We start from the raw sequence: 230,686 nt of genomic DNA on the forward strand, positions 1-230,686 counted from the left end.
TTCCATTTCCGGATCGCTTTTCACTTCCGCCTCAACTTCCTCTTCCAGCTCGATTTCCTCTTCCGATTCGGCTTCCTCTTCCGGTGCGACTTCCATTTCCGGATCGCTTTTCACTTCCGCCTCAACTTCCTCTTCCGGCTCGGCTTCCATTTCCGGATTGGCTTCCATTTCCGGATTGGCTTCCTCTTCCGCCTCGCTTTCCTCTTTCGGCTCGACTTCCATTTCCAGCTCAGTTTCCACTTCCGAATCGGCTTCCATTTCCGGCTCGGCCTCCACCTTTACTTGAACTTTTACTTTGGGCTCTACACTCACTTTTGGTTCTGTTTCAACTTTCAAATCGATATCAAATTTTAGATATATATCAAATCTCGGTTGTTGTACTTTGACTTCTGTTGCTATATCATCGATGACTTGTACATCAATCTTTGGTTCTTGATCATCAATTACTTGTACATCAATCTTTGGTTCTTGATCATCAATTACTTGTACATCAATCTTTGGTTCTTGATGATCAATTACTTGTACATCCTCTATTGGCTCTATTACAGTTTTTACTTCTATGTTTTTATTTTGTGGATAATAATATTCGTAATTTTTTGAGCAAACATCTTTGTTATTTTTAATAAAATAAAGGTTTGTACAAAATTCACACATTATTTTCCCCCTCCATTTTCTCATTAAATTTTTATTAGTTAGCATATTCTGACTTGTTTAAAAAGGAAGTAAACTGGCCTAGTATATGAGCGGATATTTGCTCTTGAACTACTCACTGGGCGGTAATCCATTACATTACATGTGGCGGGAGTCTACTTTCGAAAAAGGACAAAAAAAAGCGAACTGTCACCACAGTTCGCTACTGAAAAATAATTGCTATAATTTCATCTATCGTTTTTCCGCTCTCTATTTCATATAATCCTGGACGTAATTCATTTGATAATCCTCGATTTTCTATTTCCTTAGCAAACTCCCATCCATCAGGAATGATTTTTGCCTGTGCTAAAGCATCCCCAACATCAATGCTGGTCATTCCTGATGAAACAGACAACATGGTCCGGTACACTACCTTTTCAGCTGCTGCTTCCTGTGACTGAGTATCCACCTGTTCTTTCGCAGCATTCTGTTGCTTCCATTCTTCCTCTGTATGAATGACATAGCCTTCAGTACTAAGCATGCTCTTCATCTCATCCACTGATAATGCAGATGTTTTTTCTGTAGAATCAAGTTTCTCACTATCCTTAACTTCACTCGGACCAAGATAATATACAGCAGCACAAACACTTGCTGCAACAATAAGGCCGCTGGCAAAGCTTCGTAATGAATTAGATGTCATTAGATACTTTCCCTCCTTCATCTTTCGTTCTAATATAAGGAGTAAGTAACTGGGTAACCTCTTCTACACTCATCTGCTTTTTCGTTGCAATGCTATCGAATGAATATCCGCGTCTATTTAATTCAAGAATTTCTCTTAACAATTGTCGATGTGCAAAGGTTCCCACATCGATGCCCGCTTCCTGTACAGTTATTTCTGCATCAAGCTCAACATGTCGAATTTGTTGCTGCAATTTATTGACTTCATCCATAAACGTAAAGGACATTTCTTCTATCTGTTGTTCAAGTGCTTTTGATGTATCCTTCGATTTTCGAAAAGATATAATTAATAAAACAATTGCTGCGGCAAACAAAATGGCAATCGCCCAATCCATTTTCAAATCCTCCCCAATGCATTTCTTTATCAGCATTACATATTATACATGGATTTGAGTTGATTTTCGATTATAAGCGACAAAATACCTCAATAGTCTCGATTTAGTAATAAATAAGATTCATAGAATATCTTAACACAAGGTCTAAAGACCTATTTATTTTCACTAATAAAAAAGATTGATTCTATTATTAAATACTCTGTTGGAACTACAAATACAATGGACATTCCGTGCCATTCATTTGCACACTGCTCAAATGATATTTCTTCCGCTCCTGATAATTTTCCCCAGCATGACCTTACACAAAAAAAATCAGCCAAAAAGAAAAAACGGTTCCAATCTCCTTTTTGGCTGTAAAAATATAATTATGCTTTTCATTTATACTAATAATAACTCATACACTTCATTTAAATGACGAGCTCTTACATAGTCCTTTTCCTGTTTAGAATAGTCAATAGCTTCGGTTAATATTTGATTGAGATAATCATTTTCCTCTTGAGTCAGTTCCCTGACAAACTTACCCTCTGAGGCATATTGATGAGAGCAAATCTTAGCATATAAGTTTTTTCCAACCTGATCATTTTCCGTATGACCGGATAAAATTTCCCGTAAATATTCAAGTGATTGATCCATTCGCTACTCTCCTTATCCTGTTAAATGGTTCGTCCATTTGGATTATTCTTCTTTAGACCGATTATCTTCAACATATGGATCATGTTCAAAGGCTGGGAGGTCGCCAAAGGTTGTCATGATTCCTTCTTCATCTAAAGCTTCTTCATATTTTTGATGCTTTTCCGTTGGATAAATGGTAATATTTTTTCCTTCAATATCAGTCCCAACAAAATTTTCATAATCCTCGACATAGCCCACATTATCGTCATAATCCATAAACGTATCATGATAGCTCTCTGAAGGAATCTCAAAATCTGAAGGGGTCTCAGAAGTTCCCCACTGGGCAACCTCCTGCCAAGAATCTTCTGCATCAAACGCTACTGTTTCATCTTGTCCATCCATCGCAAACTTTCCAAATGGAGGCATGAACACGCCTTCTTCAATTGGCCGGTTCGTCGAAATAGTTTGATCTAGACTATGCTCCTTGCAATAGAGGGTACTAGGTAATGCCTCAAGTCTTTCTATTGGGATATCCTGTTGGCATGTTAAGCATTTTCCGTATGTTCCATTTTCAATCGCTTGAAGTGCAGCCTCTATGTTTTCAAGTTCATAATCCTGGTGCTGATGCAGCGCTACATCTTTTTCCCGCTCATACAAATCAGTCCCTTCATCAGCAGGATGGTTATCATAGCTTGATAATTCCCCCATTGATTCATGATAATGGCCTCTATTCAAACCAAACATATCATTACTTTCTTGTCTTTCATCAATATCCTGTTTCATTTCTAATAAAGTCGAACGAAATTCAGCTATCTGCTGTTGATTTAGTGGCATATTATCAACCCTTTTATGTTTTTTTACAGTAAATTCACCAAAGTGGGCGTCAGTTTCCTTTTTACACTCTAACACATGGTATAGTTTCTTTTTTTCATATATTTATTATTCGATTGTCCTTCACTTATTATTCGGAACCTAAAACATCTGGTGTTCAAAGCTTTCAATGAAAAAAGCTAGCCGTCTAAATCACAACTAGCCTTGACTGATATTAGTGAGTAATATGAAAACCGCATTCCTCAATCGTTTTTTTGATTTTACCCTCTGACACTTCAGCATCATTGAACTCTATTTTCACTTCACCATCATGTACGTCTACTAAGGCTCGTTCAATCCCGTTCATTACCATTAGAACTGTTTCAAGTGTCTGAATAGGACCTTCCTTAATGGCTTCTTTTACAAAAAGCGTCATTTCTGCCACTCATCTTCTTCCTTTCTTTATTAAATTTATAAAAAAACACCGTCTTTAAAACGGTGCAGGTTAGCTTGGATCGTTCTCATCCAATGATAACGTAAAAACCTTTGTAGATTCTCCATGGCTGATATCCTGCTTATTTGCGTCTTTTTGTAACATATCTTCAGTATTTATTCCTTCAGCAAGTGTCGGTTCATTGGTTTCCTGTTGTTTTTTCATAACTTCCACACTCCTTTCTCCCTATACTCTCCAGGAGTGCTGCTTTCATTCTTGTTTTTTATTATCCCCATGGAGGCAAGTTACTTAAAAGTTTTATCATACAGACAAGTACTTGTCCTTATTTTTCCCTTTCCTGAATAAGATAAAATATGAGAAGATTCCTGTTTATTTATGCGTACTTACTATTCGGTGCCATTATCCAAGGCTTGTCCATGTCCTTATTTTTATTTCCACATTCCATCCCTTCAGGAGGAGGAGCAGGTATTGCCATCCTATTAAATCATTGGTTTGGCATATCCCTTGGTTTTGCCTTATGGCTGGCAAATATATTCTTTTTATTTTTTGCATTAAATTATTTTGGCTTTACATGGACTGTAAGAACCATTCTTGCAGTTGCAACAACATCGACTACCGTAACCATTCTTTCGGCCAAGCTCCCCCTTCCACATATACATATACTGTTTGATATTGTTGCTGGCAGTATTTTCTTTGGGATTGGAGTTGGCATTTTAATAAGGGTAGGCGCTTCAAGCGGGGGTATGGCCATTCCCGCTGTCATGATTGCATCTTATAAAAAATGGACTCCTGGGAAAGTCATGATGGTCATAAATTTTTGCATTTTCGTCTTAACCTCTCTTGTGATTGATTATAAAATTGTTATTTACGCCATTATATGCCAATTTATTTCAACGAACATGATTGACATGATTTATAACCTTCAAATTCAAAAAGTAAAAGTACTTTCGCCTCATTGGCGCAAAAAATAGCAGATCCTATCATAAGATCTGCTTTTCTTTTAAATAATTTAATACTTGTTGTACCGATTGTTCAATGGTTAATTGGTTCGTCTCTATAATAATTTCTGGATTTTCAGGCTTTTCATAAGGAGAGGTTATTCCTGTAAAATTTGGGATTACACCGCTTCTCGCCTTTTTATATAATCCCTTTGGGTCACGTTTCTCACAAACCCGAATCGGACAATCGACAAAAATTTCTATAAATTCACTAGAGTCGAACATATTCCGCACTAGTTGCCGGTCATTTCTAAAGGGAGAAATAAAAGCGGTGGATACAATGATTCCACTGTCTACAAATAGCTTCGACACTTCCCCAATTCTGCGGATGTTTTCTTTCCGGTCACCATCACCAAAACTTAAATCATTATTTAATCCATGGCGGATGTTATCTCCATCAAGAACATAACTTCTGCATTTTTTTTGAAACAATGCATAATCAACAGCATTAGCCAAGGATGATTTTCCAGACCCTGAAAGTCCAGTAAACCATAATACACAACTTTTATGACCGTTTAATTGATGACGATTTTGCTTGGTAACAGACATATGATGCCAGGTAATATTATTCATGTTCATAACATACATCCTTTATGAATTTGTATATACTTCCTTCATACCTTCTATTAAAATCTCCACAACTTCTTTTCGACTGAATTCGTTTGGGGGATATTGTCCGTTTTTCAGCATCGCTCTAACAGCTGTCCCTGATAATATCATCCGATCCTTCTGTGTATGCGGGCATGTTTTTTCCGAAGCCATATTTCCACATTTTTTACAATAAAAACTATTCTCAAAAAATAGCGGTTTAATTCCAAGTTCATCCTCGGTAAATTGGCTAAAGATTTTTTGAGCATCATACGTACCATAGTAATTTCCTACACCTGCATGATCCCGTCCAACGATAAAGTGAGTACAGCCAAAATTTTTCCGTACAATTGCATGAAATATCGCTTCTCTAGGGCCCGCATATCGCATAGCAGCTGAAAAAACGGATAAATAGACTCGGTCTTTCGGATAATAATTATCAAGCAGGACTTGATAACTTTTCATTCGGATTTCTCCGGGAATATCATCTGATTTTGTTTCACCTACTAGTGGATTTAAAAATAACCCATCCACTATTTCTAATGCTGTTTTTTGAATATACTCATGGGCCCGGTGAATCGGGTTTCGTGTCTGAAATCCAACGATTGTTTTCCAGCCCAGTTCGTTAAATTTCTCTCTTGTTTGGCGCGGATCTAAATAATGCTCCTTAAATGTTTCTTTTTCAGGTCTGTTAATAAGGGTAATCGGACCGGCGACATATGTTACAGGGCGTTCGAATAATTTTTTGACACCAGGATGGTTTAAATCTGTTGTTTTATAGACCTTTTGTGCCTCTATTTTTTTATCAGGAAAGTATATTTCCTTCACATTCATTACACCATAGACATTTCCTTTATGAGTAAGATTAATCGTATCCCCGCACTTTAACCCCGCCGCTTTGTTTTTATCAACTGCTAAAGTAATTGGAATGGACCATGGAAGTCCATTAGTAAGTCTCATATTTTGCACAACAGACTCATATTCTTTTTGTTCCATAAAACCTTCAAGGGGACTATAGGCTCCATTTGCAATCAATTCCAAATCACTTAGCTCCATTAAGCTCAATTCAACACTTGTATGAGAAGCATCCATTCTTGCCTTTTCATTGATTCGATTCACCAATTTCCCACCATGAGGACGATTTTCATTCACTGCCTTTTCCTCCCCTGAACCGATAATTTGTAACAGCCATTACAAACATGTTCACTCTTCTCTTTATACCTAGAACTAGATTATTCAATGATTGGGTGAATGTGTAGATTATGGGCTTTATCCAATTATAAATAGGCGAATGAAGTTGAATAATCACGAGCCTCCTATCGAATAATAGAAAGGCTTATTCTTATTGTTGGGGGTGTACTTTCATTGCCGAAGCAAAAACATAAAGGAATGACTATTGCTGCTATTGGATCCATTCCACTCATTCTCGTTTTAGGAAATTCTATGTTAATTCCCATTCTTCCTAAAATGAAATCGGAACTAGATTTATCTCAATTTCAGACAAGTATGATCATTACAGCATTTTCCATTTCAGCAGCAATCATGATTCCGATTCTAGGTTATTTTTCAGACCGATTTTCTCGAAAAGCAGTAGTCATCCCAGCTCTGATTTTATACGGTAGCGGGGGCATTTTAGCAGGAGCCGCGGCAGCTTGGTTTTCCAATGCGTATACCTGGATTCTTGCAGGAAGAATTATGCAGGGAATCGGTGCTGCTGGTACCACTTCCATGGCAATGGCTTTAACAGGTGATTTATTTAAAGGTGGAGAACAAAGCAAAGTATTAGGTCTGGTTGAAGCATCCAATGGATTTGGCAAAGTTGTCAGTCCAATTATTGGTTCCTTATTAGCCCTTTTGTTTTGGTATGCGGCATTTTTCGCTTTTCCAATCTTTTGCCTTATTTCTATCTTGTTAACTATCTTCTTTATAAAAGAAAAGAAAAAGAAAAAAGAGCCACCTACGTTAGGAAATTATGTCAAAGGTCTTGTATCTGTTTTTAAAACAGAAGGGCGTTGGTTGTTTGTTGCCTATTTAGCAGGCGCTACCTGTTTATTCACTTTATTTGGGATTTTATTTTACATTTCCGATATCCTTGAAAAGGACTATAAAATTGATGGTGTTTTAAAAGGATGTATATTAGCTATTCCTTTATTATTTATGACCACTACTTCTTATTTTACTGGAAGCAAAATAGGGAAGAATATGAAGCTGATGAAGAAATTAATTGTGATAGGCTTACTCCTTATGACCATTTCTTTTGGAGTGCTTGTGTTCTTCACTAAGCTTGTTCCTTTTTTTGCCACATTAGTCATCAGCAGTATCGGAACTGGACTCGCCTTACCCTGTATCAATAGTTTTATTACTGGTTCTGTCTCAATGGACAAAAGAGGCTTTGTCACTTCTTTATATGGATCGGTTCGCTTTCTAGGTGTAGCTATCGGTCCACCTATATACGGGGCATTAATGGAATGGTCACGAACAGGTATGTTTTTATCAACAGCCGGACTAACCTTTCTTGTGGGCTTACTATGTATGGCATTTATCCATGTTGGGAAAAAAGAATCTTCTAAAGAAAAGGAAAAAGAAAAAGATACACTGTTTGAAAAATTGCAGTTTACGTAAGGAGCTGGAAAAAAGTGCAAATTTACTTTTCACCTGAGGTAATCACCCCTGAGTTTCAAGTACTAAATGTGCTGGATTCAACCGAAAAAGCAGTTGGTAACGTTGCTTTCTTGTTTGATGAAAAAAAACTGTACGTATATGGCATTTTAGAGGAAGAAACGGTTGGTGCAGATTTCAAGGATTTAGTTACCCCCTATATCAAAGGGTTGTCAAAAGCAAAGCCTGACCTGGACATCCTGTCCTGTCTATACGTAGGCTGTAAACAAATTAAATTAAATGAGGAAAAAGAAAAGGAAAAATAGTCAACTTCATGTAAATTTTTTCATACAGCTTGAAAGTCCAGTCTGCGGTAGGCTGGGCTTTTTATTCATAAATTTTATACAAGGTGTAACAAGGCAAATCTCCATTACATAAAGTGAGTATATATTTTTGTTTGGAGTGTGCGCCTCATGAGTTTAGCTATCATTTTAATGGGTCTCCTTGTAGGGTTCCTGGTTGGTCTCACCGGTGTTGGAGGAGCTGCCCTTTTAACACCTGTATTAATATTAATTGGAATCAATCCGACTGTTGCGGTAGGAACAGACCTTGCCTATAATTCAATCACTAAGTTTTTTGGCTCCGTTCAGCATTGGCGTCAAAAAACAATCAATACCACTTTAGTGAAATATCTTGCGATTGGCAGTATCCCTAGTGCTGCTTTAGCAGTTGGACTTCTTCACCTTTTTGATACATTTTTCCATAACCAAGAGGAAATCATTAAACACGCTTTAGGTTATGTATTAATTTTAGTTGCTCTTACCACACTGATAAAAACCTTTATGAAAGATAAATACCAAACAAATTCTATCCAAATGAAACCCTTACTTGAGAAACGAGCCTTAACGATTACCATTGGTGCTGTACTAGGCTTTATTGTTGGTTTAACTTCCATTGGATCAGGATCTTTATTTGCCATCATGATGCTTTTTCTTTATAAGCTTACACCTGCAGAGCTGGTCGGTACGGATATCGCTCATGCCTTTTTATTAGTAACTGCAGCAGGTATTTTACACGCAGGAATTGGCAATGTTGATTATTTATTAACATTTAACCTTTTATTAGGATCCATCCCAGGTGTTCTTATTGGCAGTACACTGTCATCCAAATTGCCAGCTAAACCATTACGAGCTATTTTAGCTATCGTGATTTTATTCAGCGGATTAAAGCTTATTTAGTTATATAAATCTTTGTGAATACAAGAACTTTCTTTTACTAAAAGAAAGGAGTATGTTTTTTCTTTCTAATGTCTATCATGAAATTAGCCGACTAGAAATAGGTAAAATTAGAAGAGGTTGTTTTTGAGGTGAATTATGGAAGATAAAGATATGAAGAAAAAACTTGCTACAACCAATATTAAAGACAACGTAGATTATTTAAGGCAAGAGCTTGGGGTTGGAAAAAGTTTTGATATTATCCATTTGGATGTCGAATATGCAGAAGTAAAAATGGCTCTTTTTCTCGTTGATGGTCTAATCAAAGATGATCTTCTTCATTTGCTAATGAAGTTTTTGGCAAAAGTCAAAAAAGAAGAAATCGAAAAAGATGTATTAAAAAAACTTCTAAAAACATATATCCCTTATGTTGAAATTGATACCACCGATGATTTAAACAAGGTGGTTGATACGGTCCTTTCAGGTCCGACTGCTTTTGTAGTAGATGGTATCGATGAGGTCATATTAATTGACGCACGGACATATCCCGTCAGGGGACCAGAAGAACCTGATACAGAGAGGGTTGTCAGAGGCTCTAGGGATGGCTTTGTTGAGACAATAGTATTTAATACAGCCTTAACAAGAAGAAGAGTTCGGGACCGGACCTTAAGAATGGAATTTATGCAGGTTGGCCGTCGTTCTAAAACAGATGTTGTCATCTGCTATATTGAAGACATTGCCGATCCAAAAATGATTAAAAATCTTAAAGGTACAATTGGTAAGATTGATACCGATGGACTGCCAATGGCTGACAAAACCATTGAAGAGCATATTTCAGGCAGTTATTGGAACCCCTTTCCAGTTGTCCGTTATACTGAACGTCCTGATACAGCTGCCGCTCATTTATTTGAAGGGCATGTGATTATTTTCACGGATGGCTCTCCATCTGCCATGATTACGCCGGTTACCTATTGGCATCATGTACAGCATGCCGAAGAATATCGAAACAATCCAATAGCCGGTGCCTATTTGCGTCTTGTCCGCTATTTGGCCATTTTCGGCTCCATTTTCTTAATGCCTCTATGGTATTTACTAAATGTAGAGCCTGGTCTTGTACCAAATCAGATTGATTTTATTGGGCCTAACGAGCCTGGTCAAATTCCTTTACTCCTGCAATTTTTATTAATTGAAGTCGGGCTGGATATGTTGCGAATGGCCGCCATTCATACCCCTACTTCCTTGGCCACTGCACTTGGACTTGTTGCTGCCTTAATGATTGGACAAGTAGCAGTAGAAGTCGGCCTGTTCACAAACGAAGTAATCTTGTATTTTTCGATTGCTGCAATTGGAACCTTCGCAACACCAAGCTATGAGCTTAGTTTAGCGAACCGGCTCGTTCGCATCGGGTTGTTACTTGTAACTGCCTTATTCCATACATATGGCTATGTAATCGGTATCGTTGTATTTATTATTATGCTTGCTCGCATGAATTCCTTCGGCGTTCCGTATCTATGGCCATTTATTCCATTTAATCTCCGTGCATTCCGAGATGTCTTACTTCGATCTCCTATGCCATTGAAAAATCGGCGTCCGCGCATTTTAAAGCCAAAGGACCCCGATCGCTAGTCAAAAAGCGCTTTTTAGCGCTTTTTTTATTTAAATCATAATAATTATGTACAATCTCCTTCTTTAACCGCTTCTAACCCCATAAAGAATACAGGCTACTCCCCCAAAAATCCAAAGCAGTTTTACATATGAAATTTTATCCGCCATTCCCACTAAGCCAATGGTTGTAGTAACAATCAAAATAATGGGACCAATTAGTGCGAGTGAACTGTTTATCATAAGCGCTTTTTCAATATTATTAAATTTAATAAACAAAAAAGCAACAAAAATTTCTATACTACCTGAAATCAATCGTAAGATGGCCATCCCAATAATTGCTTTTTCCAAAAATTGAAACATACTTTTCCCCCTAACACTTTGCTTGCTCTAATATATGCATGAAAGTGTGTAAGAAGGACAGGTTATCTTAAATTAGATAAAAAAGGTAGAAAGTAATATTCTTTCTTATTGCATATACTCCGCATCATAAGAGTTCTCACCGGCATGGACGGACAGAAGTGTATCTGCGTAACCGACAATACGATTAACAAGCTCATCTGCAATCGCGTATACAAGCTGTGAATGCTCAGGATGGAATAATGCTGGATCATCTAGTATAACAGTAGTATTGATAAAGACATCTCGATTGCCATAAAGATGGTAATGTACAATAACTTTTCCGGCAGCACCGCCTGTTCGCGGATCGTGATAACTTGGTAAAAAAACATACCACTCTTCCGCTGTTGCAGATCGAAAGTTTTTCGTAAATGTCATTCCATTAACCTCATGTTCAATTTGAGCTTTTACTTCTTTTGTCATTGCTTGTGCGATTTCGTCTGCCATAAAAAACACCTCCCCATCGCTTTTTGCATTAACTAACTAGTCCTGCTAAATGTAATTTCCCCTTCAGAAAATAAACTTATTAGCTAATTCTCTCTTCATACATTTTTTTACACTAAAAATGGGAATACTGAAAATACTTATGCTAAAGAGAGGCGATGCAACGATGAACGAAAATACTTTATCCATTTTTGCCCTAGGCGGCATAAACGAAATTGGGAAAAATATGTATGTTGTTCAATATGGAAATGATATAGTGGTTATCGACTGCGGCGGTAAATTTCCTGACGAAAGTTTATTGGGCATTGATTTAATCATCCCAGATATCACTTACTTAGAGGAAAATAAAGAAAAAATTCGCGGTTTAATTTTGACTCACGGACATGAGGACCATATTGGAGGGATTCCTTACTTTTTAAAGAAGCTAAACGTCCCTATCTATGGCACCCGTTTTACTCTCGGTTTAGTTGAATTAAAATTAGATGAGCAAAAGCTTCTCCGCGATTCAACACTTATTCCCATTGATTCTGAATCACGGCTTGAATTTGGACAAATCAGCACCAGTTTTTTTCGAATCAGCCATAGTATCCCAGATTGCTTAGGCGTTGTTTTTCATACACCGGAAGGCAATGTTGTTCATACAGGTGATTTCAAATTTGATTTAACACCTGTGAATAACCAATATTCAGATATCCATAAAATGGCCGAAATCGGAAATCAGGGTGTCCTTGCGCTTATTTCTGAGAGCACAAATGCAGAACGGCCGGGTTTAACCCCTTCTGAAATGCTCGTCGGCAGCCATATCGAAGACGCATTTTTAAAGGCAGAACAAAAAATCATTATTTCTACTTTCGCATCTAATATTAATCGGGTTCAGCAAATTGTCGAAGCTTCGATAAAAACAAATCGCAAGCTTGCCCTTTTAGGCCGCAGTATGGTGAATGTCGTTTCAGTCGCAATAGAGCGCGGCTATATTGATATTCCAGACGGTATGTTAATTGAGCCCTATCAAGTGAACGAGCTTCCTCCGGAAAAAGTAGTCATACTCTGTACAGGCAGCCAAGGAGAACCTTTAGCAGCTCTTTCACGTCTATCGAGTGGATCTTATCGTGATATTTTGATTCTGCCAAATGACACAGTCATCTTAGCTGCATCTCCCATTCCAGGGAATGAAAAAGGTGTCTCACGAATCGTGGACAATCTATTTCAGCTTGGTGCAAAGGTTATTTACGGCGGCTCCAATAAAACAGGGATGCATGTGTCCGGACATGGCTACCAGGAAGATTTAAAATTAATGCTTACACTCATGAAGCCAACTTATTTTATTCCGATTCACGGTGAATACAGAATGCTCCACCATCACCAATTATTAGCAGAATCTGTAGGAGTGGAAAAGAATAAAACCTTTATTTTGAATAACGGTGATGTCGTTGACATACAGCACGGAGCTGCCCGACAAACGAGAAAAATACCATCAGGGGATACATATGTTGATGGCTGGGGTGTTGGCGATGTAGGAGATATTATTCTTAGAGACCGCAAGCAGCTTTCTGAGGATGGAATGATTGTCATTGTGATTACAATCAGTAAAAATGAAGGACATTTAATTGCCGGACCGGATACCATTTCCCGCGGTTTTGTCTTCATAAAGGATTCAGGGGATCTTATTAAGGAAGTCAATCAATTGACAAAACATACGATTGAAGAGTTGCAAAAGGAAAATAGACATCATCAATGGAAGGTTGTCAAACAAAATATAAAAAAATCAGTCGGTCAATATCTGTACGCTGAAACAAAAAGAAAGCCAATGATTCTCCCTATCATCATTGAAATATAAATGTTATTATCAGTTTTGAACAGTAAAACGAATAAGAAAAAACACCTGAAATTCAGGTGTTTTTTCTTATTCGGATTGGTTTTCCTTATTCCTATCTGTTTTCATATCATTCCTTTGCGGGGACAGATCTTCTGAAGCCTCTGTCTGAAACCGTAAGTTAGTAGATGAATTAAGTCTTTCCTGATTATCTTCTCTCGTAACATTATTAGAAACATATTTATGAAAGAAATACTCAAATAACGTAACGCCTAATGCAGCGAGCAAGGAAACAGTAAATAAATTATCCCCTCGAGTAAAGCTCTCACTCATAAACCAGATAAAAAATAAGGCAAGTCCAAAATCTGCCAGTGTAGCGACTATATTATTTGTTCTCGGTAAAATCAGCAAATCCCCGATTAAATAAGCGACAATCCCCAAAACGAAAGAGATTAAAAAGACATTTCTAAATTCCATCCCGTAAAATAATCCGAGGATAACATACAAAAGAACTAGACTAGAAATAAATTTGATGGCCAATGCTTTTAAATGTTTCATTCTATCCCCTCCTTTTGAGTGTTATTATGGATATTCTAATAAATTCTATTCGCGTCTACTTCCTGTTATATTTATTAAAAATAAATCAAAAGAAGATCCCCCTATTGGAACCTTCTTCACTCTTCTATTCGCAGTATCCTACTTAACTTTGATGCAAACCGCATTCTGATTTTGATGTACCAGCCCATCTGCCAGCTCGCTGATCACCGTTGTCTAAAACTGGCTGTGTACAAGGCGCACAGCCAATGCTTGGATATCCTTTATCATGTAATGGATTATATGGCAGCTTGTTTAATTCAATATAGGTAAGAACATCCTCCCATGTCCAATGAATAAGCGGGCAAATTTTTATTTTCTGAAATTTATCATCTTTATTAATATATTGAGTTTTACTTCTTATTGGGGACTGTTCTCTTCTAAGACCGGATATCCAAGCTTTAGTATCCTTTAATGCCTCTGTAAGGGGAACCACTTTCCTCATGTGGCAGCATAGATTTGGGTTGTGCTTCCATAATTCGTCGCCATACCATTTTGCTTGCTCTTCTAAAGAACTTACCGGTTTCACTTTTGTGATGAGTAATGAGGGATAACGTTCTTTCACTTTTTCAATTAAATCATACGTCTCTTGGAAATGGAGACCAGTATCAAGAAAAATAATTTTAGCCGTTTTATTTACTTTTGAAATTAAATCAATTAAAACGATTCCCTCAGCTCCAAAACTGCAGGCATAGACAATTTCATCCTTATACTCTTTATAGGCCCATTTTAAAACATCAAAATAATCTTTTAGTTGATCCAATTTCACTTTGACTTGTTTTTCGTCCCAATTTTCATACGAAATAATCTCTGACAAAATCCAGCACCCCGTTTCCAATACATTCGCTATCAATCAAAATGCAACGTAATACACTCGTTATTTCCAACGATTATTTTATTCATATCATTTATATGGCCGTTTTGAGCGTACGAAATAATGGCGCGAATCCATGAACCATGTCCGAATATTAAAATATTCTTTCGCTCCCTATACTTACCGAGAAATGAAAGAACTCGTTTTTCCAGGTTTATTATACTTTCGCCCAGTACCATTTCTCGTGGATTATTCTCCCACATACTTCCGTAAGCTTCTAAAAGCTCTTTTTTGGGACGTCCTTCAAACGATCCAAAATCTAATTCATCTAACAACGTTTCTGTTTCAGGACGATAACCGTATAAAAGAGCTGTTTGATGAGTCCTTTTCAATGTACTTGCTACTACCAAGTCAAATGGTGATAACGAAGAAAGAAGGAGTTGATTTTCTTGAATCTCATCCTGAAGTGATTCTGTCAGCGGTAAAATGTCAATATCCCTTCTCCCTTGAAGCCAAGTTTTCTGATTCCACTCTGTTGGTAAATGTCTTATGAAGGTAGCCTGCATGCACAATCCCCCAAATCAAACGTATCACTTCTCAGGCCCCATCTCTGGGTCTCTAATAATAATACGTCTTTAATATTTACATTCCCTAAATTAACGTTTGCACCAAGTTCATTAATAAAAAAGCATTGGTGTTTCGTCGTTGGAGCTTCGAAAATAATCTTTGTACTGTCAATGCCTTTTACTAGCTGACGGATTAAATCTGCTTTCAGGCTCCCGCTTTGATCATAGATTCCAGAAGTTCCCGAATCTCTTCCCTCTGTAATCACATATTCACATCCAGCCTCTAATAACGTTTTTATTTCTTCCTGCCATTTTCCAATCGGCATCTCCTGATTAGAGTCCTTCGATCCAACCTCTGCAATGACAAAAAAATCATTTTTTACCCTTTGAATTATACCTAGTCTTTCTTCGAGTGTAATATCAATCGTACCATTTGATACCTCTACCCATTCGATTTCCAGATTCTTTAAGCACTTGAGATATTCTGAAATTTTTTGCTGGGCATAGCATTTTTCAAATAAGGTGCCACCAAAATATGGTTTAATTCCATATTTCTTATACAGATTGACTTTTTCTTTTAGATTAGGAGTCACATAAGCAGTTCCCATCCCAAATTTAGCAATATCAATAAAGTGATGATAATCTTTAAGTATATGTTCTAATTCTCCAAGTGGAGTACCTTTATCAATAATTGATGTTAGTCCAAACTTCCGGTTTCCTGAGGTCCTATTTGGCAATTGTAAAAATTCCATGGGAAATGCGCCTCCTCTATATATCTAAGATAATTTATTCAATCATTAGGTAAGTGTGTAGAGATTGGGCTTTTACCATAGGAAATAGGGCAATGGCATTAGTTCATTTTACAGCAGTGATCGAGTGAAATCGTAAAGATTGAATAAGGTGCTGAGCGGAGAGTTTTATAAGATATTAATGTGTAATTAGCACATAATGTCATTTTCATTAAATTAGTTAACCATAATTTTATTATGTAAAAAAATACAATTGTCACACACGAACAAAGCGAACAGTGTGGTCTTGATGCTGTTCGCTTTGAATTTATTCGAGTATCCATGTCTTGCAGGACAGATTCAGAAAATTTAATAATGTGAATTTAACACAGTATGCTATTAGTAATTATTAATAATTATGTATTCATCTTATCTGTGCTTTGAAGCTTCTTATCGAAGCTTTCACTTATAAATGTTGAAGATAAAATAAGCATTCCTCCAAATATTTGAATCATACTCATGCTTTCATGCAAAAATATAGCAGCCATAACAACGGCAGATATTGGATCAATATAGCTTAGAACGGCAATAGTCTGTCCCTTAAGCTCCTTTATTGAGACAAAGTAGATAAAATATGCAATACCAGTATGAACAATACCAATAATGAAAATAAACAATAAAGATTGAGTATTCATACCTGAAAAATCAATTTGTTCGTTCATATACACATATGGCAGAAGAATAAGTGCAGCAACCCATAATTGGACTAACGTGGTTTCATAGCCGGATAAACGTTTGATAAACTTATTCATTAAAATAACACTCGCATATAAAGCTGCTGCTAAAAGACCATATAAAATACCAACTGTATGCTGAAACATTCCTCCGCTGCCTTCACCCATATCAACAACGAGAAATAATCCAATCATAGCAGTTATAATGCTGCCAACTTTCACTGTTGTTAATTTCTCTTTCAAAATAACTGGTGCAAGAATCATGACAAATATGGGAGCGAAATAATAACTCAAGGTTGCGTTTGAAATCGTTGTATATCTGTAAGCTTCAAATAAAAAAATCCAATTAAACCCTAACGCTGCCCCTGATAAAAACAGTAAGAAAAAATTGGCTTTAATGGCCTTAAATGATATCCGCTGTTTAACAAGAAAACTCGCACCTAGCAGGAATAGTCCTCCCAGTATGCCTCTCAGAAGGGCAATTTCACTGGAAGAAAGATTAATATTCTTTACAAAAATACCAATACTGCCAAAAATCAACATCACACTGATGAATTTATAGTGTCCTTTCATAAGTACCTCCTAACCTTCCAATTCTATATTCTTATCTTACTATAACTTCATGTTCTTTGTTATCCGAACTTTCCTAAAGATTTTTATTTATGGGACTTATGAAAAGAATGTTTACTACTTTTCTATACATCTTTTTGATGTAAATGGAGAAAGTAACAACTAGCGCCTGTTATAAAGGAGGGATTTAAATGGAGAATACAAATCAATTTGTTGAGAAATTACACGAAAAACAACAAAAAGATGAACAAAATCGTAAACGCCAAGGAAGAGGAAATCCTAGCGGTAAACTGCCAAACAAACAACATTAATATTCATGTATAAAAAGAACGCTTGCAGCAAGCGTTCTTTTTGTATGAATAGATAATCTCTTCATTTATTTAAGTACTAAACTCTAACTTTCTAAATCTGAGCGTTTACCGGGCTTTTCCTTCCCGTTCGTTTCATTTCCAGTCGTTGATGTGTAGCCTACACGGTAATGAAAATCCTTTTGCTGTTTTAAGGCATTGGGCATCATGTATTGTTCTTTATTTTGGAATTCACCTGCTTTTGACATGACAAGCACCACCTTCTATTAACATTCTGCTTTGTCAAGATGAAGCGGAGGCGGTACGAGCCAGCCTTTTTCTTTCAAAAGCTTCAGCGTTTTTGCTGCATATTGCGCTTTTTTCATATGGAATTGTCCATACATCATCGCAATATCCTCACGAATGCACTGACCGATGACAGTACTGCAGCTGACAAGACCTGCAGCAAGATCCACACCAAGCTTATTGGAAATTTCTGGATCCATGAATCGTGCACCAGCTGGAATATTTTCCAAACAAGCCTTTGGACGTTCAGGAGGTGTTGGAGGAAGCCCGACTCCATTTTCTTTTAGAACGATTTCGACTTCTTCAATCTCGGCTTTTGTACCATTCTCAATTACATCCTCGACTAGTTTTTTTAACTCCTCATCACCAATATGATTTGAGAGCGTTTCATAAGCTGCCACCATGGCTTTGGCCGCATTTAAATGTGTCCATAAGGCAAAAACCTCGCCATAGTGCAATGGCTCTTCTTTTGGATTTCCGCTAAGTATACCCATCATCATCCTCCTAAATGTAAACATCACATTGCCCCTTTTTTTAGAGTGGCATTACTATCTTTCCATCCAGCACAGATGAAAATGAGTGGAATGATTCGCCAATTATTAAATCGTTATCGGTCCTATCCATTCTGAAAGAAGTAAAAAAACAGCACTCTGTCTTTATATGAACAGAATGCTGCTTTATAAACTATTGGTTTATTTTTTTACTTCCGTTGCTCCAGTTACTTTACCTTCCACTACTGCTGCTGCTTTTACATCTTCACTTGCGAAATATACATTTCCATCAATTGTAGCATCTGCAGTTAATGTAAAGCCTTTTGCTTGAACGTAAACATCACCTTTTACAATACCAGCTTGTACTTTAAAGTTTTCACTTTGTACAGTCATTTTCGGTACGGTTAAAGTAAATCTTTCAAGAACATTACGCTGCTCATCTTGTGTATATGGTGCAAACTTACGATAGATTGGTTTTGCTGGGTCATTTTTATCATGGAATTCACCAGCTACAACTAATTCATCATCAATTGTTACATCGTTAAGAATGGCAAAAATCCATGTTCCATCTTTACTAGCTGCTTTCTTTAATGCCTCTCCATCTTTTACAAGAGATGCTGTTGTTACAACATCAGAAGCAGCTCCTACTTCTTGAGCTCCGGTTACTTTACCTTCAATCACTGCAGAAGCTTTTAAGTCTTCGCTTGCATAATAAACGTTTCCATCAATTGTAGCATCCGCAGTTAACGTAAAGCCTTTAGCTTCTACATAAATATCCCCTTTTACCGTACCAGCTTGTACTTTGAAGTTTTCAGACTGTACAGTCATTTTCGGTACAGTGACAGTAAATCTTTCAAGTACATTGTGGTCTTCATCTTGCGTATATGGAGCAAGCTTACGGTAGATATCCTGTGCTGCATCACCTTTATTGTGGAATTCACCAGCCACCACAATTTCTTCATCTACAGTAATATCACCAAGAGTTGCAACAATCCATGTTCCTTCTGCACTAAGAGCTTTCACTAATGCATCCGCTTCATTTACGATAGACGCTGTTGTTACTACATCAGTCTTCTCTTCTGCTTTTTCTTTTACTGCTTCTTCAGCTGGTTTTTCTTCTTCCGCGCCACATGCAGCTAAAGTCCCTACTAATACGGTTGATGCTAACAATAGTTTAAATTTCATATGCTTTTCCTCCTAGGATGTAAAAAGTAGTTCCTGCAATCAATTTATCATATTTTGATTATTAATAGACCTATTGCATATGTATATTTTGTGAATTTATGATCATACTAAATTCACATTTTATTATAGTAAAAATCCTCAATAAATGACAAAATGACGCATGCTATTGGCATACGTCATTTTGTCATTTATTGATTGTTCGTTTCAGTGGAACCTGTTACTTTACCGTCAATGATAGCCGATGATTTCACATCTTCATTAGCAAAAATGAGATTTCCGTCAATTGTAGCCGTTTTATCTAGCGAAAAACCTTGTGCTTCAACTAATACGTCCCCTTTTACCGTACCCCCTTGGATTTTAAAATTAGGACTTTGTACAATTAATTTAGGGACGGTTAATGTAAATGAGGCAGTGATATTATGGTCTTCATCCTGTGTGTATAATGCTAGTTTACGATACACATCCTTTGTTGCATCATTCTTATCATGGAACTCACCTGCAACTAATACTTCTTCATCAATAGTCATATCTTCAAGAATCGCAACAATCCATGTACCTTCTTCACTTACAGCTTTTTTGAATGCCTCCGGTTCATTTACAATAGAAGCGGTTGTTAAAGCATCTGTTGTTTGTTCTTTGTCTTCATCTTTATTTTCGTCAGTCGCTGCATTCTCATCGGTTTCTTCCGCCGCTTTTTCCTCATTCTCTGTTGCTGCTTGATCCTTTTCTTCAGCAGCCTGGTCATCATTACCGCCGCCGCAAGCAGTTAATAAACCTACTAAAAAGACGGATGTTAATAAAGCCTTTAGTTTCATTTTATTTCCTCCTTAGTTATAATTCATTTCCCTTTTGTATTTTTACCTTGGAGCATGAAAAAATACATTTTTTATGTAAATAAGCTAAGCCATATATGGAGAAAATAAAAACATAAAAAAGTCCCAATCAGGACTTTTCCAAGGAGAATATTACAAAAATAACAATAGGCTCAAAGCCATGACGGCCATACCGCCAATTAATCCATAAATAGAGGTATGTGCTTCATCATATTTTTTTGCTGCCGGCAGTAATTCATCAAGGGATATAAAAACCATGATTCCTGCTACAGCTGCAAAAATGATTCCAAACATAATATCATTTAAAAAAGGCATTAGCACTAAATACGCGATAAAAGCACCAATTGGCTCTGACAACCCTGATAAAAAGGACAGCTTAAATGCTTTTTTCTTACTTCCAGTAGCAAAATAAACAGGTACGGATACGGCTATCCCTTCAGGAATATTATGAATCGCAATGGCAGCTGCAATGGCAACCCCTAGTGCGGGATCTTGTATGGCTGACGTAAAAGTGGCTATCCCTTCAGGAAAGTTATGAATGGCAATCGCAAGCGCTGTGAATGTTCCCATTTTTAAAAGTGCAGGGTCAGTTGCAGGGTTTTCTGGCTTTTTCATTTCCTCTACTCGTTTTAACTCATGGGGATTGCTTTGTTTTGGAATAAATTTGTCAATTATTGCAATTAAAAGTATTCCACCAAAGAAGCCTCCGACGGTTGCCCAGTTCCCAGTGACATTCCCCATTGCACTAATTAAGGCATCCTTTGCTTTAATAAATATTTCAATCATGGAAACATAAATCATCACACCAGCGGAAAAACCTAATGCAAATGACAAAAATTTCGTATTTGTCCTTGACGTAAAAAAGGCTAATATACTGCCAATGCCTGTAGCTAAGCCTGCAAACAGCGTAAGCCCTAAAGCGAATAATACATTTTCAGTCATCTATTTCCTCTCCTTTTTAAACGAGCTTTTGAGCTAAATAAAATATGTTTCATAAAGGCAACTTTTATCATAAAAAAATTACCTGCTATAACATATGCATTGATCAGAAAAGGTTTCCTGTGCTCAACATTTTAATGTATAGTCAAAATCATTTGCAATCATTAAGCTTATTAAAAATAGAAATAAAATTTTAACATAGGCTAGGCTAACGAATAGTGTTGATAAGTCAGATTTTTAAATCATCCCAGTTTATAAAGTAAGTCAAAAATCAACAATGTTAATAAACAAAGTTAAACTTAAAATTCTTCGACTAATTCATCTAATTTATCACATTTTTAGATAATATAAATAATTTTTTTCATAAATAAATTGAAAGATTAAAGATTAAAGACTATTATTATTAGATAATATACTTTTATTTTCAAGATTAATCTCCCCATGTAACTATTTTCCACCACACAGAATTTTTGATTTTTTAAAGAAATAATTTTAGGAGGGATAAACGTGGATAATGAACAACTTTTAACGTTTATTACCGTTTATGAATTTAATAATTATTCACGAGCGGCAGAATATCTAAATTTAACTCAGCCAGCCGTGACTGCTAGGATTCAAAAACTTGAAACAGAACTGGATTGTAAATTGTTTTATCGGGACGGAAAAAAAATCCTTTTGACAGAAGAAGGAAATGCTTTACTTCCGCTTGCCCGGAAAATTCTAAATTATATGAATGAAGCGAAACATACCATTGACCTATTAAAATCCCCAACATTAACAATCGGGTTATCTCCTGCCTTCTCTGTATTTATTATTTTAGAAATATTATCATTATTAAGAGCGCAAAATAAGAAATCTTTTGATTTAATTGAAGCAATAGATTCCATAGAAATTTCTAATATGATTACAAAAGGCATTATTGATATCGGGTTAGTAAGGGATGTTATTCCCTTTAATGATCTTGAGTATCAATTTCTCTTTCATGAAAAGCTTGTCTTTGTGGTCGGAAAAGGGCATCCTTTAGCACAAAAATCGGAAATTACGAAAGCGGATTTAGTAGGACAAACCATGATTTGTTATCGTCGAGAAACACCTATCTGGATCAAAATTGATGAAAAATTAGTAGGTGTGGAAGATTTGCAACGGATTGAGGTAGGCAGCTTTGAAATGCTTAATTTAATGGTGAAAAACAACTGGGGTTTCAGTATTATACCTGAATTATCTTTAGGTACCGATCCTTCTGTCATTAATAATGATTACTCTATTATTCCGTTTCCTGAATTTGAAAATCTTACTTTTAATATTGCAGGCATTTATAAGAAAAACTCTCCAAAATTAGACAGCATACATTTATTTTTACAATTTTTTGAGGCTGCATTAAAGAATAGACACACGAATTAATATATTAACCTAGTTAAACAGATAGGCATCTCTATATAAGGTTTAGAAAGATTAATGTTTCTAAATCCTCTATAGAGATGCCTATTATTGTAGAATAAGATGGTTTTTGACAAGTTTTGTCGATTGTATTGATTTTAATTGGGAATGCATTAAAATGAATACATGCATTGTAAATATATTGTAAAAATTACATGATATATCTTGACAGCAAGGAGGATTTGTCATTATGCATATTGTTGAATTTTGCGGTCATTTTGAAGTATCTATGATTCAGTTCATTTACTCCCTGACTGAGGATGTGAATGAGAAAATAAAAAAAAGGAAGTTGTTTTATAAGGAGCAAATTATTCGTTACATTCAAAAACAAATTGACTTATTTTTTATGAAGTACACTTTTAAAAAAGCTCTCCTGCAATCGTACAAAAACGATGTTTATAATACAATCATGTTTAAATTAAACAACATCCTAAAGGAGAATCATATACTTCAATGCATATGAAATCATATCATAAAAAAAAAGAGAACTTTCCTTATACATGACGCATAGAAGGTAAAGTTCTCTTTTTATTTTTATTATTTAACTGGTTCTTTTATATAATTTGCTTTGTTCAAGCCAAGAAACTTCACGGCATTTTCGCCAAGCATCTTTTTCTTATCTTCTTCAGGAAGCTCCATTACATCAACTACTTTTCCAGAAGGAATTTCACGTAATACGAACGGATAGTCAGAGCCCGCCATTAATTTATCTGTTCCAAATTTATCAATCATAAATTGAAGGTTTTTCGGATCATAAACAAGCGTATCAAAATATAACTGTTTCGCATAGTGGCTTGGTTTTTCTGCTGTTGTTCGAATATTCGGCCATGATTCCCAAGCTTGATCAATTCGAGCTAAAACATAAGGGAATGAGCCTCCGCCATGTGAGAAACAAATCTTTAAGTTTGGATACTTTTCTAAAATACCGCTGAAAATCAAGCTTCCAGCCGCAAGCGCTGTTTCTGATGGCATACCGATAGAATACATAAAATTGTGGTTTTTCATTCTTTCCACACCAACAGTTGCCCAAGGATGAACAAAAATTGGAACATCCATTTTTGCAGCTGCTTCGATGAATCTTAAAATTTCAGGGTCATCAAGAGTCTTTCCGTTTGCATTACTGCCGATTTCAATTCCTTTTAAGCCTAATTCATTAATGGCTCTTTCCATTTCAGCAATAGCTAAATCAGCATCTTGCAACGGAACCGTACCTAAGCCAACAAAACGATTAGGATATTCTGCTACTACAGAAGCGATAAAATCATTCTGTGCTTTTGACAATTCTAAGCACTTTTCCGCATCTGCCCAATACGCAAATGTAACCGGAATTGGAGAAAGAACTTGCACATCAATGCCTTCCTCATCCATTTGGGCAATACGTTTTTTCGGATCCCAAGCATTGTCATCGATTTTACGGAATGATTTTCCATCCTTATAGATTTCCGCTCCGCAGTCGCAAGTATGTTTTAAAGTTGGAAAACGATTGTCACCGTATTTTTCTTCGAAATCAGGGAAATTCCCAGGAATAATGTGCGCATGAAAATCTACACGAAAATGTTTTTCTTTAGACAAAATGTCCACACCTCATCGCTCTATTATTATGTTAATATACTAGTTTTATACTATTAGTTATTAATCTTTACAAGATCTTCTTCAATAATTTTACCGTATTTAGCGAAATCAGGTTTTGGTGATCCGCCCCACTCATCGATTGTTTCCTTACTTGGCTCTAAGCGTCTTGGTTCTCTAGCATTTTCTTCAGGGAATTCTTCCATACCTTGGCTGTATTCCAATGTTAAACCGTCTGGATCAGCAAAGTATAAGAAAATACTGCCTGATGGATGGTGTCTTCCAGGTCCAAATAGGATTGGAACATTATTATCATTTAATTTATTTACTTGGATACCAATATCGTCAACTGATTCAGCTTGATATGCAAGGTGATTTAATTTGTTTTCAGGTCCTTTTGTAATAGCAAGGTTGTGATGGTATGGTGTAGGGAACGCACGTAACCAAGCCCATGCAACTTCTCTTCCAGAGAAATCGGATACAACGAAGTTAAGAACATTTGTATAGAAATCAAGCAATTCATCAAAGCGATTTGTATCATATACAACATGTAAAAATCTAGTGATTTTTGCTTGCTTAGGAACAAACGGTAAGCCCATTTGCATCATTTCAACATAGAACTCATATGTTACACCAATAATTGGGTCTTTAAAACGAAGCGTTCTACCTTGTGCAAGAGCTTGTGTTTCTTTTTTACTTAATTCAACTGGGTTTAAACCTTGCTCTGTTAAATAATCAAACACACCTTGGAATTGAGATGCTTTCTCAAGTTCAAATGCAACTCTTTTTAATCCCGCTTCAGGACCTTGTTCTAGGATTAAATTATGATGGTCTCTTGAACTTCTAAGGTATACGGTTTCATTTTCACGTTCAACAAATTGCATACCTACTACATTTTCATAAAAATCTGTTGATTTATTTAAATCTGTTACACTTAATACGACATAGCCTAATTTTTTATAGCGAATCATTTGTCATCCTCCTGTTGCTATATTAATTATTTGAATATATTACAAATTTACACGAAATTCGACTTTTTGTCTAATTATAGTTTTTTGGGAAACGCTTAATTTATTGAAAATATTTTTTGTAATTCTGTTGAACTTAGCATACTCATATAAATGTCAAATCATGTGCCTTCTTTTTACAAAATAACCATATGGCTGATAGCTCTCATTATGGTGTAAGCTTATTTGATAATTTCTCAATCATATCCTTCGTCATTTTTGTTAAATCATATTGTACGGTAAAACCCCAGTCATTCATCGCAGCGCTTGCATCAATACAATCGGGCCAGCTGTCAGCTATTCCCTGCCTGATTGGGTCCATTTTATAATCTATCGTAAAAATCGGAATATGTTTCTTAATTTCTGATGCCAGTTCTTCTGGTGAAAAACTCATACTTGTAACATTATAAGCATTGCGATGCTTAAGCGTGGAGGGGTCTGCCTCCATAAGGTCTATGATTGCTTGCAGCGCATCAGGCATATACATCATATCAATATACGTTTCTTTTCTCAGATAGGATGTATAATGACCTTTTAAAATGGCATCATAAAATATTTCCACGGCATAATCTGTTGTTCCGCCCCCTGGTAGAGTGGCATGGGAAATTAAGCCAGGAAACCTTAATCCCCTTGTATCGACACCATATTTATGAAAATAGTATTCAGACAAAAGTTCTCCTGCTACCTTATTTACTCCATACATGGTTACAGGACGCAGGCTTGTTACTTGGGGTGTCATTATTTTGGGTGCTGATGGACCAAATACACCAATCGAACTTGGCGTAAAAAATTTGGACTGCGTTTCTCTTGCCGTCTCTAATGCATTTAGTAATCCACCCATATTAAGATGCCAAGCTAATAGCGGATTCCTCTCTGCAACAGCGGATAAAAGAGCCGCTAAATGGATAATCGTATCTGCCTGAAACGTTCTCGCAGCTTCGCTGAATCTTTTCCTATCCGTTACATCAAGAAGTTCAAATGGTCCTGACCTAACAACATCTGAATCATTTTTTCTAATATCTGATGCCAACACATGGTCTTCGCCATAGAGTTTTCGCATAAAAAGAGTCAATTCCGAACCAATCTGACCCAGTGCACCTGTAATCATGATTCGCTTCATATTTAAATCCACTCCATTCTTAACGTGGAATACCAAAATAAAAAGGTTATTATAAAGAAAAATCTTGTATGATGATGAGATGAGTAACTTTATAAAAGTAAGGTAAGAATAAATGAGCTTATCGGCTTCTAACACCTGAAAAAACGATGAAGGACGTCTTAAAGGATGCTTTTCTTTCCATTGTATGAACAAGAAAACAAACTGAACCAAGTAACAGCTAAAATGACTGTGGCAACACCGGAAGAACTGAAACGTGCCTTAACAGCATCTAAAGGTATCATTGTACTTATTTTCCACGAACTTGAATTTTATGAGAGCTGGATTACAAAAATATGGAATGTGGAGGACTGGTCACAAAATCTCGTTAACTAGCTCTGAATTTTTAATAGGTTTGGCAAACTTGCTTCATTCCACCGAAAAAAACCGGTGGAATTTTTATTAAAACGAAAAAAACGATAGATTACACACATATATATCGATTAAATGAATAGTAATTAATAGATATTTTCTATTCGAAACTAAACTATTTTAGTACAATAACAAAAGGTACATAGAATTCAATTGGAGGCTGTATAATGAAAAATTTGTTTACAGCAGGCATTACCCTGCTACTATTATTATTACTTACTGCCTGTTCGGCTAAAGAAGAAGCGGAACAAAATGATGCTGCTGCAGAGCCTGGAACAGAAAAAACAGAAGAAGTATTTAAAATTGGGGCCATTCCTGACCAAAACGCGGCTGATATGAATAGAAGTTTAAGCAAATTAGCAGATTATTTAAGTGAGAAAACAGACCTTAAAGTCGAATATGTTCCATCCGTTGATTATGCTGCACTTGTAACGGCTTTTGAACGCGGTGAAATTCAATTAGCTTGGTTTGGCGGACTTACAGGTGTGCAGGCCAGAAACGTTGTGCCTGACGCTGAAGCCATTGCCCAAAGACCAATGGATGAGGAATTCCATTCTGTTTTTATTGCAGGTACAAACACCAACATTAAAAGTCTTGAAGACTTAAAGGGCCAAAGCTTTACATTTGGCAGTGAAAGCTCTACATCCGGTCACTTAATGCCGCGTTATTTCTTAGAGGAAGCTGGCATTGACCCTGAAAAGGATTTTGACGGTCAGCCGAATTATTCCGGCTCGCATGACAAAACCTATAAATTAGTAGAATCCGGTTCTATGAAGGCCGGTGTACTAAACATCTCTGTATGGGAAGCTGCAGTGGCAGAAAAGAAAGTAGATACAAATAAAGTCGACGTTTTCTATACAACACCAAGCTACTATGATTATCATTGGACAATTAATTTAGTGGATGAAAAATTTGGAGAAGGAACAAAGCAAAAGGTAACCGATGCCCTGCTTTCTATTAACAGCACAGATCAACCGGAAATCATGGAACTGTTCCAATCAGATAAATTTATTCCAACGAAAAATGATAATTATAAAGCCATTGAACAGGTTGCCAAGGAAGTTGGTATTATTAAATAGAAGGTGAAGATGTTGTCGTCATCAACAGAAATGATTACAGTAAAAAACATATCGAAATACTATGAGCGGAAGATAGCGTTATCTTCCCTTTCTTTTTCTATCAATAAAGGAGAATTAGTCGCCTTGATTGGACCAAGCGGCGCAGGTAAAACAACCCTGCTAAATACCCTTGCTACAATCGTCAAACCTGATGAAGGATTCTTGACCATTACTGGAATCCCTTTTGAAAAACTAACCAATCGCAAGTTATTGGCTAAAAAAATTGGCATCATTAGACAGCAATTCGATCTTGTCGGACAGCTTTCTGTTATTCATAATGTGTTAGCAGGCAGACTCGCAGACTGGGGATTGTTTAAATCATTGTTGTCACTTCTTCTCCCTCAGGAAAAAGAGGCTGCCCTAAAAGCGTTAGAAAGAGTCGGCCTTTCTGATAAGAAACTCGAACAAACGGCAAAATTATCCGGCGGTGAACAGCAGCGTGTGGCATTAGCCCGCCTCCTCCTGCAAAAACCAGAAATTATCTTAGCAGATGAACCCGTCGCTTCCTTAGACCCTGCACGTGCGGAAGACATTCTTTCAATGCTGACAACACTTGTCAAAGAGGAAAATCAAACATTAGTTACCAGTCTTCATTCCGTAGAATACGCTAGGAAGTATTTTACAAGAATTATTGCCATAAAGAACGGTCAAGTTTTTTTTGATTTACCTGTCCATGAAGTAAGTGATAGCTTATTAGCCCATCTTTATCAGCTTAAGGAGCAGTCAGATCATGATGAATCTTAAGTATACGCTCCAATTGCAGCGAAAAAACATCTTATCGTTTTTTTTAGCGGCGATTTTTATTTGGAGCTTATTCGCTGTGAAGTGGAGTGAGGATTTGGTCCACTCTGGAGGCTTAGCTACGATTCAGCAAGTCGCTTTAGCTCTCTTCAACCCAAATCTATCTCCAACGATTATTCAATTAGCACTCGAATCTACATGGATTACATTGGCTTATGCTGTTTGCGGGATGACCTTAGCCATCGTTATTGCTTTTTTCTTTGGAATTTTTGCCTCAGGGATCATGTTTGATCACACCGGGCCAAAGCTTGTTTTCAAATGGGTTTTCCGTGGTATTCTAGGGTTTTTGAGAGCCATCCACGAACTTGTTTGGGCCTTGATCTTTGTCGCTATGTTCGGCCTTTCTCCCCTTTCTGCCATTTTAGCTTTAGGCATTCCGTATGGCGGGATATTAGGTCGCATACTAGCTGATATGCTGAACGATATTCCAGAAGAACCGATTCAGGCACTCCGGGCATCCGGTGCTTCTAAACTTCAATGTCTTCTCTATGGATATTTTCCTCTCGTTCGTGCAAATATTATTAGCTATACGATGTACCGTTTTGAATGTGCCATCCGCTCATCAGCCATTATGAGCTTTGTCGGTTTAGGTGGTCTTGGATTTCAAATCCAATTATCTTTAAATGACTTAAAATATGATGAAGTATGGACATTTCTCTTCTTTTTAATCGGGATTGTCGTGCTTGTCGATAGCTGGAGTGTCCATGTTCGAAAAGGAATTCACGAAGCCAAAAAAGGCTTCACCTTTGTCAGCTTTTCTTTTTTCTTTACCATCCTATTGCTTATTTCATCATGGTGGTTTATTTTTTCTTATGAGCAGGCAAGTCTAAAAGATTTATTCTCCGAAAAAAATGCCTTTTATGCACAGAAGTTTTTTGCCGGTTTATTCGGAATAGGGGCAGAGAACACGCCTGCTTTTTTACAACTCGAAGCTTGGAAAGAAGCGCTCAAGCTTACCTATGAAACGTTAAGAATGAGCGTCTTGGCAATAGGAATCTCAACAATTGCTATGTTTTTAACCGTAATCCCAGCTGCAAGAAATATTGCTGACGGTTCCCTTACATTAATTAGGAAATGGTACGCTTGGCTATTGTTTGGCTTCATACGCATTTTGTATATTTTCAGCCGTGCAATCCCAGAACTCGTTTGGGCCATGATTATTATCTTTATATTAAAACCTGGGATTTTACCTGGTGCCATTGCACTCGCGCTTCATAACTTTGGCATTTTAGGGAAGCTGTGTGCAGAGGTGATTGAAGATTTAGATGAGCGGCCAGTGCGAAATCTTGCCTCATGCGGCGCGTCGAAAAGTCAAATGCTTTTATATGGTGTGCTGCCAGCAGTGATGCCTAAATTTTTAATGTATATATTATACCGCTGGGAGGTTATCATGCGGACAACGATTGTTGTTGGCTTTGTTGGTGCCGGCGGCTTGGGTCAGCAATTTAAAATGAGTCTGAGCTTCTTTCATTATACGGATGTTTCACTGCTGCTCTTGTGCTACTGTATTCTTGTTTTGATTGCTGATTTGCTATCAGAAGCAGCCCGAAAAGCAGCAAAATAAAGAAATTCTCCATTATGTATAAAAAAGGAAAGCCACATAGGTTTACATGCGGCTTTCCTTTTTTATGTTTCTACAACTTTCTTTCCTGCAGCTTCATATTTTCATAATTTTCTAACACATCATAAGTGGTTTCCGGCTGTCTTGAAATAAACATACTCTCTGTACCAAGCGAATATAAATGTAACTCATGCATGGCTCTCGTACAAGAGGTATAAAATAATTCGCGTTCCATTTCCCTTCCATAATTTTTCTGGGACGCATTATACATAATAACAGCATCAAACTCGATCCCTTTTGCTAAATAAGCTGGAATAAACACAAGCCCTTTTTCATAATGGATGGAGCCCTTTTCCATTAGATATCCATCAATCTGGTCGGCTAATGCTAAAAAGGCCTGCTTTGCTTCATTTGCATTTTTACCAATAACAGCAATCGTTTGATAGCCTCTATGACGCAATTTGTGAATACGCTCAAGAACTTTCCACTTTAAATCCTGTTCATCAGATACGATGGTTAATGTCGGTTTTCTTCCTTCACGGTTAAACGGCTCAATTTTATCTCCGTCAAGGACGAGACCTCTCGTAAATTCCACAATTTGTTTTGTAGAACGATAACTTTTAGTCAAAACAATCGTTTCTTTCTCTGAATCAGGATCCTCTTGAAAGATATTCACCATATCCTTGGAATGAAGAAAAATGGCTTGGTTCATATCCCCTAGCAAAGTCATTTTACTATAAGGAAACAATTCCTTTAAATAAGCAAATTGAAAGGGTGAATAATCCTGTGCTTCATCAATAAAAACATGACGAATACTTAAGTTCACCTTTTTCCCTTCAATCCGTTCTTTTAAATACAAAAATGGAGTCGCATCCTCATAACTAAGAATATTTTTTTGAAGGGCTGTTATCGAAATTTGACAAATTTGCTCCCACTCAGCTGGCAGCTCTTGAGTAAAAGGAATCTGCTCAGTAAATATCTGCTGATAAATCTTTTTCATATCAATAAATCGAAGCTGTTTTACACTGCGGATGAGCGGCTTCATTTCACGATTTACCACTTGTTTAACAAGAAATTTCTTTTCCTCTTCAAAATCATTAAACGTATCTTTTTTGTATCGATGTTTTTTCTTATAAGCATTGAAAGCTGCTAAATAATCCTCCTTCTCTAAAAGTTGGATTTCCTCTTCTACCCAGCTCTTTTTTTGTTCTTTTTTCGCCTGCGTCCTTAAGCATTTTATAATCCAATCCTGAACGATTTGTATCCGATTAGCAATTGACATCTTCATATCCAGCTGATAAAACTGATCCAGAATATCCATTTTGGAAACAATCACCCTGCCGCGGAAAAAGATATTTTTAAAGTAAAGCCCCCCAAGATGAATCGAATCAAGAAACGAATCAATATAATCTTTAAATGAAAGACTGCCCTTAAAACGAATGCTTGCCATTCTCGTATGATAATACGCAGATGATTCTTCATTAAGTAAAAATTCCAGTTGTGAAAATGAATCTTCCACCCTGTAATGAGAGCCTAATTGACTGTCCAAATATTCTTGAAAAGTTGTCTGCTTCATATTTTCTTCACCCAGTTCGGGAAGCACGGTTGACACATAGCTGTTAAACAAGGGATTCGGCGAAAATAGCATGATATTTTCAGAGGCAAGCGTTTCACGGTAACGGTACAGCAAATAAGCAACCCGCTGCAGGGCTGCAGATGTTTTCCCGCTTCCTGCAACACCCTGTACAACAAGTAATTTGCTTTTTTCATTGCGGATAATCCGATTCTGTTCTTTTTGAATGGTTGCCACAATGCTTTTCATTTGTGTGGTTGCATTAGAACCGAGCACTTCCTGAAGCAGTTCATCTCCTATTGTGATGCCAGTATCAAACATAGATATCATTTTGCCGTTCCTGATAATAAACTGCCGTTTTAAGGTCATTTCACCGGATATCATCCCCTCAGGTGTTACATAAGAGGCAGGACCTGGAGGAAAATCATAATAAAGACTTGATATCGGTGCGCGCCAATCATAAATAAGAAAGTGTTCCTCATTTCGATCCATGAAAGAGGCAATCCCTAAATAAACAGATTCAACCTCTTCTCCCTCTTCTTTAAAATCAATCCGGCCAAAATAAGGAGAATCCTTTAATCGGGCTAATGTCTTTAAACGCTTATGAATCTGACCATGACTGCGTTCCCGTTCTGATAATAGCTCTGCTTGCTGCTTTATACTTGTAAAGGTTTCGATAACATCATCAGGTTCATCCAGGTTAACTGTTACATCCTGCCAAAATGTTTTTCTAAGCTCAAGAGCATCTGATTTGACATCACTGCCTCGATTGTGCAGTTTCTTTATTGCATGATCGATTTCAACAATCATCTGATCAATCCGCTCTTTTTCCTGGCGAATTTCCTTCTCTTCTTCATTATTCATAAGACCACTCCTACAAAACAAGCGTCACCGGTTATACCTATTTTAATAACAGAAGAATTTGCTTGTTTCTCTCTTGTTGTTCTTCTTCAGATGATAGATCGTATTTTTTTAGCAAATGAAACATTTCATTTAGCTCCGCTTGGGTTGGCTCTCCCGAAAAAAAGCCGGCGAATCTTGTATTTATTTCTTCCGGTAAAAACAAGCGTTGTGATTCATATTTATTCTTTACATCTTCCCTGCTGTGATCTAATTTACAATTACTCATTCCTACATTCCCCTTTATATTCAATTTTCAGTATAAATGTTATTTTCTACTAACATCACTCAAATTATAAAGGTCTTACCCTATACTATCAAATGTAAACGTAATTAGTCGGTTTCTTTGTTCATTTATCTGACTTTCCGAACTCCAGCAAGGTGATTCTTATTAACTTTTGCAATTAGAGGTATACTTATTACGAAAGTCTGTTATATAGAAAGGAGAGATTATTTTTGTCCATACAAAATCATAGTGAGACAATGAAACTATTAGAAGACCTTCTAAGGATTCCAAGTCCATCAGGAAATACTTACGAAATCATTTCTTTTATCGAGGATTATTTAAAAGAACTGAAAATTGAATCAAAACGAAACCGAAAAGGCGGACTGATTGCCACATTAAAAGGGCGTGATTCACTTCATCATCGGATGCTGACCGCTCACGTGGATACCCTTGGGGCGATGGTCAAAGAAATTAAAGGTGATGGCCGCTTAAAGCTCGATTTGATTGGGGGCTTTAAATTCAACTCCATTGAAGGAGAATATTGTACAATTGAAACGTCTTCCGGCTTCAAATACTCCGGTACGATTCTCATGCACCAAACATCTGTCCACGTCTATAAGGATGCTGATAAAAAAGAAAGAAATCAGGAAAATATGGAGATTAGAATCGATGAAAAGGTGCATTCTGCTGAAGATGTTCGTGCACTGGGCATCGAAGTAGGAGATTTTGTTTCTTTCGACCCTCGTGTTGAAATGACCCCATCTGGATTTATTAAGTCAAGACATTTAGATGATAAAGCCAGTGTTGCGATTCTTTTGCAGCTGCTGAAAAGAATTCAAACGGAAAATATCACATTGCCCTATACAACTCATATCCTTATTTCAAATAATGAAGAAATCGGCTACGGCGGGAATTCAAATATCACTCCTGAAACCGTTGAATTTTTAGCCGTTGATATGGGGGCAATGGGCGATGGACAATCAACAGATGAATATACAGTGTCTATTTGTACTAAGGATGCTAGCGGGCCGTATCATTATGAGCTAAGAAAACGACTTGTCAAACTTGCACAGGAAAATGGAATCCAATACAAACTCGACATCTATCCGTTCTATGGTTCGGATGCCTCAGCAGCCCTCCGTGCAGGACATGATATTATTCATGGTTTAATAGGACCTGGAATTGATTCTTCCCATGCGTTTGAACGAACACATCAACAAGCACTCGAACAGACAGCCCAGCTGCTATACTATTATGTACAGTCTGAAATGATACTTTAATAAAAAAAGCCGGCAGACCGGCTTTTTCCTTTTTACCACTATATCCAAACTCGTTTATTGTCCGCTCTTTTTGTTAATCGAAGCTGATCAAGCTTTTCGAGGAATGGAATCATTAGCTTTCTTGACAGTCCAAGAATTTGCTTTGCTTCTCCAATATCAAATTCGGATTTTGTTTCCGTTTTCAGCCTTTGTACCGCAACCTTAAAAATATCCCCATGCCAGTAATACTGTTCATCAAGAGAAACGATTTTTCCTTCTTCTTCAAGAAAATGCTTAATATCATTGATCAAATAATCAGGAATACCCTCATTTTTAAAATAATCGATTACATAATAAACTTGATATTTATCTTGTTGCATCTTTACTAGCACATTTTCTGTTCGCTTCTGCCAGTTTTTTGGAACATGAGGAATAAATGTAGATAAAGAAACAAATTGCCCTTTTTTCAGCAATTGGTTTCTTTTTACCCCGGAATCTAGTACATATTCTAACAATGCTTTTGGGAATTCCTTTTGTAATGGATGGAAAAGCTCTGCTTTATTCACCCCAGTCTTCATTGGATACTGTGAATGATAATAGGAAATCTTGTCGATGAATTCTTCTAAGAGCGTTTCAATAATCGATTGCAGAGTATATTCCTTCTTTGAGATCAGAACAAACTCCTCACCGGTTAACTCGGTTAAGATGGATTCTTCAGACAGAGAAGTCATTGTGATCAATTCTGATAAGGCCAGACATTTCCCTTCAACAAGGGCCGCCGTGATCCTTTCCTTTGCTGTACCAATTTTTTTCTGCTCCATTTGCTCAATCGTACGATAACCAAATTTATATTTTTCACCACGCGGTTCAATCACCCAGCCGCCGCCGATTGTTTCCTTTGGTGTCGGCCTTCTTAGAATAAAACGGTCACCACGCTTCGTGACAATTTCTTCATCAAGCCTTAGTTGGCAAAGTACCTCGTCATTTTCCGTTTCAATTGAATTACGGTCAAAAAAGACAATTCTCCCCATTACTTCCGCTGTGCCAATGTGGCATTTTATCGGCATCCGCTGTTTCACAATATAATCTAAATCACTAACAACTTGCATCGCAACATCAATTGTTTTCGTGACAATAAAATGCTCTGAAGAAACAAGAACATCTCCTCGTTCCAACTCTTCTTTTGTTACACCTGAAAGATTGAGTGCTGCTCTTTGCCCGGCAAATACATTCTGAACAAGTTGATGATGGACTTGAATTTGCCTAACCCGTACCGACAGACCTTTTGGCAATATAGTTAATACTTGGCCTTCTGAAACAGCTCCTTCGTAGACCGTTCCCCTTACGACCGTTCCTTGTCCTTTAACGGTAAAAACCTGATCGATAGGCAGCCGGAAAGCACCGCGAATATCACGCATTTCCTGTTCTTTTAAGGTGACAATGATTTGCGACTTTAATTCTTCCACTCCCTTATGTGAAACGCTATCCACGAGAACATACGGGGCATTTTCAAAAACCGTACTTTTTAATTCATCAAATATTTCTTCTTTGACTATTTCAATTAGTTCTTCATCTACTCTGTCAATCTTTGTAATAGCAATAATACCCGTTTTTACGCCAAGAAACTTTAAAATTTCAAGATGCTCCCTTGTTTGAGGCATGACACCCTCATCTGCGGCCACAACTAGAACAACCAAATCAATACCGGCAACACCGGCAATCATTTGCCTGATAAATCGTTCATGACCTGGTACATCGACAACTGAAATTTGAATTTCATCATCCTCATATAATGGTGCAAAACCAAGCTCAATCGAAATATTCCGTTCCTTTTCTTCCTTTAACCGATCTGTATCTACATTTGTCAATGCCTTCGTAAGCGTTGTTTTTCCATGATCAATATGTCCAGCCATACCAATTGTAAAATACCGTTTATTCACCTGAAGCCACCTGCTTTTATTTGCGTTTTTATTATTATAACATGTTGACCTAATTGAAAACCTATCCTAACGTTCTGAGGAACCTTAACACCAAATATTCCTTTCCTGCTTTGATATTTCAAACAAAAAAAGCATACAAGGATGAAAAACAACCCTTGTATGCATAATCATCAGCCATTTAAAAAGTGGAATTCTGTTGTGCTCCCGCTTTTTGTTGCCATCACTTCAAGTCTGGCATCTATTCGTTCCTTTAACTCAGGCACATGCGAAATAATGCCAACAAGACGGCCGCTTGATTGGATATCAATAAGGGCTTCAATCGATTGATCTAATGATTCTGGGTCAAGAGTTCCGAACCCTTCATCAATAAACATGGTTTCCAGTGACACACCGCCGGCATACTGCTGAACAATATCTGCCAGCCCTAATGCCAATGAAAGAGAAGCCTTAAAGCTTTCACCGCCAGAAAGTGTTTTGACATGACGCTCTTGGCCTGTATATTGGTCAAAAACAAGTAATTCCAAGCCGCTTTGAACATTTCCTTTGGAACGATCCGTTTTACGATTCAGCTCATAGCGCCCGCTTGTCATTTTCTTAAGACGTTCATTTGCTTCACGCAGAATATCGTCAAGAAATGCCGCCAAAACATATCGTTCAAATGTAATCCGCTGATTATTTTGTCCCTTCGCCATCTCATATAGATGACCAATTAATTCGTACTTTTCTTCGAGAGATTTTATACCATCGTTAATCATTTCAACTTTTTCTGCGATATGCTCATCTTCTGCTTTTCTTACAAACAGCTGATTATAACGATTTTGTATGGCTAGAATCTCGCTCTTAATCATTTCAAATGCGGCGTTCAACTCAGCGAGATCAGGTTCTTTTATGTCAGAGAGTACTTTGTCCAATTCTTCATATCGATCTTTTACTGAGCGGAATTCTTCATGGTAGAAACGAACCTCCTGCTGCAGCTGCATGATTTCTTGCTCGCTTTTCTTCGCTTTCTCATAAGCAGTGTACCCTATAAAACCTTGTTCCTCCAATTTCAACTTAAACTTTTCACGTTCAACTTTCAACTTTTGCTCTGCTTGAGCTGTTTGTTTTTCTGCTTCCTCAAAGCGGGCTGTTTCGGAAAGAAGCATTTCGTTTGTCCTCTGGTAGTTTAGCTGTACGTGTTCATATCGTTTCATTAACTCTTCATACTGTTGTACAACCCTTTGCAGCTCAGTTTCAAACGCAGGGATGGTTTGTAATTGTTGCGGAATTTTATCCTTCATTTGTGAAAGGACAGTATTTTTTTCTGTAAATTGGATGGTTAGGCGATTCATTTTTTCGATTATACTTGCGAGATAATCATTTGTTTGTTTTATTTCCTGCTCGTACTTTTCTAACTGGTTCCCGATTATTTCCAATCTTTTCTTTTGCTTCTGCAACTGCTCCTGTCTTACCCGAAGCTGTAGTATTTCATCCCCCACGGTGTTCTTTACCAAATCCAATTCGTTTACCGAGAATTCACCACGTTCGTTTGCAATACTCTTTAATAGTTCTTTTACGCTTTCTTCTAATGTCTTTTCAGCTGCTTGGGCTTTAATAAGGGATGATTCAGCCTGACGCTTTTCTGCTTCCGCTTCAGTCCTCTGCTGCTTAGCCACTTTTAAGTCCTCTTCAGATGGAATGTCCCCTTTAGTATTAAGAGCCAGGTTCGGATGGTTCGTTGATCCGCAAACAGGACATTCTTCACCATTTTGCAGTTTATTCGCTAAAATAGCAGCTTGACCATGTAGCCATTTTTGCTCCAGCTCCTGGACAAGGACCATAGAATCCTCATAACGGGAATGAGTACTCTCGAATAGACCTGCCTTATGCTGGCAATCACGTTGAGCTTGAAGATACCTGTTATACTGCTGTTCGCATTTCACGATTTGTTCGTATACATGCTCAAGCTTGTCCATTTTTCGTTCATTTTCAAAGTACGTCATTTGCTCTTCATCCAGCTGCTTTTTTTCTGCCTGTATTGCTTGAACAGCCTGTTCCATTGCTTTGATTCGCTCTTCGCTGCTCTTCTTAGAAAAAGATACCTCCTGCAGTTGTTTATCAAGACGATCTACTTCCTGACTGAACAAAGAAAGCGAGCGGACCTCCTCTTCCATTTGCTTTAATCGATTAACTGTCTCTAAGTGGTCTTGGCGTTCAGTCTCTTTTTCTTTCTCTTGCTTTAACCTTATTTCCCACTCAGTATATGAGCTTGTTAATTCTTCTTTTTTTGCCAGAATGGATTCTTGATTTGCTTTTGCGCCGTCAAGCTCACGCTTTAAACGATGGCATAATTCTTCCTGATTTGTCAGCACTGCCGCTTTTTGAGCTAAGGTAATAAGATTTTCTTTCCCTTCAACAGCCTGCTTTTGATCTTCAAGCTCAAGTTTTCTTTTCTTTAGTTCTTTACGAGCCTGCAGTTGTTTCATGATGGCTTCACCTTCAAACAACTGCTGCTGTATCTTATCCTTTTCAGCTTCCTTTATTTGTGTTTCGTTAGTCAGCCTAGTTAGTTCACTATTTAACAATTCTATTTCTTCCTTCAATAAGGGAAGAATTTTTACATCATTATGGCGATCCTCAAGAAGTGCAGTTCTAAGCTCTTCATGTAAAAAAGCCTGAATACGGCCCAGCGTTTGATTTCGTTCATTTTTTTGGCTTTCAACAGCGTTTTTCAGCTCTAACGCTTCTTCTTTAAGCTTATCTTCAACCTTTTTATAAATTTCAGTATGAAATAGGCGTTGAAGTATCGTTTCTTTTTCTTTACTATCAGATGTCAACAGCTTACGGAATTCGCCTTGTGGAATCATGAGAATCTGCCGGAATTGATTACTGTCTATCAGCATGATTTCTTTTATTTTCACATCAACATCACGAACATTTGAAGCAAGTATCTGGAATTTCCCCGTTTCATCCGCTACATATAGTTCTGCCTTTGCCCCAATCGTTGTATAACCTTCCCCGCGGTCTTTTTTCTTTTCCTGCTGTGGCGACCTTCTTATTAAGTATATCTTGTTACGCAGACTAAACTCGAGTTCTACTTCTGTTAAAAGATCCGAACTGGCAAATTGGCTGCGGAGATCCGTCCCATTCCGATCCTCTCCGCTTGCTTTACCATAAATAGCATAGCTGATTCCATCAAAAATAGTCGTTTTCCCAGCACCTGTTTTCCCTGAAATCACAAACATGGTCCGTGACCCGAGCTTAGTGAAATCAATTTCCTCTTTAGCAGCGTATGGGCCAAATGCCTGCATCGTTATTTTTAACGGTCTCATTTTGCCACCTCTTCCTTTAACACCTTTCCAATGACCTCACTTATAACCTTGCGCTTGTCTTCAGTAAACTCAAGTGTAGTTATATCTTTATAGAATTTTTCAAATAACTCAAGCTCAGACTTTTTGTGTTCCTTTATTATTTCAAGCTGGTGTTTTTTCTTCTGATCGGTTAAGTGAATTTTTCTCTCAAGATGGAGGACATTCGGATAGACTTGGCGCAGTTTTCCGATTGGATCAAGCAATGCCCCTTCATCAAGCAAAGTTACTTTTAAATAATCATCGACCTTTTCATGCTGATAAACCCCTGGATCTAAGAGTTGTTCAAGAGTACCTTCTAATTCACGCATATCATTTCTCGGAGATAAAGAACGATACCTTATATCAAACTGACCCTTTTCATCTATTTCAATAATTGAGACAGATTTTTTTTGTTTAGCTTCTGAAAATGAATATTTCATTAACGACCCTGAATACTTGACTGATTGATGTTTGATTGCATCCGGACTATGCAAATGCCCAAGTGCTGTATAGGAAAATGGTTCAAAAAGATCAACAGACACACAGCCTGAACCGCCAACTGACAGAGTTCTTTCAGAATCACTTGTTGCCCCTCCTAATACAAAGGCATGGCCGACAAACACATTTGGTTCATGACTATTTATGTTTTTTTCGATTTGATCAATTATTGTTTTCATCGCATCCTGATGAGTATGAATCGTATCATCATCAAATAATTGCCGCACAATCCCTGGTTCTGCGTAAGGAACTAAGTAAAAATTAACCCCCTTAATTGATACTGGAAGAAGCTCTTTCGAAAGCTTTCCGGCTAAATAAAATTGGCTGTTACGATACCATGAACTACCGAATGAAAGACGCTCTGCACTATCATGATTACCCGATATCGCGACAACCGGAATGTTTAATTCAACATTTATTTTAAATAAAACCTCATCTAATAACTCAACTGCTTCTGTCGGAGGAACTGAACGATCATACAGATCTCCTGCAATAACAACCGCATCCGGTTTTTCTTCTTCTACTAGACTAACGAATTGGTTCAATATAAAACGTTGGTCTTCTGTCATATAAATTCCGTGTACCAATTTCCCTAAATGCCAATCAGCTGTATGAATAAATTTCAATCCGCTTCACCTCTATTTCTCTCTTCTCGCATTCTTTTATTATAGCAAAATTAAGAATGCACAAGTGAGCCTAATTATGGTATCACTTCATTCTAAGTTTATGTAGTGCCTAACACTAAAAAACAGCTCAACCATTGGTTGAGCTGTTTATATGAGTATATTAAATTATAATTTTGTTACGTTAGCAGCTTGTGGTCCACGAGCACCTTCAACTACTTCAAAAGATACTTCTTGACCTTCTTCTAGAGTTTTGAAACCTTCTGATTGGATAGCAGAGTAATGAACAAATACATCATTTCCATCTTCAGCTTCGATAAATCCGAAACCTTTTTCTGAGTTAAACCATTTTACTTTACCGTTTTTCATGAAAAAAAATCCTCCTATTGGCTGTTAAGCCATATAAAATTCACCATTTACAACGTTGATAGTTTCACTTTCATTACTCATCCAAACAAAGGTCAAACCTGTGAATAAGCAGCATGCAATTATCTAACACGATGCATAACGGTTACATAAAATTTATCATTTTCAGTCTAGAATGTCAAGATTTAGCAGGGGTAAAAACCCTATTATATTAAGGATGTAAGCCCTCTCAGGAGCAATTCTCGCAGCAGAAAAAGTTCATTGATTCGGGCTCGATTCTCACGCAATAAAACAATCATTTTCATAATGTAAATTATAAAAAGTTAAGGAGTGTTAAAAATGGACAGGTATCGTTCATATCGAGAACACGATGACAAGAATCGCTTTTTTTCTCCTTATCGGTATGAAAGCAGCGACGATCATTGTATGGATACGCGCGAAAAAAAAGATGATCGCAAAAGTTGTGTAAAGGATATATTAAAAGCCATCCTCCATGCCCAAAAAGAAGTTGAAAAACAAAAAATGGAACATCGTTCAAGCTGTAAATCGTGCTTCGATGACCTTTTTGCGGAAAAGAAAAAAGAAATAAAGAAAAATACGATTCCATTTATTCTTTATAATGAGGACTGCAAGCCATTTAAAGCCATAGGCGTAATGGAATATACCTGTCAGCAAACAAAACAAACGAAACTGTCCTGCGTATCATCCTATATTCTTAAAATAAAAGAATTGGATGATAATTGTGCTGTTCTTGAACTACTAGTCTTCAAACATGACCATAGAACACAAAATGTCTGCTGTCAGATTAACCATAAGGAAGCTAAGGACCTAGTTGGTACGGGCATATGCATTACGGTTGACTTATCCTGTTTTTGTGCTGTTTCTTGCTTGCCTGCTGCTTGTTTACATTAATACAATAAAAGCTGATCATAATGAGGATGGCTGCTGCATTTATTCATTTCCAGCAATTTTCTTCCTAGACTGTTATATTGTTAAATCAATAACCGCCATTATGAATCAGCTTTTCTTATGAATAACCTTTATCCTCCAAAAGCCTCTAGAATTTCCTCTAATTCTTTTAAATCGACATCGATATCTGTCTTTAATGGTTTCTGCTGTTGATTAACTTTTTGCTTGTTAAGTTTATTCAACGGCCCCGCAGGCATTTCCTTAAGCATTTTTTTTATTTCTGACAACTCATATAATATTTCATCATTGCCTCCGCCGCTCCCTTTCTTGGGATGCAAATAACTGGTAAGAGCTGACATGACTAGATGAACAAGAGTACTGTTATCCGCATGGTATTCGATCTGCTCTTGGACTTTTTGCGATACAGCATAGGATTCGCCTGATTTTACATCAATGAATTTCTCAGGAATCATAATCGCCACTTTGTTGACGTAATCTGTGTGAATTTTCGACATTTCCGTCACCTTCTACCTTCTACACCTTAACGGTTTCATAATCAATTGCACTTACTTGATCTTTCTTTAATTGATTCATTTTCGCGAGAATCATCAGACCGAGAACATTCAGCTTCTCCATATCTTCAGGGAAAAAGAGTTGAATGGGTCGACCCCTCTCAGCCCATTTGACAGCTGCCTGTTGAATTTGTTTTTTAGCTAATTTTGCCGCACCGCCGACTGCAATATATCTAGCAGCACCTTTTATCTCAGTCGAGCTGCTTCTAACACGATCAAAATACTCCAGATACTTAATAGCCATTGCGCGTAACTGAGGAATAATATATTTACTTATATCTTTTTTGACTCCTGCAAACGGCTCTACATACCATTCTGATTGTCCTTTAGCCAATTTCTCCTCTAACTCGGAACGAGAATCAAAGCGATATAATTCATTTTTGTTTACCTTTTGAATAATAAGATCAAGAAACTGATTGATTCCAAAGGGTTCTCCTTCAACAGAAGCTACAGGTTTATTGTTTTTGATACCGACAAAATCGACTGTATCCCCGCCTAAATCACCGATAATAACACCTTTAAGAGAGTCCTTCACAATTGAATCATCTCTAATACCCAGCGTATCCTGATCCCTTGTTAGTCCAAGGTAAGCACAGGCTCCTTCAGCACCAATGACAACATCATGAACATGAAGTTTGACTGTTACCTCTTTCGGCTCTTCGACTCCTGGCACCTTATGGAAGATAACGGTATGAGTACCTATTAACCGCTTTTTGAATAAGTCTTTTTTCTCTTTATACTGCGTAGTGGGCAAGGAAGCAGCTAATTGATCGATGTGATAATTGATTTCTGTTTCTTCTTGATTGACTAACACTGCATGATAGGCTGCTAGACCAAATAATAGAATATAAGTACGATCTTCATCCACCTTCTGATTATTAATAGCCGTTAAACTAACATCTCTCTGTTTCGCTGCGCTTTTACCAATATAATAAACTTCCCGTTTGTCAACAATCGCATGACTTTTGATTTCAATGATTAAATTCTCTTCAAAATTGATATCTTCATCGTCATATGGCTTTTCATAATATTCTTCATCAAACAAAGCTAATGCATTTGGGATTTGGTATTCATTTATCATCCCTGAATCAGAAGCTATCGCTTTGTACCAGCTGTTTCCAATATCAACAGCAAGAAAATGTTGGTTATTCATCGGGTATCAACCTCCTTCTGAATCTTATGCAAGATGGGCATTTTGTGGTGCAAGTACCTATTATTGAAAATGCTCATTCGGTTTTCTGTCTAAATTCCACGTTTATACTGATTCATATATCTAAGCGGAGAATGTACACATGCATAGGATGAATGGAAGATAGAAATCAAGGAGGAATTATAAAAAATGAGCGAAGATCATAAAAAAGAGTGTATAGATTTAAATATTTCTTCAACGTTAGATGAAGTTGTAAGTGTGGAAAGTGATCCAATTGTAGTCCCAGCACCCGGTCCTGTCCTTATGCATGTACCTGTTACACTTGCACAAAGAACTGTCAGTACGACGTTAAGTGCTAATATTCATTTTGACGACCCTGTTTTAGAAATCAAGGATGTGAAGAAAAGAGTCAAAATTATTCAATGCAGTCTGATGCTGCGTCCTACTGATGACCCTGAAGAAGTTTTTGATCTTGAACCTGCACATTTATTTATCAGAGGATTTGTCAGAAAGAATTTTCAATATGCATCACCGACCTATCGTGCTTCAGACAATTGTGTATCTTCCGAAATGAGATCACATACCATTGATATACCGTTTGAAATATCAACAATCATTCCAGCAGCTGATTTTATTTCACCGCCACAGCGTCCGTTATTAAATACTCGTTCTGAATTTGATTTCTTTCGCTCACAAAAATTAGGCAAAGGGTTCCCGGAAAAAGATCGCTTCCTTTCAAGCGACCTTTCCCAATTCCATCAAATAAGTACACAGCATTACAATCAATTTCCATTCTGTGAGCTTATTTCAAGTGAAATAACTGAATGGGATGAAGCAATCGACCGCAAACCTCTTCATGGAGAGGCACCATTTGAGGAAGGTTATTTCCATGATATGGTGGAGAAAATGTTCCTAACATTCACAATTAAAGTATTACAAAATCAACAGGCATTTGTGACTGTTGCACCGACACCGCCTACAACTTTATAATTAGAGAACTTAGAAAAGGATATTAGTAATTAACCGGCATTATCATGTTTACTCGAAACAGTAGCATGATAATGCTGTTTATTGCCTATTTTATTTATTCATTTATATTCTCATTTTAATTATAGGTTCCTCCGTTCCTTCGGTTCTTTAATAAATAAATTTTTCAATATGGAAAAACATAGTGAAATCATCGTTCAGGGCGTTTTCACTTGTTTTTGTGTGGTTGTCTCTGGGCGAATGCCCATACATAGTCTTTTGTACGGCATAGAATACACTATTCTGAAGCCCTGAGGAGGAAGATAATTATGTCAGATTATAAAAAACACAACCATGATTGTGATGAACACTGCGATTGTGAAAAAAATACAAAACATCATTATCCGCATGTTTCAATTGGAAAAATCGTTACAAAGGTTCCTGTCGTTTTAGCTGAGCTTGATTTACAAGTGGATAAAACACACGTAACTATATTTCAAGAGCCTGTATTAGAAATAAAAGATGTAAAGAAACGGTTAGTCATTACTCAATGCCGTCTATTACTGCCAACCAATAAATTATTTATTAAAGGCTTTATTCGGAAAAATATCCAATATGCAACACCAATTAATCAATCTGGAACGACAGTGGTCATTTCTTCAACGAATACACCGCAGGAAAGCCCTAGTATTCAATCGAGCATTCTATCTCAAACAGAACATATACCTTTTGAATTAATTACTGAAGTAAAAGATTTCATTTCATCACCTGTCATGCCGGAGAATAACAAACGCCAAGAATTTGATTTCTTTGTATCACAGCCATTACCGATGGGACATCCTGAAAAAGACGAACTGTTATCAAGTGATCTTTCTCAATTCCATCAAGAAAGCAAGCAGCACTATAATGAACTTCCGTTCTGTGAACTGCTTTCAAGCAAAATCATTGAATGGGATGAAGCTCTCGACAGAGAAGGTGATCTTTTTTCAAATAATCTATTAGATGAAGGAACTTTTACAAGATCTGAATCTAAAATGGTGATTTATTTCAAGGTAAAAATTCTTCAAAATCAACAGATTCGTGTATCCTCTACAACTAATGATCATGACTGGGATCATGATTGTGATTGAAGGAGAACATTAAATTAGTAAAGGGATTATACAACCAAGGTCTGTATAATTCCCTTTCAAGCTGTTGTAAACATTCTTTACGAGAAGGAGGTGTGCGGAAAGGAGGCTACTATAGCAGCCCTTCCTGTTAAAAATGAAAAAAGGGAGAAGAAACGTACCCTATCCTCCATATCAGTATCAGCCACTTTCATCCCCCTACAACTATCCGATGATGGGTTTTAGGGGTTACGACTATGCAAATAATGATTATGCTATTAACAATCGGTATGCTAATAGAACAGAAAAAAAGACTGAAGAAACAAATCATACATCTGCTGCACAGGAGAGTACAAAAGAAAAGGCAGTGACAAATAGGCTTGCAGGTCCTAAGCTTTTCGAACCTCCAGTTGTTAACGATTTTGAAATAAAGGGAGTAAAATCGGAAAAAAAAGAGCAGCTTCATAAAGAAACGAAGAATCTTTATGAAAAAGTAAAACCACATCTAGACGAAAGACCTATAACACAAAAATCCGATCAAGCTACCGATAAAAAAGACTCTAAGTTGATAGATAGAGAGTTTTCTTTCATTAAAAATGGGTTCCATGAAAAGAAAATAGAACCAAGGAAGCGTAATCAATCAGATATAAATGAAGGTGAATCTTCAGTTGATGAAGAATTAGTTGATCAATTTATATCCATGCTTGAAGAGTCCTCTTCGATTGATGAAGCTTCAAACAAAGAGGAACCATTTCAAAATAGGAAGTTTTTTTTCAATTACAACGAATCCTCTTCGATTGATGAAGAATCTAGTTCCATTGAATATGAAGTTCCTTTATTTGAGGAATCCTCGTCCATACAAGATGAGTCCTCTTCACTATTCTTTGAATCTTCTAGTTTTGAGGAATCCTCCTCTAGTTTTGAAGTTTCATTAGAAGAGGAATCCTCCTTCTTTGACTGTGAATCATCTTCAATGGATGAATACAATCAATCTGATGTACAGAAAAACGCACTGCCAATCGTTAAGATGCCTGTTGTACTAAGCAATGTTGAAATTGAGATCGACATATTTGACTCATTTCTTCTTCATTTTCCTATAAGAGAAATAACAAAGGTTGACTGGAGCGTTTATTCATTAGAATGCCAAGTCCCGTTACCATCACGAAGTCTTTTTGTTAAAGGAGTCCTCCTTGCCACTATTGAGTATGTAGAGAATGATCAAAAAGGGTCACTACAAACAATTACCATGCGGGTTCCATTCAGTACTACTAAAAATGTTGAATGGCTTGTTACACCTGAATTACCAAGGAGTTATCGTTCAGAGTTGACGTACCAGGAACATGAAAACATTCAATTTCATCAAGAGTTTTCAGAGCAGTATGCTCATCCTATTCAGTCAGAATTAAAAAACTTTCATATCATTTGGCACAATGAATTTATGTCTGAAAATGAACTCCTTAACGTTCAAGGGAGAGTACGTTTATTCATTCATCTACTACAACACCAGTATATAAAACTGACAAACTAAAGTATTAAACTTTATTAACTCATCAAAAATCCATCCTGATTCAAATCTGGATGGATTTTTTTACTTGGTAAACCCCCTTATAATAAACAGCCTCTTTTCTGTCTATTAAAAGGGGATTTACGACATAATCAAGCATATAAAAATATTAAAGGTTATGATTTATAGTTGTTGTTATATTTGTTGTCATTCTTGTTGTTGTCATCTTTGTCGTCATTATTGTCATTTTTGTTGTTGTCCTTGTAGTATTTAGAGTATTTTGAGTCCTTATCATCAACAAATACTTTTTGCATTTGAGATAAGCGAAGGAACAATCTGATTTCTGCTTTTTCAATAATCCTTGAAAATCTTCCGAATCTGTCAACATCTTTAAATAGATCAATCTCTCTGACTTTTGTACCTAGAAGCGTACATTCAATCGGCTCATTGAAAGTCTCAAAGGTTTCAGAACCGGATACAAATGGATTTGCACCATGTCCTTTCTTACCCATTTCACGATACTCATAAAGAGAGGACTTTTGACTGAATTCAATATCCTCTTGCCCAAATGGGCTCATAATTGGATTATCAAGTTCTACTGTTTTGACAGTTGAAAATTCAACATCCACCCTTAAATCTCTAACATTTGATGACGCACCAGTAATAAATTGAATATTCTTATGGAGAATTCCTGTTATGAATAATTTTACAGTGTTCGGACAATAAGAGGAAGGAACTGCTTTACATTGAGTTAATGTAACATTTTTCCGAATAGATTTAATTTCTAGGACACGATCTGGCAAAGGAATTTCTGCTTCTACATCAATTTCCAAATCAATATCTGCTAAAGGTACAGATGCATTTAGAAAAGGATAATCAAGCTTTACTCCAGTTTTCCATGGCGCGATTGGCATAAGATCAGAACCAACCGTTTTTCCTTCAACAAAAAATGAACTAGTACCTCCACCAGTATGATTTCGACTTCTATAGTAGCTGCTATTTTTTCTCATAAAAAAATCACTCCTTAACATATTTATCAAAAGAATTTAGAAGGGTTTAGCATTAAACCCATCACACTCTTTTCTTTCGACTTACTATTGTATATGCGTAGAAACTAAATCTGTATGGACAATGGTTGATAGACTTTTACCTATTTTTTAAATAAAAAAGGACAGCCACACATTTTGGAAACGGTGAGCTGTCCTTTTTCATTCATTATTTGTCTAAATTTTAGCAAAAGCCTGTTCCAAATCCTCTTTTATATCCTCCCATGCTTCTAGTCCTACACTTAAGCGAACTAGGTTATCTTCTATGCCCATTTTTATTCGTTCTCCAGCTGGAACCGTTGAATGGGTCATTGTCGCTGGATGCTGAATAAGCGTCTCAGCATCTCCAAGACTGACTGCAATTTTGATTAACTGCAAATGATTCATAAACAATTGTGCTGTTGCTTTTGATCCTTTTATCGCAAATGAGATCATGCCGCCCGACCGATTCATTTGCTTTTTCATAATCGGATAATCTGGATGCTGACTATCACCTGGAAAATAAATCGCTTCTACCTTTGGATGATTTTCTAGAAATGCAAACAGTTTCTCTGCATTATCACAGTGACGGTCCATTCTTACTGGCAGGGTTTTCAATCCTCTTAATAACAACCAGGCATCAAAGGGAGAAAGGATACCGCCGACGTCCTTTTGTGTTGTGCGGGAAATCAGCTCCATACACTCTTTACTGCCCGATGCTAATCCGGCTATGACATCACCATGTCCACATATATACTTTGTTGCGCTGTGAATAACAATATCACAACCAAATGATAGCGGGGTTTGTAAATAGGGAGAACAGAATGTATTATCTACAACGACTGGAATACCTTTTGCCTTGGCAATATGAGCAACCATTTGTAAATCAACAAGCTTCATGGTTGGATTAATCGGAGTTTCAATATAAATGCAGGCTGTATTTGGTTGGATGCTTCGTTCAAGCTCTTCTGTTGAATCCATAAGAGAAAAATCATGATTAATCTGATATTTTTGCTTTAATATTTGAAGAAGTCCGTAGGTACAGCCATAGACACCTTTTGAGCAAAGGATATGATCTCCGGTTTTTGTTAAAGCCATTAAAACAGAAGATACTGCTGCCATACCGGAAGCAAAGGCTAATGCAGCCTCCCCCTTCTCTAGTGCTGCCATTCGCTCTTCAAGTATTTTTACAGTTGGGTTCCCTAACCGTGAGTATATGAAGCCTTCTTCAGCACCGGAAAATCGCCGTTCACCCTGCTCTGCATTTGCAAACGTAAATGTTGATGTTTGATAGATGGGAGGAACTAAACTGTTCTCATGTTCATCTGTTTGATATCCCAAATGAATGACTTCCGTTTCGAACCGTATTTTTTTATCTTTCACATTGTCCCCTCCTGCGGTTATCTTGCTGATTAACTATTTCCCATATCATATGATGAAAGAACCTATTTTGTATGTCATTTCATCTTTTTTCCCTACGATAAAAACAGAGTAAAATCATCCGTCATTCCTATCTAATAAAAAAAAGTAAAGGGATATTCAAATAGAAGCTGATTTCATCTCGTTTCTACAAATCACTGATTTTTGGAAACCTGTTTGTCTATTCACATCCCATTACAATGCTTTTTGAAGGATTTTTACTACATCTTCGGCGGTTATATCACGCGGGTTAGTAATCATGCAGGCATCCTGTAGAGCGATTTGGCTGATTTCATTAATCATATGTTCTTCAAAACCCATTTCTGAAAGGTGCTGGGGTGCTCCAATTTCAACGGACAGCTGTTTGACATACTCAATGCCTCTTTTTCCTGCTTCAGTTGTTGACAAACCAGTAATATTGGCTCCAAGCAGTTTTGCGATTTCTTTAAATCTAACTGGATTTGCAAGCAGATTAAATTCCATGACATGAGGAAGAAGTACAGCATTTAAATCACCGTGCATCATGGGATATCTTCCGCCAATGGCATGACTAATGGCATGTACTGCACCTAGAATGGCATTGGAGAAGGCGAGCCCCGCATGAAGACTTGCCATTGCCATGTTATTCTTAGCCGCCGAGTTTAGTTGCGATGCTACAGAGGGCCGTAAATTTTTCGAAACAAGTGTAATGGCATTTTTAGCAAATACGTCTGTCATCGGAGTTGCAGCGATACTTACATATGCTTCAATAGCATGGGTTAATACATCCATCCCTGTAGATGCTGTCAGGTGGCTGCTTTTCGTTGACAATGTAATCGGGTCAATAATAGCGATATCAGGGACAAGTGACTTAGAGATGATGGTCATTTTCTTTTTTCTTTCCGAATCAACAATGACGGAAAATTGTGAAACCTCCGCACCTGATCCTGCTGTCGTTCCAGCCATAACTAATGGAGGAAGCGGAACGACGATGCGATCAACACCTTCATAATCAGAAACTTTTCCTCCATTTGTTGCTAAAATGGCGATCGCCTTCGCAATATCAATAACACTGCCTCCACCGACCCCTATGAGCGCATCACACTCATTTTCTAGGTATACTTGTGCCCCCCGCTCTGCTTGATCTTCTTTGGGATTGGTAGAAATATCATTGAAATAAACATAACTTAACCCTGCTTCTTGACAACTCTCAATCACCTTATCCATCCATCCCGCATTCATGACACCCGTATCAGTTACAATCAAGACTTTATTTGCTCCAAGACGGAGACAGCTTTCCCCCACCTGCTTAAGTGAATGATTGCCGAAAATTACCTCTGGCATAACAAATTTAGTAATCAAACCGTCCACCGACCTTTTTTCGATATATTGATAAAACAGTTTTATTACTTAGATTTTACTGCAGGACACGAAAAATTTCCAAATTTCAGTCAAGTTTTCCATCGTTTATTCATCTAATCAGTCATATGATAGGAGAATGATCGTTATCTTGGCCATCTAAGCCGAAAATTCGGCACATTCTCACAATCTATTGGCTATTTGATACATAAATCGCCTCAATTTATACTATTCACATGATTAAAACCATTGGCATGATGCTTGCTACTATAATTTGTGAAACTACTAAAATTAAAAATAAGGGAGAGAACCAAATGAAAGCAGCAGTTGTAAACGAATTCAAAAGTGCATTAGAAATTAAGGATGTTGCTATTCCAACCATAGGGCATGGGGAAATTCTTGTAAAAATCGAAGCTTGCGGTGTCTGCCATACCGACCTGCATGCAGCACATGGCGATTGGCCGGTAAAACCAAAGCTTCCTTTAATTCCAGGCCACGAAGGAGTAGGCGTTGTAGTAGAAGTCGGCGAAGGCGTTAAATCAATTAAAATTGGTGATCGCGTAGGAATTCCATGGCTCTTCTCTGCTTGCGGTGAATGCGAATATTGCTTAAGCGGAAGAGAAACTCTTTGTCCGCATCAGCAAAACGGCGGTTATTCTGTTGACGGAGGATATGCTGAATATTGTAAAGCTCCAGCTGAGTATGTAGCAAGAATTCCAGATGGTCTTGATCCGGTCGAAGTGGCTCCGATTCTTTGTGCAGGTGTCACTACCTACAAGGCGCTTAAGGTTTCTGAAGCCAAGCCTGGCGATTGGGTGGCCATTTATGGTATCGGCGGACTCGGTCATATTGCGCTTCAATATGCAAAAGCAATGGGCTTTCATGTCATTGCCGTTGATATTGCTGATGAAAAATTAGAGCTTGCCTCGCAATTAGGTGCGGATATTACGATTAATGGTTTAAAAAATGATCCTGTTGAAACAATCAAAGAAAAAGTTGGCGGCGTTCAAGCATCTGTAAGTGTTGCGGTTACAAAGAAAGCATTTGAACAAGCTTATCAATCCGTTAAAAGAGGCGGAACTCTAGTCGTAGTAGGTCTGCCACATGATGAGCTTCCTATCCCGATCTTTGATACCGTTCTTAACGGGGTTACGGTAAAAGGGTCTATCGTTGGAACAAGAAAAGACATGCAAGAAGCACTTGACTTCGCGGCTCGCGGGAAAGTACGTTCACAAATTGAAACCGCCCCACTTGATTCAATTAATGAAGTGTTTGATAACATGGTTTCCGGTAAAATCAACGGCCGTATCGTTTTAACTATGTAAAATAGCTCTTTAAATCCTTACAATGATATGGATCTGTTCTCACAGGTCGCTCCCATAGAATTCGCCAGTTTGGCAGTGCTCATGATGATGAGCACTGCTGCTTTTGCATCTAAAGTTCTACTTATTTTTTTTCATTCAAATAATATCTAAGCTTTCTCATCGTGATGCCAAGAAGTTCTGCCGTTTCTTTCCGGTTTCCAACTGTTTTCCTCAGAGATTTTTCTATAAACGCACGTATGGCTTCTGATTCAAGCTCTTTCATTCTATCAAGGACCAACTGCAATTCAGTTATGTCCTCTGATTTCCACATTTCCCTTATTTCCCACTCCCATTGTTCAAGGAAAGAATCGAATCCCGGCTTCTTAGGTGGAGATTGACTCACTGCAGCTGCTGTCTCTAAAGCCCCTTGAATATGGCGGGTTATTTTCGGTGGTAGATACTCCGGATTAATCCTTTCTGTTTCCCCTTCAGCTAAGGCTGCCGCTCTCTTGATCACGTTTACTAGCTCACGTATATTTCCAGGCCAGCTGTAGTTTTTTAGAAGCTCAAGTGTTTCCTCTGTAAATGATAGCTTCAGTTCATGTCTTTTTAAATAATCCTCTATGAATAGCGGGATATCATGTGACCTTCTTCGTAAAGGAGGAATCGTTAATTTAACCACATCCAGTCGATATAATAAGTCTTCGCGAAAAGTATTCTTTGTCACCGCTTTACTTAAGTCCACATGAGAAGCAGCTATTAGTCTTGCTTTACTTCGCAGGACGTTTTCCCCACCAACCTTCATAAATTCGCCTGTCTCAAGGACCCGCAAAAGCTTCACCTGTGTAGCAAGAGAGGCTTCTCCTATTTCATCCAAAAATAATGTCCCCTTGTCTGCTAATTCAAAATAACCCTTTCGATCTTTTGCCGCCCCAGTGAAAGACCCTTTCGTATGCCCAAATAGCTCACTTTCAAGCAAATGCTCGGAAATCGCTCCACAATTGACACCGATAAATGGATAATCGGCCCTTAGGCTAGCCTCATGAATAAAGTGGGCAAGCACTTCTTTTCCCGTTCCTGTTTCTCCTTCAATCAGTATTGTCACATTCTTTTGAGCAAATTTATAAGCTAATGAAAACAATTGATTCATTTCCCTATTTTGACCAATAAAGCAGCCCATTCTTGCTGCCAAATCATGAACATGATCTTGGGACGGTAAGGCTCCATCGGTCAATAGCCGCTCAGTCAGATGTTCAATATCCTCAATATCATCAAACGGTTTTTCAATAAAATCATAAGCTCCTAGTTTAATTGCTTCAACGGCTGTTTTGACGGTACTATACCCAGTCATGACAACAACCTTGCACAATGGCTGGACAGCCCTTATGTCTTTCAAGATATCAAGTCCATTTCCATCGGGAAGCCTGACATCAAGAAAGGCTAAATCATATTTCTGATTTCCTTTCGCTTGGTCAAACTCCTGCCTGCTTGTACAAAGCGTGACATGATGTCCTTTATCACTTAAAAGATGGTGAAGAAACAAGCAGATGTCCTTCTCATCATCAACTACTAAAATATTTGACATGTCAGAGAACCCTTTCATTATGATTATTTACTTTCCCTTGAATAGGTAATGTCAAGATAAATCGGCTGCCCTCCCCCAATATACTTTCAGCTTTTAATGTTCCTCCATGTGCTTGGGCGATGCCAATACTAACAGATAGTCCCAGCCCATGTCCTTTTGTAGCATTTTTCGTTGTATAAAACGGATGGAAAATTTCCGATAAGACGTCTTGCTCCATTCCACATCCATTATCCGTCACAGTAAGAATAATAGTATCTGAGTTTTGATTAAGAGATGTTTGAATAATCACCTTTTTCTCCTTTTTCTCAGAATCCTCCAGAGCATCCTTTGCATTTAAAAGCAGATTTAATATAATCTGGCCAATCTGCTGGCAGCTGCCTTCTATTTGCGGAAGTTTCCTATCAAGTATGGTCTCGACCTGAATCCCTTGCTTTGACAGTTGATTTCCTATTAAACCTAATGATTGATGGACCGCCTCATTTATCGAGCAAATTTCAAATAAATATTCATCCTGCCGGGAAAAGGTCAACAAATTTTGAATGATTGTTTTACTGCGTTTTCCACATTCATAGACAGCCTTAAGCAGCTGATAAGTTGGCTCGGACGGCTCCGCTTTTCGAAGAAGAAGTTGAGCATTTCCCATGATAGCCGTCAGCGGATTATTTAGTTCATGAGCTACACCTGCCGCCATTTCACCAATAGCCGCAAGCTTCCCCGATTGAATCAACTGCGCTTCAATACGCCTTTTTGCCGTCACATCCTCCAAGTAAATAATGGATGCAAAATGGTTGTTTGAATCATTAAAAATAGGATAACAATGACATTCATAGATTTTATTTTCTATATGTAACTCATCGGAAGATGTATTTAATTCAAGTAATTTTTTCTGAAACGGGTGGTCTTCCTCTTGAGAGAACAAAAGTGCGTCCACCTGTTGTCCGATTAAGTCTCCCTTTGATGGGAAATACAAATGCGCTGTATGATTTGCTTGAAGAACAACCCGGTTTAACCCGATAATGATGATGGCATCAGGCACTGCTTGAAAGGTCTGTTCCCATTTCTTTTTCGTCAAGAGAACTTCATTATAAAGATGTGTGTTCTCTATACAAACCGCCAGCTGATCGGATAACTGTTGAAAAAAGGATAGATCAGCCCAATGGCTTTCCAAATTCCTTTTGCTGCCAAGGGAAAGAACGCCTGTTACGTGTCCTTTCCTTACTAATGGAAATAAAAAGATACTGTCAAGCTCCATTTCGATAATGACTTTTTCTTCATACCAGGGTTCTCTCTTATTCTGGTTTTGTTTTCTATATAGATAAGGTCTTCCTGAGCTCATTACACTCCAATATAACGAATGATCCTGCGGAAATTGCGTTCCTGGCTTTAAAACCGTTGAATTTGTTGGATACACATTTGTCAGTATTAGATTGTCCCCCTCGATCATCGATAAACTGATTCGTTCTATTGGAAATATCTTTTTTAACTTCTCAAGGACATTCCTCAGTAAATCATCCATTGACATCTCCACATTAAAGCCTTTCATCACCTCATTAATAATTTCCAGTTGAACATTCTTCTTCTGCAGCTCACTCACGGTCTTCTTTAACTCGGTATAATAATTCCGTTTCGATGATTGCACTCCCGTAAGAAGTTCAATCATCCTCTCCTTATTTTTCACAAAAGTTCCCCCTTAGGAAGCAATTGGACACTGCAAATCATAAAACTATATAAGACTAATTTATCAAAAAAACACCCAATTAACAAAATTTTCTGAAGCATAGAAGCAAATGAAAAAGAGCGTATTCATCCTCGTAAAATTGTAAAAAACCCGCCAAGAATGACGAGTTTTTTATCTGTTCTAATTGATCCATTCCATTCAATTTTCTATGACTCTCTTAATTCATTGAAATCCAAACACTTTTTACCTCTGTATAATTCTCGAGTGCATAGGAGCCCATTTCACGGCCAATACCGGATTGTTTATATCCGCCGAATGGAGAAGCAGCATCAAAAACATTGTAGCAGTTCACCCAAACAGTACCCGCACGAAGATTGTTAGCGATATAATGTGCATTTTTTAAATCACGTGTCCAAACACCAGCAGCCAAACCAAATTCACTATTGTTCGCTCTCGCCAGTAATTCATCTAAATCATCATAAGGCATGGCAGAAATGACCGGCCCAAAGATCTCTTCTTTGGCGATTGTCATTTCATCCCGCACATCTGCAAAAATGGTAGGAGCTACAAAGTAACCTTGCTCCTGAGTTTTTTTACCTCCTGCAACAAGTTGTGCACCTTCACTAAGCCCTTTATCTATATAACTTAGTACCCTTGTTTGCTGCTCAGCAGAAACAAGCGGTCCTATTTCTGTATCCGCATGGATACCGGCACCTTGTTTAATATTCTGTGCATGTGCTGCCATATCGGCTACCACATTATCAAACTGTTTTTTTTGAATAAACACACGAGAACCAGCACAACATACTTGTCCCTGATTAAACATGACTCCATTAAGCGCACCCGGAATAGCTTTTGTTAAATCCGCATCAGGCAAAATAATATTGGGTGATTTGCCCCCAAGTTCCAATGTTACGCGTTTCAATGTCTGCGATGCATTGGACATGATTCTCTTACCAACTGCAGTGGAACCAGTAAAAGCAATTTTATCAACTAATGGGTGGTCAACAAGTGGCTGGCCGGCTGTTTCACCGAAACCCGGAACAATATTGATTACACCTGGAGGAAAACCTGCTTCTTCAATTAATTCAGCTAAGTAAAGGACGGATAAAGGAGTCTGTTCTGCAGGCTTCAAAACAATAGTGCATCCTGTTGCAAGTGCTGCCCCAAGCTTCCACATGGCCATCAGGAGAGGGAAATTCCATGGGATAATCTGTCCAACTACTCCAACTGCTTCATGACGTGTATAGTTGAAAAATGATCCATTAACAGGTATCGTCTGTCCAACCATTTTCGTAGACCAGCCTGCATAATAGCGCATATGCTCAATGGACAATGGTATATCAGCATTCGACGTTTCTCGAATGGGCTTTCCGTTATCCAACGTTTCTAACTGTGCTAATTCCGCACTATACTCTTCCATTAAATCAGCAAGCTTATACATAAGTCGGCTTCTAGTAGAAGCACTCATTTTTGACCATGGACCTTTATCAAAGGCTTGGCGCGCAGCTTTAACAGCAAAATCAATATCAGCTGCATCTGCTTCGTACACGGTTGCTAACACTTCCCCAGTTGCTGGATTGTATGTATCGAAGGTCTTTCCTGATTGACTTTCCACAAACTGGCCATTAATATATAATTTTTTCTTTCCTTGTAAAAACTTTTCAATCTTTTCTTTAATACCTTCAGTAAGATGGTTCATATGATTTCCTCCTAGTAATGTATTCTTATCATTTGAAATGTTGAAAATGCCTGATGGAATCATTTTCAAGAATTCATTATTTTGATAAGCAAATACGATGCCACTGGTTAAAATGCAATAATGCGCTTACATTATTTAGTGGAAATAGTAATAAAGCCTAAAAAACGGCATCTTTGGCCAATATAATGGCTAATTTGACCAATCATTTGTTGATTACCTATTTGGAAATACGAACTTCATGCAAAACCCTTAAATAGGTACTAAGAAAAAAGACATTACACGGAATGTCTTTTTCTTCTTGGTAATGCATATAGTTTAGTGTAATAAGGTTCATCAAAGGAGGCTTTCATATGATGGGTGTCCGATTAATCCAGATTTCTGCAGTTTATTTTGTTATTGGGGTTGGGTTTGGGCTGTATATGTCCATGGCTCATTCCTATGATTTTGTTGGTGTCCATGCACATGTCAATTTATTAGGCTGGCTATCACTGGCAGTTATAGGGACTATTTACAGCATTTATCCAGAACTTGCGGCAACAAAACTAGCTAAAACTCATTTTTGGCTTCATAATATTGCGCTTCCTGTCATGATGATTGGACTTTTTTTCCTTATACTTGGTCAAGAATCATTAGTACCTGTAGTTGCAACAGGCGGAATGGTTATGGTGTTGGCTATCGTTCTATTTGCATTGAATGTATTAATGAATATGAAACCACGGGCATAATTCTATCATTCTTAAAGAAAAAAACCACTTTGTGTCAAATACAAAGTGGTTTTTTCTTTAAGAACATTTATTTTGACAAAACTAAAAAATAAACCGGAAAACCATCATAAAAATAACACCAGCCATTACTGTTCCCAGCAGACTTTTAGTCAAAAGTGCAATAGCAAAAGCGGGAATGGCAGCCAACAATTTTAAAATATTAGCAGATATTGAAAATTGACCTTCAGATAATAAAAGCTCCTGAGCTAATAATGCAGCCATAACAGCAACCGGAACGTTTTTTAACCAGCGAATGACCCATTTTGGCAATTCCATTTGACTGAGCAGCATTAAAGGCAGTACCCGCGGAATAAATGTCACTATAGCACAACCTATGATAAGAAGCAGTATGGTCCATCTTACCTCCATTTTTCAATCACCATCCCAATTGTGGAAGCCAAAATAGCTGCCACCATAACACCTGTACTCCCGGAAGAAAAAAAGCTGACAATGATTACAATAACAACCGCACTAAGAGCAACCATCATATCGACAAAATACTTTTTTTGACTTAATATTTGAAGCACTAAAAGGCCTATGAACATTCCTGGTAACGCAAAGTCTAGACCAAAGCTTTCAGGATTGGGAATCCACTTTCCAAAATATCCACCGGCTATATTTGCTATAACCCAGTTCAAATAAGCTGTAACATTTAAGCCAACCATCCATTTATAGCTCGCTTGTTTTTTATTTTGCAGGTGAGTTATCGAAACCCCGAAAGTTTCATCTGTTAGTAAAGAGCCAACAAACATATTTTTCCAAGGAGTTAAATGACGAAAATAAGGCGCAAGCGCTGCACTTAATAATAAATGCCTTAAGTTAATAAAAAAAACGGTAAAAATAATAGCTGAGATTGGATTGCTAGCAGCAATCATCCCAGCAGCAATAAACTGACCGGAACCAGCATATAGCAGGAGACTCATTAGGGCAATTTCAGCTATACTTAGGCCTGCTGTTTTTTCTACTACTCCTGCCGCAAATCCAATACTCAAATAACCAAGCAGGGTTGGGATGCAATCCTTTACACCCATCCAAAAACTTTCTTCATTGGTCGTTACCGCATCACTTCTCAAGTCGAGACTTCTTTGACTCACATCCATCCCCTCCTGTCTGAACTCAGATGTCATTTTGTTCATGTAATAAAATTATTATTCTAAGAATTTCCTACACTATTATATAGCGTAAGGCCCCTATAATCATAGCATAAAGCAAATAGACTTACACAAAAAGAAAGGCAGTGAGTATCTAAAGTCAATCTCACTACCTTTTTCATTTTATTCTATTTATTAGACTTACATCACTGGAGTTTTAACCTCTAAATCTCCTAAAATGATTAACGCCTGAATCGCCATTAACAACTGACTGCTAATAAGAGGACTTCGGATGTCTTGCTGTAATAAATCTTCAATTTTACCCACTCTATAACGCAGTCCGCTGATTGATAATGATAACTCATCTGCCGTTTTTTCCAAATTCCCTCCATTTAATAAAAATAAATAAAGGGTTCTAATTAAATCTATATTTTTTTGACAATCCATATCAATATGACCTAATAAGGAATAAGCCATTTCCCTAACATTGCCTTCATTATTTTCATTAATCAACGTTCCAACCATTCCAAGCATATCAAAAAAGGTTAATTGATTATTTTTAGTCACCATTCTTTGTGCACGAAGCGCTTCTTGATAGGCCTTAGGTGCCTGTATAATAGAGCTCGTTCTTCTACTAATTCCCATATAAAAATGAGAGCCAGGAAATCTTGAATGTAAATAAACGATTAAATCATGAAAAAAGGAATATTTCGCCTCTTTGTCTATAAAATGATCACTGACAATTAAATGAATATGATGATTACTTTGATTCATTAAAAAATGAAGCTTTTGTTTGGTAAAATAATGAGAAATGGATTCCATTACTTCCCGACAAAATCCATGTTCATAATGAAAATCCTGTGCATTAAATGTATACCCAATGACGCTTATATAATATGGCTTTAATATATCATATTGAAATAGACTCGCTTTTGTAACCATTTCATCTTCTGACGTATACTGCCCGCTTAATATTTCCTTTAAGAAATAGCCTTTCATCTGTTCAAATGAAGCCAATTTTGTTTTTTCATACAGAAAGCAGAGAGAGCAAATGGAAACAGCCTTTTCAATAATCAGCTTAGATAATTCTTGCAAATCCTGCTGATGATTTTTATAAATAAAAGAACAATACCCCATCCTTTTCTCCTGTAAATAAATAGGCTGTGTTAACATCTTAAAATGCTCACGCTGATTGTTCATAGGCTGAAAGGTTTGTGAAACAGCATTCTTTGACATATTTTTATTAATATATTGAAATAAGCTATTTGGTGAAAAATCTTTAGACAGCTTACTAACACCTGCAAAAGCGATGGGGTGACCATGTACATTGTGAACGATTACAGGTATTTTACATAATTGATAGACTTTTTCAATAATTGATTCCAAACCGTTCTCTTTTATTACTTCTTCTGTCAATTGTTTATGGATTGTATGAACGAGATTTAATTGATCACGTTCCTGTAATAATTTTTCATAGGTTAATTCGAGCTCCTTTACTATCGGAGTCTCTTCTAAATAATATAATTCTTCTTGAATGTCATCGCCCCAAAGGGTATGACTTTTACCTATAGCTAAACACTCGCTGCTTCCAGAGGCACGGCAGCATTTTTCTTTAAAGATTACTTTATCACCAAAAACTTCTGTTACAAATCCACTCGCATATCCGGAAAGTGTATAGCAAACCGGCGAAGGGCTGATTCCAATTTGATTCAGATGTTCATCCGCTTCAAAAGAATGTTCCCAAGCACTATCCATTTGCAGCGTCATTTTTCCATTTATATTTTTAATTTCCAGCTTTAATGTTTTTGATTCGACATATCCTTTTATCGAATGCATGATTGGACCATATTCAATTAGCTCATCCATGGTTTGATACAGTTCTTTTTCTTTACATTCCTTTGCATCACGGACACCCATATTCCATCCATAGCGAAATAAAAAACCCTTTGTCCGCTCCATTCCAATATTACGAATTAAATCTTTTCTTAAGGTTCCAAATGCATGTGCATCAACAATAATAGATCGATTTTGTATATAAAGACTTCGTGATAGGTCGGAATCTATTTGATCGATTAAGTGTATTGTTGTATGCATCTAATCCCCCTCTTTCTAAGAAATCAATTCAATTTGAAGATCACTCAACGGGCGTGTCTTACACAGTAATACATAGCCCTTTTCTGCTTCTTCATCTGATAAAGCACTTTTTGCATATGTATCCATTTCATATTGACCTGAAATAACTTTAACCTTGCAAATACCGCATCCTCCGCCAACGCAAGCACAGGGAACCTTCACCATTTGAGCACGAGCAGCTTGAACAAGATTATTTTCATTTGAACATAGAAAAGATTGACTATTAATATTTATTTTAAACATAAGGATTCACTTCCTATTATAAATTTAAAATAATTAAATTCCTTCGTCATTTGTTAACATTTTGTGACTATATACCTTATTAGACAAAAAAAGACCGTTTGCCATAATCATTCAAACAGTCCCATTATGAATGTTATCATGATGATAACGCTTTCATCATTTTGAAACAATAACATCAACTGTTTAAAAATATAATAAATATCAAACAGAGTTTGTCGGTAATTGTTATTTATTTCCTGAACTTCTTATAAAGTAAGTGCCTGTTCAGAGTACGTCCTTTTATAATAAATAAAGGAACCGTATCTGACAGGCCTTCCTTTTGGTTAGAAAATGATTAGTAATTGGTTATACTTACTTTTAAATTAGCTGCAGCTGCTTCTGGATTTGCATCGAGACTGATAGCACTGATAACGGAAATACCATCAGCTCCTGCTTTTATAACATCTCCACCATTATTTGCCGTAATCCCTCCAATTCCAACTATTGGAATGGTGAAGCCTTTTGAACGTAACTCCTGAATGATTTTTACTCCTTGAACCTGGTTTGCATCATCTTTCGATTGTGTCGGGTAAATAGGTCCAACTCCGAAATAATCTGCCCCCATTCTTAGTCCTGAATTCGCTTCGGTAGAATTATGCACGGACACTCCTAGTATTTTACTTCCTATTTTCTCCCGAACCAGATTAACTGGCTCATCTTCCTGCCCAATGTGTACACCGTCAGCATTGATTGCCAGAGCTAGATCGATATCATCATTGACAATAAAAGGAACCTCTGCTTTTTGGCAGATAAACTGCAGCTCTTCAGCTAACGTATATTTTTCCTCGCCAACTAATGAACCCCTTCCTTTTTCACGGAATTGAAAGCAGGTGACACCACCCCGTATAGCTTCTGTTAATACCTCACTTGGTCTTCTCTTTGTATTAAGAGAGCCCATGATAAAATATAACGCTAAAGCATTTCTTAACCTATCATGGTTCGTTATTTTCATATTTTAACTCCTGTTCTTCTTTTGAATGCCCAATGATTTGTCGGTCCATGTCCGCTTCCTAACTTTAAATCTTCTTCAATTGCTGCCGTAATAAAACTTTTTGCAATCTTTACTGATTCGTAGACAGATAGTCCTTTTGCAAGGCCAGCGGTAATGGCAGCTGAAAATGTACAGCCTGTCCCATGCGTATTCTTTGTCGGAATCCGCTTGCTTGTAAATGTATAAGTGTCCTTCCCGTCAAATAATAAATCCACCGATTCATTTGACTCATGACCATGGCCGCCTTTAATGATGACATTTTTTACACCAAGACGAATCAATTCTTTGGCAGCCGCTATTTTATCCTCTTCCGTATGAATAGTAACACCCGTTAAATCCTCCGCCTCCGGGATATTAGGCGTAACAATATAAGCACAAGGAAGCAAAAGTTCTTTAACCGCTGTGATAGCTTCCTGCTGCAGTAACGGTGCACCGCCTTTTGCAATCATGACAGGGTCCACAACAACTTTTTCCCAGCCATATAAACGAATTTTTTCTGCCACTGTTTTGATGATTTCAGATGAGAACAGCATACCTGTTTTCAATGCATCTACACCGAGGTCTTGCGCAACAGAGTCAATTTGAGAAGCGATTATTTCTTTCGGAATTGGCTGAACCCCTTGGACACCTAATGTATTTTGGGCTGTAACCGCTGTAATGGCGGTCATTCCAAAAACGTCCAATTCTTGAAAGGTTTTTAAATCTGCTTGAATGCCTGCACCGCCCCCGCTATCAGAACCAGCAATTGTTAGTGATGTAAACATATGAACCTCCTTATATTGTATAAAATGATCCGTATAAATCGATTTCTGATGAAGAAACAAGGGAGAGCTGGTTTATAAATTCTATCTGAAAACTTCCAGGCCCTTGTTCATCCGTTTTATTTGCTGCAATTTCGGCTGCAACCCCATAAAAAATAAGTGCAGCTGTTGCAGCATCCAGGTGATTTTTTTCAACAGCTGCAAACGCTCCGACAACAGCGGATAACAAACAGCCAGTACCGGTTACTTTTGTCAAGATAGGATGACCGTTATGAACGACATTTGTTAACATGCCATTACTGATCACATCTTCCTTCCCTGTCACAACGACTACCGTATTAAGCCTTTTCGCTGCATTTGCGGCAAGCGTCAAAACATCTCCTTTCATATTTCCTGCATCAACGCCTTTTATTTCCCATTTTTCTCCGATTAGATTAGCTATTTCAGCCGCATTGCCGCGGATAATTGAAAACTTAACTTCCTGAAGCAATCTTTGGGCAGCTTGAGTCCGATAGGAAGTCGCACCCACTCCAACAGGATCTAAAATAACAGGAGTCTCGCTCTCATTTGCTGATTTCCCGGCAGTAATCATTGCTTCAACTGACTCCCGATTCAATGTTCCCATATTTAAAACGACTGCTGCTGCAGCCTTAGCCATTTCAGCTGCCTCTTCAACAGCATCTGCCATTACTGGAGATGCCCCGAGTGCCAACAGCCCATTGGCTGAAAAATTCGCAACCACAATATTGGTAATATTATGTATAAGCGGATTTGTTTCTTTCACACGTTTTAACAAGGCATATACTTTTCCCTTTTCCATGTTTCTCTCCCCCTATTCATCTTTTGTTGAAAATAAAAAAGCCAGACCCATGATGGACCTGACTTGTTCGTACAAGAAAGAAAGTAATCGACTTCCTACTTTCCTACGCCGGTATAATCCGGATCAGGTCCAAAGGGTTGAAAAACAACATGTTTTTCTCTCAGCCCGCAAAGGTGGGCACCCCTAGTAGATGTACTAATATTCTCATTTATCATAATACTATACTAAGAGAATGTAAAGAAAGAAATTAAAAAGTATTGTCTATATTTGCACATTAAACATATTGCCAACTATTCCTATTCGATTTTTCCTTCTTCGACTTTCTCTACGAGCGTAAACATGAGCTCATAAATGGCATTATATGCTTGCAGAATGGTCCAATCCTCTTTGAAAGTGCTGAGATTATTTACAGAAAAATTTAAATCCCAAAGACCCTCATTGGCGCTAAACATTAAATCAAACGTTGCCTCTTCATACTGTAAGCTTTCTTTTAAAAAGGTCTTTAGTCCTTTCTCTGACTTTTTCGGTTGTTTCAAACCTAACATAACATCATAATTTCCAAAGACACTGTCCGCTTCAAATGAAATGGCATCCACTCCAATCATGCTAAACCAAGGTGATTCCATATACATAAATTCATCAATATGATCTTTAAAATACTTTATTGGTTGTTCTAAAAATACAGGGGATTCCTCGGCAATAAAATCCTCTGTTTCTTTATTGCCACGTTCAATATAGACGTTATGCTGAAAACGGGATAACGGATCCTGCACAATAAGTGAAATAGAAGATTCCATATCTTCTGAGAGCAACCGATGTTTTTTCATATAATCATACTCTACTTTATAAATCTCCACTGTGAATTCATTGACATTAGCCATTCGCTTTTCAGCTAACAACTTTTCAACATACTGATGCATTTGTTTCCTTAACATGAACTTGACCATCCTTTTACTATGTATTTAGTGTTTTTATTTGGAGTTTATTTCTATCGATAATAATATTGAAGGTTTTGAAATAAAATTGCAAATTCATTAAGAAAAGAGTAGCTTTTAAATAAATTAACGCAAAAAATCGAACTGAAGAAAATTCAGTTCGATTTTTTCAACTAGTCATTATCTTCCTAAATCGGAAGCAGGAACTCCAGCAATTCCCCAATGAGTCTTAGGCATTTCCGTAACTAATACGCGAACATTTTGTTTCGGAGCACCAAGAGTTTCTGATACAGTATCTGTAACATTGCTGATTAATTCAGTGATTTTTTCAGGTGGTCTACCTTCCATAATGTTAATTTGAATTAATGGCATAATAATACCCCTTCCCGTTTAAGCATGTTTATCGAAAAATTATTCACCCATAGTGAAAGTAACTTCACCAAGACCGTCGAATTTACCTGAAACAAAATCTCCAACATTTAACAAGATAGCTCCTGTTAATGCACCAGAAAGGATTAAATCACCCTTCTTAATTTTTTGTCCTTTTCTAGCAAGCATATTTGCCAAAACAGCGATAGCATTAGCAGGATGTCCTAAAACAGCTGCACCAGCACCTAGGTCTTTAATTTGACCGTTAATAGATAGAGTAGCACCAACTAAATCAAGATCTAATTCACTAGGCTTTTTCAGCGTATTACCGAAAACAACTCTTGATGTAGAAGCATTATCAGCAATAACATCAGTATGAGTAAAATTAAAGTTTTCATAGCGGCTGTCAATGATTTCAAGTGCAGGTAAAACATATTCTGTTTTCGCTAATACTTGTGCACCTGTAATTCCAGGTCCTTCAATATCTTCACCAATTAAGAAAGCAATCTCAGCTTCAACCTTTGGATGGATTTGGAAAGGAACTACTCCTCCGTTATCTACTAACATATAATCAAATACATAACCATAGATAGGCTCGGATACACCCATTTGATCCCATTTAGCCTTACTTGTAAGACCCATTTTAGGTCCAACAATTCTGTGACCTTGATCTAATTTTGTTTGAACTAGTAATTCTTGGGCTTGGTAAGCCTCTTCAACAGTTAAATCAGGTTTAATTGTTGAAGTTACTTTTACCACTTCACGCTTTTCAACTTCTGCTGATACTAAATAATCTGTAATCTGTTTAATGATTTCACTTGCCATGTTCATTTCCTCCTTGTACTTATCATCTATTTCGTACGTATTATTTAAAATTAACGCTAACTTGTCCTAAGTGAGCAAATCTTGCTGTGAATGAATCTCCAGCGTTTGCCACTACCATACCTGAAAGTGCACCTGAAAGGATTACTTCACCTGCTTTTAAAGTAATATCATAATCAGCTAAACGATTGGCTAACCAAGCTACACATGTTGCAGGATTTCCAAGAGCCGCAGCCCCTACACCTGTATTAACCATTTCACCATTTTGATATAAAACCATGCCAAGTAACTCAAGGTCAATATCCTCTAACTTTGTTGGTGTACCGCCTAATACATATAAACCTGAAGAAGCATTATCTGCTACTGTATCTTGTAACTTAATTTTCCAATCTTGTACACGGCTGTCTACGATTTCTAGCGCTGGAAGTACATAATCAGTTGCCTGAATCACATCAACAGCAGTCACGTTAGGCCCTTTTAAGTCTTTTTTCAAGACAAATGCAATTTCACCTTCAATTTTTGGCTGCAACATATCTTTTGTATCAACTGTTCCGCCATTTTCCACTACCATGCTATCTAAAAGATGACCATAATCCGGCTCATCAACACCTAACATTTTTTGTACTGCTAAAGAAGTTAAGCCAATTTTCTTTCCGACAATAATTTGTCCTTCGGCTAATTTCTTTTTAATATTCTCTAGTTGAATGTAGTATGCCTCATCAACAGTAATCTCTGGATCCACTGTAGTAATCGGGTCGATGCCTACTTTTGTTTCTTCAGCTTGCGCAAGTTGTGCCGCAAATTTTTCAATTTTACTTGTCATTTCTATCATCCCTTCTTATGTAAATTTTTAAAATAAGCGAATTAATAATATATCTACGAAGATTATGAAAATATTGCACGGTCCTTTCTAAATAACCGTGCAATATTTATCATGGACTTATAAAATTACAGTTTCACACAAATGTTCGTTAATTCAGTGTAGAATTCCCAGCTGTGAACGCCTCCAACACGGCCAAGACCACTGTCTTTTGTACCACCGAACGGAGTTCTGAAGTCACGTACGAACCAGCAATTGATATAAGATAATCCAGATTCAACTGATTGTGCTACACGGTGTGCACGACGGATATCGTTTGTCCAGATTGTATTACTTAATCCAACACGAGAATCGTTTGCCATTGCAATTACTTCTTCTTCTGTATCAAATGGAATGATAGAAACAACTGGTCCAAAGATTTCCTCACGAGTACAACGAGCACCATATTCTAGGCCAGTAATAATTGTTGGCTCTACGAAATATCCTTTATCTAATCCTTCAGGACGCTTGCCGCCTGTAACGAAAGTAGCACCTTCTTCTTCAGCAATTTTAAAATAGCTCATTACTTTATCATAATGTACTTTCGCAACTAATGCCCCTTGGTCGTAATCCAAATCAAATGGGTTACCAACTTTTAATTCTCTTGTTTTCGCTGCTAATTTTTCAACAAATTCATCATAGATGGAACGTTGTACAAAAATATTTTCACCGCAGACACAAACTTCACCTTGGTTTGTAAAGCTTGAACGGATTGTTGTTGCAACTACTTCATCAATATCAACATCGTCGAAGATGATGTTAGGGTTTTTACCGCCTAATTCAAAAGAAAGTTTCTTCAATGTTTTAGAAGCTTCTTCCATGATCTTAGCACCTGTTGAAACTTGTCCGATAAAACCAATACCTGCGATATCAGGGTGTTTGTTGATCGCACTTCCAGCACCTTGTCCAAAACCATGAACTAGGTTTACAACTCCGTCTGGAACACCAGCTTCTTTAAGAATTTCCATTAATTTTGTTGCAGTCATTGGCGTTAATTCAGAAGGCTTAATAACAACTGTACATCCTGCCGCTAATGCTGGAGCCAATTTCCAAGTTAATAGGAATAATGGAAGGTTCCATGGCTGGATTAATCCAACAACCCCGATTGGGCGGCGGAAGCCATAGTTAATCGCACCGTGAACTTCATCTTGGAATGCTTCGGTTCCTACAGAAATCATATAGTCAGCAAAGAAATGGAAGTTTGCTGCTGCACGCGGTGCATCAACGTGACGTGAGAATTTAAGATGCTTACCTGTATCTAATGATTCTAATTGAGCGATTTCTTCTTGTCTTGCTTCTAAGATATCGCCAACTTTGCGGATAATTTTTGAACGTTCTTGTGTGCTCATTTTACCCCATGGACCTTCTTCAAATGCACGTTTAGCAGCTGCTACAGCTAAATCAATATCTGCCTTACTTCCTTCAGCAACTGTACCATAAACTTCTTCCGTTACTGGGTTCACATTATTAAATGTCTTTCCGTCTACAGATGGAACAAATTTCCCGTCGATAAAATGTAAACAATCAAATGGATCAACTATTTGTTCAACAATTGTATTTTTAGTTTCAACTGACATTATTTAGTGTCCTCCTTGATAATAAATCATAATTGATTTGTTTTTCTAGAGTAATAATAACGCGCTTTTGTTTCATATACAACTACTTAGTTGCTCTATGTGAAACAAAAAAGAAAAAATTAATAATTTTTTCGATTCTCACTTCTTTAATATTACTTACTTGATGATGAGTTATGCGATAGATTTTACATTTCATCTCTTGTTATTTATACCATTTTCCTGCTATATTGTTTCATATAAAGCAACTGTGTTTATTTATATGAAATCAATAACTAGGAGGAATTAATATGACTCAAACGAATGAAGGAGAAAATTATCTTTCATCTGTAAAAAACGCTTTGCGCATTTTAAACAGCTTCACTATGGACGAGCCAGAAAAGAAAATTAGTGAAATAGCCTCATCCCTTGGGCTTAATAAAAGTACAGTAAGCAGAACAATGGCTACACTCGCAAGCGAAGGGTTTGTATTTAAGGATCCTGAAACAAAAACATATCGTTTAGGTTTTTCCATTTTAACCCTAAGTGGGGTCATCAATAGTAACATGGATATATACCGTGAATCACAGCCTGTTCTTAATAAAATAGTAGAAACGACTGGTGAAACCGCTCACATTTCTATATTTGATCAGTTAGAGGTTGTTTATCTGCAAAAAGTTGAATGCAATCACCCGGTTCGATATCTAACACATGTAGGAAAAAGAAATCCTCCTTATTGCACAAGTTCAGGTAAAGTATTCATGGCTTTCGCTGATGATAAAGTTGTCGAGGCCATTATTGAAAATGGATTACAAAAATACACAAAAAACACCATTACTGATCCAGATAAATTGAAGGCTCATCTAAAAGAAATAAGAGAAAAAGGGTTTGCCTATAGTTTCGAAGAATTTTCAGAAGGCGTTGTTACAATTGCAGCACCTATTTATGACTATACTGGAAAAGTAATTGCATCGCTTTCAATTGTTGGACCGAAGCAAAGAATCAGCCAACAAAAGATTCCATCATTTGCCAAAAAGATCATTAGTTCTAGTTTGGAAATTTCACGGAATATGGGGTATAAAAAATAAGGATGTACCGCGAGAAAAAAATATGTAATGAATAACCTTCCTCATCGTATCAAATCTATGATAAGTCGTAAAGATTCAAATGTAGTATTTTGGCGAAATTCATTAAAAATCACCATAATATTTGACGAAAATTAGCTGATATTTGCTTTTTCATTAGTTTCTATGTGAAAAACAACCACGTAATTATTTTCTTAAAATAATAATACAAAAAGGACACCTAGCTAGCTAAGTGTCCTTTTTGTATTATTCCCGTATTCCTAAGGCTATCTTTGCGTAACGTGACATCCGCTCCTTTCCCCAAGGGGGATTCCATACGATATCAATTTGGATATCTGTTAACTCTTTAATATTCATAGACAACTTCATTTTAGCATCTGCCATAATTTGACCAGCCATTGGACACCCCATGGATGTCATTGTCATTTTAATAAATGCTTGTTTCTCTTCGTTTACTTGAACCTCATAAACAAGACCTAGATTCACAATATCAACACCAAGTTCTGGATCTATAACTTCTTCAAGGACTTCATATATTTGATCCACTAGTACGTTACTCATTGTCTTCACCTCTGTATTATTCGTAAACCCATCTGTTTGGCAAAATGGGACAGCAATTGAATGATAACCTTTCTCAACAATAATGTAACATAAACACCATTCAAAGATTGTGATTCCTGTCATAGCTAAAATTTTTCTCATTTTGAATACTAACACAATCAATAATCATAATAATCTTTGTACTTTTTGGTATAACATGAATCACAAATAGAATAAGGATGATCCCATGATAATTTCTTCTTGCATTGACGGCATTTCTTTTGCATATTTTTAACTTCGTTTTTTAGTTGTTCATGTACTAATCCGCTGATTTCCTCACGTAGCCTTTCCCAATATACCGCGTCTGTTCGTTTATTTAAACGATACAAAAATAAAAGATGCAGACCGATTGCTTTATAGGTAAGCTCAAGGTCCTCTAATGTCCGCTTTTTTATTCTCGGTTCAGGTAATTTATGTCCAGCAACAATTGCTTCTACAGTCTTTTCCCATTGTCTAATTAACTCAGGTTCTCGGGCCGAAAAAGGTAAATGTAATAATCCGTAAAGGTCCATCAGCGAAAGACGTGCTTCCATTTCAGTTCCCCGGATACGTTCATATAACTCTCTTTCCTCTGTAAGTGATGCTTTTTTAGTTCCCTTTGGACTCTTAAACTTTTCCCATAGTTCAAAGAAAGTTCCAAGATCACGATAATACTTTTGAAATCGTTCGAAAACACTGTTTGTCGGGGCAATAGCAAAAGTATGAATAGGTTCATCTTCTTGACTAAGGAGATAGCTCATTTTTTTAACATCTGCAGTAAACGCTACTTTCCCGATATTATAAAGCCCTTTACGTCCGGCACGGCCAGCAATTTGCTTTACTTCTTGTGAAGTAAGGAGTCTCCTTTTCGTACCATCAAATTTGCTGTTTTCTAAAAAAACAATTCGTCGAATTGGTAAATTTATTCCCATACCAATTGCATCTGTCGAAACAACAACACTTGTCTCACCAAGGATAAACCGTTCGACCTGCTTTTTTCGGGTTTCAGGCGGCATACTGCCATAAATCATACTGACAGAATGTCCATCATTTTGAAGACGCGATGCTGTTTCAAGAACTCGTTTTCTTGAAAAACAAATTAGTGCATCACCTTTTCTTACTTTCTTAATATTAAATTCCTTTTCCTCCACTTGCAGCGGAGTATCCCGTTTGTATTCAATAATTTCTATATTCGAATCGCCCAGCAGTTGAACAAGCATGTCCCTCGCATTTTTACTGGCTATAATATGAATTTCGTTTGCCTGAACTTTTGTAATCGCTTTATACCATGAAAATCCTCGGTCTTTATCAGAAATCATTTGTGCTTCATCAATTACTACTACATTATAAAAGTCCTTTTCACGAAACATTTCAACCGTACTGGATAAATGTCTGGCTCCTGGTGTTTCTTTTTCTTCTTCACCTGTTTTTAGTGTACACGCGGTACCTCTTGTATTTAAAAAGTCGTATACTTCAAGAGCCAACAAGCGAAGCGGTGCCAAATAAAGTCCGCTCTCCGCTTCCATCATCCTCATTAGAGCATGATAAGTTTTTCCCGTATTTGTTTCACCTATATGTAAAATATAATTCACATTTCTGCCATTAGGAGGATTGTACTCAAATTCAAATATGTCCCTTAAGATTCGCGCTTCCTCAGCTTTTTTCCGCTCTCTTTCAGCCTTTTCCTCTGCTTTTCTTCTCTCTCTTTCTTGGACATCAGCAAGAAAGATTGTTTCATGTTGTTTTTCATCAAAAGGGATTTCAGCTAAACGTAATAAATTTGTAAGATACTCATCTCCTAGATACATGATGAATTCACTGCTGAAGTCATCGATGATGTCATTTAAAATATCCGATAAGACAGATTCTATCACCGTTTCTTCATAACTAGAATAAAATTCAGATAGGAGTAAAGATTTTATTTTTTTCGGAATAAGGTTAGACAAATATTCCCGAACTTTAGCTTCATATAAATCATAATAGGTCTCATACTCATAGTCATAGCGATTCCATACATAGACTTTTTGAATATTACCTGTTACCTCGCTGAAAAAATCCTTTACTAAGGAATAATCCTCATGGATAAATACACCTATTGGTACTAGCCGTTCTTCTATTTCATATGGATTAATCCTTTGATATCTAATTTTTGTATTAAAATCAACTTTTAGCTCATCTGCAATAAATTTTCTTGTATATAAATAAAATAAGTGCTGTTGTTTCGCAGAAATAGGATAGACTTCATTTTCAAGTAAGTCCCATAATTGTCGTTTTTTCTTTTGTAATGCTTCAGCTTCTTGGCGCTGATTATATTCATCTCTTGCCTTTTTGTACATTTCAGTCCATTGTTCGAGATCTTCAGCATATGTTTCATAACACCAAGCTTCGATTGGAAATGGATGATAAGCTTTTATTTCATTACGAAATAATTTGTTTATGATTTTCCGGTCAACTCCTTCAACCTCAAAACCACGCGAACGTAAATATTCTTTTTTTTCAACACGGGGAGTTCTATTAGAGGCCTGATTCATCCAGACATTGAGCCAAATTTGTTCAACATAATGCTTTCGCTCTTGAACATAGTCTGCATAGGAAGGTATTTTTTCTTTATCTTGCATGTAGAAGATAATATCATCACAAACTTTTTTCTTTGTATGTTCTACCGCCTCATCATATATAAAAGCTATTTTATTCATTTAAAATCCCTCCTTTGATTTTGCCAGACAAAGTTAATTATCTTTACTAAAAGGAACTGATGTTCGATTTTTTTTTTATTCTATCATTATTATTGAACGTATTAAACAAAAACTTACATCCATGAAAAAACAGTATAGCAAAACTGCCATACTGTTCGTCCTTTTAATCTATATCTACTTCCAACATAATCGGACAATGATCGCTTCCCAAAATATCATAATGGATATGAGCATCCTTTAAATTTTCTTTTAAATTATCCGATACAAGAAAATAATCAATTCTCCAGCCAATATTCCGCTCCCGTACCTTACTCATATAGCTCCACCATGTATAAACATCCGTACGATCGGGGTAAAAATAACGGAAACTGTCAATAAATCCAGCCTCCAATAATTCGGTCATTTTGTTCCTCTCTTCAAACGTAAATCCCGAATTCCCAAGATTCGGCTTTGGATTTTTCAAATCAATCTCATGATGAGCCACATTTAAATCACCGCAAAAAATAACTGGTTTATGTTGATTCAATTTAATTAAATGTTCTTTCATGGCATCTTCCCAAACTAATCGATAATCCAGCCTTGTTAAGTCACGCTTTGAATTTGGCGTATAAACGTTCACGACATAATAATTGGCAAACTCAAGCGTGATCACCCGGCCCTCTGTATCCGGCTCTGCTAATTCAATTCCGTACGTCACAGCCAATGGTTCTTTTTTTGAAAAAATGGCTGTACCGGAATAGCCTTTTCGTTCAGCATAATTCCAATACTGATGATACCCATTTAGCTCGAGAGTAATTTGCCCTTCCTGCAATTTCGTTTCCTGGATACAAAAGATGTCTGCATCGATATGATTAAAATAATCTAAAAATCCTTTTCGCACACATGCTCTAATTCCATTTACATTCCATGATACTAACTTCATTCTAATTCCCCTTGATGTATCTATATTTCATTAAGGCATGATTAACTCTAAAGCCTCAATATCCATTGTCCTGACGCTGATGATTAATTTCATTTTTTCGAACGTAAGCCTGTTCGATATCTTCCCAGCTGAACCCAAGCATTGTTCCAAGGTCCATATAAGAAGCGAACGCATCAATAAAGTGAAAAGCATCTTTTTTTGAATGCATTGTCATAATTTTTTCTGTCACACTTATAAAAGCAGAAACTAAGGTTATCTCTTTCACATCCTGCTTAAAATCACTAGCGTATATAGTGAGCAGGTGATCAATATTATATTCGTAGTTATTGGCAATACTTAAGAAAAAGTGAAGGGAGTCGACATATTCTTCTAATAACACATGATCCTCACTTGGCCCTTTTGTGCTCCAATGTTTAAAGCAGCGAGTTTCATTTGCTAACTCACTGATTTCAACTAATAACGCCAGTACTTTATTTTCTTCTAAATCCTTTCCTTCTAATTTATGTTCTTTAACAATTCTTTCGTCAAGAATCTTTTGCATTTGACACATTTTTTTAATATTCATATATTTTAACCTCTTAACCGATTATTTACTATTAGTTAACATCATTCTATTCTGGACAAATGAAAGATTACCAATTGTTTACTAACACAATTTTACCAATTGCCTGATTCGAGTCTAAATACTGATGAGCCTCTGCAACCTCATCAAAAGTAAATCGCTTTGGATCAATTAATGGACGCAGTTTCCCTTCTTCAATAACGGATGTAATTTTCTTTAAGAATTCTCCATTTTGCCTGCGGTGATTTTCATTTACTATATGTAAAAGCATAAACACAACATGGAAAGTCAAACCTTTTGAATGAAGCGGTGTTAAATCATGTGTAGACCTTGCTGCAATGGCTGCAACGGTTCCGTGCAAGGCAGCAGCTTCAAAGGAACAATCTAAGTTTACTCCGCCTACTGTATCAAAAATATAATCGAACCCTTTACCATTCGTATATTTATTCACATACTCCTCAACACTTGTTTCCTTATAATTTATGGCTACATCCGCACCAAGTTCTTTAGCCAGCTGTAGTTTTTTCGGATTAGATGCAGTTGTATATACTTTTGCACCAGCCCACTTCGCTAATTGGATGGCTACATGTCCTACACCACCAGTCGCTCCATGAATTAAAATTTCAGCTCCTGTTGATAATTTAGCTCGGTCAAATAAAGCTTCCCAAGCAGTTATCGCTACAAGCGGAATCGCTGCAGCTTCTTCCATCGTCAAATTTTTAGGTTTATGAGAAAGCAACCTGGCATCTGCAAGCATATACTCGGCTAGAGCACCACCTGTCCCCTTAAAACCGCCGGCACAGCTGTATACCTCATCCCCAGGTTTAAAATCAATAACCCCTTCACCTACTTCCGCTACAATGCCTGCTACATCCCCATGCAGAATAGCTGGAAAGACAGGAGACACTGCTGGTACCAATCCACTGCGAATTTTCGTATCAATCGGGTTAACACTTGAAGCTTTGACCTTGATTAATACATGTCCTGGAATTACCGTGGGAATCGGCACCTCTTCTACTTGAAACACTGAAGGATTACCAAATGTATGAATAACTTGTGCTTTCAAAAAAATCACTCCCTGATGCGTAAAAAATAAAATATATATTATCTTATTGTAACATGAAAAAGAAAAAGAGAGCACCGCTAAAAAGGTGCTCTCCCATTAACCTTATTTTGAAACAATTGTTGCTTTTTCATTTGATTGTTCATGACGAATCGTTGCCTGTGCTGCTGCAAGACGAGCTAACGGTACACGATATGGTGAACAACTTACATAATCTAATCCTGCTTGGTAACAGAATTCAATGGAGGATTTTTCACCGCCATGCTCACCACAAATACCTGTTTTTAATGAAGGCTTCACTTGGCGTCCAAGCTTAACACCTGTTTCAACTAATTTACCAACACCTTGCTGATCTAATACAGCAAATGGATTTTCTGGAAGTACTTTTTGCTCAATATAAGCTTGTAAAAACTTACCTTCTGCATCATCACGGCTGTAACCGAATGTAGTCTGTGTTAAATCATTTGTACCAAATGAGAAGAAATCAGCCTCTTCAGCGATTTGATCTGCAGTTAGAGCAGCACGTGGAATTTCAATCATTGTTCCTACTAAATAATTAAATTCCTTACCTGTTTCTTCTTTCACTTTTTCAGCTGTCTCAACAACAAGTTGACGCATCGCTTTAAGTTCATTCACATGACCTACAAGTGGAATCATAATTTCCGGCTCTACTGAAAGACCTCTATCAATTAACGTTACAACAGCATTGAAAATCGCTTTTGCCTGCATTTCATAAATCTCAGGGAAAATCATTCCTAAACGACATCCGCGATGACCAAGCATTGGGTTAAACTCAGCCAATTGATTTACTTTCTTCAATAAATATTCTTTTTCCTTTAATTCAGATGAATCCGGATCAGTCATTTGAAGTTTTGTCACTTCAACTAAAAGCTCTTCTTTATCAGGTAAGAATTCATGCATTGGCGGATCAAGTAATCGAATCGTTACAGGAAGGCCTTGCATAGCTTCAAAAATACCTTCAAAATCTCCTTGCTGCATAGGTAATAATTTGTCTAAGGCAATCATTCGTTCTTCATAGTTTTCAGCCAAAATCATTTCTTGAACAATCGGGATTCGCTTTGGATCCATAAACATATGCTCTGTACGGCATAGTCCAATTCCGCCTGCACCGAATTCAAGCGCTTTCCCGGCATCTTCCGGATTATCAGCATTCGCACGAACACCTAGTTTTCTCACTTCATCTGCCCATGAAAGCAATAAAAGGAACTCATCAGAAAGTTCTGGGTCAATCATAGGTATTTCACCAAGCATAATTTCACCAGTTGAACCATCGATGGTAATAATATCACCATAATTTACAACCGTTTCTCCAACCGAAAATTTCTTACCAACTAAATCTATTTTTAATGTTTCGCAACCGCAAATACATGCTTTCCCCATTCCTCGTGCAACAACCGCAGCATGGCTGGTCATTCCCCCACGGCTAGTAACAATTGCCTGAGAAGCAACAATACCGTGAATATCATCAGGAGTTGTTTCAGGACGGACAAGAATAACCTTTTTCCCATCATTTCCTAACTGTTCCGCTTCATCAGCATCAAATACAACAGCTCCTGTTGCAGCTCCTGGTGATGCAGGCAGACCTTTTGCCAATTGCTTACGCTCATATGAATCATCAATTCGACGGTGAAGCAGCTGATCTAATTGCTCTGGGTCAACACGTAAAAGGGCAGTCTCCTTATCAATAATTCCTTCTTTAACCATTTCAACTGCAATTCGAATAGCTGCTTGAGCCGTTCTTTTTCCAGTACGTGTTTGTAGAATAAATAATTCGCCACGTTCTACTGTAAACTCGATATCCTGCATATCTTTATAGTGTTTTTCAAGCAATTGACAAGTTGCAATAAATTTTTCATACACTTCAGGCATGTCTTTTTCAAGCACATGGATAGGCTGAGGTGTGCGAATTCCAGCCACCACATCTTCCCCTTGTGCATTAATTAAGTATTCTCCATAAAGCAGTGCTTCACCAGTTGATGGATTACGTGTAAAAGCAACACCTGTTCCAGAATCACTTCCCATATTTCCAAATACCATACTTTGAATATTAACAGCCGTGCCTAAATGATCAGGGATTTTGTTCAAACGGCGGTAAATAATAGCACGCTGATTATTCCAAGAATCAAATACAGCATTAATCGATAAGAATAATTGCTGCTTAGGATCCTGAGGGAAATCCTTTTTCGTATGTTTTTTTACAATTTCTTTATATCCAGCAATAACTTCCTGCCAATCTTCTGCAGTTAATTCAGGGTCAGCATGATATCCTTTTTTCTCACGTGTTTCTTCTAGATACTGTTCAAAATAATAACTGTCTATACCAAGCACAACATTACTAAACATTTGAATAAAACGGCGATAAGAATCATAGGCAAATCGAGCATTTCCTGTTAAGTCTGCCACACCTTTTACTGTTTCATCATTCATACCAAGGTTTAATACCGTGTCCATCATTCCAGGCATAGAAAAAACAGAGCCGGAACGAACAGAAACAAGCAATGGATTTGTAGGATCGCCTAATTTTTTACCCGTTTTATCTTCGAGGGTTTTTAGCGCAGCTAAAATTTGTTCTTCTACATATTGAGAGATTTTTTTGCCTGCTTCATAGTAATCATTACATGCCTGCGTAGAAATGGTAAAACCAAATGGCACAGGCAAACCGATATTGGTCATTTCAGCCAAATTGGCTCCTTTTCCACCTAGTATTTCTTTCATATCGCTATTTCCTTCATTAAAAAGGTAAACAAACTTACTCATTATTACCTGCTCCTCTCACTTTTCAAAATATCAATAATTAGATTAGCTGTTTCTTCAACCGCTTTGTTAGATACATTGATAACTGGACATCCGACTCTCTTCATAATTTTTTCGGAATATTCAAGTTCTACAAGGATTCGTTCAAAGCTTGCGTAATTAGCCTCAGATCTTAAACCTAGTGCCTTCAGACGCTCTTTTCGGATTTCATTCAATTTATCTGGTGTAATAACTAAACCAACACATTTATTTCGCGGAATTTTAAATAATTCTTCAGGTGGAGAAACCTCAGGAACTAACGGGACATTTGCGACCTTAAATCCTTGATGTGCCAGATACATTGATAGCGGTGTTTTCGATGTACGTGATACTCCGATTAATACAATGTCTGCTCTCATAACCCCGCGCGGATCACGACCATCATCATACTTTACGGCAAATTCAATCGCTTCAACCCTGCGGAAATATTCATCATCGAGCTTTCTCAATAATTTTGGCTGATGATTTGGCTCTTTTTTAAATCTTTTCATAAAAGATTCCATAAGTGGATTTAATAAATCAACGGCCATTATTCCCTCTTCACTTGCGCGCTGATCTAAATATTTTTTTAACTGCGGGATAACGATTGTATAAGCAATAATCGAATTCGTCTGCCTTGCCATAGCAATCACTTCTTCAATATCTTCTTTATCCTCAGCATATGAATGCCGGCGTATGTCAACATAACCCCCATTAAACTGGGTTGCAACCGCCTTTACAACAAATTCTGCTGTTTCACCGACAGAATCCGATACAACATATACAACTTCTTTTTCTGATAAGATAATACTCACACCCTTTTTCATTTGACGAGGGATATCATAAACATATTTAGGACGTCAAACATCTATATTAGTTTTCCTGTTACGAGAACTATAGCATCAAATATCTTATTGCTGCTTGTTAGTTCTTTCATTACTCTAATTAGATTAATGATTAACAACCATTTAAATATGTTATACTTTTTATGAATATAGAATAACACATTTAAAAAATCTCGTGAACATTTTTTTCGTTAAAAAGTGCACATTTTTACAAAGTGCAGATAAATTAAATTAATTATATAGTAAAAAAGGATAGATATGTAGGCTTTTTCCCTAATTATCTATCCTTTTAGTATTATTAAAATAGTTTTTCAATAAAACGTTAACATTTTCTCATCTGTCATCACCGCTTAACAATTTCCTCTATTTTTTGCCCGACAGCAAGTGTAAGCTCCTCTGTCATTTCCGGAATACTTGTTTTTAGGAGCGGATTCATAACCTTTGCCAACTTACCTTCGGCTGTAATCTCCAAAAATCCAGTCATACTTGTTTTATTTTCTGATAGTTTTGCAGCTTTAAAATAACCATAACCATTAAATTTTTCATTTAATCCCATAAGGTTAAATGTGACCTTTTCCGGTTCTTCCCAATTGGTTATATCAACTTTCATTTGTATTTTCTTCTTAATAATTTTCCCAAATGCGCTTTTGAAAGTCCAGGTAGATTCTCTTTCATTAATTATTTCATGATCAATATAACCAGGAATAAGCGGTGCCCAGGCATCCATTGATTGAACAAATTCCCACACTATTTCTATCGGGACATTCACTTCCATATTGTGTACATGAGAAGACATTAGAATTTCATCCCCCTTTGTTGTAATTGCACATGTATAGACTTATTCCAAAAAGAATGAGAATATTCTTATATTAACCAACTGATAATGAACTGAAATAAGTCCGGCCAAATGGTCCGGACTTATTTCAGTTCACCATATACCTTATCTATTTTTTTATCCAATCGTTTTAATATACGGAAGGCCCGTTCTATTTCAATTTGCCTATAATGATGACTTCCTCCCGGCTCCTCATCTTTTTCATCCGCTTTTTTGACAATTTCCTGAAGCGGTGTCCTAACTATTTCACCACCAGGAAAATAAGAATCTGTGTGAAAAAGAATGGCAAGGGCAATTTCTTTTGCCTTCACAGGGTTTTCACCTAACCGAATCAATAATTTATGTGCTCTTTCTGCTCCTTTAATAGCATGGATATCATTTTGCCGGTATAAATCATAATCCCAATTGCCATTTTTGTACCAAGTATAATGTCCAATATCATGCAGAAAAGCAGCTTTAGCAGCACTATCAACATCTACATTCTGCTCTTTGGCATATTGAAAAGCATGATAGGCACATGCAATTGCGTGAACCAAACCAGATCGGGTAACATATTTTTGGGCTATATGATGGTTAAAAATATCGGTTAGTAAAACATCTCTCATACGTTCTCCCTCCAGTCGAACAATTAATATAGGTACGTTGAAACATAAGATATTTTATCTATTTTAATCTTTTTTTGATTAGACTGACAAATATATTGTTTTATTATTATATTAATGATTAGAACAATCGGTCTCCAAACATCTCGTAATTTTTTAGCAGAAAAGGCCATTTCCTTATTATTTTACCAAATCTGACTAATTAAATAGGAAATGGAGAAAATATGAATTAAAATGGCTATTTTTTGCTAAAAATATGTTAATATTATGTTTGACGAAACTTATCATTACCATATGAATTAAAAGTTTCACAAATAATTATTTCAGGTAAGGAGTACAAAAATGGAAAAAATTCTTGTTTTCGGACATAAAAACCCGGACACAGACACCATCTGTTCGGCAATCGCATATGCACACTTAAAAAATGCGATTGGCTTAAATGCTGAGCCTGTCCGTCTTGGCGAAATTAACGGAGAAACAAAATATGCATTAGACTATTTTCAAGTCAGTGTACCACGTTTAGTAGAAAAAGTAGCTGCTGAAACAAGCCAAGTTATTTTAGTGGACCATAATGAGCGTCAACAAAGCGCTGATGACATTGATGAAGTTAGAATACTAGAGGTTATTGACCACCACCGTATTGCCAATTTCCAAACTAGCGATCCACTTTATTACCGTGCTGAGCCGGTTGGATGTACAACAACCATCTTAAACAAGCTATATAAAGAACATGGTGTTGAAATTCCAAAAGAAATTGCCGGCTTAATGCTTTCAGCAATTATTTCCGACTCTTTATTATTCAAGTCACCTACGTGCACAGAGCAGGATATTGCAGCAGCACGTGAATTCGCTGAAATTGCCGGCGTTGATGCAGACAAATATGGTCTAGAAATGCTAAAAGCAGGTGCTGACCTTAGCGACAAGACAGTGGAACAGTTAATCTCCCTTGATGCAAAAGGTTTTGACATGGGAAATTATAAAGTCATGGTTGCTCAGGTTAACGCTGTGGATACAAAGGATGTTCTTGAACGCAAAAATGAAATTGAAGCAGCACTTACAAAGACAATTGCAGACCAAAATCTTGATTTATTCTTGTTCGTAGTCACAGATATTTTAACAAATGACTCAGTTGGTCTTGCCCTTGGAAAAATGACCAATGCAGTTGAAACAGCCTTTAATGTGAAGCTTGACAACAACACAGCTGTTTTAAAAGGGGTTGTTTCTCGTAAAAAACAAATCGTACCTGTTTTAACAGATACATTAAAAGCCCTTTAATCATCATAGAACGGATAAAATAAAGAAGCATGGAATGAGCTATTCCATGCTTCTTTATTTCGGATTCACTTATATAAAAATATTATCCTTCACATACATAATCATGGCTATTTCGTCACAATGATGCAATTTGGGGCATGTAATACAATCCTTCCATACTTTTTGCGGCATATTATCCTTCACCGTTATCTCAAATCCACATTTTTCAAAAAATTCAACTTGATACGTAAGTGAAATTAGTTTTTCAATTCCTAATCGTTTCGTTTCCTCAACAATTTTTTCCACAAGCATTCTCCCAATGCCCATCTTTAAGGCAGAGGTATCAACCACCAGTGAACGAATCTCGGCTAGTTCCTTATCTAAAATGGTTAAGCTTGCTGACCCTATGACCTCTCCGTCCTTTTCTGCAACAAAGATAGAAAAAATATTTTGATACAGTGATTCTTTCGTTCTTGGCAGCAGTATCTCTTTTTCTGAATAAATATTGATTAACTCATGTAATCTATCAATATCTGAAATTTTTGCCCTTCTGATTTCAACCATTGTTGTCCTCACCTTTATCGAATTGTCTTTAATGTTTATTATCATACTTTATTTTCAGAAAAAGTCAATAAATAATCACAAAATTGTATAATTATAAAGTATTTTATTCATCACCCGAGTGTTTACGCAAAAAAAAACAGCTAAGACCAAATTCCTTAGCTGCTTTTCTCATATTCAATTATTATGCATCAAATACTTCAACTTTTTCCATAACATCTCCATTTTTCATGGAAAGCACTGCATCAATTCCAGATGTTACTTTTCCGAAAACTGTATGTACTCCATCTAAATGCGGCTGTGGCTCATGAACGATAAAAAACTGGCTGCCTCCAGTGTCTCTTCCAGCGTGTGCCATTGATAATGAACCAACCTCATGCTTATGCGGATTTCCTTCGGTTTCACATTTGATTGTGTAGCCTGGTCCACCCATTCCTGTTCCAGTAGGATCTCCACCTTGCGAAACAAACCCAGGAATTACACGGTGAAAAATAACACCATTATAAAAACCGCTGTTCGCTAGCTTTTCAAAATTTGCAACCGTATTAGGCGCTTCATTTGGGAATAAATCAAATTCAATTTTCTCACCATTTTGCATCTGTATGTATCCTTTTTTAGCCATTTGTATCCAACTCCTTTTTTTTAATGAAACAAACAAAATAATCATATCATTATTTACATCATTACACAAAGATAAGGGAACAATCTATATGGTATTTATTTAGCAACGAAAAAATTCGCCAATTCCACAATCATTGCACCCATTCGTTCATGCTCTGGTACAACGATTCTCTCCACACCAACATCACGCAAGGCTTCAGCTGTCACTTTACCCACTGCGGTTGCAACGGTTTTATCCTTAAAAGCAGTGATAAGCTCGTATCCAATTCCTATTTCTTGTGCATAGCTGAATAGGGAATGAACTTGAATGGCGGTTGTAAAGCAAACCGCATCCACTTTGCCAGTTAAGATTTCATGGCATAGAACTTCAACCGTTTCCCTAACTGGCGGAATATGCTGATAGGGCAGCAACTGAGTCGTCACAGCACCTTTAGTTGCTAAAAAGTTCATTAAAGCAGGAGCTTTTTCACCATGAAGTTGAACAACCGTCTTTTTGCCTAAAAAATCAAAATCCTTTAACTGACGAATGAGTCCCTGAGTCGTACCATCATCATCAGAAGCAACACTTTTTAATTCAAATTTCTTTAGGGCAGCAGCTGATTTATAGCCTCTTGTAGCTATTTTTGCGTTTCGAAGCTGTTTGATAAACACCTCTTTTTTTCCTAAACTCTCCGCTAGCTCCAGTAAAGTCTGAAAGCCAATACCCGTTGTGAAGATAACCCAGTCAGCCCCCGACTCCACAAAGTCTTCAAGATCACGCTTTACCTCCTCATCCGCTTTATATACTGTTCCTTGGAGAGAACGTACTGCGGCCGTTCCTCCCTGTTTCTCAATTAATATGGTCATTTCCTCTGTCTTACGTGATGCCCCAAGTACTATATGCTTTCCTGCTAATGCATTACCCAATAGAATCACCCTTTTCTTCTATTTATGCTACCTTTATTTTTACATATATGTATTGTATTTAATAGGGCAGCTTATGACCTTTTATACACAATAATCAAATAGCCTCGGTTCACGACTGAACCCGAGGCCTGGAAATCTACTCTGTTTTGCTTTCATTTAGACTTGCTAAAATAGTAAACAACTCATCTAACTGCTTAATTTCATAATCAGGAACTACTTCATTGTGTTCTTTATTCGTCCGATTGATCCAAACTGATTTAATTCCTGCACGCGAAGCACCTAATATATCCGTCATTAAATTATCCCCTACCATCAACACTTCATCTTTTTGAAGATCGAGCAATGATAGTGCATGCTCAAAAATAGTTGGATCAGGTTTCCCTCTTCCAAAGGCTCCCGAGATGACGATTTGGTCAAAATAAGGAACGAGTTCAGATGTAATCGTAAGCTTGGTTTGCTGAAGATCAGGTGAACCATTTGTGAGTAATAATAATTTATATTTCCCTTTCAATTGATCTAATACAGAAAAACTGTCATCGTACACAAATGGTCTGCGGCGTCTTTCTTCAGGAAAGCGTTCAGCCAAGAGGGCAGCAAATTCATCATCATTAATTCCATGCTGCTCTAAGCCTCTCTTCCATGATTCTTTTCGATAAGTTGGGACAATGTCCTTCATTTTACGAAATTGCTCATGATCATCTAAAAAGTTTCCCCATAAACCTTCAAAAGGATTGATACCAATCATTTGCGTGAAAGGATACGTTTCATAACTTGAATAAAGTTTTCTTGCTTCTTCTCGAACAGACTCTTCAAGTTGTTCAGGGTCAACTTGATAGTTATCTGCCGCTACTTGACAAGTTGCAGTAAATGCTTCTTTCACACTTCGTTGATCCCAAAGAAGCGTGTCGTCAAGATCAAAAAAAATAGCTTTTATCATGCAGGTTCCTCTCTCTTCTCTTCTTTAATAGAATCTTTTATTTATGTTCAACCTTCTGTTCTACTTCTACAACCCAGCCGAATGGATCAGACTCTTTTCCAAGTTGAATACCTGTTAACGTATTATATAATTTCATAGACAACTCGCCTGTCTGACCGCCATTTACGATGATTCTTTCATTATTCCAAAATAATTCTCCCACTGGTGAAATAACTGCTGCCGTACCTGTGCCAAATACCTCTTCTAGCTGGCCATCTTTATACGCTTGAAATATTTCATCAATTGAAATTCTTTTTTCAACAACTGGTACATTCCAGTGCTTTAATAAATGGATGATGGAATCTCTTGTAATACCAGCTAAAATACTTCCATTTAATTCCGGAGTGACTACTTCACCGTTGATTTTGAAGAAAATATTCATACTTCCTACTTCTTCAATATATTTTCTCTCCACTCCATCAAGCCATAGCACCTGTGAATATCCTTTTTCTTCCGCCACTTCCTGTGCTTTTAAACTTGACGCATAGTTACCTGCAGTTTTGGCTTGACCTGTTCCGCCTGCTACCGCACGAACATATTTATTTTCAACAGCTATTTTAACTGGATGGATACCTTCTTTATAGTAAGAACCAACCGGTGACATAATAATCATAAATTTGTAATTATTTGCTGGATGAACCCCTAGAGTCGGCTCAGTAGATATAATAAATGGACGAACATAGAGAGAGGTTCCCTCTGCCTGTGGTACCCATTCACGATCAATATTAATGAGTTCTTTCAATGCCTCAAGCGCTAGCTCTTCATCAATAGCAGGAATACAAAGTCTATCATTTGATTGGTTTAATCTTTGCATATTTTTTTCAGGTCTAAACAACAGCACTTTTCCATCCTCTGAAAAATATGCTTTTAAACCCTCGAACACTGTTTGTCCATAATGAAAAATCATAGCAGATGGTTCGATTGTAATCGGTTGGTAAGGGGTAATCCGTGCATCATGCCAGCCTTTATCTGATGAGTAATCCATCACAAACATATGATCAGTAAAAACCTTACCGAATACAAGATTATTAACATCAGGTTTTTGTTTTTTATTTGTGGTTAGGGTGATACTAATATTTTTGTTTGACATGATTTTCGTCTCCAATCTAAATATAAAACTAAATTATGAAAAAACTGATAGTAATACTTTATCACAAAATATCAAATTTTAAATATAAATTATTTTGAAAAATATTTATTTTATCATTTTTAATCCAACATAACTCTTTTAAGGTTCAATGTAATTCTCAATAAGATTCTTCCACTCTCTGCCCATATCTATCGCATCATCTATTCCTTGATTCAGTTTTTCTTTCCACTTTGGAGCCTCTTCATTCAGCTTTTCTTTCCATTTATCCGTTTGTCCCTTCAACAGCTGCTGATAATCTGATTCTTCCTCTACTTGTTGGGCACGAACAGAATCCGTTGAAAATTCTTCCGCTTCAATATAAGGCTTTATACTTTCCATAATGGTTTTAAATATTGGAACTACTGTTTCAGAACTGCTCGATGATAAATAATGCTCTCTGTCTGTCTGATCATATCCAAGCCAAACTGCACCGACAATATTTGGCGTGTAACCGACAAACCATTGATCTTTCGTACCGTTTATATCCTGGTAAGGAAGTTGAGTAGATCCTGTTTTACCGGCCAGCTCCATACCATGAATCTGGGCTTCTTTTCCTGTTCCTGACTCGACAACACCAAGCAGCATGGATGTTATATCCTTCGCAACCTTTTTAGAGGTTACTCTTGTTGTCTCCTTCTTATAATTAGCTATTTCATTTCCTGTTGGTCCGATAATTTTTGTGATGAAATGGGCCCCCTCTCTTTTCCCTTCATTTGGAAAAACTGTATAGGCCTCAGCTAGTTGTAATGGAGAAACCCCTTTACTCATGCCTCCTAATGCAATCCCTAGATAATGATCATTAGGTTCAAGCGATATTCCAAATTTCTCTAATGAGGCAATCCCCTTATTTAAACCAATCTCATTTAGAAGCCAGACAGTTGGAACATTTAATGATTGCTCTACCGCTTCATACATTGAGACTTCACCTTGAAACGTTCGCGAAAAATTCTCCGGTGCGTAATCACCAATTTGGAGTGGTTCATCTTTAAGAATGGAAGTCGTTTCATAGCCCTCCTCGAGTGCAGGAGTATAAACAGCGAGCGGCTTCAATGTAGACCCGGGCTGCGCTTTCATATGGGTAACCCGGTTAAAGCCGCGGAAAACATAATCGCCTCTGCCTCCTACAAGCCCAAGAACACCCCCTGTGTTAGGATTTAAAAGTACCGAGCCGCTTTGAACGATTGTTTCTCCTTTTCCAGCTGGAAAGATAGAATCTCGATTATACACTTGCTCTAACATCGATTGAATATTTTGATCCATTTCCGTATAAATGCGATAACCCCGTGTCATAATCTCTTCCTGCGTAAGCCCATAGGTAGAAATAGCTTCATCTAATACAGCATCAACATAATAAGGATATTTACGCTTGATATAGCTTCCTCCGCCGTCTTCTAAAATAATCTTTTCACTCTTAGCCTCATTGTACTCGTCGTTTGTAATAAACCCTTGCTCTTTCATACTGAACAGAACAACATCTCTTCTTTTCATCGCCCGCTCATAGTGGCGATAGGGGTCAAGCGCTGACGGCGACTGTAGCAGCCCAGCCAACATTGCAGCTTCACTGATTGATACTTTACTTATGTCTTTATTAAAATATCTCTTTGCCGCTTGGTCGATTCCCCATGACCCGCTTCCAAAAAAAACTTGATTTAAGTACATGCTCAGTATTTCATCTTTTGAATAGTTTTTTTCAATTTCAACGGCCAAAAATAGCTCTTCTATTTTCCTCCGATAGGTTTGTTCTGGTGAAAGCAAGGCATTTTTGGCAAGTTGTTGTGTAATCGTACTGCCCCCGCCGGTAATGCTTCCCGCAAAAAGATTATTAAAAAATGCTCTTGTCATGCCTTTAATATCAAAGCCGTTATGTTCTATGAACCTGCGATCCTCGATAGCAATAACTGCATTAGGGATATGTGCAGGCAGGTCCTTCACATCAATTCCTTCTGTTCGATTGGTATCAACCTTCGTTGCTACATCACCATCTTTATCATAAATAACAGTTGTTTGCGTTAAACCTTCCTGCAGGGACTGCACATTCGCCTGCGAGGCAGTAAATGCAAAAAAGAGAATGGTCAATAAAACAATCATCAGACCGCTTAATAATAGAATTTGCGTCAGGTGTTTTTTTCTCCAAAAACTCCTAATCACTTCTAATATTTGTTTTAATATCTTAATTACAGGAGGACTCACACGCTGCCAAATATTATTTATTACATTCCAAATAGGTCGAAATCTTTCCATTTCATCTCCTCTAATCTTTATAAAAGGTTTATCCCACTCTTAACGGACAGTAAGACCCCTACCTCAAGATTATGAGTATACAAAAGAAGATAGGTGGGGGATCAATTGTCCGTAAAGGTCCATTCGTGAAATCACAGACTAAGAACGCCACATTTGTGGCAACGTCTGTGTGACCCACATCCTGTGGGCCTCAACTACCATCAGTGGGGGATGGAAAAAAACACTGACGGAAGTTTCACTTTATCTTTTCTTTACTAATATTAGCTTATAATAAATATAATTGAAAAGACTAACTTAAACATGTACAGGTATTCCAAAATAAAACGAATAAGCGAAACATCTTTTTAAAAAATTCAGACTTTTTTTAAAAAAACTATATTCTTTTCTCTCATTTTCATATATACTGTATTATAACAACAAGAAAAATAAAAATTCTGTATTATAAAAGGAGAGGGTAAAATGAATGTATTAACAAGCAAAATCTGTCCTGAGTGTGGTCAAACAGTAAACGAGCAAATTGAATCACATTTAATGGAATGTGATCGCTGCCTCTCAAAAAAGACCGAATAACCACAAATTTGACTATTTAAGCATATGTAAGATTATGTAAAACATAAGAAAAAGCCCTCCGGTTAAGGAGGGCTTTTGTATTAACACCTTTGGAGACCCAACCACTGTCATCAGCTGATAGGCGAACACTTCTCAAGTATAACCTGCGTTCTTTTCACTAAATACTAGCTTTTCAGCCAATGTGTGTTTGTTTCGCTATCACTTATTTGACTGCTGCATTATCGTTTTTCCCAAACGACAATTAGTTTTCAAGGGTATTGGGATTCCAATCATATCCCTTAGAGAAATAATCATTTCACATTATTGAATATGATGATTTTGGGCTTAGAGTCTATTATGAGCGTATAATTATTAGAAACTAGTCATAACTCATAACTGCTTTGCATATGGCTATAAACAAAATCCTTTTACTGATTCAGTTCTGATATTTGTTATAACTATTGGCACTTAATGAGTTTTTTGTAATTGGTTAAACGATACTCACAACTTTTTTGTAGGCAATTTTGATTTAGGCCTGACACTTGCAACTAATTAAGCTACTGTTAATAAGGTTATTACACGTTACTCAAGAAATTTTACGTCATTTCAGTATACCATTTTTTACTACTTGCTTTATAACTTTATTAGATTTCTTACAGTTGGAGAATGCATTTAATCAATTACTATTTTTAAGAAAATGATAAGTTATGCTCATTTCAATATTATAGGCTTATTTTCCACTCTATTCCGCTTGAATTCCCCCTTGTATTTAATTTTTTCAAAGCTCCTTTTCTACACTCAACAATCGTGAAAAATATCTCTTTTTTGTTAAAAGATCTATTACGATTGAGTTAAAAAGATATAGTTTTTCATTTCTTAAACGAAACGAACACTATATGGTTGAGCCTCCAAAAGTGTTAATTTATTTGTAGAGCATTTATATCTCTTCTCTACACTTTTATTATATCTGATAATCATCAATTGCAAACGCTTTAAATGTGAATTTTCCGTGAATATTTATTTTCTGCACTAATTTTTTAAACCCTTTTCTCGTCCTATTAAAGTGTGAACTCCAAAAAAAACTACACAAAAGTGTAGTTTATATCTTGGGCAGCTCCCGAACCTCCATCGTCATTTCGTGACCACATAAAGGACATTTTAAATCATCGGATGCAAAATCCTTCCTCATCCAACCGTTACAGACAGAATCACTGCAGGAATACACTTCAACATCCTCCAAAATATTTTCTAACTTATCATCCTGACCTTTTCTGTTAAAAAAAATCGGAATCGCCCCCTAATTTTTTATGAAAGTCCTCTTCTACATACGATAAGAATTGAACCACTCCATTTTTGGATAACCAATATGAGCTGTTTGGGTTAAATAATTGTTTGTCTCTTATTAGTATGAACAAATTATTAAAATTTAACAGGGAATCAAAAAAAATACAGTTGAGTACATTAATCATTTTACATATAAAAATCAAACTGATTTCATCTATACAGGGTTAAATGTTTAAAGCTTACACTTTCTCCTTCTTAATTATTATAACACGATTTCAATAAAAATGATTTGAATCACTAAGTTTATTCTATATTAAGGAATTGTTCCTAAATAATGAAGAAAATAAATATATCAATAATTCCTAATGAGAGAGGAATGTAATAAAAAGAAATATGTATATTACCATGACTTAAGATTAGTAAACAAAGGTTTACTAGCACATAATATGAAAAACAGGCAAGAACGCCAAGCATTCGTGCCTGTTTTTCATATAAACTTAAGAACGGTCAGGTGTCTCTTTCTTGTCCCGTCATGGTGAAGCGAATGGTCTACTTCTAATACCTCCCGAGGCAGATCAGTTTTATCAGGTAAATACAATGAAATTTTGGAGCGCGGCTCCGAAAAGCTGATTTGTATCCCCGACTTCTTCAACCGATTAACTAAATCAATTAGCTGTTTGCTAGGCATACTAAAAACTCCTTTAATGATCTCTAGGATTTAATGGTACATGGTAAATGTGAAATAAAGATGAATGAATATTATTAATTGGATGACAGTCACTTTTCCTTACCTAATTAATACGAGTTCATCACACTGTTCTCCTGCAATAATTTACAATTTTATAAAATACACTACCTTTTCCTTATATCATTTCTTATTCCTTTTCTCGCTCCAAATTCTTCCATTAATCTCTTCATACTCTATTTGTTACCATGAAAGGTGTTCTTCTTCATTAAAAATGGTATAATCGTGTCATATTGTGTTTTGGAGGAATAAATGTAAATGATTACTGTAAGCAATGTAGGTCTTCGTTATGGAGATCGTAAACTATTTGAAGATGTAAATATTAAATTTACGCCAGGAAATTGTTATGGATTAATTGGTGCAAACGGAGCTGGAAAATCCACATTTTTGAAAATTTTATCCGGTGACCTTGAGCCACAATCAGGGTCTGTCCAACTCGGACCAGGCGAACGTTTGGCTGTATTAAAACAAAACCATTTTGAATATGAAGAAGAAGAGGTTTTAAAAGTTGTTATTATGGGTCACAGCCGCCTTTATGAAGTCATGCAGGAAAAGGACGCCATCTATATGAAGGCAGACTTTACAGATGAGGATGGCATGAAAGCGGCAGAGCTTGAAGGAGAATTTGCTGAATTAAGTGGATGGGAAGCGGAATCAGATGCAGCGATTCTACTAAAAGGACTCGGTATTGAAGAAGATCTTCACTACAAAAAAATGGCAGATATTTCTGGTGGTGAAAAGGTGAAAGTATTGCTTGCCCAAGCTCTATTCGGAAAACCAGATGTGCTTTTACTAGATGAGCCCACAAACCATCTAGATATTAAAGCCATACAGTGGCTTGAGGAATTTCTCATCAACTTTGAAAACACCGTTATCGTGGTTTCCCATGATCGTCATTTCTTAAATAAAGTCTGCACCCACATTGCCGATCTTGACTTTGGAAAAATTCAAATTTATGTAGGAAACTATGACTTCTGGTATGAATCAAGTCAATTGGCTCTGAAGATGGCTTCTGATGCAAACAAGAAAAAGGAAGAAAAAATTAAAGAACTGCAAAATTTCATTGCCCGCTTTAGCGCGAATGCGTCTAAGTCCAAACAAGCAACCTCACGAAAAAAATTGCTTGATAAAATTACCCTAGATGATATTAGACCATCCTCACGTAAGTATCCTTATGTCGGCTTTACACCTGATCGTGAAATCGGAAATGATTTATTACGTGTGGAAGGTATTTCAAAAACGATTGATGGCGTTAAGGTATTAGATAATATTAGCTTCATCATGAATAAAGAGGACAAGATTGCTTTAGTTGGAGCAAATGAAACAGCTAAAACAACTTTATTCAAAATTTTGATGGGGGAAATGGAAGCAGACAGCGGGACTTTTAAATGGGGAGTCACAACATCGCAAGCTTATTTTCCAAAAGATAACTCCCACTATTTTGAAAATGGAGATTTAAATCTTGTTGATTGGTTACGCCAATTTTCACCTAAAGATGATAGCGAAAGCTTTTTAAGAGGATTTTTAGGAAGAATGTTATTCTCCGGTGAAGAAGTATTGAAAAAAGCAAGCGTTCTTTCTGGAGGAGAAAAGGTTCGCTGTATGCTTTCAAAAATGATGTTAAGCGGGGCTAATGTATTATTGTTAGATGAACCAACAAACCATTTGGATCTTGAATCAATTACTGCTTTAAATAATGGGCTCATTGCCTTTAAAGGTTCTCTCGTCTTTTCTTCACATGACCATCAGTTTATTCAAACTATCGCAAACCGAATCATTGAAATTACACCAAATGGTATTGTGGATAAACAAATGACTTATGATGAATATTTAGAAGACAGCGACCTGCAAAAACAAATTGCAGCCATGTATCAAAATTAACCGTTATTTCAAAAAGAAAAAGCAAAGGGAATCCCTTTGCTTTTTCTTTATAATTGTTTTGTTTTTTTTCGTGCAGAGGAAACTTCCTTCATGCCCGTTTCTACTGTTGTTGTTCCTTGTCCTTCTACCCGGGATGAGCTTAATCCTGTTTTTGACGGATCTTGTTTGCGTTTTCCCATTTTCAACACCTCCACCTTTATAGTGCCGAATTTCGAAAGTTCTTATGCTCAGTTATAAATGAGTTTCTTTCTTCATTTATGAATCAACAGTTGAAACTAGCTATTTATCCTTTTTTACTATTTTTTATATATTCTGCATATTGGTCATCTCTTGATAATGCCGCATTGTATTGTCTTTTGACAAAGTGTTCAGCTTCTGTAAAACTGTTAAATGACAGCGGCAATGTTTTGCTGCCATTCTCAACAATCCACTGATTATTATGTTCTCGGATAAACCATTTCTCTCGATTATTATTCTCATACAGTGAGCCTTCCGGATTGTTTTTTAGGTTGTGCTGATTTTTTGGTGCATCCAATCTAGAAGAATCTAGCGGAAAAACTTCGTGAACAAAAAGCTTATAAGCTGTTTCATTCATGGTACATCCTGAAGCCTTCACATGTCCTCCCCCGCCAAATTTACCTGCCACCGCAGAAACATCGACATGATCATGAATCGTACGAAAACTAACCTTTTTACCTCCCATATTCAAGATGACAATATAATCAAGATGACTATTCTCTTTCCCAAGCTCGTTCCCAAGTTCTGAATGGTACATTTCTGCATGTACAATACCAACACAATGATCATCAACAAAGGTTTGCACAAGTTCGCGATTTTTCTTACGAATGTATCGGTTTATTTTCTCTTCTTCCATTTTTAATAATTGCTGTTCAAACTCATTAAAGGAGAATGTATTTTCTGATTTCAGTCTCTCTAGCATTTTCCCTTCAAACTCATCAAGTGAAAGGAGAGAAAACAAATCATTCAACTGTTTAGCTTTTATTTCATTATTTTTTTCCCATTCCCATGTATCATATTGCCGAATCAGCTCGACAAATTCATCTATCGAACTCTTTGCTGTTACCCACTTATTTTCTAATAAATAATCATAAAACAAGGATGTGGCAGACGTTAGTCTTCCATCATCATATTCAACGGTTACCTTTGCCCAACTATATTCATTTAAATGCAAGGCAGTTTTATGATGATCGATGAATTGTGCTTTTCCTCCCTCTTGAACAAATTGTTCAATGCGTTTGCTGTTTGCCTCATTGACGCTAAGATCTGTAATCCATATAGTATTTTCATTTACCTGATTCGACTTCGTTAATTCGAAAAAACGTTCAACTTGCGAATTAATTCTAGCTACCGAATTATAATGAACCTCCACTTCTTCACCAAAGGCAATTTTAGCTAATATTCCGCATCCTAGACCATCTAAATCATTATGAGTATATAAATGAATCAAAATAACCAACCTTTCCGGTTTTATTAGTATTATGTACAAGAAAACCATCGGCACTGCCTGAACGACGCTCCCGCTGGTTTAACCAATTACCTGTATTCTCAAGGTATTTATCCGTATGAAACATAATATATAAAACATTATAACTTTACTTCCCTATTGTCAAAAAGAAATCCTTCTTTCATACAAAATGTTTATTCTGACAAAAAGAAAAAATGTAAAATCTCACGTTACATATTATTCATTTAGGTAGTTCTAAAAGAAAGTTCAAATTTAATGACAAGTTCCTATCCCTTGTCCGCATATAATACTTACCAGGACTTTATTTGGATAACAGCCTTACGCAGGGAGGGGAACTCATGAAGCTTATTATCATTAAAAAGCGGCTATTGTGGTATTGTATTATTTTCATGGTCATCTTAGCTTCTGCAGGCGGATGGTATTTTATTAACCAGGAAAACGAGGTTGTATTTAAACAAGAAGAACAAGCAGAAAAAGAGACGGGTATACGTAAAATCCATCTTGTGACGGGTGAATTCTCTTCCGAGTTGCAAAATGGTTCAAAACTGGAAGCGTACCGTTGGGATCCTGGAACCATTTATTTGAAAGTCGGTGAAAAGGTTCATTTAACTATTTTAGGCATAAACGGAAAAGAACACCCTTTTATAATTGAAGATACCAACATAAAAGGCACGGTAAAAAAAGGAGAAGAAACAGTAGTTCCCCTTCAATTTCACGAAAAAGGGATTTATCGATTAATTTGCCTTACCCATGCAGATAAGCATCACGAAGGACCCATGATTGCTTATCTAATAGTAGACTAATTTTTTGCATTCTTTTCTTCTCATTTATCACCTAAAAATTCCATACAAAAATCTAGACAGGCTGGGGAGAAATGTTTTTATTTATCTCTAGCCCTTTTTATACAACAGTATAACAAATTGCATTTTTGTTTATAATACAGTTTTAATAACTTACATATTTTTTAAAAATGCCTAAATAATCAAAAAGACATTAAAACCTTATATCTCAATGATTATTATAACATTCATAAAATGTTCATATATCATGTGATTCTTTTAACAAACAATCTGTTATATTAAATCTATAGTAATTGTACCACTAAAATTTACTTAAACCTATGAGGTGACATAACAATGGAACAATGGAAAGGTTTTATTAATGGAGTTTGGCAAAAAGAAGTAAATGTAAGAGATTTTATTCTGAAGAATTTTACACCTTATATGGGTGACAATAGATTTTTAGAAGGTCCTACGGAGGCAACAGCAAAACTTTGGAATCAAGTAATGGAACTATCTAAAAAAGAACGTGAAGCTGGCGGCGTATTGGACGCTGATACAAAAATCGTTTCAACCATTACTTCACATGGCCCTGGATACTTAGATAAAGAACTTGAAACAATTGTTGGTTTCCAAACTGATAAACCTTTTAAACGTTCATTAATGCCTTTCGGCGGAATTCGCATGGCAAAAACGGCATTAGAATCATATGGATTCGAATTAGATGAAGAGGTAGAACATATTTTTTCAGATTATCGTAAAACTCATAACCAAGGTGTTTTCGATGCATACACACCAGAAATGAGAGCAGCTCGTTCTGCTGGCGTTATTACAGGACTACCAGATGCTTACGGCCGCGGACGTATTATTGGTGACTATCGTCGTGTTGCACTTTACGGTGTTGATTTCTTAATGCAGGAAAAACTTAAAGAATATCAATATATCGGCGATGGTACGATGACAGACGATGTGATTCGTGACCGTGAAGAATATAGTGAACAATATCGTGCTTTAAAAGAATTAAAACAAATGGCAGCATCTTATGGATATGATATTTCCCAGCCTGCAAAAAATGCTAAAGAAGCAATTCAATGGTTATACTTCGGCTACTTGGCAGCTATTAAGGAACAAAACGGAGCAGCTATGAGCCTCGGACGTACATCTACTTTCTTAGATATCTATATCGAAAGAGATTTACAGAATGGTACTCTAACAGAAAAAGAAGCGCAGGAATTAGTTGACCATTTTGTTATGAAACTTCGTCTTGTTAAATTTGCAAGAACACCAGAATATAACGAATTGTACAGCGGAGACCCAACTTGGGTAACAGAATCAATCGCAGGTATGGCTCTTGACGGCCGTCCATTAGTGACAAAGAACTCTTTCCGCTTCTTACACACATTGGATAACTTAGGACCTGCTCCAGAACCAAACTTAACTATTCTTTGGTCCACCAAATTACCTGAAGGTTTCAAGGAATATGCTGCAAAAATGTCCATTAAATCAAGCGCTATTCAATATGAAAATGATGACATGATGAGAGAATTATGGGGCGATGATTATGGCATTGCTTGCTGTGTATCTGCAATGAAAATTGGTAAACAAATGCAATTCTTCGGAGCGCGGGTAAATATTGCAAAAGCATTATTGTATGCTATTAACGGCGGTGTTGACGAAAAGAAAAAAACTCAAGTTGGACCATCCTACCAACCAATTACTTCTGATTATTTGGATTACGAAGAAGTGAAACAAAAATTTGACAAAATGCTTGATTGGTTATGCGGATTATATGTAAATACGCTGAATGTGATTCATTATATGCACGATAAATACAGCTATGAAAGAATTGAAATGGCTCTCCATGACCGCGAAATTCTTCGCACAATGGCTTGTGGTATTGCTGGACTTTCTGTCGCAGCTGATTCACTTAGTGCTATTAAATATGCAAAAGTTAAAACAATCCGTGATGAAAACGGGCTTGTTGTTGATTACGAAATCGAAGGTGACTTCCCTAAATACGGAAACAACGATGATCGCGTCGATCAAATTGCTGTAGACCTTGTTGAAGGAATCATGAACAGAATTAGAAAACATAAAACCTATCGTAATGCAGTTCCAACTCAATCCGTTTTAACGATTACATCAAACGTGGTATATGGTAAGAAAACAGGTGCAACTCCTGATGGCCGCGCAGCAGGTAAACCATTTGCACCAGGAGCTAACCCAATGCATGGCCGCGACACAAAAGGAGCCCTTGCATCTCTTACTTCTGTATCAAAACTACCATATGAGTCATCATTAGATGGTATTTCTAATACCTTTACGGTTACACCAAAGGCTATTGGAAAAGAAGAACAGACGCAAGTAAGAAATCTAGTAGCAATGCTAGACGGTTATATGATAAAACACGGGCACCATATTAATGTGAACGTATTAAACCGCGACACATTGTTAGATGCTGTTGAACACCCAGAATTATATCCGCAATTAACCATTCGTGTATCAGGATATGCTGTTAACTTTATTAAACTCACTCGTGAACAACAAATCGATGTCATTAATCGTACATTCCATGAAAGCATGTCACAAGCTGTACAAAAAGAACCTGTCCTTGCATAAGGTTTATTGATACTGAAAGAGAAGGGTTTTCCCCCTTCTCTTTGAATTTTCTTTTCCGCACTTATCAAAAAGTGCTCTTTATGGTATTACGATTAAGCATTCATTATAGAGAGCATTTTTTTAATGAAGGGAGATTATGAACATGCAAGGAAATATTCATTCTATCGAGTCATTCGGTACTGTAGACGGACCAGGTATACGTTATGTCATCTTTACACAAGGCTGTCTGCTCCGCTGTCAGTATTGTCACAACGCAGACACTTGGGAAATTGGAACAGGAAAACAAATGTCTGTAGCTGACATTATGGAGGATTTAACTTCATACCTCCCTTTTATCGAATCTTCAGGCGGCGGAATTACAGTCAGTGGCGGTGAACCGTTGTTACAAATACCCTTTCTGATTGAATTATTTAAGGAATGCAAAAAGTTAGGGATTCATACGACCATTGATTCATCAGGCGGCTGTTATTCAACTGCTCCCCTGTTTCAAGAACAGTTTAATGAATTGTTGAATTATACAGATTTAATTTTAGTCGACTTAAAGCATATGAACCGAAAGAAGCATATTCAATTAACAGGTATGGCGAATGATCATATTATCCAATTTGCTAAGCTCTTATCTGAGCGCAAAATTCCTGTCTGGATACGCCATGTTCTCGTCCCTTCTATTACGGATGATGAAAATGACTTAAAAGAGCTTGGTGAGTTTATCGGCACGCTCGAAAATGTCGAGAAACTTGAAATACTGCCTTATCATAAGCTTGGCATTTATAAATGGGAGGCACTTGGACTTGATTATCCTCTCCAAAACATTGAACCGCCAAGTGAGGATAAAGTTAATATTGCTTATGAAATTCTAACCAAATCGTTGACGTTTTACAAAAAAGTACTGTCCTAATTGGAACAGTACTTTTTTGACAATATTCACCTAACTTTTCCACTGCCTATTTCCACCAGTCATCAAACATAGTTGCCGGCATTTCTCTTTTATGCTGAGACGCTTGGTATCTCTTCTCAATCTTCTCCGCACTTTCGGGGGACACGGTTTTACCTTCTAAGTAATCATCCAATTCTTCATAGGAAATGCCAAGCTCAGTTTCATCTGCCTGACCTGGTCTTTCATCTAATAAATCTGCAGTTGGAACCTTTAAATAGATTCTTTCTTCAGCTCCTAATACTTTTAACAATTCTTTCCCTTGTCTTTTCGTTAGACCCGCAAGCGGAACAAGGTCTGCGCCCCCGTCTCCATACTTCGTATAAAAGCCTGTCACAGCCTCTGCTGCATGATCTGTACCGATAACAAGCAAATTTTCCTGACCGCCAATGACATATTGAGCAATCATTCTCATTCTGGCTTTTACATTCCCTTTATGATAATCCCTTAACGGGGCACCTTCTATGTTACTGTCATACTCAGCTTTTACAGCATTAACCGCTTTTTCAATATTAAACGTAAATACTTTATCTGCCTTAATAAAGTCCAAAGCGGCCTGCGCATCATCTTCATCCTTTTGAACCCCATAAGGAAGGCGTACAGCAACAAATTTCACATCATAGCCCTCAGCCCTCAAGCTTTCAACAGCTAATTGGGCAAGTCTTCCGGCAAGAGATGAATCTTGTCCCCCGCTTATTCCAAGTACATATCCCTTTGCTTTTGTTTTTAAAAGGTACTCCTTTAAAAATTGAATTCTCTTTTGTACCTCCGCTTTTGGATCGATTACAGGCTGAATATGTAACTCTTTCATGATTCGCTTTTGCATACTCATGTAATTCCCTCCCTTTTGTCTATTCATATTATAGCCTTTTCTACACAGTTGTCTAATTAACAGATTTTATATCCAATTTCCCATACTGCTCTGTTACTATTCTCCATTGCTAAATGAACCAAAATCAATTATACTTGCACCAAATACATGCTATTCATACGCAATATTGAGGTGAACTATTTGTTAGAATTTTTACTGGATACAACAAATTTACAAGTAGATTATACGTTGTATATAAGTATCCTATTTGGTCTTTCAGTTAAATTGCTATGGATGCGGAATATTGAATTCAAATTCATTGAATCCATTTACACATCTTCTGACGTACAGTTTAACAGTAAAAACCTTTTATTGCAGAGAATAAGCCAAATCCCCTTTAATATCCAACTGATGTGGATATTAAAATATATAAGAAGAAAAAAAGACCTAAGTGATGAACCTGATTATACTATTTCCTCAACCATTTATTAAAAAATGAAATAATTGGAGGAAATAGTGAATATGAATGCCTTTAATACTTATTTTATTGAGCCTTTTACAGAGTTAATTATTTGGACATCTCATCTTTTTCATGATAATTATGGTTTAGGAATTATTTTAGTCACGCTGCTTGTTCGGATTATTTTATTACCATTAATGCTGAAACAATATAAAACGCAGGCGACTATGAAAGAAAAAATGGATGTATTAAAGCCTGAAATGGATGCTATTCAGAAAAAGCTTAAGGAAACAAAGGATATAAAAGAGCAGCAAGCCCTTCAAAAGGAAATGATGGGATTATATCAAAAACATGGAGTCAATCCTCTCAATATGGGATGTTTGCCGATGTTAATTCAAATGCCGATACTAATGGCCTTTTACTACGCCATTCGTGATTCCCATGAAATAGCCACTCACTCATTTTTATGGTTTAGTCTTGGTGAATCTGATATTTGGATTACGGCACTTGCCGGTATCGTTTATTATTTACAATTTAAGGTTTCCTTTTCGACCATTCCAACAGCACAGCAGCAGCAAATGAAATTTATGGGACTTCTGTCACCTATCATGATTGTGTTTGTTTCATTGAATGCTCCTGCAGCATTACCTTTATATTGGGTATCCGGCGGAATTTTTCTTATTTTTCAAACCTACCTCGGACGAAAACTGTACCCAACCCCAAATTCAAATCAAATGAATACTGTAAATATCGAAAAAACATAATGAAAAACATCCGCCTGCACAGAAGGCGGATGTTTTTCATTATCTTTGCTATTTGAAGCACAGTATTTCCATTAACGAATATTAAAAAGCTTTCTTGTCAAACTATAATTGTAATATCTATTTAAGGAGGCTTTTTACATGAATTGGAAATCCTTACTCACTACCATTTCCCTATCTTCACTCATTCTTTGTGCTTGCGGAACAGATGATGATACAGCTATGAATAATACAGGTGAAATAAACCAAGACGCTGCCAATTTACGTACAGTTTCTGATAATCAAACCAATGAAAATCAAACTAGACGAACCACGATAAACAATGTCAATAATAATCAAAATAGAGATATTACAGCAAGAAATATTGCTAATAATACTGCTGATAATGACCAAAATGGGAATATGGTAAATAACCGTAATAATCACATAGAAGTTGCAGACCGGGCGGCTGAGAAAATTGCTCAAATGCGCGAGGTTGATCGAGCAAATGTGATTGTTACTGATAATAATGCCTATGTTGCAGCAAAATTAGCAGACAACGCTGATAACGGACTAACTTCCTATGTGGAAAAAAGAATTTCCGACATGGTAAAAGCAGCCTATCCTGAGATTGAACATGTGTATGTTTCTGTTAACCCAGACTTTTATAAGAGAACAACATCCTATGCAGAAGATATCCGGAACGGACGCCCTGTTGCAGGATTTTTTGATGAATTCAGCGAACTTGTCCGCCGTGTATTCCCGACTGAAAGATAAACAGAAAAGTGGCTCATCACTGTTTAAAGGATAAACAGTAATGAGCCGCTTTTTTTATGCATTTTCAAAATAATCCTTGTAAAAACCGCCGACTTTTCCATTATTATCAACAATGAAATAAAACTCATCTGTTTCATTTTTTACATCGTATGTTTCTCCTGGCGTCAACACATGATTGACAATATACTTTTTCGCATTCGTATGTATACATTTTACCTTTTTAATTGTGTTACGTTCATGCCAGTCTAAATGAATCATTTTCATATCTCCTTCATATACATTTACTTTTTAGTATATAAGTAAGTTTTCCCTTGAGCAACTATATATTACTTTTTGGCTTTAGTGAACATTTTGTTAACAAATCAGAAATTAAATATTAAAAAATTAATGAATTTTTTAATATTCTCCTATTAATATTTTCATAAAATCTTTAAAATAGAATAATATTGAATATTCTATCCTTTACCTTGGAGGTTTGCATAATGAAAATTATGAGTAATGAACAGTTAATCGTCTCGTATCGTGATGCATTAAAATCAGGTAATGATAAAGACTGGATTAGAGTATTGCAAGTAGAAATAAAAAAGCGCGGTTTAAAGCCTATTAAGCATTAAGCAGGAAGAGCAAAGGAACCATCCTTTGCTCTATTTTACCCTCTTTAAGCAAATAATAAGGATTCTGGATCTTCGATTAAGGATTTTATATGTTTTAAAAACGACACAGCTTCTTTCCCATCAATTAAACGATGATCATATGTTAGGGCAACATACATCATCTGGCGATTTTCCATCCTTTCCGCATCGATCGCTGTTGGCCTAAGCTGAATGGCATGCATACCTAATATCGCCGACTGTGGGCCATTTAAAATGGGAGTTGACAAAAGAGAACCAAAAATTCCCCCATTTGTAATCGTAAACGTACCGCCTTGCAAATCACGGATTTCTAGGCTGTTATTCCTCGCCTTTTCAGCCAATTCAAAAATAGCCATTTCTATTTCAGCCACATTTTTATTATCCGCATTTCGAACAACTGGGACTACTAATCCCTGATTCGTAGATACTGCAATTCCAATATCATAATACTTTTTTATCAAGATTTCATCATATTGGATTTCTGCATTTAGCAATGGAAACTTTTTCAAAGCTGCAACTGCCGCTTTTGTAAAGAAGGACATATATCCGAGCTTAACTCCAAATTCCTGAAAGAACTGTTTTTTACGGTTATTTCTAAAGCTTATCAAGTCGGTCATATCTATTTCATTAAAGGTCGTAAGCATCGCTGTATTTTGCTTTGTGTCAACTAAATTCCTCGCTATTGTTTGCCGGCGTCTGCTCATGCGAATTCTTTCAACTGACCTTTCTTCAACTTTAAGAATTTTTTTCGTTTCCTCCGATGAGAGCATCGTTGATTGAGTAGAAACAGCCGCTTCATATCGCTGAACATCCTGTAGACGAATTCTCCCTAGTGGATCGATGGTTGGGACATTATTCAGATTAATTCCTTTTTCACGAGCTAATTTTCTAGCTGCCGGAGAGACTATTTGATGCCGTTTCTCCATCGCACCCGTTTGATCAGGCGGTGGTTTTTTTTCTAAGGCGGGTGACTCTGGCATATGTGCTTCTTTATGTTTTTCTGTCATTGTTACACGGACTTGCTCCTCGTTTTCCTTTATAACAGCAATCACTTCTCCCACTTTTACCGTACTTCCTTCCATCGCTTTAACTTCATAAAGAATTCCGCTGTATTCAGAGATAATTTCAATATTCACCTTATCAGTTTCGAGTTCAGCTATATAATCCCCCTTCACAATGAGGTCCCCTGCCTTTTTAAACCATTGAACGATTGTACCTTCCGTGATTGATTCAGCCAGCTCAGGTACTTTTATGACCGCCAACATCACCCGCCCCCTTTTGTTAAAACTTGTGAGATTATCCGTGCCTGTTCCTTTTTATGGACGTTAGGGTCACCTTCCGCCGGACTAGACCTCCGGCGTCTTCCTACATAAGATAAAGATAGATTTTTCTGTGTTCCCATTTTTCTTAAAAATGGTTCAACAAAATACCATGCCCCCATATTCTTCGGCTCTTCCTGTACCCAAATCAATTCTTTAAGATTTGGATATCGTTGAAGAATTACCCAAATTTCTTCCTCAGGAAACGGATATATTTCTTCAATTCTAACAATATGAAGCCACGCATTTTCAGTTTCGTATTCAAGCCGCTGTTCCAAATCGATTGCTATTTTTCCCGTACAAAACACAACCCTTTCGACCTTTTTGATATCATTTCCTAGACCTTTCTGCTCCATTACAGGCAGAAATACCCCCTGACTCAAAGATAAACTAGTACAAGCAACCAAGGGATTACGAAGCAAACTTTTAGGAGTCATGATAACAAGAGGTCTTACAACATCTGAGTTTAATATAGCTGCCTGACGTCTTAAAATATGAAAATATTGCGCTGCACTAGTTAAATTAGCCACTGTCCAGTTATTCTCTGCAGCAAGTAATAAAAATCGTTCAACTCTTCCACTAGAATGCTCCGGTCCCTGCCCTTCATAACCATGCGGAAGAAGAATGACTAAGCCTGACTTTTGGCCCCATTTTGCCCTTCCTGCCGCTATAAATTGATCAAAGATTACTTGGGCAGAATTAGCAAAATCTCCGTACTGAGCTTCCCAAAGGACAAGCGTCTCAGGAGCAAAAACATTATAACCATATTCAAAGCCAAGTACTGCCCCTTCTGATAAAGGGCTGTTATGAATAGCGAAAGAAGCCTTTGCAGTTGATAAGATATGAAGCGGCAAATAAGACTGACCGGACTTTGAATCGTGAATAACTAGATTTCTCTGGGCAAATGTTCCTCTTTCGGAATCTTGGCCCGTCAATCTTATCGGAACTCCATCTGAAAGTATGGAAGCAAAGGCAAGGCTTTCGGCTAGACTCCACTCCACTTTTCCTTCTATTTCAAAAAGAGATTTTCTTCTTTGCAAAATTTTCTCCAGCTTCTGATTGATGGTAAATGATTCCGGCCAACTATGAAGCTCTCGATTGAAATGTAATAACTTTTCCATTGAAACAGCGGTTTTTATTTTTCCAAACCCTTTTTCAATTGTGGGAGGAGGATTTTGAATGGCAGCATCATGCTTTTCTGCTGTTACTTTTTTATAAGAGTTTTGTAGATTCTCATGAACAGATTTTTCAAGTGCTTGCTTTGATTGTTCTGTTATCACACCATTCTGCAGAAGTTTGTTTCCATAAAGCTCCTTTACAGTTGGATGCTTTTGAATCATCTTGTACATGAGGGGATTCGTCATCATCGGTTCATCCATTTCGTTATGACCAAAACGGCGGTAACCGATTAAATCAATTAAAAAGTCCTTTTGAAATTTTCTACGATATTCACAGGCAAGTTTTGCTGCCTGTATACAGCTATCAGGGTCATCGGCATTTACATGAACAATTGGAATTTCATATCCTTTCGCCAAATCACTTGCATATCTTGTAGAACGGGAATCATGGGATTCCGTTGTAAAGCCTATCGTGTTATTAGCGATAATATGGATGGTGCCGTTTGTCCGATATCCTTTTAAATTCCCAAGATTAAGTGTTTCTGCTACAATTCCCTGTCCCGGAAATGCAGCATCACCATGAATAATAATGGATAAAGCAGATTCTGGGCTTTCCTTTGGATAGCCTCTTTCCATTCGATTATCCTGGGCAGCACGAGTAAAACCTTCAACAACTGCTCCGACAAACTCAAGATGACTTGGGTTATTAGCTAAATTTAATCGTACAGTCTTGGTACTTTCTTTTTTTATCTGACGGTCTAATCCTAGATGATACTTCACATCTCCTGTCCAGCCAAAATTTATTCCAATTGATCCTTCTGATGGAACAAGTTTTTTATTGGGTGCATACTGAAACTCAGCAAAAATAGCTTCATACGGTTTACCAAGTACATGGGCCAAAACATTTAACCGCCCCCTGTGGGCCATTCCAATATTAATGGTGTGTGTATCGGCTTTTACTGTCTCTTCTATTATTTCATCTAGTAAAGGTACCAGCGTATCAAGCCCCTCTATAGAAAATCGTTTCTGACCCACATAGGTTCGATGGAGAAATCGTTCAAACTCAGCCACTTCTGTTAATCGCTTCAACAAATTCATTTGTTTTTCTTTGTTTAAAAGATTTAGCATTAAATGTTTTTCAACTTTTTCCTGCAGCCACTTTTTTTCAGCAATATTGCTAACATGATGAAATTCATAGGCAAGCTTACTTGTGTACACACTTTTTAAATATTCAAAAGCATCCAGCCCATTTTGAACATTATCTAGTCCATACGGGCAGATGATTTCAGCAGGAATCAACTTTAAATCAGCCGGTTCTAATCCATAATAAGAAGGCTCCAGATGCCTGCTCTCAGGAAGATGATCCTTCAAAGGATAAATATCTGCCGCTAAATGTCCATAATCACGCGTTTTATCAGCCAACTTAATGGCTGACTGTATCTTTTGAAACCATTCCAATGAGTAAGTCGGTTTTTGTTCCATTCTATCGGCATCGTTTAGTATACTTCCCCAAACTTGAAAATAGTCTCTTAAGTCCTCGTCAACAGATAGAGGATTTTCCTTATATCTTTCATACATGTCTATCACATAGCCAAGATTCGGACCATAAAAGTCTTTTAATCGATGCTGCTCCCTTTTTGGCTTCTCCATAAAAAATGGTCCCCTCTCGAAAGTAAATTGCGATTACTAGCATGTTTATTTACTCTTAACAGAGTTTATGAACCTTTCTTCACAAATTAGAAAAGCTCCAGCATCTTGGAGGGGCTAAGCACTGAAGTTAGACAAAAAATTATGTTTCATTGATACTTTAACATTTTCATTTTAGTTTACATAATAATTTTATGTTATATAAATTATCAAATGATATTTATAAAAATGTAAATTATCGTTATTTTTATAAAAATGATTGCAAGTTTTATTCTATTGTAGTAAAGTTTAAGAAATTAATCATGATTTCTTATCAAGAGAGGTAGAGGGGATGGCCCAGGGACACCTCAGCAACCTTCAATGCCATGTATTGAAAAGGTGCTAATTCCAGCAAGTTTATATATAAACTTGAAAGATAAGAAGAAGTCCTGTTTATTCAATAAACTAAAGTCTTCTTCTTTAAGAAGACTTTTTCTTTTGGGTAAAAGCACCCTTTTTAACCAAGTACACTTATAAGAAATATCAACATGAAAAGGCGGTTAGGAGTTGTATCTCCCCCCTTTCTGAAGAATAAGGAGTGTTATTATATGTATAGAACAGATACGAAGCTAGCGCAAATTGGAAATAGAAGCGAAGAAGTAACAGGCACGGTTAGTGCACCTGTCTATTTTTCTACTGCTTATCGCCATGCTGGAATCGGCCAGTCTACCGGCTTTGATTACAGCCGTACAGCTAATCCGACAAGACAGATTCTTGAGGAAGCTATTGCAGATTTAGAAGGCGGAGACCGCGGATATGCATGCAGCTCTGGCATGGCTGCCATTTTAACGGTTCTTTCTCTATTTCAATCCGGTGATGAATGGATTGTATCGAAGGATTTATATGGAGGTACGTACCGCATTCTTGAGGAAGGCTTCAAAAAATGGGGATTAACCTGTCGTTATACCAATACAAGTGATGTTCAGAATATCGAAAAGGAAATTACCCCTCAAACAAAAGCAATCTTCCTAGAAACTCCGACAAACCCTCTCATGGAGCAAACGGATATTTCTGAAGCTGCACGAATTGCAAAAAAACACAATATTTTATTAATTGTTGATAATACATTTTATACCCCTATCCTGCAACAGCCGATTCTTCTTGGAGCAGATATCGTGATTCATAGTGCCACCAAATATTTAGGCGGGCATAACGATGTCCTTGCTGGCTTAATCGTTGCTAAAGGAACTGAGCTTTGCGAAAAACTAGCTAAATACCATAATGCAGCTGGAGCTGTGTTAAGTCCATTTGATTCATGGCTATTAATGCGAGGAATGAAAACTCTTGCTTTGAGAATGGAGCGCCATGAACAAAACGCCAAGGAAATTGTCGAATTTTTAAAAAAGCATGAGAGCATTACCGATGTACTTTATCCAGGGCACGGCGGAATGATTTCCTTTCGCATTATTAGTGAAAAATGGGTAAACCCATTTTTACAAAATCTAAAATTAATCTGTTTTGCCGAAAGTCTAGGCGGAGTTGAGAGCTTTATCACCTACCCGGCTACGCAAACACATGCAGATATTCCGGAAGAAGTCCGCAACGAAACAGGTGTTGATAATCGTTTATTACGTTTTTCTGTAGGAATTGAAAATGTACAAGATATTATCAATGATTTAACACAGTCATTGGCAGCTGTTAAAAAGGAGATTGTTATTCATGAGTAACCAATATACATTTCAAACAAATTTACTTCACAATAAACATAAATTTGATCCGGCAACAGGGGGTGTAAGTGTCCCGATACAACATGCTTCTACTTTTCATCAAAATGATATTGATACATTTGGAAAATACGATTATAGCCGAAGCGGAAATCCAACGAGGGAAGCTTTAGAGGAGGTAATTGCAGAATTGGAGGAAGGCTGCCGCGGCTTTGCTTTTTCCTCCGGAATGGCTGCCATTTCTACAGCCTTTTTATTACTGTCTAAAGATGATCATGTCGTGATTTCTGAAGATGTATACGGCGGTACCTTTAGAATGGTATCACAGGTTCTAATCCGCTTTGGAATCAGTCATACGTTCGTTGACATGACTGATCTAGAAGCAATCAAACAGGCCATTCAACCGAACACAAAGCTGTTTTATGTTGAAACACCTTCTAATCCGTTATTGAAAGTAACAGATATTAAGGCAGTTAGCGACCTTGCTAAAAGCCATGGAGCTTTAACCTTCGTTGACAATACATTTTTAACACCAGCTATTCAAAAGCCGCTTGCACTTGGTGCTGACATTGTCCTGCACAGTGCCACTAAATTCTTATCAGGTCATAGTGATGTTGTGGCAGGCCTCGCAGTTGTGAAGGACCCTGCTCTAGCTGAAAGACTTTATTTCTTACAAAATTCATTTGGTGCGGTTCTTGGTGTGCAAGATGCGTGGCTTGTTCTTCGCGGCTTAAAAACACTTCATGTCCGTCTGGAGCATTCTGTTTTAGCTGCTGAAAGATTAGCCAACTTCTTCAAGGAGCATCCACTTGTGAGTAAGGTTTATTATCCTGGCTTGGCTGACCATCCGCAATATGACATCCAGCGTACACAAGCATCTTCAGCCGGTGCTGTCCTATCTTTTGAGTTAAAGAATGAAGCCGTATTCAGAACGTTTGTTGAAAATGTAAAAATTCCTGTTTTTGCAGTAAGTCTTGGTGCAGTTGAGTCCATTCTCTCTTATCCAGCAAAAATGTCACATGCAGCAATGCCTGAAGAAGAGCGAGCACAGCGTGGAATTACGAACAGTCTCTTACGTCTTTCAGTTGGACTTGAAAATCCTGAAGATTTAATAAAGGATTTCTCCGAGGCACTAGATAAAGTAAAGCAATAAAATTTTGACCGGGGATGATTACATGAATTTTTTAAAAAGACTAGAAAATGAAATATTAATAGCTGACGGCGCAATGGGTACTCTCCTCTATTCTTATGGAAAAGACAGTTGCATTGAACAGCTGAACCTCTCACATTCAGAGCAGATTATGGATATCCATAAGGCCTATTTGGATGCAGGTGCACAGATTATTCAAACAAATACTTATGCGGCCAATTACTTAAAGCTTAGCCGTTATGGTTTAGAGGATTCTGTAAAGGAAATCAACAGCAAAGCTGTCCAACTTGCTAAACAAGCTGTCCAATCAAAGGCTTATATCGTTGGAAGTATGGGCGGAAATCGTGGAATTAACCCGCAAGCTATTTCAATCGAAGAAATAAAAAGAAGTTTCCGTGAACAATTATACTGCTTACTGCTTGAAGGAGTAGACGGTATTTTACTAGAAACCTATTATGATTTAGAAGAGCTAGAAACAGTTCTTGCGATTGCTAGAAAAGAGACCGATATACCGATTATTGCCCAAGTATCCATGCAGGAAGTTGGAATACTTCAGGATCATACTACTATCGGAGAAGCTTTAAATCGACTAGAAAGTTTAGGTGCTGACGTTGTCGGTTTAAATTGCCGCTTTGGCCCCCATCATATGCTGATGGCATTAGAACAAATTGCCATCCCGTCCAAAGCGTACTTATCCGCCTATCCGAATGCTGGACTGCCTGCTTATACAGACGGAGTTTTTCATTATGACGGCGATCCAGACTATTTCCGAAAATCAGCTCAATCCTTCCGTGAACAAGGTGTCCGCTTACTAGGCGGATGCTGCGGCACAACACCTGAACATATCCGTGCATTTGCCTTAGAGCTTAAAGATACTGAGCCTGTACAGGAGAAGGCACTAAAAATAAAGGAAGAGAAAATTGTCATTTCCACACCAACTATTGAACGAGAATATCTTCCTCTGCAAAATATTGTGAAAGAACGACCATCGGTGATTGTTGAGTTAGATCCTCCCAAAAAACTAGATACAACTAAGTATTTTAGAGGTGTGCAAGCCTTAAAAGAAAAAGGGATTGATGCCATCACAATGGCTGATAATTCACTTGCTTCACCAAGAATATCCAACTCGGCATTAGGCCATTTGGTAAAGCAGCAAACCGGGGTACGTCCACTCATTCATATTACATGCCGCGACCGTAATGTGATTGGATTACAATCCCATTTAATGGGATTGCACACATTGGGATTACATGATTTGCTAGCCATTACCGGTGACCCGGCAAGAGTCGGTGATTTTCCCGGAGCCTCTTCTGTATACGATGTTTCTTCTTTTGAGCTTATACAAATGATTAAGCAATTTAACGAAGGTCTATCGTTTTCTGGAAAGGATTTAGGACAAAAAACTTCATTTTCTGTAGCAGCAGCCTTTAATCCAAATGTACGTCAGCTTGATAAAGCAGTACAAAGACTTGAGAAAAAAATAACCTATGGTGCAGATTATTTTATTACTCAGCCTGTTTATTCAGAAGAAAAAATCATTAGTATATATGAAGAAACCAAACATTTAGATACTCCTATTTATATTGGATTAATGCCATTAACAAGCAGTAAAAATGCCGAATTCCTTCATCATGAAGTACCTGGCATTAAAATTGCTGATTCTATTCGTAATAGTATGGCAGCCTATAAAGATGACCCAATAAAAGCATCACAAGAAGGAATAAATATCACAAAAGCACTTATTGATACCGCGGCTGAATTATTTAACGGCATTTATCTCATTACTCCGTTTTTGCGATATGAAATGACTGTTGAATTATCCGAATATGCAAATCAAACATCAGAGAGATTAAGGAGGAAACACCGTGTCTAAAGCATCAATAACAGAACAAATGAACAAGAAAATTCTCATTATGGACGGTGCCATGGGCACGATGCTGCAACAAGCTGATCTTTCTGCTGATGACTTTGGCGGAGAACAATTAGAAGGTTGTAATGAGAATTTAAATCTCACCCGTCCTGATGTCATTGAATCCATTCACAGGCAGTATTTAGAAGCAGGCGCAGATATAATTGAAACGAATACATTCGGTGGAACGCGAATTGTACTTGATGAATACGATTTAGGTGCTAAAGCTTATGAAATTAATAAAATTGCCGCTGAAATAGCAAAACGAGCTGCAGACAGCTATTCTACCCCATCATGGCCGAGATATGTTGCCGGTTCTATGGGACCCACAACTAAAACATTAAGCGTTACAGGTGGAACAACTTTTCTCGAGTTAACGCAGGATTATGAAGAACAGGCCCGTGGTCTAATTGACGGCGGTGCTGATGCTCTGTTACTTGAAACAAGCCAGGACTTATTGAATGTAAAAGCAGGCTTTCTCGGAATCCAACAGGCATTTGAAAAAACGGGGACCACTCTGCCACTTATGATTTCCGGGACAATTGAACCAATGGGCACGACTCTCGCAGGACAGTCAATTGAAGCATTCTATATTTCAGTTGAGCATATGAAACCAATCGCCATTGGATTGAATTGTGCGACCGGTCCTGAATTTATGCAGGATCATATTCGATCCTTAGCTAAGCTGTCAACCTCTGCTGTCAGTTGTTATCCAAACGCTGGACTTCCTGACGAAGAAGGCCATTATCATGAAACACCTGAATCACTGGCGCAAAAATTGTCAGGATTTGCACAAGAAGGCTGGCTTAACATTGTTGGCGGATGCTGCGGCACAACACCTGAACACATTAAAGCCATTTCAAAAGCCATGCAAAACTACCAGCCAAGACAGCGTGAAGAGCATAATCTTCACATGGTTTCCGGCATTGAAGCATTTATTTATGATGACCCAACACTAAGACCCATTATGGTTGGAGAACGAACAAATGTCATTGGCTCAAGAAAGTTTAAACGCCTGATTGCTGAAGGAAAATTTGAGGAAGCAGCTGAAATTGCACGAGCTCAAGTGAAAAAAGGGGCTCATGTCATTGACCTCTGTCTCGCCGATCCTGATCGCGATGAAATGGATGACATGGAGAACTTTATCAAAGAAGTCGTTAAAAAAGTAAAAGTACCTCTTGTCATCGATTCTACCGATGAAGCCGTAATAGAAAAAGCCCTTTCCTATTCCCAAGGGAAAGCAATCATCAATTCAATTAACCTGGAGGATGGAGAGGAACGTTTTCAAGCCATTGCTCCACTTATCCACAAATATGGTGCTGCTGTTGTGGTAGGAACAATTGATGAAAAAGGGATGGGTGTTACAGCTGAAAAGAAACTTGAAATAGCCGAGAGATCCTACCAACTATTAGTGGAGAAATACGGAATTCCACCACAGGATATTATTTTTGATCCGCTTGTTTTCCCGGTTGGAACTGGTGATGAACAATATATTGGCTCCGCCAAAGCAACCGTTGAAGGCATCCGAATGATCAAGGCGAAATTCCCGGAAGTCCAAACCATACTCGGTGTAAGTAATGTGTCTTTCGGGTTGCCGCCGGTTGGTCGCGAGATTCTAAATTCTGTTTATTTATATCACTGTACTTTAGCAGGTCTTGATTATGCGATTGTCAACACAGAAAAGTTAGAACGTTTTGCTTCCATTTCAAAAGAAGAAGTTGCCATGGCTGAACGACTTCTTTTTGAAACAACAGATCAGTCATTGGCTGAGTTTACTGACTTTTACCGTGATAAGAAAAAAGAAACAAAAAGCGGCCTGCCTGATATGACTCTTGAAGAACGGCTCTCCTACTATGTTGTCGAAGGTACAAAAGAAGGCTTGATTCCAGATTTGGAGTCGGCTTTAGAGAGCTATCCAGCACCGCTTGATATTATCAATGGCCCGCTTATGGAAGGTATGAAGGAAGTCGGCCGTTTATTTAATGATAACCAACTAATTGTTGCTGAAGTGCTGCAAAGTGCCGAGGTCATGAAAGCCGCTGTCTCTTACTTAGAGCCATTTATGGAAAAAAATGATACATCGGCTGCAAAAGGAAAAATTGTTCTTGCAACTGTAAAAGGTGATGTGCATGATATCGGTAAAAACCTTGTAGATATCATACTAACGAATAATGGCTATGAAGTGGTTGACCTTGGTATCAAAGTTGCACCGGCTGAATTAATTGATACCATTAAAAAGGAAAAACCTGATATGGTCGGATTGTCTGGCTTACTGGTAAAATCGGCACAACAAATGGTTATCACTGCTCATGATATGAAGCAGGCTGGTATAGACATACCAATTTTAGTCGGTGGCGCTGCCCTATCACGTAAATTTACTGATAATAAAATTTCAAAAGAGTATGATGGTGTCGTTCTTTATGCAAAAGACGCTATGAACGGACTGTCTCTCGCCAACCAGCTGCAGGACCCGGCTGAATTTGAAAAATTAGTTCAAGCAAAAAAAGAAAAGGAAAATGCTGTACCGCTTGAGCCATACGTAAGACCAACTGGTTCAGTTGCAGTGAAAGTCCGCAAAAAAGTAATCAGTGATGCGCCGGTTTTTGCGCCGCAGGATTTAAAGCGGCATTTATTAAAGTCTTATTCGTTATCCCATGTAGAACCATATATTAATAAACAGACGTTAATTGGCCACCATCTCGGATTAAAAGGAAAACTGGAAAAGCTGCTTAAAGAAAGGGACGAAAAAGCACTGAAATTAAACGAAATCGTCAATGGATTAATCGAGGATGCTAACAACAATGGCTGGATTACACCGGCTGCTGTCTATCAATTTTTCCCTGCACAGTCAGATGGAGACAAGGTGCTTATCTATGATCCAAATGATACAACAAAAGTAATTGAAACATTTGAATTTCCTAGACAGGAATCAGAACCTTTCCTTTGCTTAGCAGACTATTTAAAATCAGTTGACAGCGGAGAAATGGATTATGTATCATTTTTTGCTGTAACAGCAGGTAAAGGAATCCGTCAAATTGCAGATCGTTTAAAAAATGATGGTAAATTTCTAGAGAGTCATGCCCTGCAAGCCTTGGCATTGGAAACAGCAGAAGGATTAGCTGAATTAATCCATCGTCAAATTCGAGATCGCTGGGGATTCCCTGATCCTGTGAACTTTACGATGAAGGACCGATTTGCTGCCAAATATCAAGGCCAGCGCTTCTCATTCGGCTACCCGGCATGTCCTGATCTAGAGGATCAACAGAAGCTATTCAAATTGATTTCTCCAGAGGACATTGGGATTGAACTGACAGAAGGATTTATGATGGAGCCTGAGGCAAGTGTTACAGCCCTAGTCTTCTCCCATCCTGAAGCAAGATATTTTAATGTATTACGATAATAAAAAAAGAAATCGGTTATATTAAGCCGATTTCTTTTTTTACTTCCTGTGAACTTATAAATTCTCATTTTGCTGCCCTATTTCATTACTTGCAATAAGGATATTGGCTTCTTCCACTCTCTTATGTTCATCTACGGAATCACCGGCAACAATTTTTTCATTCGGAAAGATAGATCCATTTTCGACGGTAACTTTTTCTTCTTCTGGAGCAGTCGTAAGATAGTCTTTTGTTTTTGCTTTTGCCACGGTTTATCACTCCTTACTATAAGGGTAACCTTAGCCGTTTAACTTATGTCTGGCATTTTCAACAAAAAACAGCCTAGCCATTGTAAATGCCAGGTTGCTTACATTTCTAGTGCTGTTTCTTCCATTTTAGGAAGATATTGTTCAATATACTTTTCAATCTCGTCTATTGCCCTTTCGAGATGATCTGCTTGTATTTCCGTAAAATCGTTTGTATACTCATGTTGTTTAAATTGATAACGGGGGTCATAATAATATTGCAGTAGTAAGCGTATGACCTCCCTATACTGTTTATTTTTTGTATTCTCCAGCAAAGTATTGTATACTTCATCATCTTTTAAGCGTTTTTTTATTAATCCGACCTTTTCTAGAATGGTATCATGAAACCAAGGTTCATTTTCATTTGGTTTTACATACTCATTATAAATACGCATGACTCTTGTTTCAATGGAAGCATGTAAATAAATATTTAAACCATTAATTTTTTTCTCATAAAGCTCATCAGGCTGACCTGCTCTTCCAATTCGCTTGCTTTCTGCCTCAATAATGAAATAAGAAAATCTCTTTATCTTTTGCAGACTTTCAAATAATAAACTGTCAAAGGTCTTTTGATTATTCCCATCAATTGCAAATCCTACTGCCCCAAAAAGCGAACCGCGGTGAGCAGCCATTCCTTCTAAATCTATAACTGGATAACCCTTTTTCTGCAATTGTACTAAAATTTCTGTTTTTCCTGTACCAGTCATCCCATGAAGAACAAGCGCCTGCTTAGGTATTAACATAGGTATCTGTTCTAAAATATACTGACGATAAGCCCGATATCCTCCTGAGATGCGGACTGATTCAATACCGGCCAAATCTAAGAAGGAAGCGATTGATGCACTCCTCATCCCTCCACGCCAACAGTATAACACTGGCTGTTTACCTTCGTCCTTTATATTTTTAATAGAGCCAAGAATTTGTGCAAGCTTTGGGGAAACGATTTCCATTGCTCTCCATTTTGCCTCATTAGCCCCTGTTTGTTTATAAAGGGTGCCAACCTCTTTTCTCTCCTCATTTGTAAAAATAGGAATATTTACTGCACCTGGAATAGATGCCTCCTCAAATTCACCAGGCGACCTTACATCAACTGGTACAACATGTTCCATTTCTAATAATTCTCTTACAGTAATATCTTTCAAAATAACTGCCTCCACCTAATTCTTCACGTATAAAAAGGATATTAGTTATTCTAATATCCTTCTCATTTTTCTTGAGAATGATTGTTTGTCAGCTCTTCACGCAACTGTTCTTCTTCTTCCTTGACACAAATATAAGCGATTTGTTCCTCTAAAAGATGATGCAAAATATCCTTTTCATCTATACATTCACTTAACTTCTCCTCTTTCAAACTCATTACCTCCACGTCAGATATCTAGTATAATTTTTCACAATTATTACAATCTTATACATATAAGCTGCCTCTAGATATTTACATAAAAGTAACATTAAATGGATTAGTAAATGATATTCTTACCAGTTAATTTCGTAAGAGCACAGCAAAATTTTGTCCATTCTTTTGGGAAACATTGCAGCCCTTCACTTTTATACGTTTTAGACCTTGTTTCAAGTTTTACTGACCAGCTTGTACCATCCAGGACAATTCCAGCTTTATCATAATTCGGTTCCCAGTCCCAAATATTTAGTCGGTATATCTCCTGTTTGAATTCGTTTGTACTGCCTGATACTACCGGCCTATATTGCAATTTTTCACAAGGATCTAGATTCATTTCAAAAAAGATAAAGTGTCTATAATTGAAATCTACTTTTACTTGGAACCATGGACTTCCACACTTTTCAATATTTGCGGTTAATGAAACTAGATTTCTCTCTGGAAGTAGCGAGACCATATCATTATGAACATAAAAGAGATCTTTTTTTCTACTAATTACTGACTTGATATGTGTATGTCTAACAGGCTTTTTTCTTTCTTTCATAAATAATGGATTATTATTTACTTGTTGACAAATAGAAGGAATACTCGCGTGTCCCGCTTGATCGAGATAAGATAGAATAATTTCATACATATTCATTTATTGTACCTCCGAAAGATATCCTTTCATAATGGGTTCATTACAATCTTGTAAATTCCATCACTTACTTTAGTTAATGACAGTATACAGCAATGGTTTCGATTTATCTGTAACAATTGGCACTAACTGATTATAATTAACCATCATGTTTGGGATATTTTCCGACAATATGAATAGCTTGAATAAGCTTATTATTTATCCACTTACGATTCTCTTCACTATTTATATATTCAAATACTCGGTTTCTCCCTTCTTCTGTTGTTACATAATGACTGGGAAGAGTATTTAAACTAAGAGCGATGATTTCATTTCTGCATTTATAACAATGACAGAAGATTTGATAATCAGGGCTCATCATGAAAACATTGACAAGTGTTGAAATCACTTCTTCCATTACATTATAAAATCCTTTATCCATCGTTTCATCCTATCTAAATTTTTCATGAGCTGTAATGATTACTCCATCATATCACAGAATTTATCCATTTTACATGCATATCGATACCTTATTTACCCCATACTAGATATGATACCCTAATGGTTATCATAAGTTTCAGCCATTCTAATGAAGAGGTGATTCGATGAGTTACAGAGATCATGTAGATTCTCACTCCCAGCTTTTCCTTCATACTTGGACGAGACCTAAACATCAAAAGTCACAGGTGAATGGACAAACGAAGAGAAGTCAAAATAATATTATTTTGCGAAGTAACGCGAAGGCCCATCATTGGTAAGAATGCTGATACAAAAAAGAAGGAAGCTATATCAATAGCTTCCTTCTTTTGTATAAAAATAAATGGATTTGGAAAGAAATATTCTTATACATAAAAATATTTTTATAACAAATAAGACAATCATGGACGAATAAAAATAATGTCAGATTTTGATGGCATTTTTTTTATTATTCTTCCTCTCTTTGTGTTAAAATATTTGAAAAGTATAAAATTGTGTGATAAATCACATTTAAATAGTCTATACACTTATTAAATGGAACCAGTATATAATATAGTTCGGGGGTATATGATGGATATCGCGGTTACCAATCCATTATTTAAACAGAAATTACTTCAGCATATACAGTTACTTAGAGAGCAGCTTGTCCTTACCGGGATTAAAGAAGGATTAGATCACGAAAAAACAATCCATCTTAGCCAAAAGCTCGATGAGTATATTTATTTATATCAATCATATGATAAACAAAGCTGAAACAGGAATTACAATAAATACATTCATTAATAAAGTGAAACTTCCATCAGCGGGGGTTTTCTTCCTCCCCACTGATGGTTAGTTGAGGCCCATAGGATGTGGGTCACACAGACGTTGCCACGAATGTGGCGTTCTTAGTCTGTGATTCCACGAATGGACCTTTACGGGCAGTTGATCCCCCACCTATCTTCTTTTTTTATACTCAGAATCTTGAGGTGAGGGTCTTACTGCCCGTTAAGAGTAGGATAAATGTAAAAAAGCCTAAACAATTAGAATCGATGCTAATTGTTTAGGCTTTAACCATTTGCTTACAACGCAATGACTCAATTGGACAAAATCCTGAAACGGCAATCCAGATTTTATTCTTCATTTATAGTCCCACCAGGCTAGAAAAGAGGCTTCCTATCGTTGCCATGGCGAGGGTGATTAAGAAGAAAATAATAACAATAACGAATGATACAGTCTTCGAAAGCTGCCCAACCTTATGTAATCCTAGTGCGGTTAAAATCATGGTCCAAATGCTAAATAGCTCAAATGCGCCTAAAATACCGGATTTATTATTAAATAAACCACCAAGGCTTGTGATATATCCATCCGTACTGCTTACGCCAATCGCTGCCATAATAGCAAAATTCAATAGAGTTCCAATTCCAGTGATAAATGAAATATAAGTATTCATAGAAAATAATTGTTTAAAGGATGTCTCTTTTCTAGCAATTTTAACAATTATAAAATGAATAAGCGAGGAAAATAAAATAGCAAAAATCGGTGCTGCAAAGCCTGACACTGCTGTTGTTGCTTTTGCAATCGCAAGAGTCATTTCTGCTTCCTGTGTCGTCATACCTGGAAGCATTAAATCCTCTGCTGTCATAGACATAGCGATAATCAAATAAGCTGCTATGTTCAAAACTGTAACAACTAAAAGAGGAATCCATATTCGAGGATTTTTGCGGATCTTATTAAATTGTTCCCCCGGGCTCCAAATCATTCCTAACAGCTTTGGTCCTGGAATTTTTCCCTCTGCTTCTTTTTCCATTCCTAAAATCACTCCTTATGTAATAATAAAATAACCTAACCTTTTATTTATACGCAAAACTCGACAAAAAGTTTCGTTTTTCATTAAAATACCGGTCCAAACATCGTTTTTCATCACTTTCCTATGAATTTATTTATATTCTAAAAAAACGCATCAAAAATTAGATACGTTTTGCTTTTGTTCTATATTCATTTCATCGCACACCCATTTGCGAGTTGTTTGAATTAATTCAGTGAAATGTGCAGCATTAGAATAGGTATGATTCGCTCCATTTATTTCATATCTTATCACTTTACCGCTTAATCGTTTTGAAAGTGTCTTTTCATATTCTTTTGCATATTTGACAGGAATATCATCATCACCAGTACCATGAACAATTAATACATTTCCAGAATAATGTACAGTGCTTTGTAATGGCTGATAGAATGCAAGTGATTCAAAGAATGGCATTGTTAAAGAATATCCTAAATAATCGAATTCTGATACAAGCTCTAATGACCGAACGTTCTCCTTTCCAACAATCCTGCTAATATCTTCTAATGGATATGCTACCGAAGACCAGAGAATTAATCGTTTAATCCTCACATCCTTTACGGCTGTTAAAACAGCTGTCGCCCCGCCTAGGCTGTGTCCAAGTAATGTAATTTGATTGGAATTAATTTGTTTTAATTGACAGGAAAAATCAATAACCGTCCTCAATTGATCAATAAAATCGTGTAATCCTGTTTGACCATAATTGCCGCTGCTTTCTCCACACCCTGATAAATCAAAGCGCAGGACAATCAATTGATCCTGATTTAATTGTTGCGCTGCTTTTACAAAAAGCCTGTCAACTCCCACCTTACTTCCGATAAAACCGTGACAAATAATAACAAGGGGATATTTTACTCCCTCCTTTAAGTTATCAGGATAATCAATCGTTGCCGATAATTGTTCCTCTTTCCAATTGATGAATACAGATTGTTTCATTTAATTCTCCCCTTTCGTCCGCATCAAACACCTTTTTCAAATATTTCTTATAAGTTTACTTGGTTTTAATAATAAAAAAATCTCCACTTAAATAAGTATATAAAGATACTATATTTAATGGAGAGCTATTTGTCAATTATATTACATGCCATTTATCATTTATTTTGCACGGCCTGCTCAAATGGAGCGTAAAATTTCCCTCTTGGAGCAATGATATCTGAATCAGAACATAGTATTTCTCCATCTACCTCATATTCCCCTTCAGGAAAAAAATCAAACAGTACGCTATTAATATGCAAGTCTATGAAATAATCATATAATTCATACATTAATTGTCGATATTCATCATAATCAATAATTTCTCCAAATTCATCCACTTCAAAATTCTTTTTTATCGCTTCTTGAAATTCGAAGTGATTGGAAGTAGCTATTTCTAAATCAACATCTGCACATTCTAGACAAAGCAAAACCTCTTCATCTTTAATTTCTTCATATGATTTTTCTACAATGAACTGTAAAATTCCAATAATTTCTTGTTCGTTTAGTAGTTTTTTCGAAGTCTTTATCATAAAACAATCCTCCATGACACCCTTGACTATTTATTAATAACCATACAATCCAACACTTTACAACATTTTTTATTCTACAATGTCACTTTTTGCGGTTTCCCAAGAAATAATGAGAATTGCGAATGGCCCTGCTAAGTTACTATTATAATTCCAATTAATGATTACAGCCACAATGGAGCTTTCGCACATTTTTCCTTTTTTGGATTAACCATACATAATATTTTATTTTAAACAGAATCTAAAAGATAGATTTTTTATTCTACCCGCATCTCTTCTTTTTCAAAAGTTTGAATTTGCCGGAGGTTTATAACAATGGAAAAGAAATCACTTATTGAGGCCATTGAATATAGTGAAAGCCGTTTTACAAAACGAGTATTGTTCAATGAGGGAGGAAGCACCATATTTTTATTAAATTTCATGCCCGGTCAAGAGCTCCCCACCCATACTCATCCAGGTTCGGAGTTATTTCTGCATGTAATAAAAGGGAAAGGAAAACTAATCATTAATGGAAAGGAAACTGACATTACTGAATATGATGTCATTCATGCAGCTGGTGATGAAGAGTTTGCCTTCAAAAACTCAAGCAATGAACCAGTTAGTTTATACGTTACTTTATGTAAAATACCTAATGATCAATATGCGCAAAATATATAATCAATGTTTTTGATTTATAGCTAAAAGAAGGACAGCCTGCTCGACTATCCTTCTTTTTTCTTTTATTATTAGCCTCTAATCTGACCATCGCCTTGGATAAAATATTTACTAGAGGTTAACGCTTTAAGCCCCATTGGACCGCGTGCATGAAGTTTTTGTGTACTTATTCCAATTTCTGCACCAAAACCAAACTCAAAGCCATCAGTAAATCTTGTCGATGCGTTATGATAGACAGCTGCAGCATCTACAGAAGTTAAAAATTGATCCGCATGGCCCTGATTTTCTGTTATAATGGCTTCTGAATGTCTTGTACCGTATTGATTAATATGTTCAATAGCTTCTTCAACATTTGAAACAACCTTAATACTAACAATAAGAGCTAAATATTCAGTATACCAATCTTCCTCAGTAGCTTGCTTTGCAAATGGAACCTTTTGACAAACTTTCTCGTCTCCAATTATTTCTACTTCTTTTTCTTTTAAGGCAGCAACAAGCTGTTCACCATATTGATTAAACCAATTTTCGTGGATAAGAATAGATTCGATGGCATTACAAACAGATGGACGTTGAGTTTTTCCATTAATAGCAATCGTGACTGCCATTTCAGGTTTAGCACTCTCATCGATAAATAGATGACAGTTCCCTGCACCTGTTTCAATTACTGGTACAGAAGCTTCCTTAACAACTGTATCAATAAGCTTTTTACCACCGCGCGGAATTAACACATCTAAATAATCATTTAAGTGGAATAGTTCTTTTGCACTTTCTCTATTTGTATTTTCAATCGATTGAACTGCTTCAATTGGCAGGTTTGTTTTTGCAAGGGCACGATGAATTGAATTTGTTAATACCTGATTGGAAAATTGTGCAGAAGAACTGCCCCTTAAAATGATAGCATTCCCCGTTTTTAATGCCAACGTTGCTGCATCAACCGTTACATTTGGTCTTGCTTCATATATCATCCCAATTACGCCAATCGGCACCCGTTTACTCTTAATGATTAGCCCGTTGTCCTTTTGAATGGTCTCGAGTGTCTCGCCGACTGGATCCTGCAGTGTAATTAATTGTTGAATCGCTTCTGACATATCCTTTATTCTTTTTTCATTTAACATAATTCGATCTAAAACTGAGTCAGAGAGTCCATTTTGTTTCCCAAGTTCTAAGTCCTTAGCATTTTCTGCCAATATTTCTTCCTGATCAATCAATAACTGCTCAGCAACTCTCGCCAATGCTTCATTTTTTTCAGCCGTTGTTTTTCCATTTAATAGAAAGCTCGCCTTTTTAGCTGCTCTGCCTTTTTCCAACACTTCACTCATAATCCTCGTCCTCCCTATTTCTTTACTTTCACCCAATTATCACGATGAATCACTTCTATTGCTGCTACAACCATTTGTTTTTCCACTTCATCACTGCGTTTTCCCATTACTTTTTTCAATTCCTCTGATGAGTAATATACTTCGCCTTTACCGAGCAGACCGGTTGAACCGAAAACCTCAACAACATCTCCCTTTTCAAAAGACCCGACAATATCATATATTCCTGCTGGTAATAAACTCCTGCCTTCTATGGTTAAGGCCAATTCAGCTCCCTGATCAATGTAAACTTTACCAGCTACTTCAGAATGAAGAGCAATCCATTGTTTTGGATTATTTACCGTTGTAAGAGTATCATTCCCAATATAGGTGCCATCTCCATCTCCGGTAAGAATGTCAATTAATTTCTGTTTCCCAGATCCTTTCCCAATAAAGACCTTGACTCCAAGGGACAACGCTGTTTTAGCGGCTTCTAACTTTGATCTCATGCCTCCAGTTCCCACTTTCGAACCTGAGTCCCCTGCCATCCCCATAATCTCATCTGTAATGTCACTTATGTGAGTCCATTTTTTTGCTAAAGGATTGGTTTGAGGATTTGAATCATAAAGACCGTTAATATCTGTTAAGATAATCAACTGTTCAGCATGAACAAGTCCGCTGACTAGTGCTGACAACATATCATTGTCACCAAATGTCAGCTCCTGAACAGACACCGTGTCATTTTCATTGATAATCGGAAGAATCCCTCTATCCAATAATTCGGAAATGGTCTGAAAGGCATTTCTGTATCGGTCTTTTTTAGAAAAGTCATTTCTCGTTAATAGAATTTGTGCAGGAATAATATTAAATACACTGAACTGTTCAATATATGACTGAATTAATAAACTTTGACCTACAGCTGCAGCCGCCTGCTTCCCCTTCAATGTAACAGGCCTTGAGGGGTAGCCTAATCTGGAAAAGCCAGCCGCCACTGCTCCGGACGAGACTAATAGAACTTCATGCCCCTGTTCGCGGAGTGCAGCAACTGCTTCGACATGATCGCTGAACTTTTCTTGATCAATCTCACCCTTTGAGTTTGTCAATGAACTACTACCGATCTTTACAACAATTCGTTTCTTCTCCATTCTTCAACCCTCTACTTTTAATATTTTAACAAACATATTCGTAATTTTCAGTTTCTAGACATTAAACGATGGCTAAAAATACATACATGATAAACAAAAAACCCTTTTCATCCTCACTGTAAAGGACGAAAAGGGCTAATTTCCGTGGTACCACCTTCATTGAATGCTTAAAAACAACATTCCGCTTGAAATGATAACGCTAAATGAATAGCGCCCGTGCTTTAACACGAGACTCGGACGGCAGGTTCTGAGGCTTTACTGTGATGAGGTCTTCCAGCTTCAAACCTCACTCTCTTGCACATAAAGAATCTCATACTAATCCGTCGTCAGACGTTCGTATATCGTTCATTTTTTACTATTATGCACATGAAGTATTGAGTTGTCAATACTAAAGCTATCTTAGTTATCCCTTTAGAAATAAATATTATATAAAAATATTGATATTTTTTTACATTATTCTACAATGATAGATAGAGTAGATAGTGAGAATAATACTGATATTAATCCGTGATAAAGTGAAACTTCCATCAGTGGTTTTTTTCTATCCCCCACTGATGATTAGTTGAACCAATCGGACCTTTACGGGCAGTTGATTCCCCACCTATCTTCTTTTGTATACTCAGAATCTTGAGGTTGGGGTCTTACTGCCCGTTAAGAGTGGGATAAACAACAAAATAGCTCCGAGGTGAAAAAAATGAATCAAAGACGTGCCATTGTAAGTGTGATTGGAAAGGACCAGGTTGGTATAATTGCAAAAGTAACAACCATTTTATCTGAAAACAAAGTAAATATTCTCGACATCAGCCAAACGATATTACAAGATTTTTTCACAATGATGATGCTTGTCGATGTTACTGATTTTGAGGACCTCGAAGGACTACAAAAGCAACTAACCGAAATAGGTAATGCACTTGGTTTAAATATCACACTTCAATTAGAAGATATTTTCCAAGCAATGCACCGCGTTTAAATAAAAGAAAGAGGGTTTTCCACCTATGAATATTGCCATTAATGAAATGATTGAAACGATTCGAATGGTTCAGGTTGAAAATTTAGATATTCGGACTGTAACAATGGGAATCAGCCTTCTTGATTGCGCTGACAAAGATTTTGATAAAATGAACAAACGAGTTTATGAAAAAATTACAACTTATGCAAAAGATTTAAAAGAAGTAGCAGAAAAAGCTGAAAAGGAATTCGGGATTCCAATTATTAATAAAAGAATCTCCATCACACCGGTTGCTGAGCTATTAGGTCATGCCACAAAAGAACAGGCTGTAGAACTAGCAAAGACACTTGACCGAGCAGCGGTTACATTAGGCGTCGATTTTATTGGCGGATTTTCAGCACTTATACATAAAGGACTTTCCAATGGAGATCAAACATTACTAGACGCACTCCCAGAAGCATTGAGTGTGACAGAGCGCGTATGTGCTTCTGTTTCTGTAGCTTCAACCCGTTCTGGTATTAATATGGATGCAGTCAAGAGAATGGGTATGATTATTAAAGAAGCGGCCGATCGAACAAAACATAAAAACGGGCTTGCCTGTGCAAAGCTCGTCGTATTTTGCAACGCAGTAGAAGATAATCCGTTTATGGCAGGTGCTTTTCACGGAGCCGGTGAAGGCGAGGTTGTATTAAATGTTGGTGTCAGTGGTCCCGGTGTCGTTTTAAATGCGCTGAAAAGATATCCAGACGCAGATCTTGGTGAGGTAGCCGATATCATTAAAAAAACAGCCTTTAAAATTACCCGTGCAGGAGAATTAATCGGCCGTATTGTAGCAGAACGTCTTAACGTTCCCTTTGGGATTATGGATTTATCACTCGCACCAACAAATGCGCAAAATGACAGCGTAGCAGAGATTCTTGAAGAAATTGGCTTAGAAAGAGTTGGAACCCATGGCACAATCGCTGCTCTTGCCTTAATGAACGATGCAGTCAAAAAAGGTGGAGCCATGGCAAGTTCTTATGTAGGCGGTTTAAGCGGTGCATTTATTCCCGTTAGTGAAGATAACGGTATGATTCGTGGCATTATCGACAATTCATTAACTTTATCAAAGCTTGAAGCCATGACCTGTGTATGTTCAGTCGGTCTCGATATGATTGCTTTAACAGGTGATGTAACCCCTGCTACTCTTTCAGCGATTATTGCTGATGAAGCGGCAATTGGTATGATAAATAAGAAAACCACTGCTGTTCGAGTTATTCCAGTACCAGGTAAAAAAGAAGGCGAAATGGTAGAGTTTGGCGGATTATTAGGACGTGCACCTGTTATGGGTGTAAATCCATACAGTTCTGAAAAAATGATAAAGCGTGGGGGAAGAATTCCAGCACCACTGCAATCACTCATAAATTAATTAACGTAACTAAACCTTACATTTCTTGGCTTGGATGCTTTTATATCCAAGCTTTTTTACTTCTCAGTCTAAACCGAAGATTCGTTTAAAAATTATGTAAATACTTCTAGATTTGCTATAATTAATCTATCTTAGAGAAAAAGGTGAAGCATTTGGCAAAAAAGAAATTTCAATATTGGACACTGCAAATTTTGATTATCGTCAGCATTATTTATATATCAACTAAAATTTCATTTTTATTTGAACCGATTGGGATATTCTTCTCTACATTGTTTTTCCCTATCCTGATTTCTGGATTTTTATATTTTCTGCTAAATCCATTTGTTGGATATCTTCAAAGGCTTAAGTTACCGCGATTACTTGCTATCATTGTTATTTATGTTGTCATTATTGGCTTGATGGGACTCATCATTGGCAATTTAATCCCCATGATTTCAAAGCAGGTTACAGCCTTCGTAAATGATGTTCCAAGATATTATAGACAAACGATGTTATTTTTAGATCAGCTTTCTGATTCAGAACAATTTAAATGGGTCATGACACAAGAATATATCTCGATAAATAATATTGTTGAAGAGCTAAATAATTATGCTGCAACACTTCCTACGAGAATAACTAATAGTATATCAAGCATTGTTGGTGTGGTGGCTGATATTGCTATAACTATTGTAACTGTTCCTTTTTTGTTATTTTATATGTTCAAAGATGGAGACAAATTTCCCAATTTGATTTCAAAATTCCTTCCCCCTTCCTACCGAAATGAAGGCTTAAAAACGCTAAAAGAAACAGGCGAAACACTTGCTGCATATATAAACGGCCAAATAACCGTTGCTTTATTTGTCGGGACTCTTTCCTTTATTGGTTATGTTATTATTGACTTACCATATGCGCTAGTCATGGCCTTAATCGTAGCTGTCACAAATATCATTCCGTATGTCGGACCATTTTTAGGCGGTGCACCAGCCGTTTTGATTGCATTATTTGATTCACCAACAAAGGCGATATTAGTCATCGTAGTTATTACGATTGCTCAGCAGGTTGAAGGAAATGTTCTTTCTCCGCTTATCCTTGGAAAAAGATTAGATACTCATCCTGCCACAATTATTATTATTCTCCTTGTTGCCGGAAATTTAGCAGGTATCCTAGGCATGATTTTAGCCATTCCTTTTTATGCAGTCATAAAAACAATTATCCTTAATTTTGTCCGTTTTCTACAGCTAAGAAAATCAACAATCAATACGGATGGATAGAAAGGTGGATTATTATTCGAGGGACTAGGTATTGCAGCTAGACATTAACGAAAAAACAGCCACATTTTTTATGTGGCTGTTTTTTCGTTTCCTTTCCTGCTTGTTAGACACTCGCACGTACGACAAATAATTGACCATCTAAAGCAAATGAAATTCGGCCTGTTTCTTCAGATACGACGATGACCATAGCATCTGTCTTTTCCGAAAGTCCAATGGCAGCACGGTGTCTCGTTCCAAGCTTACGATGCTGATACGTAATATCTGTCAAGGGAAAGATATTTCCTGCCGAATGGATGGTATCATTACGAATAACAACTCCTCCATCATGTAAAGGATTCCCTGGATAAAACACCGTTTCAAGTAAAATATGGCTAATATCAGCTTCTATCAACGTTCCATTATGAATATATGGATCTAATTGATCAGAGCGTTCCACAGCAATTAATGCACCATGCCGTTTCTCCGATAGATACTGCGCAGCTAGTGATAAATTTATATATTGTTTAGTATAGGGAGCTAAATGTGATTGCAGATAATAAACAGCAGCAAAATTTTGAGCTTCAGATACAAGTCTTTGCATTTGATCAAGGTCTGATAAAATACAGCAGTCATGCTCATGTATTGTCGCATATATTTTATTTACATGGGACTCTATGTGCCCCATATATCGGTGTAAATGTTCCATGTATTGTTCCTTATGTTCCATCACTGTCATCCTTTTGGTATTCCTTGCTGTTTCTTTCGTTCATTACCGCTTTTTTCGTTTCCCTATATATCCTTCCCTAAACCTGGCCAAATACAACGATTCTAATAAATTAAACAGATACAGATTTTGCCGTTTGAATTAATTCTTTAATCCTAGCTTCATCCTTTTGTTCAAACAAATCAACAATTTTACTGCCTACAATTACACCATCACAGAATTGTGTCATCTCTTTTATATGTTCTGGTGTCGAGATTCCAAAACCAGCAAAAACAGGCAGCGGAGAAAGGTCTTTCACTCTTTGTAAATGTTTATGCAGTTCCACATGAAATCCCTGCCTTGCTCCTGTTATTCCATTGACTGTTACAGCATATAAGAATCCGTTCCCTTTATTAGAAATGGTTTTAATTCTTTCATCTGAACTATTTAATGTTACTAAACGAATAATTTCAATGCCTGCAATTTTAGCAAGAGGTTCAATTGTTTCTTCTTCTTCAATTGGTAAATCAGGCAGGATTAGCCCATCAATACCGATTCTTTTACAATCAGCAATAAAAGCTTCCTTGCCATAGGCTAAAATTGGATTCATATAAGTCATAAAAATAAGCGGAATGTTAACCTTCGAACGGAAGGATTCGATTGTCTCTATAATCTTCTTTACAGTCGTTCCTGCTTTAAGCGCCCGAATTCCTGCCTGCTGAATAACCGGACCATCTGCGACCGGATCTGAAAAAGGAATGCCTATTTCAATCGCAGTTGCACCGCACTCTTCTAAAAAGCGAATTCTGCTTTCGAGAACGTCTAGGCCGCCATCTCCTGCCATAATATATGGAACAAATGCCTTTTCATGCCCCAATTTTACATTTTGCAATGCTTTTTCCAAACGATTCATCTTAGTTTTCCCCTTCCAAATAGGCTTTAACGGCTTCAACGTCTTTATCTCCTCGGCCGGACAAGCAAACAACAATTCCTTCATCCTGTTTCATTGTTGGTGCGAGCTTAAGTGCATACGCAACAGCATGTGCGCTTTCTAATGCAGGAATAATCCCCTCAACCTGTGATAGTGTTTGTAAAGCTTCTAAAGCTTCAGCATCTGTAATCGAATCATATTGGACACGGCCTAAGTCCTTTAAGTAACTATGCTCTGGTCCAACCCCAGGATAATCAAGACCAGCAGAAATCGAATGCGCTTCCTGAATTTGCCCATCTTCATTTTGCAGCAAATACATGGATGCCCCGTGTAATACACCAGGTTTTCCTTTTGTCAGAGATGCCGCATGGAAATCAGTATCAATTCCCTGACCGGCAGCTTCGACTCCATATAATTTCACATCATTATCTTCAATAAATGGATAAAACATGCCCATAGAATTACTTCCGCCTCCAATACAAGCAATCAATGCATCTGGAAGTTTTCCTTCTTTTTGTGTGTATTGCAGCTTCGTTTCTTTTCCTATGACACTCTGGAAATCGCGGACAATCATTGGGAAAGGGTGCGGCCCCATAACAGAACCGAGAATATAGTGCGTATCATTGACATTGGCTACCCAGTATCGAAGCGCTTCGTTCGTAGCGTCCTTTAATGTCCTGCTGCCCGATGCCACACTGACCACTTTTGCACCTAATAGTTCCATCCGGAATACGTTCAGTTGCTGGCGCTTAATATCTTCCTCCCCCATAAAAATCATACATTCTAGATTTAAGAGAGCACAAACCGTTGCTGTTGCTACTCCATGTTGTCCTGCTCCTGTTTCGGCAATAATTTTTCTTTTTCCCATCCGGACGGCAAGGAGAGCCTGCCCTATTGTGTTATTAATCTTATGGGCACCAGTATGATTTAAATCTTCCCGCTTTAAATAAATCTTTGCTCCGCCTGCTTGTTTTGTTAGGTTCTTAGCATAATAAAGCGGTGTTTCACGTCCTACATACTCCTTTAACAAATCGTTAAGCTGTTTATGAAAATCTTTATCTTGATTCGCTTTCTTGTATTCTTCTTCTAATTCCAGAATCGCTGTCATTAGCGTTTCTGGAATATAGCGGCCTCCAAATGGTCCAAAATGACCTGTTTTATCCGGCATAGTATATCTGCTCATATGATTTCCTCCATTGATTGCTTGTTTTTTACAAAGTCTAAAAAACGTTTTATTTTATTGAGATCCTTTTGTCCATTACTTTCGACTCCACTTGACACATCTAACATATAAGCATTGGTTTCCAATGCCTCAGATACATTTTCTAAATCTAAACCTCCAGCCAATATCACTTTTTTATCTTTAAAGTCAAAGGTTTTCAGTATATTCCAATCAAACGCAATCCCGTTTCCTCCATAATATTTTCCCTTTGGTCCGTCTAAGAGAATGAATTCGCATGGATAAGTATGAATATTTTCCAAGTCTCGGGCAGACTCTATACTAAAGGCTTTTATCATCGGATACGGAATGGATTGACAAAATTCAGGAGATTCATGACCATGAAGCTGCACGATGTCGATACCTGTTTCAGATACGATTTTCTCAATCTCTTCCTTACTTGAATTGACAAATACACCTATTTTTTTGACCTCTTTTGGTAAAGTGGAAATAATCTGTTTTGCTCGTTCTACTGTTACTCGACGTTTACTTTCTGCAAATACAAATCCAATGGCATCCGCGCCATTTCTAGCGGCAAATAATGCTGCTTCCGCGTTTTGCAGGCCACATATTTTTACATTCATATTTGAGCACCCTTTTGAATCGGCAACTTCATTTCTTGTAATGTTTGAGCAAGATTTTCTGCTCTCATAAAAGTCTCACCGACTAATATTCCATTTGCCCCTGCTTTGACAGCCCGCTTTACATCCTCAATTGTTTGAATACCGCTTTCACTAATTAAATAGGCTCCTGCCTTCTTTACAATAGGACCCAGCTTTTCTGTAACAGCTAAATCTACTTCAAAGGTCTTTAAATTCCGATTATTCACGCCAATTATTTTCGCACCCACTCTGAGTGCAATTTCTAATTCTTCTTCATTATGCACTTCCACTAAAACGTCAAGATTTTTCGCTTTTGCATATTGATAAAGCTCAACTAATTTTTCTTCCTTCATCGCAGCTACAATAAGCAAAACAATATTTGCTCCCGATGCCTTTGCGATATCGATTTGAATCGAATCTACAACAAAATCCTTACAAAGAATGGGTGCATCAATGGCCTTTCGCACTGCCTCCAAATCTGAAAAACTTCCTTTAAAGAAACATTTATCGGTCAATACAGAAACAGCATTCGCACCATATTGAACATAGGAACTTGCTTGTTTGGCAGGATCTAAATCTGAATTAATAACCCCTTTTGATGGACTGGCCCGTTTAAATTCAGCAATGATGGCTAATTCCTCTGCCTTTTCAAGAATCGATAGAAAAGAATGCTGTGGATGATTGTTATTTCCCAATATATTTATCCTATTTCTTTGTAAATACTCTACTTCCACTTTTTTCTCTGTTAATATTGCATCTAAAATAGTTGCCACTTATATCACCTCTGACTTTACTTTGCTAGCTTCAATCAAACGATTTAGTTTTTCAAGCGCAGCTCCTGAATCGATTAATTCCTCTGCCATTTCCACACCATTTTGAATATTTACTGCTTTTCCTCCTATATAAATACCAATCCCTGCATTTAATAGCACAGTATCGCGATAGGCTCCTTTTTTCCCCTCTAAGACATTTCGCAATATTTCGGCATTTTCACGCGCATACCCGCCAACAATTGCTTCATTCGGATAAATCGGTAACCCTACTTCTTCGGGATGAAGCGTCTTTTCTGTGATTATACCATTTTCTAAAATGACTAAATAGTTATCACCTTGAAGTGATGCTTCATCCATTGATCCCGCACCATTTAAGACAACTGCCCGTTTTCGACCAAGAGCGTGAAGAACTTCAGCAAACATTTTTGCTAAATCCCGACGATACACACCTAAAAATTGTGTGTCTAATTCAACAGGGTTCATTAATGGTCCTAAAAGATTAAATACAGTTGGAATTCCTAAATCCTTACGAACCTTTTGGATTCGTTTAATTTTCGGATGTACATTTGGAGCAAATAAGAAGGCAATACCCACTTCTTCAATGATTTCCTCAATTCTTTCAGAAGGAAGGTTCAATTCAATTCCAAGCTCTTCAAGAACATCTGCACTGCCTGTTTTGCTTGATACACTGCGATTCCCATGCTTTGCAACCGGTATGCCGGCCGCTGCAATCACAAATGCTGAAGTCGAACTAACATTAAAGCTTTTTACCCCATCACCGCCCGTGCCGCAATTATCCAAGCAATCGGCAAACTTCTTCTTGAATTTTAATGAATTTGCACGAATACCGTTCACAAGTCCAGCTATTTCTTCTACCGTTTCCCCCTTCGTTTTTAATCCAATTAGAAAGGCTGAAATTTCACTGTCTGTAATATCATCTGAAAATAACCGTTCCGTCGCCAACTGAATCTCCTTATTAGTTAATGCTTCTCCTGCTGTTAAACGAACTAATATTTCTTTCATATTGCAACTTCCTTTCTTATTTCAGATAAAAAATTAGCTAACATTCGCTTTCCATCACCGGTTCCAATGGATTCAGGATGAAACTGTATCCCATATAGAGGAAATTTCTTATGTTTAATCGCCATAATCTCTTTATCATCACTTGAAAAAGCCGTTTCCTCAAACTCAGGTGTTAAGGTGCCTTTTTGAATCACTAATGAGTGATAACGCATCACTTCAATATCCTGAGGAAGACCTTGAAATAAATTCTTTTCTGAATGCCTTATTTGTGAAACTTTACCATGCATAATTTTTTCAGCCTTAGTAATGACAGCACCAAAACTATATCCGATTGCCTGATGGCCAAGACATATGCCAAGAATGGGAATTTTTTCATAATAAGACCGAATGGCCTCAACACAAATCCCTGACTGCTCAGGTCTGCCCGGTCCTGGAGAAATTACAATCGCTTCCGGTTGGAGTTTTTCAATATCAGCAATTGTCAGTTCATCATTTCTTTTCACAACGAGTTTTTCACCAAGTTCGCCAAGATATTGATAAAGGTTATACGTAAAGGAGTCATAATTATCAATTAATAAAATCATTTTCTGTCTCCTCCCAAAAACATTTGTAATTTATGAAGTGTTTCTTCATACTCCTTTTCAGGTATGGAATCATACACAATCCCCGCTCCAGCCTGAATATAGGCTTCCTTCCCTTTAATCACCATCGTTCTAATCGCTAGAGCAAAATCGAGATTTCCATTCGCTGAAACATATCCAATCGCACCCGAATAAATACCTCTTTTACTGTTTTCCATTTCATTAATGATTTCCATGGCCCTTATTTTTGGAGCACCTGACACGGTTCCAGCCGGTAAACATGATATTAATGCATCAATGGGAGAGAATGTGTCCACCAATTTCCCTTCTACTTCTGAAACAAGATGAATTACATGTTTGTATTTTTCAATTCCAAGAAACTTAGTCACTTCGACAGAGCCAAATTCACAAACACGTCCTAGGTCATTACGGCCCAGATCCACGAGCATTTTATGCTCAGCAAGCTCTTTTTCATCTGCTAACAAACCCTCTGCTAAGCGCAAATCTTCTTCATCATTTGCTCCTCTCGGTCTTGTGCCTGCAATTGGATTCGTGATGACCTGCCTTCCTTTTACCTTAATCAAGCTTTCAGGCGATACTCCAGCAATGGAATAATCTTGAAAATCAAAATAGTACATATACGGTGAAGGATTTTTGACTCTTAATTTTCGGTATAATGAAAATGGTTCTCCTTCTATTTCCGCTTTTAAGCGCTGCGACAAGACAACTTGAAAAATATCGCCTTCTTCAATGTACTTTTTTGCTTTGATCACATGATTGATAAATTGTTCTTTTGGAATAGAGGCTTGAAAAGCTGAAAGGGTTACCTCCTTCACACCTTCTTCAGACACTCCTTTTCTTATTTGTTCCTTTGTCATCTCAATTTTGTCAGATAACTCTTCACGCGATGATCCGTTATGCTGCTGTGATGCCACGATATAAACCTTTTGCTCAAGATGATCAAACACGACTAGGACTTCAAAAAATAAGAAGTGGACATCAGGAAGCATTAATTCATCATTAGGAACTTCACCAATCCTCTCATATTGACGAATGGCATCGTATCCAGCATAACCTACTGCACCTCCAATAAATGGAAATAACGGTTCTGGTTTAGGAGATTTTTCAGGCAATAATTCTTTTAACACTTCTAAAGGTTTTTTATTAATGTATTTATTTTCATTATTAATAATAATCTGACTGCTATTGCCATTACCAATTAACTCCATGAATGGTTCTGCTCCGATAAAAGAAAAACGACCTGAGTTTTCATGTTTTAAAGAACTTTCAAGTAAAAATTTCTTATCGCCCCTTAATTTTTGATAAATGGATATGGGTGTTAATGTGTCCCCTTCTATCTCCTCGATAATCAACGTTCCTGAACTCAACTCTTCTCTACTCAACTTCATAACAACATTCCCTCCATTTATTTTTGAAATAAATATATGAAATAAAAAAGTCCTCTATCCACATGTAAAATGTGAATAGAGGACGATAGATTGACCGCGGTGCCACCTCTGTTAAAACCCATTCAGGCTTTCTCTTTTCGAGTACAAAATTACCATACTCTATCCTTTTAACGGTGGAGTTCCGTGTATCCCTACTAAAGTTTCAGGCTACCTCTCGTAAGTCCATTCCAGCGATGCATCCGTACCGGTTCACACCATTCCCGGCTCTCTGTAACGAAGAACAATCGTGTACTACTCTTACTCAGCGATTTACATATTTTTTTATAAAAACAAAAAGGGCTTCCCGTCAAAAAAGGACGAGAAACCCGTGGTGCCACCTTCATTAGCTGAATAAATCAGCTCACTTAACAAGCATCAAAACAAAATGTTTTAATACTTGTCTCTTGTAACGATGAGACATTCGCCAAAGCCTACTACTATCAAATTCACCTCGTCGAATTTTCGTCCGGATTTTTATCGCGCTTCTAAACGCCACATCCTGTGGCTTCGTCCGACTAGGACGTCCTGTCCGTCGTCGAACTCGTTCGATAAATTACCCTTAAAAAATCCGTGACATCCGCCGGAGGCTTAACTTCAGAATGAAGTTAAAAGGTTCGGTTTGGGGCTCAGAAGTCCATTCGCTTTTCTTCCCACACTGATTTTCACCAACCATCAGCTCTCTAAAGTGTTTGGAAAAGTTACTCCTCTTCGTCAAGGCCGTATCATTTATTTGATAATTATAATAATACTTTATTAATCCTTCGTCAACCATAAATGATAAAAAATAATTAAAATATTATAATTTTTCCCAATAACTTTTATTTTTTTGCTATGTTAACGAATCATGTTGATTAGTCAGATTTTTGACCCATCCATGGGAAATGGCCATTTTTCTCGCCTTTTAGTTGTGCTGAAAGGTAGCTGTATGGTTAGGAAGCGACAGTGTTAATAAACAAAGCTATTTATTAAAAGCATGGTTCATTTTTTTTCCATGCTACTTTCAAGAAAAATGGCAATCATATAAAGGTGACTATTTATTAAAGGCGGTTTTTGACATGGATCATGTTGAAGAATTATTATCGATGGATCTAAAACAATCCATAAAAAAGAAAGATCGTGGTGCCCATAAACATAAATGGGCGGTACTCTCTATGTCATCAATCCCTCTAATCATGACATTAGGGAATTCAATGTTTATTCCGGTGTTGCCAACGATGGAGAAAAAATTAGCCATTTCTTCATTTCAATCGAGCATGATAATTACCGTCTATTCAATTGTTGCCATCATATTAATTCCATTAGCCGGCTACCTGTCAGATCACATTGGGAGAAAAAAGGTTATTATTCCTAGCCTGTTCATTGCAGGAATCGGGGGATTCATTTCCGGGTGGGCGGCTTGGAAAATGGCTGATGCCTATTGGCTGATATTGGTAGGCAGAGCTATGCAGGGTGTAGGTGCAGCGGGAGCTTCACCTATTGTTATGCCTTTGGTCGGGGATATGTTCAAAAATGAAAAAGATGTGAGTAGTACATTAGGAATCATTGAAACATCTAATACATTTGGTAAAGTCCTAAGTCCAATCCTTGGGGCACTCCTAGCTGGTATTAGTTGGTATTTACCTTTTTTCTCTATTCCTGTTTTTTGTGTATTTTCTACTTTACTTATGATATTTTTTGTAAAAGCACCAAAATCACAGGAGAAGCCAATACCATTCAAACAATTCTTTAGAAATATTAAAAAGACTTTTACACATAATGGGAAATGGTTGAATGCAATCTTTCTAATTGGAGCCATTCTCATGTTTGTTTTATTTGGAGTCCTATTCTACCTATCAGAAATGCTCGAAACAAGTTACGATATAACTGGTGTGAAAAAAGGATTGGTATTAGCAATTCCTTTAGGAGCTTTATGCCTAACCTCCTTCATTACCGGTAAAATAATTAAAGAAAATAAAGTATTGATGAAATGGATTATATTCTCTGGAAGTATACTGTTAGGAATCTCTGTGATTGTCTTAAGCTTTTCTCATATGCTTTGGTTTTTAATTAGTTTATTTTTATTTTGCGGTATTGGAATTGGGTCTGTTTTACCATGTCTTGATGCGCTTATTACGGTTGGTATTGAAAAAGAGCATCGTGGAACGATTACGGCTATTTACAATTCGATGCGCTTTATTGGAGTTGCTGCCGGACCTCCAGTACTTGCCATTCTAATGGACAAAACCGGACATTTATTATTCTATATTCTATGCGGCTGCAGTTTATTAGCAGCGTGTGCAACGTTTATGGCAATAAAACCGGATAAAGAAGAACCAGCACACTCATAAACCTTATTTAAAATCGCATTGATAATCAATGCGATTTTTCTATATTTTCTATAATAAAACCTGTAATCGTTTGGTTAACTAACTGGCTTTTTTTAGTTGGCAATTGATGAGATACATTAGGAAAGATAACTGCTTGTTGATTTGTCAGCTTTTCATACGTCTGCAAATGTTGATTTGTAAAGTCCCTCGAACCGTACATAAGCAAGAGGGGCACAGAGATTTCAGAGAGTCTTTCCGTACAATTAAAATATAATGACTGCTCATAAAATTCCATCCACATCTTTCGATTAGCTTTCTTCATATGTCGATTGATGTCATCACGATAGGATGATTGATCTGTATGAGCTGAGGATATTACATAGCGAAGAAAAGAGGGAAATTTTTTTGCGAAATACATTCCTGCTAGATGCTCATATTTAAAACCCAGTGATTGTACTTCAGAATACCCACTGATCAGGATCAGACCCAATGACATTTCAGGAAACCTTAGAACGAATTCCTGGGCTACACAGCCCCCAGCTGAATAGCCGCAAATCACTGCTTTTTTTATATTTAAATACTCTAGTAACGCCTTTACCTCCTTCGCGTATCCATCAATTGTTACCTTATGCTCAGGGCCTATTGAGTCTCCTGTCCCGCTTAAGTCGGGGATAATAACCGTAAAATGACGGTTCAGATCTTCCTGACAGCGAAAGACCACTCTTCCCATAGCAGGAGGGTGGATAAATATGATGGGTATCCCTTCTCCACTGATATCATAAACAATTCTTGTTTTCTCATATAGGAATTCAGCCATGATTAATAAATAACTCCTTTTTTGGTTACTTGACATAGATACAGCTAACACCATTTTGTAAAGAATCTATCATAATTAGGCGAAAGGACTCCCATCCTCAAGGAATGTTCAGGGCTTAGCCCAATGGGTAGGTGGGAGTGGGAGGTGAATCGCCTTTTTACGCAGCAAAACACTTGTTTGTATGGTAAAATATTCTTAAACAAATGTTCCTTGAAAACTGAACATAGTAGGTTGTAGCAAGAATCGTTGCTTTGCCACGTAAAATGTTCAAGCCAACCGTCAGCCGAGGTACACAATCGTGTGAAACCCAATAAGCTGAAAAAAGCAGTCCCAACGGCTAGACCAATGGGATAGAGGGGTTGGGCGTTACCAGCACGCCGATGTGGCACCTCCACTAGCGTTACTCGTTCAGCAATGTTCGATACGTTAGAAACCCCCACTTCAAATTTCCGTTAGAAAATTAAGTGGTGGGAGTATTCATTGTTATCATTCCTAATGTCATTTCATTGCATTCTCCACTTAATCATGGTTTTATTAACAAAAAGACCGCCGAGCTATTAGCCCAAGCGATCTTTGGAAATTTAGATTATTTATCGTTTTTTGTACTAATAGTCGTTTTGTTTTTACTGATTAACTGCTTAATGCTAAATATTGATATGCAATATTCATATTCTCCTGCAGCTCTTCTGGCTGGCCGTGATAGACAACCTGACCCTTGCTTAAAATGTACACATCATCTGCGATACTTAGAGCGGTACTGATATTTTGTTCTACAAACAACATCGACATTCCAGAATTCTTCAATTTCAAGAGAATCTCCATTACCTCGCCTACCATAAGCGGCGATAACCCTTCAGTCGGTTCATCTAAGAGAAGTATTTTCGGATTACGCATTAAAGCTCTCCCAATCGAAAGCATGGATTGCTCACCACCGCTTAAATTTCCTGCATGTGACTTTTCCCTTTCTTTCAACCGAGGAAAAAGTTCAAAGATTCTTTCGAGTGTCCATTCCCCTCCTTTATGATTAGCAAAGACACTCAAATTTTCCGTCACTGTTAAATTAGGAAATATCCGTCTACCCTGAGGGACAATGCCAATCCCCTTTCTGGCAATTTGATGGCTTTCGAGCCCAGCAATATTCTCTCCCTCTAATAATATTTCACCCTGTTTTTTTCTGACAAATCCGATAATGGAATGGATTGTCGTTGTTTTTCCCATACCATTTCTGCCCAAAAGAGTAACAACCTTCCCCTTCTGTACCTCTAAGTTAATCCCGTGCAGGACATGACTCTCGCCGTAGTAACTATGAACACTCTTTAATTCAAGCATGAACCATACCCTCTTTTCCCATGTAGATTTCTTTCACTTCAGGATCGTTTCTCACTTCTTCTGGTTTTCCGTCACATATTAATCTGCCGGTATGAAGTACCACAACCCTGTCCATATTGCCGAACAAAACGTCTATGTCGTGCTCAATCATAATAATAGAAACATCCTTTGGCAATTTATTAATTAGTCCTATAATTTGATCCGTTTCTAATTGTGACATCCCTGCTGTCGGTTCATCTAAAAGAAGTAATTTAGGCTCTCCGGCCACCGCTAGAATAATTTCAATTTGCCTTTGTACACCGTAAGATAAATCTTTTACAAGACTCTTAGAGTGCTCACTTAATCCCCATTCAGCCAGAAATTGATCTGCTGTATTAAATAGCTCGGAATAGTTTTTCTTATTTGCTCGTTTCCACCATTGTTTATGCTCTTTTCTCATCCTCTGCAAGACAAGGATAAGGTTTTCTTTAACAGTCAATCCAGCCATTAAGTTATTTTTTTGAAATGTTCGGACAATCCCTGACTGTGTCCGCTTAAAATTTGGTATTTTATTAATATTTTCACCAAAGTAAGAAATAGTACCGCTCGATGGTTCAAGATCACCAGCTATCATATTAAATAATGTTGTTTTCCCGGCCCCATTTGGGCCAATTAACCCAACTTTTTCACCTACGGCAATATCTAATGTTATATCTTCAATAACCTTTAATCCGCCAAATTGTTTGGCGATACCATTTAAAGAAAGTATCGTGTTTTTTTGCATGCTATTCACCAATCCTATCCATCCATATTCGTTTGTTTTGCAGGCTGTAAGATTGCGTTTGTTTCTTTTTTCGTAAACAGAGCCTTAATATTTTCTAAAATGCCGACAATCCCTTTAGGTGCAAAAATCGTAAACAAAATGAAAATAAGGCCGATAATCATCATCCAATTTTCTGTATAAGAACTGATAATGGTCTCCATCAATACGATAAAAGCAGCTCCAATGACAGGTCCCCATAAAGTTCCTGCACCACCTATTAATACCATAATTAATACCGATCCTGACATGGTCCAATATACATCTGTCGGTGAAATAAAACCGTTAAAGATTACATATAAGCTCCCTGCCAATCCGCCTAAAGTTCCAGCGATAAGAAAGCTGAGATTTTTATAAAATACTGTATTGTAGCCATTTGATTTCATTCTTTGTTCATTTTCTCTAATACCAATAAATACATAACCTAACGGAGAATGGAGAAGTCTATTAATAATCACTAATAGAATTCCGAAAACAACTAAAATAAAATAATAGATAAACACAGGATTTGATAATGCAAAGCTTCCAAACAGCACTGGTGTAGATATACCAGATAAACCATTCGATCCTCCTGTAACATCTGTCCATTGATAAATAATAGAATAGAGTATCTGTGAGCAGGCAAGAGTCAGCATCAAAAAGTAAAATCCATGTGCCTTAATGGATAAAAATCCAATTAATAATGCCAATACTGCCGCAACAAGCATACCGACAAAGATTGTTAAAAATACATTTGCATTCACATTAGCCGCAACGATTCCAGTTGCATATGCACCCGCACCAAAAAAAGCGGCATGACCTAATGAAACAAGACCTGTCTGCCCTACTAATAGATTTAAACTTACAGCAAAAACAGCGAGAATAAAAATTTCCGTTAGAATATTAACGTAATAGAGTGATAATACAAATGGAGCAAATACCATAAGTAAGAACAATCCCCATCCATAAAGCTGTTTTATTCTCATCTAAGCTTTCCTCCCAACTAATCCTTGAGGGCGAACAACTAGTACAATAGCCATCAAAGCAAATGTAATAATTAAACTTAATTCTGGTACTAGATATCTTGAGAAGGTTTCAACAAATCCAACCAATAGACTTGCAAAAAACGTTCCTGTAACTGAACCAAGACCCCCGACAACAAGAACAACCAACGATAGAATTAAAATAGAGAATTCCATACCTGGATAGGTACCCAATATAGGTGCACCAAGTACACCGCCAAGTCCTGCTAACAGACTTCCAAATACAAATACTGCTGTAAAAACAAGATGAATATTGATTCCTAGCGCTCCTGCCATTTCTTTATCAGATAGACCCGCGCGAACAACGGCTCCCCATTTTGTTTTTTCTTGTATATACCAAAGTAACAACACAATTGCTCCACCAATAACGATTAATGCCAGTCGGTATGATGGAATAGCATATCCTAGGAAATCGACAGAACTGCTGAATATTTCAGGAGGGTTTACAGATAATACGTTTTTCCCCCATATAATAGTAAATATGTCGTGAAAAACATAAGCTAATCCAAAGGTTAATAGAACTTGTGAGAGATGTCCTAATTTATATGTAGGACGGAGGATGACAATTTCAGTAAGATATCCAATGATAGCAATTACCAAAGGCACTACGATTAATGCAACCCAAAATGGCAGCCCTGCTTTCATGATTATAGAATAGGCTACATACGAACCAAGAAGATACAAAGATCCGTGAGCAAGATTTAACACACCAAGGATACCAAATACAATGGAAATCCCACATGTTATGATAAAAAGAAGAAATCCATAGCTTAACGAATTCATCAATTGCAGTAATAAAGTACCCATCAGTACCTCCTTAGAAAATTTCAGTATTTAAAATAGAAAGAGGCTAAAAAGCTGCCTCTTTTCTATTTTAATTATTTTCCCGGCAATCCTATTATTTTCCCGGATCTGCCACTTCTTCGATTGTATCAATTACCTTATTCTCAGTTGCTCCATCTACAACCTCTGTCTCCATGATGTAGATATTTTGAATAATGTTATGGGTTTCTTGATCAAACTTAATCGGTCCTCTTGGGCTATCAAGTTCAACTGCAGCAATAGCATCAACAACCTTCTTAGAATCAGATACATCGCCATTCAAGCTTTCAATAGCTTTTGCAATGACAGCCGCTGCATCATAACCTTCAAGTGATTCAATACTTGGTCTCTGATTATACTTTTTCTCATATGCAGAAACAAATGCTTTATTTTCTTCCGTTTCTAAATGGTAATCCCAGAACAATGTTGATTTGATGCCCTCAGCTGCTAATTTTTGCTGTGGACGTACATCTTCAGCGTTCAACCAGCCTGATCCAACTAGAGGTATTTTTCCTTTTAATCCATATTCTTCATATTGTTGAACAAAACGTACTGCGTCACTACCTGCATAGAATGCATAAATGCCATCAATATCATCGCGATTCATTTTTGCTAGATATGATGCATAGTCATTATTTCCAAGTGGAGGATAAACTTCATCAACAATCGTTCCGCCTGCTTTTGTATAAGATTCTTTAAATGCTTCTGCCACTTCATGTCCAAATGCATAGTCAGCAGCTGTTAAGTAAATTTTATCGCCGACATTTTTATAAGCCCATTCACCCATAGAATAACCAATTTGCCATGAGCTGAAAGAAGATCTCCAGATATAATCACTGCGCTTTGAACGAACTAGATCATTACCACCTGCATGTGAAACTAGGAATGGAAGCTTTTTATTATCAACTTCATCGCGGATAGCATAGGCAACCGCTGTGCTGACCGGTCCTGTTAGAATATCGATATTATCCTGATCCATAAGCTTTCTTAGCTTTCTTAGAGAAACCTGCGGGTCTGCCTCAGTATCTTCATGAATAATTTCTATTTTCTTTCCAGAAACTTCCCAATTATTTTCTTCAAAATAAAGATTCATACCGTTTAATAGATTTTCACCTAATGATGCATAAACACCGGTTGAAGGTAATAATGCTCCGATTTTAATCGTGTCAGATCCTTCACCCTTACCTTTATCCTCATTTGATGAGGTTGTGCTGATTGCCCCACCGCTACATGCAGACAACAGCAGCATGAAAGCAATTAATAGTAGAAATACACTCTTTTTCATTTTTTTAATGCCCCCCAATAAGTTTGATAACGATTTCAAAAACAGTCATTATCCCCTTTCCTTTTTCTAAAATATTTACAAGCTGATTATATGTTAAAAATCTGTCGATTTGCAATTAAATTTTTTGAAAAAACAAAAAATTATAAATTTTACAATTATTATTTTAGAATAGGTATAAAATACTACTAAAAAACGCATATTTTATACCATACATGCTCATTTTCTACATTTATGTATATATAGACCTAAATTGTTACCATTTTTTTATCAATTCACTATAATTAACGCATAATTAGACCAATGTTAATTCCCCTTCAGAATAATGCATTTTATATAAATACATGAATTGCTATACCAAAATAAATAATAGATATACTACCAAAGAAATAATTTTGAATTAATACCAAAAACTATAAAAATCATTTTTAATTCAATGCAAAAAAAGACGCTAAAACCATTTTAGTGTCTTTTTTTTGATATACCATTTAATAGATGAATGAAGTATTTTAATTTACTATTTGATATTTATTCCAGTTTGGGTATAGTAAATGTATATCAATGAATAAAGAGGAAATTACATGAGTACAAAAAAGAAAGAATCAAAACAAATTGCTTTATACTCACTCATAATTATGGGTGTTGGTTTCATTGCAACCATTCCATTTCAAGGAACATTTTGGGTTGATTTATTACAAGGTGGTTTTGAAGCGGGTCTTGTGGGAGGATTAGCCGATTGGTTTGCCGTAACAGCACTTTTTCGGCACCCTTTGGGATTGCCCATCCCACATACAGCACTTTTGCCAAATAATCGTGACCGAATAACAAATGCCCTAGTCAACACAATAAAACGGGATTGGCTTTCAAAGGAAAGCATTCAAGAAAAAGTACAAAATATTCCCTTTACAGATAAACTCATCCCGCTATTATCCAGACAGCTGCAGACCGAATTGACCCAAAAGGCAATAATCAAACTAATAAAGCGTGCAATTGAATCGATTGATATTGTAAGTATTGTGCCCATCGTTAAAAAGCAACTGGTTTTAACTCTTTCAGATATTGAAGTCAATAAAATTCTTAAATATCTGAGTTCACAATTATTGAATGAACATGTTGATAAGAAGGCTTTGGATTATGTTTTAGAAAAAGCTGAGATATGGCTGAGCCATCCGCAAACAAAATATAAACTAGGAAACATATCAATGAATGTACTGAATAACATTGAAGTAGATGGTTTTCTGCAGTTTGCTGTAAAATCTCTGCAAAATATTCTTAATGAAGAAAAACTAGGAAGTATCATCAAAAATCTACTCTTAAGTGGAATTAACAGTTTGAAGCATGAGGAAGATCCAAATCGAAAAGCATTAGTTCAATACATTCAAAATGAGTTAATTGGGATAAGCGAGAACCAAAAGCTTGTCGACATGATTGAAAACTGGCGTAAGGATGCATTAGAAAACTGGGAGCCTGATCAAAAAATAACAGAAATCCTGACTACTATACAGAAAAAGATATTGGACTTTATAGATGATAAAGCTTTTATCGATACATATCTATTTCCAATAATTAATCAATCTTTGGATTACTTAAAAGAAAAGCGTTCATATATTGATCAATGGGTCCAGAATCAAATAACCTTGTTTGTTGAAAAGAATCATTCACAAATTGGAGACCTTGTCCAAGAAAATTTAGATAAACTATCAAACAAAGAACTGATTGATATGGTGGAAAATAACCTAGGCAAGGATTTACAATGGATTCGAGTCAACGGGGCTGTTTGCGGATTTATTATTGGGCTGTTCCTTACTGGAATTCATGCACTATTAAGACTCATCTAACAAGGTAATGAAACGAAACAGGCATCCCGACAAAATAATAAGAAGAGATAAAAAATGAACAGTAAGGGGCTGCGGAAAAGTCGTATATCATTGACTTTTCCACAGCCCTTTATTGACCACTTTCCTGCATTTTTTCTATGCGTTCAGAAAATTCGTTTATGGCTGTATAGCCTTGCTGCTGTAAACGCCAGTTTTTTGCTGCAACTTCAATCAATGCGGCAATATCTCGACCTGGACGTACAGGAATTTCAATATGAGGGATTGGGACATCCAGATATTCAATGCTTTCATTTTTGAGAACGATAGCATCATAATACTTCTTTTCATCCCATGCTGACAATACAATATCTAGCCTAATGGTTGTCTCATCCTGAAAGGCGCCAGATCCATACAATCTAGGCACATTAATCATACCAATTCCCCGTAATGATAAAAAGTCACGGTTCGTCTGATTATGTGTTCCAATTAATGTTTCAGGATCTATTCTTTTAACAATCACTAAATCATCTGAAATAAGGCGGTGTCCCTTTTCTATCAATGAGAGTGCCGTTTCGCTTTTCCCAATCCCGCTTTCCCCCCTAATTAATAAACCAACCCCAAAGACATTCATACATACGGCATGAATTCCAATACTTTTAGCTAATTCCTTTTCTAGATAATTATTCAAGGTACTGATTACTCTTGTCGTTTTTTCTTTTGCGCGTAAAAGTGCTACTCCTTCTTCGTTACAATGCTTAATTAAATAGTTAAGACCTTCCTGATTATGAGTAATAATGATACACGGTGGATGTTTCTTAATCACATTTCCGATTCTTTCATCGCGTTGTTCCTTCGTCAATGAATGTAAATAAGTAATTTCTTGTCTGCCTAATAATTGAATTCGTTCGTTCGGAAAAAAACGAAAATAACCCGTTAATTCTAATCCAGGACGATGAATATCATCATTTTCAATGATTCGCTCAAGACCTTGTTTCCCTGCTACAATTTCTAATTTAAGCTTTTCTGCCAATTGTTGAATGGTTATGGTACTCATAGAAAGCTCCTACTATCTTTTTCTTTACTTTATGGTATTTTTCATTTCTTATTCAACTTTTATCTGACGAATCATGCGGATACTTCCTTATTTACTTTAAAATGGGGTTGAAAATTGAGCTAAATATCTGATATTTAAGCGACTGTGCTGAGACATTAAATAGGCTGATTTGACCGCGTTCTTTTTTCTAAGAGTGTTCAATGCTGCTATCATTTCTTCTGATGTTTTCACCCCTATTCCATGACCAAAATATAGGTCTCTTCCTAAATAAACTGCATTTTCACCCATCCAAATCGGGTGATCATAATCCGGGTTATAAAAATAAACAACATCCCCCGGGATAAAGTTGTTTCCACTTTCTGTATATATCCCAAGATCCCGATCATAACTCCAATCCCAAACGAGGAGTTTTTGAAATAGATGGTTAAAGCTTCTATTTGAGATTGAATCTAATACAGCTTTATAGAAAATTAAAACAACCGCTGTTTCACATTCAAAGCCATATTCACTGCTGTTATTATAAATATCACTAATTGCATTGGATGGCAGTACATTAGGTTTTAAACTATAACCAAAAGGGGTTTTTGTCCAAAATGTAGGATTAAATTTAGAGGTTACAAAAGGTGAAAAGTCAGGCCGTTTGTCATTTAGTAATTTTGCAGCCTTTATGATGTTTTCCTTTAAAAGGATGTCAAATAAGAACTGATGAGTAGTTTCATAATAATGAGGTGATAGACTATCTGCTAAAGCTAAATAAATTTCTCGTTGTACTCCATGAAAGCGGCTCATATGCGGTAATTGCCCATAATAAATAAAAATACTCAAACTAATCCCCCTAGCTCTAGCAACCATTAATGTACATTATGAATGTTCTTAGAAAGAGGTTCCATTGAGCAATGGAAGAGAGGAATTCGTTCATTTGTTTTGTCAGCATCTTTAATTCTTAAATTTTGTTATGACATATAATTCATTATGGAACTTATCTAAAAGCTCATTAAAAGAGGAGTGTATTAAGAGCGGAAACAATGTTTCAATTGCTTCATAATAAGGCTGTCCTAAAGCCATTCTTAAAAAAACAAACCGATGGAATAATATCGCTTTTTCAAAATCAATACCTAAATCATATAAGCCTGTATGAAGCTCATCCTGGGGGATTTGTTTAATTTTTCTTAAAATCTTCTCATTCTTTTCGATAAATTTAACCTTTACATAATGAGTTACATAATCTGTATAAATCATTTGTCCAATATGATTTGAATCTTTTTTTGAATAATTAAAACCAATCACACGATTTTCCTTATCTTCACTAAGAATATAGGTTTTGTTGCCCTGCAAATGAGTAATAAAATTCTTCACTCTCTTATCAAAGATTTTGTTAAATTCTATAATTTGATGCAGCTTGATAGCAAAATCGGCATGTTCTTCACCGACCACAAACAACCTGTCCACAATGGGTAAAAGGTTTAATACCCCTTCAGAAAGCTGACTTGATGCATCATAAATGATAATATTGTATTCTTTTTTCATCCTTTTGATTTTTTGTTTTTGTTCTGTAAGTGTTAATTCAGAAAACTTATGAATCAGTTCTTCTGAGATTTCTTCTTTTTCTAACGACCCATATGAAATAAAAGCGGCGTTTAAATTCGTATTTTCCTTTAGCCATTGATAGATGGACAAAGATAATTCAGTGACTCCTGATTTTGCTTTTGGAGAATAGAAACCAATCATATACATTTTATTCACCTGCCTTTTATTTCTATATTATGCAAATAGTAATTAAGCGATAAGGACAACCTCCTATGGCTAAAATTAATTTTCCCTTATAAAATACTAGAACCCCCATACACAAGAAAGATGGCTTTTCTTGTGTATGGGGGTTCTTTTTAACGGCTCTTTATTAATAATTCAACTGCTTCTTTGACCAAGTGGTCTGTACCTTCACCCTTTTCAATATTAACTCGGACACAATGCTCCAAATTAGCACTAACGATGACACCCATTGTACGGTCAATTGCATTACGTGCAGCAGATAATTGGGTAATAATTTCTCTACAGTCCTTTCCTTGCTCCATCATTCCAAGCACGCCTTTAATCTGTCCTTCAATTCGTCTTAAACGATTTTTAACACTTTTATCGTATTCCATTATTCATCCACCTTTCTATTACATGGACAATCGAGTCTTTCACACATACATATTTTCGCTAATTTTACGTAATTATTAATTATAATATACCTGAAGGGGTATCATGTCAAATGTTCAAATATAGTCAAAAAAAGGATACCGTCTAAAGTATCCTTTTTTCATCATAAAGCTGTTCGTTTTCTTAATCCTCATAAGAAGAGTTATTTATAAGCTAGTTAAGAATTCTCTTACCTGGTCAGGTGTTTTCGCATTTGCACTATGTAAATGGGCAAGTTTATCACCATTTTTGAAGACTAATAATGATGGGATTCCCATTACCTGTTGTTCTTCTGAGATTTCAGGAAACTCATCACGGTCAATAGTAAACCACTTTTTATCCATATTTTCCTCAATGATTTCATTAATAAACATGCCTAAACGTTTACAATCCGGACACCAAGTAGTCGTAAAAATTCCAATCGTCAATTCATTTTGATTAATCTGATCCTTATATTCCTGTTCCGTCATAATTTTCTTCATCCGTCATATCCTCCAGTATTCGTATATCTTAATAAACTTTATTGATAACCTTTCCTCGAAGCCACTAATAAAAAGGATATCCTTCTAAAAAAGTTTAACATAAGCGAGAACAAAAGAAAAAAATGATGACTTTTAAAAATATAAAACCATCTTCGTTTCCATCATTTTTAAAGAATGAGTCAATTTTATCATATGATATAATATAACTACTGTTTTAGTTTTGGAAAGCGGGGATAATACATGCCTACTACAATAAAACCAACCCATTCCATTGAAATAAAGGAACTGTTAAATATTGCTGAACAGACAATAAAAATAAAGAAAGACCAGTTCTTGTTTCAGGAAGGCCAAGCCGCTGAAGAACTCTACTTAATCCTATCTGGGAAAGTGCAGATTAGTAAAATTACTTCTGACGGCAGAGAACTGGTACTAAGAATTTGCGGATTAAACGATATATGTGGAGAATTAACTTTATTTACTGATTCACCAAAATATCTTCTTAGTGCAACCGTTCTTGAAGAGGGAGAAGCTGCTGTCATAAAAAAAGATGTGCTTGAGAAGCAAATTTTCCAAAATAGTGCTCTAGCCTATGAATTTATGAAATGGATGAGTGATCATTTCAGAAAAACACAAACAAAATTCCGCGATCTTGTATTGAATGGAAAAAGAGGCGCCTTATTTTCGACACTCATTCGAATGACCAATAGTTATGGTATCCAAAAAGATGATGGAATTCTGATTGATCTCCCGTTAACTAATCAAAAGTTAGGAGATTTCTGCGGTACTTCTAGAGAAAGCACCAACCGAATCTTAAATGACTTAAAACGAGAAGGCATCATATCTTTCACAAGAGGAAAAATTACGGTTCATAACCTGCAGTATTTAAAAAACGAAATTGATTGCGAAAATTGTCCGGCAGTCTATTGTAATATCGAGTAAGTAAAAACCATGAAAAGAGCCCTCACTGATACCAGCGAGAGCTCCTTTCATTATACAGTTACAGACGCTTCTTCTAAAGTTCCGGCAGGACCAAAGAACTCAAAATGAATGTTTTCTTCAGGTACTCCCCAATCCTTCAAGGTACGATACATAATTTTCATAAATGGAACGGGCCCGCAGAAATAAAAGTCTGCTTGATTCGTTGGCAAAATAGATTTCAACCAGTCTAAATCAATAAATCCTTGTTTATCGAAATTCTCTGCAGCAAGGTCTTGTTCTGTTGGGTCAGAATAAGCAACAAAGCTTGCTGCATTTTCATGCTCACTTACTACTTTTGCTACTTCATCTTTTAATGCATGAACTTGACTATTCAATGCACCATGAATAAATGTTACTTTTCGTTCAGGCTGCTCTTTAACAATTGTTTTTAACATGCTTACCATTGGTGTAAGACCGACACCACCGCTAATCAATACTGCCGGAGTTTCCTTTGCTTCGAGAACAAATTCACCTGCTGGTGCGCTGACCTGGATGATATCTCCTTCTTGAACTGATTTATGCAGATAATTAGATACTACGCCATCAGGTGTTTCTCCCAAACCTTGTTCCCTTTTTACACTGATTCGGTAATAATCCATACCAGGTGCATCTGATAAACTATAGTGTCTAAGACTTGTATATTTTTCTCCTTCAGGTAGTACTTTTACTGTAATATACTGACCTGCTTTATATGAGGCAATTGTCTTACCATCTTCAGGCTTCAAATAGAATGAAGTAATAACATCGCTTTCTTTAACCTTTTTATCTACAATGAAATTTCTAAATCCTTCCCATCCTCCTGGTTGTTCTTTAGCTTCTTTATACATTTGGGCTTCAATACCAATAAATGCATCTGCAATCACTCCATAAGCTTCAGCCCATGCATGAATGATTTCATCTGTAGCTGCATCACCTAATACGTCCTTAATTGCCCCTAATAAGTTTTCTCCTACTATTGGATAATGCTCTGGTTTGATTTCAAGTGCTCTATGTTTCATCCCAATTTGTTTTACAACCGGAATAATTGCCCCTAAATTATCGATGTTTGCAGCAGCCGCATATACTGCATTTGCTAATGCTGTTTGCTGACGTCCTTGTTTTTGATTTGCGTGATTAAAAATATTTAACAGTTCAGGGTTGTTTGTAAACATTCTTTCATAAAATCGTGTCGTAATATCCTTACCATATTTTTCAAGTACTGGAACAGTGCTTTTTACAATTTCAATTGTTTTTTGACTTAACATAATTCCATCCACCCTTTAAAGATATATTTAATTTACATCTTTAATAATATAGCAACACTGGAAATAAAGATATATTTAAGATGCATCTTTCAAAAAGTTGTCACAATTACATTTATTTGGCTTTAATGCTATAATGAAAGGAACTCAAATCATCATAAGAGGAGTTACTAAGATGAGGTTAACGAATTATACAGACTATTCGCTACGTGTATTAATTTATTTAGCATTAAAAAAAGATTTTGAACTTTGTACAATTAAAGAGATTGCCGATACCTATCAAATTTCTAAAAATCATCTAATGAAAATCATTCACGAGCTTGGAAAACTCGGATATATAGATACGATTCGCGGCCGCCACGGTGGCATTCGATTGGCCAAAAAGCCAGAGGAGATAAATATAGGAGAAGTTGTGTCAAAGACAGAAGAAGACTTTCATATTGTTGATTGCTTTAATAAAGAAAACCATTATTGTGTTATTACATCCGCCTGTAAATTAAAACATATCCTCGCTGAGGCACTGCTGGCATTTGTCAATGTTTTAAAGGAATATACATTAGAAGATTTAATCGAAAACAAAGGTGACTTATATCAATTACTAGAATCTTAAATGATAAAACCACTAGTCTTTTGGTTGACTAATGGTTTTTTTGTTCATTCATTATTCATAGATTTTTCTTTGCCGTATCCATTTAGTCGCTACCCATTTTTCACCAGTTAGAACAGGAGTACTGCTATGCGATGATAAGCGATCTGTCTGCCCCTTACTGTTTCCATAATGAAAGTAAATGGCCGAGCCTTTTTTAGGGGATACCGATAGACCTAGTTTAGGAAAAAGGGTCTCTCCTCCTGCTTCGACATCATTTAAATACATTAACAATGTGGCAATCCGCTGCCCTCCTTTAGAAGAAGCAACCTTACTTTGAGGGAAAAAGTCATAGTGTGTTTTATATTCTTCACCTCTGTTATAATGGAGAACTTGAAGACATTCTCCATGATCAATTGGATAGTCTATCAGCTCAGCAATTCTTTTCTCAATCCTAGAAATCATCTTATTTTCTAAAACCATAAACTCAGTCCCCTCACTTGTACGTCCAGGGACAGTTTTTTTCTTCCCTGTTGCTGCATCAATAACTTGTGAACGTTGTAAACGATTTTTTGAAAGAGCGATTAACTCATCACATTCCTGCGCGCTCAATAGATTGTCTAAACATAAAATGAAAGGTTTTTCCATTCTCATGGTTACTTTTATAGGATTGTGATTACTCGTATAAATAAGTTTCCCTTTCTGTGCAATTGGAGGTAGTTCATACGTGTAGGGGGATTGATTATTAATTGTTTGCACCGGTTGATTTTGAATGATACGAAAAATGGTTGTATAAGAATATCTTGCATCAAAACCTTTCTTTATCATCGCATCGACAATTAATTCGGGAGCTGCACCGCTGTTTAATGTTTTTTCAATCCATTCCTTTAATTCGTTTGAGATGCGGCTTATTTTTTCCACATAAATCTTCCCCTTTGAATACTAGATAACTTTCTATATTAATAGAATAAATGATTTATCTGAAAACCCTTTCAAAGTTGATTATATATCATCAACTTATTATAAAACACTTCCATTCATAAGAAAAATGAGGATATTCATTTTTTCTATTTATTAAAAGAATTTCCCTCATATATAATAAAAAAATATCATGTTTTTTAAAAAATATGTTAAAATATTTCTAATATATTTACACTTTACAATTAAGGAGAACCTTAAGGAGGATATTGGAAAACTTGTACAGAATTGTAATTGAACGCGAAGATGATGTGTACATGGCTAGTACAATAGGGAAAAGAGTTTCTGAGGAATATGGTTTGACCAAAAGCCAGCAAACCAAATTAGTCGTATCCATTATGGAACTAACTAGAAATATTGTCTTTTATGCAGGCAAAGGAGAGCTTTTCATCAAACCAATCCCCTCCTATGGAATTGAAATCATTGCTAGTGATCAGGGTCCCGGCATCCCGAATCTTGATCAAGTTTTAAATAATTCAGTCCCTTCCAAAACCGGTTTAGGATTGGGATTATCAGGAGTGACACGTCTCATGGATGAATTTGAAATCACAAGTACTATTCATCAGGGCACAAAAGTTAGGGCCGTCAAATGGTTTAACGAAAGGAAGGCTAAGTATAAATGATTAAATCACCCATGACTAATGATTTATTATATGGTTTGATTGAACTTAGCCCTGAAGGTACAATTCAACGGGCTAACAATGAAGCTAAAAAACTATTATTATCTGATGAAAATAATTCAAACTATCTTTTTCACCGGATAAAAAATACTGAAGTTAAGACAAAACTGCATGAATGCTTTATGGGGAAAGCAAATGAGTTTATTGTTACGATTGATTCGCAGCCATACTTTTTTCTATTTCATCGTTCTTATAAGGATGACTTATTAAATTGTATACACATTTACCTATTCAATGTTCAAAACTTGCAAAATTCTTACGACCATAATAACTGGAATAATCATTTGCTTTCTTCTGTTGGAGAAATGGCAGCCGGCATCGCCCATGAGGTTCGTAATCCCTTGACAGCAGTAAAAGGGTTTCTGCAATTAATGGATCAAACCTATAAGGAAGAATATTCTCAAATAGCCCAGAGCGAACTAGAGAGGGCCATTCATATTCTAAATGATTTAATGAGTGTTTCAAAACCAGAATTTATTCAAGAAAAGCAGACGAATTTCAATGTCCTTTCTGAAATTGAATCGATTCTGCTTTTATTTCAGAACCAGCTTTATTCCATCAATGTAATTAAGCATTTTGAAAATGAAAGCGCCATAATTGTCGGCAGGAAAGATCAAATTAAAAAAGCATTGTTTAATATTATAAAAAATGCCATTGAGGCAATGCCCAAGGGTGGAACCTTGGTAATAGATCAAACGGATGATGCACAAAATGTAAAAATTACGATTTCTGATTCAGGTATCGGTATTCCAAAAGATAAACTAAGGTTACTCGGGACACCTTTCTTTACTTTGAAACAAGATGGAAAAGGCATGGGGTTAGCACAAGTTTTTAATGCAATCCAAACCAATAACGGCAAAATAAGTGTTACGAGCGAGGAAGGTCACGGTACCTCGTTTATTCTTACATTCCCCAAAACAATTAAGCATGCCGAAACATTTATAGGAGGTCAATCAATGCTTACTACAATAGATTCTAGATTCGAATTAGCAAAGTTTTTAAATGAAAATGTCACTTTTTACTCAAAGCAATGGATTCAGTACCTTCAAGAAAATAAAAGCTATATCGCATCATTATTACAGGAAAATGGCGATTTAGATTACTACGGCGAATTTGGTAATCCATTTATTCGATTGCTTGCTGAGAATATGACAGAGATGAAAACCGAAGAAATTATGGATCATGCTAAAATGAGAGGTGTTAAAAGCGCTAAAACAGATTTCCCAATCCATTTAGCATGGGAACTTTTCCAATCAAGCCGGGGGATCATTTGGAGTGCAATTAAAACATTTTATATAGAATCTGGAATTAATCTTGAAACAGAAGAGTTTTTTATATTAGAACGTCATGTAAACGATGTTGTCGATTTATACATTGATTCTTATACTGCTTACTATGTCAATTATAAAGAAGAATTATTAAAAAGCCATCGTGAGACAGTCGATGAATTGTCTGTTCCAATCATTCCAATCACTGAAAAGGTTTGTATACTTCCGATTGTCGGGAATGTAGATACTTACCGCGCTAAGAAAATTAGGGAAAGAACTCTTGTCCGTGTTAATGAACTGAAGGCACATCAACTAATTATTGATATTTCAGGTGTACCTTATGTAGATACTGCCGTTGTGAACCATTTATTTAAAATTGTAAAAGGTATTAAATTGTTAGGCTGCTCTACGATATTAACAGGTATTAGTCCCGAAATTGCAGATACAATGATTGAACTTGGCATTGAAATTGATAATGAAGTGAAAACAAAGTCAGACTTACAGCAGGCTTTGCAGGACATCCACTTATTTCCAGGAAAATAAAGAAACGATGCATTATGGCGGATTTGTTCCGAAGCAATTGATAGAATGCTGTTTTCATTTAAATATTTTTGAGTAATGACAAGCCCTCTTTCTAAAATTAATTATATTATGTAAAACAACATCCGATTCCGCGTTCAGGAGGATATTCTATGGAGCATGCCGTCAATCTAAAAATAGATTTAGGTAAATTTATCAATAGCAATCTATCTTTTTATACAAATGAATGGTTAAACTATATCGAGAATACAAAAGGATATCTTACCTCTTTATTAAAAGAAACAGGTAAATGGACAACTATAGTAAAAGAGGGTAATCCGCTATTAAAATGTGTTGCTAATTATATTTTAGACTCAAATTCAGACATAGTTATGACTGCAGCAAAAATAAGCGAGGAGCACGCAAAAATTGATTTCCCTATTCATTTAGCATGGGAACTTTTCCAATCAACACGAGGAATCATTTGGAATGCTGTGAAATCCTTTTATATTGAAACAGAAATCGATTTAGATATGAAGGATTGCTTTGACATGGAAAGATATATTAATGATATCATCGATCAGTTTGTTGAAGCTTATACCTCTAGTTATGTCAGTTATAAAGATAACTTGTTAAGAAGCCAGCGTGAAACAGTCGATGAATTATCCGTTCCCATTATTCCATTATCGGCAAAAGTATGTATTCTTCCGATTGTCGGAAATGTTGATACGTATCGAGCAAAAAAAATACGCGAACGTACATTATTACGGATTAGTGAATTAAAATCTCAAAAGTTGATTATCGATATTTCCGGTGTTCCATATGTAGACACTGCTGTCGTAAATCATTTATTTAAAATAGTTAAAGGTATCAAATTTTTAGGCTGCTCAACGATTATTGTGGGAATTGGCCCTGAAATTGCTGATACAATGATTGAACTCGGTATTGAAATTGATAAGGAAATTAAAACGAAAGCAACCTTGCAGCAGGCGCTTCAGGATATGCTATTTTTTCATAGAAACTAGATCTAGCCTTATTGTTAAAGAATAGAGAGTATCCCGCTATAGTAAGATACTCTCTTTTATATTTTATACTGTTACTCTTGTTCAAATACAAGATCATTACTTCGGATCGTCATTAATTCATGACGATCAAAATTATTTTGCATCAGCAATCTCATTGCCTGCGTGCGAATGGATTTTTCAAGTACATTTCGTATATAGCGGCCATTTGAGAAGCTGTTTGAATTTAATGAAGTTTTTATCCATAATAAGTGTTCACGAAGTTTTTTTTCTGCTTCATGACTTAAAGTATACTCTTTTTCTTTCAACATCAGCTCTGCAATTTCCATCAGCTGGTTGATATTGTAATCGGGAAAATCAATAACAAGAGGAAAGCGTGAATGCAACCCTGGATTAAGCGTGAGGAAATAATCCATTTCTCTGGAATATCCTGCTAATATTAGAATAAATTCATGTTGTTTGTCTTCCATATGTTTTACAAGTGTATCGATTGCTTCTTTACCGAAATCCTTTTCTCCTCCACGACCGAGTGAATACGCTTCATCAATAAATAAGATGCCCCCGAGTGCTTTTTTTATAAGGTCTCTTGTCTTTTGTGCTGTATGGCCAATGTATTCTCCAACTAAATCTGCCCGTTCAGCTTCAATTAAATGACCTTTTGAAAGCACCCCCATCTTTTGAAACAACTTTCCAATCAATCGTGCAACTGTTGTTTTTCCTGTTCCTGGATTCCCTTTAAACATCATATGAAGAGCCTGTTTACCAGCTTTTAATCCGTTCTCTTCTCTTTTTTTATTAATATAAATCCATGCATAAATTTCTTTAATCATCTTTTTCATTACTTCCATGCCCACTAATGTAGCAAGCTCTGCTTCAATCTCTTTTAAAGCAGTATGTTCCGGCGGAATCGATTTTGGAGCAACAGAAGCTGGGTTAATGTCTCCTAAAATAGGACTACGCTTCTGTGAATTTAAAACAATACTAATTTGTCCATTGTTTTTCATTCGCATCGGTTGATCCAAACTCTTCACCTCACATTCTATAAACAGTATACGCCCTGAATTTTATATATGTGACAAATGCCTATCGTTATATATAGAAGGCAACCCATTCCATTCGTCCCTTTTGGATTTGAAAGAAGGTCATAGTGCAGTTCCGAATAAAGGCACTTATTTTATTTGTATTCAATATGCAGCTCGTTCATGAACCAAATGAGTCGTTGCATAGGTGTATCCCCTTTGGGAAATTAAAAAACATTCACATCAGGAAAATGTGAATGTTTCACTTTTTATTATTTTGCTTGCGGTGTTTCTATATCAATATGTACATTTCTTTGCGGAGCAAAGGTTGATATCGCATGCTTATATACAAGCTGCTGCTTCCCTTCACATTCAAAAAGTACAGTAAAATTATCAAATCCTTTTATTTGACCTCTAATCTGAAATCCATTTAATAAAAATACCGTACAATTAATTCCATCTTTACGGAGTTGATTTAAGAATTGATCTTGAATATTTACTGATTGCTTCATGTATAAAGCTCCTCCTCTTTTGTCTCTACTATTATGTATTCGATTTAATTTTAAGCTTTCCTTCAATATACGAGAAAATTTCAGTTATTTTTTTTTCTAATTCCTGTCGCTCTGTGGCAGCTGTCATATCAAACCATTCTACATCCATTTTATTACGAAACCAAGTTAGCTGTCTTTTTGCATAGCGGCGAGAATTCTGCTTTAAGTTTACGACCGCTTCATCAAGGGATACTTTACCGTCCAAGTATTCATACAGCTCTTTATAGCCAATAGCTTGAATGGACTGGCAATTTCTTATTCCTTGTTGAAATAACTGTTTTACTTCATTTAACAACCCTTCTTGCATCATCATGTCTACTCGCCTATTGATTCTTTCATACAATTTTTCACGCTCCATAGTTAAACCAATAACAGCAGCATCATATAAGGGCTCTGGCGTTTGCGTTTCCTGCCATTCACTCATTGTTTTTCCTGTACAGTGATAAATTTCTAAAGCACGAATAATCCGGCGGACATTATTGGGATGAATTTTTTCAGCACTTTCAGGATCATATTTCATTAGCTGATCATGTAAAAAGAGGTTCCCTTTTTTTTCAGCTTGTTCCTCCAAACTATGGCGAAATTCATCATTACTAGGGGCTTCAGAAAACTGATAATCAAATAATACAGATTGAATATAGAGGCCGGTTCCGCCGACAATAATCGGAAGTTTACCTCTACTCGTGATTTCAGAGATTTTCTCCCTGACTAACTCTTGAAATTCAGCAGCTGAAAAGGATTCCGTTGGATGTTTTATATCAATTAAATAATGAGGAATTCCTTGCATTTCAGCCTGCTTAATTTTCGCTGTACCAATATCCATTTGTTTATAAATCTGCATGGAATCACCACTGATGATTTCCCCATTAAAAGCATGAGCCAGTTTAATACTGGTCGCTGTTTTCCCAACCGCAGTTGGTCCAATCAGACATAAGAGCTTACATTTCGCAGTCAATTTCTACACTACCTTTTACGTGAAAATACAGTATAACCGCACATTTTTGGCTACCTTCTATATCATACCATATTTAGTTAGTAAAGCAGCCAAACATCTATTCATTATGACCATTTTACTGAGAACTATTCAATTCCATTTCAAGGTTTACAGTTTCTTTTAATTAAACATGATTAAATGATAAATTTTACTCATGTAACAGACCCGTGATTGAAAGGTTACAACTCATTTAAAATTGTATAACATTTGCCTTCTCTCCCACTTTTCATGCTAATGTTAAAAAGTGAGCGAATTATTATTGGAATTGGGTGAATAGGAATGTTTTCAAATGCAGAAATAGGGATTGATTTAGGAACTGCCAATACACTTGTCTATAGTAAAAATAAAGGAATCGTAATTAACGAACCTAGCGTCGTAGCTATTGATACCGTAACAAAAAAAGTGATTGCAGTTGGAAACGAAGCAAAAGAAATGGTTGGAAAAACACCGGAAAACATTATCGTAATCCGCCCTTTGAAGGAAGGTGTCATCGCCGACTATGATACCACAACAGAAATGCTGCGTCACATTATTGCTAAAGCTTCTAAAGCACTCGGATTTTCTTTACGAAAACCTAATGTTGCTGTTTGTACTCCATCTGGCTCTACAAGTGTTGATCGTAGAGCGATTCAAGATGCTGTTCGTAATGCTGGAGCAAAAAAGGTATATATAATAGAAGAACCGGTAGCAGCAGCCATCGGAGCAGGCATGCCTATCGATGAACCAGTTGCCAATGTAGTCATTGACTTTGGCGGTGGCTCTACTGAGGTTGCTATCATTTCCTTTGGCGGTGTGGTTGCCTGTCATACTGTTAAAATTGGCGGCGACCACTTAGATGATGATATTATCCAATTTGTTAGAAAAAAATATAATGTTCTAATTGGAGAACGAACAGCAGAAAGAATTAAAATGGAAATCGGCTATGCCGTGGCTGAACATGAAGAATTAAAAATGGAAGTACGTGGTCGTGACCTTGTCAACGGCCTGCCTAAAACCATCACTTTATCCTCTTTTGAGATTCACAATGCCATAAAGGAAGCGTTATTACAAATTTTGGAAGCAGTTAGAGCAACATTAGAGGACAGCCCTGCAGAACTTAGCGGTGATATTGTTGACCGCGGTGTCATTCTGACCGGCGGCGGAGCACTGCTAAAAGGAATGGAAGAATGGCTTACAAATGTAATTGCTGTTCCAATTGCTCTAGCGGAAAATCCCCTTGAATGTGTCGCAACTGGAGCAGGTAAATCATTGCAATATTTAAATAAACTTCTTACTGTAGCAAATTAAAAATGTCCATTTATGGTGCCTGTGCACCATGAATGGACATTTTTTGATTAATGAATGTGGATGATTCATTACACCTACATCACCCGCTTGAACATTTTTTCAAGCTCGTAAACGGATGTATGAATGATAATCGGACGGCCATGCGGACAAGTAAACGGATCAGATGTTTGTCTAAGTTCATCTAATAATGCTTGAATTTCGTCATTCCGCAAATGGCGATTCGCTTTTATAGAACCCTTACAGCTCATCATAATGGCAGCTTCTTCGCGCAGCTTTTTGATATCCACTTTCTTCATTGAAAGTAGCTGCTCAATCATATCTTCGATGATTTCCTTTTCTTCCCCTTTTGGAAACCATTGCGGATGAGCTTTTACAATATAACTGTTATAACCAAATGGCTCAAGGAATACTCCAACCTTTTCAAGCTCAGATTTGTATTCTTCAATTTTTACAGCTTCGTCTGTTGAATATTCAACTGTGATGGGAACAAGAAGTTCCTGTAATTCAGAAGCCACCATTCCTACCTTTTCCTTAAAAAACTCATATTTAATACGCTCCTGAGCTGCATGCTGATCAATGATATACAGGCCGCGATCATTTTGAGCTAATATATATGTGCCATGCATTTGCCCTATTGGATAAAGCGGCGGTACTCTGCATGCATTTACCTCCTCAGACAGAACCACAGTATCATTACTAGTTAGTTCTGAAGCATCAGAAGAAGCATCAACCATCCGCTCTTCAGCATCGTTTAGCTCCTTATCCATTTCTAGATTATTCCCTACATGATTGCCTTCATGCGGAGAGAGCTGTTCTTGCCGACTTATACCATTTACATCATCAAGAAACTCCTCTCTTACAGAAAAAGTTTCTTCCGCTCTAGACTGTTGTTTGCCTGCATCTGTCAAAATAGGGTCATGCTTTACAGAAACCCTCTCTGAAACTGAAATCTCCGGTTCAGTTTCATCTCTGTTTATAAAAGTGGGAGCAGGTATATGATCAAGCTGCATGATGGTTTGTTCAGATTGCGTTTTCTTTTGTTTATTTGTTGTAAAACCAGCTGGAATAAGTTCCTTCGTTTTAAATGCTTCTTTAATACTATTGGTAATAAGCTCATTCAATTCTTGTTCTTTACTGATACGTACTTCGAGCTTAGATGGATGAACGTTCACATCAACAAGAATAGGATCCATCGTAATATTTAATAATACAATCGGAAACCTGCCAATTGGCAGCAAAGTATGATATCCTTCCTGAATCGCCCTTACAAGCGGATAATTTTTAATAAAACGGCCATTAATCATAGTCGAAATATAATTTCTTGATGCTCTTGTAATTTCAGGAAGTGCAATATAGCCATCAATAACAAAATCAAGCGACGTTACATGGAGTGGAATCATTTTTTTTGCTATATTCATTCCATAAATAGCTGCTAACACTTGTCTAACATCGCCATTTCCAGTTGTATGAAGAAGCTTTCGTTCATTGTGAATCAAGCGAATGGATACATCCGGATGGGCAAGAGCTAACCGGTTTGTTACATCTGTAATATTACCTAGCTCTGTATGGACTGTTTTCATATATTTTAAGCGCGCCGGGGTGTTATAAAATAAATCCGTTATCGTTAGGTCCGTCCCTTTTCGAGCAGCTGCCTTTTCAAGTGCGGTTACTTTTCCGCCTTCAAGGACAATTCGAGTCCCTTCATTGCCGGTTGAGGTAATTAGTTCTAATTTTGAAACAGAAGCAATACTTGGAAGTGCCTCGCCACGAAATCCCAAAGTACGAATGCGGAACAAGTCATGCTCATTTTTTATCTTACTTGTGGCATGACGTTTGAACGCCATGGGCACATCCTTTTCCTCGATGCCATCTCCATTGTCACTTATTCGAATTTTCGAAAGCCCTGCCTCTTCAATTTCAATATCAATGATAGAAGCACCAGCATCAATAGCATTCTCAACTAATTCCTTTACAACCGACGCAGGACGCTCAACCACTTCCCCAGCGGCAATTTTATTCGAAAGCGCGTCATCGAGTTGTATAATTTTCCCCAAGTTCATTTACCTCCGTTAGCTTTTTATCTTTTTATGAAGGTCATAGAGTATATTCATTGCTTGCATCGGAGTCATATCTAATATATCTAACTCTTTAATCTTTTCAAGGACACGTTTTTCTTTTACGTCTAGGTGGTTTTTCTTTAGCTGTACAGGTTCCTCAGCAAAGAAGGAAAGCTGTGTTTCTGCAATCTTTACCGATACTGGTAGTAAGTCATGTTCTTCAGCAGGATCATCATTTAATTTCGAAATCCCTTCATTCATTGACTCAACGGATTGTTTGCTATTAGCTGCCGGTTCTCTTAGGGTCAATTTTATATTTTGTTGCTCTAAAGAGATTAGTATTTCATTTGCCCTCTTAATCAACTCTTCAGGCAATTGTGCCAGTTGGGCAACATGTATACCATAACTTTTATCAGCCGGTCCATCTTTTATTTTATGAAGAAAAACCACTTTCTCATTTTGTTCAATTGCGCTGACATGAATATTCTGTAAATGTTCTAATTCCTCCTCGAGAACTGTTAACTCATGATAATGTGTTGAAAAAAGTGTTTTAGCCCCAATCTTATTATGAATATATTCAATAATTGCCTGTGCTAAGGCCATTCCATCATATGTTGAAGTTCCACGTCCTATTTCATCAAATAGAATAAGACTGTTTTTTGTTGCATGGGAAATGGCATTTTTTGCTTCAAGCATTTCAACCATAAAAGTACTTTGTCCGGAAATTAAGTCATCTGCTGCACCAATTCTTGTAAACACCTGGTCAAATATAGGCAGAATGGCTTCAGATGCAGGAACATAACAACCAATTTGTGCTAATATAGCCGTTAAAGCGATTTGCCGCATATACGTACTTTTTCCTGACATGTTCGGACCGGTTATAAGAAGTATCTCCCTTTCATTATGCATAATACAATCGTTAGGTACATATCGATCTGCGTTCATCACCTTTTCAACTACAGGATGGCGGCCTTCTTTAATCATGATACGGCGTTCCTCTGAAAAAACAGGTTTAACATAATGACGTTCTTCACTAATGGTGGCAAAACATTGGAGAACATCCAGTTCACTGATTGTTTTTGCTAGCGCTTGTAATCTTGGGATATATTCTTTCACATGCTCACGAATCTCAGAAAAAAGTTGATATTCCAAGTCCATACTTTTTTCTTCTGCCTGTAAAATTAATGCTTCTTTTTCTTTTAATTCCGGTGTAATATAACGTTCAGCATTTGTTAATGTCTGCTTTCGTTCGTATCTGCCTTCTTCAAGCAAATGTAAATTCGCTTTTGTTACTTCAATATAATAACCAAATACTCGGTTATAACCGACTTTTAATGATTTAATACCTGTTTTTTCCCGCTCTTCACGTTCAAGCTGAGCAATCCATGACTTTCCATTTCTTGTAGCATCACGATAACGGTCAAGCTCCTCGTTATAGCCATCTCGAATCATATTTCCCTCTTTTACGGACAATGGCGGATTTTCAACAATTGCTTTTTCAAGCAAATCGGTAATTTCTTCACAGGCATCCAGCCGGTCGGCTAGTTGCCTGCTTACTTCATTACCAAGCTGCTCAACAAGATTATGAATGATAGGAATTTGTTCAAGAGATCTCCTTAATTGGACAAGATCTCGAGCACTTACATTACCGAATGCCACTCTTCCAGCAAGACGTTCAAGATCATATACTTCTTTAAGTTTTTCTCTTAATTCCTGTCGTTCAAAATAAGCATTTATTAAGGTTTCAACCATAAAAAGACGTGTTTGAATAGACTCTTTATCAATCAATGGTCGATCCATCCACTGTTTTAATAACCGTCCACCCATGGCTGTTTTCGTTTCATCTAGGAGCCAAAGGAGGGATCCCTTTTTCCCTTTCGAGCGAATCGTTTCAGTGAGTTCAAGATTTCTTTTTGAAAAATAATCAATCTTCATATATTGATAGATTTGATAGCTTGAAACAGGCTGAAGATGGCCTAGACTTCTTTTCTGTGTTCTATGCAGATAATTTAAGAGTCTTGCTGTGGTAGTTTGAAGCTTTTCCTCAGTTACATCACGAAACAGAGACTGGTAATTATCCTTGATTTCCTCATCATCTTCAAATGATATGGTTACTTGTAATCGCTCACGAATTTTCCTCTGCCATTCCCCTTCGAAGCTTGAGTTTACAACTAGCTCTTTTGCTCCTAATATGGCTAGCTCATTAATTACTTCTTCGAAAGACGCGCTCAATATAGTAACCTTATTCTCTCCTGTCGATAAATCATTATAGGCAAACCCATACGTTCCATCAGAAAAATAACTGATGGTAGCAATATAGTTGTTATCCTTTTCCTGCAATCCTTTCCCTTCCATCATTGTACCCGGTGTAATCAGCTGTACAACCTCGCGCCGGACAACACCTTTTGCCTGTTTAGGATCTTCTGTTTGTTCACATATTGCCACTTTATATCCACGTTCAACAAGCTGCTCAACATAGGTAGAAGCTGAGTGATAGGGGACTCCGCACATGGGAATACGTTCTTCTCCCCCGCCCTCACGGCTAGTTAAAGTAATTTCTAATTCCTGCGATGCCTTAATGGCATCATCAAAGAACATTTCGTAAAAGTCTCCAAGTCGAAAAAATAAAAAGGCATCTTGATAGTCTGCCTTTACTTGTAAATATTGTTGTATCATCGGCGTATAAACGACCATCATTTCCTCCAATAACCAAAAATAATTTCTATTACTTAATTATAGCATACAAGATATCAATCTCGTATGGGAGGTTTTTCTAAAGAGTGGCTCCAATGATTCATATCTATGTTTGAGCAAAGAAAAAACTAGGAAGTAAAGTCTTCCTAGTTAACTGCTATTTATCTTTTTTTCCGTGTAAGAAGTCAGGATCCAAATCTTCAAAATCCTCATCCTCTACATCTAGGCACCAATCATCATCATTATCATATTTATCCGGATAAACAGCTACACATACTTTTGTTTCTCCAATTACTTCAACCATAAATTCTCTTTCAACATGGACAATGATTTTATCTCCTTTTGGCGAAATAACACATTCAACACAGTTTGGCTGCTGCACCACTCTAGCGATAACATCTTGATCATCCAGGCAATCAGGATCGCGGTATTTTAACTTGATGACATCACAATATTCGACACGTTCAGTTACTACTTCTGTTTTTGTATTTCTATTAAAAGAATACCAAACGTTAATATCATAATAGCCCTTTACTTCAACCGTTTTTCCTACCTTTTTCGCCTCGTACGTATGGTTTATAATCCAACAGCCAAGGATACTTGACGGCTGGTGTGACGGGCAGATCGTATGATTGGACTGAGTACATTTACGTCCTTTTGCAACGACTGCTTTTGTGATTATCTCTCTGTAATCTCCCATTGCGAGCGAAACCTCCTCATTCATTTTCAATTCATCCTATGCGTGTTATTAGGCTGGTGTGCGATTATTTTTTGATGAATATCATAAAAAATATAGGCATGGTGCATTGTATGCTTATGAAAAGAGAAGGTTCCAACTTGTTTATAAGCCTGGTATTTCTTTAGATTCCGCTAAAATATTGATTACAGAAAGGTCATCATTTGTCGAATTGCAAAGAAGCCCGGATAAATATCCGGACTTTTTAGTATAATAATTTTTAATGACGGGAACAGTTCTTATTTTGTATTTCTGCTCCGGTTTCTCCGCTTAGCAAATTACCACCCGTCGCCTTAATAACTTCATCTGTTACTGCGTTAGAAATGGTGGTAGCAACTAGCTGTAATAAATCATTTACATCAGCTTGTGATTGTTTAAATTCATAGACGATTGGAATTTCATCTAATTCCTGCTCCAGTGCAGCAATTTTTTCCTCGGTCTTTCTCAAGGCTTCAACTTTTCCATAATGTTGGAAATTGACTGCTTGTTTTTGTAAAGCCTTGATGGATGAAATACTATTACGCACTTTTTCATTTGCATGTATTTGCGCTTCAGCACGTTTAAAATAATCCACCTCATCTGTCTCAGCAATCATCTTAGCTAAATCCTTTGCTCTTGCAACGATTTCATCTTTTGTATATTTCCCCAACATTTTCACCTCGATTGGTTCTAATTATTCCACCATTTCTCCATTCAATGACCATGTTTTTGCATCTGTTATTTTAACCTTAACTATTTTTCCAATGGCTGTTTTTGGCGCTATAAAATTAACAAGCTTGTTTCTGCGTGTATAACCAGCCAATACGTCCGGATTATTCTTACTTTCTCCCTCAACAAGAACTTCCACGATTTTGCCCTCATATTTCTTCAATGCGGCGGCTGACATTTCATTTACAACAGCATTCAATCGCTGCAAACGTTCTTTTTTGACTTCCATTGGTACATTATCCTCCATCTTCGCTGCCGGTGTCCCTTCACGAGGAGAGTAAATAAACGTATATGCAGCTTCATATCCAACTTCACGATATAGTGATAATGTTTCCTCAAATTGTTCATCTGTTTCATTTGGATAGCCGACAATAATATCTGTTGTTAAAGCTACATCTGGAATAGCAGCTTTAATTTTTCCTACCAATTCTAAATACTGCTCTCTAGTATACTTACGGGCCATAATTTTTAGTACATCTGTTGAACCAGATTGGACAGGCAGATGAATATGCTCAACAAGATTTCCACCCTTCGCCAATACTTCAATAAGGTGATCATCAAAATCACGCGGATGACTTGTAGTAAAACGTATTCTAGGAATATCAATTTTTCTTATTTCATCCATTAAGTCGCCTAAACCATATTTGATATCAGTGAAGTCCTTGCCATATGCATTTACATTTTGACCTAGCAGCGTAATTTCCTGATACCCTTGTGCGGCAAGGTGACGTACTTCTTGAATAACATCCTCTGGGCGACGGCTTCTCTCTTTCCCTCTTGTAAATGGAACAATACAGTACGTACAGAATTTATCGCAGCCATACATAATATTAACCCATGCTTTAATATTACCTCGTCTTACCTTTGGAAGATTCTCAATGACGTCCCCTTCCTTAGACCAAACTTCAACAATCATTTCTTTTGACAAATAAGCCTCTTTTAAAATATTAGGCAAGCGGTGAATATTATGGGTTCCAAAAATCATATCGACATGATGATATGTTTTTAGAATTTTGTTTACAACTGATTCTTCCTGTGACATACACCCGCAAACACCAAGTAATAAGTCTGGTTTTTCCAATTTTAAGTGTTTCAGATGCCCAAGTTCTCCAAATACTTTGTTTTCAGCATTTTCGCGAATAGCACAAGTATTTAATAAAATGACATTTGCATCCTCAACTGTATCGGTAGGTTCATAACCAAGGGCAAGGAAAATACCAGACATAACTTCAGTATCATGCTCATTCATTTGACATCCGTATGTACGGATATAGAATTTCCGACCTTGACCCAGCCCTTTAAATTCTTCAGCAATTTCAAAATCCTTGTGGTATTGAACGTCCTCTTTTCCACGTTTTTTTGCATCTTTTAAGGATGGTGCCGTAATAACTGTTTCAAAGTATTTACTGTAATCCTTGGCGGATTTTTTGTCCGAAGGATTTACCGTAACTACTTGCTGACCTTCTAATCGTTGCTTTTCATTCATTTATTTTTTCTCCTTTCGCTATCATTACATAAATAGATAGAGTAATGCACATTATAATAGTATAATGCCTTAAATGAATGAACACAATAGACATACTGTTTTCCTGACTAGAAAATGCCGATAGATTATTACCTGTTTGACAAAATAATGTTTGTATTAACAAAATAAGCAAGTGATTTATTGATATAAATCACTTGCTCTTTTGTCTTTCATTAATTACTTAAATTCTGCTACTAGTTTATCAAAGTATCCACTCTCTAAATCTAAATTCATTTTTGTGAGCGGTTGTTCAGAATAACCATGTAATAGTTCTTGATATGACTTACGCTCTGTGTTTTGATAGATTAATCCAGTTACAAGACCGTTATGCTCCATCAATGTTTGCATTGCAGCTTCACGATTTGACGTATCATATCCTTCGATATCGCTTAATTTCGTTAAGTTCTCTTTAAACCAATCATATGTGTTAATCTTATTGTAAGTTACACATGGACTGAAGACATTAATTAATGAAAACCCTTTATGATTGATTCCTGCTTCGATTAGTGCAGTTAAATCCTTTAAATCAGTAGAGAAACTTTGTGCAACAAATGTTGCCCCTGCTGTTAAAGCCATTTCCATTGGTGCAATTGCTTGTTCAATTGAACCTTTTGGAGTTGATTTTGTTTTAAACCCTGTTTGCGAACGAGGGGAAGTTTGCCCTTTTGTTAAACCATAAATTTGGTTATCCATAACAATGTAAGTAATGTCAATATTTCTTCTGATTGCATGAATGGTATGACCCATACCAATTGCAAAACCGTCTCCATCACCGCCGGAAGCAATGACTGTTAAATCACGGTTTGCCATTTTAACACCTTGTGCGATTGGCAACGAACGACCATGAATGCCGTGTACACCATATGAGTTAATATATCCAGAAATACGTCCTGAACAGCCAATTCCGGAGATTACGGCTAAATTTTCCGGTTCTAAACCAACATTTGCTGCTGCTCTCTGAATGGCAGCCTGTACGGAAAAGTCTCCGCATCCAGGACACCAGTTTGGTTTCACATTATTTCTAAAATCCTTAAATGTTGCCATTTAGAACAACTCCTTGCTCTTCGTGAATATTTTTGCATTTCGTATAAACTTCATATGGTTTATATGGGTTTCCATCATATTTTAATACTTTTTTAATTTTGTCAGCGTATCCAACATTCATCTTAATAATATTTGCCAATTGACCTGTTGCATTATTCTCTATAACAGCTACTTTTTTAGCATTTTTTATTAATGGTAACAATTCGTCTGTTGGGAATGGATGAATTAAGCGAATATGAGCATGATTCGCTTTAATGCCCTCTTCTTCTAGACGTAATACTGCTTCTTCAATTGCTCCACGTGTTGAGTTAAAACCAATTAATAACAAATCAGCTTCATCATGCGGGCAATTTTTATATACAGGAGTATTAAATTTAATGTTTTCAACTTTTCTAAAGCGCTTATCCATTTGAAGATTACGGTTTAGTGCTGCTTCAGAAGGCTTACCTGTTTCATCGTGTTCTACACCAGTAACATGGTGAATTCCATTTTTCACTCCAGGAATTACACGTGGAGAAACTCCGTCCTCAGTTACTTCATAACGCTTGAAATAACCACCCTGATCTGGTAAATCCTCAGTAATCAATTTACCACGTCGAATTTCAATTTTATTAAAATCAAGAGGTTCAACCGTTTGTTTACCTAATGATAATTGCAAATCCGATAAGACAATTACAGGGCACTGATATTCTTCTGCTAAGTTGAAAGCTTCAGCTGTATCATAAAATGCTTCCTGAACAGTACTTGGAGCTAAAACGATTTTAGGAATCTCACCATGTGTTCCATAAATCATTGCCATTAAATCTGATTGCTCTTGTTTCGTTGGCATACCAGTTGATGGACCGCCACGTTGAGTATCAACGATTACAAGAGGTGTTTCTGTAATACCAGATAAACCAATTGCTTCCATTTTTAGTGACAACCCAGGACCGGAAGATGCTGTAAGGGTACGCACACCACCGTAGTTTCCACCGATTGCCATTGTAACAGCTGCAATCTCATCCTCTGTTTGAATAACTGCTCCGCCAAGAGGAGGTAATTCTTTAATTAAGTATTCCATTATTTCTGATGCTGGTGTAATTGGGTATGCAGCCATAAAGCGACAGCCGCCTGCAAGTGCACCTAATGCAATCGCATCATTTCCAATCATAAATAATCTATTTTGACCATCAGCTTCAGCTAATTCCATTATTTCAGATTCATCTGTTAATTGATTTTTCAAGTAATCATATCCAGCTTTAATTGCTTCCATATTTTTAGCAACAACCTGCTGACCCTTTTTACCAAAAATCTCTTGAACTACGTCTTCAAATACATTAATATTTAGATTTAGGACTGCACATGTTGCCCCTACAGCAACCATGTTCTTCATTAATGAAGTGCCCAAGTCAGTAGCAATATCTGTAAATGGAACCGCATACAATGATGCTTTTGTATCATCCGGTTTCTTTGGATTTATCTTAGAATCTGCAATCATGATACCTTTATCATGCAATTCCTTATAGTTTACATCAATTGTTTCCTGATCAAAAGCTACTAAAATATCAAGATCATCAGAAATAGTGCGAACTTCTGTCGTGCTTACTCGAATTTTGTTATTTGTATGACCACCTTTAATTCGCGATGAAAAGTGGCGATATCCATATAAATAATAACCTAATCGGTTTAATGCAATAGAGAAAATTTCTCCTGTACTTTCGATTCCTTCACCTTGCTGCCCGCCAACCTTCCATGAAAGCTGATTAACCATAATTCCACCCCTTTGGATACGTAAAAAATTATGTCACTATGTACATAATAGTATAGCACCAGTCGATTAAATTCTCTAAGAAAATGCCTGACTAAATTATTTTCTAGGAATTTTCATTATATTTGGAAAATCGAATAGTACTAAACGATTTCAATTCTAGACCTATAACATAAAAAAAGCAACCTTTTCCGACGAAATTTTGACGAAAATATGAATATTTTTTCAAAGATTAAAAAATATTATATTAAATTATCGAAACAAGGCATAATATCGCTGATTACGACAACTTATTTTATACATTGTAAAACGATTTCATACTTCTATTATATCAACCCCTATATTTACAGCATATATAAAATTAAGCAAATCAAATATTATATTTATATAACATTTGATTGTAACGATATTCGCGAATTTATAATATAAACTAAATTGAAAAACCTGTTTGCATCGCAAACAGGTTCTACTTAATATTCATGCTGCTTTATCTTGGTTCAATTATCAACTTGATCGCAGTTCTTTCTTCACCATCAATCAATATATCGGTGAAGGCTGGGATACAAATCAAATCAACCCCGCTAGGTGCGACAAATCCTCTTGCAATGGCTACAGCTTTAACCGCTTGATTCAATGCACCCGCACCTATTGCTTGAATTTCTGCTCCACCTCTTTCACGCAGAACCCCAGCAAGCGCACCAGCTACAGAATTAGGATTAGACTTTGCTGAAACTTTTAATATTTCCATTCCTAGCTCCTCCTTGTTTGGTCCCTCCCATATGTTCGTGAAACGAACAATTCAGGTTATATCATTCCAATGCTACTATATTCAGGAAACAAATCAGTTATTCCGGCTTGGTCGAAAAAAGCAGTGCAGGATTCAAGATAAAAAATAAAACATACCATTTCCGCCACGCTTTAAAAAAGGGGACGGTAAATTGTATGTTTCAAGTTTCAACTTTATGAATGGGCTATGTGAACAAATCATGTTGATGAGTCAAAAATCAACCATGTTAATGCACAAAGCTTTATGAATAAAACGGGTGATCCTCATTGATTAAAATACGTTCTATTTTTTTGGCGATGCCAGTTTTTTTATCAATTTCAATAGATACAGCACTTAGTTGTGTACGGCCTGTTTTTGGAACCTCAAAACGTGCCGGCATACTTGTTAAAAATCTTTTGATTACAACATCCCTATCCATTCCTAATATCCCGTCATATGGCCCAGTCATCCCCACATCTGACAAATAGGCAGTCCCTTTTGGGAGAATTCGATTATCGGCCGTTTGAACATGAGTGTGTGTCCCAATGACAGCTGAAACTCTGCCATCCAAATACCAGCCCATCGCTTGTTTTTCACTTGTAGCTTCTGCATGAAAATCAACAAAAATGATTGGTGTTCTCTGTTTTGCCTCTTTAATCAATTGATCTGCTTTTTGAAATGGGCAATCATTCGGAGGCAAAAAGGTTCTTCCCTGCAAGTTGATGACAGCTATCTCATCGGTATTCATTTTTACATAAGCAATCCCTTTGCCCGGATTATTTTCTGGAAAATTACCAGGTCTGACAAGATACTTCGCCTCGTCAATAAATTCAAAGACTTCACGATTATCCCATGTATGGTTCCCTAAGGTCACAACCTGGGCACCGGCTTCTAGAAAACCGCGATAAATCTTTTCTGTTATTCCCTTTCCTCCAGCCGCATTCTCACCGTTAATTATCGTTATATGGGGACGATATTTGTCTTTTAGTTTAGGTAAATATTCGTTTACCATATCACGTCCTAAAGAGCCTACAACATCTCCAATAAATAAAATATTCATATTAAAACCTTTCTTCTTTTAGTTTAATGTTCATAAAAAAATCGTTGTCTACATAAAATAAAAGCGGTGTAAAAACACCGCTTTTATTTTGCATATTCAACCGCTCTTGTTTCGCGAATAACCGTGACTTTAATATGACCAGGATAATCAAGTTCATCCTCAATCTTTTTACGAATGTCACGGGCAAGACGATGTGCTTCTAAATCGTCAATTTGTTCTGGTTTTACTGAAATCCGCACTTCTCGGCCAGCTTGAATTGCAAAAGACTTTTCAACACCATCAAATGATTCAGAGATTTCTTCTAACTTCTCTAGACGGCGAATGTAGTTCTCAAGTGTCTCTCTTCTTGCTCCAGGCCGGGCTGCAGATAAGGCATCAGCAGCTGCAACGAGGACAGCAATAATCGAAGTTGGCTCTGTATCACCATGATGGGATGCAATACTGTTAATAACAACAGGGTGTTCTTTATATTTAGTTGCCAATTCAACCCCAATTTCAACATGACTGCCTTCCACCTCATGGTCAATTGCTTTACCGATATCATGGAGCAAACCTGAGCGACGTGCTAATGTTTCATCTTCACCAAGCTCTGCTGCAAGTATTCCAGTAAGCTGCGCAACTTCTATTGAATGCTTTAACACATTCTGGCCATAACTTGTTCGGAACTTCAAGCGGCCAAGAATTTTTATGAGGTCAGGATGCAGACCATGTACACCGACTTCAAATGTTGTTTGTTCTCCAATTTCACGAATATGTTCATCAACTTCTCGCCGCGCTTTATCAACCATTTCTTCAATACGCGCCGGATGAATTCTGCCATCCTGAACTAGCTTTTCAAGCGCTAAGCGAGCAGTCTCCCGTCGAATTGGATCAAACCCGGAAAGAATAACTGCTTCCGGTGTATCGTCAATAATAAGATCTATACCAGTCAAGGTTTCTAATGTCCGAATGTTACGTCCTTCCCTACCGATAATACGACCCTTCATCTCGTCATTTGGAAGATTTACAACTGATACAGTTGTTTCTGCAACATGATCAGCTGCGCATCGTTGGATAGCCAGTGACAAGACTTCTTTTGCCTTCTTGTCAGATTCCTCTTTTGCTCTTATCTCGCTTTCTTTTATCATTACAGCGACATCGTGTTTTAATTCATGTTCGACTCGCTCTAAAATGATGGCCCTTGCCTCTTCACGAGTTAAGCCCGAGATTCGTTCCAACTCTGATTGTTGTGTTTTTACGATCTCGTCCACTTTGCTTTCCATCTCTTCAATATGCTGTTGTCTTTTGTTAAGAGAATCATCTCTTTTCTCTAAAAGTGCTTCACGTTTTTCCAACGTTTCGTCTTTACGGTCAAGATTTTCCTCTTTTTGCAGTAAACGATTTTCTTGTTTTTGCAGTTCATTCCTTCGCTCACGAATCTCACGCTCCGCTTCATTACGAAGCTTATGAATTTCGTCCTTCGCTTCCAGCATGGCTTCTTTCTTTAAAGAATCCGCATCACGTTTCGCATCTTCTACTATTTGTTCTGCTGCATTTCGTGCTCCTGCAATCTTTGCTTCAGCAATGGATTTACGAACAAAATAGCCAACAACTACACCGACGATAAGGCCAAGCAAAATGGAGATGATTGCAGCTAATAGGTCCATCATTTCACCTCCTTCTGCTATGAACTTGTTTTGAGTTACGTTTCTAAAGTGTCGACTTGTACATTGTTCAGAATTCAATATACAGCTCAATGGCTTTTAATACTCATAGAAAAGTAAAATATACATATATAATTGTAAAGGTGAGTATTTTCAATGTCAAGTGATTGTCCTTACAGCTTTTGCTAATTTTACACATCGTACAATATAAAACACATTTAAAAAAAGCAAAGTCATTTCAGACTTTGCTTTTTTAAACAATTACTCAATAAAATCAAGTTCATCCTGCTCGGGTATTTCGGATTCTGGCATAACAACCGCATCACCATCAAGGCCGTAATGGTCCCGAATTTTCTGTTGGATTTCCAGCGCAAGAGCCGAATTTTCCTTGATAAACTGCTTTGCATTTTCCCTTCCCTGACCAAGACGCTCATCATTATAGGAATACCAGGACCCGCTCTTTTGAACGATATCCAAATCTGAACCGATATCGATGATTTCACCCTCTTTTGAAATCCCTTCACCATACATGATATCTACTTCAGCCGTACGGAATGGCGGAGCCACTTTATTTTTGACAATTTTAATTTTTGTTCTATTTCCAACAATATCATTTCCCTGTTTAATAGCCTCAGCACGACGAACCTCAATACGCACAGAAGAATAGAACTTTAATGCACGTCCGCCGGGAGTTGTCTCAGGGTTTCCAAACATAACACCAATTTTTTCTCGCACCTGGTTAATAAAAATAGCAATGGTCTTTGATTTATTAATAGCTCCAGAAAGCTTACGAAGAGCTTGAGACATCAAGCGCGCTTGAAGCCCCATGTGAGAGTCTCCCATTTCCCCTTCAATTTCTGCTTTTGGTACAAGAGCAGCAACTGAGTCAATAACAATAATATCAACAGCACCGCTTCTCACAAGCGCTTCAGCTATCTCTAATGCTTGTTCTCCTGTATCCGGCTGCGATAACAACAGCTCATCGATATTAACTCCTAATTTTTGTGCATAAATCGGATCAAGCGCGTGCTCTGCATCAATAAAAGCTGCCTGTCCGCCTTTCGCCTGTGCCTCTGCAATTGCATGCAGAGCAACTGTCGTTTTACCAGAACTTTCCGGACCATACACTTCAATAATCCGGCCTCGCGGATATCCTCCTACCCCAAGAGCTGCATCAAGAGCCAAAGAGCCGCTCGGACAAGTTGATATTTTTTTGTCTGTTTGTTCTCCCAGCTTCATAATGGAGCCTTTACCAAATTGTTTTTCTATTTGCTTTAACGCCTGTTCAAGGGCTGCTTGACGATCACTCACTATTATTTCCTCCTTTTAGTAAAAAACCTATCTAAAGCCAATTGCTATCGGCTGTCTCATCTCAAAATCTATCTTAACTATATCTTGTTTTTTCACTTTTGTCCATCAAAATATCGAACGTTTATTCGTTATTTTTCTAAGCTATAATTCTTAGAAAACACTTCAGTTTATGACTGATTTGTCCATTTTCAGCTATATTAATACAGTGAAAATGAAGATATTAACAGGAATCTTAATTTTGAAATAATTACTTTCAACTCTGTCATGTATAGTTAAATACAAAGACTCCTTTCAATTAAATAAAGGAGTCTCGTAATAGTTATTCTAATTCAAAAAATTAAATACTTTTTAATAGATAATTACATCCATGTTGAACCGTACGAATACGGATGGATGTCCGGTTGCCGCCCAACTTTAATTCTTCCACCTTGGTCGGCTGATCTTTAATTTTAATTCCAATAAATACCGTACCTGCCGGTTTTCCTTCTAATTCTTCGGGACCAGCAACCCCTGTAAAACTAATACCAATATCTGCATGCATCAATGAGGCTACATTTTCCGCAAGTTCTTTTGCACATTCGGCACTTACTACTCCATGTTGAGCAATGGTTTCTTCCTTCACATGTAATACGTTCTGCTTCACTTTCGGATGATAACAAACAACTCCGCCCATAAGCAGTGACCCTGCACCCGGTATTGATGTTAATTCTTTCTCAAACATGCCTCCAGTTAGACTTTCAGCTGCGGCTATCGTCAACTGTTTTTCTTTTAAAAGCTTTGATAGCTCACTCATAAGAGATGTTTCATCATACCCATAGAAATATTCTCCGACCCTGTTGAGGATTAGTCTTTCTGTATAATCTATTAATTCCTTGGCAGCTCCTTCCGATTGATGTTTGGCAGTTATCCTGAGTGTCACTTCACCATCTCCGGCAAGCGGGGCAATTGTTGGGTTGGTTTGCCCTACAATCAAATCATCAATCTCTGTTTCGAGCTGCGATTCACCAATTCCAAAAAAACGCAGCACTCGGGAAATAATCTTTTCCTGAACTTGGAGCTTATTCATAATACTCGGACGAGCATAGGTTAAAAACATCGGCTCCATTTCTTTTGGCGGACCAGGAAATAACATATAAATATGATTTTTCACTGGGATAATCATTCCCGGAGCCATCCCATGGTCATTCGGCAACACTTCAGAACCTTCAATAACCAAAGCTTGTTTTCGATTATTTTCAGACATGGTACGTCCAACCCGATTAAAATAAGCCTCTATGGATTCCATAGCCCTCACATCTGTAATTAACTTCCGATTTAAATGGGCTGCAATCGTTTCTTTTGTTAAATCATCTTTTGTCGGTCCTAGTCCACCTGAAAAAATAATCATATCCGCACGGTTTTCAGCTATCTCAATCGCAGCCTTTAACCTAGCAGCATTATCACCTACTACTGTATGAAAAAATACGTTAATACCCATATCCGCAAGTACTTTTGACATAAACTGAGCATTCGTATTAACTATTTGGCCCAATAATAACTCCGAACCAACCGCAATGATTTCGGCATGCATATAAAAAACCCCTTTAATATTCAGCTCTGACGGAGACCCGCAGCATGCGGGTCATACAGACATTACCACTTAAAGCGGCGATTTTCGTCTGTGTTCCTTAAATAGTCTAGCCGTCTCCGCATCTTTTATTATTTAGAATTAATAAATGGTTCTTTATTTTTAATAAAATAATCCCATCCCGACCAAACAGTGAAGAATAAGGCCACCCAGAGGGCAATCATATCAAAAGGAATCGCAATCATTTCAAATAGTATGTTATGCAGTAAGAGAGCAGAAATGGCAACAATCTGTGTCCAAGTTTTAATTTTCCCCAGCATATTAGCAGCAACAACTTCCCCTTCTCCGGCTAATACAAGACGCAGACCGGTAACCGCAAATTCTCGGCTAATAATAATAATGACAATCCACGATGGAGCCAGGTGAAGTTCGACCAAAACAATCAGAGCTGCAGATACCAAGAGTTTGTCTGCAAGTGGATCAAGAAATTTCCCTAAATTAGTAACCATATTGTATTTACGTGCATAATGTCCATCAATCCAATCTGTTGTAGAAGCGATAATAAAAATTAAAGCCCCAACAAAATGAGTGACTGGCATGGTTGTGCCGAGCAAAGAAATCTCTCCCCATGAAAAAGGAACAACCATGATAATGAGAAAAATCGGGATTAAAAAAATACGTGATATTGTAATCTTATTTGGCAAATTCATTAACTTTCCCTCCAAAACAAATGAGCGAGCTGACCTTCAGCTTACGAGAAAAAATAGTCATCACCTTACATGATGACTATTGATTATTTTTTACATATCGAATAATAATATCTTGACGAACGACTTCAGCAGGAGCTACTGCATATTCTAACTTTTGATCATTAATAAAAATTTCTGTTGCTGTTGAATTACCAGCCACAATAACAACTTCTGTTTCCTGTGACATATCAAGGGTTTGACTTTCTGTTTCACCTTTTTTCAGCATACCTTGGAAGAAGGAATATCCTTTATTATTTTTAATGTTTACCCAAGTTTCGCCAGTTGAAACAACTTTCAATTGAAATGTTTCTGTATTGGTCAACTCATAAATAGATTGATCACCGTTTGCTTCAACAACGTTTAATTCCTGAGAAGGTTGAACAGGATTATCCTTTTCTTCTTCTTTATTTTTATCATTTTCTTGTTGAGTATCCTCTGCGTTTTCTTTCTCATTAGTCTGATTCTGTTGATCTTCATTCCTTTCATTCGATAGATCCGCAGATTCCTCATATGTAATTTCTTGTTTACTTTCTTTTGGAGCCGTTTCCGCACCGTCATTACCGGAATATTTTTGTGCTAAATACCAAATAAAAACAAAGACTCCTATGACAAGTACCCCAATTAAAATTTTCGGCAGAAGATCTAAAACCTTTGAGCCATTTTCTGAGATAGTTTTTTTTGTTTGGACTCGGGAAAGCTGTCCTGGAATATCCTCACTTAAAATACTCGGGATTTCATTATTAAATTCTTCGAAAACCGCTTCCGGTTCAAGTCCAACTGCTTCGGCATATTGCTTAATAAATGCCCGTACGTAAAATTTTCCCGGCATTGCGCTATAGTTGCCTTCTTCAATGCCAACTAAGTAACGCTTTTGAATTTTCGTCGCTTCCTGTAAATCATCTAAACTCAAACCTTTTTCTAAACGTGCTTCCTTTAAGCGATTACCTAATTCTGTCAATTGTAACACCTTCCAACTAACTAAAAGTCAAACTCTCCAAATTCCGCAGAAGAAAATAGAGTGTTCTTTTCCACAATATCATATGTAATTTCTTCTTCTGGATCATGACGAAGCTCTATCATATAATCAAAATCATCGAGTGTATACTCTGTATTTTGAATAAAGATATCTGGATGCTCGATTACTTTTACTGCCGGTAATCTCATTATCTCCCTAATTAATTGCCAATGTCTTTCATTTGCTCTTCTAGTAGAGACGATTCCATCAATAATAAATAAGTTATCTTTGTTATATTCATCTTCAATTAATTGATTTCGGATTGTTTGCTTTAATAAAGTCGATGAAACAAATAACCATCGCTTGTTAGCACAAACACTTGACGCGACTATCGATTCAGTTTTTCCAACCCGTGGCATTCCCCGAATTCCAATTAATTTATGACCTTCCTGCTTAAATAATTCTGCCATAAAATCAACTAAAATCCCGAGGTCATCCCGAACAAAGCGAAATGTTTTTTTATCATCTACATCTCTTTGTATGTAACGACCATGCCTAACTGCAAGGCGGTCCATAAGCTTTGGCTTTCTTAACTTGATTAGTTTTATTGTATCCATTGTATGTAAAATAGACTCAAGTCTTTCAATTTGCTTATCATCTTTCGCTAAAATCAGTAATCCGCGTTTGCCTTCTTCAACTCCATTTATTGTAACAATATTGATAGACATCATTCCTAATAATGAGGCAATATCTCCTAGCAGTCCAGGTCTATTAGATTGGATTTCATATTCTAAATACCACTCTTCTTTCTCCATTCCACAACCTCCTCCTTCTATAGGCCGCTGCAATTACCGAAAAAAAAGACAACCCGTTTCGGAAGCAAGATAGCAATAAACCCTTTAAAAAACAATCATAAATGACCGTCCATTGAATCCCAACCTCTATCATATCTGATTTCTATAGAAGATGAAAGAAAAATGCGATAAATTTAGCAAAATTCGTCAAAAACAGCACTGATAGGTCCGTATAAATATTCAACGAATAATCCGACTATTATTATTTTAATATATTTTAAACAAAAGCTTTATTGATTAACATGATTCGTTAACATACCCTAAATAAAAAAAGGATATTGGTTCCTTTGAACACAATATCCTCTCCTGCCTATTTAAAATAAGGGGTATTAGGTCACTTAGGTTATGATTGATTTGTTCCGTTATTTTCAACGAGTTTAACCATTATACTTGCGATTGCATGTTGTTCCTCAGGAGAAGCAACAGACCATAAATCAGCCAGTACTCTTTCCTGTTCGTTTTTTGGATCTACCTGTTTAGCTAAATAGTCTCCAACCTGATAAGCAAGATCATTTATGGTTTCTTTGTCCATACCTTGCTGCTCTGCTTGATTTAAACGATCACCTAAAAAATCTTTCCATTGATGCCAATTTTCTAAAATAGACATGATTTTGAACCTCCTTTGTTGGTATTACCTTTTTATTTTGCATAATTAAGATTCAAAATATACATCAATTTATTAGGTTAAATACATCCCTTTTATGTATACCAGCCTCCATTGACACTTACTATCTGTCCTGTTATATATCCCGCTTTTTCAGATAGTAAAAAAGAGACACTTTCTGCTATATCTTCCGGCTCAGCTAAACGTCCCATTGGTATATCTCCTTTTATTATATCCAAATCCTCCTCGCTGAAATGTTCCAGCATAGCCGTATTTACCGCACCTGGCGCCACACCATTGACGCGTATCCCACCTAAGGCTAGTTCTTTACTTAAAGATTTTACTAACGAGATTTGTGCTCCTTTCACGGTGGAATAAATGGCTTCACAAGCGGCCCCTGTTTGTCCCCAAATCGACGTGATGAATAATATATTACCTGACTGCTGTCTAATCATTTTCGGAAGCAGCTCTTTTGTTAACATAATTGGTGAAGTTACATGAACCATCAGCAGATTTTCAACAGTGTCTAAATCTGTATCCACAAATAATCCATAATGGCTAATTCCACTGTTATGAATAATACAATCAATTGAAAATATATTTTCAGATAGTTTTTTATAGCCATTCCGTTCAGACAAATCAGCTTGAATAGGGATGTATTCTCCTTCATAAACAGATAATTCCTCCAAAAGTTCCCTAATTGATTGTATATTTTGATGGTAATGCAAATAGAGAGAATAGCCATCCTTTGCTAATTTCTTTGCTACCGCACGTCCAATCCCGCCGCTTGAACCGGTTACTAAAGCATACTTCCTCATGCAAAAATCACTTCCCCAAACAGTTTTTCACCTTTTTAAAATATTGTATCAAAAAAACGCCGACTAAGCGGCGTTATTTTTTCGGAACCACTTGACAAACAGTGATCCTTTCTTCATCAATAAAATTAACTGCAGCTGTTTTCAATTCATCAACAGTAATGCTTTCTAACGTTGGAACAACTTCAAACAAGTTCATCTCATTAAAAGCATAGCGGGTAAACTGATTAGCGATATACTCTGGAGAATTAATAGCCCGCAGGAATGTTCCAATTTTTTTCCTTTTTGTCCGTTCTAAATTTTCAGGCGTAAAGACATTTCCTTGTTTAGCTGATAACAGCATGTTTTCCAAGTTTTCAGCCAAACGGTCAGGATCGTTTGTATCGCCGCCGACCATCGCAAAACCAAAACCCTTTTCCTGACTGTAGTCGAATGAAAAAGAATCATCAATTAAGCCCGCTGAATATAACACATGATAGTTTTCTGAGCTTTTTCCAAATAAAATCTCCAGCATCATATTTAATGTCAGTTCGTGCTTTAACATTTCTGCACCAGTCTGGTTAATTTTCTGTGCTTTTATACCGACAAGACATTTTGAAGTTTGAACATTCATTTGTAATACTTGATTTTTCTCAGCAACTTCAACAGGCTCCTCTTCAAACTGTCGTTTAATTTCCTCTACATGGTTATATTGCTTTTTACTTTGGTTATTTTTAATTTGCTTCATAACTTTATCCGGTTCAACCGGGCCGACGACAAATAGAAGCATATTGCTCGGATGATAAAAAGTGTTATAACATTCATACAGTAAATCTTTTGTAATATGTGAAATGGATTCCACTGTCCCAGCTATATCAATCTTAACCGGATGGTTTCGATACATATTTTGAATAACTCCATAGTACAAGCGCCAATCAGGATTATCATCATACATCGTTATTTCTTGACCAATAATCCCTTTTTCCTTTTCAACTGTCTTTTCACTAAAATAAGGCTCCTGAACAAAATCCATTAAGGTTTCAAGATTAAGCTCAACATCAGACGTACTTGAAAATAAATAGGCAGTCCTTGTGAAAGAGGTGAAAGCGTTTGCTGAAGCCCCCTGTTTACTAAATTGCTGAAAAACATCACCATCTTCTTTTTCAAAAAGCTTATGCTCTAAAAAGTGAGCAATCCCGTCTGGAACTTTTATATATTCTTCTTTCCCAAGTGGAACAAAATGATTATCAATTGAACCGTACTTTGTTGTAAAAGTAGCATAGGTTTTATTGAAACCTTTTTTTGGCAGAATATATACTTCTAAACCATTATCAAGCTTTTCATGGAAAAGCTCCTCTTGGAGTTGATTAAATTCAATTTTTTCCATTCTACTGCTTGCCCCCCTCTGTTAAAAAATAGATGGTATCTAATTCAATCTTACCTGCTACTTTCATTATTTCATCCTTTGTCACTTGGTCCATAGCAGCTATCCAGTGATCAAGAGATATATTCTCATCAGCTACTACATTATGATATAAAATCTCTACCATTCCTCTAGCATTATCAATGGTTTCCAATAGCTGATTTTTAATCACTGCTTTTGTTTGATTGATTTCCTCTTCAGTAAACTCACCTGCAGTCATGGCTTTCATTTGTTCTTTGATGATTGTAACCGCTTGATTATAATTTTTGTTATCAATGCCTGACATGACAAGCATTAACCCTTTATGACTTTCTAACCGGCTCGCAACATAATAAGCAAGGCTCGCTTTTTCCCTGACATTTATGAATAATTTTGAATGAGAAAAGCCGCCAAAAATACCATTAAATAATTGCAATGCATAATAATCTTCATCGCCATAGTAAACATTCGTACGGAACCCGATATTTAATTTTCCTTGTTTTACATCCTGCTCCTCCTGGATTTCCTTAGCCTCCGGTTTACCATTGTACCCCTTCCTATCAATTGTTTTAGGTGTACGCTCTTTGAATTGGAACAAATGAGTGACTAGTCTCTCTACTTCCTCACTATTCACATCACCGACAACATACAAATCTAATTCATCTGCAGCTAGTGCATTTTGATAATATTCAAGTAAACTAGTTGCAGTAATAGAATCAATATCATCAAGTTGTCCATGAACATGTAATGCATATGGTTCCTCTTTACACATTTCCTGAATCAGCCTGAAATTAGAATACTTCATTTTATCATCATAAACAGATTGTATCCGTTGTTTTAAAGAACGCTTCTCATTATCTACAGTTGTTTGATTAAAAGCCTGGCCATCTATATTCGGATTGGTTATGACTTCTGCCAAAAATTCAAATGCTTTTTCCAATAAAGGTGTTGAATCAGATAAAAATTTTTCATTGGCAATTTCCATTGAAAAACTTAGGACATGGTATTCTCCCTTTTTACCTAAATCCACATGAAACGTCGCACCATACAGTTCATCTAAATAGGATCTTAACTGAGCGGTAGTTGGAAACTTCTTTGAATTGCTTTGTAATACATGAGGAAGTAATGCCCGTTTTGTGACATTTTCCTTCTCTAAAGGGGCTTTCATTTTAAATACTATGGTATTGGTTTTATATTTTTCAGTGGGAGTAATATGGAGCGTCATCCCATTTACATCTATTTTTTTTTCTGACAATACACCCATCTACGTTCCTCCTTTAAATTCCGCTTATTCTTAAGCATATGTAAACACTATAACGGTTATTTTCTATAATCTCCTCTAAAAACTAACATATTCTTACTATACATCTGTTAAATTCTTACAATCAAGTGTATATCGAAAAAAACCTTTCTTAATAGGCATCATGATATTGACAACCCACTATAGATAAACTATAGTATTAATGATTATTAACTCGTATTAATCGGTGATTTCCATCGGAGAGGTTCATAGCAGACACCCTCTATAAAAAACTATGGCTTTGATGATTCCAATCAACCATATCCCTCTGCGGATATGGTTTTATTTTTTTCAAAGTTATAATAGATGCTATGAGCCTTTCTACATGAGACAAAACATATAGGGAGGCTTATTTTTTATGCCAAATAGACAAGAAAGTGAATTAGATGGTCTGACACTCTTAGGTAATCAAGGAACAAAATATACATTTCAATATGCACCAGAAATATTAGAGGTATTTGATAATAAACATCCTAACCGTGATTATTTCGTTAAATTTAACTGTCCGGAATTTACAAGCCTGTGCCCAATTACCGGGCAACCTGACTTTGCAACCATTTACATCAGTTATATTCCGAATCAGAAAATGGTCGAAAGCAAGTCACTGAAGCTTTATTTATTTAGCTTTCGAAATCATGGCGATTTTCATGAAGATTGTATGAATATCATTATGAACGATTTAATCCAGCTTATGGACCCAAGATACATAGAAGTATGGGGAAAATTCACTCCAAGAGGCGGTATTTCCATTGATCCGTACTGCAATTACGGCAAACCAGGCACTAAATTTGAAAAAATGGCTGATTATCGCTTGATGAATCATGATTTATATCCTGAAACAATTGATAATCGCTAAGCTAAAAATTTTGTTATGAGAGGAAGAACTGAAATGAAAAATGAAAAAGCGGTGGTCGTTTTTAGCGGCGGACAGGATAGTACAACTTGTTTATTTTGGGCCATTAAGAATTTTGCAGAAGTAGAAGCCGTAACGTTTCACTATAACCAGAGACATTCAGCTGAAATTGATTGTGCTAAAAATATTGCTTCTACACTAGGGATTAAACATCATATTCTAGATATGAGCCTTTTAAATCAATTAGCGCCAAACGCTTTAACAAGAAATGAAATAGAGATAGAAGAAAACAAGAGCGGAGGCTTACCTTCAACATTTGTGCCGGGAAGAAATTTGCTATTCTTATCTTTTGCGGGGGTCCTTGCTTATCAAATCGGTGCCAGACATATCATTACAGGCGTGTGCGAGACAGATTTTAGCGGTTATCCAGATTGCCGGGATTCATTCATTAAAGCCTTAAATGTCAGCTTAAACCTATCAATGGATAAATCTTTTGTCATTCATACACCACTGATGTGGCTGAATAAAGCGGAAACATGGGAGCTGGCTGATGAATTAGATGCTTTCGATTTTATCCGTGAAAACACTTTAACCTGCTATAACGGAATAATGGCTGATGGCTGCGGGGAATGCCCTGCCTGCAAGCTAAGAAGAAAGGGACTTGAAGAATATTTAAATGTTAGAAGGGATTTGTAGACATGTATGGTTTTCGAATTGTTGATAAACTGCAAAAAATGGACATTGATATCAAGAGCCAGCAATTAAAGTATCATACGAAACGTGTTCTTGTCAGCAAGGAGTTTACCTTTGATGCTGCCCATCATCTTCATCAGTATGAGGGAAAATGCAAGAACCTGCACGGACATACATATAAAGTCATTTTTGGGATAAGCGGGTTTGTTGATGAAAGAGGAATCTTAATTGATTTTGGTGATATTAAAGAAATTTGGAAATCAGAGATTGAAATCCACTTAGACCACCGCTACTTAAATGAAACACTGCCGCTAATGAACACAACAGCGGAAAATATCGTCGTTTGGATTTATGAAAAAATGACAGAGGCACTGCAAAAGGAAAATCGGCAACAACTCTACTCAGGCGCAAGGGTAGAATTTGTCCGCTTATATGAAACACCCACCTCCTATGCAGAGGCAAGAAGGGAGTGGATGGAAAATGAGTAAAATCCCTGTTCTGGAAATTTTTGGACCCACTATTCAAGGAGAAGGAATGGTCATTGGTCAAAAAACAATGTTTGTCAGAACTGCCGGCTGTGATTATTCCTGTGCCTGGTGTGATTCTTCTTTTACTTGGGATGGAACAGGTAAAGAAGATATTCGACAAATGAGCGCAAATGAAATTTGGGAAGAACTAAAAGCATTAGGTGGGGATGGTTTTTCTTTTGTTACCATTTCAGGAGGAAACCCTGCTTTATTAAAAAACATTAGTACTTTCATTAACATTTTACAGAAGAATCAAATCAAGATTTGTTTAGAAACACAGGGCAGCCTTTGGCAAGAATGGTTTTATAAGATAGATGAACTAACTCTCTCACCAAAGCCGCCAAGTTCTGGTATGACTACTGATTTTGATCGATTGGACACTATTATCGGCAACTTGGAACAAAGTGAAAGAAAACAAAATATATCATTAAAGGTTGTTATATTTAACGATGAAGATTATCAATATGCCAAAAAAGTGCATTTCCGCTATCCTGCTATTCCTTTCTTTTTTCAGATTGGTAATGATGATTCCAAAACATCAGATGATAATCAGCTTCTAGAAAAACTGCTGCAGAAATACGAATGGCTTATTAATAAGGTTATGTTCGATGACAGCTTAAAGGATGTAAAGGTACTGCCGCAATTGCATACGTATATTTGGGGAAACAAACGGGCAGTTTAACATTTTCTATTATATAAAAAAAGTGCAGCAAGTCAGTCTGCACTTTTTTATATAATATCTTCAGATGAAGGTTTAGACATCAGTACCGACCGAGGCTTACTGCCTTCATATGGACCGACGATTCCGCGTGCTTCCATCTCATCTATCAATCTTGCTGCTCTTGTATACCCAATCCGAAATCTCCGCTGCAGCATCGAAACTGACGCAGTCTGCATTTCTAAAACTAAATCAACTGCCTCACCATATAACTCATCTTCCACTTCTGATCGGTTATTCGGTATATCATCAGGTATCATATCCTCTTGGTACTGGGCCTTTTGCTGATCAATGACAAAATCCACTACCTCTTCTACTTCTTCATCAGACAGAAAGGCACCTTGAACACGTACGGGCTTTGATGCACCGACAGGGAAAAACAACATATCCCCTCGACCTAATAGCTTCTCTGCTCCTCCCATATCAAGAATGGTCCTCGAGTCTGTTGCAGATGAAACAGCAAACGCGATTCTTGATGGAATATTTGCTTTAATGACACCCGTAATAACATCAACAGAAGGACGCTGTGTAGCAATAATGAGATGAATACCTGCTGCTCGCGCCATTTGAGCAAGTCTTGTAATGGAATCCTCTACGTCCGAGGAAGCAACCATCATTAAATCAGCAAGCTCGTCAACAATAACTACAATATACGGCAAAAGCGGCTGCTGACCTTCTTCTTCAACATTATGACGTCTTATATGCTCATTATACCCCTCGATATTTCTTGTACCGCTATGAGAGAAAAGATCATATCTTCGCTCCATTTCGTTTACAACTTTTTGCAGTGCCTGTGAAGCTTTTTTCGGATTTGTCACAACAGGAGCCAGCAAATGAGGGATTCCGTTATAGACATTTAGTTCAACCATTTTCGGATCAACCATCATCAGCTTGACCTCATGTGGTTTTGCCCTCATAAGTATACTGGTAATAATCCCATTGATACAAACACTTTTCCCGCTCCCTGTCGCACCAGCAACAAGTAAATGAGGCATTTTATTCAGCTCTGCCAAAACGGCTTCGCCCGTTATATCACGGCCCAAGCCAATCATCAGCTTGGATTCTGGTTTATTATTTTGCTTTGACTCTAAAACTTCACGTAATGAAACCATTGCAATCTCTGTATTTGGAACTTCAATGCCAATCGCTGACTTTCCTGGTATTGGTGCTTCCATTCGAATATCTTTTGCCGCTAAAGCTAGTGCAAGATCATCTGTTAAACTAACAATTTTACTTACCTTTACCCCTACATCCGGATGTACTTCATATTTTGTAACCGCAGGTCCAAGATGTACCTGTGTAACCGATGCTTTTACACCAAAGCTTTGGAAAGTACGCTCAAGCTTAGCCGCATTTTCCTGAATTAAAGTATATTCCCCACTTTGGTCGGTGTGCTTAGGCTGATTTAAAAGGTCAATTGGTGGCAATTTATAATCTACATTTTCAACTTCTGTTACTTCGTTAAATGTAATCGGAGGTGTATCTTCCTCTATTACTGTTTCGGTCGCCTCTACCTTTTCTAATTCAGGTTTCTCAGTTTGCTGATAAGCACGTTCTGCAAAACTAGAAATAATCGGTTCCGGTCTGACGCTTTCCACTTGCTCCTCAAGAGCCGTGTGAATAATGGGATTTGCATCCTTATCTTCTTCTGACCGCTTACGTTTTCCCTCTGACTGCCTACCTTTTCCCTCTTGTCTAAGAGCACGTTTTTCTTCCCGCTTTTTTTGCTGATCCTCTTTCCAATTAAACATATCATCTTTAAAGGACAGCCATTGATTACCCATAAAGCGCCCAAACGAAGTAAATACTTTTCCAACCGCTTCACCAAATGTTTTCCCTGTCACAAGGATAAATCCAATTAATATAAAGACAAATGAAAGAAGCTTTGTTCCAGCTTCATCAAATAAATAATGAAAAAGTGCAAATAATACAGCCCCTGCCATGCCACCGCCAAGATCAGCTGTACTTGCTTCCCCGCGCACTTCGAGCCAATATAATTCCCATGTGTTAGCAATTACACTGGGACTTGCCAACTTGTCTCCATTTGAGAGGAGCTGAAACAGTGTAATATGACTTAATAATAAGAGAGCAAAAATGATAATATATATCCCGATAAGCTTTGTTGAAAAAAGAAAGGGGCGTTGTCTTTTCCACATTAAATATCCGCCATAGATAATCATACCAACAAGCCCAATTACATACCATTCGCCGATAAAAAAACGGTAAAATAGTACAACCGCATGACCGACAGCCCCTAAATCAGCCATTGAAATAATCGACAGGGTAATTAATAAAAGGGCAACTAATTCGAATTGAATGGTTTGTTTGAGATGAGTTTTATTTCTTGATTGTCGCCTTTTTCTTTTGACCATCGTATCACCTTACTGATATTGATTTAGTAATGAAGAGAGCAGCCTAAGGGCTGCTCTTCATTGTAGTAGTTTTATTATATCATATCAAGTAACCGAACACATATGCTAATCATGCAAAAATCTCCTCAACTGGTATATGATAGGATTCCATATTGTCAAAAAAATAAAATCAAGAATATTTCTTGTTGGATAAAATGGCTCCTGGACAAAAACGATTGTCCATATAATGACTTGGATCACTGCTCATGACCTGCAAGACTCGATAATCATGATTTTCATTCATTTCAACCAATAAAGGAATCCCTTCAAAATCAATGACTTTTTGTTTAGCATACTCTGATTCCTGTGTTTGATATACGAGTTCTTGCGGCATTGTTGTATAGAGTATCATTGCACAAGCCTCTCATTCTCTTCATTTCTTAGTTCAATTAATTCATTTAATTTTTTCAGTGCTTGTCCGATACCTCCAACCTCATCAATTAACCCAGAGTTGACAGCATCTATTCCAATAACATTTGTTCCGATATCTCGCGTTAAGTTGCCAGTAGCAAACATTAAATCTTTAAAATGATTCTCACTTATTTTAGAATGTTTTGTCACAAACCTAATCACACGATCCTGCATTTTGTCTAAATACTCAAAGGTTTGTGGAACGCCAATCACTAGTCCTGTTAATCGTATTGGGTGAATCGTCATTGTCGCAGTTTCAGCTATAAAACTATAATCGCATGAAACAGCAATAGGAACTCCAATCGAGTGACCTCCTCCCAGCACAATCGACACAGTTGGTTTCGATAATGATGAAAGCATTTCAGAAATCGCAAGTCCTGCTTCAACATCCCCGCCTACCGTGTTTAATATGATTAATAGACCCTCTATTTTCGGATTTTGCTCAATAGCCACAAGCTGCGGTATGATGTGTTCATACTTCGTTGTTTTATTTTGCGGCGGCAGCTGAAGATGACCTTCTATTTGACCAATGATTGTCAGACAGTGTATTTTTGAATCCTGTGAAAGCTGAGGGACATTGGTTTGTCCAAGCTGTTGAATTTTTTCCATTAACGCAGAAGGTTTCTCTTCCTTTGTTGGTTCTTGATCCCCATTTCCATTATCATTTCGGACGAACTCCTTATCCATCTGTTATTCTCCCTTCAAAGACATGATAAAGATAGTATGAGATGAGGAAAGATTTTTCATTCAAACATATGTTAATTATTGCTTATTTCGCATTCTTTACTTCTAGCAATTCTAAGAAGTGATGTAAGACTCGAGCCGTCAATCCCCAAATCACTTTTCCTTTATACTGATAAAAATATTCGTCTAAATGGCGGAGCGTCCATTTGTAATTCTCTCCACCCGGTATTAAGTGAAGCGGAAAACCTTCCTCAGGAATCACCTGATAATAAATTTTATATACTTCCGGTTTTGTTTCTCGAAAAAACGATAGCGGCACCGTAAAAATTTCTCCAACTTCTGAAGCATTCGGATTTATCTGTTCTGGTTTTGTAATTCGGCCAACAAATGGATAGATAATATTACTTGAAGCATTTAACATAAAATCTAATGGGATAATATCTTCTATAGATGATTCATCAATTCCTAATTCTTCTGATGTTTCACGAATCGCACATTGTCTCTGATCAGCATCACTTTCATCTATTCTACCACCCGGGAAGCATATTTCACCGGGCTGTCGACGTAAATTCATTGATCTCACTTCAAATAATATATGCGTCTCATTTTCAACCTCGACAAGAGGGAGAAGCACCGAATATTTTAGTAATTCAGCTTTTCCAAGAATAGACGGATCTCGCCCTTTTAATTTTTCCATTACCTTTGTGATATTCAATCTGTTTCACCCCAAGACTTTGTTTAGTATTAAGTTATAATATCTACTATAACATTCATTATTTGAGAAATTTGTCAAAGCAATGAAGGAAGGAAAGACTTTCGTCTTAACAAATGGAAATGAGGCCGATTTAAAAATTAATCAGCCTCACAACTTATCAATGATTTGATAAAAATATATAGATACTATTTTACTTCCATGATAATTGGCAGAATCATTGGTCTGCGTTTTGTTTTTTCATATAAAAATTGGTTTAAACAATCACGCATGTCCTGTTTGATTACGGCCCAATCAAAGGAGTCTCTTAAAATACTTTGATCAACTATATCGCGTACTCGTTTTGAAGCCTCATCAAGGAGCTTTTCAGATTCTCTTACATAGACAAACCCTCTTGAAATAATTTCTGGACCAGAAGAGATTTTCTTTTCCTTTTTGTTAAGCGTAACAACAACAATAAGAATCCCATCCTGTGATAATAACTTACGGTCTCTTAATACGATATTTCCAACATCCCCGACTCCGCTGCCATCAATCAGAATATTACCTGCAGGTACCCTGCCTGCAGGACGGATTCGATCATCTATTAACTCTATTACTTCCCCTTTTTCAGGAAGATAAATACGATCATCGGTTAAGCCACATTCCTTAGCTACTTTTGCATGAGCTTTGAGCATCTTAAACTCTCCATGAACCGGGATGAAAAATTTCGGATTCATCATATTGATCATAAATTTCAACTCTTCCTGACTGCCATGACTTGATGTATGATAAGAATTTTTACTAGCTAATACAATAGCACCTGCACGGAATAACATATCAACCGTTTTTGAAATAAACAGCTCATTTCCACGAAGGGCAGAAACTGCAAAAACAACAGTATCCCCTTTTTGAATATTGACATGTTTATGAATTTGTTTGGCCATTTTCTGCAACGCTTCAATTGGTTCCCCTTGGCGTCCGGTTGTTAAGATAACAATCTCATCATCTGGATAGTTTCGAATCTCTGAAACAGGAATAATAATTTCATTATGAATTTGTAAATACTCAAGTTTAATGACCATATCAAATATACGCTGTAAGTTTTTTCCAACAATAGCCACTTTTCTTCTGCTTTCATATGCTGCGTCAAAAATATGCTGAATTCGATTTAAATCAGAAGCAAAGCAAGCTGCAATAATTCTTCCTCTTGCATTATAAAAGGCATCATTCATTTCCCGGGCCACTACTGCTTCAGAAGGAGTATAACCAGGCTTTTCAGCATCTGTACTGTCAGATAATAAACACAGAACGCCCTTTTCTCCAATTTGCACCATTTTTCCAATTTCAGGTTTATATAAGTCACTAGCCGATTGATCAAACTTAAAATCACCCGTATGTACGATGATTCCCGCAGATGTATGAACACAAATAGCAACTGAATCGGGGATACTGTGATTCGTTTTAAAAAAAGTGATGGTTGCCGAGTCAAATTCAAGGATAGAATCAGATGTAATTTCTCTAAATTGAGCCTTTTGCTGAGCATCCTGTTCATACATTTTCGTTTCGGCAAAAGCTAGAGTTAACTTCGTTCCGTAAACAGGGACATTTATTTCACGTAACAGATAAGATAAAGCACCGATATGATCTTCATGTCCATGTGTTAAAAAAATCCCTTTTACTCTGCTTTTATTCTGCACTAAATAACTATAATCTGGGATTACAATATCAATTCCGAGCATTTCATTTTCAGGAAACATTAGACCGGCATCAATGACAAATATATCTTCATCTACTTCAACTATATACATGTTTTTGCCGATTTCGCCAACTCCCCCAATTGCAATAAGTTTAATACTCTCATTTTCTTTTCTCTTCAAAACAAGCTTCCTCCTATGTTGTATTACGCCGATCGAAATCAGATACCTTTATTATACTTGAAATTAGAAAACCTTTACAACTACGAAGTAGGTTATCACTCCATGTACCCTGCTCGGCAGCTAATAAACAACAACCATTATTCGAGAAAATGATTTTATATAAATGAAAACCAGCCAAGATAACTGTGGCTGGTTTTCATTTATAATTATTATTTTTTAATAAGCAATAGCTGGGATAACTGTTCCCTTTCTTTTTCTGTCAACGGGACGAGAGGGAGACGAACAGTACCAACATCCAGCCCTTTTAACTGTAAAGCAGTTTTCACCGGTACAGGATTAGGAGCCTTAAATAACCCTTCCATTATTGGCAGCAGCTGATGATGAAGCTTTGCAGCCCCTTTTATATCACCTTGAAGAAACTTCGAAATCATTTCCTGCATTTCATTTCCAATTACATGTGATGCAACAGAAATAACGCCATCTCCGCCAATTGCTAACACAGGTAATGTAACAGCATCATCTCCGGTGAAAAGCTGAAAATCATCATCTGTATTGGCAATAATTTTGGTCATGCTATTTAAATTACCACTGGCCTCTTTGACAGCAACAATATTACTGATTTTTGAGAGCCTTATAATTGTTTCCGGTTCAATATTGATAACAGATCTGCCAGGGATATTATATAACAGGACAGGAAGTAAAGTGCTTTCCGCTACAGACTTAAAGTGCTGATACAATCCCTCTTGGTTCGGTTTGTTATAATATGGTGCCACAAGCATGATGCCGTCAACACCAATTTTTTCTGCCTTTTTTGTCAATTCAATCGTCTCATAAGTGTTATAGTTGCCAGTACCCGCAATGACAGATACCCGATTATCGACTACTTTGACAACATGTTCAAATAATGCTAACTTTTCTTCTTTAGATAATGTGGGTGATTCTCCAGTTGTTCCGGATACAACAAGTGATTCCGTACCATTAGCAATTAAATAATTAATTAGTTGAGTTGTTTTCGGAAAATCAATATGACCTTTGCTATCAAACGGGGTTACCATTGCCGTAGACACTCGACCAAAGCGTACCATCCAACCACTCCTTCCAAATTAGCGATTAGGAGCAGATCCTACCGGCTAATTTTCTTTATCCAACTCAAACACATCATGCAAGGCATTAACAGCTGTAGATAAATCAACTTCTTTGATTAGAACCCAAATGGTTGTATGACTATCTGCAGATTGTAATATACGAATGCCATTCTCAGACAAAGCACCTACAATTTTAGATGTAACACCAGGGACTCCTGCCATACCTGCACCGACAACAGACACTTTTGCACAATTCCTTTCAACAGCAGGCTCATGTCCAAGCGAGCGGAGAACAGAAATGGCCTTCTCTGTCATTTCTTCTGTAACGGTATAGACTACTTGATTGGGAGATATATTGATAAAATCAACACTGATTTTTTCATTGGCCATTGCTTTAAAAACCTCTGCCTGCAGATTATATTGATCTTTTTTGGCAAAAACTTTTATTTGAGTGACACTTGAAACATGAGCAATTCCAGTCACCATACGGTCTTTGACCATATTCTCACGAGACATCGAAGTAACTAAAGTACCTGGATTGTCTGAATATGTTGAACGAATTCGTATCGGTACTTTTGTTTGCATGGCAATCTCAACTGCCCTAGGGTGAATGACTTTCGCACCTTGATAGGCCATATTACATACTTCCGTGTAAGTGACAACTTCAAGCGGCCTTGCATTATCGGCAATACGAGGGTCAGCAGTCATGATACCTTCTACATCGGTAAAAATATCAATGAAATCCGCATTTAAAGCGACTCCAAGCGCAGCCGCCGATGTATCGCTTCCACCTCTGCCGATAGTTGTTATATCTCCATTTTTTGCCTGACCTTGAAAACCGGCGACTACCACCACATCATGTGTTTCAAATGCATTCATCAATCTCTCACATCTCATATCAATGATTTTTGCATTCATATGGTCATCATTTGTTCGAAACCCCGCTTGGGCGCCAGTTAAAGCTGTAGCTTTTATGCCTGCTTGTAATAACTGATTCGTAAAAACAACACTTGAAATAATTTCACCGCATGACAGTAATAAATCTGTTTCACGATTACTGATATTACTATTTGAACTATTTACTAGTGAAAGCAGCGTATCTGTAGCATATGGGTCACCCTTGCGGCCCATAGCCGAAACGACCACTGCTACTTTATATCCCTCGTCTAGTGCAGATTGAATATGTTTTTTTGCATGCTCGCGACCTTTATCGTCACGGACGGAGGTTCCGCCAAATTTCTGGACGATTATTTTCATCGTAACACCTCTAAATCCATTTAATGATATGGACTTTTCATGATTTTTTGTTCCTCTAGATGCTGTCTCCATTCATTAGCAGGTAGCTATTGCTGTGAAAATAACTAGTTCATCCGAGACATACCTGTATTAGAAAAATATATGAATAAGAACTAAGAATTTTTTATTTCACTAAACCAAGTTTAATTAGACTTTCTGCAATTTGAACGGAATTCCAAGCAGCACCTTTTAATAAATTATCAGATACAACCCAAAGATGGAAACCTTTTTCATCATGTAAATCTTTACGGATACGTCCAACAAATACATCATTCTTTCCAACACAATCAGCAGGCATTGGATAGACTTGATTTTCCGGATCATCCTGCAATACTACTCCTGGAGCATCCTTCAATAGCTCCTTCAAATCAGCTGCTGTCACTCCTTCGGTATCCACTTCAATAAATACTGATTCTGAGTGACCTACCGCTACCGGAAGACGTACGCATGTTGCAGCAACACTTAATTCTGGTCTATGCATGATTTTTTTCGTTTCATTTATCATTTTCATTTCTTCGTACGTAAAACCATTTTCCTGGAATAAGTCAATCTGAGGAATCGCATTAAAAGCAATTTGATAATGCTTTTTATCGCCCTTAACAGGCAGAATTTTCGGTTCAAATTCTTCATTGTTAATAATCGCTTTTGTTTGCTCATTTAATTCCTCAACTGCGACAGCGCCAGATCCTGAAACGGCCTGGTAAGTTGATACGATTACTTTATTTAAACCGTACTTTTGTCTAATTGGCTCAAGTGCTACAACCATTTGAATGGTTGAACAGTTTGGATTGGCAATAATCCCATTATGGTTTAGTAAGTCATTTTCATTTACTTCAGGTACAACAAGAGGGACATTTTCATCCATACGGAACGCACTAGTATTATCGACACAAATAGCACCGCGTTTAACTGCTTCAGGCGCTAATTCTTTTGATACACTTCCCCCTGCACTGAATAAAGCAATATCCACACCTTCAAAGCTTTCAGGCTTCGCTTCTTGTACTGTATATTCAGCTCCATTTACCTGCACTTTTGTACCAGCAGATCGAGCGGACGATAATAAAGTTAATTTTCCAATTGGAAACTGTCTATCCTCTAGTGTTTTTAACATTTGTTGCCCAACTGCTCCTGTTGCTCCAACTACTGCTACGTGGAATCCTTTTTTCTGTTCCATTTTTTGCTCCCCTTCCAATTCTGTAAAAATTACGACTATTTTTTTAGTACTAGAACGTCACTTTATTATATGAGGAATATTTCAGTTTGATAAGGTCAACCTAATAAAAAGACGACGCTAAGAGTAACTATACTTAATTATATAGCGAATCGACTCTACACTCTACCCAATTTATCAAAACTAAATTAGGCAGGGACTTTACAGCTTGAATGACTTTATTACCTCATACAAAGAAGGCGCGGTAATTTGACCTGTCGCCATCTTTCTACTATAATAACATTTATTTTAAAACAATCAATCAGGAAACAATTATACTTTTATGGGAAAATTAATCTTAGTCCTTATATCTTTCTACAATAACCGGTTGAATTTGTTTTCCGTTTAATGCTGCTTCAACTGCTTCGCTTAACATTGTCATTCTCGCAACCATAGAATTCGGTTTTTTTATTGGATCATCTTGACCGTATGGGATAAAATAAATATTTTTTGTTGCCATTAATCTCATTAAGTTTACCCCATTTAACCCCAATGCATCATTTGTTGAAATCCCTAATACAACAGGTTTTTGATTTCTTAGAGTTGCCTTTGCTGCCATTAAGACAGGACTATCTGTCAATGCGTTTGCAAATTTGCTCATTGAATTACCTGTTAATGGGGCAATAACCATACAGTCAAGAGGGATTTTTGGACCTAATGGTTCAGCCTTTACAATGGAATCAATGACTTTATTCCCTGTTAATTCCTCAATTCTAGTAACCCAATCTTCTCCCTTCCCAAATCGGGTCTCCGTCGTTTGGACTGTAAATGTCACGACAGGGAGCACCTCAGCACCTGCATTGACTAATTTTTCAATTTCAGGAAAAACAGCATCATATGTGCAGTGAGATCCCGTTAATCCAAATCCAATTCGTTTTCCATTTAAACTCATGATTTTATCTCCTTTCGCTTATCATATAAATCCTGAAGTAAATTAGAAAGGACTCCTGCTAATATATTTCCCGCTGTTTTTGGAGCAACAATACCTGGAAGACTCGGTGCTAATAGAGCTTTTATTCCCCTTTTTTCTGCATATCGAAAATCCGTTCCACCCGGCTTTGAGGCAAGATCAATAATGAGTGTATGTGCAGGCATTTTTGAAATAACATTTGCATTTACAACTGGATGCGGAATCGTATTAATTAATATATCAGTATCTTTAACCCATTTGTTCATGTCATCTAAATGGAATGGAGTCAGTGCCATTTCAGTAATTCTGGCAATATGCTCTGATTTACGTGCCCCTACGCTAACTTTTGCTCCTAGTAAATGGAACGTTCTCGCAACGCTCATTCCTACTCTTCCTAATCCTAAGACAGTGACATTTGAGCCGTGTATGGTAAAGTCTGTGTGTTGAATAGCCATCATAATCGTTCCTTCCACTGTCGGAATCGAATTATAAATAGCCACATCATCTCTTTTAAATAATTGAACAAGAGTCCTGTTAGCACGATCCGTAATACCTGTTAAATAGGCATTCGTAATCCCGGAAAAAATGACGCAGTGCGGCGGTGTTTTCTTAATTTTATCCTCTAAGAGGATAACTTTTTCATTAGAAAATATCGTATCAACGTTACCCTCAAGGTTCGTGCCGGCTACCGGCAGGATAATGGCATCAAGCTGTGAAAAATCAAGGTCTGCTATCTTTTCCTTTGTTGCTCCGGAAAAAGCATGATCCAACTGTTCAAAGCCTATTAAAGAAAGCTTTGCATCCAGTTCCGTTAATTTTCGAATGATTTCGAGCTGTCTCGCATCACCGCCAATAATTGCAATTTGCATATCTGTCAGCATGAAAGATTCACCTTCTTTTTTAGGGCTTGAATTACGGAAGTCTATTTGACTTTCTCATGTATCGAAAAGCCTAATTTCTTAATCAAGAAGCCCAATTTTAGATTCATCAACCTAATCCCTTAACCTCGCTACTTGCAATTTAACAAGATATCTAGTGGGAACTACTTCAACATCATATGTTACATTTACCTAATCGGTGACGCCATCGAAGTTTTGCCTTAAGTCAATCAATCCTGCTAAAATTCTTTTGCACTAGGCATTAATCTATTTAATTAAAAAAAACAAAAAAAGGTGACTCATCGAGCCGCCTTTTTTTGTTTTTTTAATTTTCCATATCAATAATCAGCATATCATTGCCAATTTTTTTAATTTGCTTCCATTCAACACGTATTTCTCCACCTTGTTTTTTCATTCCGAACCATTTTAAAGTCGGAATGAGCAATGCTTCGATTTGTCCGCTTTGCACATTAATTTCTAAATCTGTCTGTCCAAGAACGCCTAAGCGCTCAGCACGATTTACATCAACAATTTCTTTCCCGCTTAATTCACTTAATCTCAATTTTTTCCCCTCCATTGTGAACAGTTGACCACCCTATATTTATACTAGTATTTAGGCCCAATTAGACATCACATTCTAGATAAGAGGAAAAAATGAGAAAGCCGTCAATCATTTATGGCATTTGTTTTGTTAGACTCCTTTTGGCAGCTCCCCATTAGGACTAATTAATGAAACAGAAAATTGATTCGTAAACACTCGATTCGCCATTCGATCTACATCTTCTTTCGTAACTGAATCAATTTGTTCAACAATTTCATCCAGCGAACGGTGCAGTCCAAGCAGCAATTCATTTTTACCGTTACGGCTCATACGACTGTTAGTACTTTCAAGACTTAGCATTAAGCTCCCTTTTAATTGCTCTTTGCTATTAGATAACTCTTTTTCCGTGATACCATCTCTTTTTAGAACTGCCAGTGTTTCCTGTACTGTTTCAAATAAGAGATCAAGCTGCTTTGCTCCGGTACCTCCGTAAATAGTTACAATACCGGTGTCCTCAAAAGCAGAATGATAAGAGAATACAGAGTAGGCGAGCCCTCTTTGTTCCCTAACATCTTGAAATAATCGACTGCTCATACTGCCACCCAAAATATTATTGAGAGAAATAAGACTATAAATGTCATCATGTCCGACTTGAAGTCCCTCAAACCCTAGACAAAGATGGGCCTGCTCTGTTTCTTTCTTACGTGCAATACGATTGGTATGAAAAACAGGTACAGTTGTTTCAATCTCGCGTTTCCCGCCTTCATAGGAGCCAAAAAGCACCTCTACTTCCTTAATAAAGGCATCTGAAATATTCCCTGCTACAGATATCACAACATGTTCAGGTGTATACATGTTATGTACATAATCCTTTAACGTCTCACTTGTAAACGTAGATAAAGTTTCCTCAGTACCAAGTATTGGATAGCCAAGTGAATGATCCTCATAAATAGCTTTACTAAGCAAATCATGAACGATGTCATCTGGTGTATCTTCATACATTTTAATTTCTTCATATACAACATTTTTTTCCTTAACTAATTCTTCTTCCACAAAAGTTGAATTAAAAAACATATCTGCTAATACTTCTAAAGCAAACTGTGCATGGTTATCAAGTACTTTTGCATAATAACAAGTGTATTCCTTCGACGTAAAAGCGTTTACTTGACCGCCAATACTATCAAAGGACTCAGCTATTTCTCTAGCTGTTCTTGTATTTGTTCCCTTAAAGAACATATGCTCTAAAAAATGTGAAATTCCATTATTAACTGGAGTCTCATTGCGTGAGCCTGTGCCAATCCAAACACCTATTGCTACAGACCTTACAGTGGGAATATTTTCTAATACAACTCTTACACCATTTTGGCAAGTATATTTCTTTATCAAATAAACTCCTCCTGTTCTATACCTCAGTTGCATCATTGATTTCATTATCTTTATTTCATCTATGCCAAGTAAGTATATACTAATACCGTTATTTTTTCCAAAAACTTGACTTTTAGGCAAAATTTCTTAATCCTTCTTATGGTCTTTCATCTTTTCCATTGAAAAAGAATCAACAGATCTTTCTTCTTTTAATAATTCAGTAATCGTATTAATTTGCAATTGCTTTTGCTTAATTCTAATAATTAATCTATCTAACGATTGTGCGGTTGGAGAGGTTGGATGCATAAGAATAATGGCTCCATTATGTACCTTGCTCATCACACGATTAATTAATACATCTGGAGAAGGTTTTTGCCAATCGACAGTATCAACACTCCACATGATTGTACCCATCTTTTCCTCTGCCGCAATGGTGACCACTTCATCACGATAGCTGCCGCTTGGCGGTGCAAACCACACCGGGCTGGAACCTATTGTTGCTTTGATTACACCATTTGTTTTCATCATTTCCTGACGAATTTTCGCTGCCGAACTCACTTTTAAATCAGGATGAGTAAATGAGTGATTCCCAATCTCATGGCCTGCATCAGCAATCATTTGGGCAAGTTCTGGGTATTTTTGAACCCATCTCCCTTCAAGAAAAAAAGTAGCGGATACATGATGTTTTTTTAAGGTAGCTAACATATCTGGTAAATATTCATTTCCCCATGCAACATTTATAATAAAGCTTACCATTGGTTTATCCGGATGCCCTTTATATATCGGAGCAGGTGGAAGATCTTCTAGATGTACAGCAGGCTTTACTTGTTTGAATACTAATTTTTCTTCTTCAAATTCTCCGCTTTCTTTCATTTTTTTATAAGAGGCTTCAATGTCTACTTTTAACCCATTATATCCCGGTATTGCTTTCCAGATTTTATCTATTTTTGCATCACTAGCGGGAACCTTGTATTTCTCACTATTTAATACAATTTCATGATAAAGAGAATCCTTCTCGATACTTACCTCAAGAGAATTCCCTTTTATTTTACTTATAAATTCATTTGTTAAAGGATTACTAACCATCATAAATGCCATCACGAAAATAATTCCAAAAACACTCATTTTTTTCATTAATCTGCCTCCTCCATATAAAATATGAAAAAAAAGGACAAGGTAGAACGAAAAAAGAAAAGCACAAGCGTCTTGAAAAGAAGGATGACTATAAAAACCGTCACCTCCTGTGGCGAACGTAGACATCCGAATATCCTATACTGGTCCTCCAAGCATAAAACAGCTTTTAGCCTTCACTCAGGAGTGCCATATCATCTGGGGCTAGACAAAAAAACAGTCAGAGTCCTGACTGTCTTTTTTGTCTAGCTTTTATTATGTCTATTTATTGTTGAGCACTTTGCTCATGTTCACGCTGTTCCTTTAAGACAGCCTTACGCGACAGATTCACGCGGCCCTGCTTGTCAATTTCGATAACTTTTACAAGCATTTCGTCACCAATCTTTACAACGTCTTCCACTTTTCCAACACGTTCCTCTGCGAGTTCAGAAATGTGTACAAGTCCATCTTTACCTTGGAATATTTCAACAAATGCACCGAACTTCTCAATTCTCTTTACTTTACCAAGGTACAATTGTCCAGCTACTACTTCACGAACAATATCCTCAATAATATGTTTAGCCTTTTGATTCATTTCCTCGTCAACTGAAGAAATAAAGACCGTTCCATCCTGCTCAATATCAATTTTAACTCCTGTTTCTTCAATAATCTTATTGATTTGCTTACCGCTAGGTCCAATAACATCACGAATTTTATCAGGATTGATGGCCATTGTTAAAATTTTCGGAGCAAACTTTGATAATTGGCCTCTTGGTTTATCAATTGTCGCCAGCATGGAATCTAAAATTTGCATCCGGCCTTTTTTCGCCTGCTGCAATGCCTCTTCTAAAATTTCTTGAGACAGTCCTGCAATTTTTATATCCATTTGTAATGCCGTTACACCTTTAGCAGTACCGGCCACTTTAAAATCCATGTCTCCAAGGTGATCTTCCATCCCTTGAATATCAGTCAGAATTGTATAGTGTTCACCTGATTTAACCAATCCCATAGCAATGCCAGCTACTGGTGCTTTAATCGGTACCCCTGCGTCCATCATCGCAAGTGTGCTAGCGCAAATACTTGCCTGCGAAGTAGAACCGTTAGATTCCAACACTTCAGACACTAGGCGTACTGTATAAGGAAATTCCTTTTCATCTGGGATTACAGCTAATAACGCTCTTTCCCCCAATGCACCATGTCCAATTTCACGGCGTCCCGGCCCTCGCATTGGTCCTGTTTCACCAACACTGAAATTAGGGAAGTTATAATGGTGCATAAATCTTTTTTCTTCTTCAAGTCCTAAACCATCTAAAATTTGTACATCACCTAAAGCACCTAGTGTGCAAATACTTAACGCCTGCGTTTGACCGCGTGTAAACAAGCCCGATCCATGTGTACGAGGTAAAATATTCACCTCAGAAGATAACGGACGGATTTCAGCAATGCCTCGGCCATCAGGACGTACTTTTTCCTCTGTAATAAGGCGACGAACTTCACCTTTAACCAGTTTATCTAATATTTGCTTTACCTGTTTTACAGTATCTTCTTCTGCTTCTTTTTCTTCATAATGAGCCAATATACGGTCTTTTACTTTCTTTATTGCTTCTTCACGGGCATGTTTCTCCTGAACTTGAATGGCCTGAATCATATCTGCTTCGCAAAGGTCACGAACTTCCGCTTCTAGCACAGAATCAAGTTCAAATAGAACAACTTCTAGTTTTCCCTTCCCAATTTCTGCAACAATGCTTTCTTGGAAGGCAATTAACCGCTTGATTTCTTCATGACCAAACATAATAGCTTCCAGCATGGTTTCTTCCGGAACTTCATCTGCCCCTGCTTCAACCATATTAATAGCATCCTTTGTACCAGCAACAACTAAGTGAATATCACTTTTTTCTGCCTGCTCGACAGTAGGATTAATGATAAATTGATTATCAATTCTACCCACTGTAACACCTGCTATCGGGCCTTCAAATGGAATATCAGAAACGCTTAATGCAAGTGAAGATCCAAACATAGCAGCCATTTCCGTAGAACAGTCCTGATCCACACTCATAACCATACTCACAACTTGAACTTCGTTTCGGAACCCATCAGCAAATAAAGGTCGAATCGGTCTATCGATTAATCGACTAGCTAAAATTGCCCGTTCACTTGGACGTCCCTCTCTTTTAATAAAACCGCCGGGAATTTTTCCAACCGCATATAAACGTTCCTCATAATTCACTGTCAGCGGGAAGAAATCAACATTTTTTGGTTCCTTTGAAGCGGTTGCAGTGCTTAGCACCGCTGAATCGCCATAGCGAACTAAAACAGCACCATTGGCTTGTTTTGCTAACTGACCAATTTCGACAGTCAATTTTCGGCCAGCCCAATCTATTGAATAAACATGCTTATCTTGTCCCATTTAATTATTACTCCTCTCTACCTGAAATACATTAGAGGTACTGCGAAACTGAAACCATTCGCACATACTGATTCTATATATATAAAGCAGTTTTCTTATAATAAAAACATAGCTATTATTATTATGTACATTTTTTGTTGAATTTAAGCTCTATTATACATACAATTCCATAATGAATTTGATTCACAAACCAGATTATGGTATATATTTTTAAGCTAATAAAAAAGCGGGAAAATTCCCGCTTTTCATTGACTATCTACGTAAACCAAGTTTATTAATCAGTTCACGGTAACGTTGAACATCTTTATTACGTAGGTAAGTTAATAAATTACGACGCTTACCAACCATTTTCAAAAGACCACGACGTGAGTGATGATCTTTCTTGTGTGTACGTAAATGTTCATTCAAGTTGTTAATTGATTCTGTAAGGACAGCGATTTGAACTTCTGGAGATCCAGTATCCGTTTCGTGTACTTTATACTCGTTAATAAGTTCATTTTTGCGTTCTTGAGTGATTGCCATCCTGCTTCACCTCCTAAATTTTTCAAATCCCCTATTACTGAGCAAACGTTGGTGAATCGTATTGCCAAGCAAAGGTTCAATTTGATACGTTAATAAGAATACAACTTTTTATGATAAAATGCAAGTGTCTGTCCTGTATTTTTCAAAGTAATTTTGGGCACTTGCTTTATCCTTTTCAATTTGGGCAATGAGCTCATCAATCCCAGAAAATCTTTGTTCACTTCGCAGTCTGCGATGCCATTCAATCGTTACTTCTTCGGCATATATATCACGGTCAAAATCAAAAATATATACTTCAATAGAAGGTTTATCCGCTTTTTCCTTATGAAATGTTGGTTTATAACCGACATTGCATACTCCTTGGAATGTCTCTTTACTTTTTGCAATCGTAAATCTCACAGCGTATACCCCTGTCGGAGGCAGGAGATAATCATCGTGAATATCAACATTTGCCGTTGGAAATCCAATGGTTCTGCCTCGTTTTTCTCCATGTATAACTTTGCCACTAGTCGTATAAAAACGGCCAAGAAAATGGGGTAGCTGTTCCACTTTTCCATCATGGATTCCCGCTCTGATAGAAGTTGAACTGATTTTTTCCTGACAAAATTGCAGTTTTTCTATAACTGAAAAAGTGAATTTTTCTCTTGAGTGGAAGGTTAATGTTTCCATTGTTCCTTTCCCCATTCTTCCATATGTATAATCAAAGCCTGCAACAACATGCTTAACGTTTAAATTAATTAAGTACTGATCTACATATTCCTGCGGTAATAAATTAGCAAATTCCTCAGTAAAACGAACAACAAAAAAGTAATCAATCCCAAGATTTTGAATTAACCTGATTTTTTCATCAAGAGGGGTTATATATTTAATATGCTGTACACTTCTCCCAAGAACAACAGATGGATGCGGATTAAACGACATAACAGCACTTTTAAACCCTCTTTTGTCAGCTTCTTGTTTTGCCGCTAATATGACTTTTTGATGTCCAAGATGCACACCATCAAAAAAACCTAAAGCCATAACCGACGGCGGGATATTTTCTTGTTTCATTTGATGAGGATGATCTAGATAATAAACTTCCACGTTCTGTATCACCTTTTCTATAAAGCATGCTTACTCTATGGATCTTAGCACCTTTGAAGGCTTCATCATTCCCGGTTTTCCTGGATGATGAATATAAATGGCTAATGCCTGACCAGATTCTGTTTCGACTACAATCGGCTTTGTTTCATTCATGCACGAATCAGGAGTAGGTAAAACAGCTCCATTTTTGACTTTCTCCGCTATTTTATCATTGATTCTATATTTGGGCAAATGTGCTAATGCCGTTTCAATCGGATATAAAATATCCTTAATCTTCCCTTCTTCCATTTTTTCCTCAACCTGTTCAAATGTGAAACAATCAGCAAGAGAAAACGCCGCTGATTGGATTCTGCTTAAATACGACATATGTGCGGGAAAGCCAAGAGCTTCTCCAATCATAACAGCTAGTGTACGAATATACGTGCCTTTGCTGCAGGAAACACGAAACCGAAATGAAACCTGTTCGCCACTGAAATTTTCGCGGTCATCTAAAAGTTCGATTGAATAGATTTCAACCGTTCGAGTCGGCCGCTCAACTTCAATGCCTTGTCTAGCATATTCATATAGTTTTTTTCCATTGACTTTTACAGCAGAGTACATTGGTGGTGTTTGATTAATTCTCCCAGTAAACCCTTGCAATACCTTTAGGATTTCATCTCGGTTCATTACACGATTGACTGTTTTTCTCGCGATCATTTCTCCGCTTGCATCTTCAGTTGTTGTTGAAAAACCTATCGTTACTTCTCCTTCATAAGCTTTCCCTGCATCGGTAATGTATTCTGCCACTTTTGTAGCTCGGCCAATACAAATAGGCAATACACCTGTTACATCTGGGTCAAGAGTTCCCGTATGACCCACTCTTTTCGTATGCAGGATTTTTCTCAATTTAAATACACAATCATGTGATGTCATACCCTTAGGTTTATAAAGAGGAATAATTCCTTCCATTAGCTTAATATCCTTTCTTTATTCTGAAAAAAATGGATAGACCAGTGTCTATCCATTTAAAACCATTATGATTGTTCATTTTCATTAGGTTCGTTTGCTTTTTCCTCATTGTGAATTTGATGTAATAAAGTATCAATTCGATGTCCATAATCAATTGATTCATCAAATTCAAATAAAATTTCAGGTGTTTTACGCAAACGTATCCGTTGTCCAATTTCTGAACGGATAAAACCTTTTGCTTTTGCAAGTCCAATTAAAGTATTTTCACGCTGCTTTGCATCACCTAAAACTGAAATATAAACGGTTGCCTGCTGCAGGTCGCCGGTTACATGTACATCGGTTACGGTCACAAATCCAATGCGCGGATCTTTAATTTTACGCCCGATTATCTCACCAAGCTCTTTTTTCATTTGTTCCCCAATACGATTTGCTCTCACGCTCATAATCTCACCTCTTTTATTAAAGCCATTCTATATCGGTGATGGTCCGTTCCAATTCTGGAAACGAATCAATAAACTTAAGGGCATTCTGCAATTCTATTTCCGCTGCTACATGAGCAGATGCAACAGCAGCAATAGCGAGTTTACTTCTTTGCCAAGTATCTTGAAAATCCACTTCAGCAATTGACACATTATACTTTTGCTTTAGTCGAGTCATCACTCGTTGTAAGACTGCCCGCTTTTCTTTTAAGGAATGGGCATTGTAAATAATACATTCGAAGGCGGCTAAGCCAACTATCATTAACGTCCCACTTCTTCCATAATATATGCTTCAATCACGTCACTTTCTTTAACGTCATTGAAGTTTTTGATGGTAATACCACATTCATAACCTTGACTAACTTCTTTTACATCATCTTTAAAGCGTTTCAAATCATCAATTTCTCCTTCAAAAATAACAACCCCATCACGGATTAAACGAATACCGCTGTCGCGCGTAATTTTTCCGTCTGTTACATAGCTTCCGGCAATCGTTCCCACTTTGGATACTTTAAAGGTTTGACGAACTTCTGCTTGACCAATGATTTTTTCTTCAAATTCCGGATCAAGCATCCCTTTCATGGCAGCTTCAATTTCTTCTATCACTTTATAGATAATACGATGTAAACGAATATCCACATCCTCTTGGTCTGCTGCCCGTTTTGCATTATTATCCGGACGAACATTAAATCCAATGACAATCGCATTTGACGCAGCAGCTAGAGAAATATCGGACTCATTAATCGCTCCAACAGCCGTATGAATAATCTTGATATTTACACCTTCAACATCGATTTTTTGTAATGATGCCGCAAGTGCTTCCGCAGATCCTTGAACATCTGCTTTAATAATAATATTAAGTTCCTTCATTTCACCCTGCTTCATATGCTCGAACAAGTTATCAAGGCTTATTCTTGTTTTTTCGCTGCGCTGCGCTTGCAGGGCGGAAGATGCTCTCACTTCACCTACTTGGCGAGCTGTTTTTTCATCATCAAAAACAACGAAACGATCTCCAGCTTGCGGAACTTCGTTTAATCCGGTAATTTCCACTGGTGTTGATGGACCTGCTTCTTTTACTCGGCGTCCTAAATCATTCACCATGGCACGGACACGACCAAATGTATGACCAACAACGATTGGATCTCCAACTTTTAATGTACCGTTTTGTACAAGTAAAGTTGCGACAGATCCGCGACCCTTATCCAATTGAGCTTCGATAACTGTTCCAACCGCTTTACGATTTGGGTTGGCTTTATATTCTTCCACTTCACTGACAAGTAGAATCATTTCTAGTAAGGAATCAATTCCTTCACCGGTTTTTGCAGAGATTGGAACAAAAATGGCATCTCCACCCCATGCTTCTGGGACAAGACCATGTTCTGTTAATTCCTGCATCACACGATCAGGGTTTGCTGTAGGTTTATCAATTTTATTTACCGCAACAATAATTGGAACCTCAGCAGCTTTCGCATGGTTGATAGCTTCAACTGTCTGTGGCATAACCCCATCATCTGCAGCTACAACAAGAATCGTAATGTCTGTGATTTTTGCACCTCTAGCACGCATCGTTGTAAAAGCAGCGTGACCAGGAGTATCTAAAAACGTAATCTTCTTCCCGTTTTCAACCACTTGATAAGCACCGATATGCTGTGTAATTCCTCCTGCTTCTCCTGCTGTTACTTTTGTGTGACGAATGGAATCAAGCAATGTGGTTTTCCCATGGTCAACGTGACCCATGATTGTAACAACTGAAGGTCTTTCAACTAGTTCTACATCTTCATCATCTGTGAAGTAAACTTCAAGATCTGTTACATCAATTTTAATTTCTTCTTCAACTTCTACCCCATATTCACCGGCAATTAATTCAATTGCATCTTTATCAAGATCCTGATTAATGGTTGCCATAACACCGAGCAAGAATAATTTTTTGATGATTTCAGATGGTTCTCGATGCAGCTTTTTTGCCAGCTCTGCAACAGTTAAAGATTCAGTGAATGTAATTTTAGCAGGAAGTTCCTTTTCTTTCTTCTTTTCCGGCTGTGCTTGATACTGATGTTTACCTTTATGCTGATTGTTTTTATTTTTATTTTGATTATTTTGGTTACTTTTACCTTTATTTTTATTAAAGCCGCCTTTTTGGTTTGCTTGTGTATTTTGACTTGGCTTTTTAGGCGACGATTTAATAACATCTTTGGTTTTTACCACATGCTGTTCATCATCCAACTCCGTTTGATACTGAGTTTTTTCTTTTCCTTGCTGCCCAGTTGCATCAAGCTTTTTATCATCCTTCTTTTGAAAATATCCGTCTAGCTTTTTCACAGCATCATCCTCGATTGTTGTCATATGATTTGAAACCTCTATATTCATGTCTTTTAATTTCGTAATAACTTCTTTACTTGAGATATTTAATTTTTTTGCGTATTCATACACGCGTATTTTACTCATACTTTCACCCCCGCTGATATTTAATCGAGCAGCGTCATTAATTTTTTTGCAAATCCCTCATCTAATAATGCAACCACAACACGTGCCTCTTTTCCAATTGCACGTCCTAATATTTCACGGTTTTCAATGATTTTTAAAGGAACTCCGTAGGATTTACATTTATCTGTAATTTTTTTAGCTGTGTTAGCAGAAGCATCTGACGATAATAGAATGAGCTTTGCTTTACCGCTTCTAATTTCTTTTACGGATAACTCTTCTCCCGAAATAATTTTCCGCGCTCGATTGGCTAATCCAAGCAATGATACCCATTGATGTTCATTCATTAGGATAATCGATTCTCCTTTTCGATAAGCTCCAATAACTCATCATATATAGAATCATCAATTGATACTTGTAAATGATTGGATAACACATTTTTCTTTTTTGCAGATAGAACGGTTTCTTTATCCAAGGAAAGATATGCGCCACGACCCGATTTTTTACCCGTTAAATCGACTGACACTTCCCCTTCTTTAGAACGGACGATTCGAACTAATTCTTTTTTAGGTTTCATTTCACCAGTCACGACACATTTACGTAAAGGCACTTTTTTTCGACTGTTCACCCTCATCCCTCCTTGAATAATTTATCGTTCATCATCAAAGTTGTCAGTATCAAAGTTAATATCATCATCTACATCGATATCATGATTATGTTTTAACTCAAAGTCCACTTCTTCTTCTATATCTTCTTGATTAAAGGTTAATAGTGATTCCTCACGAGGAAAAATACCTGCTTCGCGAGCATCACTTTCAGATTTGATATCAATTTTCCACCCTGTCAGCTTTGCAGCTAAACGTGCATTTTGACCACGTTTACCGATTGCAAGCGAAAGCTGATAATCAGGAACAATAACCGTCGTTGCTTTATCTGCTTCATTTACGATTACATCGAGAACCTTGGAAGGACTTAATGCATTCGCAACAAAAACAACAGGGTCAGCTGACCATTTTACAATATCAATTTTTTCACCCTTCAATTCATTAACAATTGCTTGGACACGAGATCCTTTAGGTCCTACACAAGACCCGACTGCATCTACTTCTGGATTATCAGAGTGAACAGAAATCTTTGAGCGGTCGCCAGCTTCACGCGCAACTGATTTAATTTCAACCGTACCATCATAAATTTCAGGTACTTCTATTTCGAATAATCTTTTTAATAACCCCGGATGTGTACGGGAAACAAATATTTGCGGACCTTTTGTTGTTTTTTCAACCTTAGTTAAAAATACCTTAATGCGATCATGTGGTTTGTATCTTTCATTCGGCATTTGTTCATTGCTAGGCAAAATTGCTTCAATTTTACCGAGACTGACATAGATAAACTTTGGATCCTGTCTTTGCACAATCCCTGTCATAATATCTTCTTCGCGATCAATAAATTCTGAATAAATAATACCTCGTTCTGCCTCACGAACACGTTGCGTTACAACTTGCTTAGCCGTTTGAGCTGCAATTCGACCAAAATCCTTTGGTGTTACTTCTAGCTCAACTACATCTTCAATTTGGTAATTTGGATTAATGCGGCGAGCATCATCAAGTGAAATTTCAAGACGAGGATCAAATACTTCATCTACCACTTCTTTTCGGGCAAATACACGCATAGACCCTGCACCTAAATTAATATCAATTCTTACATTTTGAGCTTGATTAAAATTTCGGCGATAGGCAGAGATAAGTGCTGCTTCAATCGCTTCCATTATGACATTTCGAGAAATTCCTTTTTCCTTTTCAAGCACTAACAGAGCATCTAGTAATTCACTGCTCATGAGAATGGTTCCCCCTTAATTTACAGTTCTTCCTTTGTTAAGAAAAGCTAACAGCAAGTCTTGCCTGTGCTACCTTCTCATAAGGAATGTTCACGCTTTTCTTTCTTGTTTTTATTTTGATTTCTAGTGTAACAGTTATTCCATCAAAGTGGGTTAAAATTCCTTCAAATTGCTTTTCACCTTCAATTGGCTCGTACGTTTTAATGAATACATTTTTTCCAATCGCTTTTTCAAAATCTTTATCCTTTTTTAGAGGGCGCTCTGCTCCAGGTGAAGAAACTTCAAGGAAGTAATTATGCACAATCGGATCAACCTCGTCTAATTTCTCACTAAGTCTCTCGCTAACTAATCCACATTCTTCAATATCTATGCCAGTTTCTTTGTCAATAAATACTCTGAGAAACCAATCTTTACCTTCTTTAACATATTCAATGTCAACAAGCTCAAGTCCCATATCATCCAATATTGGCGTGACTAATTGACTAACCGTTTCTGCCACTTTGCTCACGGTATCCCTCCTTTACACTTAAGCACCATAAGTTTAAATGAATGTAGAAAACTCCTGTATATTGCTTATGCCTTCTTCCAACTGCGTGAAGAAAGCTTAGGAGCACAGGAGTTACAAAAATCAACCGTATTGTTTAAACAGGGCCGTTTCTAAAAGCAATAACTCACCAGGATATGTATAGACAATACGAAAGAGTGGGTTTCCCCACTCTTTATTACCAGAGTTATCCTTAGTATTTCCACTAAAACTATAACATATCCAAATATTTAATGCAAACATCGAAATGCGGAAGCGTCTTGGTCAGATTCGTCAGCTAGAAAACAATAAAAGGGGAGACTTCCTCTCCCCTTTTCAACAATTAATATTAAAATAAGGATAGTTGATTTTGATCTGGTAATGATTCAAGACAGCCTTGATTATCCAAGTATTCCATAATTGTCTTTGATACTTTTCCTCTTTGCTGAAGGTCTTCTTTTGATAGAAATTCCCCTTGTTCACGTGCTTTTACAATATTATAAGCTGCATTTGTCCCTAAACCAGGTATGGCATTAAACGGAGGAATCAATGAATTACCATCAATAATAAATTCTGAAGCACTTGATCTGTATAAATCGACATTATTAAACGAATAGCCCCGTTCACACATTTCAAGCGCAAGCTCCAATACTGTCAACAAGTTTTTTTCCTTTGTCGAAGCATCAAGCCCTTTTCCATTGATTTCATCAATTTTCGCCCTAATGGAAGCTGAACCTTTTGCCATGGCTTCAAGATCAAAATCCTCAGCACGAACCGTAAAATAGGCTGCATAATATAAAATCGGATGATGTACTTTAAAATAAGCAACACGAACTCCCATTAATACATAAGCTGCAGCATGGGCTTTAGGAAACATATACTTAATCTTTTTACAAGAATCAATATACCACTCCGGAACTTCATTCTTGCGCATTTCTGCTTCCATATCTTCTGTTAGGCCTTTCCCTTTCCTCACTGATTCCATAATTTTAAATGCAAGTGATGGTTCAAGGCCTTGATAGATTAAATAAACCATAATGTCGTCACGACATCCAATTACCTCGGGAAGCGTACAAATATTATTCTGAATCAGCTCTTGAGCATTTCCAAGCCACACATCCGTTCCATGAGATAGACCAGATATTTGAACAAGCTCAGAAAAAGTTGTCGGTTTCGTATCTTCGAGCATCTGTCTTACGAAACGAGTTCCAAATTCAGGAATCCCCAATGTCCCCGTTTTACACATAATTTGTTCTTCCGTTACACCTAAAGACTCGGTACTGCTGTATATTTTCATCACTTCCGGGTCATCCGTTGGAATCGTTTTAGGATCAATCCCGCTTAAATCTTGGAGCATCCTAATGACGGTTGGATCATCGTGTCCAAGTATATCTAGCTTCAAGACATTATCATGGATGGAATGGAAATCAAAATGAGTTGTCTTCCATTCTGAATTTCTATCATCGGCTGGAAACTGGATTGGTGTAAAATCAAATACATCCATATAATCTGGAATAACTATGATTCCGCCCGGATGCTGTCCTGTTGTTCGTTTGACCCCGGTGCATCCTGAGGCAAGCCTTTCTACTTCTGCACCACGAAGCTGAAGGTTATGGTCCTGCTGATACGCTTTTACATAACCAAAAGCTGTTTTATCGGCGACTGTACCGATCGTTCCTGCGCGATAAACATAATCTTCACCGAATAATACTTTTGTATAGTTATGAGCACGAGGCTGATATTCTCCGGAAAAGTTTAAATCAATATCGGGTACCTTGTCCCCTTTGAAACCTAAGAAGGTTTCAAACGGAATATCCTGACCTTCTTTTTTATACAATGTGCCGCAGTTCGGGCATTCTTTATCAGGAAGATCAAAACCAGATCCAACAGAACCATCATTAAAAAACTCAGAGTGCTTGCATTCAGGACATATATAATGCGGCGGCAGTGGGTTAACCTCGGTAATTTCCGTCATAGTTGCAACCAGTGACGAGCCTACAGAACCACGAGAACCAACGAGGTATCCATCGTCAAGAGATTTTTTAACTAGCTTATGTGAAATCAAATAAATAACAGCAAATCCGTGGCCAATTATACTTTTTAATTCTTTTTCAAGCCTTGCTTCAACAATTTCCGGAAGCGGGTCACCATAAATCTGTTTTGCCATACCGTAACTCATGTTTCGGATTTCATCTTCGGCCCCTTCAATTTTTGGTGTATACAAATCATCTTTAATCGGTTTTATTGGTTCAATCATATCAGCAATTTTATTGGTATTTTCAACAACAATTTCTTTTGCTTTTTCTTTTCCAAGAAAAGCAAAAGCATCAAGCATTTCATTTGTTGTTCTAAAATGAACATCCGGTAATTTATGTCGATTTAACGGATTGGCGCCGCCCTGTGAGCTGATAAGAATCTTCCGGTATATTTTATCATTTGGATTTAAATAGTGAACATTCCCTGTTGCAACAACCGGTATGTTTAGCTTTTCACCGAGCATGACAATATTACGAATAATTTCCTCCAACGCTTTGTCATCACGTATTAGTTCTAATTCAATTAAATGCTTATATACTTCCTTCGGGTGAACTTCTAGATAATCATAGAACTCAGCAATCTTCTCTACTTCTTCAGGACCCTTTTGCATCATGCCTTCAAACACCTCGCCTTTATCACAGGCAGAACCGACAATAATGCCTTCGCGGAACTTTTCTAACTGTGAGCGGGGAATTCTAGGAACCCTGTAAAAATAATTAATATGGGAAACAGAAACCAGTTTAAATAAATTTTTTAACCCAATATCATTTTGTGCCAGCAATGTACAGTGGTATGGTCTAGATCTTTGGTAAGCATTTCCCTGACCCATATTGTCATTCAACTGATTATGGTATTCAATACCCCTTTCAGCCGTGTCTTTTAACATTTTCATTAGAATATATCCAGTTGCTTCAGCATCATAAATCGCCCGGTGATGCTGCGTTAATTCGACATCCAGCTTTTTGGCGAGCGTATTTAAACGATGGTTCTTCATTTCAGGGTATAAAAAGCGACCTAATTCCAACGTATCGATAACCGGGTTTGATGCCTTCTCCAAACCAATTTTTGTATAGCCCATATTTAAAAAGCCCATATCAAAGGAAGCGTTATGCGCAACAAGTACAGCATCTTCCGCCCATGTATGAAATCTTTTTAAAACAGCTTCCACTTCTGGTGCATCTTGCAGCATGTCATCTGTAATATGTGTCAAATTGATAATCGTTGCTGACAGCGGACGATGAGGATTGGCAAATGATTCAAAGCGGTCGATTATTTCTCCTCCGCGAACCTTTACTGCTGCCAATTCAATGATTGTATCATATACAGCAGACAGACCGGTTGTCTCAACGTCAAAAACGATATACGTATCATCAGCTAGTTTTCGATGAGCCGAGTTGTAGGCAATTGGCACACCGTCATCAACTAAATTAGCTTCAACACCGTAGAGAATTTTTATATCATTTTTTTTACCAGCACTAAACGCTTCCGGGAAGGATTGTGCGACAGCATGGTCAGTAATCGCAATGGCTTTATGTCCCCATTTTTTTGCTTGACTGACAAGAGAACTGACAGAAGAGACTGCATCCATTTGGCTCATCGGTGTATGCAAATGAAGTTCAACGCGTTTTTCATCCTCAGGTGCCGTATCTTTTCTACTCGGCGGCTTTATTTCATTAACATCATTTCCGATCATAACAAGGTCACGAACGAACGTATCATTTTGGATGCTTCCTCGAACTTTTAACCACATTCCCTTTTGAACACGATTAAACATGGCTGCATCTTCTTTATCACGAGAAAACATTTTAACAAGAATAGAGCTTGTATAATCCGTAATTTTAAAGGTTAATAACGTACGGCCGCTGCGAAGTTCCTTCGTTTCAGCAGCAAATACATATCCCTCAATCACAATCCTGCGCTCTTCATCTGTTATTTCTTCTAGTTTTCTGAATTCCGTATCATCACGGATGGTTAAGCCAATCGTTAGTGGTCCGCTGTCCTCGACCACATCATCAGCCTTTTCATCACGCTTCTGCATTTCAACGAGTGCCTGCATACCTCTTTCTTCATCTTCTTTTTGCTTTGCCAACAAAAATTGTTGATATTCTTCATTTGCCTGTTCCGTAGATACTTCCGTATCAATTGCAAAAATAGGAAAGCCGTATTCCTCATAGATTTGAGAAATCAAACTGGCATATTTCCGTTTGATCGATAAACCTTCCATTTCATTTCGAACTTTAATCAACATCTTGTTCCCCTGTAATTTGGGGAGTTGTTCGTTTAACAGCTTGGAAAGCGGCGGTGAGATTCCTTCTATTTCTTGAATACATTTTCTCCAATAATCTACTACCAGCTGTTCAGTAAATTGAGAATCTAATACTTTAATGGAGTAGGAAATTTGAGCAATGTAAGAGAAAGTTGTTTCAAGTTTATTTAAAAAAGTACTTAAGACATTGTATGGTAAAATACTCTCGAATAAAAAGTGAAAATGCCATTTCCTAGCCTTTTTTTCGATAACCAATTTTTCAATCTGGGCTTTCGAGAAATATGGAACAATGGCATCTTCAGTAAGGTTTAATTGCTGTAATAAGAGCTGAAAACGCTCATTTTTTCCTGAGTCAACACTCATTTAGATATCTCTCCTCCCGCTTACTATTTCTTTTTATAATATAAGCACAAAAAGTATTATAGCACACTACACTATTATTTAGGATGGAATTCCATCGTATAAATGAGTGTACATTCCTTTAGAAAAAAATTAGCGCTTAAAAAGTTCCCATTATGAAGAATAGGTCCCTTTACTAAGCGCTAACTCTTTTGACTATTTTATAAAGAAGAAAGAATGTCTGTAACCTTTCCAATCAATTCACTAGTATGAACCTCAAACATTTCACCCGTTTGACGAACTTTGACTTCAACAATTCCATCGCTTGCTTTCTTGCCAACCGTAATACGGACAGGCAGGCCGATTAAATCACTATCAGCAAACTTAACTCCTGGACGTTCCTGACGATCATCGAGTAATACGTCGTAGGTTTGTTTTAACTCATCATAGAGATTTTCAGCAAGTGAACTTTGAGCTTCATCCTTCATATTGACAGCAACAATATGAATTTTAAATGGGGCAACCGCAACTGGCCAGATTAACCCTTTTTCATCATTAAATTGTTCGGCAATGGATGCCATTGTTCTAGAGATACCTATGCCGTAACAACCCATAATAAATGGCTGTGTTTTTCCATTCTCATCAAGATAAACTGCATTCATTGCTTCACTGTATTTTGTACCTAATTTAAACACATGCCCTACTTCAATACCCTTTGCAAATAAGATATTTCCTTCGCCATCCGGAGACGGATCACCTTCCTGAATAAAACGGATATCTTCATAACGAGTAACAGAGAAATCACGTCCAGGATTTACATTTACGTAATGATAGTCCTCTTCGTTTGCGCCACACACACCATTTACAATTGCTTCGACAGCATGATCAGCAATAATCTCTACACCCTTTGCATTTACAGGGCCTAACGAACCAATCGAACATCCAAGAATATTTAGTGTTTCCTCCGGCTCGGCAAGTTCTACAATACCTGCATCAAAAATATTTTTCAGCTTTATATCATTTACTTCATGGTCACCTCGAACCAATACAAGAACAGGCTTCTCATCTACCTTAAATAATAATGATTTTATACATTTTTCAGAAGATACATTTAAAAAGGCCGATACTTCTGAAATCGTCTTTTGATTTTCAGTTAATGCCTTTTCTAATTCCTTTTCTGTCTCATTACCTCTCTCATATGAAGCCACAACAGGAGCCATTTCAATATTAGCCGCATAGGAAGATGTATCAGAATAGGCAATGGTATCTTCACCGATATCTGATAAAACCATAAACTCATGTGTCCCCTTACCACCGATAGAACCTGAATCTGCAATAACCGCACGGAAATTCAAGCCACAGCGTGAAAAAATATTAGAATAAGCTTGAAAAATCTCATTATACACTTCATCTAAGCTTTCTCTTGACGAATGAAAAGAATAAGCATCCTTCATAATGAATTCTCTTCCTCTTAACAAACCAAAACGCGGTCTTTTTTCATCTCGAAACTTTGTTTGGATTTGATATAGTGAAAGCGGCAGACGCTTATATGATTTTACCTCATCTTTAATAAGGCTCGTAATTACTTCTTCATGTGTTGGCCCTAATGCAAATTCCCTGTTATGCCGGTCATGTAATCTCATTAATTCAGGACCATATGTATACCATCTTCCTGATTCCTGCCAAAGCTCTGCTTGCTGCAGTGCAGGCATTAATAATTCTACGGCTCCAGTAGCATCCATTTCTTCACGGACAATTTGCTCCACCTTTTGAAGGACACGTTTTGCTAAAGGTAAAAAACTATACACACCACTTGCATTTTGACGGATAAAACCTGCACGTAATAATAATTGATGACTCTTAATTTCAGCATCTGCTGGGATTTCTCTTAGAGTAGGAATAAGCATCTTACTTTGTTTCATCATTTGCACCTCGGGTTAAATTATTAATAAAAAAATTCATTTCAATAAAACACTTGCTTTTCTTATATGCAACCACAAGTGGAGGGCTTATGAATCCGCCCCCCATCAGCTAAAGCTTTTAACTACAAAAAGAATCGTTGAATATCATTCCATGTTACAACAAGCATCAGCAGCATCAATAAGGCAAAACCCAGGAAATGAATCATCCCTTCTTTTTGGCGGTCAATAGGTTTCCCCCTAACAGCTTCAACCGCAAAGAACAATAATCTGCCTCCATCCAATGCAGGAATCGGAAGAAGATTCATGATGCCAAGGTTAATACTTAACATTCCTGCCCATCTCATTAAATAATAGACCCCAGACTGTGCAACCATATCTGTTGATTGATAGATTCCAACTGGGCCTGATAAGGCATCAATCGAAAATTGACCAGTAATCAGTTTACCTAATGCAGAGAATATTTCAGTTGTCCAAAAATACGTTTCAGTCGCTCCATACGTAATCGCTTTAAGCGGTGATTTTTCTACTGGACTGAATACTCCTATTATTCCAATGGTAGTGCCATCTTCTAATTTTTGTGCATTAGGAGTAATCGAAATTTCCTGTTCATCTCCGTCCCGATTAATTAAGAAAGTTAATTCTTTTTCAGGATTTTTCCGAATCACTTCTACTACATCTGACCAATTAGATATTTCGACACCATCAATGGATTGAACAATATCGCCTTCCTTTAGACCTGAAGAAAGAGCGGAACCATCCTCAGTCAGTTTACCAAGCATAGGCTCGTTTGAAGGAATTCCTTGCAATAACGCAATCAGTACAAAAATAAAAAAAGCTAAAACAAAATTCATCATCGGTCCGGCAAAGATTGCCATTGTTCGTTGTCCCAATGTTTTGGAAGCAAACTGACGATTGTATGGAGCGATTTGAGACTCTACTCCATCCTCAACAATCACTGCATTTGGAAGGATGCTGTACCTTTTCATTACTTCCTCATCGTCGCCTTCAAGAAAACCCTTTACAAACAGCTCATGTTCCATATCTGCATATTCTACTTCCATGATGATAGCATTTGGAAACTTATCTTTATTATTTAAGATTATTTTTTGTACTTTATCATCGTTGTTTAAAACAAGCCCGACTCGATAGCCTGGTTTAATCTCAACTCCTTCAGGATCTTCACCAGCCATTCTGACAAATCCACCAATGGGCAGTAAGCGTATCGTATAGATGGTTTCATTTTTCTTAAAAGAAAAAACCTTTGGTCCGAAACCAATTGCAAATTCACGACATAGGATTCCAGCTCTTTTTGCGAAGACTAAGTGACCTAATTCATGAAAAAATACCAATGCCCCAAAAATAACGATGAAGGCTATTACTGTTGTCAATATATAACCACCTTTATTTAAAGATAGAGTGCTAGAACATTACAATCATGATGATATATCTTTCCTTCTAGTTTAAAGGGATTGAAAGACAAATTCTCTTGTTTCACGGTCAATTTCCTCTATTTCCGACAAACTCGGATTCATAACCCCGCTGTGACGTTCCAAAGCTTGTTCAACCATATTCTCAATTTGTAAAAATGTAATTCTTCCTTCTAGAAATGCAGCCACAGCTGCTTCATTTGCAGCATTCAAAACAGTTGGAAATGATCCTCCGGCCTTTCCTGCCTCAAATGCCAATTTCAAACAGCGATAGCGCTCCATGTCCATTTCCTGGAAATGAAGCTTTCCAATTTCAGCCAGGTTTAATCTTTGCCTAGCAGAAAGCGGAATTCGATCTGGATAAGTCAGCGCATAAAGAATAGGAACTCTCATATCAGGACTGCCTAATTGGGCAATGATACTGCTGTCATGAAACTCAACCATAGAATGTATAATACTTTCCCTATGCAGCAGCACATCAATTTGTTCATATGGTAAATCAAAAAGCCAATGTGCCTCAATGACCTCCAACCCTTTATTCATCATGGTAGCAGAATCAATTGTAATTTTTGCACCCATGGACCAATTTGGATGATTAAGCGCTTCTTCGACCGATACATTTTGAAGTTCCGCTCTCGTTCTATCTCTGAAGCTTCCACCTGAGGCTGTTAGAATAATTCTTTCAATATTCTTTCGATTTTCTCCTTGCAATGCTTGAAAAATAGCCGAATGTTCGCTATCAACTGGTATTACTTCAACGCCTTGTTTTTTTGCTGCATTCATGACAAGATGTCCAGCTGTTACAAGTGTCTCTTTGTTGGCGAGCGCTATCGTTTTATTTGCTTCAATGGCTTGTAAGGTTGGCTTCAAGCCAACACTGCCCATTACCCCGTTAACCACAATATCAGTTTTTTCATAGACAGCTACTTCAGTTATCCCATTATCACCATATGTAAAGGAAACATGAGGAAACTCTGATTGTAGTATGTCAGCATCCTCTTTTTCCATAGTTGAGACAAGGTTTGGTGACAAATCAGTGATAATTTTCCGGGCTAAGGGAATATTTTTCCCTACCGACATGGCTTCTAATGAAAACTCTTCCTTATGGTTCAATAAGATATCGATTGTTTGTGTTCCAATCGAACCCGTGGCTCCTAATAAACTGATTTTTTTCATGAAAGAACACTCCTAATCCTTGGGCAAAACCTTACTATTTTTTAAGATATTAACGTAAATGAATAGACATTCCAAAGTATTGATATTTAATCACTATAATAAATGGAAAAAATGAATTAAAGGCCATACGAAAAGCAAACTGTCAAATCGATCTAAAATTCCACCATGTCCAGGCAGGATGTTTCCTGAATCTTTCACATGATAATGTCGTTTTAATGCTGATTCAACCAAATCACCAATTTGTCCAAATATAGATAGAAAAATTGTCACAATGGCAAGCAGAATAACGGAAGTGTCCATATCTGCAAATAAACCAAAAGGAATGCTGACGATAACTGCACTAAAGATTCCCCCGAAAAACCCTTCAACTGTCTTGTTTGGACTAATATCAGGCCAAAGCTTTCTTTTTCCCATTGCTCGACCGGTAAAGTAGGCACCTGAATCAGTCGCCCAGATAATAAATAACGAATAAAATATATAAACAAGACCTTCTTCACGTGTTTCGATAAAATAATAAAATCCCATTCCAATATATAATATTGCCATAATGGAAAAAGCAACATCATCATATGTAAAGCGATTTTTTGTCACAACAGTATAAGCAAATAAAAGCAGAACAGTGACTAGTAGGACTTCAACTTTCGTTAACTGAATACGTTCAAAAAAAACCTGGTATTTTTCTGGAATCAGAAATATCCATAAAGCAAACAATGTTATCATACCAGAAATAGAAAATAATTTCAGTTTTCTCATTTTTAATAATTCATATACAGCAATCGATGCAAACAAATATGCAAGGATGACAAACGGTATCCCCCCCATTAACGTGAGGGAAATGAGTATGGCCCCAAAAATGATGGCTGTAATAATTCTTTGCTTCATCTAAATGTCAACACCTTTGTTAGACTCCACCAAAACGACGTTGGCGCCTCTGAAATGTTTCAATGGCTTCAATCAAATGATTTTCTGAAAAATCTGGCCACAATACATTTGTAAACCAAAATTCAGTATAGGCAAGTTGCCATAACATGAAATTGCTAAGCCTAATTTCACCACTTGTGCGAATCAATAAGTCCGGATCAGACAATCCACTCGTCATCAAATGGTTAGAAAATAATTCCTCATTGATATCATGTTCACTCAGTTTACCATTTTTGTAATCGTTAATAATACTTTTAACCCCTGCAATGATTTCGGATCTGCTTCCATAGTTTAGAGCAAAATTCAAAATTAAACCCGTATTATCCTTTGTATCCTCAATTGCCCTTTCTACCGCATTAGATGTATGCGACGGAAGTTCCTCTAAATACCCGATTACTTTGACTTTAACATTCTCTTCAATTAATTCCGGGAGAAATGTACCAAGAAATTCCTCTGGAAGCTTCATTAAGTATTCAACTTCTGTTTTAGGCCTTTTCCAATTCTCCGTTGAAAAAGCATACAATGTAAGTGTTTTAACACCTAATTGATTAGCCATTTTTGTAACTTTTCGAACAACCTTCATTCCTTCATGATGACCGGCTATTCTTGGTAAGGCTCTTTTTTTTGCCCAACGTCCGTTTCCATCCATAATAATCGCAATATGTTCGGGAATTGGCAGTTGTTGTACTTTTTCTATTCGTTCTCGGAGATTGGAAGAGTTCTTTGGCCTCTTCCATATTTTAAATTTACTAAACATATGTAGCTCCTCCAACAGGTTAGCTCACCCTCGGATAAAAGATGAATCCCCTATTTGTTCCTAGGCATTCGATTTTACCTTATTCTATCATACCAAAAAAATTGTCTTATATCTCTATAATCGAAAATTACACCGGCAAAAATATTATTCAATAACGTTCAATATTCTTACTGTTTCCTTTAAATGAGTAAAAAAACCCCCTAATCGTTAGAGGGTCCTTTCAATTTCAAAAATAAAATGAAAATATGTCATTTATACTTCTAAAATCTCTTTTTCTTTTTCTTTTGTCATTGAATCAATTTTATTAATATTTTCATCAGTCACTTTTTGGATATCATCTGAATATCCGCGAAGATCATCCTCTGTTATATCTCCAGCTTTTTCACTTTTTTTCAAATCATCATTTGCATCACGACGAATATTACGAATTGCAACCTTTGCTTCTTCAGCTTCTTTTTTGACCAATTTCACAAGTTCTTTACGACGTTCTTCTGTTAAAGCAGGAATCGCAATTCGAATAATATTTCCATCACTTGTAGGATTCAAGCCTAAATCAGACTTTTGAATCGCTCTTTCAATTTCTCCAAGAATCGATTTATCATAAGGTTGAATAACTAACAAACGTGCTTCAGGAACTGAAATACCTGCTAATTGATTGATAGGTGTCGGTGCACCATAATAATCAACTGTTATACGATCCAATAATGATGCATTCGCTCTGCCTGCACGAATACTTGCTAACTCACGAGAATATGCCTGAATCGCCTTGGTCATTTTTTCTTTAGCACTCGTAATAATTTGTGTTGGCATAATTATTTCCCCCTAACAATTGTTCCAATTTTTTCACCCATAACTGCCCTTTTAATGTTTCCATTTTCCATTATAGAAAAAACAATTAATGGTATGTCATTGTCCATACATAAAGAAGAAGCTGTTGAATCCATCACGGCTAATCCTTCTTTAATCACATCTAAATAGGACAATTCATCATATTTTTTTGCATTTTTATCAACACGAGGATCAGCAGAATACACTCCATCCACGTTATTCTTTGCCATTAAGATTACTTCTGCTTCAATCTCAGCTGCTCTTAATGCAGCTGTTGTATCTGTTGAGAAATATGGGTTCCCTGTTCCGGCAGCAAAGATAACAACACGTTTTTTCTCTAAATGACGAATAGCTCTTCTGCGGATATACGGTTCAGCAACCTGCCGCATTTCAATTGATGTTTGAACACGTGTCTCACATCCAGCCTGTTCAAGACTATCCTGAAGAGCCAAAGAGTTCATGACAGTAGCTAACATTCCCATATAGTCTGCAGTTGCTCTGTCCATTCCCATTTCTTCTCCAATTTTTCCACGCCAAATATTTCCGCCGCCGACAACTACAGCCACTTCGACACCTAGGTCAGCAAGTTCCTTCACTTGTGCAGCAACCGATTTAATGACTGCCGGAAAAATTCCAAAACCTTGGTCTCCAGCTAAGGCTTCTCCACTTAATTTTAAGACAACGCGTTTATACTTTGGTTTGGTCATAAAAACCTCCATATGTATTATACTATTTATTTACTTGCTTTAAAAACAGGGAACACATTGTGTTCCCTGAAAAAAGTTCGTATTTTATTATGCTCAAAAATTATTTTTTCATTTGGTTCATAACTTCTTCAGCGAAGTTTTCTGCACGTTTTTCAAGACCCTCTCCAACTTCGTAACGTACGAATTCACGAACCTTTCCACCTTTAGATTCAACAAATTGACGTACTTTTTGGTCTGGATTTTTAACGAATGCTTGGTCAAGTAAGCAAACATCTTCAAAATATTTTCCTAAACGGCCTTCAACCATTTTAGCAACGATATTTTCCGGCTTACCTTCGTTCAATGCCTGTTGAGTTAACACTTGACGCTCACGTTCAACTTCTTCTGGAGAAACTTCGTCACGAGATACGAATTTAGGATTTAAAGCTGCAATATGCATAGATACATCTTTAGCAGCATCTGCATCAGATGTTCCTTCTACTACACTTAACACACCGATACGTCCACCCATGTGCAGGTAAGCACCAAATGCATCGTTATCAGTTTTTGTTTTCACTGCGAAACGACGAAGGTTCATATTTTCACCAATTTTAGAAATGGCAGCATTAATATGTGCTTCTACAGTAGCACCATTAGCCATTGTTGAAGCAAGCGCTTCTTCTATAGTTGCAGGCTTTGCTTTTAATAGTTGCTCTCCTAATTCTTTTACAAGTGTTTGGAAAGCTTCATTTTTTGCTACGAAGTCTGTTTCAGCATTAACTTCTAAGATAACTGCATCATTTCCTTCTACAAGAACGGAGGTGATACCCTCAGCAGCAACACGGTCTGCTTTTTTGGCAGCAGATGCAATACCCTTTTCACGTAAGAAATCAATTGCTTTTTCCATATCACCATCAGTTTGTTGAAGTGCTTTTTTACAATCCATCATTCCTGCACCAGTTTTTTCACGAAGTTCTTTAACCATTTGCGCTGTAATAGCCATTATGTGTTTCCTCCTTAAAATAATATGTATTGTGTTCAGTTCATCACTTTTTTTGAAAAAAAGGTGATAAAGGGAGCTTCCCTCTTATCACCTTTCCCTGTACGGTCTAGCCTATTCTTTACATTTAGAGAATAACTTAAACGTACTTAAAGCAAATTACCATTAAGCGTTTGTTTCAACTACTTCTGTTTCTTCCCCTTGCTTCGCTTCTAAAATAGCATCTGCCATTTTAGCAGTTAATAATTTAACGGCGCGAATTGCATCGTCGTTAGCTGGGATTACAACATCGATTTCATCTGGATCACAGTTTGTATCAACCATACCAACGATTGGAATATTTAATTTATGTGCTTCAGCAACAGCGATACGCTCTTTACGAGGATCGATAATAAATAGAGCATCAGGAAGTTGTTTCATATCTTTAATTCCGCCTAAGAATTTCTCTAGACGCTCTTGTTGTTTTTTCAATTGAACTACTTCTTTTTTAGGAAGTACATCAAATGTTCCATCTTCAGACATTCTCTCGATTTCTTTTAAACGAGCAATACGCTTTTGGATAGTTTCAAAGTTAGTTAATGTTCCACCTAACCAACGTTGATTTACATAGTACATACCAGAACGGATAGCTTCTTCTTTAACAGAATCTTGAGCTTGTTTCTTTGTACCAACAAAAAGAATTGTACCGCCGTTAGCAGCAAGTTCTTTTACATATTTGTAAGCTTCTTCAACCTTTTTAACTGTTTTTTGAAGGTCGATGATATAAATGCCGTTACGCTCCGTGAAAATATATTTTTTCATTTTAGGGTTCCAACGGCGTGTTTGGTGTCCAAAATGTACACCAGCTTCAAGTAATTGCTTCATTGAAATAACTGACATGATAGTTCCTCCTAATGGTTTTGTTTTCCTCCGCCCATTTCATCTCTATACGAAAACTGTCGAAACAGCACCATTCATGTAGATCCGTGAGCGTGTGTATTAACACCGTTTTATACTATATCATATGTATTTATGACATTCAAGTTATTCTTTATGATTTTCATTAATTTTAAGCAACAAAGCAATTTCTGATTGCCCTTTATTCAGTCGCTTCGCTATTTCTTCAATGGAAAAACCCTCTTGTTTCATATTTAATATTTGAAATAGCAAAGATTCTTGCAACCGTTCGTTACTGGCCGGCTTTTTTCTCTTTTCATCCTTTGTTGAGTTATGCACTACTTCATCATGTCGAATCTCCTGAGCTTGGGAGGTATCGGGCTCAAGTACGTCTTCTTTCCCAGGTTGATTCTGCGTTTGTTTTTGATAAGCTCTAACAGCTTGAAAGTTAACTGTACTCTCTAATCGTGATGAAAGTTCCTGCTTTTCAACTTTTGGTAACACACTATCCGGCTTTTTTTCAAATTCTTTATGCGGAATAGATGCCTTTTCTGGTAATTGATTAGATGAAAACTGGACTTTATTCATTGTCTCAAAGCGTTTAATAAAACGCTCATTTTCATCTTTCATTTCTAATATATAAGAAGACATTAGTTCTTCCATTTCTTTCATTGTTTTCTTTTGATTTTCATCAACTTTTACCAATTTATTTTGTCTAAGAAATAAGATAACGATACCCATAATGGCAATAATATTTATGATAAAACTAATAATAATAAAAAAAACGGTCATGTAATCCCTCTATCCACTGTAATCATTCTAAGCTCAGCGTCTCCAATAAATAATCAGATTACCTTTTTAATAATTGTCTCAATTTAAAAATACATTTAGAATGAATTTGCGAAATTCTGGATGTAGATAATCCCATAATTTGTCCAATTTCAGTTAACGACAATTCTTCATTATAAAATAAGCTAATGACCAATTGTTCTTTTTCGTTAAAGGTGGAAATAATCGCTGCAATTTCATTTATTGCTTCATTTTTTAATACAGCCTCTTCTGGATTTTCTTCTTTATCATCCTTTAAAATAAATGTCGCAGTACTCTTATCGTCGCTTTCATTAGGTTGCTCATCAATTGATAACACATTGGCAAAAAATTGTTCATTCAGCGTTGCGTATACCTCATCAATTGAAATATTTAATTCTCTGGCTATCTCTTCTTCTGTTACATGACGTAAATACTTTTGTTCCAGCCTTTCGATGACAGAATCCATTTTCTTTGATTTTTCCCTTGAACTCCTAGAAAGCCAATCTTCTTTTCTTAACCCGTCCAAGATAGCACCCCGAACGCGGAATGAGGCATAAGTATCAAACTTCAAATCCCTGTTTGGATCAAACTTCTCTAGAGCATCATATAAGCCTATCATCCCTAAACTAGTAAGGTCTTCTCTCGAAACCGTTTTAGGAAGAGAAACAGAAATCCGCTGAACATGATAACTAACTAGTGATAAATACTTTTTGATTAATATATTTCCTGCTTCTTTATCACGAGAAGTTACCCATTTATCCCAGTATAGCTGTTCATCTGGTGTAGTAACATATACCATCTAATTCCTCCTTCTCTTTAAAAGCAACACATACCACCATGCTAGTTTTGGAACTATTCCAACAGACAGCATGATTAAACAAGCAACAATCATGCTTATGTTTATCTAAAAAAACCTCTCTCATTCGTTGAGAGAGGAAAGTAGAAAAAGAATATAGAACAGCAGCAATAACGAAGAATTTCTCAAGTTTATAAATAAGTAATACCTCTATTAACTGTTTTAATGTGTAATAAATAGGTTTTCGGATCAAACTCAATTGTACGGCCGTTATTTCCTCCTACGTCTTCGCCTACAATTTCGATATGGAAAGAAGCTAATTGTTTCTTTACCGCTTCAACATTTCTTGGCCCTATTCTCATTAATTCATTCCCTGATGAGAACTGAAACATTTGCGCTCCCCCGGCAATTTTTGCTTTAAGTGCTGTTTTTCTTGCCCCATGTTTAACTAAGCATGCAACTAGTTCATTTACTGCAGTATCTGCATATTTAGCTGCTGTCATGGACCCATTCTTGGCCAATGATGAATCAGGCAGCATAATATGCGCCAATCCGGCGATTTGTTGATACGGATCATAAACAACTACTCCAACACATGAACCAAGACCTGATGTACGAATCAAATTCGGAGCCTTTACAATATTCATATCCGCAATTCCAACCCTAACGATTTGTTGAAGATTATTCATCTAAGGCAACTCCAAGTGATTGAAAAATAATATCAAACGATTTCGGGTCAGGTAATAGAAAAAAATGCCCGTCAACAAGTTCAATATTTTCATCATTCGTTTTGTTTAATGCGGTATCAATGACGATGACATAATCACTAAACTGCGAAAGCTCGATAAAGCCAAAACTGATTATGGCGCCTAGCATATCAATACTTGTCGCTGGAACTGAATGAAATAAATGTAATCCAGTGAAATTTGATAAAGATGTCAAATAAGAGCCAGCTAGAATATTCCCTAATTCCTGCAGTGCTGATAAAGCCAATTCACCATATGGGAGGGTTTCAAATGATTCACTTTCTCCTGTCATTTGTTCAATATATTTATTTGCTTGCTCTAGAGGAAGAATAAAAAACATATGAGAAGGAGCGTCCCCTTCAATACGCAAATAGACACTGGCCACAACATTTTCCGCTCCACCGGCCATTTCAATCATTTCATTAAAGGACACAACCCTAACATTTGGTACCGACATTTCAATCTTTTTATTTAGAATCATAGAAAGTGCAGTTGCTGCATTTCCTGCACCTATGTTCCCAATTTCCTTTAATATATCAAGATGAGTCGATGAAATCTTTTGAATAAAATTCATGATATTATCCTTCTACTTTTAATTTTTCACGGTCAAGAATTTTATAAAGGTCTATAATAATTAAAAGTCGATTTAAAACTTTGACAACTCCTTTTACATATTCATCTTCCTCCACACCTACTAAGTTCGGAGATGGCTCTATGACATCTTCAGTTATATCGATTACATCATTTGCAGCATCAACTACCAAGCCTACTTCAATATCATCAAGCGCCACAATAATAATACGGGTTACATCCGTATATTCACATTCCTCGATTCCAAATCTCTTTCTAAGGTCTATAATAGGCGTAACTACACCTCGAAGATTAATAACACCCTTTACAAATGGTGCAGTACCTGGAATTCTAGTAATATGTTGAACTTTTTCAATCCCATGGACATAATGAACGGAGATTCCATACTCTTTTCCATTTAACTGAAAAACAATTAGTTTAATATCTTTGGAGACTGTTTCGGACATTGGATACACCTCTTTTTCGTCGCCTTCTTTTTCTTCTGCATTACCTTAAGCCAGCTAACTATTTAAGCAAGGCGTTGCAATCAATAATCAACGCAACCTGACCATCTCCAAGTATCGTCGCACCTGGAATAGCAAAAACATTTGTTAGGTAATTTCCAAATGACTTTAACACTACTTCTTGTTGACCAATAAATGAATCTACAACAAGGCCAGCCATCTTTTCCCCTTTACGAATAATGACAATAGAGACGAATTCACTTTCTTCCTTTACAACAGGTACTTCAAATAAGTCCTTTAAGTATAATAATGGTACAATTTTCCCGCGGAAATCGATAACCTTTTGATTATGCGCATGCAAGATTTCATCCTTTTTAATAATTGCTGTTTCAATAATGGAAGAAAGAGGAACCGCGTACTTTTCCATTTGAATTTCAACCAGCATAACAGAAATAATAGATAAAGTAAGCGGTAATTGTATTGAAAAGATGGAACCTTTCCCCGGTACTGAATCAACGGAAACGTGTCCTCCAAGATTTTCAATCGTATTTTTCACTACATCTAATCCAACACCGCGTCCGGATATATCTGATATTTTTTCAGCAGTTGAAAAACCTGAAGCAAAAATTAATTCATATACTTGCTTATTTGACAATGTCGCCGCTACTTGCTCTGTAACAATGCCATTTTTCAAGGCAATCTGCAATACCTTATCACGATTAATCCCTGCACCATCATCTTCTATTTCGATAAAAACATGATTACCGCTATGATAAGCCTTTAACGTAACCGTTCCATCTACACTTTTTCCATTTGCCTTCCGTACTGCAGGAGTTTCAATTCCATGATCTATTGAATTTCGGATTAAATGGACAAGAGGATCTCCTATTTCATCGATAACCGTACGGTCTAACTCTGTTTCAGCACCAATAATCTCTAAATTTATCTTCTTATCCAAATCACGTGCGAGCTGACGAACCATTCGTGGAAACCGGTTAAATACAGTTTCAATCGGCACCATACGCATATTTAAGATAATATTTTGCAAATCACCGGTATTTCTCGAGATTCGGTCAACTGTTTCTTGCAATTCTTGATTTCTAAGTTCAGAAGCAATTTGTTCAAGTCTGCCTCTATCAATCACTAACTCTTCAAATAAATTTAATAAAATATCAAGCCGTTCAATATTCACCCTTATTGTTTTGCTGGCAGCTTTTCCGGCTGTCCCGGCTTTGTTTTGATCATGTTCAGGCTGTTTGGACTTACTTTTCTCATAAGTTTCCACTGCAGGCGCTGGCATTTCTTTTGTCTCATGTTTGTTCGTATCATTCACCGTTACTTCTAATTTTGAACCAACTTTTGAAGGTGACACATTTGTTACCCTAACTGTTTCTACTTCAGAGACATTCTGCACTTTCTTTTCAATATCTATTGAATTTTCCTTGGAAATCAATGTAACAGTAAAGTCTTTATCAAATTGTTCTTCTTCGAGTTGGTCTACTGAAGGCAACGATTTAATAATCTCTCCCTGTTTCTCCAGAATCTCAAAAATCATATATACTCTTGCTGCTTTTAATAAACAATCGTCCCGTAATGCTACATATACTTCATATGTAGTAAATCCCTGTTCATGTGATTCTTCAATGAGCGTTCGCTCAAATTCATCATAATCAATATGCACTGCTGGTTTTAGTTCAGTTGCAATTGCTGCAGCTACCTCTTTTTCTGACTTGAGTAATGCCTCGTTACCCTCTTCAATCATCTTTAATTTTCCAACGATACTTGAAACATCTCTTTTCCCATCACCGCCTTCAGCAATTGAATTAACCATTGCTTCCAGATCATCAACAGCTTGAAATACAACATCTAATAATTCAGGTGACACCGAAATAGTATGATGCCTAATTGCATCTAAAACATTTTCCATTTGATGGGTCAGTTTGGCTAAATCATCATAACCCATTGTGGCCGACATTCCCTTTAATGTATGGGCAGACCGGAAAATTTCATTAATAATGCTCATATTATCTGGACTTTTCTCTAATTCAAGCAAATTATCATTACATGCCTGTAAATGTTCTTTACTTTCTTCAATAAAAACCTCTAAGTATTGATTCATATCCACTTGGTTCACACCCCTCGGAATCAAAGATATTTCAAAATCGTCTTGGCTATCTGTTCAACATTTACTATGTCATCAATAAGCTCAGTTGCAATTGCTGCTCTAGGCATCCCATAAACTGTACATGTTTCTTCTGATTCAGCAATCGCCTTAACCTGACCTGTTTTCTTTAATTCAATAAGCCCATTCGAACCGTCAGAGCCCATGCCTGTCATCACGACAACAATCTTACCATAGTCCTTTAAGTTAGAAGCTGATGCAAACATTAGGTCAACTGAAGGACAGTGTATATAGCTCGTGGTTAAATAATCAAGCTGCACAAAAACTTTTTTTCCAGAGGCCTTTATTTTTAAATGGCAGCCCCCCGGAGCAATATAAGCGGTACCATTTTGCAGAACTTCTCCATCCTCTGCTTCCTTCACCGTAAGATTCGACAGTGAATTAAGACGGTTTGCTAAAGATTTAGTAAAGCCGGACGGCATGTGCTGGACAATAACAATCGGAGCAGCAATTTTTTTCGGCAGTCCGGAGAGAACCGTTTGAAGGGCTCTTGGACCGCCAGTTGAAGTACCTATTAAAATAATCTTATTCGT

Annotated in this window: 218 protein-coding genes, 2 riboswitches and 2 other annotated features (1 of these 222 cut by a window edge); of the genes, 51 read left to right on the plus strand and 167 right to left on the minus strand. The window is 37.0% G+C overall.

The window, feature by feature from the left end; genetic code table 11:
• From F4V44_RS07125 to F4V44_RS27280, 7 genes are all read right to left on the minus strand, one after another.
• On the minus strand, positions 1-654 hold a 654-nt coding region (locus F4V44_RS07125), incomplete at its 3' end, for a hypothetical protein (RefSeq protein ID WP_223881831.1).
• 199 nt (positions 655-853) lie between these two features.
• Positions 854-1,330 carry an MltG/YceG/YrrL family protein gene (locus tag F4V44_RS07130; protein WP_150439316.1) on the minus strand — a complete coding sequence of 159 codons (477 nt, stop codon included), beginning with the start codon at positions 1,328-1,330 and terminating at the stop codon, positions 854-856.
• On the minus strand, positions 1,320-1,703 hold the full coding sequence (locus F4V44_RS07135; protein ID WP_150439317.1) for a hypothetical protein: 384 nt from the start codon (positions 1,701-1,703) through the stop codon (positions 1,320-1,322). The genes F4V44_RS07130 and F4V44_RS07135 overlap by 11 nt, the downstream gene beginning before the upstream one ends.
• Before the next feature lie 378 nt (positions 1,704-2,081).
• Positions 2,082-2,336: a sigma-G-dependent sporulation-specific acid-soluble spore protein CsgA gene (locus F4V44_RS07140; RefSeq protein ID WP_150439318.1), complete on the minus strand. Its 255-nt coding sequence runs from the start codon at positions 2,334-2,336 to the stop codon at positions 2,082-2,084.
• Positions 2,337-2,378: 42 nt separating this feature from the next.
• Complete coding sequence (locus F4V44_RS07145) at positions 2,379-3,149, minus strand: TraR/DksA C4-type zinc finger protein (protein ID WP_150439319.1); 771 nt, start codon at positions 3,147-3,149, stop codon at positions 2,379-2,381.
• A gap of 211 nt (positions 3,150-3,360) precedes the next feature.
• The gene (locus tag F4V44_RS07150; protein ID WP_223881855.1) at positions 3,361-3,561 is read right to left on the minus strand and encodes a heavy-metal-associated domain-containing protein; all 201 of its coding nucleotides are present in this window, start codon (positions 3,559-3,561) and stop codon (positions 3,361-3,363) included.
• A gap of 69 nt (positions 3,562-3,630) precedes the next feature.
• Positions 3,631-3,783: a hypothetical protein gene (locus tag F4V44_RS27280; RefSeq protein ID WP_191090604.1), complete on the minus strand. Its 153-nt coding sequence runs from the start codon at positions 3,781-3,783 to the stop codon at positions 3,631-3,633.
• A gap of 149 nt (positions 3,784-3,932) precedes the next feature.
• Between F4V44_RS27280 and F4V44_RS07155 the strand changes: the two genes are divergently transcribed.
• Positions 3,933-4,550: a YitT family protein gene (locus tag F4V44_RS07155; protein WP_150439321.1), complete on the plus strand. Its 618-nt coding sequence runs from the start codon at positions 3,933-3,935 to the stop codon at positions 4,548-4,550.
• Positions 4,551-4,559: 9 nt separating this feature from the next.
• On the opposite strand, the gene cysC is transcribed toward F4V44_RS07155, so the two are convergent.
• Both cysC and sat read right to left on the minus strand, forming a co-directional pair.
• Entirely contained in the window at positions 4,560-5,165 is a 606-nt protein-coding gene (gene cysC / locus F4V44_RS07160) for an adenylyl-sulfate kinase (RefSeq protein WP_150439322.1), read from the minus strand.
• Positions 5,166-5,168: 3 nt separating this feature from the next.
• Complete coding sequence (gene sat / locus F4V44_RS07165; protein ID WP_150439323.1) at positions 5,169-6,317, minus strand: sulfate adenylyltransferase; 1,149 nt, start codon at positions 6,315-6,317, stop codon at positions 5,169-5,171.
• 237 nt (positions 6,318-6,554) lie between these two features.
• Between sat and F4V44_RS07170 the strand changes: the two genes are divergently transcribed.
• The 4 genes from F4V44_RS07170 to F4V44_RS07185 all read left to right on the plus strand — a co-directional run bounded on the left by F4V44_RS07170 (position 6,555) and on the right by F4V44_RS07185 (position 10,603).
• A complete protein-coding gene (locus F4V44_RS07170; RefSeq protein WP_223881856.1) occupies positions 6,555-7,787 on the plus strand; it encodes an MFS transporter in 1,233 nt (410 codons plus the stop codon).
• Between the two features lie 14 nt (positions 7,788-7,801).
• The gene (locus F4V44_RS07175) at positions 7,802-8,089 is read left to right on the plus strand and encodes a hypothetical protein (protein ID WP_150439325.1); all 288 of its coding nucleotides are present in this window, start codon (positions 7,802-7,804) and stop codon (positions 8,087-8,089) included.
• Between the two features lie 147 nt (positions 8,090-8,236).
• The gene (locus tag F4V44_RS07180; protein WP_150439326.1) at positions 8,237-9,001 is read left to right on the plus strand and encodes a sulfite exporter TauE/SafE family protein; all 765 of its coding nucleotides are present in this window, start codon (positions 8,237-8,239) and stop codon (positions 8,999-9,001) included.
• Between the two features lie 135 nt (positions 9,002-9,136).
• Complete coding sequence (locus F4V44_RS07185) at positions 9,137-10,603, plus strand: spore germination protein (protein WP_223881833.1); 1,467 nt, start codon at positions 9,137-9,139, stop codon at positions 10,601-10,603.
• Positions 10,604-10,666: 63 nt separating this feature from the next.
• Here the strand turns inward: F4V44_RS07185 and F4V44_RS07190 are convergent, their stop codons facing one another.
• Together F4V44_RS07190 and F4V44_RS07195 are read right to left on the minus strand one after the other, a co-directional pair.
• Positions 10,667-10,942, minus strand: coding sequence for a YqhV family protein (locus F4V44_RS07190; RefSeq protein ID WP_150439327.1), 276 nt, complete (start codon positions 10,940-10,942; stop codon positions 10,667-10,669).
• Between the two features lie 105 nt (positions 10,943-11,047).
• On the minus strand, positions 11,048-11,425 hold the full coding sequence (locus F4V44_RS07195) for a hypothetical protein (RefSeq protein ID WP_150439328.1): 378 nt from the start codon (positions 11,423-11,425) through the stop codon (positions 11,048-11,050).
• A gap of 163 nt (positions 11,426-11,588) precedes the next feature.
• Between F4V44_RS07195 and F4V44_RS07200 the strand changes: the two genes are divergently transcribed.
• Positions 11,589-13,259: a ribonuclease J gene (locus tag F4V44_RS07200; protein ID WP_150439329.1), complete on the plus strand. Its 1,671-nt coding sequence runs from the start codon at positions 11,589-11,591 to the stop codon at positions 13,257-13,259.
• 66 nt (positions 13,260-13,325) lie between these two features.
• Here the strand turns inward: F4V44_RS07200 and F4V44_RS07205 are convergent, their stop codons facing one another.
• From F4V44_RS07205 to F4V44_RS07225, 5 genes are all read right to left on the minus strand, one after another.
• The gene (locus tag F4V44_RS07205) at positions 13,326-13,793 is read right to left on the minus strand and encodes a YndM family protein (RefSeq protein WP_150439330.1); all 468 of its coding nucleotides are present in this window, start codon (positions 13,791-13,793) and stop codon (positions 13,326-13,328) included.
• Between the two features lie 142 nt (positions 13,794-13,935).
• Positions 13,936-14,637, minus strand: coding sequence for a phosphoadenylyl-sulfate reductase (locus F4V44_RS07210; protein ID WP_396897491.1), 702 nt, complete (start codon positions 14,635-14,637; stop codon positions 13,936-13,938).
• A gap of 41 nt (positions 14,638-14,678) precedes the next feature.
• Positions 14,679-15,209, minus strand: coding sequence for a histidine phosphatase family protein (locus tag F4V44_RS07215; RefSeq protein WP_150439332.1), 531 nt, complete (start codon positions 15,207-15,209; stop codon positions 14,679-14,681).
• Complete coding sequence (locus F4V44_RS07220) at positions 15,191-15,961, minus strand: phosphosulfolactate synthase (protein ID WP_150439333.1); 771 nt, start codon at positions 15,959-15,961, stop codon at positions 15,191-15,193. The genes F4V44_RS07215 and F4V44_RS07220 overlap by 19 nt, the downstream gene beginning before the upstream one ends.
• A gap of 392 nt (positions 15,962-16,353) precedes the next feature.
• Positions 16,354-17,244, minus strand: coding sequence for a DMT family transporter (locus F4V44_RS07225; RefSeq protein ID WP_150439334.1), 891 nt, complete (start codon positions 17,242-17,244; stop codon positions 16,354-16,356).
• Between the two features lie 188 nt (positions 17,245-17,432).
• Between F4V44_RS07225 and F4V44_RS07230 the strand changes: the two genes are divergently transcribed.
• Positions 17,433-17,552, plus strand: a complete 120-nt coding sequence (locus F4V44_RS07230; RefSeq protein ID WP_150439335.1) for a DUF4023 domain-containing protein — start codon at positions 17,433-17,435, stop codon at positions 17,550-17,552.
• An 83-nt stretch (positions 17,553-17,635) separates the two neighbouring features.
• Here the strand turns inward: F4V44_RS07230 and F4V44_RS27285 are convergent, their stop codons facing one another.
• The 5 genes from F4V44_RS27285 to zupT all read right to left on the minus strand — a co-directional run bounded on the left by F4V44_RS27285 (position 17,636) and on the right by zupT (position 21,285).
• Entirely contained in the window at positions 17,636-17,797 is a 162-nt protein-coding gene (locus F4V44_RS27285; RefSeq protein WP_191090605.1) for a hypothetical protein, read from the minus strand.
• 18 nt (positions 17,798-17,815) lie between these two features.
• The gene (locus tag F4V44_RS07235; RefSeq protein WP_150440080.1) at positions 17,816-18,328 is read right to left on the minus strand and encodes a DUF3231 family protein; all 513 of its coding nucleotides are present in this window, start codon (positions 18,326-18,328) and stop codon (positions 17,816-17,818) included.
• Between the two features lie 198 nt (positions 18,329-18,526).
• The gene (locus tag F4V44_RS07240; protein ID WP_150439336.1) at positions 18,527-19,510 is read right to left on the minus strand and encodes a polymer-forming cytoskeletal protein; all 984 of its coding nucleotides are present in this window, start codon (positions 19,508-19,510) and stop codon (positions 18,527-18,529) included.
• Between the two features lie 188 nt (positions 19,511-19,698).
• Positions 19,699-20,325: a hypothetical protein gene (locus F4V44_RS07245; protein WP_150439337.1), complete on the minus strand. Its 627-nt coding sequence runs from the start codon at positions 20,323-20,325 to the stop codon at positions 19,699-19,701.
• A gap of 150 nt (positions 20,326-20,475) precedes the next feature.
• The gene (zupT, locus tag F4V44_RS07250; RefSeq protein ID WP_150439338.1) at positions 20,476-21,285 is read right to left on the minus strand and encodes a zinc transporter ZupT; all 810 of its coding nucleotides are present in this window, start codon (positions 21,283-21,285) and stop codon (positions 20,476-20,478) included.
• A 504-nt stretch (positions 21,286-21,789) separates the two neighbouring features.
• Between zupT and F4V44_RS07255 the strand changes: the two genes are divergently transcribed.
• Entirely contained in the window at positions 21,790-22,683 is an 894-nt protein-coding gene (locus F4V44_RS07255) for a LysR family transcriptional regulator (RefSeq protein WP_150439339.1), read from the plus strand.
• Positions 22,684-23,256: 573 nt separating this feature from the next.
• Here the strand turns inward: F4V44_RS07255 and F4V44_RS07260 are convergent.
• From F4V44_RS07260 to F4V44_RS07270, 3 genes are all read right to left on the minus strand, one after another.
• Complete coding sequence (locus F4V44_RS07260; RefSeq protein WP_150439340.1) at positions 23,257-24,291, minus strand: amidohydrolase family protein; 1,035 nt, start codon at positions 24,289-24,291, stop codon at positions 23,257-23,259.
• A 53-nt stretch (positions 24,292-24,344) separates the two neighbouring features.
• On the minus strand, positions 24,345-25,259 hold the full coding sequence (locus F4V44_RS07265; RefSeq protein WP_150439341.1) for a VOC family protein: 915 nt from the start codon (positions 25,257-25,259) through the stop codon (positions 24,345-24,347).
• A gap of 205 nt (positions 25,260-25,464) precedes the next feature.
• The gene (locus F4V44_RS07270) at positions 25,465-26,415 is read right to left on the minus strand and encodes an L-threonine 3-dehydrogenase (RefSeq protein WP_150439342.1); all 951 of its coding nucleotides are present in this window, start codon (positions 26,413-26,415) and stop codon (positions 25,465-25,467) included.
• Between the two features lie 180 nt (positions 26,416-26,595).
• On the opposite strand from F4V44_RS07270, the gene F4V44_RS07275 reads away from it, so the two are divergent.
• The 4 genes from F4V44_RS07275 to F4V44_RS07290 all read left to right on the plus strand — a co-directional run bounded on the left by F4V44_RS07275 (position 26,596) and on the right by F4V44_RS07290 (position 30,306).
• Positions 26,596-26,787 carry a hypothetical protein gene (locus F4V44_RS07275; RefSeq protein ID WP_150439343.1) on the plus strand — a complete coding sequence of 64 codons (192 nt, stop codon included), beginning with the start codon at positions 26,596-26,598 and terminating at the stop codon, positions 26,785-26,787.
• A gap of 203 nt (positions 26,788-26,990) precedes the next feature.
• Positions 26,991-27,902, plus strand: a complete 912-nt coding sequence (locus tag F4V44_RS07280) for a putative selenate ABC transporter substrate-binding protein (protein ID WP_150439344.1) — start codon at positions 26,991-26,993, stop codon at positions 27,900-27,902.
• Positions 27,903-27,911: 9 nt separating this feature from the next.
• Entirely contained in the window at positions 27,912-28,685 is a 774-nt protein-coding gene (locus F4V44_RS07285; RefSeq protein WP_150439345.1) for a phosphonate ABC transporter ATP-binding protein, read from the plus strand.
• Entirely contained in the window at positions 28,672-30,306 is a 1,635-nt protein-coding gene (locus F4V44_RS07290; protein ID WP_150439346.1) for a PhnE/PtxC family ABC transporter permease, read from the plus strand. The genes F4V44_RS07285 and F4V44_RS07290 overlap by 14 nt, the downstream gene beginning before the upstream one ends.
• A gap of 70 nt (positions 30,307-30,376) precedes the next feature.
• On the opposite strand, the gene helD is transcribed toward F4V44_RS07290, so the two are convergent.
• Together helD and F4V44_RS07300 are read right to left on the minus strand one after the other, a co-directional pair.
• Positions 30,377-32,740, minus strand: a complete 2,364-nt coding sequence (helD, locus tag F4V44_RS07295; RefSeq protein WP_150439347.1) for an RNA polymerase recycling motor HelD — start codon at positions 32,738-32,740, stop codon at positions 30,377-30,379.
• Between the two features lie 37 nt (positions 32,741-32,777).
• The gene (locus tag F4V44_RS07300; protein ID WP_150439348.1) at positions 32,778-33,005 is read right to left on the minus strand and encodes a group-specific protein; all 228 of its coding nucleotides are present in this window, start codon (positions 33,003-33,005) and stop codon (positions 32,778-32,780) included.
• Between the two features lie 254 nt (positions 33,006-33,259).
• Here F4V44_RS07300 and F4V44_RS07305 point away from each other — a divergent pair, with 254 nt between their 5' ends.
• Positions 33,260-34,282, plus strand: coding sequence for a M42 family metallopeptidase (locus F4V44_RS07305; RefSeq protein ID WP_150440081.1), 1,023 nt, complete (start codon positions 33,260-33,262; stop codon positions 34,280-34,282).
• Between the two features lie 38 nt (positions 34,283-34,320).
• Here F4V44_RS07305 and selB read toward each other — a convergent pair whose 3' ends face one another.
• The 4 genes from selB to F4V44_RS07325 all read right to left on the minus strand — a co-directional run bounded on the left by selB (position 34,321) and on the right by F4V44_RS07325 (position 41,020).
• Complete coding sequence (selB, locus tag F4V44_RS07310; protein WP_150439349.1) at positions 34,321-36,201, minus strand: selenocysteine-specific translation elongation factor; 1,881 nt, start codon at positions 36,199-36,201, stop codon at positions 34,321-34,323.
• 170 nt (positions 36,202-36,371) lie between these two features.
• A complete protein-coding gene (locus F4V44_RS07315; RefSeq protein ID WP_150439350.1) occupies positions 36,372-39,512 on the minus strand; it encodes an AAA family ATPase in 3,141 nt (1,046 codons plus the stop codon).
• Complete coding sequence (locus tag F4V44_RS07320; RefSeq protein ID WP_150439351.1) at positions 39,509-40,654, minus strand: exonuclease SbcCD subunit D; 1,146 nt, start codon at positions 40,652-40,654, stop codon at positions 39,509-39,511. Before F4V44_RS07320 ends, F4V44_RS07315 begins: the two co-directional genes overlap by 4 nt.
• Before the next feature lie 165 nt (positions 40,655-40,819).
• Positions 40,820-41,020 carry a cold-shock protein gene (locus tag F4V44_RS07325; RefSeq protein WP_150439352.1) on the minus strand — a complete coding sequence of 67 codons (201 nt, stop codon included), beginning with the start codon at positions 41,018-41,020 and terminating at the stop codon, positions 40,820-40,822.
• 336 nt (positions 41,021-41,356) lie between these two features.
• On the opposite strand from F4V44_RS07325, the gene F4V44_RS07330 reads away from it, so the two are divergent.
• Complete coding sequence (locus tag F4V44_RS07330; protein ID WP_150439353.1) at positions 41,357-41,929, plus strand: CotY/CotZ family spore coat protein; 573 nt, start codon at positions 41,357-41,359, stop codon at positions 41,927-41,929.
• Between the two features lie 128 nt (positions 41,930-42,057).
• Here F4V44_RS07330 and F4V44_RS07335 read toward each other — a convergent pair whose 3' ends face one another.
• The gene (locus tag F4V44_RS07335; protein ID WP_150439354.1) at positions 42,058-42,441 is read right to left on the minus strand and encodes a hypothetical protein; all 384 of its coding nucleotides are present in this window, start codon (positions 42,439-42,441) and stop codon (positions 42,058-42,060) included.
• A gap of 19 nt (positions 42,442-42,460) precedes the next feature.
• The gene (locus F4V44_RS07340) at positions 42,461-43,651 is read right to left on the minus strand and encodes a ParM/StbA family protein (protein WP_150439355.1); all 1,191 of its coding nucleotides are present in this window, start codon (positions 43,649-43,651) and stop codon (positions 42,461-42,463) included.
• A gap of 186 nt (positions 43,652-43,837) precedes the next feature.
• Here F4V44_RS07340 and F4V44_RS07345 point away from each other — a divergent pair, with 186 nt between their 5' ends.
• From F4V44_RS07345 to F4V44_RS07355, 3 genes are all read left to right on the plus strand, one after another.
• Entirely contained in the window at positions 43,838-44,638 is an 801-nt protein-coding gene (locus tag F4V44_RS07345) for a CsxC family protein (protein ID WP_150439356.1), read from the plus strand.
• Positions 44,639-44,943: 305 nt separating this feature from the next.
• Entirely contained in the window at positions 44,944-45,744 is an 801-nt protein-coding gene (locus tag F4V44_RS07350; RefSeq protein ID WP_150439357.1) for a CsxC family protein, read from the plus strand.
• Between the two features lie 133 nt (positions 45,745-45,877).
• Positions 45,878-47,248, plus strand: coding sequence for a hypothetical protein (locus F4V44_RS07355; RefSeq protein ID WP_150439358.1), 1,371 nt, complete (start codon positions 45,878-45,880; stop codon positions 47,246-47,248).
• Between the two features lie 152 nt (positions 47,249-47,400).
• On the opposite strand, the gene F4V44_RS07360 is transcribed toward F4V44_RS07355, so the two are convergent.
• The 3 genes from F4V44_RS07360 to F4V44_RS07370 all read right to left on the minus strand — a co-directional run bounded on the left by F4V44_RS07360 (position 47,401) and on the right by F4V44_RS07370 (position 50,991).
• Positions 47,401-48,234: a CsxC family protein gene (locus F4V44_RS07360; protein WP_150439359.1), complete on the minus strand. Its 834-nt coding sequence runs from the start codon at positions 48,232-48,234 to the stop codon at positions 47,401-47,403.
• A gap of 213 nt (positions 48,235-48,447) precedes the next feature.
• A complete protein-coding gene (gene megL, locus F4V44_RS07365) occupies positions 48,448-49,632 on the minus strand; it encodes a methionine gamma-lyase (RefSeq protein WP_150439360.1) in 1,185 nt (394 codons plus the stop codon).
• A gap of 231 nt (positions 49,633-49,863) precedes the next feature.
• Positions 49,864-50,991: an iron-containing alcohol dehydrogenase gene (locus F4V44_RS07370; protein ID WP_150440082.1), complete on the minus strand. Its 1,128-nt coding sequence runs from the start codon at positions 50,989-50,991 to the stop codon at positions 49,864-49,866.
• Between the two features lie 329 nt (positions 50,992-51,320).
• Here F4V44_RS07370 and adhP point away from each other — a divergent pair, with 329 nt between their 5' ends.
• Positions 51,321-52,331 carry an alcohol dehydrogenase AdhP gene (gene adhP / locus F4V44_RS07375; RefSeq protein WP_150439361.1) on the plus strand — a complete coding sequence of 337 codons (1,011 nt, stop codon included), beginning with the start codon at positions 51,321-51,323 and terminating at the stop codon, positions 52,329-52,331.
• Positions 52,332-52,452: 121 nt separating this feature from the next.
• Here the strand turns inward: adhP and F4V44_RS07380 are convergent, their stop codons facing one another.
• The 3 genes from F4V44_RS07380 to F4V44_RS07390 form a co-directional block, all read right to left on the minus strand.
• The gene (locus tag F4V44_RS07380) at positions 52,453-53,895 is read right to left on the minus strand and encodes a sigma-54-dependent transcriptional regulator (protein ID WP_150439362.1); all 1,443 of its coding nucleotides are present in this window, start codon (positions 53,893-53,895) and stop codon (positions 52,453-52,455) included.
• Between the two features lies 1 nt (position 53,896).
• Entirely contained in the window at positions 53,897-55,573 is a 1,677-nt protein-coding gene (locus F4V44_RS07385; RefSeq protein ID WP_191090606.1) for a GAF domain-containing sensor histidine kinase, read from the minus strand.
• 217 nt (positions 55,574-55,790) lie between these two features.
• Positions 55,791-57,275 carry an aldehyde dehydrogenase family protein gene (locus tag F4V44_RS07390; protein WP_150439363.1) on the minus strand — a complete coding sequence of 495 codons (1,485 nt, stop codon included), beginning with the start codon at positions 57,273-57,275 and terminating at the stop codon, positions 55,791-55,793.
• A 353-nt stretch (positions 57,276-57,628) separates the two neighbouring features.
• Between F4V44_RS07390 and F4V44_RS07395 the strand changes: the two genes are divergently transcribed.
• Positions 57,629-58,000, plus strand: a complete 372-nt coding sequence (locus F4V44_RS07395; protein WP_150440084.1) for a cytochrome-c oxidase — start codon at positions 57,629-57,631, stop codon at positions 57,998-58,000.
• 81 nt (positions 58,001-58,081) lie between these two features.
• Here F4V44_RS07395 and F4V44_RS07400 read toward each other — a convergent pair whose 3' ends face one another.
• The 12 genes from F4V44_RS07400 to F4V44_RS07455 form a co-directional block, all read right to left on the minus strand.
• On the minus strand, positions 58,082-58,408 hold the full coding sequence (locus F4V44_RS07400) for an AzlD domain-containing protein (RefSeq protein ID WP_150439364.1): 327 nt from the start codon (positions 58,406-58,408) through the stop codon (positions 58,082-58,084).
• Positions 58,399-59,139, minus strand: a complete 741-nt coding sequence (locus F4V44_RS07405; RefSeq protein WP_150439365.1) for an AzlC family ABC transporter permease — start codon at positions 59,137-59,139, stop codon at positions 58,399-58,401. The genes F4V44_RS07400 and F4V44_RS07405 overlap by 10 nt, the downstream gene beginning before the upstream one ends.
• 192 nt (positions 59,140-59,331) lie before the next feature.
• Complete coding sequence (locus tag F4V44_RS07410) at positions 59,332-61,224, minus strand: XylR N-terminal domain-containing protein (protein ID WP_150439366.1); 1,893 nt, start codon at positions 61,222-61,224, stop codon at positions 59,332-59,334.
• Positions 61,225-61,239: 15 nt separating this feature from the next.
• Positions 61,240-61,506 (minus strand): 2Fe-2S iron-sulfur cluster-binding protein, encoded by a 267-nt coding sequence (locus F4V44_RS07415; RefSeq protein ID WP_150439367.1) that lies wholly within the window; start codon positions 61,504-61,506, stop codon positions 61,240-61,242.
• A 334-nt stretch (positions 61,507-61,840) separates the two neighbouring features.
• The gene (gene thiE, locus F4V44_RS07420; protein ID WP_150439368.1) at positions 61,841-62,497 is read right to left on the minus strand and encodes a thiamine phosphate synthase; all 657 of its coding nucleotides are present in this window, start codon (positions 62,495-62,497) and stop codon (positions 61,841-61,843) included.
• Positions 62,494-63,300 carry a bifunctional hydroxymethylpyrimidine kinase/phosphomethylpyrimidine kinase gene (gene thiD / locus F4V44_RS07425; protein WP_150439369.1) on the minus strand — a complete coding sequence of 269 codons (807 nt, stop codon included), beginning with the start codon at positions 63,298-63,300 and terminating at the stop codon, positions 62,494-62,496. The genes thiE and thiD overlap by 4 nt, the downstream gene beginning before the upstream one ends.
• A 10-nt stretch (positions 63,301-63,310) precedes the next feature.
• The gene (thiM, locus tag F4V44_RS07430) at positions 63,311-64,117 is read right to left on the minus strand and encodes a hydroxyethylthiazole kinase (RefSeq protein ID WP_150439370.1); all 807 of its coding nucleotides are present in this window, start codon (positions 64,115-64,117) and stop codon (positions 63,311-63,313) included.
• An 83-nt stretch (positions 64,118-64,200) separates the two neighbouring features.
• A riboswitch (TPP riboswitch) is annotated at positions 64,201-64,312 on the minus strand.
• Between the two features lie 101 nt (positions 64,313-64,413).
• Complete coding sequence (locus F4V44_RS07435; RefSeq protein WP_223881834.1) at positions 64,414-65,052, minus strand: branched-chain amino acid aminotransferase; 639 nt, start codon at positions 65,050-65,052, stop codon at positions 64,414-64,416.
• Positions 65,053-65,232: 180 nt separating this feature from the next.
• The gene (locus F4V44_RS07440) at positions 65,233-65,424 is read right to left on the minus strand and encodes a 4-oxalocrotonate tautomerase (RefSeq protein ID WP_150439371.1); all 192 of its coding nucleotides are present in this window, start codon (positions 65,422-65,424) and stop codon (positions 65,233-65,235) included.
• Positions 65,425-65,463: 39 nt separating this feature from the next.
• Positions 65,464-66,246: a 2-keto-4-pentenoate hydratase gene (locus F4V44_RS07445; protein WP_150439372.1), complete on the minus strand. Its 783-nt coding sequence runs from the start codon at positions 66,244-66,246 to the stop codon at positions 65,464-65,466.
• 40 nt (positions 66,247-66,286) lie between these two features.
• The gene (locus tag F4V44_RS07450) at positions 66,287-67,066 is read right to left on the minus strand and encodes a 2-keto-4-pentenoate hydratase (protein WP_150439373.1); all 780 of its coding nucleotides are present in this window, start codon (positions 67,064-67,066) and stop codon (positions 66,287-66,289) included.
• A gap of 125 nt (positions 67,067-67,191) precedes the next feature.
• Positions 67,192-68,679 (minus strand): aldehyde dehydrogenase, encoded by a 1,488-nt coding sequence (locus F4V44_RS07455; RefSeq protein ID WP_150439374.1) that lies wholly within the window; start codon positions 68,677-68,679, stop codon positions 67,192-67,194.
• 287 nt (positions 68,680-68,966) lie between these two features.
• On the opposite strand from F4V44_RS07455, the gene F4V44_RS07460 reads away from it, so the two are divergent.
• The gene (locus F4V44_RS07460) at positions 68,967-69,743 is read left to right on the plus strand and encodes an IclR family transcriptional regulator (protein WP_150439375.1); all 777 of its coding nucleotides are present in this window, start codon (positions 68,967-68,969) and stop codon (positions 69,741-69,743) included.
• Between the two features lie 243 nt (positions 69,744-69,986).
• On the opposite strand, the gene F4V44_RS07465 is transcribed toward F4V44_RS07460, so the two are convergent.
• The 9 genes from F4V44_RS07465 to F4V44_RS07505 all read right to left on the minus strand — a co-directional run bounded on the left by F4V44_RS07465 (position 69,987) and on the right by F4V44_RS07505 (position 80,640).
• Complete coding sequence (locus tag F4V44_RS07465; RefSeq protein ID WP_150440086.1) at positions 69,987-70,301, minus strand: metal-sulfur cluster assembly factor; 315 nt, start codon at positions 70,299-70,301, stop codon at positions 69,987-69,989.
• A gap of 158 nt (positions 70,302-70,459) precedes the next feature.
• Entirely contained in the window at positions 70,460-73,015 is a 2,556-nt protein-coding gene (locus tag F4V44_RS07470; RefSeq protein WP_150439376.1) for a helicase-related protein, read from the minus strand.
• Between the two features lie 163 nt (positions 73,016-73,178).
• On the minus strand, positions 73,179-73,937 hold the full coding sequence (locus F4V44_RS07475; protein ID WP_150439377.1) for an exodeoxyribonuclease III: 759 nt from the start codon (positions 73,935-73,937) through the stop codon (positions 73,179-73,181).
• Positions 73,938-73,992: 55 nt separating this feature from the next.
• Positions 73,993-74,502: a dUTP diphosphatase gene (locus F4V44_RS07480; RefSeq protein ID WP_150439378.1), complete on the minus strand. Its 510-nt coding sequence runs from the start codon at positions 74,500-74,502 to the stop codon at positions 73,993-73,995.
• Between the two features lie 67 nt (positions 74,503-74,569).
• Positions 74,570-75,565, minus strand: coding sequence for a zinc-dependent alcohol dehydrogenase family protein (locus tag F4V44_RS07485; protein ID WP_150439379.1), 996 nt, complete (start codon positions 75,563-75,565; stop codon positions 74,570-74,572).
• Positions 75,566-75,667: 102 nt separating this feature from the next.
• A complete protein-coding gene (gene ppdK / locus F4V44_RS07490; RefSeq protein WP_150439380.1) occupies positions 75,668-78,340 on the minus strand; it encodes a pyruvate, phosphate dikinase in 2,673 nt (890 codons plus the stop codon).
• Positions 78,341-78,342: 2 nt separating this feature from the next.
• Positions 78,343-79,182, minus strand: coding sequence for a pyruvate, water dikinase regulatory protein (locus F4V44_RS07495; protein ID WP_150439381.1), 840 nt, complete (start codon positions 79,180-79,182; stop codon positions 78,343-78,345).
• A 361-nt stretch (positions 79,183-79,543) separates the two neighbouring features.
• Positions 79,544-79,996: a CoxG family protein gene (locus F4V44_RS07500; protein WP_150439382.1), complete on the minus strand. Its 453-nt coding sequence runs from the start codon at positions 79,994-79,996 to the stop codon at positions 79,544-79,546.
• 122 nt (positions 79,997-80,118) lie between these two features.
• Positions 80,119-80,640, minus strand: coding sequence for an HD domain-containing protein (locus tag F4V44_RS07505; RefSeq protein ID WP_150439383.1), 522 nt, complete (start codon positions 80,638-80,640; stop codon positions 80,119-80,121).
• Positions 80,641-80,979: 339 nt separating this feature from the next.
• Here F4V44_RS07505 and F4V44_RS07510 point away from each other — a divergent pair, with 339 nt between their 5' ends.
• The gene (locus tag F4V44_RS07510; protein WP_150439384.1) at positions 80,980-81,912 is read left to right on the plus strand and encodes a manganese-dependent inorganic pyrophosphatase; all 933 of its coding nucleotides are present in this window, start codon (positions 80,980-80,982) and stop codon (positions 81,910-81,912) included.
• 69 nt (positions 81,913-81,981) lie between these two features.
• Here F4V44_RS07510 and F4V44_RS07515 read toward each other — a convergent pair whose 3' ends face one another.
• The 6 genes from F4V44_RS07515 to F4V44_RS07540 all read right to left on the minus strand — a co-directional run bounded on the left by F4V44_RS07515 (position 81,982) and on the right by F4V44_RS07540 (position 88,259).
• On the minus strand, positions 81,982-82,455 hold the full coding sequence (locus F4V44_RS07515) for an N-acetyltransferase (RefSeq protein WP_150439385.1): 474 nt from the start codon (positions 82,453-82,455) through the stop codon (positions 81,982-81,984).
• Positions 82,456-82,636: 181 nt separating this feature from the next.
• Positions 82,637-83,074, minus strand: coding sequence for a peptidylprolyl isomerase (locus F4V44_RS07520; protein WP_150439386.1), 438 nt, complete (start codon positions 83,072-83,074; stop codon positions 82,637-82,639).
• A gap of 95 nt (positions 83,075-83,169) precedes the next feature.
• Positions 83,170-83,979, minus strand: a complete 810-nt coding sequence (locus tag F4V44_RS07525; protein ID WP_150439387.1) for a uroporphyrinogen-III synthase — start codon at positions 83,977-83,979, stop codon at positions 83,170-83,172.
• Positions 83,980-84,115: 136 nt separating this feature from the next.
• Complete coding sequence (locus F4V44_RS07530) at positions 84,116-84,916, minus strand: HAD family hydrolase (protein ID WP_150439388.1); 801 nt, start codon at positions 84,914-84,916, stop codon at positions 84,116-84,118.
• A gap of 37 nt (positions 84,917-84,953) precedes the next feature.
• Positions 84,954-86,045: a branched-chain amino acid aminotransferase gene (locus tag F4V44_RS07535; RefSeq protein WP_150439389.1), complete on the minus strand. Its 1,092-nt coding sequence runs from the start codon at positions 86,043-86,045 to the stop codon at positions 84,954-84,956.
• Between the two features lie 138 nt (positions 86,046-86,183).
• Entirely contained in the window at positions 86,184-88,259 is a 2,076-nt protein-coding gene (locus tag F4V44_RS07540) for a transglycosylase domain-containing protein (RefSeq protein WP_396897492.1), read from the minus strand.
• 525 nt (positions 88,260-88,784) lie between these two features.
• Here F4V44_RS07540 and yhfH point away from each other — a divergent pair.
• On the plus strand, positions 88,785-88,895 hold the full coding sequence (gene yhfH / locus F4V44_RS07545) for a protein YhfH (RefSeq protein ID WP_150439391.1): 111 nt from the start codon (positions 88,785-88,787) through the stop codon (positions 88,893-88,895).
• A 1,078-nt stretch (positions 88,896-89,973) separates the two neighbouring features.
• Here yhfH and F4V44_RS07550 read toward each other — a convergent pair.
• Together F4V44_RS07550 and F4V44_RS07555 are read right to left on the minus strand one after the other, a co-directional pair.
• Positions 89,974-90,165, minus strand: a complete 192-nt coding sequence (locus tag F4V44_RS07550) for a cold-inducible protein YdjO-related protein (RefSeq protein WP_396897493.1) — start codon at positions 90,163-90,165, stop codon at positions 89,974-89,976.
• A gap of 480 nt (positions 90,166-90,645) precedes the next feature.
• Positions 90,646-90,846 carry a hypothetical protein gene (locus tag F4V44_RS07555; RefSeq protein WP_150439393.1) on the minus strand — a complete coding sequence of 67 codons (201 nt, stop codon included), beginning with the start codon at positions 90,844-90,846 and terminating at the stop codon, positions 90,646-90,648.
• A gap of 315 nt (positions 90,847-91,161) precedes the next feature.
• Here F4V44_RS07555 and F4V44_RS07560 point away from each other — a divergent pair, with 315 nt between their 5' ends.
• The gene (locus F4V44_RS07560; protein WP_150439394.1) at positions 91,162-92,784 is read left to right on the plus strand and encodes an ABC-F family ATP-binding cassette domain-containing protein; all 1,623 of its coding nucleotides are present in this window, start codon (positions 91,162-91,164) and stop codon (positions 92,782-92,784) included.
• 47 nt (positions 92,785-92,831) lie between these two features.
• Here F4V44_RS07560 and F4V44_RS07565 read toward each other — a convergent pair whose 3' ends face one another.
• Positions 92,832-92,963 carry a YuzL family protein gene (locus F4V44_RS07565; protein ID WP_150439395.1) on the minus strand — a complete coding sequence of 44 codons (132 nt, stop codon included), beginning with the start codon at positions 92,961-92,963 and terminating at the stop codon, positions 92,832-92,834.
• A 104-nt stretch (positions 92,964-93,067) separates the two neighbouring features.
• On the minus strand, positions 93,068-94,252 hold the full coding sequence (locus F4V44_RS07570; protein WP_150439396.1) for a DHH family phosphoesterase: 1,185 nt from the start codon (positions 94,250-94,252) through the stop codon (positions 93,068-93,070).
• Between the two features lie 356 nt (positions 94,253-94,608).
• Here F4V44_RS07570 and F4V44_RS07575 point away from each other — a divergent pair, with 356 nt between their 5' ends.
• From F4V44_RS07575 to pflA, 3 genes are all read left to right on the plus strand, one after another.
• Positions 94,609-95,073 carry a cupredoxin domain-containing protein gene (locus F4V44_RS07575; RefSeq protein WP_150439397.1) on the plus strand — a complete coding sequence of 155 codons (465 nt, stop codon included), beginning with the start codon at positions 94,609-94,611 and terminating at the stop codon, positions 95,071-95,073.
• Positions 95,074-95,406: 333 nt separating this feature from the next.
• Positions 95,407-97,668, plus strand: coding sequence for a formate C-acetyltransferase (gene pflB / locus F4V44_RS07580; protein ID WP_150439398.1), 2,262 nt, complete (start codon positions 95,407-95,409; stop codon positions 97,666-97,668).
• A gap of 142 nt (positions 97,669-97,810) precedes the next feature.
• A complete protein-coding gene (pflA, locus tag F4V44_RS07585) occupies positions 97,811-98,566 on the plus strand; it encodes a pyruvate formate-lyase-activating protein (protein WP_150439399.1) in 756 nt (251 codons plus the stop codon).
• A 46-nt stretch (positions 98,567-98,612) separates the two neighbouring features.
• Here the strand turns inward: pflA and nadE are convergent, their stop codons facing one another.
• Positions 98,613-99,434 (minus strand): ammonia-dependent NAD(+) synthetase, encoded by an 822-nt coding sequence (gene nadE / locus F4V44_RS07590; protein ID WP_150439400.1) that lies wholly within the window; start codon positions 99,432-99,434, stop codon positions 98,613-98,615.
• Positions 99,435-99,935: 501 nt separating this feature from the next.
• On the opposite strand from nadE, the gene yidC reads away from it, so the two are divergent.
• Both yidC and F4V44_RS07600 read left to right on the plus strand, forming a co-directional pair.
• Entirely contained in the window at positions 99,936-100,637 is a 702-nt protein-coding gene (gene yidC, locus F4V44_RS07595) for a membrane protein insertase YidC (RefSeq protein WP_150440087.1), read from the plus strand.
• Between the two features lie 138 nt (positions 100,638-100,775).
• Entirely contained in the window at positions 100,776-101,390 is a 615-nt protein-coding gene (locus F4V44_RS07600) for a YhcN/YlaJ family sporulation lipoprotein (protein ID WP_150439401.1), read from the plus strand.
• A gap of 54 nt (positions 101,391-101,444) precedes the next feature.
• Here the strand turns inward: F4V44_RS07600 and F4V44_RS07605 are convergent, their stop codons facing one another.
• Entirely contained in the window at positions 101,445-101,648 is a 204-nt protein-coding gene (locus F4V44_RS07605; protein WP_150439402.1) for a DUF6501 family protein, read from the minus strand.
• A gap of 224 nt (positions 101,649-101,872) precedes the next feature.
• On the opposite strand from F4V44_RS07605, the gene sda reads away from it, so the two are divergent.
• Positions 101,873-102,004 carry a sporulation histidine kinase inhibitor Sda gene (gene sda, locus F4V44_RS07610; RefSeq protein WP_150439403.1) on the plus strand — a complete coding sequence of 44 codons (132 nt, stop codon included), beginning with the start codon at positions 101,873-101,875 and terminating at the stop codon, positions 102,002-102,004.
• 44 nt (positions 102,005-102,048) lie between these two features.
• Here the strand turns inward: sda and odhB are convergent, their stop codons facing one another.
• Both odhB and F4V44_RS07620 read right to left on the minus strand, forming a co-directional pair.
• Entirely contained in the window at positions 102,049-103,284 is a 1,236-nt protein-coding gene (gene odhB, locus F4V44_RS07615) for a 2-oxoglutarate dehydrogenase complex dihydrolipoyllysine-residue succinyltransferase (RefSeq protein WP_150440088.1), read from the minus strand.
• Between the two features lie 2 nt (positions 103,285-103,286).
• The gene (locus F4V44_RS07620; protein ID WP_150439404.1) at positions 103,287-106,109 is read right to left on the minus strand and encodes a 2-oxoglutarate dehydrogenase E1 component; all 2,823 of its coding nucleotides are present in this window, start codon (positions 106,107-106,109) and stop codon (positions 103,287-103,289) included.
• 304 nt (positions 106,110-106,413) lie between these two features.
• A riboswitch (SAM riboswitch) is annotated at positions 106,414-106,528 on the plus strand.
• A 165-nt stretch (positions 106,529-106,693) separates the two neighbouring features.
• Here F4V44_RS07620 and F4V44_RS07625 point away from each other — a divergent pair.
• From F4V44_RS07625 to metH, 4 genes are read left to right on the plus strand one after another with little or no spacing between them, the layout of a single operon-like run.
• Positions 106,694-107,812, plus strand: coding sequence for a methionine biosynthesis PLP-dependent protein (locus F4V44_RS07625; protein WP_150439405.1), 1,119 nt, complete (start codon positions 106,694-106,696; stop codon positions 107,810-107,812).
• Positions 107,805-108,962 carry a cystathionine beta-lyase gene (metC, locus tag F4V44_RS07630; protein ID WP_150439406.1) on the plus strand — a complete coding sequence of 386 codons (1,158 nt, stop codon included), beginning with the start codon at positions 107,805-107,807 and terminating at the stop codon, positions 108,960-108,962. The genes F4V44_RS07625 and metC overlap by 8 nt, the downstream gene beginning before the upstream one ends.
• Before the next feature lie 22 nt (positions 108,963-108,984).
• Positions 108,985-110,832: a bifunctional homocysteine S-methyltransferase/methylenetetrahydrofolate reductase gene (locus tag F4V44_RS07635; RefSeq protein WP_150439407.1), complete on the plus strand. Its 1,848-nt coding sequence runs from the start codon at positions 108,985-108,987 to the stop codon at positions 110,830-110,832.
• Between the two features lie 19 nt (positions 110,833-110,851).
• Complete coding sequence (gene metH / locus F4V44_RS07640; RefSeq protein ID WP_396897494.1) at positions 110,852-114,268, plus strand: methionine synthase; 3,417 nt, start codon at positions 110,852-110,854, stop codon at positions 114,266-114,268.
• Between the two features lie 54 nt (positions 114,269-114,322).
• On the opposite strand, the gene F4V44_RS07645 is transcribed toward metH, so the two are convergent.
• The 5 genes from F4V44_RS07645 to F4V44_RS07660 all read right to left on the minus strand — a co-directional run bounded on the left by F4V44_RS07645 (position 114,323) and on the right by F4V44_RS07660 (position 117,001).
• Positions 114,323-114,514 carry a hypothetical protein gene (locus F4V44_RS07645; protein ID WP_150439409.1) on the minus strand — a complete coding sequence of 64 codons (192 nt, stop codon included), beginning with the start codon at positions 114,512-114,514 and terminating at the stop codon, positions 114,323-114,325.
• A gap of 98 nt (positions 114,515-114,612) precedes the next feature.
• On the minus strand, positions 114,613-115,692 hold the full coding sequence (mnmH, locus tag F4V44_RS07650; protein WP_150439410.1) for a tRNA 2-selenouridine(34) synthase MnmH: 1,080 nt from the start codon (positions 115,690-115,692) through the stop codon (positions 114,613-114,615).
• Between the two features lie 62 nt (positions 115,693-115,754).
• Positions 115,755-115,901: a hypothetical protein gene (locus F4V44_RS27290; protein ID WP_191090607.1), complete on the minus strand. Its 147-nt coding sequence runs from the start codon at positions 115,899-115,901 to the stop codon at positions 115,755-115,757.
• A 106-nt stretch (positions 115,902-116,007) separates the two neighbouring features.
• Positions 116,008-116,583, minus strand: a complete 576-nt coding sequence (locus F4V44_RS07655; RefSeq protein ID WP_150439411.1) for a hypothetical protein — start codon at positions 116,581-116,583, stop codon at positions 116,008-116,010.
• Positions 116,584-116,719: 136 nt separating this feature from the next.
• A complete protein-coding gene (locus F4V44_RS07660; RefSeq protein ID WP_223881835.1) occupies positions 116,720-117,001 on the minus strand; it encodes a late competence development ComFB family protein in 282 nt (93 codons plus the stop codon).
• Between the two features lie 163 nt (positions 117,002-117,164).
• On the opposite strand from F4V44_RS07660, the gene F4V44_RS07665 reads away from it, so the two are divergent.
• Together F4V44_RS07665 and F4V44_RS07670 are read left to right on the plus strand one after the other, a co-directional pair.
• Entirely contained in the window at positions 117,165-117,317 is a 153-nt protein-coding gene (locus F4V44_RS07665) for a YpzG family protein (RefSeq protein ID WP_150439412.1), read from the plus strand.
• Between the two features lie 289 nt (positions 117,318-117,606).
• Positions 117,607-117,789 carry an aspartyl-phosphate phosphatase Spo0E family protein gene (locus F4V44_RS07670; protein ID WP_191090608.1) on the plus strand — a complete coding sequence of 61 codons (183 nt, stop codon included), beginning with the start codon at positions 117,607-117,609 and terminating at the stop codon, positions 117,787-117,789.
• 370 nt (positions 117,790-118,159) lie between these two features.
• On the opposite strand, the gene F4V44_RS07675 is transcribed toward F4V44_RS07670, so the two are convergent.
• The 3 genes from F4V44_RS07675 to F4V44_RS07685 form a co-directional block, all read right to left on the minus strand.
• Positions 118,160-118,825: a YIP1 family protein gene (locus F4V44_RS07675; RefSeq protein ID WP_150439414.1), complete on the minus strand. Its 666-nt coding sequence runs from the start codon at positions 118,823-118,825 to the stop codon at positions 118,160-118,162.
• Positions 118,826-118,978: 153 nt separating this feature from the next.
• Entirely contained in the window at positions 118,979-119,794 is an 816-nt protein-coding gene (locus F4V44_RS07680) for an alpha/beta hydrolase (protein WP_150439415.1), read from the minus strand.
• Between the two features lie 155 nt (positions 119,795-119,949).
• Positions 119,950-120,363 (minus strand): hypothetical protein, encoded by a 414-nt coding sequence (locus tag F4V44_RS07685; RefSeq protein ID WP_150439416.1) that lies wholly within the window; start codon positions 120,361-120,363, stop codon positions 119,950-119,952.
• A gap of 312 nt (positions 120,364-120,675) precedes the next feature.
• Here F4V44_RS07685 and F4V44_RS07690 point away from each other — a divergent pair, with 312 nt between their 5' ends.
• The gene (locus F4V44_RS07690) at positions 120,676-121,017 is read left to right on the plus strand and encodes a cupin domain-containing protein (RefSeq protein ID WP_150439417.1); all 342 of its coding nucleotides are present in this window, start codon (positions 120,676-120,678) and stop codon (positions 121,015-121,017) included.
• Positions 121,018-121,085: 68 nt separating this feature from the next.
• On the opposite strand, the gene F4V44_RS07695 is transcribed toward F4V44_RS07690, so the two are convergent.
• Positions 121,086-122,333, minus strand: coding sequence for a glutamate-5-semialdehyde dehydrogenase (locus F4V44_RS07695; RefSeq protein ID WP_150439418.1), 1,248 nt, complete (start codon positions 122,331-122,333; stop codon positions 121,086-121,088).
• Between the two features lie 14 nt (positions 122,334-122,347).
• A complete protein-coding gene (gene proB, locus F4V44_RS07700) occupies positions 122,348-123,454 on the minus strand; it encodes a glutamate 5-kinase (protein ID WP_150439419.1) in 1,107 nt (368 codons plus the stop codon).
• Between the two features lie 694 nt (positions 123,455-124,148).
• Here proB and F4V44_RS07705 point away from each other — a divergent pair.
• The 3 genes from F4V44_RS07705 (at position 124,149) to F4V44_RS07715 (ending at position 127,061) form a co-directional block, all read left to right on the plus strand.
• A complete protein-coding gene (locus F4V44_RS07705) occupies positions 124,149-124,424 on the plus strand; it encodes an ACT domain-containing protein (protein ID WP_150439420.1) in 276 nt (91 codons plus the stop codon).
• A 25-nt stretch (positions 124,425-124,449) separates the two neighbouring features.
• A complete protein-coding gene (locus F4V44_RS07710; protein ID WP_150439421.1) occupies positions 124,450-125,811 on the plus strand; it encodes a PFL family protein in 1,362 nt (453 codons plus the stop codon).
• 152 nt (positions 125,812-125,963) lie between these two features.
• Positions 125,964-127,061, plus strand: a complete 1,098-nt coding sequence (locus tag F4V44_RS07715; protein ID WP_150439422.1) for an AI-2E family transporter — start codon at positions 125,964-125,966, stop codon at positions 127,059-127,061.
• 103 nt (positions 127,062-127,164) lie between these two features.
• On the opposite strand, the gene cdaS is transcribed toward F4V44_RS07715, so the two are convergent.
• The 8 genes from cdaS to trpE all read right to left on the minus strand — a co-directional run bounded on the left by cdaS (position 127,165) and on the right by trpE (position 134,281).
• The gene (gene cdaS / locus F4V44_RS07720) at positions 127,165-127,767 is read right to left on the minus strand and encodes a sporulation-specific diadenylate cyclase CdaS (RefSeq protein WP_317978312.1); all 603 of its coding nucleotides are present in this window, start codon (positions 127,765-127,767) and stop codon (positions 127,165-127,167) included.
• Between the two features lie 109 nt (positions 127,768-127,876).
• A complete protein-coding gene (gene trpA, locus F4V44_RS07725) occupies positions 127,877-128,656 on the minus strand; it encodes a tryptophan synthase subunit alpha (RefSeq protein ID WP_150439424.1) in 780 nt (259 codons plus the stop codon).
• A gap of 1 nt (position 128,657) precedes the next feature.
• The gene (gene trpB / locus F4V44_RS07730) at positions 128,658-129,857 is read right to left on the minus strand and encodes a tryptophan synthase subunit beta (RefSeq protein WP_150439425.1); all 1,200 of its coding nucleotides are present in this window, start codon (positions 129,855-129,857) and stop codon (positions 128,658-128,660) included.
• Positions 129,854-130,477: a phosphoribosylanthranilate isomerase gene (locus F4V44_RS07735; RefSeq protein WP_150439426.1), complete on the minus strand. Its 624-nt coding sequence runs from the start codon at positions 130,475-130,477 to the stop codon at positions 129,854-129,856. The genes trpB and F4V44_RS07735 overlap by 4 nt, the downstream gene beginning before the upstream one ends.
• Complete coding sequence (trpC, locus tag F4V44_RS07740; RefSeq protein WP_150439427.1) at positions 130,474-131,268, minus strand: indole-3-glycerol phosphate synthase TrpC; 795 nt, start codon at positions 131,266-131,268, stop codon at positions 130,474-130,476. Before trpC ends, F4V44_RS07735 begins: the two co-directional genes overlap by 4 nt.
• Complete coding sequence (trpD, locus tag F4V44_RS07745; protein ID WP_150439428.1) at positions 131,269-132,291, minus strand: anthranilate phosphoribosyltransferase; 1,023 nt, start codon at positions 132,289-132,291, stop codon at positions 131,269-131,271.
• The gene (locus F4V44_RS07750) at positions 132,288-132,875 is read right to left on the minus strand and encodes an anthranilate synthase component II (protein ID WP_150439429.1); all 588 of its coding nucleotides are present in this window, start codon (positions 132,873-132,875) and stop codon (positions 132,288-132,290) included. Before F4V44_RS07750 ends, trpD begins: the two co-directional genes overlap by 4 nt.
• Positions 132,872-134,281, minus strand: a complete 1,410-nt coding sequence (gene trpE, locus F4V44_RS07755) for an anthranilate synthase component I (RefSeq protein WP_150439430.1) — start codon at positions 134,279-134,281, stop codon at positions 132,872-132,874. The genes F4V44_RS07750 and trpE overlap by 4 nt, the downstream gene beginning before the upstream one ends.
• 75 nt (positions 134,282-134,356) lie before the next feature.
• Positions 134,357-134,595, minus strand: a binding site (T-box leader).
• Between the two features lie 35 nt (positions 134,596-134,630).
• Positions 134,631-135,044, minus strand: a binding site (T-box leader).
• A 331-nt stretch (positions 135,045-135,375) separates the two neighbouring features.
• Between trpE and F4V44_RS07760 the strand changes: the two genes are divergently transcribed.
• Positions 135,376-136,647 (plus strand): MFS transporter, encoded by a 1,272-nt coding sequence (locus F4V44_RS07760; protein ID WP_150439431.1) that lies wholly within the window; start codon positions 135,376-135,378, stop codon positions 136,645-136,647.
• 25 nt (positions 136,648-136,672) lie between these two features.
• Here F4V44_RS07760 and F4V44_RS07765 read toward each other — a convergent pair whose 3' ends face one another.
• The 6 genes from F4V44_RS07765 to F4V44_RS07790 form a co-directional block, all read right to left on the minus strand.
• Positions 136,673-137,443 carry an alpha/beta fold hydrolase gene (locus F4V44_RS07765; protein ID WP_150439432.1) on the minus strand — a complete coding sequence of 257 codons (771 nt, stop codon included), beginning with the start codon at positions 137,441-137,443 and terminating at the stop codon, positions 136,673-136,675.
• Positions 137,444-138,073: 630 nt separating this feature from the next.
• A complete protein-coding gene (locus F4V44_RS07770) occupies positions 138,074-138,772 on the minus strand; it encodes an ABC transporter ATP-binding protein (protein ID WP_150439433.1) in 699 nt (232 codons plus the stop codon).
• Complete coding sequence (locus tag F4V44_RS07775) at positions 138,765-139,535, minus strand: ABC transporter ATP-binding protein (RefSeq protein ID WP_150440090.1); 771 nt, start codon at positions 139,533-139,535, stop codon at positions 138,765-138,767. The genes F4V44_RS07770 and F4V44_RS07775 overlap by 8 nt, the downstream gene beginning before the upstream one ends.
• 14 nt (positions 139,536-139,549) lie before the next feature.
• Positions 139,550-140,536: a branched-chain amino acid ABC transporter permease gene (locus F4V44_RS07780; protein WP_150439434.1), complete on the minus strand. Its 987-nt coding sequence runs from the start codon at positions 140,534-140,536 to the stop codon at positions 139,550-139,552.
• Positions 140,537-141,400, minus strand: coding sequence for a branched-chain amino acid ABC transporter permease (locus F4V44_RS07785; protein WP_150439435.1), 864 nt, complete (start codon positions 141,398-141,400; stop codon positions 140,537-140,539).
• A gap of 91 nt (positions 141,401-141,491) precedes the next feature.
• On the minus strand, positions 141,492-142,700 hold the full coding sequence (locus F4V44_RS07790; protein WP_150439436.1) for an ABC transporter substrate-binding protein: 1,209 nt from the start codon (positions 142,698-142,700) through the stop codon (positions 141,492-141,494).
• A gap of 578 nt (positions 142,701-143,278) precedes the next feature.
• Between F4V44_RS07790 and F4V44_RS07795 the strand changes: the two genes are divergently transcribed.
• Positions 143,279-144,535, plus strand: a complete 1,257-nt coding sequence (locus F4V44_RS07795) for a DUF445 domain-containing protein (protein WP_150439437.1) — start codon at positions 143,279-143,281, stop codon at positions 144,533-144,535.
• A 109-nt stretch (positions 144,536-144,644) separates the two neighbouring features.
• Here the strand turns inward: F4V44_RS07795 and hprK are convergent, their stop codons facing one another.
• The 5 genes from hprK to F4V44_RS07820 all read right to left on the minus strand — a co-directional run bounded on the left by hprK (position 144,645) and on the right by F4V44_RS07820 (position 148,231).
• Positions 144,645-145,568: an HPr(Ser) kinase/phosphatase gene (gene hprK, locus F4V44_RS07800; RefSeq protein WP_150439438.1), complete on the minus strand. Its 924-nt coding sequence runs from the start codon at positions 145,566-145,568 to the stop codon at positions 144,645-144,647.
• A gap of 96 nt (positions 145,569-145,664) precedes the next feature.
• Complete coding sequence (locus F4V44_RS07805; RefSeq protein WP_223881836.1) at positions 145,665-146,393, minus strand: protein-glutamine gamma-glutamyltransferase; 729 nt, start codon at positions 146,391-146,393, stop codon at positions 145,665-145,667.
• A gap of 111 nt (positions 146,394-146,504) precedes the next feature.
• A complete protein-coding gene (locus tag F4V44_RS07810; RefSeq protein WP_150439439.1) occupies positions 146,505-147,302 on the minus strand; it encodes a hypothetical protein in 798 nt (265 codons plus the stop codon).
• Between the two features lie 149 nt (positions 147,303-147,451).
• A complete protein-coding gene (locus F4V44_RS07815) occupies positions 147,452-147,712 on the minus strand; it encodes a metal-sensitive transcriptional regulator (protein ID WP_150439440.1) in 261 nt (86 codons plus the stop codon).
• Positions 147,713-147,916: 204 nt separating this feature from the next.
• Positions 147,917-148,231 (minus strand): thioredoxin family protein, encoded by a 315-nt coding sequence (locus tag F4V44_RS07820; RefSeq protein ID WP_150439441.1) that lies wholly within the window; start codon positions 148,229-148,231, stop codon positions 147,917-147,919.
• 240 nt (positions 148,232-148,471) lie between these two features.
• Between F4V44_RS07820 and F4V44_RS07825 the strand changes: the two genes are divergently transcribed.
• Positions 148,472-149,170 carry a Crp/Fnr family transcriptional regulator gene (locus tag F4V44_RS07825; RefSeq protein ID WP_150439442.1) on the plus strand — a complete coding sequence of 233 codons (699 nt, stop codon included), beginning with the start codon at positions 148,472-148,474 and terminating at the stop codon, positions 149,168-149,170.
• A 50-nt stretch (positions 149,171-149,220) separates the two neighbouring features.
• Here the strand turns inward: F4V44_RS07825 and hmpA are convergent, their stop codons facing one another.
• Complete coding sequence (gene hmpA / locus F4V44_RS07830) at positions 149,221-150,453, minus strand: NO-inducible flavohemoprotein (protein WP_150439443.1); 1,233 nt, start codon at positions 150,451-150,453, stop codon at positions 149,221-149,223.
• 172 nt (positions 150,454-150,625) lie between these two features.
• Here hmpA and F4V44_RS07835 point away from each other — a divergent pair, with 172 nt between their 5' ends.
• Positions 150,626-151,060, plus strand: coding sequence for an Rrf2 family transcriptional regulator (locus F4V44_RS07835; protein ID WP_150439444.1), 435 nt, complete (start codon positions 150,626-150,628; stop codon positions 151,058-151,060).
• 51 nt (positions 151,061-151,111) lie between these two features.
• On the opposite strand, the gene F4V44_RS07840 is transcribed toward F4V44_RS07835, so the two are convergent.
• Positions 151,112-151,957: a 2OG-Fe(II) oxygenase gene (locus F4V44_RS07840; protein WP_150439445.1), complete on the minus strand. Its 846-nt coding sequence runs from the start codon at positions 151,955-151,957 to the stop codon at positions 151,112-151,114.
• A 275-nt stretch (positions 151,958-152,232) separates the two neighbouring features.
• Here F4V44_RS07840 and F4V44_RS07845 point away from each other — a divergent pair, with 275 nt between their 5' ends.
• The 3 genes from F4V44_RS07845 (at position 152,233) to F4V44_RS07855 (ending at position 155,506) form a co-directional block, all read left to right on the plus strand.
• Complete coding sequence (locus F4V44_RS07845; protein WP_150439446.1) at positions 152,233-152,637, plus strand: anti-sigma regulatory factor; 405 nt, start codon at positions 152,233-152,235, stop codon at positions 152,635-152,637.
• Positions 152,634-154,505 (plus strand): ATP-binding protein, encoded by a 1,872-nt coding sequence (locus F4V44_RS07850; RefSeq protein ID WP_150439447.1) that lies wholly within the window; start codon positions 152,634-152,636, stop codon positions 154,503-154,505. The genes F4V44_RS07845 and F4V44_RS07850 overlap by 4 nt, the downstream gene beginning before the upstream one ends.
• Before the next feature lie 149 nt (positions 154,506-154,654).
• Positions 154,655-155,506 carry an STAS domain-containing protein gene (locus F4V44_RS07855; RefSeq protein ID WP_150439448.1) on the plus strand — a complete coding sequence of 284 codons (852 nt, stop codon included), beginning with the start codon at positions 154,655-154,657 and terminating at the stop codon, positions 155,504-155,506.
• Between the two features lie 71 nt (positions 155,507-155,577).
• Here F4V44_RS07855 and spoVK read toward each other — a convergent pair whose 3' ends face one another.
• The 3 genes from spoVK to miaA all read right to left on the minus strand — a co-directional run bounded on the left by spoVK (position 155,578) and on the right by miaA (position 158,028).
• The gene (gene spoVK / locus F4V44_RS07860) at positions 155,578-156,525 is read right to left on the minus strand and encodes a stage V sporulation protein K (protein WP_150439449.1); all 948 of its coding nucleotides are present in this window, start codon (positions 156,523-156,525) and stop codon (positions 155,578-155,580) included.
• A 269-nt stretch (positions 156,526-156,794) separates the two neighbouring features.
• On the minus strand, positions 156,795-157,034 hold the full coding sequence (hfq, locus tag F4V44_RS07865) for an RNA chaperone Hfq (protein ID WP_150439450.1): 240 nt from the start codon (positions 157,032-157,034) through the stop codon (positions 156,795-156,797).
• A 31-nt stretch (positions 157,035-157,065) separates the two neighbouring features.
• Positions 157,066-158,028: a tRNA (adenosine(37)-N6)-dimethylallyltransferase MiaA gene (gene miaA, locus F4V44_RS07870; RefSeq protein WP_150439451.1), complete on the minus strand. Its 963-nt coding sequence runs from the start codon at positions 158,026-158,028 to the stop codon at positions 157,066-157,068.
• A gap of 318 nt (positions 158,029-158,346) precedes the next feature.
• On the opposite strand from miaA, the gene mreBH reads away from it, so the two are divergent.
• Complete coding sequence (gene mreBH / locus F4V44_RS07875) at positions 158,347-159,354, plus strand: rod-share determining protein MreBH (RefSeq protein WP_150439452.1); 1,008 nt, start codon at positions 158,347-158,349, stop codon at positions 159,352-159,354.
• Between the two features lie 74 nt (positions 159,355-159,428).
• Here the strand turns inward: mreBH and mutL are convergent, their stop codons facing one another.
• The 19 genes from mutL to yfmF all read right to left on the minus strand — a co-directional run bounded on the left by mutL (position 159,429) and on the right by yfmF (position 182,834).
• Positions 159,429-161,408 carry a DNA mismatch repair endonuclease MutL gene (gene mutL / locus F4V44_RS07880; RefSeq protein ID WP_150439453.1) on the minus strand — a complete coding sequence of 660 codons (1,980 nt, stop codon included), beginning with the start codon at positions 161,406-161,408 and terminating at the stop codon, positions 159,429-159,431.
• 15 nt (positions 161,409-161,423) lie between these two features.
• Entirely contained in the window at positions 161,424-164,105 is a 2,682-nt protein-coding gene (gene mutS / locus F4V44_RS07885; RefSeq protein ID WP_191090626.1) for a DNA mismatch repair protein MutS, read from the minus strand.
• Positions 164,106-164,262: 157 nt separating this feature from the next.
• The gene (locus F4V44_RS07890) at positions 164,263-164,805 is read right to left on the minus strand and encodes an outer spore coat protein CotE (protein ID WP_150440092.1); all 543 of its coding nucleotides are present in this window, start codon (positions 164,803-164,805) and stop codon (positions 164,263-164,265) included.
• A 256-nt stretch (positions 164,806-165,061) separates the two neighbouring features.
• A complete protein-coding gene (locus tag F4V44_RS07895) occupies positions 165,062-165,490 on the minus strand; it encodes a RicAFT regulatory complex protein RicA family protein (protein WP_150440093.1) in 429 nt (142 codons plus the stop codon).
• A gap of 24 nt (positions 165,491-165,514) precedes the next feature.
• Positions 165,515-167,035: a tRNA (N6-isopentenyl adenosine(37)-C2)-methylthiotransferase MiaB gene (gene miaB, locus F4V44_RS07900; RefSeq protein ID WP_150439455.1), complete on the minus strand. Its 1,521-nt coding sequence runs from the start codon at positions 167,033-167,035 to the stop codon at positions 165,515-165,517.
• Positions 167,036-167,251: 216 nt separating this feature from the next.
• Positions 167,252-168,118, minus strand: coding sequence for a 2-oxoacid:ferredoxin oxidoreductase subunit beta (locus F4V44_RS07905; RefSeq protein WP_150439456.1), 867 nt, complete (start codon positions 168,116-168,118; stop codon positions 167,252-167,254).
• A complete protein-coding gene (locus tag F4V44_RS07910; protein WP_150439457.1) occupies positions 168,105-169,868 on the minus strand; it encodes a 2-oxoacid:acceptor oxidoreductase subunit alpha in 1,764 nt (587 codons plus the stop codon). Before F4V44_RS07910 ends, F4V44_RS07905 begins: the two co-directional genes overlap by 14 nt.
• 484 nt (positions 169,869-170,352) lie before the next feature.
• Positions 170,353-170,613, minus strand: a complete 261-nt coding sequence (spoVS, locus tag F4V44_RS07915) for a stage V sporulation protein SpoVS (protein WP_071395267.1) — start codon at positions 170,611-170,613, stop codon at positions 170,353-170,355.
• A gap of 280 nt (positions 170,614-170,893) precedes the next feature.
• Complete coding sequence (locus F4V44_RS07920) at positions 170,894-171,691, minus strand: TIGR00282 family metallophosphoesterase (RefSeq protein ID WP_150439458.1); 798 nt, start codon at positions 171,689-171,691, stop codon at positions 170,894-170,896.
• 83 nt (positions 171,692-171,774) lie between these two features.
• Positions 171,775-173,337, minus strand: a complete 1,563-nt coding sequence (rny, locus tag F4V44_RS07925; RefSeq protein WP_150440094.1) for a ribonuclease Y — start codon at positions 173,335-173,337, stop codon at positions 171,775-171,777.
• 258 nt (positions 173,338-173,595) lie between these two features.
• A complete protein-coding gene (recA, locus tag F4V44_RS07930; RefSeq protein ID WP_150439459.1) occupies positions 173,596-174,645 on the minus strand; it encodes a recombinase RecA in 1,050 nt (349 codons plus the stop codon).
• 337 nt (positions 174,646-174,982) lie between these two features.
• Positions 174,983-176,215, minus strand: a complete 1,233-nt coding sequence (locus tag F4V44_RS07935) for a competence/damage-inducible protein A (RefSeq protein ID WP_150439460.1) — start codon at positions 176,213-176,215, stop codon at positions 174,983-174,985.
• Between the two features lie 128 nt (positions 176,216-176,343).
• Positions 176,344-176,922 (minus strand): CDP-diacylglycerol--glycerol-3-phosphate 3-phosphatidyltransferase, encoded by a 579-nt coding sequence (gene pgsA / locus F4V44_RS07940; protein WP_150439461.1) that lies wholly within the window; start codon positions 176,920-176,922, stop codon positions 176,344-176,346.
• Between the two features lie 76 nt (positions 176,923-176,998).
• Positions 176,999-177,928, minus strand: coding sequence for a helix-turn-helix domain-containing protein (locus F4V44_RS07945; protein ID WP_317978314.1), 930 nt, complete (start codon positions 177,926-177,928; stop codon positions 176,999-177,001).
• Between the two features lie 11 nt (positions 177,929-177,939).
• Positions 177,940-178,731, minus strand: coding sequence for a YmfK family protein (locus F4V44_RS07950; protein ID WP_150439463.1), 792 nt, complete (start codon positions 178,729-178,731; stop codon positions 177,940-177,942).
• A 382-nt stretch (positions 178,732-179,113) separates the two neighbouring features.
• Positions 179,114-179,377, minus strand: coding sequence for a DUF3243 domain-containing protein (locus tag F4V44_RS07955; protein WP_150439464.1), 264 nt, complete (start codon positions 179,375-179,377; stop codon positions 179,114-179,116).
• 92 nt (positions 179,378-179,469) lie between these two features.
• Positions 179,470-180,192, minus strand: coding sequence for an elongation factor P 5-aminopentanone reductase (gene ymfI, locus F4V44_RS07960; protein WP_150439465.1), 723 nt, complete (start codon positions 180,190-180,192; stop codon positions 179,470-179,472).
• A 73-nt stretch (positions 180,193-180,265) separates the two neighbouring features.
• Positions 180,266-181,555: an EF-P 5-aminopentanol modification-associated protein YfmH gene (gene yfmH / locus F4V44_RS07965; protein ID WP_150439466.1), complete on the minus strand. Its 1,290-nt coding sequence runs from the start codon at positions 181,553-181,555 to the stop codon at positions 180,266-180,268.
• 1 nt (position 181,556) lies between these two features.
• Complete coding sequence (yfmF, locus tag F4V44_RS07970; RefSeq protein WP_150439467.1) at positions 181,557-182,834, minus strand: EF-P 5-aminopentanol modification-associated protein YfmF; 1,278 nt, start codon at positions 182,832-182,834, stop codon at positions 181,557-181,559.
• A 394-nt stretch (positions 182,835-183,228) separates the two neighbouring features.
• Here yfmF and queF point away from each other — a divergent pair, with 394 nt between their 5' ends.
• Genes queF through queE form a run of 4 tightly spaced genes read left to right on the plus strand, consistent with a single transcriptional unit; the run spans position 183,229 to position 185,625 of the window.
• Complete coding sequence (queF, locus tag F4V44_RS07975) at positions 183,229-183,726, plus strand: preQ(1) synthase (protein WP_150439468.1); 498 nt, start codon at positions 183,229-183,231, stop codon at positions 183,724-183,726.
• A 33-nt stretch (positions 183,727-183,759) separates the two neighbouring features.
• Positions 183,760-184,419: a 7-cyano-7-deazaguanine synthase QueC gene (gene queC / locus F4V44_RS07980; protein WP_150439469.1), complete on the plus strand. Its 660-nt coding sequence runs from the start codon at positions 183,760-183,762 to the stop codon at positions 184,417-184,419.
• 2 nt (positions 184,420-184,421) lie between these two features.
• A complete protein-coding gene (gene queD, locus F4V44_RS07985; RefSeq protein ID WP_150439470.1) occupies positions 184,422-184,904 on the plus strand; it encodes a 6-carboxytetrahydropterin synthase QueD in 483 nt (160 codons plus the stop codon).
• The gene (gene queE / locus F4V44_RS07990; protein ID WP_150439471.1) at positions 184,897-185,625 is read left to right on the plus strand and encodes a 7-carboxy-7-deazaguanine synthase QueE; all 729 of its coding nucleotides are present in this window, start codon (positions 184,897-184,899) and stop codon (positions 185,623-185,625) included. The genes queD and queE overlap by 8 nt, the downstream gene beginning before the upstream one ends.
• A 47-nt stretch (positions 185,626-185,672) precedes the next feature.
• Here queE and F4V44_RS07995 read toward each other — a convergent pair whose 3' ends face one another.
• The 41 genes from F4V44_RS07995 to F4V44_RS08195 form a co-directional block, all read right to left on the minus strand.
• Complete coding sequence (locus F4V44_RS07995) at positions 185,673-188,033, minus strand: FtsK/SpoIIIE family DNA translocase (RefSeq protein WP_150439472.1); 2,361 nt, start codon at positions 188,031-188,033, stop codon at positions 185,673-185,675.
• Between the two features lie 169 nt (positions 188,034-188,202).
• On the minus strand, positions 188,203-188,424 hold the full coding sequence (locus tag F4V44_RS08000; RefSeq protein WP_150439473.1) for a YlzJ-like family protein: 222 nt from the start codon (positions 188,422-188,424) through the stop codon (positions 188,203-188,205).
• Positions 188,421-189,170, minus strand: a complete 750-nt coding sequence (locus tag F4V44_RS08005; RefSeq protein ID WP_150439474.1) for a ClpP family protease — start codon at positions 189,168-189,170, stop codon at positions 188,421-188,423. Before F4V44_RS08005 ends, F4V44_RS08000 begins: the two co-directional genes overlap by 4 nt.
• 82 nt (positions 189,171-189,252) lie before the next feature.
• The gene (locus tag F4V44_RS08010; RefSeq protein WP_150439475.1) at positions 189,253-189,882 is read right to left on the minus strand and encodes an NUDIX hydrolase; all 630 of its coding nucleotides are present in this window, start codon (positions 189,880-189,882) and stop codon (positions 189,253-189,255) included.
• 185 nt (positions 189,883-190,067) lie between these two features.
• Positions 190,068-191,738 (minus strand): ribonuclease J, encoded by a 1,671-nt coding sequence (locus tag F4V44_RS08015; protein ID WP_150439476.1) that lies wholly within the window; start codon positions 191,736-191,738, stop codon positions 190,068-190,070.
• A 209-nt stretch (positions 191,739-191,947) separates the two neighbouring features.
• Entirely contained in the window at positions 191,948-192,823 is an 876-nt protein-coding gene (gene dapA / locus F4V44_RS08020) for a 4-hydroxy-tetrahydrodipicolinate synthase (RefSeq protein ID WP_150439477.1), read from the minus strand.
• Between the two features lie 45 nt (positions 192,824-192,868).
• Entirely contained in the window at positions 192,869-194,080 is a 1,212-nt protein-coding gene (gene dapG, locus F4V44_RS08025; RefSeq protein ID WP_150439478.1) for an aspartate kinase, read from the minus strand.
• Between the two features lie 163 nt (positions 194,081-194,243).
• Complete coding sequence (gene asd, locus F4V44_RS08030; protein ID WP_150439479.1) at positions 194,244-195,293, minus strand: aspartate-semialdehyde dehydrogenase; 1,050 nt, start codon at positions 195,291-195,293, stop codon at positions 194,244-194,246.
• A gap of 334 nt (positions 195,294-195,627) precedes the next feature.
• Entirely contained in the window at positions 195,628-196,221 is a 594-nt protein-coding gene (dpaB, locus tag F4V44_RS08035; RefSeq protein ID WP_150439480.1) for a dipicolinate synthase subunit B, read from the minus strand.
• Positions 196,218-197,120 (minus strand): dipicolinic acid synthetase subunit A, encoded by a 903-nt coding sequence (gene dpaA, locus F4V44_RS08040; protein WP_150439481.1) that lies wholly within the window; start codon positions 197,118-197,120, stop codon positions 196,218-196,220. The genes dpaB and dpaA overlap by 4 nt, the downstream gene beginning before the upstream one ends.
• A gap of 322 nt (positions 197,121-197,442) precedes the next feature.
• Positions 197,443-197,679, minus strand: a complete 237-nt coding sequence (locus F4V44_RS08045; protein ID WP_150439482.1) for a YlmC/YmxH family sporulation protein — start codon at positions 197,677-197,679, stop codon at positions 197,443-197,445.
• A gap of 129 nt (positions 197,680-197,808) precedes the next feature.
• Positions 197,809-199,044, minus strand: a complete 1,236-nt coding sequence (locus F4V44_RS08050; RefSeq protein ID WP_150439483.1) for a M16 family metallopeptidase — start codon at positions 199,042-199,044, stop codon at positions 197,809-197,811.
• 126 nt (positions 199,045-199,170) lie between these two features.
• Positions 199,171-200,157, minus strand: coding sequence for a polysaccharide deacetylase family protein (locus F4V44_RS08055; RefSeq protein WP_150439484.1), 987 nt, complete (start codon positions 200,155-200,157; stop codon positions 199,171-199,173).
• Positions 200,158-200,419: 262 nt separating this feature from the next.
• Entirely contained in the window at positions 200,420-202,540 is a 2,121-nt protein-coding gene (gene pnp / locus F4V44_RS08060; RefSeq protein ID WP_150439485.1) for a polyribonucleotide nucleotidyltransferase, read from the minus strand.
• A gap of 252 nt (positions 202,541-202,792) precedes the next feature.
• The gene (gene rpsO, locus F4V44_RS08065; RefSeq protein ID WP_150439486.1) at positions 202,793-203,062 is read right to left on the minus strand and encodes a 30S ribosomal protein S15; all 270 of its coding nucleotides are present in this window, start codon (positions 203,060-203,062) and stop codon (positions 202,793-202,795) included.
• Between the two features lie 108 nt (positions 203,063-203,170).
• A complete protein-coding gene (gene ribF, locus F4V44_RS08070; RefSeq protein WP_150439487.1) occupies positions 203,171-204,145 on the minus strand; it encodes a bifunctional riboflavin kinase/FAD synthetase in 975 nt (324 codons plus the stop codon).
• 30 nt (positions 204,146-204,175) lie between these two features.
• The gene (gene truB, locus F4V44_RS08075; RefSeq protein ID WP_150439488.1) at positions 204,176-205,093 is read right to left on the minus strand and encodes a tRNA pseudouridine(55) synthase TruB; all 918 of its coding nucleotides are present in this window, start codon (positions 205,091-205,093) and stop codon (positions 204,176-204,178) included.
• Between the two features lie 65 nt (positions 205,094-205,158).
• On the minus strand, positions 205,159-205,536 hold the full coding sequence (gene rbfA, locus F4V44_RS08080) for a 30S ribosome-binding factor RbfA (protein WP_150439489.1): 378 nt from the start codon (positions 205,534-205,536) through the stop codon (positions 205,159-205,161).
• 16 nt (positions 205,537-205,552) lie between these two features.
• Positions 205,553-205,834, minus strand: a complete 282-nt coding sequence (locus F4V44_RS08085; RefSeq protein WP_150439490.1) for a DUF503 domain-containing protein — start codon at positions 205,832-205,834, stop codon at positions 205,553-205,555.
• Positions 205,834-208,017 carry a translation initiation factor IF-2 gene (gene infB, locus F4V44_RS08090; RefSeq protein WP_150439491.1) on the minus strand — a complete coding sequence of 728 codons (2,184 nt, stop codon included), beginning with the start codon at positions 208,015-208,017 and terminating at the stop codon, positions 205,834-205,836. The genes F4V44_RS08085 and infB overlap by 1 nt, the downstream gene beginning before the upstream one ends.
• Positions 208,018-208,037: 20 nt before the next feature.
• Positions 208,038-208,340, minus strand: coding sequence for a YlxQ family RNA-binding protein (locus F4V44_RS08095; protein ID WP_150439492.1), 303 nt, complete (start codon positions 208,338-208,340; stop codon positions 208,038-208,040).
• Positions 208,340-208,621, minus strand: a complete 282-nt coding sequence (gene rnpM, locus F4V44_RS08100) for an RNase P modulator RnpM (protein ID WP_150439493.1) — start codon at positions 208,619-208,621, stop codon at positions 208,340-208,342. The genes F4V44_RS08095 and rnpM overlap by 1 nt, the downstream gene beginning before the upstream one ends.
• A 21-nt stretch (positions 208,622-208,642) precedes the next feature.
• Positions 208,643-209,827: a transcription termination factor NusA gene (gene nusA / locus F4V44_RS08105; protein WP_150439494.1), complete on the minus strand. Its 1,185-nt coding sequence runs from the start codon at positions 209,825-209,827 to the stop codon at positions 208,643-208,645.
• Between the two features lie 37 nt (positions 209,828-209,864).
• Positions 209,865-210,335, minus strand: coding sequence for a ribosome maturation factor RimP (rimP, locus tag F4V44_RS08110; protein ID WP_150439495.1), 471 nt, complete (start codon positions 210,333-210,335; stop codon positions 209,865-209,867).
• A 364-nt stretch (positions 210,336-210,699) separates the two neighbouring features.
• Entirely contained in the window at positions 210,700-215,016 is a 4,317-nt protein-coding gene (locus F4V44_RS08115; protein ID WP_150439496.1) for a PolC-type DNA polymerase III, read from the minus strand.
• 197 nt (positions 215,017-215,213) lie between these two features.
• A complete protein-coding gene (locus tag F4V44_RS08120; RefSeq protein ID WP_150440095.1) occupies positions 215,214-216,914 on the minus strand; it encodes a proline--tRNA ligase in 1,701 nt (566 codons plus the stop codon).
• A 122-nt stretch (positions 216,915-217,036) separates the two neighbouring features.
• Positions 217,037-218,302, minus strand: coding sequence for an RIP metalloprotease RseP (gene rseP, locus F4V44_RS08125; RefSeq protein ID WP_150439497.1), 1,266 nt, complete (start codon positions 218,300-218,302; stop codon positions 217,037-217,039).
• Between the two features lie 72 nt (positions 218,303-218,374).
• Entirely contained in the window at positions 218,375-219,517 is a 1,143-nt protein-coding gene (gene dxr / locus F4V44_RS08130) for a 1-deoxy-D-xylulose-5-phosphate reductoisomerase (RefSeq protein WP_150439498.1), read from the minus strand.
• 93 nt (positions 219,518-219,610) lie between these two features.
• The gene (locus tag F4V44_RS08135) at positions 219,611-220,399 is read right to left on the minus strand and encodes a phosphatidate cytidylyltransferase (protein ID WP_150439499.1); all 789 of its coding nucleotides are present in this window, start codon (positions 220,397-220,399) and stop codon (positions 219,611-219,613) included.
• A gap of 19 nt (positions 220,400-220,418) precedes the next feature.
• Entirely contained in the window at positions 220,419-221,195 is a 777-nt protein-coding gene (locus F4V44_RS08140; RefSeq protein ID WP_150439500.1) for an isoprenyl transferase, read from the minus strand.
• Positions 221,196-221,447: 252 nt separating this feature from the next.
• Entirely contained in the window at positions 221,448-222,005 is a 558-nt protein-coding gene (frr, locus tag F4V44_RS08145; protein WP_150439501.1) for a ribosome recycling factor, read from the minus strand.
• Positions 222,006-222,007: 2 nt separating this feature from the next.
• Entirely contained in the window at positions 222,008-222,730 is a 723-nt protein-coding gene (gene pyrH, locus F4V44_RS08150) for a UMP kinase (RefSeq protein ID WP_150439502.1), read from the minus strand.
• Between the two features lie 100 nt (positions 222,731-222,830).
• The gene (tsf, locus tag F4V44_RS08155) at positions 222,831-223,712 is read right to left on the minus strand and encodes a translation elongation factor Ts (protein WP_150439503.1); all 882 of its coding nucleotides are present in this window, start codon (positions 223,710-223,712) and stop codon (positions 222,831-222,833) included.
• Between the two features lie 162 nt (positions 223,713-223,874).
• On the minus strand, positions 223,875-224,588 hold the full coding sequence (gene rpsB, locus F4V44_RS08160; RefSeq protein ID WP_150439504.1) for a 30S ribosomal protein S2: 714 nt from the start codon (positions 224,586-224,588) through the stop codon (positions 223,875-223,877).
• 144 nt (positions 224,589-224,732) lie between these two features.
• Positions 224,733-225,377 (minus strand): DUF6115 domain-containing protein, encoded by a 645-nt coding sequence (locus F4V44_RS08165; RefSeq protein ID WP_150439505.1) that lies wholly within the window; start codon positions 225,375-225,377, stop codon positions 224,733-224,735.
• A 58-nt stretch (positions 225,378-225,435) separates the two neighbouring features.
• Positions 225,436-226,194, minus strand: a complete 759-nt coding sequence (locus F4V44_RS08170) for a FliA/WhiG family RNA polymerase sigma factor (protein ID WP_150439506.1) — start codon at positions 226,192-226,194, stop codon at positions 225,436-225,438.
• A gap of 188 nt (positions 226,195-226,382) precedes the next feature.
• Positions 226,383-226,880 carry a chemotaxis protein CheD gene (locus F4V44_RS08175; RefSeq protein WP_150439507.1) on the minus strand — a complete coding sequence of 166 codons (498 nt, stop codon included), beginning with the start codon at positions 226,878-226,880 and terminating at the stop codon, positions 226,383-226,385.
• Positions 226,873-227,511, minus strand: a complete 639-nt coding sequence (locus tag F4V44_RS08180) for a chemotaxis protein CheC (RefSeq protein ID WP_150439508.1) — start codon at positions 227,509-227,511, stop codon at positions 226,873-226,875. Before F4V44_RS08180 ends, F4V44_RS08175 begins: the two co-directional genes overlap by 8 nt.
• 4 nt (positions 227,512-227,515) lie before the next feature.
• On the minus strand, positions 227,516-227,974 hold the full coding sequence (locus F4V44_RS08185) for a chemotaxis protein CheW (protein WP_150439509.1): 459 nt from the start codon (positions 227,972-227,974) through the stop codon (positions 227,516-227,518).
• Positions 227,975-228,032: 58 nt separating this feature from the next.
• Positions 228,033-230,096 carry a chemotaxis protein CheA gene (locus F4V44_RS08190; protein WP_150439510.1) on the minus strand — a complete coding sequence of 688 codons (2,064 nt, stop codon included), beginning with the start codon at positions 230,094-230,096 and terminating at the stop codon, positions 228,033-228,035.
• A 20-nt stretch (positions 230,097-230,116) separates the two neighbouring features.
• Positions 230,117-230,686: the 3' portion of a CheB methylesterase domain-containing protein gene (locus F4V44_RS08195; protein WP_150439511.1), read on the minus strand. 66 nt of this gene lie beyond the right edge of the window; only the last 570 of its 636 coding nucleotides appear in the window; the start codon falls outside the window, past its right edge; the stop codon is at positions 230,117-230,119.

The organism is Niallia endozanthoxylica, from assembly GCF_008710145.1.
Classification (GTDB): Bacteria; Bacillota; Bacilli; order Bacillales; family Cytobacillaceae; genus Bacillus_BD; species Bacillus_BD endozanthoxylica.

What these genes read in the sequence shown, in the direction of transcription:
- F4V44_RS07130 (WP_150439316.1), bottom strand. Translation starts at nt 1,330, where the DNA reads ATGACATCTAATTCATTACGAAGCTTTGCCAGCGGCCTTATTGTTGCA.
- F4V44_RS07135 (WP_150439317.1), bottom strand. Translation starts at nt 1,703, where the DNA reads ATGGATTGGGCGATTGCCATTTTGTTTGCCGCAGCAATTGTTTTATTA.
- F4V44_RS07140 (WP_150439318.1), bottom strand. Translation starts at nt 2,336, where the DNA reads ATGGATCAATCACTTGAATATTTACGGGAAATTTTATCCGGTCATACG.
- F4V44_RS07145 (WP_150439319.1), bottom strand. Translation starts at nt 3,149, where the DNA reads ATGCCACTAAATCAACAGCAGATAGCTGAATTTCGTTCGACTTTATTA.
- F4V44_RS07150 (WP_223881855.1), bottom strand. Translation starts at nt 3,561, where the DNA reads ATGACGCTTTTTGTAAAAGAAGCCATTAAGGAAGGTCCTATTCAGACA.
- F4V44_RS27280 (WP_191090604.1), bottom strand. Translation starts at nt 3,783, where the DNA reads ATGAAAAAACAACAGGAAACCAATGAACCGACACTTGCTGAAGGAATA.
- F4V44_RS07155 (WP_150439321.1), top strand. Translation starts at nt 3,933, where the DNA reads ATGAGAAGATTCCTGTTTATTTATGCGTACTTACTATTCGGTGCCATT.
- cysC (WP_150439322.1), bottom strand. Translation starts at nt 5,165, where the DNA reads ATGTATGTTATGAACATGAATAATATTACCTGGCATCATATGTCTGTT.
- F4V44_RS07170 (WP_223881856.1), top strand. Translation starts at nt 6,555, where the DNA reads ATGACTATTGCTGCTATTGGATCCATTCCACTCATTCTCGTTTTAGGA.
- F4V44_RS07180 (WP_150439326.1), top strand. Translation starts at nt 8,237, where the DNA reads ATGAGTTTAGCTATCATTTTAATGGGTCTCCTTGTAGGGTTCCTGGTT.
- F4V44_RS07185 (WP_223881833.1), top strand. Translation starts at nt 9,137, where the DNA reads ATGGAAGATAAAGATATGAAGAAAAAACTTGCTACAACCAATATTAAA.
- F4V44_RS07190 (WP_150439327.1), bottom strand. Translation starts at nt 10,942, where the DNA reads ATGTTTCAATTTTTGGAAAAAGCAATTATTGGGATGGCCATCTTACGA.
- F4V44_RS07195 (WP_150439328.1), bottom strand. Translation starts at nt 11,425, where the DNA reads ATGGCAGACGAAATCGCACAAGCAATGACAAAAGAAGTAAAAGCTCAA.
- F4V44_RS07200 (WP_150439329.1), top strand. Translation starts at nt 11,589, where the DNA reads ATGAACGAAAATACTTTATCCATTTTTGCCCTAGGCGGCATAAACGAA.
- F4V44_RS07205 (WP_150439330.1), bottom strand. Translation starts at nt 13,793, where the DNA reads ATGAAACATTTAAAAGCATTGGCCATCAAATTTATTTCTAGTCTAGTT.
- F4V44_RS07215 (WP_150439332.1), bottom strand. Translation starts at nt 15,209, where the DNA reads ATGCAGGCTACCTTCATAAGACATTTACCAACAGAGTGGAATCAGAAA.
- F4V44_RS07220 (WP_150439333.1), bottom strand. Translation starts at nt 15,961, where the DNA reads ATGGAATTTTTACAATTGCCAAATAGGACCTCAGGAAACCGGAAGTTT.
- F4V44_RS07225 (WP_150439334.1), bottom strand. Translation starts at nt 17,244, where the DNA reads ATGAAAGGACACTATAAATTCATCAGTGTGATGTTGATTTTTGGCAGT.
- F4V44_RS07230 (WP_150439335.1), top strand. Translation starts at nt 17,433, where the DNA reads ATGGAGAATACAAATCAATTTGTTGAGAAATTACACGAAAAACAACAA.
- F4V44_RS27285 (WP_191090605.1), bottom strand. Translation starts at nt 17,797, where the DNA reads ATGTCAAAAGCAGGTGAATTCCAAAATAAAGAACAATACATGATGCCC.
- F4V44_RS07235 (WP_150440080.1), bottom strand. Translation starts at nt 18,328, where the DNA reads ATGGGTATACTTAGCGGAAATCCAAAAGAAGAGCCATTGCACTATGGC.
- F4V44_RS07240 (WP_150439336.1), bottom strand. Translation starts at nt 19,510, where the DNA reads ATGAAATTTAAACTATTGTTAGCATCAACCGTATTAGTAGGGACTTTA.
- F4V44_RS07245 (WP_150439337.1), bottom strand. Translation starts at nt 20,325, where the DNA reads ATGAAACTAAAGGCTTTATTAACATCCGTCTTTTTAGTAGGTTTATTA.
- zupT (WP_150439338.1), bottom strand. Translation starts at nt 21,285, where the DNA reads ATGACTGAAAATGTATTATTCGCTTTAGGGCTTACGCTGTTTGCAGGC.
- F4V44_RS07265 (WP_150439341.1), bottom strand. Translation starts at nt 25,259, where the DNA reads ATGATTCGCTATAAAAAATTAGGCTATGTCGTATTAAGTGTAACAGAT.
- F4V44_RS07270 (WP_150439342.1), bottom strand. Translation starts at nt 26,415, where the DNA reads ATGAAGCGAATCATGATTACAGGTGCACTGGGTCAGATTGGTTCGGAA.
- F4V44_RS07280 (WP_150439344.1), top strand. Translation starts at nt 26,991, where the DNA reads ATGAAAAATTTGTTTACAGCAGGCATTACCCTGCTACTATTATTATTA.
- F4V44_RS07285 (WP_150439345.1), top strand. Translation starts at nt 27,912, where the DNA reads ATGTTGTCGTCATCAACAGAAATGATTACAGTAAAAAACATATCGAAA.
- F4V44_RS07290 (WP_150439346.1), top strand. Translation starts at nt 28,672, where the DNA reads ATGATGAATCTTAAGTATACGCTCCAATTGCAGCGAAAAAACATCTTA.
- helD (WP_150439347.1), bottom strand. Translation starts at nt 32,740, where the DNA reads ATGAATAATGAAGAAGAGAAGGAAATTCGCCAGGAAAAAGAGCGGATT.
- F4V44_RS07300 (WP_150439348.1), bottom strand. Translation starts at nt 33,005, where the DNA reads ATGAGTAATTGTAAATTAGATCACAGCAGGGAAGATGTAAAGAATAAA.
- F4V44_RS07305 (WP_150440081.1), top strand. Translation starts at nt 33,260, where the DNA reads ATGAAACTATTAGAAGACCTTCTAAGGATTCCAAGTCCATCAGGAAAT.
- F4V44_RS07315 (WP_150439350.1), bottom strand. Translation starts at nt 39,512, where the DNA reads ATGAGACCGTTAAAAATAACGATGCAGGCATTTGGCCCATACGCTGCT.
- F4V44_RS07325 (WP_150439352.1), bottom strand. Translation starts at nt 41,020, where the DNA reads ATGAAAAACGGTAAAGTAAAATGGTTTAACTCAGAAAAAGGTTTCGGA.
- F4V44_RS07330 (WP_150439353.1), top strand. Translation starts at nt 41,357, where the DNA reads ATGGACAGGTATCGTTCATATCGAGAACACGATGACAAGAATCGCTTT.
- F4V44_RS07335 (WP_150439354.1), bottom strand. Translation starts at nt 42,441, where the DNA reads ATGTCGAAAATTCACACAGATTACGTCAACAAAGTGGCGATTATGATT.
- F4V44_RS07340 (WP_150439355.1), bottom strand. Translation starts at nt 43,651, where the DNA reads ATGAATAACCAACATTTTCTTGCTGTTGATATTGGAAACAGCTGGTAC.
- F4V44_RS07345 (WP_150439356.1), top strand. Translation starts at nt 43,838, where the DNA reads ATGAGCGAAGATCATAAAAAAGAGTGTATAGATTTAAATATTTCTTCA.
- F4V44_RS07350 (WP_150439357.1), top strand. Translation starts at nt 44,944, where the DNA reads ATGTCAGATTATAAAAAACACAACCATGATTGTGATGAACACTGCGAT.
- F4V44_RS07355 (WP_150439358.1), top strand. Translation starts at nt 45,878, where the DNA reads ATGAAAAAAGGGAGAAGAAACGTACCCTATCCTCCATATCAGTATCAG.
- F4V44_RS07360 (WP_150439359.1), bottom strand. Translation starts at nt 48,234, where the DNA reads ATGAGAAAAAATAGCAGCTACTATAGAAGTCGAAATCATACTGGTGGA.
- F4V44_RS07370 (WP_150440082.1), bottom strand. Translation starts at nt 50,991, where the DNA reads ATGCCAGAGGTAATTTTCGGCAATCATTCACTTAAGCAGGTGGGGGAA.
- adhP (WP_150439361.1), top strand. Translation starts at nt 51,321, where the DNA reads ATGAAAGCAGCAGTTGTAAACGAATTCAAAAGTGCATTAGAAATTAAG.
- F4V44_RS07380 (WP_150439362.1), bottom strand. Translation starts at nt 53,895, where the DNA reads ATGTCAAATATTTTAGTAGTTGATGATGAGAAGGACATCTGCTTGTTT.
- F4V44_RS07390 (WP_150439363.1), bottom strand. Translation starts at nt 57,275, where the DNA reads ATGAACCATCTTACTGAAGGTATTAAAGAAAAGATTGAAAAGTTTTTA.
- F4V44_RS07395 (WP_150440084.1), top strand. Translation starts at nt 57,629, where the DNA reads ATGGGTGTCCGATTAATCCAGATTTCTGCAGTTTATTTTGTTATTGGG.
- F4V44_RS07400 (WP_150439364.1), bottom strand. Translation starts at nt 58,408, where the DNA reads ATGGAGGTAAGATGGACCATACTGCTTCTTATCATAGGTTGTGCTATA.
- F4V44_RS07405 (WP_150439365.1), bottom strand. Translation starts at nt 59,139, where the DNA reads ATGGATGTGAGTCAAAGAAGTCTCGACTTGAGAAGTGATGCGGTAACG.
- F4V44_RS07410 (WP_150439366.1), bottom strand. Translation starts at nt 61,224, where the DNA reads ATGCATACAACAATACACTTAATCGATCAAATAGATTCCGACCTATCA.
- F4V44_RS07415 (WP_150439367.1), bottom strand. Translation starts at nt 61,506, where the DNA reads ATGTTTAAAATAAATATTAATAGTCAATCTTTTCTATGTTCAAATGAA.
- thiE (WP_150439368.1), bottom strand. Translation starts at nt 62,497, where the DNA reads ATGAAAATAACGAACCATGATAGGTTAAGAAATGCTTTAGCGTTATAT.
- thiD (WP_150439369.1), bottom strand. Translation starts at nt 63,300, where the DNA reads ATGTTTACATCACTAACAATTGCTGGTTCTGATAGCGGGGGCGGTGCA.
- thiM (WP_150439370.1), bottom strand. Translation starts at nt 64,117, where the DNA reads ATGGAAAAGGGAAAAGTATATGCCTTGTTAAAACGTGTGAAAGAAACA.
- F4V44_RS07435 (WP_223881834.1), bottom strand. Translation starts at nt 65,052, where the DNA reads ATGTTAAGGAAACAAATGCATCAGTATGTTGAAAAGTTGTTAGCTGAA.
- F4V44_RS07440 (WP_150439371.1), bottom strand. Translation starts at nt 65,424, where the DNA reads ATGCCATTAATTCAAATTAACATTATGGAAGGTAGACCACCTGAAAAA.
- F4V44_RS07445 (WP_150439372.1), bottom strand. Translation starts at nt 66,246, where the DNA reads ATGGCAAGTGAAATCATTAAACAGATTACAGATTATTTAGTATCAGCA.
- F4V44_RS07450 (WP_150439373.1), bottom strand. Translation starts at nt 67,066, where the DNA reads ATGACAAGTAAAATTGAAAAATTTGCGGCACAACTTGCGCAAGCTGAA.
- F4V44_RS07455 (WP_150439374.1), bottom strand. Translation starts at nt 68,679, where the DNA reads ATGTCAGTTGAAACTAAAAATACAATTGTTGAACAAATAGTTGATCCA.
- F4V44_RS07460 (WP_150439375.1), top strand. Translation starts at nt 68,967, where the DNA reads ATGACTCAAACGAATGAAGGAGAAAATTATCTTTCATCTGTAAAAAAC.
- F4V44_RS07465 (WP_150440086.1), bottom strand. Translation starts at nt 70,301, where the DNA reads ATGAGTAACGTACTAGTGGATCAAATATATGAAGTCCTTGAAGAAGTT.
- F4V44_RS07470 (WP_150439376.1), bottom strand. Translation starts at nt 73,015, where the DNA reads ATGAATAAAATAGCTTTTATATATGATGAGGCGGTAGAACATACAAAG.
- F4V44_RS07475 (WP_150439377.1), bottom strand. Translation starts at nt 73,937, where the DNA reads ATGAAGTTAGTATCATGGAATGTAAATGGAATTAGAGCATGTGTGCGA.
- F4V44_RS07480 (WP_150439378.1), bottom strand. Translation starts at nt 74,502, where the DNA reads ATGAATATTAAAAAAATGTGTCAAATGCAAAAGATTCTTGACGAAAGA.
- ppdK (WP_150439380.1), bottom strand. Translation starts at nt 78,340, where the DNA reads ATGAGTAAGTTTGTTTACCTTTTTAATGAAGGAAATAGCGATATGAAA.
- F4V44_RS07495 (WP_150439381.1), bottom strand. Translation starts at nt 79,182, where the DNA reads ATGAAAAAGGGTGTGAGTATTATCTTATCAGAAAAAGAAGTTGTATAT.
- F4V44_RS07500 (WP_150439382.1), bottom strand. Translation starts at nt 79,996, where the DNA reads ATGTCTTCTCATGTACACAATATGGAAGTGAATGTCCCGATAGAAATA.
- F4V44_RS07505 (WP_150439383.1), bottom strand. Translation starts at nt 80,640, where the DNA reads ATGAGAGATGTTTTACTAACCGATATTTTTAACCATCATATAGCCCAA.
- F4V44_RS07510 (WP_150439384.1), top strand. Translation starts at nt 80,980, where the DNA reads ATGGAAAAAATTCTTGTTTTCGGACATAAAAACCCGGACACAGACACC.
- F4V44_RS07515 (WP_150439385.1), bottom strand. Translation starts at nt 82,455, where the DNA reads ATGGTTGAAATCAGAAGGGCAAAAATTTCAGATATTGATAGATTACAT.
- F4V44_RS07520 (WP_150439386.1), bottom strand. Translation starts at nt 83,074, where the DNA reads ATGGCTAAAAAAGGATACATACAGATGCAAAATGGTGAGAAAATTGAA.
- F4V44_RS07530 (WP_150439388.1), bottom strand. Translation starts at nt 84,916, where the DNA reads ATGATAAAAGCTATTTTTTTTGATCTTGACGACACGCTTCTTTGGGAT.
- F4V44_RS07535 (WP_150439389.1), bottom strand. Translation starts at nt 86,045, where the DNA reads ATGTCAAACAAAAATATTAGTATCACCCTAACCACAAATAAAAAACAA.
- yhfH (WP_150439391.1), top strand. Translation starts at nt 88,785, where the DNA reads ATGAATGTATTAACAAGCAAAATCTGTCCTGAGTGTGGTCAAACAGTA.
- F4V44_RS07555 (WP_150439393.1), bottom strand. Translation starts at nt 90,846, where the DNA reads ATGCCTAGCAAACAGCTAATTGATTTAGTTAATCGGTTGAAGAAGTCG.
- F4V44_RS07560 (WP_150439394.1), top strand. Translation starts at nt 91,162, where the DNA reads ATGATTACTGTAAGCAATGTAGGTCTTCGTTATGGAGATCGTAAACTA.
- F4V44_RS07565 (WP_150439395.1), bottom strand. Translation starts at nt 92,963, where the DNA reads ATGGGAAAACGCAAACAAGATCCGTCAAAAACAGGATTAAGCTCATCC.
- F4V44_RS07575 (WP_150439397.1), top strand. Translation starts at nt 94,609, where the DNA reads ATGAAGCTTATTATCATTAAAAAGCGGCTATTGTGGTATTGTATTATT.
- pflB (WP_150439398.1), top strand. Translation starts at nt 95,407, where the DNA reads ATGGAACAATGGAAAGGTTTTATTAATGGAGTTTGGCAAAAAGAAGTA.
- pflA (WP_150439399.1), top strand. Translation starts at nt 97,811, where the DNA reads ATGCAAGGAAATATTCATTCTATCGAGTCATTCGGTACTGTAGACGGA.
- nadE (WP_150439400.1), bottom strand. Translation starts at nt 99,434, where the DNA reads ATGAGTATGCAAAAGCGAATCATGAAAGAGTTACATATTCAGCCTGTA.
- yidC (WP_150440087.1), top strand. Translation starts at nt 99,936, where the DNA reads ATGAATGCCTTTAATACTTATTTTATTGAGCCTTTTACAGAGTTAATT.
- F4V44_RS07600 (WP_150439401.1), top strand. Translation starts at nt 100,776, where the DNA reads ATGAATTGGAAATCCTTACTCACTACCATTTCCCTATCTTCACTCATT.
- F4V44_RS07605 (WP_150439402.1), bottom strand. Translation starts at nt 101,648, where the DNA reads ATGATTCATTTAGACTGGCATGAACGTAACACAATTAAAAAGGTAAAA.
- sda (WP_150439403.1), top strand. Translation starts at nt 101,873, where the DNA reads ATGAAAATTATGAGTAATGAACAGTTAATCGTCTCGTATCGTGATGCA.
- F4V44_RS07620 (WP_150439404.1), bottom strand. Translation starts at nt 106,109, where the DNA reads ATGGAGAAGCCAAAAAGGGAGCAGCATCGATTAAAAGACTTTTATGGT.
- F4V44_RS07625 (WP_150439405.1), top strand. Translation starts at nt 106,694, where the DNA reads ATGTATAGAACAGATACGAAGCTAGCGCAAATTGGAAATAGAAGCGAA.
- metC (WP_150439406.1), top strand. Translation starts at nt 107,805, where the DNA reads ATGAGTAACCAATATACATTTCAAACAAATTTACTTCACAATAAACAT.
- F4V44_RS07635 (WP_150439407.1), top strand. Translation starts at nt 108,985, where the DNA reads ATGAATTTTTTAAAAAGACTAGAAAATGAAATATTAATAGCTGACGGC.
- metH (WP_396897494.1), top strand. Translation starts at nt 110,852, where the DNA reads ATGAACAAGAAAATTCTCATTATGGACGGTGCCATGGGCACGATGCTG.
- F4V44_RS07655 (WP_150439411.1), bottom strand. Translation starts at nt 116,583, where the DNA reads ATGAATATGTATGAAATTATTCTATCTTATCTCGATCAAGCGGGACAC.
- F4V44_RS07660 (WP_223881835.1), bottom strand. Translation starts at nt 117,001, where the DNA reads ATGGATAAAGGATTTTATAATGTAATGGAAGAAGTGATTTCAACACTT.
- F4V44_RS07665 (WP_150439412.1), top strand. Translation starts at nt 117,165, where the DNA reads ATGAGTTACAGAGATCATGTAGATTCTCACTCCCAGCTTTTCCTTCAT.
- F4V44_RS07670 (WP_191090608.1), top strand. Translation starts at nt 117,607, where the DNA reads ATGGATATCGCGGTTACCAATCCATTATTTAAACAGAAATTACTTCAG.
- F4V44_RS07675 (WP_150439414.1), bottom strand. Translation starts at nt 118,825, where the DNA reads ATGGAAAAAGAAGCAGAGGGAAAAATTCCAGGACCAAAGCTGTTAGGA.
- F4V44_RS07680 (WP_150439415.1), bottom strand. Translation starts at nt 119,794, where the DNA reads ATGAAACAATCTGTATTCATCAATTGGAAAGAGGAACAATTATCGGCA.
- F4V44_RS07685 (WP_150439416.1), bottom strand. Translation starts at nt 120,363, where the DNA reads ATGATAAAGACTTCGAAAAAACTACTAAACGAACAAGAAATTATTGGA.
- F4V44_RS07690 (WP_150439417.1), top strand. Translation starts at nt 120,676, where the DNA reads ATGGAAAAGAAATCACTTATTGAGGCCATTGAATATAGTGAAAGCCGT.
- F4V44_RS07695 (WP_150439418.1), bottom strand. Translation starts at nt 122,333, where the DNA reads ATGAGTGAAGTGTTGGAAAAAGGCAGAGCAGCTAAAAAGGCGAGCTTT.
- proB (WP_150439419.1), bottom strand. Translation starts at nt 123,454, where the DNA reads ATGGAGAAGAAACGAATTGTTGTAAAGATCGGTAGTAGTTCATTGACA.
- F4V44_RS07705 (WP_150439420.1), top strand. Translation starts at nt 124,149, where the DNA reads ATGAATCAAAGACGTGCCATTGTAAGTGTGATTGGAAAGGACCAGGTT.
- F4V44_RS07710 (WP_150439421.1), top strand. Translation starts at nt 124,450, where the DNA reads ATGAATATTGCCATTAATGAAATGATTGAAACGATTCGAATGGTTCAG.
- cdaS (WP_317978312.1), bottom strand. Translation starts at nt 127,767, where the DNA reads ATGGAACATAAGGAACAATACATGGAACATTTACACCGATATATGGGG.
- trpA (WP_150439424.1), bottom strand. Translation starts at nt 128,656, where the DNA reads ATGAATCGTTTGGAAAAAGCATTGCAAAATGTAAAATTGGGGCATGAA.
- trpB (WP_150439425.1), bottom strand. Translation starts at nt 129,857, where the DNA reads ATGAGCAGATATACTATGCCGGATAAAACAGGTCATTTTGGACCATTT.
- F4V44_RS07735 (WP_150439426.1), bottom strand. Translation starts at nt 130,477, where the DNA reads ATGAATGTAAAAATATGTGGCCTGCAAAACGCGGAAGCAGCATTATTT.
- trpD (WP_150439428.1), bottom strand. Translation starts at nt 132,291, where the DNA reads ATGAAAGAAATATTAGTTCGTTTAACAGCAGGAGAAGCATTAACTAAT.
- F4V44_RS07750 (WP_150439429.1), bottom strand. Translation starts at nt 132,875, where the DNA reads ATGATTTTATTAATTGATAATTATGACTCCTTTACGTATAACCTTTAT.
- trpE (WP_150439430.1), bottom strand. Translation starts at nt 134,281, where the DNA reads ATGAAGTTGAGTAGAGAAGAGTTGAGTTCAGGAACGTTGATTATCGAG.
- F4V44_RS07760 (WP_150439431.1), top strand. Translation starts at nt 135,376, where the DNA reads ATGGATCATGTTGAAGAATTATTATCGATGGATCTAAAACAATCCATA.
- F4V44_RS07765 (WP_150439432.1), bottom strand. Translation starts at nt 137,443, where the DNA reads ATGGCTGAATTCCTATATGAGAAAACAAGAATTGTTTATGATATCAGT.
- F4V44_RS07770 (WP_150439433.1), bottom strand. Translation starts at nt 138,772, where the DNA reads ATGCTTGAATTAAAGAGTGTTCATAGTTACTACGGCGAGAGTCATGTC.
- F4V44_RS07775 (WP_150440090.1), bottom strand. Translation starts at nt 139,535, where the DNA reads ATGCAAAAAAACACGATACTTTCTTTAAATGGTATCGCCAAACAATTT.
- F4V44_RS07780 (WP_150439434.1), bottom strand. Translation starts at nt 140,536, where the DNA reads ATGAGAATAAAACAGCTTTATGGATGGGGATTGTTCTTACTTATGGTA.
- F4V44_RS07785 (WP_150439435.1), bottom strand. Translation starts at nt 141,400, where the DNA reads ATGGGTACTTTATTACTGCAATTGATGAATTCGTTAAGCTATGGATTT.
- F4V44_RS07790 (WP_150439436.1), bottom strand. Translation starts at nt 142,700, where the DNA reads ATGAAAAAGAGTGTATTTCTACTATTAATTGCTTTCATGCTGCTGTTG.
- F4V44_RS07795 (WP_150439437.1), top strand. Translation starts at nt 143,279, where the DNA reads ATGAGTACAAAAAAGAAAGAATCAAAACAAATTGCTTTATACTCACTC.
- hprK (WP_150439438.1), bottom strand. Translation starts at nt 145,568, where the DNA reads ATGAGTACCATAACCATTCAACAATTGGCAGAAAAGCTTAAATTAGAA.
- F4V44_RS07810 (WP_150439439.1), bottom strand. Translation starts at nt 147,302, where the DNA reads ATGTATATGATTGGTTTCTATTCTCCAAAAGCAAAATCAGGAGTCACT.
- F4V44_RS07815 (WP_150439440.1), bottom strand. Translation starts at nt 147,712, where the DNA reads ATGGAATACGATAAAAGTGTTAAAAATCGTTTAAGACGAATTGAAGGA.
- F4V44_RS07820 (WP_150439441.1), bottom strand. Translation starts at nt 148,231, where the DNA reads ATGAAGAAAATTATGACGGAACAGGAATATAAGGATCAGATTAATCAA.
- F4V44_RS07825 (WP_150439442.1), top strand. Translation starts at nt 148,472, where the DNA reads ATGCCTACTACAATAAAACCAACCCATTCCATTGAAATAAAGGAACTG.
- hmpA (WP_150439443.1), bottom strand. Translation starts at nt 150,453, where the DNA reads ATGTTAAGTCAAAAAACAATTGAAATTGTAAAAAGCACTGTTCCAGTA.
- F4V44_RS07835 (WP_150439444.1), top strand. Translation starts at nt 150,626, where the DNA reads ATGAGGTTAACGAATTATACAGACTATTCGCTACGTGTATTAATTTAT.
- F4V44_RS07850 (WP_150439447.1), top strand. Translation starts at nt 152,634, where the DNA reads ATGATTAAATCACCCATGACTAATGATTTATTATATGGTTTGATTGAA.
- F4V44_RS07855 (WP_150439448.1), top strand. Translation starts at nt 154,655, where the DNA reads ATGGAGCATGCCGTCAATCTAAAAATAGATTTAGGTAAATTTATCAAT.
- hfq (WP_150439450.1), bottom strand. Translation starts at nt 157,034, where the DNA reads ATGAAGCAATCAGTAAATATTCAAGATCAATTCTTAAATCAACTCCGT.
- mreBH (WP_150439452.1), top strand. Translation starts at nt 158,347, where the DNA reads ATGTTTTCAAATGCAGAAATAGGGATTGATTTAGGAACTGCCAATACA.
- mutS (WP_191090626.1), bottom strand. Translation starts at nt 164,105, where the DNA reads ATGGTCGTTTATACGCCGATGATACAACAATATTTACAAGTAAAGGCA.
- F4V44_RS07890 (WP_150440092.1), bottom strand. Translation starts at nt 164,805, where the DNA reads ATGGGAGATTACAGAGAGATAATCACAAAAGCAGTCGTTGCAAAAGGA.
- miaB (WP_150439455.1), bottom strand. Translation starts at nt 167,035, where the DNA reads ATGAATGAAAAGCAACGATTAGAAGGTCAGCAAGTAGTTACGGTAAAT.
- F4V44_RS07905 (WP_150439456.1), bottom strand. Translation starts at nt 168,118, where the DNA reads ATGGCAACATTTAAGGATTTTAGAAATAATGTGAAACCAAACTGGTGT.
- F4V44_RS07910 (WP_150439457.1), bottom strand. Translation starts at nt 169,868, where the DNA reads ATGGTTAATCAGCTTTCATGGAAGGTTGGCGGGCAGCAAGGTGAAGGA.
- spoVS (WP_071395267.1), bottom strand. Translation starts at nt 170,613, where the DNA reads ATGGAAATATTAAAAGTTTCAGCAAAGTCTAATCCTAATTCTGTAGCT.
- F4V44_RS07920 (WP_150439458.1), bottom strand. Translation starts at nt 171,691, where the DNA reads ATGAATATTTTATTTATTGGAGATGTTGTAGGCTCTTTAGGACGTGAT.
- rny (WP_150440094.1), bottom strand. Translation starts at nt 173,337, where the DNA reads ATGGACCTATTAGCTGCAATCATCTCCATTTTGCTTGGCCTTATCGTC.
- F4V44_RS07935 (WP_150439460.1), bottom strand. Translation starts at nt 176,215, where the DNA reads ATGCATGCCGAAATCATTGCGGTTGGTTCGGAGTTATTATTGGGCCAA.
- pgsA (WP_150439461.1), bottom strand. Translation starts at nt 176,922, where the DNA reads ATGAATTTGCCAAATAAGATTACAATATCACGTATTTTTTTAATCCCG.
- F4V44_RS07950 (WP_150439463.1), bottom strand. Translation starts at nt 178,731, where the DNA reads ATGGAGAAAGAAGAGTGGTATTTAGAATATGAAATCCAATCTAATAGA.
- F4V44_RS07955 (WP_150439464.1), bottom strand. Translation starts at nt 179,377, where the DNA reads ATGTCTATTTTAGAAAATTGGCATCAATGGAAAGATTTTTTAGGTGAT.
- ymfI (WP_150439465.1), bottom strand. Translation starts at nt 180,192, where the DNA reads ATGAGGAAGTATGCTTTAGTAACCGGTTCAAGCGGCGGGATTGGACGT.
- yfmH (WP_150439466.1), bottom strand. Translation starts at nt 181,555, where the DNA reads ATGGAAAAAATTGAATTTAATCAACTCCAAGAGGAGCTTTTCCATGAA.
- yfmF (WP_150439467.1), bottom strand. Translation starts at nt 182,834, where the DNA reads ATGGGTGTATTGTCAGAAAAAAAAATAGATGTAAATGGGATGACGCTC.
- queF (WP_150439468.1), top strand. Translation starts at nt 183,229, where the DNA reads ATGCCAAATAGACAAGAAAGTGAATTAGATGGTCTGACACTCTTAGGT.
- queC (WP_150439469.1), top strand. Translation starts at nt 183,760, where the DNA reads ATGAAAAATGAAAAAGCGGTGGTCGTTTTTAGCGGCGGACAGGATAGT.
- queD (WP_150439470.1), top strand. Translation starts at nt 184,422, where the DNA reads ATGTATGGTTTTCGAATTGTTGATAAACTGCAAAAAATGGACATTGAT.
- queE (WP_150439471.1), top strand. Translation starts at nt 184,897, where the DNA reads ATGAGTAAAATCCCTGTTCTGGAAATTTTTGGACCCACTATTCAAGGA.
- F4V44_RS07995 (WP_150439472.1), bottom strand. Translation starts at nt 188,033, where the DNA reads ATGGTCAAAAGAAAAAGGCGACAATCAAGAAATAAAACTCATCTCAAA.
- F4V44_RS08000 (WP_150439473.1), bottom strand. Translation starts at nt 188,424, where the DNA reads ATGATACTCTATACAACAATGCCGCAAGAACTCGTATATCAAACACAG.
- F4V44_RS08005 (WP_150439474.1), bottom strand. Translation starts at nt 189,170, where the DNA reads ATGGATAAGGAGTTCGTCCGAAATGATAATGGAAATGGGGATCAAGAA.
- dapA (WP_150439477.1), bottom strand. Translation starts at nt 192,823, where the DNA reads ATGGTACGCTTTGGTCGAGTGTCTACGGCAATGGTAACCCCGTTTGAT.
- dapG (WP_150439478.1), bottom strand. Translation starts at nt 194,080, where the DNA reads ATGAAAATAATCGTCCAGAAATTTGGCGGAACCTCCGTCCGTGACGAT.
- asd (WP_150439479.1), bottom strand. Translation starts at nt 195,293, where the DNA reads ATGGAACAGAAAAAAGGATTCCACGTAGCAGTAGTTGGAGCAACAGGA.
- dpaB (WP_150439480.1), bottom strand. Translation starts at nt 196,221, where the DNA reads ATGAGTTTAAATGGAAAACGAATTGGATTTGGATTAACGGGATCTCAC.
- dpaA (WP_150439481.1), bottom strand. Translation starts at nt 197,120, where the DNA reads ATGCTGACAGATATGCAAATTGCAATTATTGGCGGTGATGCGAGACAG.
- F4V44_RS08055 (WP_150439484.1), bottom strand. Translation starts at nt 200,157, where the DNA reads ATGAAAAAAATGAGTGTTTTTGGAATTATTTTCGTGATGGCATTTATG.
- pnp (WP_150439485.1), bottom strand. Translation starts at nt 202,540, where the DNA reads ATGGGACAAGATAAGCATGTTTATTCAATAGATTGGGCTGGCCGAAAA.
- rpsO (WP_150439486.1), bottom strand. Translation starts at nt 203,062, where the DNA reads ATGGCAATCACTCAAGAACGCAAAAATGAACTTATTAACGAGTATAAA.
- truB (WP_150439488.1), bottom strand. Translation starts at nt 205,093, where the DNA reads ATGGAAGGAATTATTCCTCTTTATAAACCTAAGGGTATGACATCACAT.
- rbfA (WP_150439489.1), bottom strand. Translation starts at nt 205,536, where the DNA reads ATGAGCGTGAGAGCAAATCGTATTGGGGAACAAATGAAAAAAGAGCTT.
- F4V44_RS08085 (WP_150439490.1), bottom strand. Translation starts at nt 205,834, where the DNA reads ATGATAGTTGGCTTAGCCGCCTTCGAATGTATTATTTACAATGCCCAT.
- infB (WP_150439491.1), bottom strand. Translation starts at nt 208,017, where the DNA reads ATGAGTAAAATACGCGTGTATGAATACGCAAAAAAATTAAATATCTCA.
- F4V44_RS08095 (WP_150439492.1), bottom strand. Translation starts at nt 208,340, where the DNA reads ATGAATGAACATCAATGGGTATCATTGCTTGGATTAGCCAATCGAGCG.
- nusA (WP_150439494.1), bottom strand. Translation starts at nt 209,827, where the DNA reads ATGAGCAGTGAATTACTAGATGCTCTGTTAGTGCTTGAAAAGGAAAAA.
- F4V44_RS08115 (WP_150439496.1), bottom strand. Translation starts at nt 215,016, where the DNA reads ATGAGTGTTGACTCAGGAAAAAATGAGCGTTTTCAGCTCTTATTACAG.
- F4V44_RS08120 (WP_150440095.1), bottom strand. Translation starts at nt 216,914, where the DNA reads ATGAAACAAAGTAAGATGCTTATTCCTACTCTAAGAGAAATCCCAGCA.
- dxr (WP_150439498.1), bottom strand. Translation starts at nt 219,517, where the DNA reads ATGAAAAAAATCAGTTTATTAGGAGCCACGGGTTCGATTGGAACACAA.
- F4V44_RS08135 (WP_150439499.1), bottom strand. Translation starts at nt 220,399, where the DNA reads ATGAAGCAAAGAATTATTACAGCCATCATTTTTGGGGCCATACTCATT.
- F4V44_RS08140 (WP_150439500.1), bottom strand. Translation starts at nt 221,195, where the DNA reads ATGTTTAGTAAATTTAAAATATGGAAGAGGCCAAAGAACTCTTCCAAT.
- frr (WP_150439501.1), bottom strand. Translation starts at nt 222,005, where the DNA reads ATGCCAACACAAATTATTACGAGTGCTAAAGAAAAAATGACCAAGGCG.
- pyrH (WP_150439502.1), bottom strand. Translation starts at nt 222,730, where the DNA reads ATGACCAAACCAAAGTATAAACGCGTTGTCTTAAAATTAAGTGGAGAA.
- tsf (WP_150439503.1), bottom strand. Translation starts at nt 223,712, where the DNA reads ATGGCTATTACAGCGCAAATGGTTAAAGAACTTCGTGAAAAAACTGGT.
- rpsB (WP_150439504.1), bottom strand. Translation starts at nt 224,588, where the DNA reads ATGTCAGTTATTTCAATGAAGCAATTACTTGAAGCTGGTGTACATTTT.
- F4V44_RS08165 (WP_150439505.1), bottom strand. Translation starts at nt 225,377, where the DNA reads ATGACCGTTTTTTTTATTATTATTAGTTTTATCATAAATATTATTGCC.
- F4V44_RS08170 (WP_150439506.1), bottom strand. Translation starts at nt 226,194, where the DNA reads ATGGTATATGTTACTACACCAGATGAACAGCTATACTGGGATAAATGG.
- F4V44_RS08175 (WP_150439507.1), bottom strand. Translation starts at nt 226,880, where the DNA reads ATGAATAATCTTCAACAAATCGTTAGGGTTGGAATTGCGGATATGAAT.
- F4V44_RS08180 (WP_150439508.1), bottom strand. Translation starts at nt 227,511, where the DNA reads ATGAATTTTATTCAAAAGATTTCATCGACTCATCTTGATATATTAAAG.
- F4V44_RS08185 (WP_150439509.1), bottom strand. Translation starts at nt 227,974, where the DNA reads ATGTCCGAAACAGTCTCCAAAGATATTAAACTAATTGTTTTTCAGTTA.